At 40.1% G+C, this 230,686-nt stretch carries 236 protein-coding genes and 4 tRNA genes (2 of these 240 only partly in view); 192 read left to right on the forward strand and 48 right to left on the reverse strand.

Annotation, left to right across the window (positions count from 1 at the left end; genetic code table 11):
- The 4 genes from WC841_00320 to WC841_00335 all read left to right on the forward strand — a co-directional run.
- A protein-coding gene (locus tag WC841_00320) for a bifunctional UDP-sugar hydrolase/5'-nucleotidase (GenBank protein MFA5827793.1) crosses the window boundary here: on the forward strand, positions 1–294 show its 3' portion. 1,170 nt of this gene lie to the left of the window's left edge; the window shows 294 of its 1,464 coding nt (coding positions 1,171–1,464); its start codon lies off the left edge, out of view; the stop codon is at positions 292–294.
- 21 nt (positions 295–315) lie between these two features.
- A complete protein-coding gene (gene map / locus WC841_00325; GenBank protein ID MFA5827794.1) occupies positions 316–1,074 on the forward strand; it encodes a type I methionyl aminopeptidase in 759 nt (252 codons plus the stop codon).
- Between the two features lie 6 nt (positions 1,075–1,080).
- Positions 1,081–1,920, forward strand: a complete 840-nt coding sequence (locus WC841_00330) for a bifunctional 5,10-methylenetetrahydrofolate dehydrogenase/5,10-methenyltetrahydrofolate cyclohydrolase (protein MFA5827795.1) — start codon at positions 1,081–1,083, stop codon at positions 1,918–1,920.
- A 235-nt stretch (positions 1,921–2,155) separates the two neighbouring features.
- Positions 2,156–2,398: a thioredoxin family protein gene (locus WC841_00335; protein MFA5827796.1), complete on the forward strand. Its 243-nt coding sequence runs from the start codon at positions 2,156–2,158 to the stop codon at positions 2,396–2,398.
- 22 nt (positions 2,399–2,420) lie between these two features.
- Here WC841_00335 and WC841_00340 read toward each other — a convergent pair whose 3' ends face one another.
- Positions 2,421–3,191: a TatD family hydrolase gene (locus WC841_00340; GenBank protein MFA5827797.1), complete on the reverse strand. Its 771-nt coding sequence runs from the start codon at positions 3,189–3,191 to the stop codon at positions 2,421–2,423.
- A gap of 38 nt (positions 3,192–3,229) precedes the next feature.
- Here WC841_00340 and WC841_00345 point away from each other — a divergent pair, with 38 nt between their 5' ends.
- Positions 3,230–3,469 carry a hypothetical protein gene (locus WC841_00345; protein MFA5827798.1) on the forward strand — a complete coding sequence of 80 codons (240 nt, stop codon included), beginning with the start codon at positions 3,230–3,232 and terminating at the stop codon, positions 3,467–3,469.
- 97 nt (positions 3,470–3,566) lie between these two features.
- Positions 3,567–4,040: a hypothetical protein gene (locus WC841_00350; GenBank protein ID MFA5827799.1), complete on the forward strand. Its 474-nt coding sequence runs from the start codon at positions 3,567–3,569 to the stop codon at positions 4,038–4,040.
- Here WC841_00350 and rpsT read toward each other — a convergent pair.
- Positions 4,037–4,348, reverse strand: a complete 312-nt coding sequence (gene rpsT / locus WC841_00355; GenBank protein MFA5827800.1) for a 30S ribosomal protein S20 — start codon at positions 4,346–4,348, stop codon at positions 4,037–4,039. The genes WC841_00350 and rpsT overlap by 4 nt on opposite strands.
- 73 nt (positions 4,349–4,421) lie before the next feature.
- Between rpsT and murJ the strand changes: the two genes are divergently transcribed.
- The 20 genes from murJ (at position 4,422) to WC841_00455 (ending at position 28,088) form a co-directional block, all read left to right on the forward strand.
- Positions 4,422–6,032, forward strand: coding sequence for a murein biosynthesis integral membrane protein MurJ (gene murJ, locus WC841_00360; GenBank protein ID MFA5827801.1), 1,611 nt, complete (start codon positions 4,422–4,424; stop codon positions 6,030–6,032).
- A gap of 27 nt (positions 6,033–6,059) precedes the next feature.
- Entirely contained in the window at positions 6,060–6,629 is a 570-nt protein-coding gene (locus tag WC841_00365) for a hypothetical protein (protein ID MFA5827802.1), read from the forward strand.
- Complete coding sequence (locus WC841_00370) at positions 6,626–7,279, forward strand: hypothetical protein (protein MFA5827803.1); 654 nt, start codon at positions 6,626–6,628, stop codon at positions 7,277–7,279. Before WC841_00365 ends, WC841_00370 begins: the two co-directional genes overlap by 4 nt.
- Positions 7,269–7,523: a hypothetical protein gene (locus WC841_00375; GenBank protein ID MFA5827804.1), complete on the forward strand. Its 255-nt coding sequence runs from the start codon at positions 7,269–7,271 to the stop codon at positions 7,521–7,523. Before WC841_00370 ends, WC841_00375 begins: the two co-directional genes overlap by 11 nt.
- Positions 7,523–8,800, forward strand: a complete 1,278-nt coding sequence (locus WC841_00380; protein MFA5827805.1) for a hypothetical protein — start codon at positions 7,523–7,525, stop codon at positions 8,798–8,800. Before WC841_00375 ends, WC841_00380 begins: the two co-directional genes overlap by 1 nt.
- A 44-nt stretch (positions 8,801–8,844) precedes the next feature.
- Positions 8,845–10,365 (forward strand): hypothetical protein, encoded by a 1,521-nt coding sequence (locus WC841_00385; protein ID MFA5827806.1) that lies wholly within the window; start codon positions 8,845–8,847, stop codon positions 10,363–10,365.
- 1 nt (position 10,366) lies between these two features.
- Entirely contained in the window at positions 10,367–11,089 is a 723-nt protein-coding gene (locus tag WC841_00390; protein MFA5827807.1) for a hypothetical protein, read from the forward strand.
- A gap of 12 nt (positions 11,090–11,101) precedes the next feature.
- A complete protein-coding gene (locus WC841_00395) occupies positions 11,102–12,019 on the forward strand; it encodes a UbiA family prenyltransferase (GenBank protein ID MFA5827808.1) in 918 nt (305 codons plus the stop codon).
- Entirely contained in the window at positions 12,009–13,583 is a 1,575-nt protein-coding gene (locus WC841_00400; protein MFA5827809.1) for a hypothetical protein, read from the forward strand. The genes WC841_00395 and WC841_00400 overlap by 11 nt, the downstream gene beginning before the upstream one ends.
- Positions 13,567–15,258 carry a glycosyltransferase family 39 protein gene (locus tag WC841_00405; GenBank protein ID MFA5827810.1) on the forward strand — a complete coding sequence of 564 codons (1,692 nt, stop codon included), beginning with the start codon at positions 13,567–13,569 and terminating at the stop codon, positions 15,256–15,258. Before WC841_00400 ends, WC841_00405 begins: the two co-directional genes overlap by 17 nt.
- Positions 15,242–16,753, forward strand: coding sequence for a glycosyltransferase family 39 protein (locus WC841_00410; protein ID MFA5827811.1), 1,512 nt, complete (start codon positions 15,242–15,244; stop codon positions 16,751–16,753). Before WC841_00405 ends, WC841_00410 begins: the two co-directional genes overlap by 17 nt.
- A 29-nt stretch (positions 16,754–16,782) precedes the next feature.
- The gene (locus WC841_00415) at positions 16,783–17,844 is read left to right on the forward strand and encodes a DUF362 domain-containing protein (protein ID MFA5827812.1); all 1,062 of its coding nucleotides are present in this window, start codon (positions 16,783–16,785) and stop codon (positions 17,842–17,844) included.
- A gap of 2 nt (positions 17,845–17,846) precedes the next feature.
- A complete protein-coding gene (locus WC841_00420; protein ID MFA5827813.1) occupies positions 17,847–18,404 on the forward strand; it encodes a phosphatase PAP2 family protein in 558 nt (185 codons plus the stop codon).
- A gap of 7 nt (positions 18,405–18,411) precedes the next feature.
- Positions 18,412–20,511 (forward strand): DUF2298 domain-containing protein, encoded by a 2,100-nt coding sequence (locus WC841_00425; GenBank protein ID MFA5827814.1) that lies wholly within the window; start codon positions 18,412–18,414, stop codon positions 20,509–20,511.
- A 53-nt stretch (positions 20,512–20,564) separates the two neighbouring features.
- The gene (locus WC841_00430) at positions 20,565–22,445 is read left to right on the forward strand and encodes a UvrD-helicase domain-containing protein (protein ID MFA5827815.1); all 1,881 of its coding nucleotides are present in this window, start codon (positions 20,565–20,567) and stop codon (positions 22,443–22,445) included.
- Between the two features lie 9 nt (positions 22,446–22,454).
- Positions 22,455–23,492 carry a peptidoglycan bridge formation glycyltransferase FemA/FemB family protein gene (locus tag WC841_00435; protein MFA5827816.1) on the forward strand — a complete coding sequence of 346 codons (1,038 nt, stop codon included), beginning with the start codon at positions 22,455–22,457 and terminating at the stop codon, positions 23,490–23,492.
- Positions 23,493–23,500: 8 nt separating this feature from the next.
- Positions 23,501–23,830, forward strand: coding sequence for an Asp-tRNA(Asn)/Glu-tRNA(Gln) amidotransferase subunit GatC (gatC, locus tag WC841_00440; protein MFA5827817.1), 330 nt, complete (start codon positions 23,501–23,503; stop codon positions 23,828–23,830).
- Positions 23,827–25,296, forward strand: a complete 1,470-nt coding sequence (gene gatA / locus WC841_00445) for an Asp-tRNA(Asn)/Glu-tRNA(Gln) amidotransferase subunit GatA (GenBank protein MFA5827818.1) — start codon at positions 23,827–23,829, stop codon at positions 25,294–25,296. Before gatC ends, gatA begins: the two co-directional genes overlap by 4 nt.
- Positions 25,297–25,405: 109 nt before the next feature.
- Positions 25,406–26,839, forward strand: a complete 1,434-nt coding sequence (gene gatB, locus WC841_00450) for an Asp-tRNA(Asn)/Glu-tRNA(Gln) amidotransferase subunit GatB (GenBank protein ID MFA5827819.1) — start codon at positions 25,406–25,408, stop codon at positions 26,837–26,839.
- Entirely contained in the window at positions 26,832–28,088 is a 1,257-nt protein-coding gene (locus WC841_00455) for a hypothetical protein (GenBank protein MFA5827820.1), read from the forward strand. Before gatB ends, WC841_00455 begins: the two co-directional genes overlap by 8 nt.
- Positions 28,089–28,111: 23 nt before the next feature.
- Here WC841_00455 and WC841_00460 read toward each other — a convergent pair whose 3' ends face one another.
- Complete coding sequence (locus WC841_00460; GenBank protein ID MFA5827821.1) at positions 28,112–28,432, reverse strand: hypothetical protein; 321 nt, start codon at positions 28,430–28,432, stop codon at positions 28,112–28,114.
- A 159-nt stretch (positions 28,433–28,591) separates the two neighbouring features.
- Between WC841_00460 and WC841_00465 the strand changes: the two genes are divergently transcribed.
- From WC841_00465 to mltG, 25 genes are all read left to right on the forward strand, one after another.
- Positions 28,592–31,765, forward strand: coding sequence for an ATP-dependent DNA helicase (locus WC841_00465; GenBank protein ID MFA5827822.1), 3,174 nt, complete (start codon positions 28,592–28,594; stop codon positions 31,763–31,765).
- A 36-nt stretch (positions 31,766–31,801) separates the two neighbouring features.
- Entirely contained in the window at positions 31,802–32,899 is a 1,098-nt protein-coding gene (locus tag WC841_00470; protein MFA5827823.1) for a DNA recombination protein RmuC, read from the forward strand.
- Positions 32,900–32,935: 36 nt separating this feature from the next.
- Positions 32,936–33,676: a hypothetical protein gene (locus WC841_00475; GenBank protein ID MFA5827824.1), complete on the forward strand. Its 741-nt coding sequence runs from the start codon at positions 32,936–32,938 to the stop codon at positions 33,674–33,676.
- Between the two features lie 16 nt (positions 33,677–33,692).
- On the forward strand, positions 33,693–34,163 hold the full coding sequence (gene grpE / locus WC841_00480; protein MFA5827825.1) for a nucleotide exchange factor GrpE: 471 nt from the start codon (positions 33,693–33,695) through the stop codon (positions 34,161–34,163).
- 72 nt (positions 34,164–34,235) lie between these two features.
- Positions 34,236–36,158 (forward strand): molecular chaperone DnaK, encoded by a 1,923-nt coding sequence (gene dnaK / locus WC841_00485; protein ID MFA5827826.1) that lies wholly within the window; start codon positions 34,236–34,238, stop codon positions 36,156–36,158.
- Positions 36,159–36,164: 6 nt separating this feature from the next.
- Positions 36,165–37,019 (forward strand): DnaJ C-terminal domain-containing protein, encoded by an 855-nt coding sequence (locus tag WC841_00490; GenBank protein ID MFA5827827.1) that lies wholly within the window; start codon positions 36,165–36,167, stop codon positions 37,017–37,019.
- 29 nt (positions 37,020–37,048) lie between these two features.
- Positions 37,049–38,053: a transcription termination factor NusA gene (nusA, locus tag WC841_00495; protein MFA5827828.1), complete on the forward strand. Its 1,005-nt coding sequence runs from the start codon at positions 37,049–37,051 to the stop codon at positions 38,051–38,053.
- 6 nt (positions 38,054–38,059) lie between these two features.
- Positions 38,060–39,508, forward strand: a complete 1,449-nt coding sequence (gene infB, locus WC841_00500; protein MFA5827829.1) for a translation initiation factor IF-2 — start codon at positions 38,060–38,062, stop codon at positions 39,506–39,508.
- Between the two features lie 41 nt (positions 39,509–39,549).
- Positions 39,550–40,350, forward strand: coding sequence for a hypothetical protein (locus WC841_00505; GenBank protein MFA5827830.1), 801 nt, complete (start codon positions 39,550–39,552; stop codon positions 40,348–40,350).
- 91 nt (positions 40,351–40,441) lie between these two features.
- Positions 40,442–40,711, forward strand: coding sequence for a 30S ribosomal protein S15 (rpsO, locus tag WC841_00510; protein MFA5827831.1), 270 nt, complete (start codon positions 40,442–40,444; stop codon positions 40,709–40,711).
- Positions 40,712–40,777: 66 nt separating this feature from the next.
- Positions 40,778–42,973 (forward strand): polyribonucleotide nucleotidyltransferase, encoded by a 2,196-nt coding sequence (locus WC841_00515; GenBank protein ID MFA5827832.1) that lies wholly within the window; start codon positions 40,778–40,780, stop codon positions 42,971–42,973.
- A 16-nt stretch (positions 42,974–42,989) separates the two neighbouring features.
- Positions 42,990–44,051, forward strand: coding sequence for an AAA family ATPase (locus tag WC841_00520; protein MFA5827833.1), 1,062 nt, complete (start codon positions 42,990–42,992; stop codon positions 44,049–44,051).
- 150 nt (positions 44,052–44,201) lie between these two features.
- A complete protein-coding gene (locus WC841_00525) occupies positions 44,202–44,780 on the forward strand; it encodes a uracil-DNA glycosylase (protein MFA5827834.1) in 579 nt (192 codons plus the stop codon).
- Positions 44,781–44,787: 7 nt separating this feature from the next.
- Positions 44,788–46,548, forward strand: a complete 1,761-nt coding sequence (locus tag WC841_00530) for a ribonuclease J (protein MFA5827835.1) — start codon at positions 44,788–44,790, stop codon at positions 46,546–46,548.
- 7 nt (positions 46,549–46,555) lie between these two features.
- The gene (gene proS / locus WC841_00535) at positions 46,556–47,974 is read left to right on the forward strand and encodes a proline--tRNA ligase (GenBank protein ID MFA5827836.1); all 1,419 of its coding nucleotides are present in this window, start codon (positions 46,556–46,558) and stop codon (positions 47,972–47,974) included.
- 44 nt (positions 47,975–48,018) lie between these two features.
- Positions 48,019–50,145 (forward strand): DNA translocase FtsK, encoded by a 2,127-nt coding sequence (locus tag WC841_00540; GenBank protein MFA5827837.1) that lies wholly within the window; start codon positions 48,019–48,021, stop codon positions 50,143–50,145.
- An 11-nt stretch (positions 50,146–50,156) separates the two neighbouring features.
- The gene (locus tag WC841_00545; GenBank protein ID MFA5827838.1) at positions 50,157–50,768 is read left to right on the forward strand and encodes a helix-turn-helix domain-containing protein; all 612 of its coding nucleotides are present in this window, start codon (positions 50,157–50,159) and stop codon (positions 50,766–50,768) included.
- 31 nt (positions 50,769–50,799) lie between these two features.
- Positions 50,800–51,075, forward strand: coding sequence for a hypothetical protein (locus tag WC841_00550; protein MFA5827839.1), 276 nt, complete (start codon positions 50,800–50,802; stop codon positions 51,073–51,075).
- A complete protein-coding gene (locus WC841_00555; GenBank protein ID MFA5827840.1) occupies positions 51,062–51,334 on the forward strand; it encodes a YtxH domain-containing protein in 273 nt (90 codons plus the stop codon). Before WC841_00550 ends, WC841_00555 begins: the two co-directional genes overlap by 14 nt.
- 23 nt (positions 51,335–51,357) lie before the next feature.
- On the forward strand, positions 51,358–53,175 hold the full coding sequence (locus WC841_00560; protein MFA5827841.1) for an alanine--tRNA ligase: 1,818 nt from the start codon (positions 51,358–51,360) through the stop codon (positions 53,173–53,175).
- A 12-nt stretch (positions 53,176–53,187) separates the two neighbouring features.
- Positions 53,188–55,287, forward strand: a complete 2,100-nt coding sequence (locus tag WC841_00565; GenBank protein MFA5827842.1) for a hypothetical protein — start codon at positions 53,188–53,190, stop codon at positions 55,285–55,287.
- Positions 55,284–56,018 carry a sortase gene (locus WC841_00570; protein ID MFA5827843.1) on the forward strand — a complete coding sequence of 245 codons (735 nt, stop codon included), beginning with the start codon at positions 55,284–55,286 and terminating at the stop codon, positions 56,016–56,018. Before WC841_00565 ends, WC841_00570 begins: the two co-directional genes overlap by 4 nt.
- A 13-nt stretch (positions 56,019–56,031) precedes the next feature.
- Positions 56,032–56,403, forward strand: a complete 372-nt coding sequence (gene ruvX, locus WC841_00575) for a Holliday junction resolvase RuvX (protein MFA5827844.1) — start codon at positions 56,032–56,034, stop codon at positions 56,401–56,403.
- A 6-nt stretch (positions 56,404–56,409) separates the two neighbouring features.
- Positions 56,410–56,607, forward strand: coding sequence for a hypothetical protein (locus WC841_00580; protein ID MFA5827845.1), 198 nt, complete (start codon positions 56,410–56,412; stop codon positions 56,605–56,607).
- An 11-nt stretch (positions 56,608–56,618) separates the two neighbouring features.
- Positions 56,619–57,584, forward strand: coding sequence for an endolytic transglycosylase MltG (mltG, locus tag WC841_00585; protein MFA5827846.1), 966 nt, complete (start codon positions 56,619–56,621; stop codon positions 57,582–57,584).
- Positions 57,585–57,590: 6 nt separating this feature from the next.
- On the opposite strand, the gene WC841_00590 is transcribed toward mltG, so the two are convergent.
- Complete coding sequence (locus tag WC841_00590) at positions 57,591–58,697, reverse strand: MiaB/RimO family radical SAM methylthiotransferase (protein ID MFA5827847.1); 1,107 nt, start codon at positions 58,695–58,697, stop codon at positions 57,591–57,593.
- 12 nt (positions 58,698–58,709) lie between these two features.
- Positions 58,710–59,195 (reverse strand): Ig-like domain-containing protein, encoded by a 486-nt coding sequence (locus WC841_00595; GenBank protein ID MFA5827848.1) that lies wholly within the window; start codon positions 59,193–59,195, stop codon positions 58,710–58,712.
- Between the two features lie 116 nt (positions 59,196–59,311).
- Between WC841_00595 and WC841_00600 the strand changes: the two genes are divergently transcribed.
- The 12 genes from WC841_00600 to WC841_00655 all read left to right on the forward strand — a co-directional run bounded on the left by WC841_00600 (position 59,312) and on the right by WC841_00655 (position 74,365).
- The gene (locus WC841_00600; protein ID MFA5827849.1) at positions 59,312–59,956 is read left to right on the forward strand and encodes a hypothetical protein; all 645 of its coding nucleotides are present in this window, start codon (positions 59,312–59,314) and stop codon (positions 59,954–59,956) included.
- 105 nt (positions 59,957–60,061) lie between these two features.
- Positions 60,062–63,388, forward strand: coding sequence for a DNA-directed RNA polymerase subunit beta (locus WC841_00605; GenBank protein MFA5827850.1), 3,327 nt, complete (start codon positions 60,062–60,064; stop codon positions 63,386–63,388).
- 19 nt (positions 63,389–63,407) lie between these two features.
- Entirely contained in the window at positions 63,408–67,145 is a 3,738-nt protein-coding gene (rpoC, locus tag WC841_00610; GenBank protein ID MFA5827851.1) for a DNA-directed RNA polymerase subunit beta', read from the forward strand.
- On the forward strand, positions 67,124–67,546 hold the full coding sequence (gene rpsL / locus WC841_00615) for a 30S ribosomal protein S12 (protein MFA5827852.1): 423 nt from the start codon (positions 67,124–67,126) through the stop codon (positions 67,544–67,546). Before rpoC ends, rpsL begins: the two co-directional genes overlap by 22 nt.
- A gap of 49 nt (positions 67,547–67,595) precedes the next feature.
- Complete coding sequence (rpsG, locus tag WC841_00620) at positions 67,596–68,078, forward strand: 30S ribosomal protein S7 (protein ID MFA5827853.1); 483 nt, start codon at positions 67,596–67,598, stop codon at positions 68,076–68,078.
- A 26-nt stretch (positions 68,079–68,104) separates the two neighbouring features.
- Positions 68,105–69,526, forward strand: a complete 1,422-nt coding sequence (locus WC841_00625) for a LytR C-terminal domain-containing protein (GenBank protein ID MFA5827854.1) — start codon at positions 68,105–68,107, stop codon at positions 69,524–69,526.
- 3 nt (positions 69,527–69,529) lie between these two features.
- On the forward strand, positions 69,530–70,537 hold the full coding sequence (rfbB, locus tag WC841_00630; protein MFA5827855.1) for a dTDP-glucose 4,6-dehydratase: 1,008 nt from the start codon (positions 69,530–69,532) through the stop codon (positions 70,535–70,537).
- Positions 70,537–71,067: a dTDP-4-dehydrorhamnose 3,5-epimerase gene (gene rfbC, locus WC841_00635; GenBank protein MFA5827856.1), complete on the forward strand. Its 531-nt coding sequence runs from the start codon at positions 70,537–70,539 to the stop codon at positions 71,065–71,067. Before rfbB ends, rfbC begins: the two co-directional genes overlap by 1 nt.
- Positions 71,064–71,954 carry a sugar nucleotide-binding protein gene (locus WC841_00640; GenBank protein ID MFA5827857.1) on the forward strand — a complete coding sequence of 297 codons (891 nt, stop codon included), beginning with the start codon at positions 71,064–71,066 and terminating at the stop codon, positions 71,952–71,954. The genes rfbC and WC841_00640 overlap by 4 nt, the downstream gene beginning before the upstream one ends.
- 24 nt (positions 71,955–71,978) lie before the next feature.
- Positions 71,979–73,313, forward strand: coding sequence for an aldehyde dehydrogenase family protein (locus WC841_00645; protein ID MFA5827858.1), 1,335 nt, complete (start codon positions 71,979–71,981; stop codon positions 73,311–73,313).
- Positions 73,314–73,338: 25 nt separating this feature from the next.
- The gene (locus tag WC841_00650; GenBank protein MFA5827859.1) at positions 73,339–73,902 is read left to right on the forward strand and encodes a histidine phosphatase family protein; all 564 of its coding nucleotides are present in this window, start codon (positions 73,339–73,341) and stop codon (positions 73,900–73,902) included.
- A gap of 22 nt (positions 73,903–73,924) precedes the next feature.
- Positions 73,925–74,365 (forward strand): NUDIX domain-containing protein, encoded by a 441-nt coding sequence (locus WC841_00655; protein ID MFA5827860.1) that lies wholly within the window; start codon positions 73,925–73,927, stop codon positions 74,363–74,365.
- Here the strand turns inward: WC841_00655 and WC841_00660 are convergent.
- The gene (locus WC841_00660; protein ID MFA5827861.1) at positions 74,321–75,565 is read right to left on the reverse strand and encodes an NAD(P)/FAD-dependent oxidoreductase; all 1,245 of its coding nucleotides are present in this window, start codon (positions 75,563–75,565) and stop codon (positions 74,321–74,323) included. The genes WC841_00655 and WC841_00660 overlap by 45 nt on opposite strands.
- A 152-nt stretch (positions 75,566–75,717) precedes the next feature.
- On the opposite strand from WC841_00660, the gene fusA reads away from it, so the two are divergent.
- From fusA to WC841_00835, 35 genes are all read left to right on the forward strand, one after another.
- Positions 75,718–77,826: an elongation factor G gene (gene fusA, locus WC841_00665; GenBank protein MFA5827862.1), complete on the forward strand. Its 2,109-nt coding sequence runs from the start codon at positions 75,718–75,720 to the stop codon at positions 77,824–77,826.
- Positions 77,827–77,848: 22 nt separating this feature from the next.
- On the forward strand, positions 77,849–78,259 hold the full coding sequence (locus tag WC841_00670; protein ID MFA5827863.1) for a hypothetical protein: 411 nt from the start codon (positions 77,849–77,851) through the stop codon (positions 78,257–78,259).
- Positions 78,260–78,389: 130 nt separating this feature from the next.
- A complete protein-coding gene (gene tuf, locus WC841_00675) occupies positions 78,390–79,565 on the forward strand; it encodes an elongation factor Tu (protein ID MFA5827864.1) in 1,176 nt (391 codons plus the stop codon).
- A gap of 3 nt (positions 79,566–79,568) precedes the next feature.
- Positions 79,569–79,880 (forward strand): 30S ribosomal protein S10, encoded by a 312-nt coding sequence (rpsJ, locus tag WC841_00680; GenBank protein MFA5827865.1) that lies wholly within the window; start codon positions 79,569–79,571, stop codon positions 79,878–79,880.
- A gap of 2 nt (positions 79,881–79,882) precedes the next feature.
- Positions 79,883–80,506, forward strand: coding sequence for a 50S ribosomal protein L3 (gene rplC / locus WC841_00685; protein MFA5827866.1), 624 nt, complete (start codon positions 79,883–79,885; stop codon positions 80,504–80,506).
- 3 nt (positions 80,507–80,509) lie between these two features.
- The gene (gene rplD, locus WC841_00690; GenBank protein ID MFA5827867.1) at positions 80,510–81,145 is read left to right on the forward strand and encodes a 50S ribosomal protein L4; all 636 of its coding nucleotides are present in this window, start codon (positions 80,510–80,512) and stop codon (positions 81,143–81,145) included.
- Position 81,146: 1 nt separating this feature from the next.
- A complete protein-coding gene (locus WC841_00695; protein MFA5827868.1) occupies positions 81,147–81,455 on the forward strand; it encodes a 50S ribosomal protein L23 in 309 nt (102 codons plus the stop codon).
- A 3-nt stretch (positions 81,456–81,458) separates the two neighbouring features.
- Positions 81,459–82,205 carry a 50S ribosomal protein L2 gene (gene rplB / locus WC841_00700; GenBank protein MFA5827869.1) on the forward strand — a complete coding sequence of 249 codons (747 nt, stop codon included), beginning with the start codon at positions 81,459–81,461 and terminating at the stop codon, positions 82,203–82,205.
- Between the two features lie 44 nt (positions 82,206–82,249).
- The gene (gene rpsS, locus WC841_00705; GenBank protein MFA5827870.1) at positions 82,250–82,528 is read left to right on the forward strand and encodes a 30S ribosomal protein S19; all 279 of its coding nucleotides are present in this window, start codon (positions 82,250–82,252) and stop codon (positions 82,526–82,528) included.
- Between the two features lie 3 nt (positions 82,529–82,531).
- Positions 82,532–82,942 carry an uL22 family ribosomal protein gene (locus tag WC841_00710; GenBank protein ID MFA5827871.1) on the forward strand — a complete coding sequence of 137 codons (411 nt, stop codon included), beginning with the start codon at positions 82,532–82,534 and terminating at the stop codon, positions 82,940–82,942.
- A gap of 4 nt (positions 82,943–82,946) precedes the next feature.
- Positions 82,947–83,588, forward strand: a complete 642-nt coding sequence (gene rpsC / locus WC841_00715; GenBank protein ID MFA5827872.1) for a 30S ribosomal protein S3 — start codon at positions 82,947–82,949, stop codon at positions 83,586–83,588.
- A 7-nt stretch (positions 83,589–83,595) separates the two neighbouring features.
- Positions 83,596–83,997 carry a 50S ribosomal protein L16 gene (gene rplP, locus WC841_00720; GenBank protein ID MFA5827873.1) on the forward strand — a complete coding sequence of 134 codons (402 nt, stop codon included), beginning with the start codon at positions 83,596–83,598 and terminating at the stop codon, positions 83,995–83,997.
- Between the two features lie 11 nt (positions 83,998–84,008).
- Positions 84,009–84,227: a 50S ribosomal protein L29 gene (gene rpmC, locus WC841_00725; GenBank protein ID MFA5827874.1), complete on the forward strand. Its 219-nt coding sequence runs from the start codon at positions 84,009–84,011 to the stop codon at positions 84,225–84,227.
- Complete coding sequence (gene rpsQ / locus WC841_00730; protein ID MFA5827875.1) at positions 84,214–84,471, forward strand: 30S ribosomal protein S17; 258 nt, start codon at positions 84,214–84,216, stop codon at positions 84,469–84,471. The genes rpmC and rpsQ overlap by 14 nt, the downstream gene beginning before the upstream one ends.
- A gap of 1 nt (position 84,472) precedes the next feature.
- On the forward strand, positions 84,473–84,841 hold the full coding sequence (gene rplN, locus WC841_00735) for a 50S ribosomal protein L14 (GenBank protein ID MFA5827876.1): 369 nt from the start codon (positions 84,473–84,475) through the stop codon (positions 84,839–84,841).
- A 5-nt stretch (positions 84,842–84,846) separates the two neighbouring features.
- Positions 84,847–85,173 carry a 50S ribosomal protein L24 gene (rplX, locus tag WC841_00740; protein ID MFA5827877.1) on the forward strand — a complete coding sequence of 109 codons (327 nt, stop codon included), beginning with the start codon at positions 84,847–84,849 and terminating at the stop codon, positions 85,171–85,173.
- A gap of 5 nt (positions 85,174–85,178) precedes the next feature.
- Positions 85,179–85,718: a 50S ribosomal protein L5 gene (gene rplE, locus WC841_00745; GenBank protein ID MFA5827878.1), complete on the forward strand. Its 540-nt coding sequence runs from the start codon at positions 85,179–85,181 to the stop codon at positions 85,716–85,718.
- Between the two features lie 3 nt (positions 85,719–85,721).
- Positions 85,722–85,907, forward strand: coding sequence for a type Z 30S ribosomal protein S14 (locus WC841_00750; GenBank protein ID MFA5827879.1), 186 nt, complete (start codon positions 85,722–85,724; stop codon positions 85,905–85,907).
- 6 nt (positions 85,908–85,913) lie between these two features.
- Entirely contained in the window at positions 85,914–86,303 is a 390-nt protein-coding gene (gene rpsH / locus WC841_00755; GenBank protein ID MFA5827880.1) for a 30S ribosomal protein S8, read from the forward strand.
- A gap of 2 nt (positions 86,304–86,305) precedes the next feature.
- Entirely contained in the window at positions 86,306–86,845 is a 540-nt protein-coding gene (rplF, locus tag WC841_00760; GenBank protein ID MFA5827881.1) for a 50S ribosomal protein L6, read from the forward strand.
- 6 nt (positions 86,846–86,851) lie between these two features.
- The gene (rplR, locus tag WC841_00765) at positions 86,852–87,196 is read left to right on the forward strand and encodes a 50S ribosomal protein L18 (GenBank protein ID MFA5827882.1); all 345 of its coding nucleotides are present in this window, start codon (positions 86,852–86,854) and stop codon (positions 87,194–87,196) included.
- A gap of 7 nt (positions 87,197–87,203) precedes the next feature.
- A complete protein-coding gene (rpsE, locus tag WC841_00770; GenBank protein MFA5827883.1) occupies positions 87,204–87,680 on the forward strand; it encodes a 30S ribosomal protein S5 in 477 nt (158 codons plus the stop codon).
- Between the two features lie 4 nt (positions 87,681–87,684).
- Positions 87,685–88,134 carry a 50S ribosomal protein L15 gene (rplO, locus tag WC841_00775; GenBank protein MFA5827884.1) on the forward strand — a complete coding sequence of 150 codons (450 nt, stop codon included), beginning with the start codon at positions 87,685–87,687 and terminating at the stop codon, positions 88,132–88,134.
- Entirely contained in the window at positions 88,134–89,414 is a 1,281-nt protein-coding gene (gene secY / locus WC841_00780) for a preprotein translocase subunit SecY (protein ID MFA5827885.1), read from the forward strand. Before rplO ends, secY begins: the two co-directional genes overlap by 1 nt.
- Before the next feature lie 32 nt (positions 89,415–89,446).
- Complete coding sequence (locus tag WC841_00785; protein ID MFA5827886.1) at positions 89,447–90,034, forward strand: nucleoside monophosphate kinase; 588 nt, start codon at positions 89,447–89,449, stop codon at positions 90,032–90,034.
- Between the two features lie 16 nt (positions 90,035–90,050).
- The gene (gene infA, locus WC841_00790; GenBank protein ID MFA5827887.1) at positions 90,051–90,257 is read left to right on the forward strand and encodes a translation initiation factor IF-1; all 207 of its coding nucleotides are present in this window, start codon (positions 90,051–90,053) and stop codon (positions 90,255–90,257) included.
- Positions 90,258–90,312: 55 nt separating this feature from the next.
- A complete protein-coding gene (rpmJ, locus tag WC841_00795) occupies positions 90,313–90,426 on the forward strand; it encodes a 50S ribosomal protein L36 (protein ID MFA5827888.1) in 114 nt (37 codons plus the stop codon).
- A 5-nt stretch (positions 90,427–90,431) separates the two neighbouring features.
- Positions 90,432–90,851 carry a 30S ribosomal protein S13 gene (gene rpsM / locus WC841_00800; protein ID MFA5827889.1) on the forward strand — a complete coding sequence of 140 codons (420 nt, stop codon included), beginning with the start codon at positions 90,432–90,434 and terminating at the stop codon, positions 90,849–90,851.
- A gap of 14 nt (positions 90,852–90,865) precedes the next feature.
- Positions 90,866–91,276 (forward strand): 30S ribosomal protein S11, encoded by a 411-nt coding sequence (gene rpsK / locus WC841_00805; GenBank protein MFA5827890.1) that lies wholly within the window; start codon positions 90,866–90,868, stop codon positions 91,274–91,276.
- Positions 91,277–91,323: 47 nt separating this feature from the next.
- Positions 91,324–91,947 carry a 30S ribosomal protein S4 gene (gene rpsD, locus WC841_00810; protein MFA5827891.1) on the forward strand — a complete coding sequence of 208 codons (624 nt, stop codon included), beginning with the start codon at positions 91,324–91,326 and terminating at the stop codon, positions 91,945–91,947.
- Between the two features lie 13 nt (positions 91,948–91,960).
- The gene (locus WC841_00815; GenBank protein MFA5827892.1) at positions 91,961–92,878 is read left to right on the forward strand and encodes a DNA-directed RNA polymerase subunit alpha; all 918 of its coding nucleotides are present in this window, start codon (positions 91,961–91,963) and stop codon (positions 92,876–92,878) included.
- Positions 92,879–92,881: 3 nt separating this feature from the next.
- Positions 92,882–93,370: a L17 family ribosomal protein gene (locus WC841_00820; protein ID MFA5827893.1), complete on the forward strand. Its 489-nt coding sequence runs from the start codon at positions 92,882–92,884 to the stop codon at positions 93,368–93,370.
- Entirely contained in the window at positions 93,367–93,789 is a 423-nt protein-coding gene (gene rplM / locus WC841_00825) for a 50S ribosomal protein L13 (protein MFA5827894.1), read from the forward strand. The genes WC841_00820 and rplM overlap by 4 nt, the downstream gene beginning before the upstream one ends.
- A 2-nt stretch (positions 93,790–93,791) precedes the next feature.
- Positions 93,792–94,202, forward strand: a complete 411-nt coding sequence (rpsI, locus tag WC841_00830) for a 30S ribosomal protein S9 (protein ID MFA5827895.1) — start codon at positions 93,792–93,794, stop codon at positions 94,200–94,202.
- Positions 94,203–94,275: 73 nt separating this feature from the next.
- Entirely contained in the window at positions 94,276–95,004 is a 729-nt protein-coding gene (locus WC841_00835; protein MFA5827896.1) for an undecaprenyl-diphosphate phosphatase, read from the forward strand.
- On the opposite strand, the gene WC841_00840 is transcribed toward WC841_00835, so the two are convergent.
- Both WC841_00840 and WC841_00845 read right to left on the reverse strand, forming a co-directional pair.
- Entirely contained in the window at positions 95,001–95,168 is a 168-nt protein-coding gene (locus WC841_00840; protein MFA5827897.1) for a hypothetical protein, read from the reverse strand. The genes WC841_00835 and WC841_00840 overlap by 4 nt on opposite strands.
- 36 nt (positions 95,169–95,204) lie before the next feature.
- A complete protein-coding gene (locus WC841_00845) occupies positions 95,205–95,423 on the reverse strand; it encodes a DUF167 domain-containing protein (protein MFA5827898.1) in 219 nt (72 codons plus the stop codon).
- A 166-nt stretch (positions 95,424–95,589) separates the two neighbouring features.
- On the opposite strand from WC841_00845, the gene WC841_00850 reads away from it, so the two are divergent.
- The gene (locus tag WC841_00850; protein MFA5827899.1) at positions 95,590–96,705 is read left to right on the forward strand and encodes a hydroxymethylglutaryl-CoA reductase; all 1,116 of its coding nucleotides are present in this window, start codon (positions 95,590–95,592) and stop codon (positions 96,703–96,705) included.
- Here WC841_00850 and WC841_00855 read toward each other — a convergent pair.
- From WC841_00855 to WC841_00865, 3 genes are all read right to left on the reverse strand, one after another.
- On the reverse strand, positions 96,702–96,992 hold the full coding sequence (locus WC841_00855) for a hypothetical protein (GenBank protein MFA5827900.1): 291 nt from the start codon (positions 96,990–96,992) through the stop codon (positions 96,702–96,704). The two genes, WC841_00850 and WC841_00855, sit on opposite strands and share 4 nt — an antisense overlap.
- A gap of 234 nt (positions 96,993–97,226) precedes the next feature.
- Positions 97,227–97,502, reverse strand: a complete 276-nt coding sequence (locus WC841_00860; protein ID MFA5827901.1) for a GIY-YIG nuclease family protein — start codon at positions 97,500–97,502, stop codon at positions 97,227–97,229.
- A 3-nt stretch (positions 97,503–97,505) separates the two neighbouring features.
- Positions 97,506–97,579 (reverse strand) — tRNA-Pro (locus WC841_00865).
- A 140-nt stretch (positions 97,580–97,719) separates the two neighbouring features.
- Here WC841_00865 and recA point away from each other — a divergent pair.
- The 10 genes from recA (at position 97,720) to WC841_00915 (ending at position 110,008) form a co-directional block, all read left to right on the forward strand.
- On the forward strand, positions 97,720–98,826 hold the full coding sequence (gene recA, locus WC841_00870) for a recombinase RecA (GenBank protein MFA5827902.1): 1,107 nt from the start codon (positions 97,720–97,722) through the stop codon (positions 98,824–98,826).
- Complete coding sequence (locus WC841_00875) at positions 98,826–99,473, forward strand: regulatory protein RecX (protein ID MFA5827903.1); 648 nt, start codon at positions 98,826–98,828, stop codon at positions 99,471–99,473. The genes recA and WC841_00875 overlap by 1 nt, the downstream gene beginning before the upstream one ends.
- A gap of 167 nt (positions 99,474–99,640) precedes the next feature.
- Complete coding sequence (gene rny / locus WC841_00880) at positions 99,641–101,209, forward strand: ribonuclease Y (GenBank protein ID MFA5827904.1); 1,569 nt, start codon at positions 99,641–99,643, stop codon at positions 101,207–101,209.
- Positions 101,210–101,273: 64 nt separating this feature from the next.
- Positions 101,274–101,546, forward strand: coding sequence for an HU family DNA-binding protein (locus tag WC841_00885; GenBank protein ID MFA5827905.1), 273 nt, complete (start codon positions 101,274–101,276; stop codon positions 101,544–101,546).
- Positions 101,547–101,613: 67 nt separating this feature from the next.
- Positions 101,614–102,249, forward strand: a complete 636-nt coding sequence (locus WC841_00890; protein MFA5827906.1) for an ElyC/SanA/YdcF family protein — start codon at positions 101,614–101,616, stop codon at positions 102,247–102,249.
- A gap of 40 nt (positions 102,250–102,289) precedes the next feature.
- Complete coding sequence (locus WC841_00895) at positions 102,290–104,752, forward strand: AAA family ATPase (protein MFA5827907.1); 2,463 nt, start codon at positions 102,290–102,292, stop codon at positions 104,750–104,752.
- A 91-nt stretch (positions 104,753–104,843) separates the two neighbouring features.
- Positions 104,844–106,793, forward strand: a complete 1,950-nt coding sequence (locus WC841_00900) for a hypothetical protein (protein ID MFA5827908.1) — start codon at positions 104,844–104,846, stop codon at positions 106,791–106,793.
- 31 nt (positions 106,794–106,824) lie between these two features.
- Positions 106,825–107,895 carry a redox-regulated ATPase YchF gene (ychF, locus tag WC841_00905; protein ID MFA5827909.1) on the forward strand — a complete coding sequence of 357 codons (1,071 nt, stop codon included), beginning with the start codon at positions 106,825–106,827 and terminating at the stop codon, positions 107,893–107,895.
- A gap of 203 nt (positions 107,896–108,098) precedes the next feature.
- Positions 108,099–109,037 carry a tRNA (adenosine(37)-N6)-dimethylallyltransferase MiaA gene (miaA, locus tag WC841_00910; GenBank protein ID MFA5827910.1) on the forward strand — a complete coding sequence of 313 codons (939 nt, stop codon included), beginning with the start codon at positions 108,099–108,101 and terminating at the stop codon, positions 109,035–109,037.
- Positions 109,034–110,008: an AI-2E family transporter gene (locus WC841_00915; GenBank protein MFA5827911.1), complete on the forward strand. Its 975-nt coding sequence runs from the start codon at positions 109,034–109,036 to the stop codon at positions 110,006–110,008. The genes miaA and WC841_00915 overlap by 4 nt, the downstream gene beginning before the upstream one ends.
- A gap of 318 nt (positions 110,009–110,326) precedes the next feature.
- Here the strand turns inward: WC841_00915 and WC841_00920 are convergent, their stop codons facing one another.
- The gene (locus tag WC841_00920) at positions 110,327–110,503 is read right to left on the reverse strand and encodes a hypothetical protein (protein ID MFA5827912.1); all 177 of its coding nucleotides are present in this window, start codon (positions 110,501–110,503) and stop codon (positions 110,327–110,329) included.
- 199 nt (positions 110,504–110,702) lie between these two features.
- On the opposite strand from WC841_00920, the gene WC841_00925 reads away from it, so the two are divergent.
- The 6 genes from WC841_00925 (at position 110,703) to secF (ending at position 115,435) form a co-directional block, all read left to right on the forward strand.
- Complete coding sequence (locus tag WC841_00925) at positions 110,703–111,059, forward strand: DUF4446 family protein (GenBank protein ID MFA5827913.1); 357 nt, start codon at positions 110,703–110,705, stop codon at positions 111,057–111,059.
- A 13-nt stretch (positions 111,060–111,072) separates the two neighbouring features.
- The gene (locus WC841_00930) at positions 111,073–112,347 is read left to right on the forward strand and encodes a DUF3048 domain-containing protein (GenBank protein ID MFA5827914.1); all 1,275 of its coding nucleotides are present in this window, start codon (positions 111,073–111,075) and stop codon (positions 112,345–112,347) included.
- The gene (locus tag WC841_00935; GenBank protein ID MFA5827915.1) at positions 112,325–112,918 is read left to right on the forward strand and encodes a hypothetical protein; all 594 of its coding nucleotides are present in this window, start codon (positions 112,325–112,327) and stop codon (positions 112,916–112,918) included. The genes WC841_00930 and WC841_00935 overlap by 23 nt, the downstream gene beginning before the upstream one ends.
- Entirely contained in the window at positions 112,919–113,119 is a 201-nt protein-coding gene (locus WC841_00940; GenBank protein ID MFA5827916.1) for a hypothetical protein, read from the forward strand.
- Between the two features lie 72 nt (positions 113,120–113,191).
- Positions 113,192–114,517, forward strand: a complete 1,326-nt coding sequence (secD, locus tag WC841_00945) for a protein translocase subunit SecD (protein MFA5827917.1) — start codon at positions 113,192–113,194, stop codon at positions 114,515–114,517.
- A 63-nt stretch (positions 114,518–114,580) separates the two neighbouring features.
- Positions 114,581–115,435 (forward strand): protein translocase subunit SecF, encoded by an 855-nt coding sequence (gene secF / locus WC841_00950; GenBank protein ID MFA5827918.1) that lies wholly within the window; start codon positions 114,581–114,583, stop codon positions 115,433–115,435.
- Positions 115,436–115,448: 13 nt separating this feature from the next.
- Here the strand turns inward: secF and WC841_00955 are convergent, their stop codons facing one another.
- From WC841_00955 to WC841_00965, 3 genes are all read right to left on the reverse strand, one after another.
- Positions 115,449–115,823, reverse strand: a complete 375-nt coding sequence (locus WC841_00955; protein MFA5827919.1) for a hypothetical protein — start codon at positions 115,821–115,823, stop codon at positions 115,449–115,451.
- 20 nt (positions 115,824–115,843) lie between these two features.
- Positions 115,844–117,199 (reverse strand): HD domain-containing protein, encoded by a 1,356-nt coding sequence (locus WC841_00960; GenBank protein MFA5827920.1) that lies wholly within the window; start codon positions 117,197–117,199, stop codon positions 115,844–115,846.
- Positions 117,200–117,502: 303 nt separating this feature from the next.
- Positions 117,503–117,781, reverse strand: coding sequence for an RNA-binding protein (locus tag WC841_00965; GenBank protein MFA5827921.1), 279 nt, complete (start codon positions 117,779–117,781; stop codon positions 117,503–117,505).
- A 123-nt stretch (positions 117,782–117,904) separates the two neighbouring features.
- Here WC841_00965 and recJ point away from each other — a divergent pair, with 123 nt between their 5' ends.
- From recJ to WC841_00990, 5 genes are all read left to right on the forward strand, one after another.
- Positions 117,905–119,923 (forward strand): single-stranded-DNA-specific exonuclease RecJ, encoded by a 2,019-nt coding sequence (gene recJ, locus WC841_00970; GenBank protein ID MFA5827922.1) that lies wholly within the window; start codon positions 117,905–117,907, stop codon positions 119,921–119,923.
- 14 nt (positions 119,924–119,937) lie between these two features.
- Complete coding sequence (locus WC841_00975) at positions 119,938–120,717, forward strand: PIG-L family deacetylase (GenBank protein ID MFA5827923.1); 780 nt, start codon at positions 119,938–119,940, stop codon at positions 120,715–120,717.
- Positions 120,718–121,014: 297 nt separating this feature from the next.
- Positions 121,015–122,772: an aspartate--tRNA ligase gene (gene aspS / locus WC841_00980; GenBank protein MFA5827924.1), complete on the forward strand. Its 1,758-nt coding sequence runs from the start codon at positions 121,015–121,017 to the stop codon at positions 122,770–122,772.
- 2 nt (positions 122,773–122,774) lie between these two features.
- A complete protein-coding gene (locus WC841_00985; protein ID MFA5827925.1) occupies positions 122,775–123,254 on the forward strand; it encodes a YbaK/EbsC family protein in 480 nt (159 codons plus the stop codon).
- Positions 123,244–124,185 (forward strand): serine hydrolase, encoded by a 942-nt coding sequence (locus WC841_00990; protein ID MFA5827926.1) that lies wholly within the window; start codon positions 123,244–123,246, stop codon positions 124,183–124,185. Before WC841_00985 ends, WC841_00990 begins: the two co-directional genes overlap by 11 nt.
- A gap of 7 nt (positions 124,186–124,192) precedes the next feature.
- Here WC841_00990 and WC841_00995 read toward each other — a convergent pair whose 3' ends face one another.
- Entirely contained in the window at positions 124,193–125,230 is a 1,038-nt protein-coding gene (locus WC841_00995) for a hypothetical protein (GenBank protein ID MFA5827927.1), read from the reverse strand.
- Between the two features lie 49 nt (positions 125,231–125,279).
- Between WC841_00995 and gltX the strand changes: the two genes are divergently transcribed.
- The 5 genes from gltX to WC841_01020 are packed head-to-tail and all read left to right on the forward strand — an operon-like array spanning position 125,280 to position 129,510.
- Complete coding sequence (gene gltX, locus WC841_01000) at positions 125,280–126,725, forward strand: glutamate--tRNA ligase (GenBank protein MFA5827928.1); 1,446 nt, start codon at positions 125,280–125,282, stop codon at positions 126,723–126,725.
- A gap of 21 nt (positions 126,726–126,746) precedes the next feature.
- Positions 126,747–127,964, forward strand: coding sequence for a lamin tail domain-containing protein (locus tag WC841_01005; GenBank protein ID MFA5827929.1), 1,218 nt, complete (start codon positions 126,747–126,749; stop codon positions 127,962–127,964).
- Positions 127,954–128,322 (forward strand): VanZ family protein, encoded by a 369-nt coding sequence (locus WC841_01010; protein MFA5827930.1) that lies wholly within the window; start codon positions 127,954–127,956, stop codon positions 128,320–128,322. Before WC841_01005 ends, WC841_01010 begins: the two co-directional genes overlap by 11 nt.
- Positions 128,323–128,364: 42 nt before the next feature.
- The gene (locus tag WC841_01015) at positions 128,365–129,228 is read left to right on the forward strand and encodes a CAP domain-containing protein (GenBank protein ID MFA5827931.1); all 864 of its coding nucleotides are present in this window, start codon (positions 128,365–128,367) and stop codon (positions 129,226–129,228) included.
- A gap of 18 nt (positions 129,229–129,246) precedes the next feature.
- The gene (locus WC841_01020) at positions 129,247–129,510 is read left to right on the forward strand and encodes a hypothetical protein (protein ID MFA5827932.1); all 264 of its coding nucleotides are present in this window, start codon (positions 129,247–129,249) and stop codon (positions 129,508–129,510) included.
- A gap of 73 nt (positions 129,511–129,583) precedes the next feature.
- Here WC841_01020 and trmD read toward each other — a convergent pair whose 3' ends face one another.
- Both trmD and WC841_01030 read right to left on the reverse strand, forming a co-directional pair.
- On the reverse strand, positions 129,584–130,273 hold the full coding sequence (gene trmD / locus WC841_01025) for a tRNA (guanosine(37)-N1)-methyltransferase TrmD (protein ID MFA5827933.1): 690 nt from the start codon (positions 130,271–130,273) through the stop codon (positions 129,584–129,586).
- 363 nt (positions 130,274–130,636) lie between these two features.
- Positions 130,637–130,915, reverse strand: coding sequence for a hypothetical protein (locus WC841_01030; GenBank protein MFA5827934.1), 279 nt, complete (start codon positions 130,913–130,915; stop codon positions 130,637–130,639).
- Positions 130,916–131,074: 159 nt separating this feature from the next.
- Between WC841_01030 and WC841_01035 the strand changes: the two genes are divergently transcribed.
- From WC841_01035 to WC841_01045, 3 genes are read left to right on the forward strand one after another with little or no spacing between them, the layout of a single operon-like run.
- A complete protein-coding gene (locus WC841_01035; GenBank protein MFA5827935.1) occupies positions 131,075–132,283 on the forward strand; it encodes a glycosyltransferase in 1,209 nt (402 codons plus the stop codon).
- A 58-nt stretch (positions 132,284–132,341) separates the two neighbouring features.
- On the forward strand, positions 132,342–133,058 hold the full coding sequence (locus WC841_01040) for a sugar phosphate nucleotidyltransferase (protein MFA5827936.1): 717 nt from the start codon (positions 132,342–132,344) through the stop codon (positions 133,056–133,058).
- 30 nt (positions 133,059–133,088) lie between these two features.
- The gene (locus WC841_01045) at positions 133,089–133,562 is read left to right on the forward strand and encodes a hypothetical protein (GenBank protein MFA5827937.1); all 474 of its coding nucleotides are present in this window, start codon (positions 133,089–133,091) and stop codon (positions 133,560–133,562) included.
- Here the strand turns inward: WC841_01045 and WC841_01050 are convergent.
- Positions 133,559–134,653, reverse strand: coding sequence for a pyruvate kinase (locus WC841_01050; protein ID MFA5827938.1), 1,095 nt, complete (start codon positions 134,651–134,653; stop codon positions 133,559–133,561). The genes WC841_01045 and WC841_01050 overlap by 4 nt on opposite strands.
- 40 nt (positions 134,654–134,693) lie before the next feature.
- Here WC841_01050 and WC841_01055 point away from each other — a divergent pair, with 40 nt between their 5' ends.
- Together WC841_01055 and WC841_01060 are read left to right on the forward strand one after the other, a co-directional pair.
- The gene (locus WC841_01055) at positions 134,694–135,113 is read left to right on the forward strand and encodes a hypothetical protein (GenBank protein MFA5827939.1); all 420 of its coding nucleotides are present in this window, start codon (positions 134,694–134,696) and stop codon (positions 135,111–135,113) included.
- A gap of 6 nt (positions 135,114–135,119) precedes the next feature.
- Positions 135,120–136,217 carry a glycosyltransferase family 4 protein gene (locus tag WC841_01060; protein MFA5827940.1) on the forward strand — a complete coding sequence of 366 codons (1,098 nt, stop codon included), beginning with the start codon at positions 135,120–135,122 and terminating at the stop codon, positions 136,215–136,217.
- On the opposite strand, the gene WC841_01065 is transcribed toward WC841_01060, so the two are convergent.
- Genes WC841_01065 through WC841_01075 form a run of 3 tightly spaced genes read right to left on the reverse strand, consistent with a single transcriptional unit; the run spans position 136,194 to position 139,531 of the window.
- Positions 136,194–137,294 (reverse strand): hypothetical protein, encoded by a 1,101-nt coding sequence (locus tag WC841_01065; protein ID MFA5827941.1) that lies wholly within the window; start codon positions 137,292–137,294, stop codon positions 136,194–136,196. The two genes, WC841_01060 and WC841_01065, sit on opposite strands and share 24 nt — an antisense overlap.
- On the reverse strand, positions 137,281–138,477 hold the full coding sequence (locus WC841_01070) for a glycosyltransferase (GenBank protein ID MFA5827942.1): 1,197 nt from the start codon (positions 138,475–138,477) through the stop codon (positions 137,281–137,283). Before WC841_01070 ends, WC841_01065 begins: the two co-directional genes overlap by 14 nt.
- Before the next feature lie 25 nt (positions 138,478–138,502).
- On the reverse strand, positions 138,503–139,531 hold the full coding sequence (locus WC841_01075) for a pesticidal protein Cry7Aa (protein MFA5827943.1): 1,029 nt from the start codon (positions 139,529–139,531) through the stop codon (positions 138,503–138,505).
- 97 nt (positions 139,532–139,628) lie between these two features.
- Here WC841_01075 and WC841_01080 point away from each other — a divergent pair, with 97 nt between their 5' ends.
- Both WC841_01080 and WC841_01085 read left to right on the forward strand, forming a co-directional pair.
- The gene (locus WC841_01080) at positions 139,629–139,808 is read left to right on the forward strand and encodes a hypothetical protein (GenBank protein MFA5827944.1); all 180 of its coding nucleotides are present in this window, start codon (positions 139,629–139,631) and stop codon (positions 139,806–139,808) included.
- Entirely contained in the window at positions 139,809–141,170 is a 1,362-nt protein-coding gene (locus WC841_01085; GenBank protein ID MFA5827945.1) for an Hsp70 family protein, read from the forward strand. It abuts the gene before it with no gap.
- Between the two features lie 5 nt (positions 141,171–141,175).
- On the opposite strand, the gene WC841_01090 is transcribed toward WC841_01085, so the two are convergent.
- The gene (locus WC841_01090; protein ID MFA5827946.1) at positions 141,176–142,153 is read right to left on the reverse strand and encodes a S66 peptidase family protein; all 978 of its coding nucleotides are present in this window, start codon (positions 142,151–142,153) and stop codon (positions 141,176–141,178) included.
- A 48-nt stretch (positions 142,154–142,201) separates the two neighbouring features.
- On the opposite strand from WC841_01090, the gene WC841_01095 reads away from it, so the two are divergent.
- Complete coding sequence (locus WC841_01095; protein ID MFA5827947.1) at positions 142,202–142,750, forward strand: topoisomerase DNA-binding C4 zinc finger domain-containing protein; 549 nt, start codon at positions 142,202–142,204, stop codon at positions 142,748–142,750.
- Positions 142,751–142,757: 7 nt separating this feature from the next.
- Here the strand turns inward: WC841_01095 and WC841_01100 are convergent, their stop codons facing one another.
- A complete protein-coding gene (locus tag WC841_01100; protein ID MFA5827948.1) occupies positions 142,758–143,642 on the reverse strand; it encodes a hypothetical protein in 885 nt (294 codons plus the stop codon).
- A 56-nt stretch (positions 143,643–143,698) separates the two neighbouring features.
- Here WC841_01100 and WC841_01105 point away from each other — a divergent pair, with 56 nt between their 5' ends.
- The 5 genes from WC841_01105 (at position 143,699) to hisS (ending at position 149,113) form a co-directional block, all read left to right on the forward strand.
- A complete protein-coding gene (locus WC841_01105; GenBank protein ID MFA5827949.1) occupies positions 143,699–144,685 on the forward strand; it encodes a M20/M25/M40 family metallo-hydrolase in 987 nt (328 codons plus the stop codon).
- 278 nt (positions 144,686–144,963) lie between these two features.
- A tRNA-His gene (locus tag WC841_01110) sits at positions 144,964–145,036 on the forward strand.
- Between the two features lie 236 nt (positions 145,037–145,272).
- Positions 145,273–146,745, forward strand: a complete 1,473-nt coding sequence (locus WC841_01115) for a hypothetical protein (GenBank protein MFA5827950.1) — start codon at positions 145,273–145,275, stop codon at positions 146,743–146,745.
- Between the two features lie 377 nt (positions 146,746–147,122).
- A complete protein-coding gene (locus WC841_01120; protein ID MFA5827951.1) occupies positions 147,123–147,821 on the forward strand; it encodes a hypothetical protein in 699 nt (232 codons plus the stop codon).
- A 23-nt stretch (positions 147,822–147,844) separates the two neighbouring features.
- On the forward strand, positions 147,845–149,113 hold the full coding sequence (hisS, locus tag WC841_01125; GenBank protein MFA5827952.1) for a histidine--tRNA ligase: 1,269 nt from the start codon (positions 147,845–147,847) through the stop codon (positions 149,111–149,113).
- Between the two features lie 261 nt (positions 149,114–149,374).
- Here the strand turns inward: hisS and WC841_01130 are convergent, their stop codons facing one another.
- The 4 genes from WC841_01130 to WC841_01145 all read right to left on the reverse strand — a co-directional run bounded on the left by WC841_01130 (position 149,375) and on the right by WC841_01145 (position 150,819).
- Complete coding sequence (locus WC841_01130; GenBank protein MFA5827953.1) at positions 149,375–149,659, reverse strand: hypothetical protein; 285 nt, start codon at positions 149,657–149,659, stop codon at positions 149,375–149,377.
- 78 nt (positions 149,660–149,737) lie between these two features.
- Positions 149,738–150,058, reverse strand: a complete 321-nt coding sequence (locus WC841_01135; GenBank protein MFA5827954.1) for a GIY-YIG nuclease family protein — start codon at positions 150,056–150,058, stop codon at positions 149,738–149,740.
- Positions 150,059–150,098: 40 nt separating this feature from the next.
- A tRNA-Gln gene (locus WC841_01140) sits at positions 150,099–150,169 on the reverse strand.
- Positions 150,170–150,180: 11 nt separating this feature from the next.
- Entirely contained in the window at positions 150,181–150,819 is a 639-nt protein-coding gene (locus tag WC841_01145; protein MFA5827955.1) for an MBL fold metallo-hydrolase, read from the reverse strand.
- A 39-nt stretch (positions 150,820–150,858) separates the two neighbouring features.
- Here WC841_01145 and WC841_01150 point away from each other — a divergent pair, with 39 nt between their 5' ends.
- Genes WC841_01150 through obgE form a run of 7 tightly spaced genes read left to right on the forward strand, consistent with a single transcriptional unit; the run spans position 150,859 to position 155,892 of the window.
- Complete coding sequence (locus WC841_01150) at positions 150,859–151,494, forward strand: hypothetical protein (GenBank protein MFA5827956.1); 636 nt, start codon at positions 150,859–150,861, stop codon at positions 151,492–151,494.
- Positions 151,481–152,077 (forward strand): hypothetical protein, encoded by a 597-nt coding sequence (locus tag WC841_01155; GenBank protein ID MFA5827957.1) that lies wholly within the window; start codon positions 151,481–151,483, stop codon positions 152,075–152,077. The genes WC841_01150 and WC841_01155 overlap by 14 nt, the downstream gene beginning before the upstream one ends.
- The gene (locus WC841_01160; GenBank protein ID MFA5827958.1) at positions 152,074–153,141 is read left to right on the forward strand and encodes a tRNA-dihydrouridine synthase; all 1,068 of its coding nucleotides are present in this window, start codon (positions 152,074–152,076) and stop codon (positions 153,139–153,141) included. Before WC841_01155 ends, WC841_01160 begins: the two co-directional genes overlap by 4 nt.
- Before the next feature lie 10 nt (positions 153,142–153,151).
- On the forward strand, positions 153,152–153,562 hold the full coding sequence (locus tag WC841_01165) for a hypothetical protein (GenBank protein MFA5827959.1): 411 nt from the start codon (positions 153,152–153,154) through the stop codon (positions 153,560–153,562).
- 43 nt (positions 153,563–153,605) lie between these two features.
- Positions 153,606–153,923 carry a thioredoxin gene (trxA, locus tag WC841_01170; protein ID MFA5827960.1) on the forward strand — a complete coding sequence of 106 codons (318 nt, stop codon included), beginning with the start codon at positions 153,606–153,608 and terminating at the stop codon, positions 153,921–153,923.
- Positions 153,923–154,918 carry a 23S rRNA (adenine(2503)-C(2))-methyltransferase RlmN gene (gene rlmN, locus WC841_01175; protein MFA5827961.1) on the forward strand — a complete coding sequence of 332 codons (996 nt, stop codon included), beginning with the start codon at positions 153,923–153,925 and terminating at the stop codon, positions 154,916–154,918. Before trxA ends, rlmN begins: the two co-directional genes overlap by 1 nt.
- Before the next feature lie 23 nt (positions 154,919–154,941).
- Positions 154,942–155,892, forward strand: a complete 951-nt coding sequence (obgE, locus tag WC841_01180; protein MFA5827962.1) for a GTPase ObgE — start codon at positions 154,942–154,944, stop codon at positions 155,890–155,892.
- Here obgE and WC841_01185 read toward each other — a convergent pair.
- Positions 155,889–156,320, reverse strand: coding sequence for a YtxH domain-containing protein (locus tag WC841_01185; GenBank protein MFA5827963.1), 432 nt, complete (start codon positions 156,318–156,320; stop codon positions 155,889–155,891). The two genes, obgE and WC841_01185, sit on opposite strands and share 4 nt — an antisense overlap.
- Positions 156,321–156,388: 68 nt before the next feature.
- A complete protein-coding gene (gene era / locus WC841_01190; GenBank protein ID MFA5827964.1) occupies positions 156,389–157,294 on the reverse strand; it encodes a GTPase Era in 906 nt (301 codons plus the stop codon).
- Between the two features lie 64 nt (positions 157,295–157,358).
- On the opposite strand from era, the gene lon reads away from it, so the two are divergent.
- Complete coding sequence (gene lon, locus WC841_01195; GenBank protein MFA5827965.1) at positions 157,359–159,740, forward strand: endopeptidase La; 2,382 nt, start codon at positions 157,359–157,361, stop codon at positions 159,738–159,740.
- A 156-nt stretch (positions 159,741–159,896) separates the two neighbouring features.
- On the opposite strand, the gene argS is transcribed toward lon, so the two are convergent.
- Positions 159,897–161,624 (reverse strand): arginine--tRNA ligase, encoded by a 1,728-nt coding sequence (gene argS / locus WC841_01200; protein ID MFA5827966.1) that lies wholly within the window; start codon positions 161,622–161,624, stop codon positions 159,897–159,899.
- Between the two features lie 12 nt (positions 161,625–161,636).
- Positions 161,637–161,972 (reverse strand): methionine--tRNA ligase, encoded by a 336-nt coding sequence (locus WC841_01205; GenBank protein ID MFA5827967.1) that lies wholly within the window; start codon positions 161,970–161,972, stop codon positions 161,637–161,639.
- A 42-nt stretch (positions 161,973–162,014) separates the two neighbouring features.
- On the opposite strand from WC841_01205, the gene WC841_01210 reads away from it, so the two are divergent.
- Complete coding sequence (locus WC841_01210; protein ID MFA5827968.1) at positions 162,015–163,439, forward strand: phosphomannomutase/phosphoglucomutase; 1,425 nt, start codon at positions 162,015–162,017, stop codon at positions 163,437–163,439.
- A gap of 29 nt (positions 163,440–163,468) precedes the next feature.
- On the forward strand, positions 163,469–164,674 hold the full coding sequence (locus tag WC841_01215) for an aminopeptidase (protein ID MFA5827969.1): 1,206 nt from the start codon (positions 163,469–163,471) through the stop codon (positions 164,672–164,674).
- 27 nt (positions 164,675–164,701) lie between these two features.
- Here the strand turns inward: WC841_01215 and WC841_01220 are convergent, their stop codons facing one another.
- Together WC841_01220 and WC841_01225 are read right to left on the reverse strand one after the other, a co-directional pair.
- On the reverse strand, positions 164,702–167,392 hold the full coding sequence (locus tag WC841_01220) for a fibronectin type III domain-containing protein (protein MFA5827970.1): 2,691 nt from the start codon (positions 167,390–167,392) through the stop codon (positions 164,702–164,704).
- 83 nt (positions 167,393–167,475) lie between these two features.
- Positions 167,476–167,793, reverse strand: a complete 318-nt coding sequence (locus WC841_01225) for an MGMT family protein (protein ID MFA5827971.1) — start codon at positions 167,791–167,793, stop codon at positions 167,476–167,478.
- Between the two features lie 73 nt (positions 167,794–167,866).
- On the opposite strand from WC841_01225, the gene WC841_01230 reads away from it, so the two are divergent.
- The gene (locus WC841_01230) at positions 167,867–168,550 is read left to right on the forward strand and encodes a TraX family protein (protein MFA5827972.1); all 684 of its coding nucleotides are present in this window, start codon (positions 167,867–167,869) and stop codon (positions 168,548–168,550) included.
- Between the two features lie 213 nt (positions 168,551–168,763).
- Positions 168,764–169,870 carry a hypothetical protein gene (locus WC841_01235; GenBank protein ID MFA5827973.1) on the forward strand — a complete coding sequence of 369 codons (1,107 nt, stop codon included), beginning with the start codon at positions 168,764–168,766 and terminating at the stop codon, positions 169,868–169,870.
- 21 nt (positions 169,871–169,891) lie between these two features.
- Here the strand turns inward: WC841_01235 and WC841_01240 are convergent.
- Both WC841_01240 and WC841_01245 read right to left on the reverse strand, forming a co-directional pair.
- A tRNA-Glu gene (locus WC841_01240) sits at positions 169,892–169,966 on the reverse strand.
- The gene (locus tag WC841_01245) at positions 169,945–170,208 is read right to left on the reverse strand and encodes a GIY-YIG nuclease family protein (protein MFA5827974.1); all 264 of its coding nucleotides are present in this window, start codon (positions 170,206–170,208) and stop codon (positions 169,945–169,947) included. The genes WC841_01240 and WC841_01245 overlap by 22 nt, the downstream gene beginning before the upstream one ends.
- Before the next feature lie 102 nt (positions 170,209–170,310).
- Between WC841_01245 and WC841_01250 the strand changes: the two genes are divergently transcribed.
- A complete protein-coding gene (locus WC841_01250; GenBank protein MFA5827975.1) occupies positions 170,311–171,450 on the forward strand; it encodes a hypothetical protein in 1,140 nt (379 codons plus the stop codon).
- A 6-nt stretch (positions 171,451–171,456) separates the two neighbouring features.
- Positions 171,457–173,112, forward strand: coding sequence for a hypothetical protein (locus WC841_01255; GenBank protein MFA5827976.1), 1,656 nt, complete (start codon positions 171,457–171,459; stop codon positions 173,110–173,112).
- Here WC841_01255 and dprA read toward each other — a convergent pair.
- The 4 genes from dprA to WC841_01275 all read right to left on the reverse strand — a co-directional run bounded on the left by dprA (position 173,098) and on the right by WC841_01275 (position 176,309).
- A complete protein-coding gene (gene dprA, locus WC841_01260) occupies positions 173,098–173,976 on the reverse strand; it encodes a DNA-processing protein DprA (protein MFA5827977.1) in 879 nt (292 codons plus the stop codon). The genes WC841_01255 and dprA overlap by 15 nt on opposite strands.
- A complete protein-coding gene (locus WC841_01265) occupies positions 173,973–174,332 on the reverse strand; it encodes a YraN family protein (GenBank protein MFA5827978.1) in 360 nt (119 codons plus the stop codon). Before WC841_01265 ends, dprA begins: the two co-directional genes overlap by 4 nt.
- Entirely contained in the window at positions 174,332–175,870 is a 1,539-nt protein-coding gene (locus WC841_01270) for a YifB family Mg chelatase-like AAA ATPase (protein ID MFA5827979.1), read from the reverse strand. Before WC841_01270 ends, WC841_01265 begins: the two co-directional genes overlap by 1 nt.
- 61 nt (positions 175,871–175,931) lie before the next feature.
- Positions 175,932–176,309, reverse strand: coding sequence for a hypothetical protein (locus WC841_01275; protein ID MFA5827980.1), 378 nt, complete (start codon positions 176,307–176,309; stop codon positions 175,932–175,934).
- A 60-nt stretch (positions 176,310–176,369) separates the two neighbouring features.
- Here WC841_01275 and uvrB point away from each other — a divergent pair, with 60 nt between their 5' ends.
- Genes uvrB through WC841_01295 form a run of 4 tightly spaced genes read left to right on the forward strand, consistent with a single transcriptional unit; the run spans position 176,370 to position 183,019 of the window.
- Complete coding sequence (gene uvrB, locus WC841_01280) at positions 176,370–178,385, forward strand: excinuclease ABC subunit UvrB (protein ID MFA5827981.1); 2,016 nt, start codon at positions 176,370–176,372, stop codon at positions 178,383–178,385.
- Between the two features lie 43 nt (positions 178,386–178,428).
- Positions 178,429–181,104 (forward strand): excinuclease ABC subunit UvrA, encoded by a 2,676-nt coding sequence (uvrA, locus tag WC841_01285; protein ID MFA5827982.1) that lies wholly within the window; start codon positions 178,429–178,431, stop codon positions 181,102–181,104.
- A complete protein-coding gene (locus tag WC841_01290; GenBank protein MFA5827983.1) occupies positions 181,101–182,345 on the forward strand; it encodes a GIY-YIG nuclease family protein in 1,245 nt (414 codons plus the stop codon). Before uvrA ends, WC841_01290 begins: the two co-directional genes overlap by 4 nt.
- Positions 182,342–183,019 carry a glycosyltransferase family 2 protein gene (locus WC841_01295; GenBank protein ID MFA5827984.1) on the forward strand — a complete coding sequence of 226 codons (678 nt, stop codon included), beginning with the start codon at positions 182,342–182,344 and terminating at the stop codon, positions 183,017–183,019. The genes WC841_01290 and WC841_01295 overlap by 4 nt, the downstream gene beginning before the upstream one ends.
- On the opposite strand, the gene WC841_01300 is transcribed toward WC841_01295, so the two are convergent.
- Positions 183,016–184,143, reverse strand: coding sequence for a tyrosine--tRNA ligase (locus WC841_01300; protein ID MFA5827985.1), 1,128 nt, complete (start codon positions 184,141–184,143; stop codon positions 183,016–183,018). The two genes, WC841_01295 and WC841_01300, sit on opposite strands and share 4 nt — an antisense overlap.
- 81 nt (positions 184,144–184,224) lie before the next feature.
- Complete coding sequence (locus tag WC841_01305; protein MFA5827986.1) at positions 184,225–184,950, reverse strand: sortase; 726 nt, start codon at positions 184,948–184,950, stop codon at positions 184,225–184,227.
- Positions 184,951–185,188: 238 nt separating this feature from the next.
- Here WC841_01305 and WC841_01310 point away from each other — a divergent pair, with 238 nt between their 5' ends.
- The 9 genes from WC841_01310 to WC841_01350 all read left to right on the forward strand — a co-directional run bounded on the left by WC841_01310 (position 185,189) and on the right by WC841_01350 (position 196,226).
- Positions 185,189–185,653, forward strand: coding sequence for a GreA/GreB family elongation factor (locus WC841_01310; GenBank protein ID MFA5827987.1), 465 nt, complete (start codon positions 185,189–185,191; stop codon positions 185,651–185,653).
- Positions 185,654–185,671: 18 nt separating this feature from the next.
- A complete protein-coding gene (gene lysS, locus WC841_01315; protein ID MFA5827988.1) occupies positions 185,672–187,852 on the forward strand; it encodes a lysine--tRNA ligase in 2,181 nt (726 codons plus the stop codon).
- A 12-nt stretch (positions 187,853–187,864) separates the two neighbouring features.
- Entirely contained in the window at positions 187,865–188,209 is a 345-nt protein-coding gene (locus tag WC841_01320; GenBank protein MFA5827989.1) for a DUF5674 family protein, read from the forward strand.
- Positions 188,202–188,471: a hypothetical protein gene (locus WC841_01325; protein MFA5827990.1), complete on the forward strand. Its 270-nt coding sequence runs from the start codon at positions 188,202–188,204 to the stop codon at positions 188,469–188,471. The genes WC841_01320 and WC841_01325 overlap by 8 nt, the downstream gene beginning before the upstream one ends.
- 1 nt (position 188,472) lies before the next feature.
- On the forward strand, positions 188,473–189,072 hold the full coding sequence (locus tag WC841_01330) for a hypothetical protein (protein MFA5827991.1): 600 nt from the start codon (positions 188,473–188,475) through the stop codon (positions 189,070–189,072).
- Positions 189,073–189,159: 87 nt separating this feature from the next.
- Complete coding sequence (gene serS, locus WC841_01335) at positions 189,160–190,422, forward strand: serine--tRNA ligase (GenBank protein ID MFA5827992.1); 1,263 nt, start codon at positions 189,160–189,162, stop codon at positions 190,420–190,422.
- 77 nt (positions 190,423–190,499) lie between these two features.
- The gene (gene secA / locus WC841_01340) at positions 190,500–193,172 is read left to right on the forward strand and encodes a preprotein translocase subunit SecA (GenBank protein MFA5827993.1); all 2,673 of its coding nucleotides are present in this window, start codon (positions 190,500–190,502) and stop codon (positions 193,170–193,172) included.
- Positions 193,173–193,739: 567 nt separating this feature from the next.
- A complete protein-coding gene (locus tag WC841_01345) occupies positions 193,740–195,209 on the forward strand; it encodes a hypothetical protein (protein ID MFA5827994.1) in 1,470 nt (489 codons plus the stop codon).
- Positions 195,210–195,215: 6 nt separating this feature from the next.
- Positions 195,216–196,226, forward strand: coding sequence for a DHH family phosphoesterase (locus tag WC841_01350; protein MFA5827995.1), 1,011 nt, complete (start codon positions 195,216–195,218; stop codon positions 196,224–196,226).
- Positions 196,227–196,229: 3 nt separating this feature from the next.
- On the opposite strand, the gene WC841_01355 is transcribed toward WC841_01350, so the two are convergent.
- Positions 196,230–198,071 carry a GTP-binding protein gene (locus tag WC841_01355; GenBank protein ID MFA5827996.1) on the reverse strand — a complete coding sequence of 614 codons (1,842 nt, stop codon included), beginning with the start codon at positions 198,069–198,071 and terminating at the stop codon, positions 196,230–196,232.
- 58 nt (positions 198,072–198,129) lie between these two features.
- Here WC841_01355 and WC841_01360 point away from each other — a divergent pair, with 58 nt between their 5' ends.
- The 11 genes from WC841_01360 (at position 198,130) to WC841_01410 (ending at position 206,289) form a co-directional block, all read left to right on the forward strand.
- Positions 198,130–198,888 carry a C39 family peptidase gene (locus WC841_01360; GenBank protein MFA5827997.1) on the forward strand — a complete coding sequence of 253 codons (759 nt, stop codon included), beginning with the start codon at positions 198,130–198,132 and terminating at the stop codon, positions 198,886–198,888.
- Positions 198,889–198,892: 4 nt separating this feature from the next.
- Complete coding sequence (locus WC841_01365; protein ID MFA5827998.1) at positions 198,893–199,498, forward strand: peptidylprolyl isomerase; 606 nt, start codon at positions 198,893–198,895, stop codon at positions 199,496–199,498.
- Complete coding sequence (locus WC841_01370; protein MFA5827999.1) at positions 199,495–199,878, forward strand: hypothetical protein; 384 nt, start codon at positions 199,495–199,497, stop codon at positions 199,876–199,878. The genes WC841_01365 and WC841_01370 overlap by 4 nt, the downstream gene beginning before the upstream one ends.
- 3 nt (positions 199,879–199,881) lie before the next feature.
- A complete protein-coding gene (locus tag WC841_01375) occupies positions 199,882–200,295 on the forward strand; it encodes a hypothetical protein (protein ID MFA5828000.1) in 414 nt (137 codons plus the stop codon).
- A complete protein-coding gene (gene prfB, locus WC841_01380) occupies positions 200,292–201,365 on the forward strand; it encodes a peptide chain release factor 2 (GenBank protein MFA5828001.1) in 1,074 nt (357 codons plus the stop codon). Before WC841_01375 ends, prfB begins: the two co-directional genes overlap by 4 nt.
- A gap of 2 nt (positions 201,366–201,367) precedes the next feature.
- Positions 201,368–202,399, forward strand: a complete 1,032-nt coding sequence (locus WC841_01385) for an LCP family protein (protein MFA5828002.1) — start codon at positions 201,368–201,370, stop codon at positions 202,397–202,399.
- Positions 202,392–203,096: a class I SAM-dependent methyltransferase gene (locus tag WC841_01390; GenBank protein MFA5828003.1), complete on the forward strand. Its 705-nt coding sequence runs from the start codon at positions 202,392–202,394 to the stop codon at positions 203,094–203,096. Before WC841_01385 ends, WC841_01390 begins: the two co-directional genes overlap by 8 nt.
- A gap of 55 nt (positions 203,097–203,151) precedes the next feature.
- Positions 203,152–203,637 (forward strand): hypothetical protein, encoded by a 486-nt coding sequence (locus WC841_01395; GenBank protein MFA5828004.1) that lies wholly within the window; start codon positions 203,152–203,154, stop codon positions 203,635–203,637.
- Entirely contained in the window at positions 203,634–204,296 is a 663-nt protein-coding gene (locus tag WC841_01400) for an ATP-binding cassette domain-containing protein (protein MFA5828005.1), read from the forward strand. Before WC841_01395 ends, WC841_01400 begins: the two co-directional genes overlap by 4 nt.
- Positions 204,297–204,415: 119 nt before the next feature.
- Positions 204,416–205,165 (forward strand): permease-like cell division protein FtsX, encoded by a 750-nt coding sequence (locus tag WC841_01405; GenBank protein MFA5828006.1) that lies wholly within the window; start codon positions 204,416–204,418, stop codon positions 205,163–205,165.
- A gap of 8 nt (positions 205,166–205,173) precedes the next feature.
- Positions 205,174–206,289 carry a peptidoglycan DD-metalloendopeptidase family protein gene (locus tag WC841_01410; GenBank protein ID MFA5828007.1) on the forward strand — a complete coding sequence of 372 codons (1,116 nt, stop codon included), beginning with the start codon at positions 205,174–205,176 and terminating at the stop codon, positions 206,287–206,289.
- A 1-nt stretch (position 206,290) separates the two neighbouring features.
- On the opposite strand, the gene WC841_01415 is transcribed toward WC841_01410, so the two are convergent.
- Positions 206,291–206,917: a DUF11 domain-containing protein gene (locus WC841_01415; GenBank protein MFA5828008.1), complete on the reverse strand. Its 627-nt coding sequence runs from the start codon at positions 206,915–206,917 to the stop codon at positions 206,291–206,293.
- An 83-nt stretch (positions 206,918–207,000) separates the two neighbouring features.
- Between WC841_01415 and WC841_01420 the strand changes: the two genes are divergently transcribed.
- Genes WC841_01420 through WC841_01435 form a run of 4 tightly spaced genes read left to right on the forward strand, consistent with a single transcriptional unit; the run spans position 207,001 to position 212,075 of the window.
- The gene (locus tag WC841_01420) at positions 207,001–207,726 is read left to right on the forward strand and encodes a glycosyltransferase family 2 protein (GenBank protein ID MFA5828009.1); all 726 of its coding nucleotides are present in this window, start codon (positions 207,001–207,003) and stop codon (positions 207,724–207,726) included.
- Positions 207,723–209,219, forward strand: a complete 1,497-nt coding sequence (locus WC841_01425; GenBank protein MFA5828010.1) for a glycosyltransferase family 39 protein — start codon at positions 207,723–207,725, stop codon at positions 209,217–209,219. The genes WC841_01420 and WC841_01425 overlap by 4 nt, the downstream gene beginning before the upstream one ends.
- Positions 209,203–210,528 (forward strand): glycosyltransferase family 39 protein, encoded by a 1,326-nt coding sequence (locus WC841_01430; protein ID MFA5828011.1) that lies wholly within the window; start codon positions 209,203–209,205, stop codon positions 210,526–210,528. The genes WC841_01425 and WC841_01430 overlap by 17 nt, the downstream gene beginning before the upstream one ends.
- Entirely contained in the window at positions 210,528–212,075 is a 1,548-nt protein-coding gene (locus WC841_01435) for a hypothetical protein (GenBank protein ID MFA5828012.1), read from the forward strand. The genes WC841_01430 and WC841_01435 overlap by 1 nt, the downstream gene beginning before the upstream one ends.
- Here the strand turns inward: WC841_01435 and WC841_01440 are convergent.
- Positions 212,009–213,256: a hypothetical protein gene (locus tag WC841_01440; GenBank protein ID MFA5828013.1), complete on the reverse strand. Its 1,248-nt coding sequence runs from the start codon at positions 213,254–213,256 to the stop codon at positions 212,009–212,011. The genes WC841_01435 and WC841_01440 overlap by 67 nt on opposite strands.
- A gap of 45 nt (positions 213,257–213,301) precedes the next feature.
- On the opposite strand from WC841_01440, the gene WC841_01445 reads away from it, so the two are divergent.
- Genes WC841_01445 through WC841_01500 form a run of 12 tightly spaced genes read left to right on the forward strand, consistent with a single transcriptional unit; the run spans position 213,302 to position 227,152 of the window.
- Positions 213,302–214,066 (forward strand): glycosyltransferase, encoded by a 765-nt coding sequence (locus WC841_01445; GenBank protein MFA5828014.1) that lies wholly within the window; start codon positions 213,302–213,304, stop codon positions 214,064–214,066.
- On the forward strand, positions 214,053–215,570 hold the full coding sequence (locus tag WC841_01450) for a hypothetical protein (protein MFA5828015.1): 1,518 nt from the start codon (positions 214,053–214,055) through the stop codon (positions 215,568–215,570). The genes WC841_01445 and WC841_01450 overlap by 14 nt, the downstream gene beginning before the upstream one ends.
- A 1-nt stretch (position 215,571) precedes the next feature.
- Positions 215,572–216,804, forward strand: coding sequence for a glycosyltransferase family 39 protein (locus tag WC841_01455; protein MFA5828016.1), 1,233 nt, complete (start codon positions 215,572–215,574; stop codon positions 216,802–216,804).
- Between the two features lie 23 nt (positions 216,805–216,827).
- On the forward strand, positions 216,828–218,543 hold the full coding sequence (locus WC841_01460) for a glycosyltransferase family 39 protein (GenBank protein ID MFA5828017.1): 1,716 nt from the start codon (positions 216,828–216,830) through the stop codon (positions 218,541–218,543).
- Positions 218,516–219,970: an oligosaccharide flippase family protein gene (locus WC841_01465; GenBank protein ID MFA5828018.1), complete on the forward strand. Its 1,455-nt coding sequence runs from the start codon at positions 218,516–218,518 to the stop codon at positions 219,968–219,970. The genes WC841_01460 and WC841_01465 overlap by 28 nt, the downstream gene beginning before the upstream one ends.
- A 20-nt stretch (positions 219,971–219,990) precedes the next feature.
- Complete coding sequence (locus WC841_01470; GenBank protein MFA5828019.1) at positions 219,991–221,628, forward strand: hypothetical protein; 1,638 nt, start codon at positions 219,991–219,993, stop codon at positions 221,626–221,628.
- An 18-nt stretch (positions 221,629–221,646) separates the two neighbouring features.
- Complete coding sequence (locus WC841_01475; GenBank protein MFA5828020.1) at positions 221,647–222,582, forward strand: glycosyltransferase family 2 protein; 936 nt, start codon at positions 221,647–221,649, stop codon at positions 222,580–222,582.
- Between the two features lie 2 nt (positions 222,583–222,584).
- The gene (locus tag WC841_01480) at positions 222,585–223,499 is read left to right on the forward strand and encodes a glycosyltransferase family 2 protein (protein ID MFA5828021.1); all 915 of its coding nucleotides are present in this window, start codon (positions 222,585–222,587) and stop codon (positions 223,497–223,499) included.
- Positions 223,496–224,284 carry a glycosyltransferase family 2 protein gene (locus WC841_01485; protein ID MFA5828022.1) on the forward strand — a complete coding sequence of 263 codons (789 nt, stop codon included), beginning with the start codon at positions 223,496–223,498 and terminating at the stop codon, positions 224,282–224,284. The genes WC841_01480 and WC841_01485 overlap by 4 nt, the downstream gene beginning before the upstream one ends.
- Entirely contained in the window at positions 224,232–225,431 is a 1,200-nt protein-coding gene (locus WC841_01490) for a glycosyltransferase family 4 protein (GenBank protein MFA5828023.1), read from the forward strand. The genes WC841_01485 and WC841_01490 overlap by 53 nt, the downstream gene beginning before the upstream one ends.
- 1 nt (position 225,432) lies before the next feature.
- Positions 225,433–226,305, forward strand: coding sequence for a glycosyltransferase (locus WC841_01495; GenBank protein ID MFA5828024.1), 873 nt, complete (start codon positions 225,433–225,435; stop codon positions 226,303–226,305).
- 34 nt (positions 226,306–226,339) lie between these two features.
- Entirely contained in the window at positions 226,340–227,152 is an 813-nt protein-coding gene (locus tag WC841_01500) for a glycosyltransferase family 2 protein (GenBank protein MFA5828025.1), read from the forward strand.
- Here the strand turns inward: WC841_01500 and WC841_01505 are convergent.
- The 3 genes in view from WC841_01505 to WC841_01515 are tightly spaced (at most 1 nt apart) and all read right to left on the reverse strand, a layout consistent with a single transcriptional unit that may run on beyond the window.
- On the reverse strand, positions 227,149–228,786 hold the full coding sequence (locus WC841_01505) for a hypothetical protein (protein ID MFA5828026.1): 1,638 nt from the start codon (positions 228,784–228,786) through the stop codon (positions 227,149–227,151). The genes WC841_01500 and WC841_01505 overlap by 4 nt on opposite strands.
- The gene (locus WC841_01510; GenBank protein ID MFA5828027.1) at positions 228,783–230,558 is read right to left on the reverse strand and encodes a glycosyltransferase family 87 protein; all 1,776 of its coding nucleotides are present in this window, start codon (positions 230,556–230,558) and stop codon (positions 228,783–228,785) included. The genes WC841_01505 and WC841_01510 overlap by 4 nt, the downstream gene beginning before the upstream one ends.
- A gap of 1 nt (position 230,559) precedes the next feature.
- A protein-coding gene (locus WC841_01515) for a hypothetical protein (protein ID MFA5828028.1) crosses the window boundary here: on the reverse strand, positions 230,560–230,686 show its end. The gene runs 1,508 nt beyond the window's last position; only the last 127 of its 1,635 coding nucleotides appear in the window; its start codon lies off the right edge, out of view; it ends in the stop codon at positions 230,560–230,562.

The following is a 230,686-nucleotide window of genomic DNA, read 5'->3' on the forward strand; positions in this document are numbered from 1 at the left end:
GAATGTTATCAGGTTAGTCGTGGTATACAGGCTACTTACGATGACGGAAATAAGAAACTTGCTTCGCTTACATATAACGGCATACCGGTCGATGATCACAAAACCTACACTATTGCCATGAGTAGCTATACTTTTAATGGTTGTAGTAAATTTCTAAATATTTCGCCCGACGAGATGCTTCAAGATGGCCCGTCAAAAGTAGTTACCACTTCATCGCAGGATGTCCTTATCGAGTATCTTCGGTCAAATCAAAATCAGGATTCAAAAATCGAAGGCCGGCTGATTTACAAATAAAAAAGTCGTATAATCAGCCCAATGGTGATTATCAAAACACCCGGGCAAATCATAGGGATCAGACTCTCTAGCCGGTTGGCAGCAGAGACTCTTAACTATCTGGCCGATTTTTTAAAGCCCGGAATTACTACCGGGGAACTCAACACCTTGGCCCACGACTTTATTCTGTCAAAAGGAGCCATTCCGGCTCCGCTTAATTACAACGGGTTTCCCAAAAGCATTTGTACCTCTGTCAACAACGTCGTTTGTCATGGTATTCCTTCAGACACAACTGTTTTAAAAAATGGTGATTTAATCAATCTCGACATCACTACCATCCTAAACGGTTTTTATGGTGATGTCTCCGCTTCTTATCCGATAGGTCGAGTCTCCCCTCTGGCAACCAAATTATTGCAAGTCACACGGCAATCGCTTGATCTTGCCATAAAATGTTTAAAGCCGGGACGCTACCTAAACGATTGTATCGGCAAAATAATTGAGCCGTTTGTAAAAAAACACGGTTTCAGCGTTGTTAGGGATTTGGGTGGTCATGGAATTGGTTTAAACTTCCACGAAGACCCCTTTGTATTCCACTTTGATACCCACAAAAATGACGTCATTCTAAAACCTGGAATGGTTTTTACCATTGAACCCATGGTAAATGCTTCTCCAGAATGGCGGATCACCGTCGACAAAAACGACGGATGGACCATTCGTACTGCCGATGGCTCCTTGTCTTGTCAGTTCGAACACACCATTTTAATTACTCCGAATGGTTCGGAAGTATTAACTAAGTTATAATAAATCATGACCATCCTCGACGGCAAAGCTACTTCTGATAAAATTCTTCGTCACCTAAAGTCAGAAATTCCAAAATTACAAATTTCACCCTGTTTAGACATAATTCTTATTGGCAAAAATTTGTCTAGCATTAAATATGTGAAAATGAAAGAAAAAAAAGCCAAAGAGATTGGTATCAATACCAGACTATTTTCTTTTGTCGGTCAAGTCAGCACTCAGGAAATTATTGAAAAAATCAAAAAACTCAATCTTGATCCGACATCATCAGGCATTATGGTTCAGCTTCCGCTACCACCGGAATTAGATACCTCACAGATTTTAAACTCCATCGACCCCACCAAAGATGTCGACGGCCTAACCGCCACCAATCTTGGACTTTTATTTCAAAGAAACCTCTCCGCCATCGCTTCCGCCACCCCGCTTGGTGTTATAAAACTGTTGGAAGAATATAAAATTCAAATAAGCGGTAAGAACGCCGTTGTTATTGGTCGTAGTTCAGAAGTGGGTCTTCCGCTTGTGGCCTTATTAATGGCCCAAAATGCCACTGTCACCCTTTGTCATAGTTTCACCACAGATCTGAAATCAGTATGTAAAAACGCGGATATCTTAATCTCTGCTATCGGCAAGGGTGGATTTATTACCTCCGAATATGTCAAAAAAGGCGCTGTTGTGGTTGATATTGGGCTAAGCCCAGACGTTCAAACCGGCAAACTAATCGGGGATATCGATTTTGAAAGTGTGGCTACTGTTGCCGGATATATAACCCCGGTTCCCGGAGGTGTCGGGCCGATGACAGTTGCATCACTTCTCTGGAATCTCATAAAAGTTGCGTCAACAAATGGGTAATAGAGATACAGAACGTTTTCGCATGTCGTTAGCAGAACTTCATCAACTTCCGGTAGCACAAAGACTGACCAATATAAAACAACTTGACGGAACTATCATTGCCGCAAATGCTCTTGGGAGGCTGTCCAACACGGAGTTTGCTAAATTACAGTTGAGACTACAGGTCGAGGCGTCAGAAGCCAACTTACTCTTGTGGCAGCAAGATGACATCTGACGTTATTTGTTAAAATAAATCATGCGAATCCAACTTTTTGATCGCGGTAGCCCCAGAGGCAAACAACTTTTTACCAATTTAGCAGCTTTGTGTAAACGTCTCCAAATTGATTATGATCCGGAATATATCAAAGACATGAGCCGCATCTATAGCCAAGGCATCCAGGGAAGCACAGTTCTTATGATTGATAATGAAGTTGCTTTCGTCGACAAATACCCGTCAATCAAGGAATTAGAGAATATTATTTCTGATTTTATGAAGTAAGTCTCCCTTGTCAAAGGGAGATTTAGAGGGATTTTATCTTAAATAGTCTTCTAGCATTATTGTCAATTATTTTTTCTGCTTCTTCTAAATTAGTTTGCCAAATTTCCGCCACCTTGTTGTATACAAATTTAACGTATTCCGGTTTATTTATTTCTCCCCGGTGGGGAACCGGCGTCAGACACGGGCAATCAGTCTCTGCCAACAACCTGTCCCTGGGAATTTCGGATACTACCTCATTCAATCCGACCTCATAAGTTATATTCCCGTCAAATCCAAAGTACCAACTTTCTCCCAATCCCAAGACATTTTTAATCCTTTTTTTTCCTCCGGCATAACAATGAAAAACCCCGCCGATATCTTTATAATCTTTTAATATCAAAACTACCTCATCCACCGCTTTTCTGGCATGAATAATCAAAGGCAATTTGTATTCTTGGGCAATTTCAATTTGTCCCCTGAACAATGCCTCCTGTTCATTCCTACTTCTTTCCTTCTCATTCGGAGGTGGGGTAGAAAAATCAAGTCCACACTCCCCAATTGCCACGATTACTTTATTGGCTTTTACTAATTCTTCGAGTAACAATAGTTGATCTTTTATAGACTCCCGATTTTGCGGATCGGTACATTGTGGGTGAATTCCCACACTTGCCCAAAATTGCTTTTTGTCAGCCTGAGCCAGCTCTATGTTTTCTTTTGAATCTTCCAGATTACTCGCCGCCAAAATCACACGGACACCGTCAACCTCAACGGATTCACAGAATCTTTTCGATAAATGGGCATGAGTATCAATCATGGTACAATCAATATATTACCGTATTCTAACCTATTTTTATGTCTAGAATAGAAGAATTACAAGAAAGGATTAGGCGTCTACTGCCAACCGCACGGAACTGTCCACCTTATCGTCTTGATCGCGATGACTTAATACATTTTCAAGAGCTACTCGCCAACCCTGATTTAATGGCGACTGCCCGAACGCACACCGCCACCCTTGCAGAGGTACCTGAAACTACCAGAGAAGTAGTTCTGACAAGAATAGAACAGAAGCTAAATATAATTGAAAATAGATAGGGCTAATTCTCCCTAAATCGTTCTAATTATCACAGAATATACCAATTGTGATGCAGATATAATACACCAAACCAATCTCTATAATTAAATTAAAACAATGTATAAAACTCCAAAAAATAAACGTAACAAAATTTGGGCGGAGTTTGAGGCCGATATCCAATCCCGTGCCACCCAAAAAGATAAGAAATTTATTCTATCCGGTAAATGGAAGAAATTTATCAGATTTCAGGACGGTTTCAAGGTTTATGCCGTCGACGGTACTTGGATTAGAAACAACATCAGCATTATGTTTGGTCACGGCGGACATGGTTATGTCCATGAGTTTATCCCGCAAAACGAGATATGGATAGCGACTCACCATCCCGGGGATAGCCCCAAAGATTTATGCGGCTGTAAAAATGTTTCCGACAGCAAAAAAGTCTCACAAAATTTTTTCGACAGCACCACCCTTCACGAAATCACCGAATTTCGTGAAATGAAAAAAGGTAAATCATTTAAAGCCGCTCACCATACTGCTCTGGAAAAAGAAATTGAATCTGGCCTGCTTCCCGACCCTTACACGGAGATTTAGCTCTTCTTTACTACCTTTTTTACGGCTTTCTTTACTTTTTTCTTAGCCGGATTTTCAATTTTGATCTCAGCTTTCACCGAAACCATTTTGGAAAACCTGGATTTCATCCGGTTCACTTTATTGTGATGAAAAAGATGACCTTTATCCAATTTATCGAGGAGAGATACGACTTTTATCAGGCCCTCCGAGGTCGGCTTCTCCTGGAATTTTTTGGCCGTAGATTTAAATTTTTGTTTTAAGACAACATTCGTCTTATGATTTCTTTTGGCTACTCTTAAGGATTTTTTTGCAGAAAGGCTTATTGGCATATCGGGTATTCTACCCCATATCCAAATTAAATTCAAGAATTCATTGTTACAATTAATCACATATAATTAGCCTATGACCATCAGAGAGCGTGTTGCTATCTTTTCTATCAAGAAACAAAACAGCATCCTTTCGGCGTCTCTGGTTCTCGGGATAACTTTTGCCATCTCGGCCCTCCTTGGCTTTTTGAGGAGTCGTTTCCTTTACGCCCACTTTTTCAAGTGCTGTGTGCTTGAGCTGGATGTATACAATGCTGCCTTCCGCCTACCCGATCTGGTTTTCAAGCTTTTGGTAACCGGGGCTCTGTCTGCCTCATTTATTCCCGTATTTTCAAGTTATTTACACAAAGACAAGGAAACTGCTGATAAAATCGGGTCAACTGTCATTAACCTACTTTTCATCGTTTTTTTATTTTGCTCCATTTCTATCTTTATCTTTGCCCGTCCACTAACGAGAATTATTGCCAGCGGATTCTCCGCCGATCAGCTAGCTTTAATGGTCGATCTTACACGGATACTTCTTGTTGCCCAGGTGTTTTTTCTTATCAGTAACTTCGTCACGGCCATCCTGCAAGTTAACCAAATATTTATCATCCCAGCCCTCTCCCCGATTACCTACAATATCTTCATCATTCTTGGTATTTTCACTCTCGCTCCCACCTTTGGTATATATGGAGTAGTTTATGGCGTAGTTATAGGATCTTTTTTCCACCTTGCTATTCAAATCCCTGTGCTAAGAAAAATCGGTTTTAATTACACCCGCCTGATAAATATTCGGCTGAAGGGAGTCAAAGAAGTATTTAGGCTTATGGTTCCCCGGAGCCTCTCTCTTGGCCTTGGGGAAATTGAAAACACGGTAACTTTATTTTTTGCTTCTAGCCTGGCCGCCGGATCAATTTCTCTTCTAAATCTATCACTCCAGTTAATGTATCTTCCCAGTAGAATTTTTGGCACCACCATCGGGCAGGCATCACTTCCCATTCTTTCAAAAAATATTGCCCGAAACGAAATGGATATTTTTAGACAAACCGTCAAAAAAACTTTATTGCAAAGTGTTTTTATTGCTCTGCCTATCACCACCCTCATTCTGATCCAAAGAGTTTCTATTGTCAGGATTGCTTTTGGCAGTCGAGAATTTCCTTGGACGGCAACGCTGCTAACCGCAAGGATTTTGGCTTTTTTGACCCCGGCCATTGTCTGTCAGGCTGTTAGCCAGATTTTAATTAGGTCGTTTTATGCCATGCACAACACCAAAATCCCCCTTTATGTTTCTTTTTTCTCGCTTGTATTAAACATTTCTTCAAGTTACTACCTAATTAACTTCACTAGCCTCGGCGTAATCGGTCTGGCTATCAGCGCTTCTCTGAGTAATATTGTCCAATTTGTTGGTCTCTTCTGGCTTTTTATCAAAAAAGTTGATGGCTTTTATTGGGACGATGTCTTTAAGAGATTCGGGAAAATGGTTTTCGCTTCTCTTTTGACCGGGTTAATTTCATGGGGGTTGGTCAAGTTATTAGATGTCTTCGTCCTGGATACAAGTAAAACAACAAATCTGGTTATGCTTTTTTCCGTCTCTACATTTTTTGGAATTTTCGTGTATTTTGTCATCTCCCATTGGCTTATGGTCCAAGAATGCCGTGATTTTGAAAAATATTTCATAAAACTGAAACAATTAGTTTTAAAGTAAATACATTATGTATATACTTAATTCAATATGCCTGCCAAAAAGGAAATTTCTTTGCTCCCGGACGAAGAAAATCCAAACTCACCTTCGGCTAGATTTCTCAGATGGATTACCACAATTGGTCGTTTCATAATTGTCTTTACTGAGTTGATTGTTATTAGTGCTTTTCTTTCCCGTTTCTGGTTAGATCGAAAGAATTCGGATTATTCAGAAGTCCTCCGTCAACATAAGGCAATATTGGAAAGTACCCAGGAATTCGAACAAGAATATTCCCTCCTTCAGCAAAGGCTAAAAGTAATCAAAGACTTCTATTCAAAAACTCCCGAATACAACAGCAAGATAGCCTCACTTGCCGAAAGCACCCCGAATGGTATCGTCTTTAACAACCTTACCCTGGAAAACAACACCGACAAAAAAAGCATTGTCGCCAACATTGACCTGATATCCCTTAGGGAAGAATCAATAATCGATCTAATCACCAATTTAACTGTTAACGAAAATATCAAGACCGTGGACGTAAAAAGTATCGAAAAAAAGCCAAAAGAAAATAAATACTCTGTAAAACTGTATCTAGTGTTTAAGCCGGACAAAAAAACATGATTCAAACAAACATATTTTCTAAGGGGCGTCCGCTAACTGAATACCTCAAAAAACAAGTTGAAAATAGGAAATTCGTAAAATCCTTAGAAACAAGCGGAACCTTTGCCCTAATAACCTTTTTTCTTTTCTTTGCTATCAGGCCGACGGCCTTGACTATTTCCGCACTGATTGGAGAAATAAATGCAAAAGAGAAAATGATTTCAGAGATGAAGGGCAAGATTAGCGACCTGGTCTTAGCTCAGGACGCGTTCTCTCAGGTCCAGGAAAGATATGGCGTTATAAACTCAGCCCTTCCCGACAATCCCGACTATCGTCAATCTATGGTTCAGATGGTTTCTGCCGCAAAAGAATCCGGCATAACCCTCGATAAGCTGAGCTACAATCTTATGGAAAATCCTAAAAATAGTCCTTTTCCTACGCAATTAGAATTTTACACGGTTGCCATAAGCAGAAAGACATCCTACGCATCAGCCCTGGATATAATCGACAAGTTACTTCACAACCGCCGGCTAATTAGCCTTAAATCAGTCAGAATCGGCTCTGCCAAGGACGATACCGATACCACCGAAAATTCATCATCAGACAACTTGATAAACGTCAGTTTTACCAACGAAATATATTATTGGAAAAAAACTCAAAATGAAAAATAATAAGGTTGTTGGATATTTTCTCCTCATATCGATTTTTTCATTTTTAGCCATCTTTGTTTATCTGGTTCAGAAGAGTTACAGCAACTTAATTGGGCCAATCGGTGAAACCAAGGCAAGTAATCTGACAAAACCAATTGATCCTGTCCTTGATGTCGAAACAATTAACCTTATAGAACAAAGAAAAGAATACACCCAAGATAGTATAGTGTTACCTATTCCTATGATACCTACCCCATCTTCATAATGAAAAAAGAAAAAAAGATTCCTACGATTTTAGGTCTGATTTTTTTACTCATTAGTATCGTAGCTGGTGTTTACCTTTCTTCAACTACTATCAACACCAGATCCAAAGCAAGCGGTGATTGCAACCCAATCAACATCCAGACAACCAATATAACTCATACTTCTTTTGCCATTTCCTTCAGCACCTCGACCGATTGTCCCTCCCTGATTTCCTTAGACAGTCGTATCATCAACAACTTCGTTCAAACTTCAAAAATCCATTATTTTTCCGTAGATAATTTAAAAGAAAGTACCGAATACAGCTATTCGATAGTTTCAGGCGGGGCAACTTATGAAGAACCGTCCTTTACGGTAAAAACTGCCAAAAAACCTTCCGGAACTGCTCCCTCGGCCGATATCGCCTGGGGGAAGGTATACAATCCCGATAAAAGCCCTGGAGCCTACTCTTTGGTCTATCTAATTATTCCCGATGGATCACCTCTGTCGGCCCTTGTTACCAGTAATGGTAACTGGAACATCACCTTCGCCAATAGTTACAACACGGAGAAAGAAGACTGGTTTACACCACAGCCCAATATAGATGAAGAAATATACATTGTTTCAGAGGATGGTCATATAACCCAGATCATCGGAAATACTTCTAGGAATAATCCTGTTCCGGACATTATCATCGGACAAGACGTCTTTACCTCCGAGCAAATTGTACCGGAATCTATAGGAAATGTCGGCCTCGGATCCGACTACCCTTCTTCCTCGGCGGTAACTATATTAAATCCAAAAAACGGTGAAACTCTTTCTACCCTTAGGCCCGATTTTTTTGGCACGGCAAGTCCAAACTATACATTGACGGTAAGCATTTCCGGGCCGACCAACGCTTCCGGTAGCCCGGTTTCTGACTCTACCGGCACTTGGCATTGGTCACCAGTTTCAAACTTAATTCCGGGTAATTATGTGATCAAGGCGGAGACCGCTGAACACAACTTTTCTGTTTCAGGGGAATCTGACTCATTGGCTTATACTGCCAGTGGCAGTGGCAGTTTGACCACTCCTACTCAGATCCCGATTCCCAGTCCGACGGAGACCCCGGTTTCAATTTCCCAAACACCTACCCCGGTTTCTACCTTATTCCCGACTCCAAGTTCCACTATAGAACCCACTTCTAGAACATATAAACCAAGCACTGACTCCGGCGTACCAAAAACAGGGACCTCCTTCCCGACAATCCTACTTGGTGTTCTGTCAGTTTCTTTATTAGTATTTGGATTCTTACTAATTTGATGTTGTAAAAACTTTATTTTTCTATAGACTGAATACAAATAGCCATGCAAAGCCAAAAGGTTAATAGATTTTATCGGGTTTTTAGTACCATATTTCTTGGTCTCTCCCTTGTAGGCGCGGTTGTCTTAGTAAAAAGGAATCAGGATCTTCGTAATTTTGCCCAAAATTGCAATGAAGGTTTTTGTAATAATGTTACCAATGAATCTACCTGTTGGACCCACGCGGGAAGCGGCTGTGCTTGGATAAGCAGTAGGTGCACCTGCAATAGCTCCACTCCCGGAGTTACCATTACCGGTAACTGTGATAGTTTTACTGTTTCCGGGGGGACTGCCACCTTATCCGTCGCTAATTGTAAACAGGAATATTTCCCGGGTAAAAATAAAAACCAATGTCAATCAGATGCCAATCAGGGTGTCGGCTGTGCCACCCAAACCAAACAATACGGTCCCGGTACCCATAGTATCTCCACCAGTGTCCAATGTGGCATTTACCAGGTTGATGCCACCGGTAATGGTTGGAACTGTGCCAAAACCGGTTGTAAGTGGGATGATAGTAAATGTACTACCGTCACTCCCACCAACACCCCGCCGCTCACTCCGACTCCTGCTATTCCGGACTTTTCGTGTAAAGGCTTAACTCTAAATGGCCAAAGTTCCGACATAACTATTACGATTGGAGAAACTGTTAAAATTTTGGCAACTGTCAGCCATTACGGAATTATTAGTAGCGCCAAAGTACCTGAGATCGGGGGTAGGGTAGGCAACGGCACGGATATCCGTCGTCTCTCCGAATCAACCAATCCCTCCTCCAATTTCACCCCCCCCACAATCGGTGTATATGCAATTGAAGCAAATGCGTACGATTGTACCCAATGTAACTATCTCTGTTCTGCAGGAAAAACTCTTTACAAAAACGTCATTGGCCCAAACCGTTGCACCACCGACGTTAATGATTGGAAAAACTTAAGCAAAGAATGTGTCAGTAATAACTGTATTCATTGGATTACGGTGATATCTCCAATTTCTACTCCCACCAAAACTCCTACACCAACCAGAACCCCCACAAATACTCCTACACCAACTAGAACTCCAAGTCCCACCAAGACACCTACACCAACCAGAACTCCCACCCCGACCAAAACCCCCGTTCCTACCAAAACTCCCACTGGCACCCGCACCCCCACTCCGACCAACACTCCAGTTCCCACCAATACCCCCACCCCCACCGCCACGCCCACCACGGGTCCTACCTATTCCTGTAATTGTACAAAGATAAGGCTATATGATCAGGATTGGTCCGAGATTTCCGCCTCTTCTGTTTCAGCCGGTCAGACAATATACATATCTGTTCAGGGCTGGAAAGACTACCCGATGTATGAATTTGACAAGGGGAGAATTAGGATCAACAAAAACAGTTGGTCTTTATCAGACCAAACAAGTCAACTAGTCCCTAATCATCCAGATGAATTTTATATAACTTATAAAATTCCCGATAGTGGAGGGTCAATAAAGATCGAGGGCGAAGTCCACCTCACTGGGCCGGAATCAGGAGGCCGTTGGCAATAATATGAAAAATAAAAAGATATTAATAATCGCTTCGATCGTGACATTAGGTGCCATCAGCATTGCTACCGGTTGGAGGTTGTATCAAACCAGAAAAGATTCTCAGGCCCCTATTGAGCCAAAAGCCACTAGTCCGCAATGTACCCTGGAGTTTACTGTTTCTCCGCCCACTCCAACTCCCACCGTAACCTCTGGTCCCTCTCCAACTCCGGGTCCGACCTCTACCAATACTCCCACGCCCACCAAAACTCCAATCCCTACCAAAACCCCAATCCCTACCAAGACTCCTACTCCCACCATAACTCCTACCGGTACCCTCACCCCAACCATGACTCCTTCCGCAACGGCTATTCCCACCCCAACAGAAACATCTTCTCCAACCCCAACCATGACACTCACCAATACTCCCACTCCCACCAAAACCCCGGTTCCCACCGCCACACCGGTTCTTGTTTGCGGATCACCCTGTGGTGAAAATATAACCGGAATCTGCCCAGAGAACCATTCCTGTTATAACGGCAAATGTGTTCTCCTTGCCTGTATGGAAGAATCCGCTGAATGCAATACCAGTAATTGTAAAATTATTCCTACCTTCGCCCCGACTGATACCAAAAGCCCGACTCCAACCAGAATAACACTTCCCAATGCTGGCGTTGATTTCCCTGTCAAAGCTCTCGGACTTGTCGGTGTTATCATAACACTGTTAGGATTTTTGATATTACTTTAAATTAAATAAAAAATGAAATTAGGCGTTTTTTCAATTATCGAGGCGATGCGCCCCAATCAGTGGATCAAAAATTTAAATCTTTTTGCTGCCGCCATTTTCAATGGTCAGCTACTCGATCCGGTGATTATGACAAAAAGTATTCTGGCTTTTTTTTCTTTTTGTTTCCTTTCCTCCTCCTCCTATTTAATCAATGATTTGGTCGATGTGGAAAAAGACCGACTTCATCCGGTAAAAAAGATGCGACCTCTCGCCAGAGGTGTCGTTTCAAAATCTACAGCCATATTTACTTCGATTTTTCTTTTGGTCCTCGGTTTAACAATATCTGGTTCCATCAATTCCACTTTTTTTTGGTTGTCATTATTTTTCATCATAATGCAATATTTATATTCATTTACTATAAAGAAAAAAGCGGTATTGGACATAATCGGAATTGCTCTTTTCTTTATCATCAGAGCTTATGCCGGGGAAGTAGCTACGGGTTATCATCTGCCAGTCTGGGTAATGCTATCGGTAATTTTCTTGTCATTATTTATAGCCAGCGGTAAACGCCGCAGTGAATTATCCAATAGCGGATCAAAAACACGTCTATCCTTGGAAAGATACGGTAAAACATTATTAAACTTTTATACAACCATGTTTGCGGTTTGTACCTTGATTACCTACGCCATGTTTACCTTTTTTGAAGAGCCAATCAGCTTTGAAGGTCCGATCCACCAATTCTTGCTGGAAAACTTCCCCAAAGCTCTATCTAGAAAATGGTACATGATTACTCTGGCTCCGGTTATTTTTGGAATAATGCGGTATGGTCAAATAATTTTTGAAATGCAGGAGGGAGAAAGGCCGGAGCGTGTTATCGCCACCGATATTCCGCTAATTCTATCCGTTCTTACTTGGGGTTTGATGATGATTGCTATCGTCTATGTCCTCTAAATTTTTGGTCGTTTTGATCTTTCTTCTTTTTTTCACCAGATTCATAAAGTTAGATTGGGGAAACGGCTATTATTTTCATCCGGACGAAAATAACATGGCCTCAGCTATTTCCCGCCTGTCACCGGGTAGTCTCGATCCAAAATTTTATGCCTATGGTCAATTTCCCCTCTTTCTGGCTTTTTACTCTTTTCGATTTTACTCACTCTTACTTTGGAATATTCTACCCGACCACTTAACCTTTAGCCAGTCGATACTCACCCTTAGATTTTGGTCTGCAATATTTTCCACTCTCTCTGTTTTGGTCTTCTATCTTATCTCCAAAAAAATTACTCCCAAAAAATATTTTTCAGAGATATTTGCAATTCTTTTAATATTTTCTCCCGGACTAATCCAGTTTTCTCACTTTGGAACCACCGAGTCGATATTGATCTTTGTGCTCGCGATAAACACCCTGTTAGGTTTGTTGATTCTTGATTCAAAAGGTATTCGGTTGGTTAATTTAGTTATTGCCTCGTCGCTTATTAACGCCGCTGGTTTAGCTACAAAAATTACTTCTGTAATATTGATCGGGCCGGTATTGCTTGCCCTCCTCCTTTTGTTTATCAGGAGTAGAAATAAAGTCCCAATCATATTACTTACCCAATTATTCACAATTATTACCATTGTTTTATATGCCGCTTTTTCTCCCTTCAATATTGTTTCGAGAAAGGAATTTCTATCGACTATGGGTTATGAAACCGCAGTCGCTACCGGAAAAATCCCTGTATTTTATACCAGTCAATTTATTGGTACTAGACCATATATCTATCAATTTATCCACATCTTCCCATATGTAAACGGCCTGCCCGTTTTTCTTATAGCGATTTTGGGCATAATTCTTTTTATAAAAAAATTCCCAAAACCAATCGATCAAAAATATAAATGGTTAATCGTGCTCGCCACGCCGCTGATTTATTTCCTTTATGTTGGCCAACTCTATACCAAGTGGACCCGTTTCATGTCACCGATATTCTTTATTTTTCCGCTTCTTACTGCGTATTTCATTTCTTCTCTCAGGCCAAACGGGCTAAAAATAATTTTCACCCTAATTTGTGTTATCCCCGGCTTCGTTTTTCTTTACAGATATCTCCAAAAAGACATTAGGGTTACGGCTTCGGAATGGGTGGACAAAAACATCCCCGAGAAATCAATTGTTCTTTCAGAAGCCGGAAATGTTATTAATTTTCCCATGGGGACAACAAGGGGATATGATATAAATAATTTTGATTTCTATAAACTTGACGAAGACCCTAATCTTCCACCCAAACTTACAGACCTAGTCTCTGATGCCGATTATATCTTTGTCCCCTCAAGGCGGATCTTCAAAAATCAATATGGCCCCCGCTTCCCTCATAGCGATAAATATTATCGCCGGCTTTTTTCAGGCGCACTGGGTTTCAGGTTAATAAAAACCTTTCCGGCAGACTTAGTGATTTTAAATCCTGAAAATGCCGAAGAAACCTGGACTGTCTTTGATCGGCCAGTAATTAGGATTTTTCAAAAAGTAAATGGCCAAGCTCCATAAAAATTATCTCATTGTAATTATTTGCGTTGCTGGATTATTGAGGCTTGTTGGCCTAAATTGGGATCAGGGCAACCATCTTCACCCCGACGAACGAATGATCACTATGGTTGTTGGCCGGATTAGCATGCCTCCGATAGATCCGGTACTAAAAATTGGGCAAAAACTAAATATATTATTTTCTCCGGACTCAACCTTAAACCCCAAATTTTTTGCCTACGGATCCTTTCCCATATATCTTCTCAAATTTTCTGCCCACCTTCTTACCCCGATATTTCCCAAAATCTCTTCTTATGATCAAATTAATTTACTCGGAAGAGCAATCTCTGCCGTCTTTGATACTCTTGTCATTATTTTCATTTATCGTCTTGGCCTTTTGATTTTCAAGAGTTCCTCAAAAAGTCTCTTCGCCTCGGTAATTTACGGCTTATCTATCTTTCCTATCCAGTTGTCCCATTTCTATGCAGTCGACACGATTTTATCTTTTTTTATCCTATTTACCATTTATCAACTAATTTGTTACTTCCGGCAACAACGATTTATAAATCTTTTGTTCGCCGGCGTTGGTTTCGGATTATCTTTAGCCACCAAAGTAAGTGCCATCGTCTTGGTAGTACCTTTTGCCACCTGCTTTACCCTATTGACCTGGCGTTTTATTAACTCCAAAAAAATACTAAAAACACTAAAATTACTTCTATTAGTCTCCGCCATTACGATTATTGTTTTTTTTATTTTCCAACCATTTGCCTTAACGGATTTTTCTACTTTTAAACGACAAATACTCGAGCAACAGGCCATGACCAAAGATGCCTTTGTCTTCCCTTATACACTTCAATATGTCAACACAATTCCTTATCTTTATCCGCTAAAAAATATCTTTCTTTGGGGTCTTGGCCCGGTAATTGGCCTTATGGCTACAATTGGTTTTTTTGCCCTAATAAAAAAATTATCTCGAGGGCTATTTTCTCCCGGCAGCCAAAATTCACCAGGAGCAACCATTATTTTATTTTCCTTTTTTATAACGTATTTCATAATAGTAGGTGGTTTTGCCGTAAAATGGATGCGTTATTGTCTGCCGCTGTATCCGATATTTGCCTTATTTGCTGCCAACACTATCGGAGATATAAAGTCAAAATACCTAAAGACTACTATTTTATTAATCCATTTGTGTCTTGTTTTTGCCTTTATGAGTATTTATCAAGTTCCCAATACCCGGGTTACCGCCACCAAATGGATTAATAAAAACATTTCTCCAGGGTCAACTATTCTAGTGGAACACTGGGACGATCCACTGCCTTTAGGTTATCTCAATAAAAATATTACTCAACTTTCTTTACCGCTTTACGATTCCGATCTTGAACCCAACAAGTGGGTTAACATCAACAAAATGTTAGATACCGGTGACTACATTATTCTTTCGAGTAATCGTCTCTATACTCCCCTCCAAAAACTAACCAATTGTGATCAACTTCCTCCCGGTCGGTGTTATTCCAAAACAGCTACATATTATCAAGACCTTTTTTCCGGGAAACTTGGATATACCAAAGTAGCTGAGTTTACCAATTACCCCAAACTTTTTGGAATTAGCATCGACGATCAGTCAGCCGACGAATCTTTTACTGTCTACGACCACCCAAAAGTAATGATTTATAAGAATACTCATGTTCAAAAAAATTAATCCTCTTGTTGGAATTTTGATATTTTTTTTGGTAGTTTGTTTCTATCGTCTGGACTCAATACCCGGAGAATGGTTTGGTGATGTTTCCATTGTCAATAGTTATGTTTCTCAAATTATTACCGGGCAGTGGCCATTTACTTTTATCACTAGTCAAGGACCTCTCTACTACTATCTTATCGCTCCCATCATTTATATCTTCGGGGTTAGCTACCTGAATTATAAAATATGCTCTGTACTTACCGGATTAATGGGCATAGTATTCGTTTATCTGTTTGTTAAAACTCTAAGCAATAGGTCAGCCGGATTAATTGCCGCCTTCATTACCGCCTCTTCTTTTTGGTACTTAGTTTGGTGCCGCCTAGGCTACAATATTATCGGCCCTGTTCTTACTGCCATCACTTTATTTTTGTTTTTTAATTATCAAAAAAATAAAAATACGAAATTTCTTTACTCGGTGCTATTTATTAGTTGCCTTGGTCTTATCAATTATGCCGGAACATTCTTCCTCCCACTGGCAATTATTACCATTTTCTTAGTAAATGCCATCTTTATATCAAAAACGAGCATTCGTTCAATTTTTACTACACTTATTATTTTTTTTATTGCTCTCGTTCCCATGGTTATCATACTTAGTCAGAACTTAGATAGTCTATCCCCTGGTTATATGGGTGAAAAATTATTTCAAACTAAACAATACTCAACCTCGGAAAATATTAATCGTCTGGCCACCAACTTACGACGCACCTTAGGTATGTTTCATTTTGAAGGTGACGTTGTTTTTCGTTGGAATGTCTCAAAAAGTCCTCATCTGGACATTGTAAGCGGAATTTTTTTAATCATTGGCTTAATTTGTTCGTTAATTAAAAAAAAAGCTACAACTTTATTATTACTAATAAGCGCCTTTATTTTAATTTTACCTTCAATATATCCAGGCCACCCTTCGGCGGAAGTGCCCAGTAGCCCCAGGACCCAGGCTATTATTCCCATAATAATATACTTAACTAGTTTCGGAGTTTATTACTTGACGGAATTTACAAAAAAGTTATATCCGTCAGCTACAAAAATATTACTTTTCCTCATTCTTTCTAGTATTTCATTTTTAAACTTAACCAAATACTTTATCGACTACCCGAAGGGTTTGCCTAACGACAATACTCCATTTGGAAAAATCATCGCCCAAGATATTGACAAGTTGCCTCCCGGAGTCGATGTATATCTTGCCGATATCGGTTGGGGTGATTGGGAACAGCCGGAACCAGACGGAATTTTTTATGCCATAAACAACAATAAAGGAAGAGAAAATATTCTCTCGGGTACAATAAGTGATTGTAGTCAAATTAATCAATTAAAAAATAGTTATATAATTTCAAATCCACTTAGTGAAACAAAATTAGAAATATTCCAACAATGTTTTTCTCAAATCGAAACAGAAACACACACCGTAAACAATCAACTTGTTTATAAAAGCCTGTTTATAAAATCAAATCCTGACTAAATACATGTTATCATCTAAATACTTTTTTTATGAATAAAACATTGAATCCGGCAGTAACCATTATTTCCACCTCCCCCGAAACAGTCCTAAAAGACTATCAAAAACTCTTTTCCAATTTTCCCAAACCCAAAAATGTTCCCACTATTATTAAACTAAATTTATCATGGACAAAATTTTACCCTGCCGTATCCACTCCCCCCTGGCATTTCGAAGCTGCCTTACAGTGGCTAATTAATTCCGGCGTCTCTCCTAAAAATATTATCCCCGTCGAAAATCGAACCGTAGTAACCAAGGTTAAGGTTGGTGCCAAAAATCATGGATGGACAAAAATTGCCAAAAAGTATGGAGTAAAAATCCATTATCTTACCGACGAAAAGTATGTTTCTTTTCATCCCAAATCAAAAATGTTGGTTTTGAACGAAATTTTCCCGGACGGAATTCTTTTACCAAAAATAATTATGGGTAAACCGTTGATTACTCTTTGCACCCTCAAATCCCATGTCTTTACCACCATTACCGGCTCAGTCAAAAATTATTTTGGTATGCTCAACACCAACCGCCACTTTTGTCATCGGCGTATTCACCAGGCCATTATCGATTTACTTCAGGTCCAAAAAGAACTTCATCCGCAAATCTACGCTGTTATGGACGGGTCTGTTTTAGGTTTTGGGCCCGGGCCTCGCGCTATGGAGTGGGAAGCGTCTAATTTGATTTTAGGTAGTCTCGACGAAATTGCCCTGGATGCTACTGCCGCCAGAATTATTGGTTTCGACCCACACACCATCGAATTTCTTCAGCTTGGACAAAAATTAAAATTAGGGGAGATCGATCCAGTTTATAGCCAAAAATTACCAAATTTCCATCACAGCATCAAAAAAGACACCTTTGCTTCAAGAGGTCAAAAATTTATTTATCATCGTTTACCTGAGTGGATCGAAAGACTACTTCTCCGAAGTTTTATTGCCCCCTGGTCCTTCGCCGCCTCTAACTTATATCATGATGGTTATTGGTATAATTTTGTCGGTCGTTCTCGATTGAATCGCTATTTATCATCTGGTTGGGGGAAGCTATTTAAATCTTACCAAAAATAGTCATGAATCTTCTTTTCTGGCAGACAAAAGCCAATTTTTATAAACTTTTTTCCTCATCGTCAGTCGGCAATCTCTTTTTAGTTTATTCAAATTACGCTACTTGGGTTTTTTTATTATTTCCCTCCTTTATTCTGGTAAAGAGTAACCCCAATCTTTTTTGGCAGCTTTTTTTTGCTACCATTGCCAGCGAGATAATCGAAAAGGTACTAAAGAAAAAAAACTTTTGGAAAAGACCAGCCTTTACCAACAATGATAATATTCCCAAGGGGTTAATAAAATCTTGGTATCTTACCGGCTCATTTCCCTCCGGGCATACTATTAAAGCTACTTTTTTCTTGCTGCTTCTTATCCAGCACCAACTTTTTTTCCCGGTTTTTCTAATTATTATTATTCCTCTGATATTTTTTCGAATTCTTATTGGTTTTCATTATCCCATCGACGTCTTGGGCGGCGTCATCATTGGAGCCATTATCTGGTTTTTTGTTCGACTGATTATTATGCCTCTTTTTTTAATTAATATCGTCCAGACTATCTTTAGTTTTGTATTTTTTATAAAATAATACACATATGATTGCAGACCTAAAATATATTATCTTGTGGTGGTTAACTATTTTTCTTCTGGGACTCGTTTCTTTACCCCTAATATTTTCAATTTTTAAAAACTTTTGGGACAAGGGGTATGCCTTTTGCAAAACATTATCGCTTATAGCTCTAACCTATCTGGTTTTGGTTTTAAGCATATTCAAGTTTCTTCCGTTTACCAACCAGTCCCTGCTAACCATTATTTCCATTGGTCTCCTGGCAGACTATTTGTATTTAAAAAATAGAAACAACCGCGATACCTTTGTCGCCCTGGTTAAAAGCAATTACAAAACTTTTATCGCCGAGGAGCTAATTTTTTTGTTAATTTTAACCCTGTGGTCTTTTGTCAGAGGTTTTGCTCCCGATATCGAGGGCTTAGAAAAATTTATGGATTGGGGATTTGTCAATTCTGCCCTAAGAAGCACTTATTTACCACCCGCCGACATGTGGTTTTCCGGAGAATACATCAATTATTACTATTTTGGCCACCTGATGTCGGCAGTTCTCACCAAGCTGTCCTACATTCCCTCTACCATCACCTACAACCTGTCTATAGCCTCAATTTGTGCCCTGACATTCATCAGCAGTTTTAGTCTTTCTTCCAATTTGGTTTATAACTTTTTTAAAAAAAATCTTTCCTTTAGATCCGTCTTGGTTGCTGGCATGATTTCTGGTCTACTGTTAACTTTCGGCGGAAATTTCCATTCCGTCTACAAAATCTCCAAAATAAACAAAAGCCAAAATGATGGAGTCTTAACCCTGACTCTAGAGGCGATCAAAAAAGCTGCCGATTCTTATTGGTATCCCGATGCCACCAGATTTATTGGCTACGATCCCGAAACCAAAGACAAAACCATTCACGAATTTCCTATTTATAGCTATGTCGTGGCGGATCTTCACGGTCATATGAGCGATATCCCTACGGTTCTATTTTTCATGGCCTTCATTTTTGCCATGTCCATGGAAATTATTGCTTTCCCGTATCTCAAACTAATCGTTCCCTGTGGTCTGATTTTGTCCATATGTTATATGACCAACGCCTGGGATTTTGCCGTCTACGGCCTGCTTTTTGGTATTTTTTATCTTTTAAAAAATTGTAAGGAAACCGGTTTGTGGAGCGGGATAGTCAAAACTTTTAGTAGCGGTATTGGTGTCATCCTCTTCTGGTATCTATTTACTCTGCCATTTTCTTTAAACTTTATTCCCATGGCCGAAGGGCTCAAGCTGTCCGATGCCAGGTCACCCTTATTTCAACTCTTTATTCTTTACGGAGGTTTTTGGATAATAACTGCTCCGCTAATGGCTTTTTATCTTTTCCGCAAAAATGAAAAATCCAAAAAAATAGACATACCACCTGTCGACATTTTTATTATCGCCCTGGTGGTTACTGCAACTATTTTGGTAATTATTCCCGAAATTGGCTATATAAAAGATATCTATATTTATGAACATAGACGATCAAATACCATGTTCAAATTGGTATATCAGGCTTTTATGATGTACTCTTTGGCTTCCGGATTCGCCCTCATCAGAATCGGTCAAATTAAATCCTCCTGGAAAGTTTTGTACAAAATTGCCTTCTTAATCGTATTTATAATTCACATGATATACCCGTTTTTTGCTGTCCGATCTTATTATGGTCTAAAGGAATACAAAGGTCTTTGGGGCCTGACATTTCTTAAAAATGCTAACCCCGATAATTTAGAGGCCGTTAATTGGATTAACAAAAATATCAAAGGTCAGCCGGTTATGGTTGAAGCAGTCGGTGATAGCTACACCATGTTCAACCAAATCTCCATGGCCACCGGTCTCCCTACTATCGAGGGGTGGATCGTCCATGAGTGGTTGTGGCGGGGTGGATACGAAAAACCGTCACTCCGGCAGACAGATGTCCAAAAACTATATGAAGGGGAAACTCTGGATGAAGTCAGATCAGTCTTACAAAAATATAGTGTCGATTACATTTTTGTCGGCGACAAGGAATACGAAAAATACCCAAAAATTAATGAAAAGAACTTCACGGATATAGGGGCAACTATCGTCGCTCAGTTTGGTAAAACAAAAATATACAAAGTTCTCAAGTAATCTCAATTTGACTTGTTTATATTTATCGGTGTTTCTTCTATAGTTGTATATCCATGAATGACATATTATGCGGACTAAATCCGGCCCAAAAAGAAGCGGTGACTTATTCGGGCAGTCCGCTTTTATTGCTGGCCGGGGCCGGTTCCGGCAAAACCAGGGTGTTAACCCATCGTGCCGCCTACCTTATCAAAACTTCGGCCGCCCAAACATCAGAGATACTCCTGCTAACTTTTACCAACAAAGCTGCAGACGAGATGAAGCAACGGATGGGCCGTTTAATTGGTTCAAAAAACAATGGATTATTCGCCGGCACTTTTCATTCATTTTGTTGTCGGGTATTGAGAGCAGACGGCTTACCGGTTGGTGTACCGCCTAATTTCAATATCTACGATACAGGCGATCAGGAAGATACCATCAGAAAGATCCTGCATGAGATGAATTTAACCCCAAAGGAGTTTAAACCGGGCAATGTTCTCTACTACATTGGAGCTGCAAAAAATGATTTTCTCTCTCCAAAAGACATGGAGCTACAATCCTCCGGTTTTTGGCAAACTTACGCCGCAAAAATCTACGCCAAATATCAAAAAATATTATTCGAATCACACGCCCTTGATTTCGACGACCTCCTTTTCAAAACCGTCGAGCTTTTTTCCGGGCAACCCTCAATTCTTGAAAAATACCAGGACAAATACAAGTTTATCCTGGTCGACGAATACCAGGATACAAATCAAATTCAATATCTTTTGGCAAAATTATTAGCCCAAAAGTATCAACAAATCACTGCCGTGGGTGATGCATCACAGGCCATCTACGGCTGGCGTGGTGCTAATTACAAAAATCTGGTCAATTTTACTGTTGATTTCAAAGATACGAAAGTTATTAACTTAGAACAAAATTACCGTTCCACAAAAATTATCTTAGAGGCCGCTAATTCAATTATTTCCAAAAATAATTCCCACCCGGTCTTAAAGCTTTTTACCGAAAAAAAGTCATCAGACAAAATAAAACTATTTACCGCAGACTCAGAGATCAGCGAAGCAGAATATGTTTCCTCAAAAATTAAATTCATTTACGATAACTACAAAATTCCCTACAAAAATATTGCTGTTCTTTATCGCATGAATGCCCAGTCTCGGGTGTTAGAGGAAACTTTTATCAAGTCCAACATCCCCTACGTTTTAGTGGGAGGTCTTCGCTTCTACGACAGAGCCGAGGTCAAAGATATTATCGCCATGCTCCGTTTTGCCAATGATCAGGCCGATATTATATCTCTTGATCGGGTTGAAAAAGCCCTGGGCAAAAGAAGGTTGGAAACCTTTAAGGCTCTTCTCCGGTCCATTGATCTTCAGTCGGCAAATTCACTTCAGATTTTCGAATCCCTGGTTATCGGGTCTGATTACTTAAAACATTTTGATCCAAAAGATGAAGAAGATCAAAAAAGAATCGAAAATATTAAAGAACTAAAATCAGTCGCCGCCTCTTTTCCGAAACTTACTACCTTTCTGGAAAATGTTGCCCTGGTCCAAAACGAATATAGTCAGCAGGAAAAAAGCAAGAAATCCAAAGAGAATAGGGAAGGGGTGAGACTAATGACTCTTCATGGCTCAAAAGGTTTAGAGTTCGAAGTCGTCTTTCTGGTAGGTTTTGAAGAGGGGATTCTTCCTCATTCAAATTGCATGCTCGACGACTCACAGATAGAGGAGGAGCGCCGTCTTTGTTATGTGGGGATTACCCGGGCCAAGGATTATCTTCATATTTCCTACGCCACCAGACGCTTATATTTCGGCAAGAGTAGCCTAAACGAACCAAGCCGATTTTTAGGTGAAATCCCCCAAAAACTAATAGAAATCGAAGAATCAGGCGAAATTACCCGTGACTATCGGCACCCAAAAAGCGATAGCGAAGAATTTATCTATGACCCTGATATATACTAAACATAAGTTATGATCACCAGAATTTTATACAATCAGGAAAAAGATCAATACAACAAACTGGTTAAACATCCGGTCCAAAGTTGGGAATGGGGAGACTTCCAAATTTCTCAAGGCCACAAGGTATATAGGTTGGGGGTTTTTGACAATCAAAAAATGATCTCTGCTTATAGTATCAGTTTTCACACTATTCCCAAAACTCTATTCTCAGTCGGAACAGTCCTGAAAGGACCAAAAATAGACCAAGAAATGGTTAACAATCTTAAAAAAATCGCCACTGATGAAAATGCCATATTTGTAAAACTTGAACCGGATTTTATCCAAAAAAAATTCACCAGCGAGGGCAGTGAAACAGTCGCCTCTATGGACACTCGCTTCCCAAATCTTGTTGTATCCCCAAAGGTAGCTTTCTATCCGTATAGCTTCATGGTTGATCTGACAAAAACTGAGGATGCGCTCTTATATCAAATGCACTCCAAAACCCGATACAATATAAAAATTGCCAATAGACATGGTGTAAAGATAGAAGAAAACAGTACTGATGCCGGATTTGAAACATATCTTGAGTTGCTTTTTGACACCACCGCCCGCCAAGGGTTTTATCTTCATAGCCAACAGTATCATCGGGATCTTTGGAAACTTCTCAAACCAACCGGAATCCCTCACATATTTTTGGCTTCATATCAGGGGGAGACATTAAGTGCTTTTATGCTTTTTATCTACAAGGATAATTTGTTTTATCCCTACGGCGCTTCTCTTGATCAATACCGGGAGGTCATGGCCCCGACACTACTGATGTGGGAATCAATAAAGTTTGGAAAAAGTATGGGTCTAAAAAATTTTGACATGTGGGGAAGTCTTGGCCCGGACGCAAAAGAGGGAGATCAGGGGTTTGGTTTCCATCGGTTCAAACAGGGCTTTGGCGGTCAACTCGTTCAATTTGCCGGAACTTATGATTTAGTTATCAATCAGCCTCTATATACTATTTATAATCTTGCCGACAAATATCGGTGGAAATTTCTCCGTTTAAAATCAAAGTTTATAAGATAAAATACACCATGTCTTCCGTAAAGATCACTGTAGATACTCTCGACCATATCGCTCACTTGGCCCGTATTAGTTTGACCGACACAGAGAGGGAACTGTTTTTGCCCCAGTTGTCTTCCATTCTTGAATATGTGGAAGTTCTTCAAAAAGTTGACACTTCAAATATCAATGCTTCCTCCCAAATCACCAACCTAAAAAACATTACCCGACCAGATGAGGTTAAGCCTTCACTCTCTCAATCCGAGGTTTTGTCTCAATCACCCAAATCAAACGACGGCTATTTTCAGGTTCACAACACTATCCCCGCCAAAGGCGGGTCCGCCTCTGGAGGAAAAAAATGACTCCTGATTTAACCGCACTCACTATTCCGGAAATTAAGAAACTTTTAACTGAAAAACAAGTCACGGCTGGTGAAATTGTATCTACCTATCTCCAAAGGATTAAGACCTTCAATCCCAAAATTAACGCTTTCATCACTGTCACTGAAAAAGAAGCCACGGATCAGGCAAAAATCATTGATGAAAAAATAAGTAAAAATCAGTCGGTTGGTAAGTTAGCCGGTGCTGTCATGGCAGTAAAAGATATATATTTGACAAAGGGTGTAGAGACGACTGCCGGATCAAAAATCTTAAAGGGTTATATCCCCCAATACTCCTCCACGATTTATCAAAAATTGATAAATGAAGATGCCATATTAATTGGTAAAACAAACACCGATTGTTTTGCTTTTGGAGGATCAACCGAAAACTCGGGTTATTTCACCACAAAAAATCCCTGGAACTTATCACTTGTCCCCGGTGGTTCCTCGGGCGGTTCATCCGCCGCCCAGGCCGCTTCCCTTTGTACTTTCGCTCTTGGTACCGATACCGGAGGTTCTATTCGACAACCTGCATCCCTATGTGGTGTTACCGGTATTAAGCCTACATATGGTCGCAATTCTCGCTATGGAATTACCTCCATGGCCGCGTCATTTGATTGTCCTGGAGCATTTGGTAAAAATGTTGAAGACGTAGCCGCGGTTACCCGAATTACCGCCGGACTGGATTCTTATGATGCCACTACCAGCCCCGACCCGGTGCCCGATTATGTTAATAAACTTTCAAATTTTTCCCTAAAAGGACTTCGGATTGGTCTACCACGAGAGTATTTCTCCGAAAGCCTTGATCCTGAGGTTAAGGAAAACGTTTTAGGTGCCGCCAAAACTTTTGAGTCAAACGGCGCCAAAATTATCGACATTTCTTTACCAAGTACTTCACTGGGTTTAGCTGTTTACTACGTCCTGATCCCTTCAGAAATTTCTTCAAATATGGCCCGTTATGACGGTATCCGTTTCGGTCAATCCAAAAAAGACACCACTGACCTTTTATCGCACTACATGGAAACCCGGGGCGAGTTTATGGAGCCGGAATTAAAAAGAAGAATACTAATCGGCACCTACGCCTTATCAGCCGGATATTTCGATGCCTATTACACTAAAGCTTCCAAGGTTCGGACATTAATAAAAAACGAGTTTATTGATAATTTTTCAAAAGTTGATGTTATCCTGGCTCCGGTTTCTCCTACCACCGCCTGGCCAATCGGTCAAAAGGTCAACCACCCTCTTCAGATGTATTTAGCGGATGTCTACACCTGTTGCATCAACGTTGCCGGTGTTCCTGCATTGGCCCTTCCGTGCGGTTTTGATTCCCAAAATCTGCCAATTGGTTTTCAGCTGATTGGCAACTATTTCGAAGAATCAAAATTATTTTCCATCGGCCATCAATATCAGCAATTAACCGATTATCATTTAAAAACACCAAATTTATAAAACGTCATTGCGAGGGGTCTATCCCCGCGGCAATCATAACAAGATCGCGGAGCCTGCCCCGAGAAACGAGAAATCGTTTGTCTCGCCGCATTGACAATTTACACCAAAAATGAAAACTACCCCCATAATCGGCCTTGAAGCCCACGTCGAACTAAAAACTAAATCAAAAATGTTTTGTGGCTGCGATGACAACCATTTTCATGTTGACCCCAATACTCACACTTGTCCGGTATGTCTTGGTCTCCCGGGGGCTCTCCCGGTTCCAAATGGAACCGCCATCGATTGGTGTCTTAAGCTCGGCCTGGCTCTTGGCTGCACCGTCAACGAACATTCTTTTTTTGAGCGAAAAAATTACTTCTATCCGGATCTTTCAAAGGGTTATCAAATCTCCCAATACTTACAGCCTTTTACTGTAAAAGGTACCCTAAATTTAGACGGCCACGAAATCAGAATCAACCGGGCTCACCTGGAAGAAGACACCGGCAAGTCAGTTCATGTAAACGGAACCACCTTGCTCGATTTCAATCGCTCAGGCGTTCCGTTGGTTGAGGTTGTCTCCGAGCCGGACATAACTTCCCCCCAAGAAGCCAAAAAATACTTAGTTAAATTGCAGCAAATTATTCGGTATTTAGGAATCTCCGATGCGGACATTGAAAAGGGGAGTATGCGCTGCGAGCCAACCGTCAATTTGAAAATCGAAGAAAATAGCGAGACTTACTATACCCCTCTTGTAGAAATTAAAAACGTCGCCTCCTTAACCGGCGTTCAGACTGCCATTCAGTTTGAAATTGATCGTCAACAAAAACAATTTTTTGAAGATCATATTGTAAAGAATCCTTCTAACAAGACCACTAGAGGTTGGGACGCTGATAAAAACCAAACTTTTTTGCAACGCGAAAAAGAGGGTTCTTCCGACTATCGTTATTTTCCTGAGCCCGATATTCCGCCCTTTGAGTTTACCGATGAAGAAATTGAAAAAATCAAATCCACCATTCCCGAACTTCCGGATCAAAAAGTTATCAAATACAAAAGCTACGGTCTTTCCGATTATGACGCCAATTTAATATCTCAGGATTCACTTATGGCCTCGGCCTACGAAAAAGCAGTTGGACAAAACCCACTGTCGGAATTTGCCAAATTTGTTGCCAACCTATTTTCCGGATCCATTAAAACTCTTTTAAACGATAGTCAAACAGAAATCGATATTCAGCAAATTAACCCTGACCACTTTCAAAAATTATTTGACAAAAAATCTGAATTATCTTCAAACTCTATTAAGCAATTAATACTTGATAGTTATCAAACCGGTCAAGACCCGCTCTTTGCCGCCCAAAAACAAAATCTTTTTCAGGTTTCCGATACCGGAAAAATTGAAGAATTAGCCAAAAAAGTTTTGGCCGACAACCCAAAAGCAGTTGAGGATTATAAAAAAAATCCCAACAGTATTGGTTTTCTCGTTGGCCAGTTAATGAAACTATCTATGGGCTCCGCCAATCCCCAAATGGCAAAAGAAATTTTAGAAAAATTACTTAATAGTGACTGAAGCTCTTGTCTATCGACCAAATGTTCCCGTCGGTGACCGCGGAAGCGGGAGACTACAGGGTCAATATCACGATCAGTTAAAAGCTTCACGTCAGTTAACGCCGGAAGAATGGTTAGGAGTTTTTCAAGATCGAACCATTATTACCATCCCCGGAGAAAGCCACACCTTTGCTATTATTCTCCGTCCGGAGTTTGATGTTCCCCCGGGGTGCGATCATATGATCGTTGCTGAACCTCACTATCATCCCGGATCACCTGATTTTTATGAGCTGTCAGTACTCGCCCCTGCAGATGCACTAACAATGCTAAGAACCACCTTCGCTGTTCTTCATTCTTACAGGCAACAAGGATGTGATCATGTCAGAGCCGTTTTGAATTGTTCATCCTATGACAGTGGAGCAATTTTCAGGGGCACCGTTGTTGACAAACAAAGATTGCCACAATCACTGATGGTCCCTCATTTCAAAACCGGTGGGTTAAAACTTAGAGAAATTCCACAATCTACTATCCTGGAAAGTGAAACCCCTTATCTTAACCGGCCGTTACAATCAGAACTAAATCAAATTGTTAAGTATTTATCACAAAAACTGGATATATCGGTCAGCGACGGTAGTCTTCCTGCGATTGCCGTGTCATGCGGGTCTGACCCCGGCAAACTTATTTCACTATATCAACAATTGCACCGCACAATGTTCGAAATATCTTCCTACTCGATTGGTTACGAGGGTATTCATCTGGAATCGCATGCCACCGGGACTAACCACCAAAGAACGCCAACTGTTACCGATAGTACAGGGAGGGTGTCAAACGATGATTCGGTTAAGTCTATAACTGAATGGCTAGGCAGAGAATCGAGTCGACCTGGCACACTCGTCTCCCAAAGTGTTTTCAGAGACGATTTAACCCTTTCAGCGCTAATGGCACAATATCTCACTGCCCAGAGAGCCTATCTGGAAGCTCATCCCGCTCAAACTATGATTTTTGGTCCATCTTACAGCATGCTTATTCATGGTGTCACGAACGAGCCAGTGACAGCCCATTTTGTTCCGGCCGAGTTTGTTCCCAAAGGAGCAAACACCATCGTCAATGAATTTCCCCAGGAGACAAGACGCGCACTAACTCCAGCCGAAGTCGAAGCAATTAGAATAGGTAACGGTAAGCTTTATGATTATCTTCAAGGACATACTCCTTTTCATCCTATGTTTAATCTTGATTTCGACCTACAAAAATATGCTGACAGTTTCAACTGATAAAAACGGAAATTTTAGAAAAATTACTTTCCTGAACCTCTGACCCTCCAAGCCACCAAGTAGTCTCTTCCCTCAGGTGTTCTTACCGATCCGGTACCACCAGTTTGTGTTCCTTTTATTGCATCATTTTGCAAAAGATTTGATCCGGGGACGGCAAAACGCACTTGTAGCTCTGTTCCAAATGGGCTGTTAAATAATGTTTGCTCTTTCGCTCCGATTTTTAATTCGACTGTACTACTTTGACCACCTTCGATTACCCCAGAAGCGCATCGTTCGACAACTAGGCCATCAGCCCCAACTTTAACTTCAAACGACGCATAAAATACATCTACTCTCCTATCCATGAGCGCATTATAGCATGATAATATAACTTTATTGTGTTACTTTCACCCTCCTCTCGCAGATACCCGTCTTTGCCAAAATGGCCTGTGGGTAAAACCCGGCAACCCTTCCTCATCGCCCCTCGCCTCTGAGTGTCGTTGAACCGATGCTACAATTTATCAGTGGATAAAATTAAGACTAATTTTCAGACCGAATACGATCGTCTGAATCCCGAGCAGAAAACCGCCGTCGATACCATTGAAGGGCCGGTCATGGTTATTGCCGGCGCCGGCACCGGCAAAACTCAAACTATTGCCCTCCGCATCGGCAACATTCTCCAAAAAACCCAAACCCCGCCTTCTTCGATTTTATGTTTAACTTTCACCGAATCGGCCGCTATAAATATGCGGCAACGATTGATTGCCTTAATCGGCGCTTCGGCATACAGTATCCGCGTTTCCACCTTCCACTCCTTTTGCAATTCGGTCATCAGGGAACATCCGGAACGCTTTTTATTTTCCAAAAAAGAATCCACCTCTCTTGATGATGTCAAGCGGATTCAAATTATCCGTACCCTTATAGATCAGCTCCCCGCCGGAAGCGCTCTCACTAGTTTCAATGCTCCATATTACTGGCAGCGCGATATTATTTCCTCCCTTCAGGATCTCAAAAAAGAAAACGTTACCCCGGAAAATTTTTCAGAATTGATCAAATACGCCGCAGATTTTGTTTCAAATTCAAATGGTGCCTACGATCAACTTTCAAAAATCAGAGCCACCGAAAAAGCCTCCGGCGAGTTGGCGGGTATAGTCGAGAAACTGGCAGAAAATGTCCACATTCATCCTCTCTACCAAAGCCGGGTTAATTTATATCTGACCCTCTTTAAGCAAGGGGACACCTCTCTCTCCGATCTCAAAAAGAATATTCGTGATTTGATAGAAAAAACCAAAAATAACTTACCCAGACTCAACGATCTTTTAACTATTTACCGCGGTTATCAACAGGCCCTCCTCGACCAGAATCTTTTCGACTACGACGACATGATTCTCTGGGTTTTAGCCGCTTTCAGAAACAATCAGGAATTATTGGCCGAATATCAGGAAAAATATCAATACCTTTTAGTCGATGAATTTCAGGACACAAATTCATCTCAATTTGAGATTTTAAATCTGTTAAGCAGCCACCAATCAGAACCAAATTTATTTGTCGTCGGTGACGACGATCAGTCCATCTACCGTTTCCAGGGTGCTTCGGTTGAAAACATCTATAATTTTTATCAAAGATATCAGGCCGGTATTAGAGTCATTGTATTAAAAAACAATTACCGTAGTCACAAACTGATACTGGAATCATCCGATTGTGTTATAAAAAACAATTTAGTTCGCATCACTCAATATATAAAAAACTTAGACAAGTCCCTCGTCTCCACAAAAACATTCGATCCCGACCCGATCAATTTGGGAATTTATACCAGCCCCGAAGACGAAGTTATAAATGTAGTCCAAAAGATCAAATCACTTATCGGTGATGGGGTAAGTCCAAAAGAAATTGCCGTACTTTTTCGTAACAACGCCGATATTCAGGATTTTTTGCCGGCTTTTGACCAACAAGGTGTAAAGTACCTTCTTTCAGATAACATAGATATTTTAAAAAGTAGGGAAATTCAGCAGTTGATTGATCTCATGAAGTTTATTGTCAATCCCCACGACGATCACACTCTTGGTCAAATTTTATCCTTTAACTTTTTGAAAATCGACCCCTTTGATCTTTACCGCTTATACCACTACACTGGCAGACACGATCTGTCCGTCTCCGAATTTATACTCGACAAAAACAATCTCTTGTCGCTTAAGATAAAGCCTTATACCATCCGTCAACTCAGAAATTTCGTTATTCGGGTTGCCAAAACCAGGCAGAAATCCGGCAATCTGCCTCTCGACCACCTATTTAACGAAATTATCCGTCGTTTCCGTCTTTTAAAATACATTCTCGATCAACGTCGTGTTGACTTGCTTAAGCAGTTAAACGTCCTTTTTAGTTTAATAAAATCCCGTCTTCAAAATGAGTCCACTTATACTCTTGAACAATTCGTTGAAGAGCTTGATCTGCTGAGAGAAAACCAGATAAATCTTAATTCCCAGCCGCTTCTGGTCGACATCGATAAAAGTGTCCGTTTAATGACTGTTCACAAAGCCAAGGGGCTGGAGTTTGAACATGTATTTCTTGTGAAAGTAGTAAGTGGTAAATGGGACAGTTCTTCCTCCCGAAATTTAATTAAATTACCCCTTGGAATAGTCAAGACTGATATTACCCAAGTTACCGGTGACCAAGATCTCGAAGAAGACCGTCGTCTTTTTTATGTTGCTCTCACCCGGGCTAAAAAACAAATTTACATCAGCCTTTCCCGGCGCACCGAAACCGGTCGTGAGCAGCTGCCATCAGTGTTTGTCAGCGAAATCAACCCCTCTCTTTTAGAAAAATTTGAAAGCACCGCCGAGAGTGAAGCTCATAGTCTTCGCTCTCAATATTCAGTATCTTTTCCCAAGCTTAAGTCAATTAATCTCTCTGATTATCTAAGAAATTATCTTTCCACCTCATATCGTTTTAATATCACTCACCTAAACTCTTATCTAAATTGCCCTCTCTGTTTCTTTTTCAAAACAATACTTCGCCTACCTTCTCCCAAAACCAGGAGTCTCTCGATGGGTACTTCCGTCCATGGCAGCCTTGCCTATTTGTTTCAAGTCTACAAAGAAGATAACAGGCTAATCTCCTTGGATAAATTTAAAGAAATTTATAAAAATAATTTGCAAAGAGAACATCTACCGAAAAAGGACCATCGGCAAGTTCTTGCCGCCGGCCTGCAGATTTTAACCGATTATTATAATCATTATCAGACCGAGTTTAACGGCAACTGTTTTACCGAACACGATTTCCGTTTTCATGGTATAAGATTAAACGGTATTCCGATTACCGGAAAAATCGACAAAATTGACATTATCGATAAAAATCACGTTAACGTGGTTGACTTCAAAACCGGTAAACCTGATAATAAATATGGAGAATTGAGCCGTGATGGTGACTATTTCCGCCAACTGGTTTTCTACAAGATCCTCTGCGAAAATTCAGCCACATTTCCATACAAAGTTACCCAAGGCACGATCGACTTTATCGAAAAAACTAAGTCGGGTGAATTTAAACGGGTAACTTTTGAGATAACTTCAGACGATGTTAACAATCTTACTCAGCTTATTGCAGAAACCTATGCCAAAATCGCTGATTTAGAATTTATTCCCTCACGGACGTGTAGGGATCCGGATCATGTCCACTACCTGTTTGACCAGTATTTTTTATAAAGCTCCTCTATTTTTCAAATCAGTTAAAATATAATCATGACCCTTGTCTATGTCCTCTTGAGTTTCGTTATCATCCTGCTTCTATTTTTCATATTTCGGCAAAGAAAAGGTGTTGATTCTGAAAAGATATCAGACGATTTCTTCAACAAATTTAACGAAAAATTCCCAGAAATATTAAACCAGGCCAATAGCAGTCTCATTACACTAGCCGATCAGAAAATCGGCACTGATTTACAAAACAAAAAAACAGCCATAGAAGACTTGGTTAAACGGGTTCTCGAAGAGCTAGTCAGGAGTGGCCAGGAACTAAAAATTGCCGAACAAAATCGTATCGGTACTTTCTCAACCTTATCGCAAAAGCTCGAGGAGCAAAAGGCCTTAACTCAGCAGCTTTCTGCTACCACCGAAGGGTTGAAAAAAGTATTAAGCAATAATCAGCTTCGTGGTGCTTTTGGGGAAAGAATTGCCGAAGACTTGCTCAAAATGACAGGTTTTGTTCGCGGCATTGACTACGAATTCAACAAGGAACAATCGACTACCGGTAGCCGCCCTGATTTTTGTGTATTCTTGCCTGATAGCGCCAAAATCAACGTCGACGCCAAATTCCCGTATAGCAATCTCCAGAAGCTGATCGAAACTGACAATCCGGATCAAAAAGCCGAGTATCTAAAGGCATTTGAAAAAGATGTCCGCGACAAAATCAGACAGGTGACCACCAGAGATTACATAGATCCGGAAAACAAAACGGTTGATTTCGTTATACTTTTTATCCCCAACGAAATGATATTTTCTTTTATATACGACAAAATGCCTAATGTCTGGGAAGAGGCTATGGCCGGAAAAGTAGTTTTTGCCGGCCCTTTTAGTTTTACTGCCATTCTTCGGATGGTGCGGCAAGCTTATGATAATTTTCGCTATCAAAAAAACGTTCAGGTCATCATTACTCAAATAAAACAATTCGAAAAAGAATTTAATAATTTCAATCAGGAATTTGAAAAAATCGGCGAAAGGATAGAATCATTATCAAAACAATACACCACTGTCAGCACCACCCGGACCCATCAGCTGACAAGGATAATCGACAAGATAAGATTAGAAAGTCCCGATCAGGACATCCCCGGTTTACCCTCTTGACACTGATTAGCAGTCGACATATCATGTTGCTAACATATGACCGATTTAACTCAACGTCAAATTAAGATTTTAAAATGTATCGCCGAAGAATTTATCGAGACCGCAACTCCGGTTGGCTCCGAAACACTGGAAAAAAAATATTCGCTTGGAATTTCTTCTGCTACCATCAGAAATGAAATGTCGGCTTTAACCCAACTCGGGTTTCTCAAAAAAAGCCACCTCTCTGCCGGCCGTCACCCCACCTCCATGGGGCTTAAATATTATGTCCGTAACCTCATGACCCCCAAAGGCCTATCCATTAGTGAAGAAGTTGGCGCCAAAGAAAAAGTTTGGGATTATCGAAATGAATTTGAAAGGCTGATCAAGGAAACCACCAAAGAGCTAGCTATCCGTACCAGAGCCATGGCCGTAGCTACTACCGACCAGGGCAGTGTTTACAGTTACGGAGCTTCTAATTTACTGGAAGAACCCGAGTTTTACAATATAGATGTAACTAAAACGGTATTATCTTTGATGGATAATTCGACCTATTGGTTTGACATCGTCAACAAGGGCAGTGGAATATCCGGTTTGGGCTCCGAAGAGGTGATTCATCTTTTAATTGGTGAAGACTTGGGCATGGAATTCCTGGAACCATGCGGTTTTATCTATCAAACATATGAGGCAGGCCCACATCGTGGTATCCTGGGTATTATCGGTCCGGCCAGATTCAAATATCCGACTATCGTTCCGATTGTTGATTTTTTTGCCAATCTGATTTCAACCGTTAGTCGTTAATATTGTAATAACAAATATGACCAAAAAAGGCCTCAAACAAACTAATTCGATGCCGGATGAATCGCAGGATTTAAAGGCAAAAATCACCGAAATAAACGATAAATTAGCCAGATCTTTGGCCGATTATGCCAATCTGGAGAAACGGATCGAATCTCAGCGTCAGCTCTTTTTTACCATGGCCGTCTCCTCGATAATCATCAAAATGGTTGACGTTCTGGACGATCTTTACTTAGCCCAGGATCATCTCAAAGACAGGGGGCTCGAAATTGCCATCAACAAATTTGTTTCAGTCTTAAAATCCGAAGGTTTAGAAGAAGTAAACGCTTGCGGGAAAACATTTAATCCCGAAACTATGGACTGTGTTGATGTGGGTGAAGGAAAGAAAGATTTGGTTCTAGATGTCAGAAAACGCGGTTATACTTTGAATTGTCAAAATATCAGACCGGCGCAGGTTGTTGTCGGCCGTGAACCTGAAATAAAAAATTAAAGAAATTATTGAATTTATTTATTAAATTGCTAAATTATTAAATTATTAAGTTTTTAAATTTTAAAAAAAATTATGTCAAACAAAATCATCGGAATAGATCTCGGTACTACCAACTCCTGCGTTGCTGTTATGGAGGCAGGTACTCCCAAAGTTATCTTAACTTCTGAAGGCAGAAACGTTATTCCCTCAGTTGTTGAGCCAATCAAGAAGTTGGTGGGGGATTTAGCAAAACGTCAGATGGTTCTAAATTCACAAAATACAATTTTTTCTATTAAACGATTAATGGGTCGCCGAATTGATGATCCTGAAGTTGTGAAAACTCAGAAAGTCGCTCCGTTCAAAATTGTTGCCGGTAAAGACAAAATGGCTGCCGTTGAAATCAGTGGGAAAATTTACACTCCCCAGGAAATTTCAGCCATGATTTTACAAAAGGCCAAAGTCGATGCCGAGAAATATTTAGGGGAAAAAGTAACTTCTGCTGTTATCACTGTTCCGGCCTATTTTGATGATTCTCAGCGACAGGCGACAAAACAAGCCGGGGAAATTGCCGGTCTCAAGGTAGAAAGAATTGTCAACGAGCCTACCGCTGCCGCCCTTGCCTATGGCTTTGATAAAAAGAAATCAGGTCTGGTGGCGGTATATGACCTCGGAGGAGGTACTTTCGACATTTCAATTTTGGATATCGGTGAAGGTGTGATCGAAGTAATGGCTACAAACGGAGACACATTCCTTGGTGGTGATGATTTTGATCAAAAAATCATCACTTGGATTATTGATGATTTTCAGAAACAAAATGGTGTCAATTTAAGTAAAGACCCACAAGCTCTTCAAAGAGTTCGGGAAGCCGCCGAAAAAGCCAAAATCGAACTAAGTAATACAGTTGAAACCGATATCAATCTACCATTTATCACCCAAAAAGACGGCAATCCGCTACATTTGACCAAAAAATTAACCAGAGCCGAATTGGAAAAATTAGTCGATGAATTAATCCAGAAAACCATCGGGCCGGTCGAAAAATGTCTCAGTGATGCAAACAAAAAAGCCCAGGAAAAAGGAGGCAAGGTGACCAAGTCCGACATTTCAGAAATCATAATGGTTGGTGGTATGACCCGTATGCCAAAAGTCCTTGAAGTGGTAAAAACATTTTTTGGTAAAGATTTAAATACAACCGTAAATCCGGACGAAGTCGTAGCCATCGGCGCTGCTGTTCAGGGAGCCGTTCTCACCGGGGAAGTAAAAGATATTGTTCTTCTGGATGTTACCCCTCTTACATTTGGGATTGAAACTGCCGGTGGTGTCAAAACCCCGTTAATCGAAAGAAACACTACCGTTCCGACCAAAAAATCACAAATATTTACCACCTATTCCGACAACCAACCTCAGGTAGAAATCAATGTCTTGCAGGGTGAACGGCCGATGGCCGACGACAACAAGTCACTTGGTCGCTTTATTCTCGACGGTATCGCCCCGGCTCCACGCGGCATGCCTCAAATCGAGGTTACCTTTGACATCGACAGCAATGGTATTTTAAGCGTTAGCGCCAAAGATAAGGGGACAGGAAAAGAACAAAAAATTACCATCCAAAATGCTACCAATCTTTCAAAAGAAGAAGTCGAAAAAATGAAAACCGACGCCGAAGCTCACGCTCGTGAAGATGAGGATAAGAGGCTTTTAGCTGAATCCAGGAATCGTCTTGACGGCACAATTTTCTCGGCGGAAAAATCGCTAAAAGATTTTGGAGACAAAGTAAAAGCCGAAGACAGGTCAAAAATCGAAGAAAAGATCAAATCCTCCAAAGAGATTTTATCAAAAGCCGACGCCAAGAAAGATGACTTCGACAAAGCTTCAGAAGAGTTAAGCCAGATTTTACAAACTATCGGCGCTGCAGCATATCAGCAACAACCGGAGCAACCAAGTTCGGAGTCAAAAAAACCGGATGAAGCAGAAAAAACCGAACCACCCAGAGACGCCGAAGAAGGGGAAATTGTAAAATAAAAAGCAATGAAACGTGATTTTTATGAAGTGTTGGGTGTTTCTAAAACCGCCAGTAAAGATGAGATCAAAAGTGCCTATCGCAAGATGGCCTTAAAGTTTCACCCGGATCGAAACAAAGAGCCCGATGCTGAAGAAAAGTTTAAAGAAATCAACGAAGCTTACGAGGTTCTTAGTAATGACCAAAAAAAATCAGGTTACGACCAGTATGGTCATTCGGCTTTTGATCCGGGATCGGCTGGTCCTTTTGGCGGTCATACCTACACCTCCCAAAACGGTCCTTTTAATTTCACCTGGACAGGTTCCGGAAATCAGACTAGTGGCGCGGATTTTGATTTTGGTGGATTTAGCAATCCCTTTGATATTTTTGAACAATTTTTTGGTAGTGCTTATTCACAAAATCGTGGTCCAAGGCTTGAAACATACAAAATTCAACTCTCTTTTTTAGAGGCCGCCAACGGTTGCCAGAAAGAAATAAATATCGGGGGCCTTAGAAAATCAATAAAAATCCCGGCCGGAGTTGACGATGGCCAGAAAATAAGGTTTAGCGATTTTATTCTCTATATCGACGTTCTCCCGGATAAAGTATTTAGACGAGAGGGAAACAACGTTTTTGTGAGCATAAATATCACCTTCACTCAGGCAACTTTGGGCGACGAAATTATGGTTCCCACTCTAAATGATCCGGTCAAAATCAGGGTAAAACCCGGCACTCAGCCAAATACCCTGGTTAGAATCCGAGGTAAGGGAATAAAAGATGTAAATGGTTATGGCCAAGGGGATTTATACTTACAGCTAGTCGTCGAGGTTCCCACCAAGTTGTCCCCGGGACAGAAACAACAAATTCGCGACTTAGGATTATAGCGGCTTCATCTGGTATAATACCCCCATATATGGACCTAAAAAGACTACCAAAAACTGAATTTGCTGCCGCCGTCGCCCAAATAGCCGGTGAAAGAAATATTGATGTTCAGTCAATTCTGGACTCCATCGAACTGGGATTAGTATTTGCCTATAAAAGAGACCAAAAAGAACATGGCATTATTATCCCCGAAGAAGATGTTTTTGAGGTAGAACTTTCTCCCGAAAACGGGTCCTTTTCTATTCTGAAAATTGATGGCAAGAAAAAAATCAACGTTACCCCTCCCGGCTTTGGTCGTATAGCTGCCCAAACGGCCAAACAAGTTATTGATCAAAAAATTCACGAAGCAGAAAAAGATACCCTGATTCTCGAATATGAAAAAAGAATCGGCAATCTTATCCCGGGCACCATTCTAAAAATAGACCCTTACAAGATAGCGGTTGGTATTGGTAAAACCGAAGGTGTTTGTCCCAAAGACGAGCAGGTAAGAAACGAAGAAATGATCCTGGGATCCAAAAAGCTTTTCTTTCTTAAAACCATTATCCGAGATGAATCAGGGCGAAGCGACATTATTTTGTCCCGTCGTGACCCAGGTTTCATTAAACAGCTTTTCGCCCGGGAAGTTCCGGAAGTGGGCAACAAGACTGTCATAATCGAAAGAATCGCCAGAACTGCCGGTGAGAGAACCAAAATCGCCGTCTCTTCAACCCAACCCGGCATTGATCCCGTTGGTTCATGCATCGGTCAAAACGGATCACGGATTCAATCGGTTTTAGGCGAACTTTCATCCAAAGAAAAAGTCGATGTAATTCCGTTCTCTAAAAATCTTAATCAATTCATCATTCAGGCGTTATCGCCAGCTCAAAATGTCAAAGTATTATCCGTTAAAGACAAAATTGCCGTTGTATCAGTTCCCGAAAACCAACTTGCTCTCGCCATAGGCTCCGGAGGTGAAAACGTTCACCTAGCCGGCCAGTTAGTCGAGTTGGAAATTAAAGTAACTCAAAGCGACAATCAGTCTACGGAAAAGGAGTAATTTCCCATGGACAAAAACCACAGCCCTTTCCGACCGCCGATTGTGGTGGTTATGGGTCATATCGACCATGGCAAAACCAGTCTATTAGATAAAATTAGGTCCACCAAAGTTTTCGAAAAAGAGGTTGGTGGAATTACCCAACATATTGGCGCCTATCAGGTATCTATTGGCCAAAAAGGAAATCAGCCTAATCAAATTACCTTTATTGATACGCCCGGACATGCGGCATTTATCAATATGCGTGCCCGTGGTGCCCAAATTACCGACTTAGTCGTTTTAGTAATCGCTGCCACAGAAGGGGTAAAGATTCAAACCAAAGAATGTCTTTCTCTCATTCAAAAAGCCAACCTCCCGTTTATTGTCGCCATGAACAAAATGGACCTCCCGGGAGCCAACCCGGACATGCTCAAGGGTCAACTTGTCGAATTGGGTTTTACCCCCGAAGAGTACGGTGGCGATATCATGTGCATTCCGGTTTCTGCCAAATCCGGACAGGGGATTGATAAATTGTTGGAAATGATTTTACTCCAGGCAGAATTAATGGAGTTAAAAAATGAACCTGATTCACAGCTCGAAGCAGTGATAATCGAATCCAGACTTGACAAAAGTCGTGGTCCTGTTGCCTCCACCATCGTTCGAAAAGGCACCCTAACTGTGGGAGATGTCATCTATGCCCAGGAAACACCCTGCAAAGTCAAAGCCATGATAAATTACCTCGGTGAAAATATAAAAACCGCCTATCCCAGCACGCCGATTGAAATCCTGGGTTTTGAAAAAACACCCCAGGTTGGGTCTATCATCACCGCCAATCCGGTCACCTCTACAAAAATTAATTTTCGCAAACCGGACGTACAAACATCCTCCGACCTTACCTCCCAAAAGGTGCTGCGGCTGCCCATTATTGTAAAAGCCGATGTTGAAGGGAGTCTGGAGGCCCTTCTTGATAGCTTTTCCGACGATGTGGAAGTGTTATTTTCTGGTGTTGGAGCCATATCAGACAACGATATTTTTTTGGCGCAAGCTTCAGGTGCTCAGGTGTTTGCATTTAACGTTTCTACCCCAAAGTTCATAAAAAACCTAGCCGAAAACCAAAAGGTAAAAATCCACGAATCAAAAATAATTTACGAAATTATTGAAGAAATCCAATCTCAGGTGTTAAAGCTTCTCGAACCGACCATAGACGAGACAATAACTGGTGAAGGTCTAATAAGAGCCGAGTTTAAAATTGAAAAAGTCAGGATAGCCGGAATGCAGTGTACCAAAGGAGAAATTAAAAAAGGTGACTTAATCCATCTAAAACGAGATGGTGAAATTATCAAAGATACCAAAGTCGAGGGATTACACCAGGGTAAGTTAGTAGTTGAAAAAGTGAAAGCCGGAAGCGATTGTGGCATCACCTTTAAGCCTTATGTTGATTTTAAATTAAATGATGTTATAATATCCTATAACAAGTAAACAGCAGGTTAAATGCTGATCTATTTGAAAGCAGGTCAAATATGAAAAACTATAATGTCTCATATATTAAAGATCTTCTAAACTCGGCCAAGACAGCTTTGATTGTTGTCCCTCAAATCAGTGTTGACAGCGTCGGTTCGGCACTGGCTTTAGCCATAGCCTTAAAACAGAAAAATATCACCACAAAGGTTTATTCACCTCAAAAGACCGACAATAACTATTCTAAATTAAGTGGTCTGGAACTTTTAACCGACACATTTAGCTCAAGTGATCTGGTCGTTTCTCTTGATTATCCTTTAGACCAGATAGAACAGGTCTCTTACAACGACGATGGTGGTAGACTTAATTTAGTCGTCAAGACCAAAGCGAATTCCCCAAAAGTCGAAAACGACAAAATTATTGTCAACAATCAATCGACCGCGGCCGATATCTGCTTTATGCTCGGAGACGAAACTCTGCTTGGACCAAACACTAGCATTACCAACAAAGGTAATTGGGTTTTTATATCTCCATCAAACATTGCCAAAAGTTGGGCCAAAGCTAGTTTGATAGACCCTGATGCCCCATTTTCAGAAATTTTCACTTTCTTATTGCCGATGTTAGACCTTGCCCTGGATCAGGATTCGGGCAAAAACCTATTAATAGGTCTACGAGTTGCCACTCAGTCATTTTCTGTCAACGTTTCCCCCGAAACTTTTGAAGCCGGTGCAATTTGTTTAAGAGCTACTCAGCCGGTTAGCAACGGCCCTAATCCTATCGTTAATCCTACTCCGATTGAATCAGTCGAATCAAAACCTAATCAGTTTCAATCAAACCAACCCTCCACAGTTCCTACGGTATAAACTTGTGTTATAATAACCCCGTAACTATAAGATCGGTTCTTGGGTAGCCATTCCCGGGATATATTTATTTACCGAATATAGCGAAATTTTTATGGCATTAAGTGCAGAAGAAAAAAAAGATATTATAACTAAATTTTCTCAGGGAAAAGGAGATACCGGCTCACCGGAAATCCAAATTGCCATTCTAACTAAAGAGGTAGAAAAACTCCAATCCCATCTCACCGATAATAAACATGACTCTCCTGCCAAGCGCGGAATTTTGAGTAAAATCGCCAAACGTAGAAGGATGCTCCGATATCTATCTGAACATAACCCCGACAGATATACCAAAATTACAAAAGAGTTGGGTCTAAAAAAATAATCCGTCTTTCCTGTATTCCGGGCATTCGGTTTTAATCTATAATAAATATATATAATTTTATTGAACATGCAAAAAAATATCCAAGAAATCACCATTGGTGACAAAGTTATTACTTTAGAAACAGGCGTATTAGCCCCTCAAACCAATGCTTCAGTTTTAGCCACCTTTGACAAAACCGTTGTCTTAGCTACGGTTGTAATGGGCAAGGAAGATCTGTCAAAAGATTATTTCCCTCTATCGGTAGAATTTTCCGACAAACTATATGCCGGTGGTTTGATTAAAGGAGGAAAGTGGATAAAAAGAGAGATGGGTCCATCGGATTCAGCTATACTTTTTGGTCGTATTATCGATCGCTCGGTCAGACCACTATTTCCTGTAGGTTTCCAAAATGAAGTTCAAATTATTGTTACCATTTTAAGCAACGACAAGGAAAATGACGTCGTCATCACTGCCTTTACCGCTGTTTCTGCTGCTTTGGCCATTTCCGATATTCCCTTCAAATCAGCAGTTTCAGCCGTCAGAATCGGACTAATCGACGGAAAGTTGTCGGTAATGCCCCCGATTAGTGAAATGATCAAATCAAAAATGGACCTCCTGGTCTGTACTGGTCCATCGGGCATTAATATGATAGAAAATGCCACTGATATCGTCGACAACGAAATTGTCTTATCAGGGATAGAATTAGCCCAAAAAACCTCAGAAAATATTAACCGGGCGATCAATGAATTTGCTTCCAAATGTGGCAAGAAAAAAATTGAATTTGTTTCTGCTTTACCATCAGATGTATTACTGTCCGAGGTAGAAAGATTGATCCAAAAAGATATTGCCGAATTTCTTGCAAGCGGTGCCGATGGAAAACATACTCACGACGAGGAAATAATTATCGAAAAGGTCAAACTCGCTTATGCCGAAAGAATCAAGTCTGAGGAAGTTACGGAAACAATGGTTATTTCTGCGTCCAATATTCTTATCCGAAAATACTTTAGGCAAGCCACTTTGGCCGGCCAAAGGTATGACAAAAGAAAAATGGATGAAGTTCGCCCGTTAGAAATTCAAGCGGGTGTTTTGCCCTGTACCCACGGGTCTGCTCTTTTCCAAAGGGGATTAACCCAGGCGCTGACTATCACTACCCTTGGTCCCCTGACCGACCGACAATACCTTCAGGACTCATCGGGTGAAACCACCAAAAGATACATTCATTACTATTCGGCCGGCCCTTACTCCACTGGCCAAACCGGTAGACTCGGTCGTCCCGGCAGAAGAGAAATCGGTCATGGAGCCTTAGCCGAAAAAGCCTTAATGCCTGTTATCCCGTCCGAAGAAGAATTTCCATATACAATTGCCCTGACTTCCGAGGTCCTATCCCAAAATGGTTCTTCTTCTATGGCTTCTACCTGTGGCTCTACTATGAGCTTAATGGACGCCGGAGTTCCCATAAAAGATCTGGTTGCCGGAATTTCGGTCGGAATGGTTTCAGACGATAGTGGGAAATATGTCCTCCTTACCGATATTGCCGGGGTAGAAGACCACAATGGCGACATGGATTTCAAAATCACCGGAACCAAAACCGGAATTACCGCTATTCAGCTCGATATCAAAAGTGAAGGTTTGACCATGGAAATGATCAAGGAAACTTTTGTTGCCAGTACCAAGGCCAGGCTCCAAATTTTAGCCAAAATGGAATCGGTCCTGTCAGCCCCCCGAAAATCGCTCTCTGTTTTTGCTCCCAAAATCAAACTGATTAAACTTCCCGAAGATAAAATCGGTGAAGTTATCGGTAGCGGTGGGAAAACTATCAAGAGCCTAATGGCAAAATACGGAGTTCAGATCGACATTGATGATTTCGGCGGTGCCTCAATTTCTTCTGCCGATTCCAAAAAGGTCGACGAGGCTGTATACGAAATCGAGTCAATGGTTAGGGATGTTCAAATGGGGGAAGAATTTGACGGTGTTGTTACCAGAGTTGAAAATTACGGTGCCTTTGTGGAGTTTTTACCGGGTCGAGAAGCCCTGCTTCATGTTTCCGAAATGACTGGCGGGTTTTTATCCGACCCATCATCGATTATAAAAATTGGCGACAAATTACACGTTAGAGTGTCAGGATACAACGACAACCATCAGCTGAAACTTTCTGCCCCAGAATTTAAACAAGCCCATATGGGCGACGGCTCATCCGAAAGACCTCAGAGACCGGCCTTTGATCAAAATCGCGGATTTGGCAAGTTTAATCAGGGTTTTCGGCCCACCGACCGTCGTCGCTGATGTATACTGATATTTGATGGATCAAGAAAATCTCTCTTCGCAGGAAGCCATAACTAAACTGATTGAAAAAACTCAATCAGTCAGTCTTCCCGATGGGTTAAAAGAAAATTTATCTGATCTTTTTAATCAGCTAAAAATCAATTCACGATCAGAAGAAACTTTTTGGCAGTTTTATCAAAACGCCTCCAAGTATGTTGATTGGATCATCAGGCTGCCCTGGGAAACATCAAGCCAGGATATCTTGGATCTTGACTATGCCAAGGAAAAGCTCGATGCCGGTCACTTCGGCCTTGATTCGGTCAAAGAAAGAATTATCGAATATGTTTCCGTTCTGGCACTTCAAAAACACCGTACTCCCAACGAAAAACTCCGGGCTCCGATTTTGCTTTTCCAAGGCTTAGTCGGTACCGGAAAAACCACTATGGCCACCTCCATTTCCGAAGTCCTGGGTCGACATCTGATCCGTATTCCTTTTGGTGGACTTGGGGATCCCCTGTATTTACGCGGACAATCCCGAGTTTATTCCGAAGCCGAGCCGGGAGCAATTATTCGCGGATTAGCTGAAGCAAAAACCAACAATCCGGTGATTTTGTTGGATGAAATTGACCGGGCTTCAGACGATGCCCTCAATACCATAATGGGTGTTTTGGTAGAGTTACTGGATCCCGAACAAAACTCCCGCTTTACTGACCACTATATTGATTACCCCTTCGATCTGTCTCAGGCATTTTTTGTCGCTACCTGCAACAATACCTCCCGGATCGCCACCGCTGTATTGGACCGTCTTGAAGTGATTCAGATGCCCTCTTACACCGATGAAGAGAAAATTGCCATTGGTAGAGATTATTTATTCCCCAAAGCTTTAAAGGAATCCGGATTAACCGGTAATGAGTTAACTATTTCGCAGGATGTTTGGCTTCAGATTGTTCGACCCCTTGGCTTTGACGCCGGTGTCAGAACTCTAAAGAGGAACATAGAAGGTTTATGCCGCAAATCGGCAAAATTAATTTTTGAGGGTCGGACCAGACAGGTTGTGGTTGATGTTTCAAACATCAAACAATTTGTCCCTCAGTGGTAAAGAAAAATGACAGAAACTAATCACCTAAAAATTGATAGTCTCAGCTATATAAAACCATCGTTTGTTTTATCATTGATAATCTTGTCACTTGCCTTTGTAATATTACTAATCACCCTTAGCAATTCAATCCCCAGGATAAATCCATAGCTTATGCCGGCTTCTAATCTTCAAAAGCTTCAATACCTCAACAAGCTTATTTCCGAATGTACCAAATGTCCCCTGATTAAAACTGCAACCAATCACGTTCCCGGCTCCGGAAATCCTGAAGCAGAAATTATGATTATCGGCGAAGCCCCGGGTTTTTTTGAAGATCAAAAAGGATTGCCTTTTGTTGGTAATTCAGGAAAACTGTTGGACAAATTATTATTATCAATCAAACTCCTCAGGTCGGAAGTATTTATTGCCAATATTCTAAAACACCGCCCTCCGGAAAACAGGCCGCCGCTGCCCGAAGAAATAAAAGTGTGCACGCCTTATCTAAAGGCACAAATACAAATTATCAAACCAAAAATTATTATTACTCTGGGTCGATTTGCCATGAATTATTTTTTTCCTCTAGAATCTATTTCCAGAGTCCGTGGCCAAGTCAAAAAAATCAAATGGCAGGGGCTTGATCTCACCATCATTCCTGTCTATCATCCTTCCGCTGGCCTTCGCAATGGTGCCATGCTCGAGGCGCTGCAAACTGATTTTAAATCTATAGGTAAATTTTTAGGTAAAACAAATTAAAAAATATATGGAAAAAAATAAAGTTTATACACAACGTCCCCAGTCTACTTTTAGCAAAGCTCAAAGTCAGGTTAGGGAATTTAAAAAAAATTATGATTCGGTCAGAATCTGTTCACTTGGAGGTTTCGGAGATGTTACTTCCAACATGTTCGTTTACGAATTTATTCCAAATGGCGACTTTTCAAAAAGCCAAATTATTATCGTTGATTGTGGAGTTGGTTTTCCGGAAGAAGACACCTTTGGAGTAGATCTACAGATCCCCGATACTCACTATCTCCAGGACAAAAAAGATCGTATATTGGGAATTTTTATCACCCATGGCCACGAAGATCATATCGGAGCTATCAGGTTTATTCTAAATATTCTAGGGCAGCAAATTCCGATTTTTGCTCCGAAGTTAGCCGCCTCGTTTATTGAGGCCAAGCTATCAGAGGTTAGTATTCGGGCAAATATTCAAATCTATGACAATATCCACCCGATTACCCGCGGTCCGTTTACCGTCGATCCGATTAGGGTAACTCATTCCATCCCCGACACTTTCCACCTTGCAATACAAACTCCAATCGGGATTTTCTATCACGGTTCTGATTTCAAGTTTGATCTATTCCCTTTAGACAACAAACCCTCCGATTTAAGGCATATCGCCCGAGTTGGGGAAAAAGGTGTACTGTGTTTATTATCAGACTGTTTGGGCTCCGACCACGAAGGATTTTCTCCCTCAGAATCATCTATTGCCGAAAATTTCAAAAGAGAAATAACAAACGCCAAAGGCCGGGTCTTTGTCACCTCGATTTCCAGTAACATTATTCGTTGGAGCCAGGCGATTGAATACGCCAAAGGCGTTGGCAGAAAAATATGTATCGTCGGAATGTCAGTCGACAAAGCCATAAATATTGCCAAGGATTTAGGTTATATAAAACTACTCGATTCGGATATTATCCAAGTTGACCGGGTAAAAAACTTTGCCGACAACAAACTAATCTATCTGGTTGCCGGTTTTGCCGGCCAACCTGAATCGGCGTTAAGCAAAATGATTATGGGTAAGCATCGGGTAAAAATCAAATCCGGCGATAAAGTAATTTTTTCGTCTCCTGATTATATCCCCGGTACGACTTCAAACATAAACAATATGATTGATACTCTCTCAAAACTAGGGGCCGAGGTCACCTATGGCGAAAAAGAGGAGCTGCACGTTTCCGGTCATGCCTATCAAAAAGAACATGCCCTGCTGATTGACCTTGTTAATCCGAAATATCTCCTGCCTATTGGCGGTAATTACCGGCATATAAAAAGTTACCACACGATGGCTAAAAAACTTGGATATACCGATGACCAACTTGTGAACCCCGATTTTGATTCAGCAGTAACTTTTAACGGCAACCGTGGCTTTGATACAAATTACCATCTGGCCCTGAGAAAAGTTTTAATAGATGGGTTTGGTATTGGTGATGTGGGAGTAACGGTCTTACGGGACAGAAAACTTCTGGCCGAAGACGGTATGTTTACCGTTGTGATGCTTGTCAATCTGGTTTCGGGCGAGATGTTAAAAGAACCGGTTATTCTAAGTCGAGGCTTTGTCTTTATGAAAGAAAATACCGATCTTATAAACTATTTAAAACAGGAAGTGATCAACCACTTTAAACAAGTTACCAGTAAACCGGCCAATTTCGAGTATATCCGCGAACAAATCCAGGGCCATATCGAGCAGGTAATCTATGACAAAACCGGCCGTCAACCTATGGTTCTACCGCTAGTGATTGAAGTATAATACCTTCATGAAAAAACTTCTTAAAGACCGTAATATTGATCTCTCCGAGTGGTACAACGATGTTGTACTAAAGGCTGAATTGGCAGATTACGCTCCGGTCAAAGGCTGTATGATCATCCGGCCTTATGGCTATGCTCTTTGGGAAGCGATCCAAAATTTTATGGATCCGATTATTAAAGAAAGGGGGGTCAAAAACGCTTACTTTCCTCTTTTTATTCCCATGCATTTTTTACAAAAGGAAAAAGAGCATGTTGCCGGTTTCGCCCCTGAATTGGCCGTAGTTACTATTGGTGGCGGCGAGAAATTAAATGAAGAACTAGCCGTTCGCCCCACTTCCGAAACTATCATGTACGAGATGTATCGCAAGTGGACCACCTCTTGGCGCGACTTACCCATTTTAATCAACCAGTGGTGCAATGTTGTTCGCTGGGAAAAAAGAACTTATCTTTTCTTGCGCACCTCTGAATTCTTATGGCAAGAAGGCCACTGCGCTCACCTTACTCACGAAGAAAGTAACGAAACCGTATTTTGGGCTCTTGATATGTACGAAAAAACCTACAATCAACTTTTAGCTATGTATGGTATCAAAGGTGTAAAAAGTGACTCAGAGAAATTTGCCGGTGCCGGTAAGACGTATTCTTTTGAATGTCTCATGCCCAACGGTAAAGCTCTTCAAGCTTGCACTTCTCACGATTTGGGACAAAATTTCTCCAAATCTTTTGAATGGACTATTCAAGACCAAAATAAAAATAAAGTTTACCCTTGGCAAAATTCTTGGGGATTTTCCACCCGCTCTATCGGTGGTCTTATCATGGCTCATGGTGATGACAATGGTTTAATTTTGCCTCCAAACGTTGCACCGACCCAGGTTGTTATCATTCCTATTCCCGGTCACGAAAAAGCACTGGTTTTAGCGCAGGATTTATATTCTAAACTAAAAAATATTTATCGTTGCCATTTGGACCTGGTTGACGACGAATCTGCTGGTTTTAAATTCAATAAATGGGAACTAAAAGGTGTTCCGTTACGTATTGAAGTCGGCGATCGTGATGTTGCCAGTAATTCCGTAATTATTCATCAACGTGACACCGGTGAAAAATTGACGGTTTCGGTTGAAGATTTAAGTAAAACAATTTGTGATTTATCAACAATAATTCAGAACAATCTTTTTGAAAAACATCGTAAATTCACCGATGATAATACTTTTGTTGTTGATACATATGATGAACTAAAAAAGGTTATGTCAACCACTCGTGGTTTTATAAAAGCTCACTGGTGCGAAAACCCCGAATGTGAGGCAAAAATAAAAGCTGACACTAAAGCTACAACCCGTTGTCTTCCTCTTGATGCACAGACAGAAGCGGGCAAATGTATCTTTTGCGGTAAACCTTCGACACATCGCTGGTTATTTGCCCAGTCGTACTGAGTTAATACTTAATACTTCACGCCAAATACTATATACTGGTTTATATGCCCAAACGCGGTCGCCGGCGAAAAGGGGGAATTGTTCCCTCTCTCCACCTAAAACCATCAACCATCCAGTCGATTTTTTTCATATTCTTTTCCGTCCTGTGTATTCTGTCGGTTTTCTCGTTTTTGCGAACAGGAACAATCCTGACCAAATATAACGAAAATTTATCTCAATATTTTGGTTTTGGCTCAGTTGCTGTTCCTTTTCTGTTACTTTTGATTTCTTTCCTGTTTGCCAAAATAAAAACCCCCCTTAAAGAACTAAATGTTTTTCTTGGTTTTGTAATCATGTATATTTCGGTTATCAGTCTTTTTGGGCAGGGGCTGATCGGTAAGTTTTTTCTTCTCCAAATCCAAACCCTTTTTGGTTTTGTTCCCGCATATCTAATTTTTTCCTTTTTACTCATTGCCGGCTTTGTCGTTCTCTTCGATACCAGTGTTGTCCAGATAATTAAGTTTGTAATCATGATATTAGCCGGATTGAAAAAATACACTTTTGGAAATGTCTCCAAGTCAAAAGAAAAAAGAAGCAAGGAGTCAAAAGAAACCTTGTATATCCAATCGGATTCTCATCCGGCCAAGGAAGCCAAAGATAATACCGACAACAATGTGGTAAATGTTCCCCCGATTTTTAAAACCGCTCCCGTAATGCCGGTTCTGACATCCCCCAAAACTGCCACTTCATCCGGAAACCCCATATGGGAAAAACCCCCTATATCAATTTTTGACGGTACCCCCGGCGCAAAAGCCGATAGGGGAGACGTCAGAAAGAACGCCGATACCATCGAAAAAACTCTGGACTCTTTTGGTATTTCAGCCCGAGTTGCCGAGGTCAACGACAGCCCCTCGGTTACTCAGTACGCCCTCGAGGTCGCAATGGGCACTAAACTAGCAAAAATTGTTAATCTCTCAAACGACTTAGCTATGGCTCTGGCCGCTCCGGGTGGGCAAATCCGCGTTGAAGCTCCGATTCCCGGCCGATCTCTGGTTGGTATCGAAGTTCCCAATCGGTCTTTGGAGGTGGTTCCCATCCGTCGGATTTTGGAATCCGACATTATGAAACAGTCAAAAAGCAAAATTACTGTTCCGCTTGGTTTGGACGTTGCCGGTAGGCCAAAAATTGCCGACATTTCAAAAATGCCCCATGTTCTGATAGCCGGGCAAACCGGATCGGGAAAATCAGTCTGTGTCAACTCCTGGATATGCTCGCTGCTTTTTAGGGCCTCTCCCGATGAAGTACGGTTGATTATGGTTGATCCAAAAAGGGTCGAGCTTACCCCCTACAATGGTATCCCTCACTTGATATCACCGGTTATTGTCGAGCCGGAAAAGGTAATATCGGCCCTAAAATGGGCCGTCTCCGAAATGGAGCGAAGGTATAAGCTTTTTACCGAAGTAGGAGCCAAAAACATTGAAGGCTACAACAATCTCTCCGGACTTCAGCTGATTCCCTATATCATTATCCTTATTGATGAATTGGCTGAAATTATGATGTTTTCTCCCACAGAAGTCGAAGAAAATGTTTGTCGCTTGGCGCAAATGGCCAGGGCCGTCGGCATTCATCTGGTTTTGGCCACCCAAAGACCTTCAGTTAATGTTATTACCGGGCTTATAAAGGCAAACATTCCGACCAGAATGGCCTTTGCGGTTTCCTCTATGATGGATTCAAGGGTAATTCTCGACACTCCGGGGGCAGAAAAATTACTGGGTAGGGGGGATATGCTTTATATTCCGCCCGAGCTGGCAAAGCCGGTTAGAATTCAGGGGTGTTTTGTTTCCGACAAAGAAATAAATGGCCTGATTAATTTTTGGAAATCTCAAAAAACAGCCGACTACAACAGCGATGTCACTAGTCAACCGGTAAACAATCCGAATTCTTCAAGTAAAAATCTTGTTTCTGTCGGAGGGGAGGAGCGGGACACCGTCTTTGATGAGGCTATCAAAGTAATCACGGAGTCCGGAATCGCTTCATCCTCATTTCTCCAAAGGCGCCTGAAACTCGGATACGCCCGAGCCGCTCGTGTCTTAGACCAACTGCAGATAGCCGGAATTGTGGGGCCGGGAAAAGGTGCCAAACCCAGAGATATCTTAATTCCCCACGCAACACCGGTTGATGGAAATGAATAACCGACACTATTATGTATCGTGCCTCAATCATCTTAAAAAACGCCAGATCAGATAAAGGTCTTAGCTTAGATGAAGTTTCAAAAAAATTAAAAATTCCCCAAAGATATCTTGAGTCAATCGAAAACGAGAATATACTTTGTTTTCCTCAGGAACCATATTGCTCGCTGATTATTAAAGATTATGCTGATTATTTAGGTCTAAACGGCCAACAAATTGTAGGTTTATTCCGCCGCGATTTCGCTCAAAAAAGAAAAACAAAAACTACTAACAAAAGTTTCATCAGTTTTACCCCCCAATTTACTTTTACCGTAATTATCTCCTTTCTTGTTATGTTGTTTTCTTTCTATCTTGTTTATGAGTATATAAAGTTCAACCGTCCCCCCAAATTAATAGTTGACTGGCCGGCCAAAAATATGGTTACCAAAGATGTCGTCGAGATTAGGGGTTCCACCGATCCCGAATCCACCGTCAGGGTCAATCAGGACCTGGTCATTGTTGACCCGGAGGGGAATTTTACAAAAAAAATCAATCTCCAGTCTGAAGAGACCAAAATTACCGTAGAATCAAAATCACCCAGCGGCAAAACTACTCAGGACGAAAGGACGGTCCGGGTAGTTAAGTGAAATCTTTCGCAAATTAGTTTATACTGAAACCATGGATGTAACACAAATCATTATCATTGTCAGCATTATTTCTGTCTCTGTCGTCATTATTGTTTGTGGAGTCTGGGTCGCCCTGATCCTCAAAGAGCTAAAAAGTACCGTAATAAAAACCAATAGCATTCTGGACGACACAAAACTTATAACCTCATCGGTGGCGCAGCCGGTCAGTACGATCTCCGAATTTCTCTCCGGTTTCAAAAGCGGCATAAATTTACTAAATTCTTTTTTCAAAAAGAAGGAGAAAGCACTAAAAAATGACCAGGCATGAACCTTGTCAGTGTTGCCAAGGAGATGAGTGTGGCTCAAGCGGATTCCTATTTGGTCTGATAGTCGGATTGATAATCGGCGCTGTTATTGCCATCCTCATTTACCGCCACAACAAAAGCGAGGTGGTGGAAGTATTAAAAAGAAAAATTAATAAGTTTATCTCTCGTATAGAAAGTAACAAGGATACCGAAACTTATTCACAAAAAAAAGTTCACCCGAAAACTACAAAATCTCACCCAAAAACCTTTCTGGTTAAATAATCCAGTTTTGTTATAATTCCCTCATGAACGCGCAGGATCTAAAGAATAAATTTGTCGCTTTTTTTGTCGACAAAAATCACAAAGAGATCCCGTCTTCCAGGCTAGTGCCCGAAAACGACCCCACCACCCTGTTTGTTTCTGCCGGTATTCAGCCTCTTGTCCCCTATTTTTTAGGGAAAGAGCATCCCAGTGGCAGTCGCTTGGTTAATGTCCAAAAATGTGTCCGCACTGGTGACATTGAAGAAGTTGGTGATCCTATTCATCACACTTTTTTTGAAATGTTAGGCAATTGGTCTTTAGGAGACTATTTTAAAGATGAAATGATTCCTTGGAGCTTTGTATTTCTTACGAAAGATTTGAATATTTCTATTAACAATCTGGCTGTTAGTTGCTTTCTTGGTGACAGTGATGCCCCTAAAGATGAAGAAACGGCCAAACTTTGGACAGAACAGGGGGTTCCCCCATCAAGAATTGCTTTTCTCCCAAAATCCAACAACTGGTGGGGCCCTCCGGGTGTCACTGGTCCTTGTGGCACTGATACGGAGATGTTTTATTGGACAGGTAGCGACCCTGCTCCTGATATTTTTAACCCAGAAGACAGTCGATGGGTCGAAATTTGGAATGATGTTTTAATCCAATATTTTAAAAATGATCAGGGCAAATACGAAAAATTAATTCAAAATAATATTGACACCGGCATGGGGGTCGAAAGAACCATAGCGATATTAAATGGATTTGCCGATAACTATCAAACAGATATCTGGCAGCCGATAATCAAAAAAATAGAAGAACTAACAAAGCTCCAATACGGTGATAAAACTGATGACTTTTATATGAAAGATAACAAACAGTGTTGGGTTGATGTTCGAAAGTCAATGCGGATTATCGCCGATCATATCCGCTCGGCTGTATTCATCATGGCTGATGGGGTAGAACCATCCAACAAGGAAAGTGGGTATGTTCTTCGACGTCTAATCCGCCGGGCTATTCGTCAAGGTAAGCTCCTGGGTATAGAAAATAACTTTATCGTTGAAATTGCCAAGTCCGTTTTCGACAATCAAAATAACTTTGCCGGCATTTATCCGGAACTTGATTTAAACAAGGATAAAATTTTGCAGGATCTTGAAATCGAAGAGACAAAATTTAGGAAAACGCTCAATAATGGCCTGAGAGAATTAAACAAAATTATCGACCAGAAAAAGCAAATTAGTAGTCAGCAAGCTTTCACCCTATACGAAAGTTTTGGCTTCCCTGTTGAAATGATAAACGAAGAATTATCAAAATATAACCAACAAATAAATATCAACGACTTTCAGAAGCTAAAACAAGCCCACCAGGACAAATCACGCACCCTGTCTGCCGGAAAATTTAAAAGCGGTTTGGCCGACAATTCTAACGTCATTACTCAGTATCACACTGCCACCCACATGCTCCATGCGGCCCTGAGGCTTGTTTTGGGTGACCATGTCCAACAATCTGGTTCCAACATTACCTCAGAGCGTCTGCGCTTTGATTTTACTCATCCGGAAAAATTAAACGAACAACAACTCCTGCATATCTCTGATATTGTTAATCAAAAGATAAACGAATCCCTCCCTGTAACCTGTCAGATAATGCTGTTTTCCGAAGCTCAAAAAATAGGATCATTAGCATTTTTTGGCACCAAGTATCCGGAAAAAGTCTCCGTCTATACCGTTGGCGACTATACCAACTATTTTTCAAGAGAAGTCTGTACCGGCCCCCACGTCAAAAATACTTCCGAACTCGGGATATTTGAGATTATCAAGGAAGAGTCATCGGGATCAGGCAAGAGAAGGATATATGCTGTCCTAAAAATATAGTATCCTTAACCAATGGAAAATCGTTTTTGGCTTATTCTTATCGGTAATTCAACCGCCTGTGCGTCCTTAATTTCCGATGAAAACGGTAAATTCGATGTAGTTTCAATTGGACCAAAGATGAAGTGGAGTCTCGAGGATGATACCTCCATAATTCCCGCCGTCGATCAGTCGCTTTCAATAGCTAGCCAGTCAATAAACTTGCCGGAAGATTCAGAGCCTGGGAACGTCTCTTTTATTATCCCCTCAGATTGGGTGGGTCCCGACGACAAAATATTTCCGGATTACAAGAAGTTATTGTCAGATCTCATCAAAAATCTCAAGTTAAAACCGATGGGGTATATCGCTCACAGCGAAGCCATTATTGAATATCCGACATATAAAGACAATAGTTTTATTCTTCTCCACCTATACGAAGGAGGTTTTTACTGTTCTCTAGTTTATTTTGGAAAAATTAAAAATAGGATTGAAAAAACATACTCTGAAGATTTTCGGCCTGAATTTCTCGAAGCTGTCTTGACAGAAGCAAAAATAGACTCAACTCTGCCACCTCAAATCGTAGTTTTTGGAGAGGTAAACGATCTAATAGAAGAGGCATTAAAAAACTACCCATGGCTCGGTAAAAAAAATATTGAAACATTTCTCCACTCACCGTCAATTCAGGTGCTAAAAGAAAATGAAACGATAAATATTTTCGCCAGATTCATCGTCAGCCAACTCCACTCAAAACTTCCTGATACTGAAAATGAGATAAGTGAACAGAACATTACCGAAACTATCGAAGTCCCTCCAAAGGAAACAGAAGAAGTTGGACCCGAAGATTTGGGCTTTAGCGGCTCTTCAAAAATTATTTCAACACCTGTGGTCGAAAAATTACTTTCCCAGATAGAAGAAACTATTCCATCCCCGTCTTTCCCGGTCATTCGTCCGAAACCAAAATTAAAAATATCATTCCCTCAAATCCATTTCAAATTTAACCGCCTCCTATATATTCTTGCTTTGTCCCCCCTGCTCATTCTTATTCCGGTTATCTTCTCGCGTACCGATGTTGACCTCTTCGTAACTCCATATGTTTTTTCCTTAAAAACTGATGCCGTTCTTGATTCGTCAGTAGACCAGGTAAATCCACAAAAACATATTATTCCCGTAACCAAAAAAACAATCCCCGTCACTACATCTTTGAGCACCAAAACAACCGGTCAAAAAACAATTGGGGAAAAAGCCAAGGGGGAAATTACTGTTTACAATAAATCTGACAAAATCCAAAACATTCCCAAAGGGACCGTGCTGATCGACAAATCCGGTTTGAAATTTGACATTACAAATGCAGTCAGTATCAGCCCCGGCGTTTCTGATCTCGAAAAAGGAGTAATAAATCTTGGGAAGACCAATATTATTGCCACCGCCCAAGATATCGGTCCAGAATATAATATTTCCAAAGGGGCAACCCTTTCGTTCAAGGACACCCCGGAAAGTATTTTAGTCTCAAAGGTAAACGAATCGTTTGCCGGCGGTAGCAAACGTACCATCAACGCCGTCAGTTCAGAAGACAAAAAAACCATCGAAAAAAAAGTTCAGGAAAAAATTGCCCTCTCGGTTGAAGAAAAAATAAACACTGATCTCAGCGGAAATAACAACATCATCAAGGATTCCATTCAAAGTAAAACTAGCCGAATCGAATACAATCGTGAGGTCGGAGAAGAGGCAGAGGAGTTAAAAGCCGATATTAGTGCCACGGTTTCCTTTTTTGTCTTATCAGAAACCGTAAAAAACGAAACAACCTCCTCATTCCTTTCCTCAGACGAAAACTTTTCCAAAGCAGTCTTCGACCCGAAATTATTTAAACTAAACTTCAAAGTTGCAAAAAATGAAACAGACCGATCCACGGGAGTTGCTGAAATCGACGGCAAAGCTCTGCCGATAATCGACCAGGCCGATTTGCGCAATAGTATCAGGGGGAAAAGCAAAGCGGAAGCCGAAAAGATAATAATAGAAAAAATTCCCCGGGCATATAAAATTCATATTAATCACCGCCCGCCGTATATAACATTTTTTAATCTCTTGCCTTTCCGCCAGGAAAATATTAATGTCAAAGTAAACACCGAGTCGTTATGACATATTTGTATATTAAAAAACTTCCATCCCAAAAAAGAACGAAAAAACTGTCAAGACCAAAAAGGAAGTTTTTTGCCATCACTCTTTTTATTTTTGGGATATTTCTTTTTGCTTCTGCCATCCTGCCTATTATCCAATTCCAACTCGAGTATTCCACCAAGTTTAACCAAATTCTAAATCCTCTTTCAACCAAATATTACAACCAATCGGGTAATATTCTTGGCAGCGCGACCGATTTCACCCAATTAGATAACTGGTTTGCCCCAGACTATCAGGGAATCCAAACGACAGTTACCTCGCCGGTTTCACCGGGTAATAGTGTGACCTATTCTATTTCAATCCCAAAATTGAAAATCGACAGAGCCTCAGTTGCTCTTGGTAGTATGGACCTCAAAAAAACCCTTGTCCAATACCCCCAGACTGCTCTCCCTGGACAGCTTGGGAATTCGGTTATTTTCGGCCATTCTGTCCTCCCGCAATTTTTTAATCCAAAGTCTTATATTACAATCTTCTCCACCTTGTTTCGGTTAAAACAGGGAGATGAAATCTATGTTAACTACGACGATATCCAATATAAATATCTGGTTGAGGAAATGTTTGAGGTCCAACCCACAGATCTATCGGTGCTCGAGCAGCGGTTTGACGGAAAGTACCTAACTCTGATTACCTGTAGTCCTCCTGGCACTTATCTTCGGAGGTTAATTATAAAATCCAGGATTGTAGATATTTAATATTTTTTGAAACATGAACATACTAGGAATTGATTACGGTCTAAAAAGAATTGGTTTAGCCATTTCGATTAGCGGTATTATTTCCCCGCTTGCAGTAATTCAAAACGACACAAAGACGCTAATCCAAATTAAAAAAATTATCAACCAAAATCGGGTTGAAAAAATATATATTGGTATCTCTGAGGGTAATTTCGCTGTCAAAACTCACCAGTTTGTTAAATACCTCAAGACCATGATAAACTTACCAATAGAGACGGTTGAAGAAGCAGTTTCGACAATCGAAGCAGACGCAATCTATTTAGCAAATAAGAACAAAAAAAGCGACTACAAAAAAAGCATTGATTCCGTCGCTGCGGCCGTTATCTTAAGAAGAGTTATTGATTAAAGTTATATGATAAAAAATTTAATATCCCCAATCCAGGCATGGTTAATCTCTCAAGGTCGTTGTGTCGGATGTGGTACTCCCTTAAAAAACGGCAAAAGAAAGGATGTTCGGGGCAAGACTACTGTCACCTGCAAGTGTGGTCGAATCTTTATCCACGATACTCCAAGCAATAAATATCGGAGAGCTCTTTTTGAAGAGGTATAGGCCATTACTTAATGAAGAAACTCGTTTTCGTCATAACCGCAATAGTCCTCGCAACCACAGCTACCGCCTCGGGATGGTTTTTTGCAAGCATTAAGCCATATTCACCGTCAGATAGCAAACAAATTAGTTTCGTCATCAACAGAGGAGACGGGTTGGTATCAATCGGTCGTCGGCTTAAGACTCTAAAGATTATCAAAGACAATTACTCCTTTACTCTTTTGGCCTATATTCTGGGGCTTGATAAAAAATTACAAGCCGGAGATTTTCTTGTCTCACCCTCCTTATCCGTCGGAGAGATTATTAAAAAACTCTCGACGGCAGGCACCCACGACTACTGGCTTCAAATAATCGGCGGTATGAGAAACGAGGAAATAGCCGAAAAATTACCCGATAATTTACCTTTTCGCCCAGATGAGTTTTTAAGCTACTCGGCTGATAAACAAGGACATCTTTTCCCCGACAGTTATCTTATTCCTGAAGCCTACTCCCCCGAACAGATCGTCAAACTTATTAGAAAAAATTTTGACACTAATATGATAAAAGCCAAACAGGATGCTACGAGCACCGATATCTCCGAAGAAGATGCCATTATTCTTGCTTCCCTTATTGAAAGAGAAGGCCGATCTCTGGAATCAAAAACATTCATCGCCGGGATTTTATTAAACCGATTGGAAGCCAATATCCCGCTTCAAGTTGATGCCTCAGTTCAATACGCCAGAGATACCAAAAAAATCCCTCAAAAATACTGGGAACCGCTCGCAAAAAGGGACCTCCAAATTATTTCTCCATTCAATACCTACCTAAACAGTGGTCTCCCTCCATCCCCCATATGTAATCCGGGATTTGACTCAATTTTTGCAGTTTTTCATCCCACCCCATCTGATTATCTTTTTTATATCACCGGCAACGACAATAAAATGCATTACGCCAAAACTCTCGACGAACACAACCAAAATATCCGAAACTATCTAAATTAACCAATCCTAGCCTTTAGTATTTATTAGCTTATTCAATACGTCCCACCTTCTTTTTTTCTCCGCTTGCGGAATATCATTAGGGTAAAGATCCGCCGACACCGTCCCTTTCCGGGGGGAATACTTATTAATATACGCTATCTCAAAACCTACCTTCTCACATACACTTTTAGTATTTTCAAAAGCCCTCTCGCTTTCTCCCGGGAAACCCACGATTATATCCGTACTAAACCGAACATCCGCCACCTTCTCCCTTATCTTTGAAACCAATTTCAAATACTCATCGGCCGTATAACCCCGGTTCATTTTTGTCAAAATTTCGTCATCTCCCGACTGCAAAGGTAAGTGAAGCAACCTGTCAATATTTTTATTCTTTGCTATTACCTCAATCAGCTTGTCATCAAAATCCCATGGGTTACTACTAATAAATGAAATCTTGTCGAGCGGTTTCTGTGCAATTTCCGACAATAATTTTGGAAACAAAGTCTTTAATCTGTTTTTCCCCATCGAAACAAATTTATCTGAATCAATCAGGTCTGTTCCGTATGAATTTACATTTTGACCTATCAGCACAATTTCCCTAAAACCGTTTGTGATTGATTTATCAACTTCTTCTAAAATTTCCTGAAAATCTCTGGAAATTTCTTTTCCCCGGGAAGTCGGGACAATACAATACGAACAATAATTATTACATCCTGAACTTATGGGGATCAAAGCTGCCCGATTCTTATCTCTCAGCGGCTCTATTTTGTAGCTGATCTTATCAATTGGTAGAAAACCGGAAACCGCCGGGAAGCGTTTTTGTAAACTCAAAAGGCCCCTACCGTTTTTCTGCCGAACGGACTTCCCGACCAGACAACCGGTCACACATATTTGAATTTTTTTGTCGTACTTTTTGTTCCACTTATTTACCAGATTAATCAGCCCATAGGCCCTATTTTCCGCTGATTCTCGGATAATACATGTGTTTATAAGAACTAAATCGGCCTCTTTCCAATCACTTGCAAGTCTATATCCCTTTTCCCAATAAAAAGCCAAAATCCTCTCCGAGTCCGCACTATTTTGGATACACCCGAAAGTTTTGATAAAAAGGCGTGGATTTATCGGTCGTTTCACCAAAAGATTGTATCACATCCTACGGTACAATTTAGCCCCTCCAATCGTGGCTGCCATCGCCAGTCCGATACCCAAAACCGTAGGAAATGTGGTCCCCGAGGCCGGTAAAGTAGCCGCCCCCCCACTTTCGACTGAATTCCAGTCTACCCCATCGGTTCCCATGGACAGGCTAAAACTAATTGTTGACCCTCCGCTAGCGATTGTCACCTCATGACCTCCGACGGTTAATGGTTCTGTCGGTGTAAATGACCAATTACCGGAGGAGTCAGCATTAATCTGCATAGCATTGCCGTCAATCGTCACCACCACTTCAGCTCCGGGAGTAGCCTCACCCTTGAAAGCCGGTTGTGAACCCGTGTACCACCATTTCGTAATTTGCCTACCCCCCGTTTCCGAATTTCCAATCGATTTAAGATTAAAACCTGATGCAAATGCGTCACTTCTTCCCACAAACACAAAAACCAACAAAATAACAATATACCCAAACACCTGTTTCATAACCTAATACTAGTAGGACACTTTATAAACTTCAAGCATTAATCTGTAAAGACGTGGCGCGCTTTGTCTCTACGCGAAATTTGACAACATACCGCAAAGAATGAGATATTATTTGCATGGATTCAAATAATTCCAATCCCAGTCCACAAAACTCCGACGACACAAGCACCAAATATCAGAATATCCTGGACCAGTATTCCAAACAAATCACCCAAGTACCCGACCTGGATCCAGATTCCGATGATCAAGCAGTTGTAAATCCGGACAGCCTCCTCGGAGCTTCTCCGATAGAGTCTGTTTCGACACCACCTGCAGCTCTACCCACCGTACCTCATGTTTTGGCAACTCCAGTCCCCCCTCCGCCTTTAGACAAACAAGCTTCCCCACTGTCTTCAGATCCTGCTTCCGATAGTCCGCCAACCGCCCCCAACTCGCCGGAAAACATCCCTCCGATTACTCCCGCAAAAGAATCAAATTTTTTTAAAATCCTTTTTTTTGTTTCCCTATTAATATTTTTAGCCGTTACTTCGGCCTTGGCAATTAGTTTTATCAATAGCCCCAAAACCGCTACCGATTCTACAAACCCTAGCGTCCCCGCAGACGTCGGACCTACTAGCACTCCCGGGGTTGAATCCTTCTGCTATCTCAACGACAACAAGTACAAATTAAACGAATCTTTCCCTTCTGCCGATGGCTGCAACACTTGCTCTTGCGGTTTAGACGGGACAATTTCCTGTACCGAAAAAGCCTGTAATGAATAACTTCAAACTACTCATTGACCGCATATCTGTTTGAAGCTATAATACAAAACATTTGGCGAACAGGGTGAAGTATCGCCGATTTTTTATAATATTTTAAAAAACGCGATGGGTTCCGCAAAAAGAATAAATTGGGGTAAAAATTATCCTAACCTTCCGAAGCTTGATTTAATACAAATTCAAAAAGAATCATGGGGCAACTTTCTTGAAAAAGAGCTCAAAGAAACCATCAAATCCATTTCACCAATCACCGACTACACGGGAAACAACTGGAAGCTTGATTTGGGTGATCTGACATTTGATCCTATTACTGTTTCTCCTGAAGTTACCAAGAAAAAAGGTCTCAACTATACCGTCCCCGTTAGGATCAAAGCCACTTTAACCAATAAGAGAACCGGCGACATACGAGAAGAAGACGTTTTCTTTTTAAATCTCCCCACCATGACCCAGGAGGGGACATTTATTATTAACGGTATAGAGCGGGGTGTTATCAACCAATTAGTTCGCTCACCCGGGATCTATTTTACCGGAGAAAACGACGCAGCCACCGGAAAAATACTTTACAATGCAGAAATTCGCCCGGTTCGGGGTTCATGGTTGGAATTTTTTATCGGCAAAAAAGATGTAATTTTTGCCAGGATTGATAGAAAAAAGAAATTTCCCGCCACAATAATTTTAAGAGCCGCCTGCAGCATGTCAGATAAGCAGCTTGTAAGTGAATTTTCCGACTATATCAACCACACAATTCAGGCTGATCCCTCAAAGAATTCCGAAGAAGCAATTCTTGAATTCTATCGTAAATTACGTCCGGGAGAGCCGGTGGTTCTGGAAAACGCCGAGAAATTTTTTCAGGAAAGATTTTTTGACATAAAGACCTATGAACTTGGAAATGTCGGCCGCTATAAAATTAATAAGAAATTCAGGTTTAACTTTGATGACTTAAACAAAGATAACTGGGTTTTACGGAAAGAAGACCTTATCGCCACCATTAAGTATCTTATTCAGCTCCAAAAGGGTGAAGTTACCAGGCTAGACGATATTGACAGTTTAGCAAATCGTCGCCTAAGAAGATGCGGTGAAATAATTTCCCAAGTAGCTATTCGCCCGGCTCTGGCCAGATTTGAAAGAATGGTTAAGGAAAGAATGAGTTTAATTCCCACCAAAGATAAGCCGGTTCCTTCTCAGATGATCAATCCTCAACCCCTTATTTCGTCACTTAATACATTTTTTAGATCAAATCAATTATCGGCAATTCTTGATCAGACTAACCCTCTGGCGGAATTGGATCTCCTAAGAAGGGTAACTGTTGTGGGCGTCGGCGGATTAACCAGAGAGCGTGCTGCCTTCTCTATCCGTGATGTTCACAGTTCTCAATACGGTCGGATCTGTGCCGTTCGTTCCCCGGAAGGCCCGAATATCGGATTAGTTTCCTATTTGGCTTTATATGCCAAAGTCAACAAGTACGGCTTTATTGAAGCTCCGTTCCGAAAAGTAGAAAAAGACAAAAAGGGCTACAAAATTTCTGATTTACCCACCTATCTTGATGCTGATGATGAATACAATACTCATATAACCCATCTTGGAGTCAAAATTACCGATCAAGGTTATATTGGGCAGGATTGGGCCCCGATTAGATATCAGGGTGAATTTATCGAGGGCCCCGCAGATTCGATCGAATACATTGATCTCGTCCCCAATGAAATTGTCGGATCTTCCGCCTCATTAATCCCTTTCGTCGATCACGACGATGCCACCAGGGCACTAATGGGTTCGCACATGCAGACCCAGGCAGTTCCTCTAATCTCAACCGACTCCCCCTATGTCGGTACCGGGATGGAATCAATCATCGCCACCTCAATGGGAAGAACAGTATTAGCCAACCATTCGGGTATAGTTACTTTTGTTGATGGTTCAAAAGTTATCGTTTCGCTTGACAAAAAAGCCGACCAGAATGAAAATAATGATCATAGCGAAATTAGTCGTGATGGAAAGACTGAAACGTACCATGTAGGTAAGTTTGAAAGAACTTCACCGTATGGTACTTGTTACAATCAGCACGTTGTCGTGGACATCGGAGACAAGATTAAAAAAGGTGATTTAGTTATCGACGGTCCCTCAACCAAAAACGGAGAATTATCTATCGGCAAGAACTTATTAGTTGCTTATGCCTCAATCGATGGTCTTGGCTACGAGGATTCTTTACTCATATCAGACCGGCTAGTGAAAGAAGATATCCTCACCAATGTTCAAATATATGAGTACAAAGCAGATGTTGTCGAAACAAAACTCGGATCAGAGGAGCTCACAAAAGATATCCCAAATGTTTCTGAAGTTGAGCTCTCAAAACTGACTGACGATGGAATTGTAATGATTGGCGCCACAGTTGGTCCAAACGATATTCTGGTCGGAAAAGTTGAGCCGAGAGGAGAAAAAGAACTTTCAGCCGAAGAGAGATTATTACGCGCGATTTTCGGTGAAAAGGCCCGAGAAGTGAAAGACACCTCCCTTCGTGTCCCAAACGGTGAAGGCGGAGTGGTCATAAAGGTAGATATCTTGGACAAAATAAACGGTGATGAACTGGACCCGGGCGTAAATAAGGTGGTAAAGGTATATGTCGCTCAAATAAGAAGAATTCAGGAGGGAGACAAAATTGCCGGAAGACATGGAAACAAAGGAGTAATTTCTCGTATTCTTCCCGAATATGATATGCCCAGGCTCGCCGACGGTACTCCCATTGATTTGGTTATGTCACCTCTGTCCGTTATCGCCCGTATGAACTTGGGACAGATTCTCGAAACCACTTTAGCTCATGCCGGATTTAAACTCAACCGTAAATACGATGTTCCGGTTTTCGAAAAATACTCTGAAGATCAAATCGGTAAAGAATTAAGTCAAGCTGGATTAGCCTCAAATGGCAAAATCCAACTTTATGATGGCCGTACCGGCTTAGAATACGATCAACAAAGTGTCGTGGGGATAGGATACATTCTCAAGTTGGTTCACATGGTAGACGACAAAGTTCATTCCCGATCAACCGGTCCTTACTCTCTTGTCACCCAACAACCTCTCGGCGGTAAAGCCAGAATGGGTGGTCAACGACTTGGGGAGATGGAAGTTTGGGCTTTGGAAGCCCACCAAGCTGCCCATACCCTCCAGGAAATGCTTACCATTAAGTCCGACGACATAGAAGGGCGTACCCACGCCTTCCAGTCCATCATCAAAGGAATGCCGATTCCCGAACCGGCCATTCCGGAATCTTTTAAGGTATTAACAAAAGAACTTTCCGGTCTCGGTCTGGACATTTCTCCAGTAGGGCTAAAAGAGCCAGCAATCATCGAAGAGGAAATACCCGCTATTTCACCGAAGCAATCCAAACTACTCGAGGCAAAAGAAGCAAAAAATGAACTGTTAGAAGACGAAAAGGAGGAAAACTAAAATGTTTAAATTCAGAAGTATGATTGACTTTACCGGTTTACAAATTAAGTTAGCCTCACCTGCCGACATTCTGTCCTGGTCAAACGGTGAAGTAACCAAGCCGGAAACCATTAATTATCGAAGTTGGCGTCCCGAAAAAGACGGCCTATTTTGCGAAAAAATATTTGGCCCGAGCCACGATTTCGAATGCTATTGTGGAAAATACAAAAAAATCAGGTTCAAAGGGGTAATTTGCGACAAGTGTGGCGTCGAAGTCACCACCTCAAAAGTCAGGCGTGAACGGATGGGTCATATCTCTCTGGCGGCTCCGGTTGCTCATTTGTGGTATCTTCGAAACACCCCCTCTCCAATCGGCGTAATTCTCGATATTCCCCAAAAAGATCTTGAATCAGTGGTATATTTTACAAAATTTTTAATCACATCAATTAATCCGGATAAAAGAAAAGAAGCCGTCGAGAATCTTGAAGAAAACTCTAAAAAAAGGAAAGAACAAATCAATATTGACTCAAAAAAAGCCACCGAGCTAAAGACCGAACAAAATATCAAAGAAAAGCAGGAACTGGCAAAAAAAATCAAAAACAAAGATCAGCTCTTAATCGCCCAGGAAGAACGAGACGTCAGGCTTAAACAAGATCTTCAAAAAATCGAAAATAAAGCCCAAACAGAAAAAAACAGAATTGATGGTCTGATGAAATTTCTGGAAGACAAAATCCATTCTCTCCAGGTTCTTTCGACTCTGTCGGATGAAGAAAGCTTTTACCTCTCTCAGTTTAAATCAGACATTTTTTACGAGGCCAAAATGGGGGCAGAAGCTGTTCTGGAAGTCTTAAGCCAGATCGATTTGAAAGCAACGGTAAAAAATTTAAAGAAAGAATTAGGTAAAACTACCAGTAAAGTCAAAAAGAAAAAGATCATGCACAAAATCAGGATAATCAACGGTATGATCGACAATAATATCTCTCCATCTTGGATGATAATGACTCAGGTTCCCGTTATTCCGCCGGACCTAAGACCGATGGTTCAGTTAACCGGTGGTAGATTTGCTACCTCAGATTTAAATGATTTATACCGTCGTCTGATAAACAGAAATAACCGGCTCAAAAAATTACTCAAACTTGGTGCGCCGGAAATAATCTTGCGCAATGAAAAGAGAATGCTTCAGGAATCGGTCGATACCCTCATCGACGCCCAAAAAAGCAGTAAAAACAAAAGAAAAAGCACAAAGAGGACTCCACGTTCGCTATCCGACTTATTGCGTGGCAAAAAAGGCCGTTTCCGAAGGAATTTGCTGGGGAAAAGAGTCGATTATTCCGGGCGTTCAGTTATTGTTGTCGGCCCGGAGCTAAAATTAAACGAAGTTGGTCTGCCAAAGGAAATCGCCCTGGAAATGTATCGCCCTTTTGTTCTTCGGGAACTAATGATGACCGGTTTAGCCCCAAATATTAAAAGTGCTAAAAATCTGATAGACCACCGTATCAATGAGGTGTATGATATCCTCGAAAAAGTTACCAAGGGAAGCTATGTTTTGTTAAATCGGGCTCCCACTCTCCATAAACTTTCGATTCAGTCGTTTAGGCCGGTACTTGTCGATGGATTAGCCATAAGGCTACACCCGTGTGTCTGTAAGGCCTTTAATGCCGATTTTGACGGAGATCAAATGGGTGTTCATCTCCCGCTATCTGCTGCTTCCCAGAAAGAGGCGCGGGTATTAATGTTGCCTTCAAGAAACCTGTTAAAACCATCAGACGGTAGTCCCGTATCAGTCCCAACCCAGGAGATGGCGGTTGGTTGTTATTATATAACTTCAGTCCGATCCGAAGATCTGGCAAAACTAGATCGGCAAGATTATGATGGTTTGTCAATTTTGGCAGACGAAAAAGAAGTTTCCTTAGCTTATGAGTCCGGAAAAATCGGTCTCAGAGAATTAATTGCCGTAAGAATCAAGGGTAAATTAATCAGAACTACCTATGGAAGAATCTGGTTCAACAAGATCCTTCCAAAAGAGTTTAGTTTTGTAAATGAAGCAATGGCCGGAAGCAAAGCCGTGAATGACTTAATCGTCAAATCATTGGAAATTGCCGGAAGAATGAGAACTGTAAAGCTAATTGATAGCCTGAAAGATATCGGTTTCAAAGGCTTCACCCTCTCGGGGATCTCCCTCTCCATGGCCGATTGCGGCTACTTACCTGAAAAGGGGGATATTATTTCATCTGCCAACAAACAGGTTTCAGAGATCGAAGATAACTATAAAATGGGTCTTATCAGTAACGAAGAGAAAAAACGGCTCAGTCAAAATGTCTGGATGGAAATTACCGAAGAAATTGCCGAAAAAACATGGGCAACCCTAGATGTTGATTCACCAATCAGAATTGTTTCCGCTGCCGGTATAAAACGTGCTTCCAAGGATCAAATCAAACAGCTGTCGGGTATGAGAGGCTTAATGGTCGATCCTACCGGACGTATCGTTCAATTACCAACCAAATCAAACTTTCGTGAGGGGCTTTCTGTATTTGAGTATGTCACCGGTGCCAGGGGTACTCGTAAAGGTTTGGCTGATACGGCATTAAAAACCGCCGATGCCGGTTACCTAACCAGGAGACTTGTTGATGCTGCCCACGTTGCCATTATCCGTACCGACGATTGCGGTACGGCTAAATTTATTACCATCGAGAGAAACGACAAGGGTAGAGAAAGGTATTTTGGTCGTCGTATTTTGGGTAGAGTTTTAGCCAATGATGTCCTTGATCCAAATGCCAACAAAGTTATCGCCTCGAAAGGGGAGATTGTCAACAACGAGTTGGTTGCCGCAATCGATAAATGTGAAGTTAAATCGATTGACATTCGATCTGCGCTCGAATGCTCAGCCAAAAACGGACTCTGTCAGCAATGTTACGGTTGGGATCTTTCCACCAGGAAACTTGTCGAAGTTGGAGTTCCCGTTGGAGTTATCGCTGCCCAGTCGATTGGTGAGCCTGGTACTCAGCTCACTCTTCGTACCAAACACACCGGAGGAGTTGTCGGAGTCGACGTTACCCAAGGATTGCCCCGTATCCAGGAACTTTTTGAAGTTAGGACACCAAAATTACCCTCACCCTTGGCCGAAATTAGTGGCAAAATAAAAATAAAAGAAAACCTGGATGGATATGAAATGAAATTAACCGGAAAAGACAAAAACAATGTTACCAAGACAATCAACTACGTATTGCCCATAAATGTTACTCTTTTGGTTTCAGACGGTGATCTGGTTGCCCAGGGAGCTCAACTATCATCCGGATCCCTAGATGTTCGGGAAATTATGGATATCAAGGGCATAGAGGCCGCTCAAAGATATCTGATAAACAGCATTCAATCGGTTTACGAATCTCAAGGAATCACAATCCATGATAAGCACATGGAGGTAATCGTCAGAGAGATGAGTGACAAGCTAAAAATAGAAGATCCGGGAGATACCAATTTCATGTATGGTCAGGTTGTAACCAGACCTGCTTATACTATTGCCAACGATAAAGCAAAAAGTGCCAACGGAAAATCGTCAAAGGGTAAAAAGGTCCTGTTGGGGCTAATTCAGTCTGCCCTGTCAACCGGTTCTTGGTTATCGGCTTCTTCTTTTCAGCAAACAACCAACGTTCTTACCGAAGCTTCCCTTCTTGCTGAGGTTGATTGCTTGATTGGTCTAAAGGAAAATGTTATTATCGGACGTCTGATACCAGTCAGTAAACATCAATTAACAAATACATGCCCACCTCAAACCAATTAATCAGGAAAGGAAGGAAAACTCCGACCAAGAAAGTTAAAGCCGGTGCTCTTCGTAATAACTTTAACAGCATAAAGAATAGAAGCGTAAATACATTTAACCCCTTCAAGAAGGGGGTGGTGACAGTCGTCAAAACAATGACACCAAAAAAACCACATTCTGCATTGAGAAAGGTAGCCAGAGTTAAGCTCAGCAACCACAGTAGCGTTACCGCCTATATTCCCGGCATTGGACACAACCTTGCCGAACACGGTATAGTTAGCATCCGAGGCGGCAGAGTCAGGGATTTACCTGGTATCCGATATCATATCGTTCGCGGAAAATTTGATGCTGGTTCTGTCGTTGGCAGACTTCAATCCCGCAGTAAATATGGCGCAAAACGTCCATCGAAAGCTTCCGCCTAATTTATAACTTTAAAAAATTTATAAACTTTCAAACTTTATAACATAAATTATGTCCAGAAAAGGTCAAAGTAAAATAAGAGACATCGTCCCCGACACAAAATATGCCAGTGTTATTGTGGGTAAGCTTATTAATGCTGCCATGAAAGACGGCAAAAAATCAGTCGCCGAAAAACAGGTTTTTAATGCATTGGCGCTTGTCCAAAAAGAAACCGCCACGGCCGATGTTACCACCACCTTTGAACAGGCTCTCGACAATATCAAGCCAAAAGTTGAAGTTCGTCCTCGACGCATCGGTGGCGCTGTGTATCAGGTTCCTACTCCGGTCCGCGGTAACCGCCAGTATTCTCTTGCCCTACGCTGGTTGATAACTGCCTCTCGCGCAAAAGCCAATAAGCAGTATCACACTTTTGCCGAAAAACTTTCGTCAGAAATCCTGCTTGCCCTGAAGAACGAGGGGGTAGCTGTTTCCAAAAGAGTTGAGATAGAAAGAATGGCCGAGGCCAACAAAGCCTTTGCCCACTTACGCTGGTAACCGAAATCGTCTATACTGAAACTAGGATGTCTATTTTTTCTAAAGGTAAAGTTGTTGTCTGGCCAAAATCTCAGAGTCTAGAAATTTACCACGATAAAAAAGAAAACAACACTCTCAGTTTTGATATAAATCTTTGGACCCCCCAAAACGATACCGACCTTCAGCCATTTTCCCTATACGTTCAGCAAAATGGCATTGAATCATGTGTCGTCTTAGTCCCCGACGACGTCGTCTATACCAGGTCATTCATATACGACACCCAAATTTCGCAAATCGATAAAAAAGAAGTCATCGGCTTGGCGGAGGGTTTTATTAAGTTCAAAATAGACCCGTCTTCACTGGAATACAAGCTAGTTCCGGATACCAACAAGACTGTCATTCAAACTACTATATATGATAAATCAAAAGTTGATATTCTCATCTCAAATCTTGAAAAAACAGGCATAAAATCATGTTCTGTCAAAACCATATCGTCCTCAATTTCAAACGCCATCTCGACTTTTTTTGACAAAGAATATTTTATTTTATATCCGCTAAACAACTCAGAATACACCCTGATTTTATCAAAGGCCGGTTCAGTTTATTTAACTTCTAATTTAAAAGGCTCATCTCTTGACATCCAAAAAATTATTAATTATTCGAATCTATATTTTTCTGGTCCGACCACCAAGATATATCTGCCTCAAAACAAAGAAATTGAAATATCCAGTACTACAGAACTCGAGAAAACCCAGTACAACGAAAGTCAGATATCTCAAAATCTTGGAAAGCCTTCAAATTTCCCACTTCCCGTATTGGGAGTAATGATTTCCCAAAGCGAAACAAAGCCTGCTATAATTACCCAGGTAAAAGATATTAGTTCAGGAAAAAACAAAATGGAAAACAAAAAAAACGTCCTCCCAATCATAGCCGTTTTCGTTGTTACTGCCGCCGCCGCCGCAATAATAATTTATTTTATACTTAATCGAAACATCTCGCCTCAGGAAACCGTCGTAGCCGAAGTTACTCCGACTCTCACCCAAAGTGAAATGATTCCGACCGAGACACCCATCCCCACTGTGGCAGAAATTAGTAAAAAATTAAAACTGCAGGTCCTCAACGCCACTTCTATTAGTGGTCAGGCAGCCACCGTCAAGGAGATGTTAACCAAACTAGGTTTTACTGACGTAACTGTTGGCAATAGCAAAGAAACTCTTTCCGGGAACGAAGTCAGAATAAAAACCTCTTTGGAAGGCGTAAAAGAATATTTTGGCCAGAATCTTTCCGGTAAATTCGATGCCGAATATTCATCGGAGCTCAAAGACAGCTCAAATTATGACGTAATTTTTGTTATCGGTGTAGATCTCAGCACCAGCACTGCCTCTGGAGAAACAAGCCCAACACCCACCGAAAAAGTCAGTGTTACGCCCACCACAAAAGCGTCCGTAACTATCACTCCAACTCCTTAAACGATGAAAATACTTGTCACAGGTGGTTTAGGTTTTATCGGTACAAATTTTATTAAATTTTGGCGTAGGAACCATCCTGATGATTTCATAGTCAATCTGGACAAAATCACTTATGCCGCTAACCCCGCAAATCTAGTCGAATTTGAAGATGATCCTCAATATAAATTTGTCAAGGGCGATATCCTTGACACCGAGATTGTTGACAAATTGGTTTTTGACACCGACTTAATAGTTCATTTTGCCGCCGAATCACACGTCGACCGATCAATCGACGACCCCTCTCAGTTTGTTAAAACAAATGTATTGGGGACTTACAACTTACTAAGTTACGCCCAAAAACACGGCCAAAAAAGATTTCACCACATTTCCACCGACGAAGTTTTTGGTTCGATAGGAATAGATTCGCAGGATCAGTTTACCGAAAATACTCCCTATGACCCTAGCAGCCCTTATTCTGCCTCTAAGGCATCTTCGGATCATTTTGTCCGCGCTTTTGCCAAAACTTTTAAGCTCCCGATAACTATTACAAATTGCTCCAACAATTACGGTCCTTTTCAGCACCCGGAAAAATTTATCCCCCGAATGATTACTAACTTGCTTGACGGTAAAAATGTTCCGGTCTACGGCCAAGGTCTAAATTTACGTGATTGGTTGTATGTGCAAGATCATTGTTCAGCCATCGAGACAGTAATTCTTAAGGGAAAAATCGGTGAAACATATTGTGTTGGTGGACTAAAAGGTGGTACCAGGAATATCGACATTGTCAAAACCGTCTTGGAAAAAATGCAATTAGACGAATCAAAAATCGAGTATGTCCCGGACCGACCCGCTCACGATAATTATTCGGTAAACTGGTCAAAAATCAACATTGAATTGGGCTGGTCACCAAAATTTACCCTGGAATCCGGGTTGGCGGCTACCGTCAACTGGTATCAGGAAAATGGAAAATGGTGGCGTACTTCCAAGGCCGAAGCCGAGGAATTTTATAAAAAACTAAATTCCGCCAAATAATGGTTTTTATAGAAACCAAAATATCCGGTCTCTTAATGATTGAGCCAAAAGTGTTTGCCGACTCGCGCGGTTTCTTTTTGGAGTCGTATAGCCAGAAAGTTTTCGCCGATAACGGCATAAATACCATATTTGTTCAGGACAACCACTCCCGATCCTCAAAAAATGTTCTTCGTGGCCTTCATTTTCAAAAACGCCCTTTTGCTCAGGACAAATTAATTAGGGTAACATCGGGCGAAGTGTTCGATGTGGCGGTTGATATCCGCCCCGGCTCTCCGACCTACGGAAAATACGAATCAGCTATCCTCTCAGCCGAAAACCACAAAATGTTTTTAATCCCGGCGGGTTTTGCTCACGGCTTTTGTGTTTTAAGCGAAACTGTAGATTTCTTGTATAAGTGTAGTAACTACTATTCTAAAGAATCTGAGGGGGGAATTGTTTACAACGATCCCGATCTAAATATTCCCTGGCCGGTTGAAAACCCAATCTTGTCAGATAAAGATAAATTATGGCCTTCATTAAAAAACATATGACATTAAAACCAAAAATAATTGGTACCGGCCTTTCTGGCCTAGTTGGATCCCGGGTTGTGGAGTTACTCCAAGATCGTCTCGAATTTGTAGATTTCTCTCTGGAAACCGGTATTAATTTACTGGATCAACAAAATTTATCAACTGCTTTTTCCTCCCACCAAGACGCCACCGCCATTCTTCATTTGGCCGCATTTACAGACACCGGCGCTGCCTGGCTTCAAAGAGGGGATAAGTCTGCTCCTTGTTATCAGGTCAATGTAATTGGTGTCCAAAATCTTTTAGAACTAGCCAAAAAGTATCACAAATATTTTATAAACATATCTACTGATTTTGTCTTTGATGGCACCACCGATGGTAAATATACCGAAGAATCAACTCCCAATCCCATCGAGTGGTATGGCCAAACCAAATATGAAGCCGAAAAGCTAGTTTCCGCTTCAGGGGTCAGCTTCTCCACGGTTCGTTTAGCCTTCCCTTATCGGGCAAAGTTCGAGCCCAAAAAAGATCTTATCCGTAAACTAATCGACAATTTCAAATCGGGGAATTTATACCCCATGTTTACCGACCAAATCACCACTCCGACTTTTATTGACGATATTGCCCTTGCTCTAGGTTACATTTTAGATAATCAGCCAAACGGCATTTTTCATGTAGTTGGCTCTTCTTCCCAAAGCCCCTACCAAATGGCCCAAATGATCGCCGATACTTTTGATTTTGATAAATTATTAGTTAAAGAGGGGAGTCTTGTCGACTTTGTTGCCTCCCAGCCCCCCGATTCCCGCCCCTGGCAAAAAAATCTTTCACTCTCAAATAAAAAAATATCCGATCTAGGTATCAAGATGAAGACTCTTTCCGAAGGTCTTCAAACGTTAAAAACACAACTTTAATTTGGAGATAATCAATAATTAGCTATGACAAACAATACGATTATTTCAACCAATGAAGAAATTATTCAAAAAGTAAATCAGGCTCAAAAAGCCAAAAAATTATGGAAAGAATTGAGTGTTGAGAACAGAAACAAATACTTTAAAAAAATTATTGAATTAATTGTCGAAAATAAGAAAGATTTAGCCACTCTTCAATCAAAAGAAATAGGGATGCCGATTTCTCAGTCTATCGCCGATGTAGAAGATGCTGTTCGTTACTCGCAATGGTATGTTGATTATGTTTTGGAGTATTTATCTCCTCAAAAAACTTACGAAGACGACAAAATTTATCATCAGGTTTTTCACGAACCTTATGGAGTCACCGCTGTTATCACTCCTTGGAACTTTCCAATATCAAACTTTGTTTGGGGAGTCATGCAAAATCTTGTTGTTGGCAATGTAGCTGTTTTTAAGCACTCGGAAGAATGTTCGTTATTTGGCAAGAAGTTAGAAGAAATAGTCTCTCAAGCCAACCTTCCCGAAGGCGTTTTTTCAGAAATTTATGGAAACGGTCAGGTTGGTGATTTTTTAGTTCATCAAAACATCGATTTAATTTGGTTTACCGGCAGTACAAAAGTTGGTCAATCTCTTTACAAAATCGCTGCCGAAAAATTTATCAAAGCGGTTTTTGAGTTGGGGGGTTCCTCCCCTGGAATTATTTTTGCTGATGCAGATGTCGACAATACCCTTGAAACAATTTTTTCAAATCGTTTTTACAATTGTGGTCAAGTTTGTGACGGACTCAAAAGATTGATTGTTCACCAAAGCCGTTATGATGAAATTATCGAAAAACTCAAAAAATTAATTCAAAGTAAAAAAGTTGGCAATGCTCTCGATCCCACCACCGACATTGGGCCTCTGGTTGCCAAGCGCCAACTTGACCTCCTTAAAGAACAATTTCAAGATGCCATCAACAAAGGCGCCAATGTTGAATGTGGCGGAAAAGAAATAGTTAATCTTGACGGATTTTTCTTTGAGCCGACAATATTGACAAATATTTCTCCAAATATGAAAATCTGGCATGAAGAAGTTTTTGGACCAATTCTTCCGGTCGTACCTTTTCAAACCGAAGAAGAAGCTGTTAAGTTGGCCAACGACACCAAATATGGCCTAGGTTCATATATTTTTACCGAAGATAAAGAGTTAGCAAAAAAAATTGCCTCTCAAATTGAAGCCGGTATGGTTGGCATAAATAATGCTTATTATGGCCAACCTGGAAGCCCTTTTGGTGGTCAAAAACTTTCTGGTATGGGTCGTAGCCACGGCACCTTTGGTTTTCACGACTTAACCCAAATCAAAGTTGTCGCCTTTGAAAAATAGTTTTTTTGGTTGTTATAATTCACAAATGACAAAACTAGTCTATATCACTCACCCATCGGTAGAATTGGATAAAAGTAAGCCTCCACACGAGTGGGGACTGTCGGAAAAAGGCTTTGACCAAGCTAAAATACTAATCGAAAAACCGCTCTGGAAAGAAGTTGATGTTATTTATTCAAGCACCGAGCCAAAAGCCGTTCAGGTGGCCCAACTTGCTTCTGAAAAATATCACTCCCCTTGGTTTCAGGATAAAGATCTTGGGGAAGCCGACCGCACCGTCACGCCGTTTTTACCCCAGGAAGAATATATGTCTGCCGTCCAGGAAGCGTATCTGAATCCGGATGACAACATTAGGGGTTGGGAGAGTCATCACCATATGATGAAAAGAAATGTTTCAGTTTTGGAAAAAATAAAAAAAGACTACAAGGGCAAAACAATCGTAATTATCGGCCATGGTGGTGCCGGAACCACTATCAAATGTTATATAAAAGGCATTGAGCCTCAGTTTTCGGAAGATCCAAAACAGACGGGTTGTATCTTTATCGCCGACCTTGATTCAAATGTCATCATTCAGGATTGGCAAAAATACTAATTTTACATGCTAGCATAGGCACATGGACACAGAAGAATGTCAAAAAGTTTCCGTAGCGGGGTTACTTATTCTCAACGGCAAAGCCCTTGTTGTTAGACGGTCGGGCAAAGAAACTTTTCTCCCCGGAGTCTATGAAATACCGGGTGGCAAAGTTGAATTTGGTGAAAAACCGAACCAGAGTATCATAAGAGAATTCCAGGAAGAAGTTAATTTAAAAATTAAACCCTTAATTCCGTTTAGGGTATTTGATTACATATCAAAAGAAGGGAAAAGACAGACAATAGAAATCGTCTATTTAGTTGAATTAGACAATGATACCGCTAATAATTTAAAACTTAGCGACGCACACGATAAATATGAATGGGTAGGCAAAGACTATATTTCAGAGCTAAACTTGTCAGACGAAATAAGGCTCGACTTAGAAGATGGTTTCAGAATTTTTTTTCAAGTCTTCCATCACTAAATTTGCCACTTTAATCCCCTCCCGTACGGCATAATTTGTTCCTCTGTCTTCCGGAAATATTTGAGCAAAGTTCGCAGAATATACTTTGACTTTGTTTAATTCGTAATTCGTAATTGGTAATTGAAAATTAGTTGTTACCACATGCTGGGCGTTTTTAAATCTAAACAAAAATTTTTTAATAATCTTTTTCCTGTCAAACTCGGGATATATCTTTTTCAAATAATCAAAAAATTCGTTATAAACATTTTCGTCACTTTCGGTAAATAACTTATGATCATGAGGTATATATGCTCCCATATAATAAACAAAATCACCCCCATATTGACAATACCCCACAAGGTTAGTGTGTTGGATAAACGCCAAAAAGGGGGACTCAATATCATTGATATTATGCCAATAGTATTGACTCAAATTTTGTTTCGACGTAAATACTACGTTAACCGCCCCCAAATAATCAATTCCTTTTGACGGAATCGTCGATATCACCGCATCGTAATCTTTTATATCCTGCTTCAAATCAGCATGTACAATTTTAGTCTTTGTTTTGATAACTCCACCCATTTTTGTAATTTCTCCTCGCAATCTATCAATAATCAGCCCAAACCCCCCATCCATGTACCCCAATCTTTCTTTCCCGTCGGCATCCTTCGACCCGCCCCGGGTATGAATCCGAGCCCACAACCAGGCCATCGACACTCGCTTGTATTTATCACCAAACTTTCCGACCAAAAGTGGCTTCCAAACTACCTGGTAGGCTCTCTCTCCGCACCACTTTTTCATCCATTTATAAGCCGGGGTTTTCAAATATTTTTTCCACTTAATATCTTTTTGAAGATAAACTGCAGCCAGTCCCATTCTGATTTTGTCAACAATTCCCAAAGGTTTAAATTTTAAAAGATCAATCGGGGTGACAAACGGATACATTTTACCGTCGTAGTAGAGCCCAATCGAGCTTTCATACCACCTTAAGCGGTTAGCCAATCCCAATTCCCGAATCAGTTCTATGATTGATTTGTCGGTTCTAAAGATGTGGTGGTAGGTTTTTTCAAGATAATAATCGTTTATCCTAAAACTGCCCAGTAGTCCACCTAGTTCACATTCCTTTTCGGCCACTGTTACTGAAATTTCATTTTTAGCCAATTCATAGGCCGCAGTTAAACCGGTCAGTCCTCCGCCGATTATCAAAATTTTTTTCTTCATTTTTCTATTTGTAAATTTATTATCTCACTGATATCATATAACGATATTTGTCGTAATGTTTGCCTCAAATCAAAGTAAATGACAATCCGCCGTAAGGCGGGTATTATTTCTTAATACGATATCAGATATATTTAATTTAAGATTAAACAAAAATGGCCGAAGCTATAAAACTAAGTAAAAACAGAGATGTCTCTATGGACAAAGTCAGGAATATTGGGATTATTGCTCATATTGATGGGGGGAAGACAACTACCACTGAACGGATTCTTTTCTATACCGGCAAAATCCACAAAATCGGCTCCGTCGACGAAGGCACCACCACCACCGACTCTATGGTGCAGGAGAGAGAGAGAGGTATCACTATTCAATCGGCCTGCATTACCACTTTTTGGCACGATTATCGTTTCAATATTATCGATACTCCCGGGCACGTTGATTTTACCGCCGAGGTCGAAAGATCTCTTCGCGTTCTCGATGGCGCCATCATGATCTTCGATGGTAATGCCGGTGTCCAGGCCCAATCAGAAACTGTTTGGCGTCAAGCCGGAAAGTACGGCGTACCCCGCCTGGCTTTTATAAACAAAATGGACAAAATTGGTGCCTCCTTTGAAGGTACTCTCAAAAGTATTCATGATAAACTGCATGCCCCCGTTGTTCCGGTGGTCGTACCGATTGGTGAAGAGCATGCTTTTGTCGGCATAATTGACCTCATGAACCAAAAAATGATTGTTTACGACAAAGACGATCAGGGTATGGAATTTACCGTTAAAGACGTCAGCCCTGAGTACAAAGATCTGGTTGCAAAATACAGAAGCCTGATGGTTGAAAAAATTGCCTGCGAAGACGAGGCTCTTATGGAAAAATTCTTAAACGACCAGGAAATTAGCGTCGCCGAATTAAAAGCCACCCTCAGGAAGGCCACCATTGCTCAAAGACTATTTCCGCTCTACTGCGGGGCTGCCTGGAGAAACAAAGGCATCCATCCCATCCTTGATGGCATAGTTGATTATTTACCCTCCCCGCTTGACCTCCCGCCCGTAGAAGGATTTGATATCAATACCCACGAAAAAATACTTCGTAAGCCGATTAAAACTGAATATTTATCCGCTCTTCTTTTTAAGGTTCAGTCCGATGCTCATGTAGGTACTCTTTCTTATGTTCGGGTGTACTCCGGAACCATCAAAACGGGGATGGAGGTCTACAATACCACCAAGCAAAAAACCGAAAGAATAGGACGTATATTGTTAATGCATGCCGACAAAAGAGAAGGTATCGAAGAGGGTTACGCCGGCGAGATTGTTGCCTGTATAGGTTTAAAAGAGTCGACCACCGGGGATACCCTTTGCGACAAAGATCATATTATTTCTCTTTCCCCCATCCAATTTTCTGAACCTGTTATCTCCTTATCGATCGAGCCGGAAACTGCCGACGATCAGGAAAAAATGGGTGCCGCTCTCAACCGCCTGTCGTCTGAAGATCCTACCTTCAGAGTCAGCTACAACCACGAAACCGGTCAAACTATTATTGCCGGTATGGGTGAATTATATTTGGAGATAATAGTTGACCGTTTGCGTCGGGAATTTGGAGTCAATGTTAAAACTGGAGCTCCCCAGGTCGCCTATCGTGAAACAATTAGCCTCAACGCAGAGGGAGAAGGTAAATATATCCATCAATCAGGTGGTCATGGTCAATACGGCCACTGTAAAATCAGGGTTGAGCCAAAAAATCGCAGTGAAGGTATCGAATTTGTGAACGCCGTTAAAGGCGGTGCCATCCCTTCAAACTTTATTCCGGCAATCGAAAAGGGTGTCCGTGAAACTTTACAAAAGGGAATAATTGCCGGTTATCCCTGTACCGATATAAAGGTAACCGTCTACGATGGTACCTATCATGACGTAGACTCTTCAGAAATGTCCTTCAAGCTAGCCGGTTCTTTTGCCATCAAAGACGCTTTTGTCCAAGCCAAGCCCTTAGTCCTAGAACCGATTATGAAGTTCGAGGTGGCCACCCCCTCAGAATTTTTGGGCACGGTCATCGGTGATCTTTCTTCCCGTCGTGGACAAATCATCGGAACTTCTGAGACTTTTGGTTTTACCACTGTAAATGCTTTTATCCCCCTCGAAGAGGTTAGAGGTTATGCTACAGTTATTAGAAGTTTAACCCAGGGCAGGGGATCATTTTATATGGAACCCTCCCACTACGATCCTGTCCCCCGTGATGTTCAGGAGAAGTTGACCACCAAGACTCAAGCCGGTAAATAATTATTAGTTATATATAAAAAATATGGCTTATCCTACCGAGATGTTACGAGAAGCAGTTAAATATTTAAGAGTTCATACTGGTAGATGTTATGACGACCGTGGGGATGAGTGGCCAAGATATGACGATGGTCCTGTTGTTTCAACTGCTGATAGTCTCGCCCGACGTCTTGAAGAACTTGCTGCCCATCCTGATAATTACAGTAAACCTCCAATAATTCAAATAAGTACCCGACCCGGATTTGGATCTACTGCACACTCCCCTCAACAAGCGGTAGAATCTCTAAGGTGTGCGGCAGATGTTATTTCTTCCGTTCTAATAGTAGCAAGCCTCCCAATTCGAAGAGTTCAGTCTTCTCCTCAAGAAATTAATGAAGGCAGATCTCCCTACTTGATTGAAGTTGACCTACGGGAACTATCAATTACAAATCCATAAATGCAAATTTGCTCGATACTCCGCCTTGCAAACGGAAAATTAAGCTGATACAATTCTAAAGCGTTTTAAGCTAAAATTAAAATATTACATATTCGTCCAAAAGACACAAACAAACAAAAAAGGAGACACAATGGCAGCAGATACATATAAAAGGTCCAAGCCGCACGTTAATGTAGGTACTATTGGTCACGTCGACCATGGGAAAACAACCTTAAGTGCAGCAATCGCGAAAGTTCAGGGGAATCCAAAATCATATGCCGATATAGCCAAAGGCGGAACTGTTAGAGATGCCAATAAAATCGTCACTATCGCAATTTCTCATATCGAATACGAAACAGAAAAAAGACACTATGCCCACATTGACTGTCCTGGTCATGCTGATTATGTCAAAAACATGATTACCGGTGCTGCTCAAATGGATGGTGCAATTCTGGTAGTTTCCGCTCCGGACGGCCCAATGCCGCAAACCCGCGAACACGTCCTTTTAGCCAAACAGGTAAACGTCCCCAATCTAGTCGTATTTTTAAATAAAGTCGATTTAGTTTCCGACCCAGAATTTTTAGATTTGGTGGAAATGGAAATCCGCGATCTTTTAACCAAGTACGGCTATCCAGGTAGTGAAATCCCTATTATTCGTGGCTCTGCCCTGAAAGCCCTAAATGGTGATGCCGAAGGTGTTGAGTCCATCAAGAAACTCATGGAAGCTCTCGATACTTATATCCCTGAGCCAAAACGTGAACTGGACAAACCTTTCCTTATGCCTATCGAAGATGTCTTCTCTATCAAAGGTAGAGGCACTGTCGCAACCGGTAGAATCGAAAGGGGAATAGTCAAGATCAACGAAGAAGTCGAAATTGTCGGCCTAAGGCCAACCAAGAAGTGTGTTATAACCGGTGTCGAAATGTTTCACAAAATTCTTGATCAGGGGCAAGCTGGCGACAATGTCGGTCTTTTACTCCGCGGTGTTGAAAAAGATGATATCGAAAGAGGGCAAGTATTGGCCAAAGGTGGCACAATTACTCCTCACACAGAATTTAAAGCCCAAGTTCTTTTACTCAAAAAAGAAGAAGGCGGCCGCCACACCCCGGTTTTCACCGGCTATCGTCCTCAAGTCTTTATTAGAACTACCGATGTTACCGGCGATGTCAAATTACCCGAAGGTATGGAAATGGTCATGCCCGGTGACAATGCCAATGTTGTTATTACCCTAATTAAACCGGTTGCTATGGAAGTTGGTTTCCGCTTCGCTATCCGTGAAGGTGGACTTACCGTCGGTGCTGGTTCTATTACAGAAATTATCAAGTAAAAAATGACCAAAGGTAGCCGCATCCGCATTAGACTAAAATCATTTGATCATCGTATCATTGATGAAGCCGCCTCCAAAATAGTTGAGGTTGCGGTTACCGCCGGAGCTCATGTTCAGGGGCCTATTCCTCTTCCTACAGACAGGAAAATTATCACTGTGCTGACTAGTCCCCACACAGACAAAAACGCCCGGGATCATTTCCAGGTGCTTACCCACAAACGCCTTATCGATATCTCCAATACCAGTTTGAGAACTGTCGATAGCCTTCAGCATTTAGATCTTCCCTCCGGCGTTGAAGTAGAAGTTAAGATGTAATTATGATCTCAGGCTTCATTGCAAAAAAAGGTCCCATGACCAGCGTCTTTACTGAAAACGGCAAAAGAATTGGTGTTTCCAAGCTGATTGCCGCTCCTCTCACGGTGACCCAAATAAAAACACCCCAAAAGGATGGTTATCCGGCCATCCAGATTGCCTATGGTTCAAGAAAAAAAATCACCAACAAGGCGGTTTCCTCCAAGATTACAAAATTAAAATTAGATATTACTCCAAAAGGCTTTAAAGAATTTGAAGTGGTATCTGACCAAATTCCTGAAATTGGAAAGGAGATCGCAATCGACTCGGTTTTTTCTGTAGGTGATACGGTAAAAGTGACCGGGGTAACCAAGGGACACGGTTTTTCCGGTGTCATCAAAAGGCACGGTTTCCATCGTCAACCTGTTTCTGGCGGTCAATCTGACAGAGTCAGGGCTCCGGGTTCCATCGGTGCTCAAACCCCCGGCAAAGTTTTAAAAGGAAAAAAGATGCCCGGTCATTTCGGAAACACCCAAAAAAGTGTCCTAAATTTAAAAATAGTATCCATCAATCCAGAAACCTCAGAAATCACCCTAAGTGGCTCTGTTCCCGGTTCTTACAACTCCTGGGTAATTATTTCAAAAAGCTAAACTATGAAAACTCAACTTTACGACATTAACGCAAAACAAATTGGCGAAATAACTTTGCCATCTACCGTTTTTGGCGCCCAAATATCCGAGCAATTAATCTCTAATTCTATCCGGACTTCACTTTCTAACAAAAGAAGCGCATTGGCCAAGACCAAGCATCGGGGAGAAGTTGCCGGAACTACCAAAAAAATGTGGGCTCAAAAAGGTACCGGTCGCGCTCGCCATGGTAGTGCCAAAGCCCCCATTTTTGTCGGTGGCGGAAGTGCTCACGGGCCGAGAGGTGAGCGAAATTTTGACACAAAGGTCAATTCTAAAGCCAGAAAAATGGCTGTTAACTCCATTCTTTCTAAATTCGCAAAAAATAAAAGTATTCTGGTTGTCGAAAAATTAAATACCATTTCTCCAAAAACCAAAGAGGGAATCAAACTAATTACTGGACTTAAAGGCGTTAATGAAGTATTATCAAAAAGTTCAAAAGTGGGGATAATCAGTAGCAAAACACTGGTTAATGTCCGCCGGGCCTTTGGTAACATCCCAAAAGTCCGTCTTTTATCCCTTAAATCGTTGAATGTCCTCGATCTTTCCAATCAAAATTCACTGATTTTTACCAAAAGAGCAATTGAGCAATTAACCAAATAAAATGAACCTATCTAGTCCCAACCATATTATTTTAAAACCGATCACGACCGAAAAATCTCTCAAGGATCAAGCTACCGGGAAATATCTTTTTCAGGTTGATCTGAAAGCCACAAAAAGTCAGATTTCTGCCGCCTTCAAAACCATTTTCGGAATAAGTCCGCAAACAATCAACACTAATAAAATCAAGGGCAAAATCAAAACCGACTGGAAAAAACGTCGCCCGATCCGAAAGCCCGATATTAAAAAAGCCATAATTACTGTAAAAAAAGACCAAAAAATTGAATTATTATCACCTCCAAAAACTAAATAACCCATGAGCTTTCCCCGTTCCTTATTAACTATTAAAAAGAAAATTACCGGCCGTGACTCAAAAGGCCACATTTCCGTCAGACATCGTGGCGGTGGCGAAAAAAGGTATCTAAGGGACATTGATTGGAAAAGGGATCAAATTGACATCAAGGCCAGAGTTATTTCAATCGATTATGATCCCAACCGCACTGCGGACATTGCTCTTTTATCATATACTAATGGTCTTAAATCATACATTTTGGCTACCAGCAAACTCAAGGTAAACGACGTTGTCGTATGTTCCCAAAACGCTCCCATTAAAGAAGGTAACCGTTCGTTTTTGAAAAATATTCCGGTTGGTATTCCTATCCACTGTCTCGAAATCAAACCGGGCAAACCGGCTCAGATGGTAAAAAGTGCCGGTTCTGCTGCCTATATCCAAAGTATAGATGGTGATAAAACCATCGTTAAGCTACCCTCTGGCGAAATCCGAATTTTCCACTCAGAATCCAAAGCCACCATTGGTCAGGTCGGAAATTCCGAACATAATACTCAAAAATTAGTAAAAGCCGGAGATTCTCGTCATCGCGGTATTCGTCCCACAGTTAGGGGTATAGCTCAGAATCCGCATTCCCATCCGCACGGAGGCGGTGAGGGCAGAAGTTCAATTGGTATGAATCCCAAGACTCCATGGGGTCGTCCGGCCATGGGAAAGAAAACCAGAAAACTCAAAAAAGCTTCCAACAAACTAATTATTAAACATCGTAAATAATTTTAATTTTTTAACTTTATAACTTTATAAACTTTTAACTTATTATGTCCCGAAGTTCACGAAAAGGTCCATATATCGACAAAAAGCTTCTCGAAAAAATAGGCAAGCAATCTCTTGCCGGTGAAGCCATAAAAACTTGGGCCAGAAAAAGCCAAATTTCCCCCGAATTTGTCGGTCACAACCTTGCTGTTCACAACGGTAAAAAATTCATTAACGTCCATGTTACCGAAGATATGGTTGGCCACCGTGTTGGTGAATTTTCTCCCACCAGAACCTTTAAAGGCCACGGACGTGTCGTTAAGAGAGTTATAGAAAAGACGTAAAATATGGTTAATCCTATTAAAAATACTAAGCCCCCTGAGGTCGAAAAAGCAGTCGAAAAGCCAGTTGCCCCGATTGTTCGCTATCTTAATAAAAATATCAAGATTTCCCCTCGGAAATTAAGACTACTGGCCAGGACTATCAAAAAAGTAACACCTCAAGTCGCCCTTACTCAGCTTAAGTTTACCAACAGTAAATCAGCCAGAGTACTCTTAAAAGCTGTCCAAACGGTAATTTCTACCGCCAAAAGCAACTATAGCCTAGCTCCCGAAACATTAACATTTGATTCCATCCGTGTTGACGAAGGGCTAAAAATAAAACGTATGGACAAATCTCACGGTTCCCGTTTTTCCCGTGGTTTAATCCAAAAAAGACACAGCCGTCTTGAAATAAAAGTTAAAGTTAAAACCAACTAAAAATATGGGTCAAAAAGTAAATCCTATCGGTTTTAGGCTAGAAACAACCAAGAATAGTCCTGAATGGCAATCTTCCTGGTATGCCGATAAGAAAAAATATTCGGCACTTTTAATTCAGGACAAGGTCATTCGTGATTATCTTCAGAAAAAGTTATATTCAGCCGGTGTCGTTGCTCTAAAAATAGAACGCTCAACCAAAAGACTGAAATTAGTTATTATCGTTAGCCGTCCCGGCTTAGTAATCGGTCGTGGCGGTAAAGAATTAGAAGCGATAAAAAAGGATATCCTTAAGCTGTTGCCAAAAACCAGCGGTAAGCAAAATGTCGAGATTCAGGTCGAAGAATTTAAACACAGTGATTTGTCAGCTAAGCTGATTGGCGAAAAAATTGCCTATCAGTTAACCAAAAGATTACCCTACCGACGGGCCGTATTATCAGCCATGGAAAAATCAATTCAAGCCGGCGCAAAAGGTATCAAAGTTATTTTGTCCGGTCGTATAAACGGTGCCGAAATTAGCCGTCGGGAAAAATTTTCCCAGGGGAAAGTTCCCCTAAGTACAATCCGCGCCAACATTGATTATGCAGAATGTCCCTCATTAACCAGATCGGGTTATATCGGTGTAAAAGTTTATTTGTGTTTATTTTAATATCACTATGTTACAACCAAGCCGAACAAAATATAGAAAAGCTTTCCGTGGTCGAAAACACGGATTATCTCAAGGGTTCCTGGTCTCCTTCGGCGATTACGGCCTAAAATCACTTGAAGCCAGTTGGATTACCGCCAACCAAATTGAATCTGCCCGTCGGGCTATCGCCCATGCCACCAAAAGAAATGGTAAAGTGTGGATTAGAATTTTTCCGGACAAACCATATACCGCTAAAGGTGCCAATTCGATGGGTGCCGGAAAAGGTGACGTCAAAGGCTATGTTTGTGTTGTCAAACCCGGGAGGATAATGTTTGAAGTTTCTGGGTTAACTGAACCTCAGGCCCGCGAAGCTTTACTTTTGGCCTCAGCAAAATTGCCTGTTACTACAAAAATTATAAAAAGAAAATAAACCTGGATTTTATGAAAAAAACTGATAAAATTGCCTACAGGCAGAAAAGCTCCGAAGAGCTCCAAAAAACACTTTCTGACTTAAGGAATAAAATAGTTGAGCTAAAAGCCAAATTTTATTCCGGTAATCAAAAAGATACTTCTGTATTTAAAAAAGTTAAATACGAAATCGCCCTGATTTCAACGGTTCTCCGTCAACAAGAGGGTCAGAAACAAAATGACAAGCAATAATAACAAAAAATTAGGCAAGACATTTATCGGTGAAGTAGTCTCTGATAAAATGAAAAATACCATTGTGATTACAATGGAATACAAAAGTCGTCATCCTTTATACAAAAAAATTGTCAAAAAAAATAAAAAGATTTACGCTGAAAACAATCTCTCGGCTAAAATTGGCGATATCGTAAAGGTCCGGGAAACTCGGCCTTTAAGTAAACTAAAAAGATTTACTACGTTAGAAATCCAGACGAAATAACATGATCCAGCTAAGAAGCACCATCACTGTTGCCGATAATTGTGGAGCTCGTACTGCTCAGATTATTCACATTTACAAGGGTTATTTTCACAAAAAGGGCGGTATCGGTGACATTGTCATGGGCGTGGTCCAGGACTCAATTCCAAACGGTATGGTCAAGGCCAAAGAAAAGATAAAAATGGTAATTGTCAGGACAAAAAAAGAGACAGGTCGTACCGATGGATCGTACATTCGCTTTAGTGATAATGCCGGTGTTATAATTGATTCTCAAAATAACCCCAGAGGGACAAGAATTTTTGGTCCGATAGCCAGGGAAATTAAAGATTTGGGCTTCAACAAAATTGCCTCAATGGCAAAAGAGGTTTATTGAAAAATATGAAAATTCTTAAGGGCGACACAGTCAAAGTTTTAATTGGTAAGGACAAAAACCGTTCCGGTACGGTAGTTGCCAGCTTTCCCCGGAAAACGGCCGTTGTAGTCAAAGGTCTCAACATGTTCAAAAAACACATCAAGGCCTCGCAGGGTAAACCAGGTTCAATTATCGAAAAAGAAAGGGCTCTACAGGTTTCCAAGATAATCCTTGTCTGCCCAAACTGCCAAAAATCCACCCGGGTAGGTTACGAAATCGACAAATCCGGTGATAAATATCGTATTTGTAAAAAGTGCAAGACGATTATCCAAAACAAAGTCATTAAAAAATAATTAAAATGCTAAGAAGTACTTATTTAAAAACAACAAACGAAGCTTTGGTAAAACTCCTGGGAAAAGACAGGAATACCAATTCATTCCCTAAACTTATTAAAGTTGTTATCAACTATCGGGTCACAGAAGGTCGTGAAAGCCAGGAGTCACTTGCAGCCGCCGAAGTCGACCTCTTATCCATTACGGGTCAAAAACCAAAACTTTGTAAAGCCAAAAAATCCGTTGCCACTTTTAAAGTCAGGCAGGGAGATCCATTGGCCCTAAAAGTCACTCTACGCGGTGAAAGAATGTACGATTTTATTGAAAAGCTATTCAACCTTGTTCTGCCCAGGCTCCGTGACTTCAAAGGTATGTCAGCTAATTCTTTTGATGAAAAAGGTAATTACAACTTTGTTATCAAAGATCAAACTTATTTTCCCGAAATAAATCTTGATAAAGTCAATAAAATCAGATCTGTCCAGACTACCATAAGTATTTCTGCCTCTTCAAAAGAAGAGTCAAAAATGTTATTATCCGCCCTAGGGTTTCCGTTCGAAAAAAACTAACATATGGCCACAAAAGCAAAAATTGCACGAGAATCAAAAAAACTTAAGTACAGCTGTCGTCATCATAATAGATGTCAGATCTGTGGTCGTCCACGCGGATTTATTAGATTATTTGGTTTATGCCGCCTTTGCTTTAGAAAAATGGCAAATCAAGGAGTCCTTCCCGGAGTTAAAAGATCCAGTTGGTAAACAAATATGATCATCTCTCTCCCTATCGATTTTTTAATCAGAATCAAAAATGGTTACAAAGCAGGCCGCAAGACAATTACCGGTCCGGCCTCAAAATATTGCGTAGCAATAGCCGATCTTTTGAAAAAACATGGTCTCATATCCGGATATTCAGTCTCAGACGATGCCAAAAAAATAATCACCATCAATCTTGCCTACAACAACAATGAGCCGGCAATTTCAGATGTCAAAATCCACTCCAGGCCCGGGCGAAGAGTCTACGAAAAGTCCATATCCCTTCCCTGGGGTAAAGGTAAACAATCACTTTTTATTATTTCTACCTCAAGCGGTGTTTTTTCTCAAAAGGAAGCCAAGTCAAAAGGTTTAGGCGGAGAAATATTGGCCGAAATTAACTAAATATGTCAAGAATCGGAAGATTACCAATATCAATCCCTGCCGGAGTTACCGTCAACGTTAACTCCAATATTGTCACTGTCTCCGGGACAAAAGGAACATTAACCCTAAAGACTCCTCTCAAAATTGCTATCGACCAAAAAGATGGCCAAGTGGTTGTCTCCCGTCTTTCTGAAGACAAAAAAGTTCGCTCCAACCACGGTTCGATTCGTGCTCATATCAACAACATGATTCAGGGAGTGCAGACTCCCTGGCACAAAGAGCTCTTGATAAAAGGCACTGGTTATAAAGCCGTTTTATCCGGAAACAAGTTGATTGTCAGCGCCGGTTATATTCATCCGGTCGAGGTAATCGCTCCCGAAGGAATCCAATTTCAGGTCTTAGAGGACACCAAGGTTATCGTTACCGGTGCAGACAAAACTATTGTCGGCCAAGTAGCTAGCAACATCAGGAAAATTCGAACCCCCGAACCATACAAGGGTAAAGGAATCCGCTATGTTGATGAATTTATTAAGTTGAAAGCCGGAAAAACAGCCAAAGCCTAAAAAATTATGATCAATCACAACACAAAAATTAGAAGGTTAAATCGAGTCAGGGCAAAGCTCGCCCGAAACGTTGGTATACCCAGACTCTCTGTTTTTCGCAGCAATCAGCATCTTTGGGCCCAGATAATTGACGACAAACACGGTCGGACCATTGTTTCTGCCTCGACGAAATCTCTCAAAAAAATTACCGGTACAAAAACAGAGAAAGCCATTGCTGTCGGGGCTGAGATTGCCAAGCTCGCTATAGAAAAAAAAGTTAACAAGGTTCGCTTTGACAGAGGCTTATACCGATATCACGGTCGGGTCAAATCTCTGGCGGATGAAGCCAGAAAAAACGGACTAAAATTTTAAAGCAAATATGTACCAAGATAAACAAAACAATAGATCAGAGAGATACGAAAAACCAATCAGTGAATTTACCGAAAAAGTCGTCCAGGTTAAAAGGGTATCCAAAAAAACTAAAGGCGGAAATCAGGCGTCATTTACTGCTCTGGTTGTCTCTGGTGACAAAAAATCAAGAGTTGGGGTCGGTTTAGGCAAAGCAAAAAGTGTAGCTGATGCTATTCAAAAAGCCATCCTTCGCGCCAGAAAAACCATGATTACTGTCCCTATTGTCGACGGTACCATATCCAAAGAAGTTCGTCTAAAATTTAAAGGGGCACTTGTCCTTATCCGTCCGGGTAAAAAGGGAAGTGGCATCATCGCCGGCGGCCCTGTCCGTTCGGTTGTAGAATTAGCCGGTGTCAAAGATGTTGTCAGCAAAATTATTGGCTCAAAAAACAAGTCAATAAATGTTTGGGCCACCGTCCAGGCTTTAACCCAATTAGCAAAATAAATATATGGAAATTCGAAATAATTTAACAAAAACAATTGACAAGAGTCTCAAGCGAAGAGGCCGCGGTATCGGTTCTGGTGTCGGTGGCCATACCACTGGCCGTGGTGCCAAAGGAGACAAGTCCCGTGGTCAAACAAAAATAACTTTTGACGGTAGCAAGATCAAAAAAGGTTGGATCAAAAGACTGCCTTTTTTGAGGGGTAAACACAGAACCAACAGAATGAGCCAATATTCTCTCATCACCCTCGAACAGATTGATAAGTGGTTCAAAACAGGAGAGACTGTTGACGCTACCTCAATCTCTAAGAAAGCAAAAATCTCTCAAAGAAAGTTAGGGGCAAGTATCAAGGTGCTTTCCCGTGGTAAGCTAACAAAAACATTAACTTTTAAAGGCCTTAAATTCTCTGAAAAAGCCTTGGCACAAGTTACTTCGTCGGGTGGTAAGATAGATTAATGAATCAATTCGTCAAGTCACTTTCCCTTTATCTCGAAGCCCTAAAAACACCTCTGATTAGGAAAAAAATTCTAATTACCCTCGGTATCCTGATACTTTTTCGATTTATCGCCCACATTCCCGTCCCCGGAGTCAATCTTAGTCTGCTAAAAAGCTTTTTTTCCCAAAATCAACTCCTCTCTCTGCTCGATATATTTTCCGGTGGAACCCTTGCTAATTTCTCTATTGCCGCTCTGGGTTTGAATCCCTACATTAACGCCTCAATTATGCTCCAGCTTCTTTCTATGGTAGTTCCCCAACTCGAAGAATTACAAAAAGAAGGGGAATACGGCCGGGCAAAAATAAATCAATACACCAGGATATTAACCATTCCTCTTTCCATCGTCCAGTCCATAGGTATGTATGGAATTTTAAGATCTCAAAACATTATCCAAAATCTATCTCCGCTAACACTTGTCGCTCTGGTCGCCAGCATGCTAGCCGGCACCATGATAATGATATTTCTTGGAGAAATGATAAATGTCTATGGGGTCGGAAACGGAATATCTATGATCATTTTTGCCGGTATTATTGCCCGTCTTCCGGTTGGTTTGATCCAAACACTAAGCGTTACCGATCTTTCGAATCCTCAAACAGGTCTCAATCTAATTGTTTTTGCCGCACTGGCCGTCGCTTTGGTCTTGGCAATAGTAATGGTTGAAGAAGCCATTTTGAGAATTCCCATCAGTTATGCCAAAAGAGCCCAAACAACTTATCTACCTATCAAGGTCGATACTGCCGGAGTCATGCCTATCATTTTTGCTATGTCCCTTGCTTCTATCCCTTCGCTTTTGGGGCAGTTTTTATCGAAACTTTCAAATTCCGTCATTGCTTCTTTTGGCTCATTAATCGGTAGGATTTTTCAATCCGGCAGTTATGTCCATATATTTTTATACTTCTTTTTAGTAATCGGTTTTACATTTTTCTATACCTCAGTCGTCTTTAAACCAAAAGATATTGCCGATGAATTAAGAAAGTCGGGCGGCTACATGCCCGGCATCCGGCCTGGTCTTGCCACTGAAAAACGTCTCAAGTATCTGATCAACCGGGTGATTGCTATTGGTGCCGTGTTTTTAGGGTTAATCGCTGTTTCCCCCTCAATTGTCCAAAAAATGACAAATATCACCACTCTCACTGTTGGCGGAACCAGCGTTTTAATTGTTGTCTCGGTAGTCATCGAGCTTACCAGAAAAATCGAAAATGTTGTCCAAAGTTACAATTACGACAAACTAACATATTAATCTTCTAAATTTATAACTTTACAAACTAATTTATGTCACTGAACCTCTTCATAATTGGTCCCTCCGGCTGTGGCAAGTCCACCCAGGCTAAATTAATCGCTCAAAAGTACAATCTAACCCATTTTTCCATGGGACAGCTTCTTCGTGACGAAATCGCCTCTGGTTCAAAATTAGGTCTCGATACCAAGGCATCAGTCGATGCCGGTATCCCAACCCCAGACGACATCGTTCTTCCTATTCTTAGTCAAAAATTAATTTCACTTAGCAATCAGAACTTTATTGTCGATGGTTTTCCCCGCCTAATCCAACAGGGTCATTATATTGATCATTTTTTAATAGACAAAGGTCAATCAACTTCTCTCGTTATCCACCTTCTGGTAAATTTCTTAGAAATCCAAAAAAGACGCGAAAAGCTTGGAGTTAGTTTTCAAGACAACACTCGCAGCGACAATACACCGGAGGCAATTGCCAATCGTCAAAAAATTCTGTATGAACAGGGAATTGCCCCCATACTTGATCATTATCGAGTAGCCAACAGATTATATGAAGTCGACGGCAACCGCCCGATAGAGCCAATTTTTGAAGATATCTGTAAAGTTATTGATAATATTAATAGTTAAATATCCAATTTAATTAATGCAAACCGAACCAACCGTAAAAGCCCTGGTAACCGAAGTTCTTCCAAATTCTTTATATCGGGTCAAGTTGCCCGATGACAAGGAAATAGTTGCCTATCTGGCAGGTAAATTAAGAATGCACCATATCCGTGTTATGACAGGGGACACTGTTTCGCTTATCCTTAGCCCCGAAGGCGACAAAGGCCGTATAGTCTATAGGAATTAAATTGAAATTAGTCTTTGATATTCCGCCGAATTTAAGATACAATATCCCCAAGCTTATGAAAGTCCAGTCAAGTATCAAACGCCGCTGCAAAAACTGTAAAGTTGTAATTCGTCGGGGAATTAGGCGCATTATTTGTTCTACAAAAAAACATACCCAAAAACAGGGCTAATCAAAATGAGAATCATCGGTGTAGAAATTCCGGATAACGAAAGGGCAGAAATTGGTTTGACCAGATTCTACGGTATTGGCCGCACCAACATTAAATCACTTGCCAAGTTGGCAAAGATTGATCTTAATACCAGAATCAAAGACCTAAGTCGTGACGATGTTGCTAATTTAATGAAGGCTTTGGAAACTTTTCGTGTCGAGGGTGATCTAAAAAAAGAAATTCGTGAAAGCATTGATCGTCTAAAAGCTATAAAATGTTACCGTGGCATTCGCCATATTGTCGGGCTTCCTGCTCGTGGTCAGCGGACAAAATCCAATGCCCGTACCCGTAAGGGCAAGAAAAAAACAGTCGGTTCACTTACCAAAGAAGCATGGGCAAAAATTGAATCTCAGCAAAAGGCAGCTTCGGTTGCCAAAAACGAATAACATGTTAAATTAATATGGCAAATACAGAAACTAATTCCACCCCCCCAAAAACTACCAAAAAGAAAGTATACAAAAACGTGGCCGAAGGCCGCCTATACGTCAATTCGACTTTCAATAATACCCTGGTAACCATTGCCGATGCCAAGGGAAATACCCTAGCCTGGTCAAGTTCTGGTAACTGCGGCTTTAAGGGAGCCCGAAAATCTACTCCGTACGCCGCTACCACTGCTTTAGAAAAAACTCTTGAAGAAGCCAAAAAATATGGCATCAAGAAATTAGTTGTTTATCTCAAAGGTCCCGGTGTCGGTAGAGACGCTACTCTCCGTTATCTTCGCACCAAAAGGGATTTTGATGTTGAAGAAATTTCCGACGTCACCCCCGTCCCCCATAACGGTCCCCGGCCTCCCAAACAACGCAAAGTTTAACTCTACAAACTTTATAACTTTTTACTTGATAACTTTATAACTAACCCATGAGAATCACACTTAATACAAAATGCCGTCTTTGCCGAACCGAAGGCACCAAACTCTTTATTAAAGGGACCAGATGTATGTCATCTAAGTGCCCAATCGAAAAAAAAGGCGCCGTTCACCCGGGGATGCACGGTCTAAAAAGAGTTAAAAAATCAACCGATTACGGCATTCAACTCCGTGCAAAGCAAAAAGCCAAAAGACTATACGGAATACAAGAAAAACAATTCAGAAATTATTATTTGAAAGCAAAGAAACTGAAAGGTCTTGTCGGAGACAATCTAATTTCGATGATTGAAACCCGATTAGACAATGTTGTTTATTTGGGTGGATTGTCCCAGTCAAGAACCCAGGCAAAACAACTTATTAGTCACAAACATATTCTGGTAAACGGCAAACCATTAAATATTTCTTCATACCTTGTTAGAATCGGTGACATCATTTCAATCGATAAGAGCTCAAAAGTTAAGGACAATCTCCGCCTTGGCGACAAAGACTTCCGCTATCCTTCCTGGCACGATGTAAACAAACAAAACCAATCCATAAAAATCACATCCATGCCCATTCGCGATGAAATAGGCAGTGGGGTAGATGTTAATTTAATAATTGAATATTATTCTAGATAAAAAAGGAGATAATGTGATAGATACAAGTAAATTCAACATAAAGACAGTTAAAACATCCAAGACTTATGGAAAATATGAACTTGGTCCGCTAGTCGGTGGTTTTGGTCACACAATTGGCAACGCTCTCCGAAGAGTCCTTTTGATTACTGTACCGGGTGCTGCTATTACCCGTATTAGAATAGATGATGCTAGCCACCTTTTTGCCACTCTTCCCGGAGTAAAAGAAGACCTGGTCGAAGTTTCACTCAACCTCAAAAAAGTGAAATTTTCATACAAAAAAGAAGAACCGATCAAATTAATTTTGGACAAGAAAGGGCCGGGGGTTGTCACCGCCGCAGATATCTCAGACAATGAATTATGCCAAGTTGCCAATCCAGAGCAAATAATCGCTCATTTGGCCGATTCTAAATCAACTCTGAGAATTGAAATGACCATTGAAAATGGCATTGGTTACACTATGGCCAAGGAGCAAAAAACCGATGTTGTCGGCGAAATAATTCTTGATGCCACTTTCACCCCGGTTTTAAAGTCCAACTACACTGTTGAGCCAACCCGTCTTGGTAAAAAGTCAAACTACGATAAGCTTATTATGGAAATATGGACCGATGGTTCTATCGATCCTCTTCAGGCCTTAAAATTTGCTGCCAAAGATATCATCAACTCTCTCAATCAAATTGTCGACCCCAAAGAATTTGACGAAGAAGTCATAACCTTATCTTCCACTCCCATGAACCAGGGGGTCGACATTTCTGTTGAAGAAATTGAGCTTCCTCTCCGGGTTACCAACGCCCTAAAAAAAGCAGGATTTGCCACCATCGACGTTCTTCTGAAGGCCGGACGGGCTGAAGTCAGTAAATCAAAAAATGTTGGTGAAAAATCATTAAAAATTATTGACGCCTGGTTAAGAGACAAAGGGTTCACCTGGAAATAATCTATGAATCATCGGAAATTCGGTAAAAAACTTGGCAGAAACCACAACCAAAGACAGGCACTGTTCAGATCTCAGGTCAGGAGTTTCTTTACATACGGGAGTATTCAAACTACCGAAACTAAGGCCAAAGCTGTTTCCCCGATAATAGAACATCTTTGTCACATAATGGCTACAGAGCCCCAGTTGATAGCTTCAAGGGAGCTGTACCGTCATTTACAGGACAGAAACGATGTTAATCGGGTTACAAAAATTTTTAAGGAATCGTTTACTGATCAGTCTTCTAACTTTACAAGACTAACTCGAATTAAACGTCGAATCGGAGATGATGCTCTGATTGTAAGATTGTCATTTATCAAACCAGTCTCTTTTGTTGTTGTTCCACCAAAAGTGGAAAAAGCTGAAACTAAAAAGCCAAAAGCAATAAAAGATAAAAAAATAGCCAAAACTAAAGACACCACTATAAAATTAAAGACAGCAAAGGAGCAGAAATGACAAACAAAACCTCAGTGACAAAGGGCAGTCTCGTTAACAGAAAATGGTATTTAGTCGATCTCTCCGGTAAAACTCTGGGGAGGATCTGTACCGAAATTGCCGCTATTCTTATTGGAAAAGACAAAACTACTTTTTCCTATCATCGCGACGATGGTGACTATGTTGTTGCCATAAATGCCAAAGACGTTCAGGTTACGGGCCGCAAACCAAAGCAAAAATTATATCAGCATTATACCGGCTATCATGGAGGTATTAAGGAATTCACCTTTACCGAAATGATGAACAAGGATCCTCGACAGATTATCATGCATGGTGTCAAAGGTATGCTTCCAAAAAACAAACTCCGTGACCGACGTATGACCCGATTAAAGGTTTTTGTTGATGGCGAACACAAATACGCTGATAAAATTTCAAAATAAATATGGTAAAAAAAGCATCCGCAAATACATACACATATGCCGTTGGTAGAAGGAAATCTGCCATCGCCACGGTTAAAGTTTACCCGGGAAAAGGAGACCTTCAGGTCAACACCCAAACAATTGAAAAATATTTTCCGACCCCTACCGAGAAAATTATATATGAAAGACCATTCGCTGCTACTGGCACAATGGGTAAATATCATTTTAGTGCCAAAATATTGGGTGGCGGAAAAAACGGTCAGATAAAATCATTAGTTTTGGCTATTTCCAGAGCCCTGAAAAAAATAGACAATACTTTTACTTCGGTCCTTCGCACCAATGGTCTTCTCACCGTTGACTCACGGGTACGGGAAAGAAGAATGGTCGGTACTGGCGGTAAAGCCAGACGTCAAAAACAGTCTCCCAAGCGGTAAACTGATGTCATTGCGCCTGCCCGCCTTTGGTGGGAGGGGTTTATCTCCGAAGCAATCTGTGTTATTTTAACCTATGACTTTAATCCAAAGTCTCATCTTGTCGGTTATTCAGGGATTTTCTGAATTCCTTCCCATTTCATCATCAGGCCATCTTAATTTGGCCCAACATTATATGGGAGTCAGGCCTTCACTGGCTCTCGACATATTTTTAAACACCGCCACCCTTTTTTCAGTCCTGTATTTTTTTCGGCATCAGCTTTCTTATTTCAAAAATAATCTGCTATACATCATTATCGGTTCTCTCCCTGCCGGCCTGGTTGGAATTCTTTTGAAAACGCAGATTGAAACCATTTTTAGTAACCCGAAACTTCTACCTTTCTTTTTTATGATTACTGCCGGTCTTGTTTTTCTAACAAAATTTGCCAAAGAGAACGGTACCAAAATGGATTTAAGAAAAGCGATAGTTATTGGTCTTTTTCAGGCGTTTGCTATTCTTCCTGGTGTGTCACGTGCCGGTTCAACTATTTTTATCGGGTTAATGATGGGTTTAACAACTCAGGAGGCTTTCAACTATTCTTTTTCGCTATTTATTCCTGCCTCGTTAGGTGCAGTTCTTCTGGGTGCAAAAGAGATTCAAGGCTTAAGTATTCAAACTGGTATTCTCTCCCTGTCGTTCGTAATCACCTTAGTAGTTGGTATTTTTGCTCTGTCGGTTTTAAGAGGATCACTTCTGGCCAAAAAGTTCTGGGTGTTTAGCATTTATATACTCCTACTCGCGTTGATTTCTTTCTTTACCCTCTAGCACTCACCCATTCTTCCGCAAATCCGATCCATTACCAGAGTTTTTACGTTTTGTTCGGTAACCCGTAGTATTTTCCTTTGTTTTTTCTCTTTAACCGACACTTCTTCCTGCTCAACCTGAAAATTTATTATTTCTTCTATTTTCTTATCTATATCCATTTTCACTCAAAAACAAAGATTATCTATTATAAATCATAATGTCTAAATAATTCCGATCACTTTTAATCTGCTTCTTCCACCGCTGATTATTTCAACTCTGGACTTGGCTACCCCTAATTCTTTTGCCACTATTTCGGTGATTGCCATATTAGCTTTATTTTTTGTTGCAATTTTTGTTGTCCAAATTTCCCAATGATTCTCATCACTCTTCTTAATCTGATTCTTGCCCGCTCCTGCCTTTGCCCGTACATATAGCCTCATGCGCTGATTATACCTTAATATTCACAATTATCTACCAAATTAATCAATGTCCCTCCTTTTTTCAAAGGAGGGATTAAGCCTGCCTGCCGGCAGGCAGGGGTAGATTTTGATTTAGGGGGTTTAGAAAATGTTAATCAGTCTTGTAAACGACCTAATATAGAAACACATGAAGCAAAAATTACATATTCCAAACATTCAAAACACCGTTATTACCCCGGCTTTAGTTAAAAATCGGAATTGCGAAAACCTTATCGGCTCAACCCAGGTTCCACTTGGCCTTGCGGGGCCACTTTTGATTACTTTTCAAGACAATATTACCGATACTTACATGTTACCGCTCTCAACTACAGAAGGGGCCCTGGTCGCTTCCGTAAATCGTGGTTGCAAAGCAGTCGGCCTGTCTGGGGGTGTAAGGACATATTTTGAAGACGTTGGCGCCACCCGTGGCCCTCTGTTCCGGGTTAAAAACCTGGCTGAAGCTGCCAATTTAGTCAAATATGTTAGTGATAATCTAAACGATATCGCTCTGGTTGCCCAAAAAAACACTCCGTTTATAAAATTTCAAAAAGAAGAGCATCAAGTTATCGGCAAGAACGTCTTTTTTCGTTTTTATTTCAACACCTCTGAGGCTATGGGTATGAACATGGTCACCCAGGCAACAGAAAAAATTTCCCGATATCTGGAATCAGCGCTCAATATAAAATGTTTGGCCCTATCCGGAAATTTTTGTCAGGACAAAAAACCATCCTTCACTGGTTTTTTATTGGGCCGGGGAAAAAAAGTTTGGGCTGAGGCCATAATTAAAAAATCATCGGTAACAGATATCCTAAAAACAACTCCGAAAGATATTGTCGAAATTGTTCAAAAAAAGTCCCATCTTGGTTCAATTGTTTCCGGGTCTCTTGGATACAATGCTCATTTTGCCAACATCCTTGCCGCCATCTTTTTAGCTACCGGTCAGGATATCGCCCATGTTGTCGAGGGTTCTATGGGCATCACCGATGCCGAAATAGAAGACAACGGAGATCTCTATTTTTCAGTTTACCTTCCCGACATAATGGTGGGTACTGTCGGTGGGGGAACAGGCCTACCAACTCAAAAAGAAGCCTTGGGGATTTTGGGGTTAGACAGACACGAATCTGGTGATTCACTTAAACTTGCTCAAATAATCGCTGCCGGTGTATTGGCAGGCGAACTATCCCTAACCGCCGCCATCGCCGCCGGCCATCTGGCCAAGGCACACGAAAAACTTGGGAGAGGTATCAAAACACAAAAAATTTAACGACTCCGCCTCCTGTTCGTGCTGGCAGGGAACTCAGATGAGCCTTTTGCAATTGCATTTCCAATTCCTCCAAGTGTTCTATCTAATTTCTTTTCTTGTTCTTCGTTAAAATTGGCCTTACCCTCTTGTGTTTTTCTAAAGATCTCGTCTGGAGTAGTAACCTTGCCTTTTCCACCGCCACCCCATGCCACAACCCCCTCGGAGGGATTTAAATCTTGTTTAATATCAACTTCAAGCGGTTTTCTGTCTGAATGATCCAAACCTCCCGATGATATTTCAAAAGCCATATTTTTTCTATGTAGAATATATAACACTAACAGTATAACACTGCATGGTAATTTGCTACAAGTTTATATTTCGAATAACAATAAACCGTAACAAACCAAATCAAATTCAGGAAATAGTATAGAACTCTTAGGAGCTGTAGGCAATCACTTTGTCTTGCCTAGATCAGCTAGGCTTTATGCTCGTTCGAGAACCCGAAACACTTATGTTTTTGTCGGGGTTACTGGATTCGAACCTCAGCCAAAGGCTGATCCGCCTTTGGCGGAAGCAACAGATATGATTATGTTTCTAACATTCCTCCCAAATCCTGACTTATAAAACTTTTCCCGTAAGGCAGCATCTTCTTTGCACAAATATTTTTCAAAATACAAAAGGATAAACGGCATATTTTCCTTTGTAAATTTATTCATCCTTCGATTATGTTCTTCAAGCCTTGTCTTCGGATCTTGACTGGTGCTACCAACATAAATCTTACCGTTCCTTTGGCTCTTTAGAAAGTAAACATAGAACATCGGTCGGGGTTACTGGATTCGAACCAGCAACCTCACGGACCCCATCCGTGCGCGCTAGCCAATTGCGCCAAACCCCGAAGTACCAAGTATTCTACCATTTTATCCATCTATTTCCGACAACGAAAACAATAAGTATTCGTCTTTTCTTCGGTTTTCCTTATTGACTTGATATAGTCGGTGTTGGTATCTTCATATCGGTTAAACATTTTTAAAAAATATGGGACGACATCCAAAAATAGACAAAGCCAAACCAGTCAATAGTAGTTCTTCACTTCAGGGCAAGAAATTTGAAGCCGTAAGGCTCGCCATGGAACAAATCACCAAGGCCTATGGTGATGGTGCCATCATGAAAATGGGAGAAAACAACGCCGATATGAAAATAGAAGTTATTCCCACCGGCTGTCTCCCGTTGGACATTGCTCTGGGTGTTGGCGGTTTACCCCGCGGCCGGATTACCGAAATTTATGGACCGGAAGCATCCGGAAAAACCACTGTCTGTTTACATGTCATTGCCGAGGCCCAAAAGCTTGGAGGCACTGCCGCTTTTATCGATGCCGAGCATGCTCTGGAGCCGACACGAGCCGCCACCATCGGCGTAGATTTAAATAATCTTTTAATCTCTCAACCCGACAATGGTGAACAAGCTCTGGAAATTGTCGAAACCCTAGTCAGGTCCAACGCTGTCGATGTTATTGTCGTCGACTCAGTTGCCGCTTTAGTCCCCAAAGCCGAAATCGAGGGTGAAATGGGTGACTCCATGATGGGGCTTCAAGCCCGGCTTATGTCCCAAGCCCTCAGAAAGCTTACCGGCGCCATCTCTAAATCCAAAACTGTAGTCATCTTTACCAATCAGCTTCGCCAAAAAATCGGCGTAATGTTTGGTAATCCTGAAACCACCACCGGTGGTTTAGCCTTAAAATTTTACGCTTCTGTCAGAATCGATGTTCGAAAAACCGCCAATGTGAAAACCCCCTCCGGAGAGTCCATTGGCTCTCAGCACCGCGCCAGAATTGTTAAAAACAAGATTGCTCCACCGTTTAAAGAAGCCGAGTTCGACATTATGAACACAGAGGGAATTTCTGTATATGGTGGTCTTGTCGATTTGGCCGTTCAATACGGATTAATCACTAAATCAGGTGCCTTTTTCAAAGTCGGTGATCAAAATATCCAAGGTAGGGAAGGGGCAAAACGGTATCTCAAAACCAATCCGACTTTAGCCCAAGACCTAAAAGAAAAAATCTGGGCTATTATCAAAAATCCACCGGACGAATCTTTGTCAAAAAAACCTCTTTCCGAAGATGAGTCGGGCGATTCGGGTGAATAATGCACATTACCTCTATTAAGCCTACCCGATCCTCGACCACTCTAATTCTAGTTTTTAGCAATGGTTCAATCCTGCCATTTTCTTCCGATGATTGGGTTAAGGCTGGCATAAAAAAATTTTCAGAGCTAGACCCCAATTTACTAGATCAAATATATAAAAAATCCGCAGAACACCAGTTAAAGGAATACGCCGTGAGGCAACTGGCCATGCGATCCCTTCCGGAGAAAATAATTAAACAGAAATTAAAACACTATTCCCAAAAATTTTTTCTCTCTGCAAATATCGAAAATTTTTCTGTAGATGTGGAGCCAATTATCACACAAATAATCGCAAATCTTAGGAATCTGAAGCTAATAAACAATTCCGCTTACGCCTCTGGTTATGCCGCCAAAAGCACCCAGAAATCAAAACGGCAGATAATCGCCGAATTAAATCAAAAAGGAATTAGCCCTTTGGACCAAAACCAAGCGGTATTGAATCTAAACGATTTAGAAAAAATCAAAAACTTTCTAAAAAAGAAAGGCTACACAAATGAAAAACTATCCTCGTATGCCCAAAAAAATAAAATAATGGCCGCTCTTTATCGTCGCGGGTTTACAATTTCTGATATAAAGAGTGTGGTTGACGATTTGATCAAAAATGGATAGAATATAAAAGATAATTTTATATCTTTATTTAATTTAATTTTTTTTACTTTTTATAATCCGACAGTACCAAGATGTTTAATTTTTGCCCAACCGAAATCTATTTGAACTTTGCAGATTTTGTCTAACGTTGGTCTGTCCATGTCGTAAAGAGTAGAGAGGGAGGTTTTATGTTTAGTTATTTTCTAACCAAAGTAAGGGGGATCTTTTCATCCGGGTCTAAATCCGAAAAGCCGGAAGCCAAAGTGCCGGCAGTTAAAACAAAAGTCAAGGAAGACACCTCGGTCTTAGCCGACAAAAACAGGGTGGTTTTTGCCCCGCCAAAGACCAACAAACCTCAACCCGCCTCCGTTCCTGTTCAGGACACCCGGGCAACAGATGTTGCCCTGCAAAATGCCAAAAGACTAGAGTCAGAAGCAAAACTCAAGGAAACCGAAATTTTTCAACGTCTATCTTCAATTTCAGAACGAGAGAGATACCTGCTTCAAAAGGAAAAAAACCTGGATTCCCAAACTACCGAAATAAAAACCAGATTGGCAGGTATTGACGATCTCTATAAAAAGCAGTTGGAAAAACTCGAACAAATTTCCGGGCTTGATGTTGAAAAGGCCAAGCAGCTGATATTAAGTAGCACTGAGAAGAGAATGAGTTCTTGGGTTGCCAAAAAAATTGATGAAGCCAGGGACGATCTAAAACAGAGGGAAGATGAACTGGCCAAAGAAATATTGGTAGAAGGCATTCGACACGGAATCACCGAATATGTTGCCGAGTATACAGTTTCCACCATTTCTCTGCCTGATGAAAAAATAAAAGGTAAAATTATCGGTCGTGAAGGCCGAAACATTCGCGCCTTCGAAAAAGAAACCGGAGTAGAGCTTGAATTGGACGAAACCAATGACATCCGTATTTCATCCTTCGACTCCACCCGCCGAGAGATTGCCAGACTATCTCTGGAAAAATTAATCAAAGACGGCCGTATACAACCACTAAGGATCGAACAAATTGTTGCCCAAACCAAGGCCGACATGGACAAGATATTGGTAAATGAAGGTAAAAGAATTTGTCAGGAGGTTGGTGTGTTTAATCTACCTGTTGACTTAATCAAACAAATTGGGAAATATAAATTTAGATTCTCCTATGGTCAAAATCTGGCCAAGCACACAGTTGAAGCCACAAAAATCGCTACTGCTATCGCCTATGAATTAAAGGCCGATATCAACACCGTCCGTCTGGGCGCGCTTCTACATGATATCGGTAAAGTGGTAACCGATCAGGAGGGCACCCACGTTGACCTGGGGATTGACCTTCTCCGTCAGTACAAAATATCAGAAGCAGTAATTAATTGTGTTGCCGAACACCACGAAGACAAAGAATTCTCTTCTGCCGAGTCGGCCATTGTTTATGTCGGTGATGCTGCCTCTGGCACAAGGCCAGGAGCCCGATACGAAGTCCACGAAGAGTATTTGAAGCGAATGAAAAACATCGAGGAAGTTGCCAAATCATTTCCGGGAGTTACTAGCGTTGCCGCCTATCAGGCGGGAAGGGAAGTGGTAGTTATTGTCGAGCCCACTCAGGTAAGCGACTCCGAAGCCACTGTGTTAAGTCAAAATATTGCCGATAAACTCGAGGAAGAGGCCAAATGGGCCGGCCAAATAAAAGTTACCGTTATTCGGGAATTGCGGACAAGTAGCGTCATTGTTGGCAATAAAATCAATAAAAATGCGGTTAAAACAGACTAATGAAACTTGCATTTCGCGGATATTCGGCTAAAATTAGAATAATTATAAATTAACGATAAAACTAATGACCAAAAAAGATCTGATCGAATCAGTCTCACAAAAAGCCAAGTTAAGTAAAAAGGCTGCTAAGCAAGCTGTCGAAACATTTTTGACAGAAATTATGAAAGCTCTTGCAGGTGGTGAAGTTGTAAAACTTTCCGGCTTCGGAACCTTCAAGACAAAAATGTTCAAACCAAAAACCATCAAAGCTATCGGTTCAAAAGAACCAAAGAGAATTGTGGCCCGCAGAATGCCTCGTTACATTCCCGGCACCAAGATCAAGAAGATGGTCAAGTAAGATTTTATTCTTGTTGATTAAAAGCCCCCTGAGCTTGTCGAAGGGGGCTTTTTGGTACAATGGATACATGAATAAAGTTTGTATAGTTTTGGGATATGGCATATTTTTACCGCCGAACCCCGAATACCAATTGTACTTTGAAAAAGCCCTAAAGCTCTGTCTTCAAGCCAAAGCTACATCAATAATAATCTGTGGCGGATGTAGCAACAAAGATCACCCCGGTCTTTCAGAGGCCTCCAGTATTGCGAAATTGTTTACCGATTTGCACCCGGGGATAGAAAAATCAATTATTTGTGAAGACAAGTCCCTTACCACTATCCAAAACCTGGAATTTTCCCACAACAGAATAAAAGCCACTGGCCAAGCCCTGGAGAAAATTACCATAATTTGCGATAGTATTCGGGTTCCAAAAGTTTTTACTTTATCACTGGAGTTGTTTGCAGATATCCTAAATTTTAAATTATCAGAAGAAGATCGTCTAAACATACTTCAGGATATATATCTTGGTCAAGATCCGAATTTGGTTAGAGAAATTTCATTTGTTTATCAAAACCTCGAGGTAAAAGGCATCCCATTATCTCAATCACCCCAAATTGTGTCCTATCAAATCATTTCTTCCATGTGGGAAATGCGTGCCTTAAAATATCCAAAATTGCACCAAAAGTTCATAAACTGGCGGAAAAAGAAGTGGGGAATTAGCTAACAGAATATTTTACCTCCCAATTTTTGCTATCATCAATTAGATGGATTACATAACGTGGCATTATAGCCAAGGTGTCAGGATATACCTTCAGTCCCTGCTGCTTAACCTTAAAAAGGTATCTCACTTTTTTTCTTTGACGTTATTGCTCAAGACCTTATTTTCTCCCTGGAAGAGAATGATTAGTAGCAGTTATTTAGGTTTCAATTTTCAAAAAATGTTTGAAAACCTGACCTTCAACCTCATCTCAGTGTGGGTTGGTTTTTCCGCCAGATTAATCTTAATTTTTATTTGTTTTCTCAGCCTGCTGTTTTTATTGGCCGGTGGGGTAATTGGCTTGCTGATATTCTTAATGTTTCCTTTTTTTGGTTATTCAACCTATATAAATCAAGAAAAACAAAAAAAGCAGTCATTTCAAAATTTAATAAAAAGTACCATTGAAAATCCCGATAAAGCCGGTCTCCTGCTAATCAATTCACTTTTTGGGAATTTTTTTATTCTTCATTTAAGCCTAAATGACGATCTGATAAACCTAATTAGTCAGGCTAAAATTGATCCCCTAAAAACAGACATGCCGTCCCTGTCTTCATTTGAAGACTACTTGAAATCGCTGTTGTCTGGCATAGACCAATTTGAGGATAATTTGAGAACTTTTGGCCTGAACAAAGATGACCTAATAAAAACTGCCCGTTGGTGGGATTTAATCTGCGATAAAAATACCCAAATATCCAAGCAACACGAAAACTTAGGTAAGCCCGGAATTGGAGCAAATCTTTTGGTTGGATATAGTCCAAAACTCGATAAATGTTGCGAAAACCTTAATATAAGCGATCAGCTTTCCCACAGTCTCATCGGTAGGTCTACTCTTGTAAACCGAATAAAAAATGTTATCGAGTCAGGTCGTAATATTATTTTAGTCGGCCAGCCCGGAGTTGGAAAAATGACGGTTGTCTTTGAATTCACTCACAAAGCTATAACCGGACAGCTCGGTAGTTTCTTCGTAAATAAACGCGTGCTAAGGCTTGATTACCAATTAATTCTTTCCCATGGGAGTCTTGAAGAAAAAAGACTCGCCATCAAACAATTATTAATCGAAGCCAAAACAGCCGGCGATATAATCCTCGTCATCAAGGAATTTCATCGTTTAGTTAATTCAGACGCCGGTTACGATTTTATTGATATATTTACAGAAATTTTTGATCATCTAAAAATTCCAGTAATTGCTCTTACCAACAGTGTTGAATATCAACGCTTTATTTCCCGTGATTTCAGAATTAATAAATATTTTGAAATTATCGAGGTTCTCCCTCCAAACAAAGATGAATCATTGGATATAATTTTCTATTCAGCCTGGGATAAAGAAAACACGGGTGGAATAGCCTTCACGACTCAAGCGCTCAAGCAGATCCTGAATGCTTCAGATCGCTATATAACCGACACTCCTTTTCCCGAAAAAGCCATTGAGCTTATTGACGAATTAGCCACAGGTAAAATTTCTTCCGGCCAGTCGCTTGTTACTTTGGAGGATGTCAACGAAGTTATTTCTCAAAAAACCAAAATTCCTCTGGCCCGGTTGACGGAATCAGAGAAAAAACAGCTTTCTGATCTGGAAAATATTATTCATCGGGAGCTAATCAACCAGGAAGCGGCCGTCTCACTCATAGCTAAAAGCTTGCGTAATCGTTCTGTAGGTCTTAAAGACGAAAATAGGCCAATAGGCTCATTTTTATTTTTAGGTCCGACCGGGGTTGGCAAGACACAAACTGCAAAGGTTTTGTCCAAAGTTTATTACGGGCCAGATACCAAAATTTTAAGATTTGATATGGCTGAATATGCCGGCAACGAAGGGATTGCCCGCCTTATTGGATCAATAAGCCAAAATCAACCGGGCGTGCTTACTTCAGCCATAAAAAATAACCCGGCTTCGCTTTTGTTATTCGACGAAATTGAAAAAGCCCCACCTGAAATCATCAACCTATTCTTAACCTTACTGGACGAAGGTTATCTAACAGATGTTTTTGGCCAAAAAATTAAATGCAGTCATTTATTTGTTATCGCCACCTCCAATGCCGGTGCCGAATTTATCAGACAGTCGGTAAACAAGGGAATAAAGGATTACCAGCTCCAAAAAAATGTTCTCGAACATGTTCAGCAAGAAAAAATATTCTCACCCGAGTTTTTAAACCGTTTCGACGGGGTAGTGGTTTTCGAGCCCTTGTCTCCCAAAAATTTGGTAAAAATCACCAATCTTATGCTCGGCGATCTTCAAAAAAATCTTAATTTACGAAATATTTTTCTTGAATTTGATAATAAAGTCGCAGAAAAGATTGTTGATGAAAACTATGACATGTCTCTTGGGGCCAGACCTATCCGGAGAGTCATCGACCTGGTTCTCTCCGATATTATAAGTCAGGCAATACTAAACAATACAATCAATCTCGGTGACAAGATAATGATTACTACCGGCGCAGAAAAAGACCAATACCTTTGGTCAAAAGTTGAATAATCTACTCAAAGTTAAACACCTAGTTATCTCCAGTTAACGCCGAAAAACTTTCCTGTTAAATTCCCTAAACAAACATATTATATAATCAACCATGGATGAAACAGATATATCAATCCCGTACGGCGCTAATTTTAATCCCGACCATCATGATCGTGTGGCAATCCGGGTAACGGATGGAGCGGTTATGGGATGGGAACAAGTTCCCAAGGATGATAGGCTACCTCCATATGTTCAGCTTTCTAGAGAAGTTAGAACGGTATTAAGTCAATCAGTCGAAAAAAATGGTTGGCCGGAATTGCCAAATAGAATTGAAAGTGTAGAATCTTTGTTTGAAAAAGCCTCTGAAGCTGTAGCCCGGACTTGGCAAGCGGAATTACTGGGGGATAACGGTCTTTTTCAAAATAAATGCATAGAATGGGCTGAAAACATTACCGGGGATTCTTATGAAGCCAAATCCGCACGGGCTCTATTACTTGATGCAGGTCAATTAGAAACTAAGTTACGGATTCGTCAGTTCGGTTCATTAGAATCGATAAAAAGCACTAATCCTGAAATCTGGCGGTGCTTAATTCTGACCTCTTCAGAAAGACAATCAGCAGGGCTAACTTTAGTCCGGCATTGGTTGAAAGCTGTTCCAGAAGAACAAATGAGTCAGTTTGGTATGAGTAAGAACGAACTAAATTTATTTTTAGATATCGCAGGGGTTGTTGGTAAATATATTGATCATGCCTATATTAAACAAATCGAACTGGCCGGGGCACCCGGTGGATCAAGTGTTTCCCCAAATAGAAATATCAAGGGGGCAGAATTTTTATATGACGTCAACGGGAAAGATGGCCCAATCTTACCTTTTATAGATGTTTTTCCCGAAGAGCTTACTCGCCTGGTTGACGGAATAAAAATGTTGGCCGATAAAACGGAATTAATGGTTGACTCCGGTCAATTACCTGCAGATAAATATCAAGGGGCTGCAGATTATTTACGTCAGTTTGCCGATGTATACGCGTCTACAAATACTCGTTCCAAAGTCAATGATGATCCCGAAGAACTCGAAGAAAAAGAGGTAGCCGGGGAATATGAAAGATTAATTGAAAAGGGTTTTAGGCTATTATCCTCTGGTTGTCCGATTGCTTTAATTCCCCAAGGCACCCCGTCACACGCCGGAGAAGCTTATAAAGTTGATTTGGAAATAAGACTTGCTTCTAGAACAGAAGAAACCCAAAAAATAGATGATGAGTTAAAAGAGTTAGTTCCTCACGCCCAAACCCTTGTCGATAGCCATATTGATATTTTAGACAAGCCTTATCGCCTTCCTGATCAGATAATAACCTTCCAGCCTTTCGCTTTCGGCCCCAACACTTTTTGGTACACAAGAGGAGACTCGATAGCAACGAGCGAAGGAGGTGCAATTATTACTCACTCGAATGCAGTTGAAGATGTGGCAAAAACCCAAAATTTACCCGTCCTGGGAAGAGTTTTTAATTACCATCCGGATTCAGCAGAATATTCAAAAGCAGAAATTGTCGAAACAGTGGCCCATGAAATTGCTCATTGTGTTATGGGTACCGATGATAAAAATGTCAATGAAAGGATTGGTCAACTTAGTGAATCAGAAATTGTTGAGGAATTAAAAGCCGAAACTGTCGCTATGAAATTATTATGGGAAACCAAATTAAAAAGTGCTGATAGTCAGACAATAGAACTGCAATTTATGGCCAAAGTAGCCACCCTATGTGATTATCTAAAAAATAAATCAGCCTCATTGGATGATGCTGGCGCTCCATATTACTATTGCGGAGTTGCAATTATTTCCGAATTGCTCAATCAGGGGATTATTGTTGGCGAAGGAGAGGGGTATCGGGTTACTGATTGTAGAAAAGGCTGTGAAGTAATCGCCGCAATGGGGGATAATATCCTGAATAAGTTTTATTTTAATCCTGAAACTAAACCGGAAAATGTTCAAAAATACGTTGTTTCAGACGTTACCTCAAAGACCAATGATAATGATTTCCAAAAATTTTTAAGTGTAATAAAACAATAAATATAAGATGTTTACAGTATAATCGTGTTATATGAAATTATCCATCGGCATCGTCGGCCTGCCAAATGTTGGGAAGTCAACCCTTTTTAACGCCCTTCTGGGGAAACAAGTCGCCGATGCCAGTAATTATCCCTTTTGCACCATCGATCCCAATGTTGGGGTGGTGGCTGTGCCCGACGACAAATTGTCGGTACTTGCGCAAATTGTAAAAACCGACAAAATTGTTCCCGCCGCCGTTGAATTCGTTGATATTGCCGGATTGGTCAAGGGCGCCGGCAACGGTGAAGGGTTGGGGAATAAATTTTTAACCAATATCCGTGAATGCGAAGCTATTTGCCACGTCGTTCGAAACTTTTCCGACCCAAATATTATCCGTGAAGGTTCAGTTGATCCTCAGGGAGATTTTGAAGTAATTTGTACCGAGCTGATTATCAAAGATCTCGAGACAATCGATAAATACATTGATCAAAACAAAAATAATGCAATTGAAAAAAATAGTAAAAAATTTACTCTAGCCCAAAAAATCAAATCCGAATTGGAAAAAGGACTACTGGCCGTTAATTTAGCCTTAAGCGATAAAGAAAAAGACATATTGAAAGAATTTTTCCTCCTAACCGCCAAGCCATATTTTATTGTTGCCAATGTCAACGAAAACATATATAAAAGCATTACCAATTACCGGTTACCAATTACCGATTACCAAAGTGTCATCCCGATTTCTGCCAAAATAGAATTCGAGCTTTCAGAGCTATCCCCGGAAGATCGCGAAAACTATCTTTTGGAATTGGGAGTCAAAAAATCAGGCCTCGAGAGAGTTATCCAAAAAGCATACGAGACTCTTGGCCTCCAGTCATACTACACTGCGGGTATCAAAGAAGCTCGGGCGTGGACAATTTACCAAGGCGCTTCCGCCCCTCAGGCCGCCGGTGCCATCCATACCGATTTTGAAAGGGGCTTTATTATGGCCGAAATTGTATCTTTTGATGATTTTGTAAAATACGGTGGCTGGCAGGGTGCCAAAGATGCCGGCAAGCTCCGCCACGAGGGCAAAGAATACATTATGCACCCCGACGATGTAGTTGAGTTTCGTTTTAATGTTTAAATTAAATATTACTAATACAGAAAATCTTCATCCATACGGAGACGGATTTAATTCTCTTGATCAGATAAAAACTGTCGTAAAACAGAGGATGGAAAGTGGTCTAATACCAATTAGGGGCGCAGCCGTATTTTGGCCAACAGAAAACGGTATAAAAGTTAGAAGGCCTGTTAGGATTTTACCCGATGGTGAAATTGATTTCGCTCATGCCGAATATTTTTAACAAAATTTTGATCATCTCCGGCCCAACCGCCACGGGAAAAACCTCTCTTGCCTGTATTTTGGCCAAAAAATTTAACGGAGAATTAATTTCAGCCGATTCCCGGCAAATTTATCGGGGCTTGGATATTGGTACCGGCAAAGATCATCACAAAGACACGGTTATTCATCTCATAGACATTATCAAGCCAAACGAATCATATTCCGTCGCTCAATATCGGCGGTTAGCTTTGGAAAAAATAAAGGATATCCACTCTCGTGGTAAATTACCAATAGTTGTTGGGGGTACCGGCCTATACATTGATTCGATTGTCAATTACAAAGAAACATTTTCTATAAAACCCAACAATTTCCTAAGATTTTTTTTAAATATATTTCCTTTAAAATTATTGCAATTAACTTTAAGACTTTCCGACTTTAAGACTTTTAGACTTTTAAATAATTCCGACTGCTCCAACCCCCACCGTTTAATCCGCAAGATTGAAATAAGATTGCTTCGTCGTTTCTCTCCTCGCAATGACGTTATCGGAGTCTCCCCTCCTTTTTCAAGGGAGGGGACGGGGGTGGGTTTTGATTTCTTGCATCTTTCCCTTACCGCCCCAAATTCATTTATATTCGAAAAAATTATAAAACGAGTAGGGGACAGACTAAAAAACGGTCTGTTAGAAGAAATCGAAACTCTATTGAAAAAGTACAAATGGACTGATCCCGGGCTAAACACCCTGGCCTACAAAGAATTTGCTCCGCTAAAATCTGGCAAAAATCTTGCCCAATGCATCACCCAATGGCAATCCGATGAGCGCAAGTATGTTCGTCGCCAAAAAACCTGGTTCAAAAAACAACCCAACATCTACTTTATCGATATTACCCAAACTAGCCAAAAACAAATCATCAACATCGCCTCCAAATGGTACAATAAGTCATGAAATCACATCGTGTAGAAATTTCCCTCAAAACCATTCTTTACGTTCTGGTCATCGCCCTTGGCGCCATCCTGGCATGGTACCTACGAGACATAATAATCCTTTTGGTTATCTGTTTTATCTTTATGGAAGCTCTAAACCCAACCATAAATCATTTGCAAAAATATAAAATATCCCGAATATTAGCCATTATATTAGTATACTTTTTTATCCTTGCTCTGGTTGCTGTGGTGGTAGCGGGGGTCTTACCGGCGTTGGTCGAACAGACGGCCAGTTTGGCGGCCGCTCTTCCCGATATTATCAGAAACACCTCTCTGTTTGGCGCTTCAGCTGCAGACATTTCTAACCAATTCAAAATTCTTGAGAGTTTACCTGGCGATATTGCCAAGGCAATAGTTTCCGTATTTTCCAATATCTTTTCTCTATTCCTAACCATGGTTATCACCTTTTACTTGTTACTTGAAAGGGAAAATTTTGACGATTATACTGCGAAATATTTTGGAGAAAAAAACAAGGCAAAAGTCAAGAAAATATTGGTTGATTTAGAGTCAAGACTGGGATCATGGGTAAATGCTGAAATCATCCTGATGGTTATCATCGGAGTAATGTCCTATGTAGGATATCTGATTCTTGGTCTGAATTTTGCCCTACCCTTGGCAATTATTGCTGGTTTTTTGGAGATTGTTCCAAATATCGGCCCAATTGTCTCTACCGCTCTTTCCGCCATCGTAGGTCTGACCATCTCTCCGCTTACTGCCCTCCTCGCCATTGTCTGGGGGATAATCGTACAGCAAACAGAGAATAACTTTATTGTACCTAAAGTCATGAAAACACAAATCGGACTTAACCCATTGGCCACCATCTTCCTTTTGGCAACCGGAGCGAAACTTGGTGGGGTTATGGGGGCTATCCTGGCTGTGCCCATCTATCTGACCATCGACGTTATCTTCAAAGTCCTACGCGACAAACAATAAAACCAAAAACTCCGGACAAACTGTTAAGCCGATTTCTGTTTATGGGTTATCAATCTAGTCTCTTTACCTGGAGCTCCCAAAAACAAGGTACAAACGCCCCAATTTAAGATTTCCACCAGAAGGATGCTCGTTCCACCTCAGTCGACTGCAACCTTTCGGCACAGAAGACGTCCTCGTCTCTATAGCATTGCCTTTAGCTTACGCCAAACCCTAATCTTCGGGTTCTGTGTTTTTTGTGGTTCGGACTTTCCTGCCCCCGCTGTTGCGGGAGCCAAACCCCTCAGTTTCTCCGGAGTTAGTTTATTTTACACTCAAACACTACTGAAGCAAAGCCGCATCAGCAGCAGAAAGAATCTTAAACATCTTTGTTCCGGTTTCCGGATCAACTGCTTCAGCAGCTGGTCTACCGTTTTTAAGCATTACCTTCTTTACCTTGCTTACGTCAACTTCGACTGATTTTCTCGATTTGACGGAATAAAATTTAATAGTTGGCATCTTCTTTCACCTCCTGCGAATTTAATAAATATTTAACGTCCAAGATCAATGTAGTACAAAACTATGATTGCGCCGATAGACAACAGACTCAAGACAAAACTCTTCACCAAATCCTTTTTCAAAAACATAATCTCATTTTGAGTTTGATTCATACCTAAACGCCAGTATAGCACAACAATTCTGCTACAATTAGTCAGGCATGTCAACAGGTTTGTTTATCATCATTTCAATTAACTTTCTCTGGCTAGCGTATCTAACGTTCATTATTTATAAAAAAAATAGCACCAAAACCGTGAATGTTGCCGGCTCTATTGTTCCTCCGGTCGGGACCAAAATAAATTTAATACGATTTAATCCATTCGAAGATTTGGGAGGAGATCAGAGTTTTATTCTTGTCATGTTGGACAACACAAATTCTGGTGTTATTATTACTTCATTGCACAGTCGCGATGTTACGCGAACATACGCAAAGGCCATAAAAAACGGAGAAGGATACAATACTACTCTCTCTAAAGAAGAAAAAATGGCGGTTGTCAAAACCATTAATAATTATTGAAAATTAACCAAAGATGAGTTCAAAACTACTCAAACTATCATTTTATTCGGGGATGGGTCTCATAATTTTCGGTATATCTTATTTTTTATTTTCCTCCTTCCTGCCGACGAATATATCAACAATAAGAAACGATACTCCCGACAATTCCATTACGCCAACTCCCGTTAGCGGCAAAAAAACTGGCTATATTGTTTTTTCCGGTCCCAAAACAGAAATCTGCCCTCTAAACGGAGAAAAGTTTACCAAAGAAGAAAAGGATATCTGGTCGACTCGAAGACCTCTTATGGTCATGATTGAAAATCATGTGGATTCTCGGCCGCAATCCGGGCTTCAGAACGCCGATATAGTTTATGAGGCGGTTGCCGAAGGAGGAATCACCAGATTCATGGGCGTATATTATTGTAATGCTGTTAGAGGTGCTGGAAGTAAATATGATATCGGCCCCGTTCGATCAGCCAGAACTTACTACCTGGATTTGGCCTCCGAATTTTCTGATTATCCTCTTTACGCTCATGTCGGCGGGGCCAATTGCAGTGCTCCTATTGATCCGGCAACTGGACGCCAGGCCGGACCCTGTACCACAAATAAAAAAGCGTTAGCTATTGAACAAATTTCCGATTATGGCTGGAACAACAAAGGGACATGGAGTGATTTAAGTCAGTTTTCCCTTTCTTACAAAGCATGTCGCCGTGAACCGGACCGTACCGGCCAGGTAGTCGCCACCGAACATTCAATGTATTGTTCGACTACTGAATTATGGAATGTTGCCGCCAGTAGGGGATTAACCGATAAAACCACTATCAACAATACTTCATGGAACAAAAATTATAAGCAGTGGTCTTTTACTCAAAAAGACGAGGCCTCCGCCTCCCCATCTGCCGGCCAAATTGCCTTCGACTTCTGGTCAAGCGAAAAAGACTACTCAGTTGTCTGGAAGTATGACAAGAACACTAATTCATATCTGCGGGAAAATGGTGGAAAAGTTCACATCGACTTTAATATTGAAGAACCCCTAAGGGCGAAAAATATTATCGTTCAGCATGTCAAGGAAACCCGCTCTATCGATGAACACGCTCACAATCTATATGCAGTAATCGGTACCGGGACCGGATATCTTTTTCAAAACGGTAATGTTACCGAGTTGGTTTGGTCAAAAGTCAGCCGTAGTTCGAGAACCACTTTCAAAGATAAAACCGGTAAGGAAATCAACTTAATCCCCGGCCAGATATGGGTAGAAATATTACCGTTAAATTCCAAAGTAAATTATGAAGGTCCACAACAGCCTTAAACGTCTCTTTGTCTCTCAAACCAGGCTTAAACTTCTAAATATTTTTTTTTGTTCACCAAAAGAAATTTTTTACGTCCGCCAATTGGTTCGTTTGTCAGAAGAAGAAATAAATTCGGTACGACGTGAGCTAGAAAATCTAAAGTCAGCCGGTATCGTACTTTTCGAATGGCGTGGTAACAGACTCTTTTATTGGGCTAATCCCAATTGTCCACTTTATCTTGACCTATTGGTAATTGCTTCCAAAAATTCCGGTCTCGGTCGAAATCTTTCTGAAAGATCACCAAAATCCGGCTCGATAAAACTACTGCTTTATAGCTACAAGTTTATTTCCCGGGAAGAAAAAAAACCCGACGACATCGACCTTATTGTCATTGGTGATATTTCTATAAGAGAAATAGAAGAACATATCAAAGCAGTAGAATCAGAACACCATCAGGAAATTAACTATATGGTGATGAGCAAAGCTGAATTCCAGATGAGAAAACAAAAAAGAGATCCTTTTTTGATCGACTTTTTTCTAAATTGTCCGGCTGTCATCATTGGTAGCCCACAAGACGTAATCAATACATAAATGGCTAAACTAAGAAAAGTCATTAAAACCGGAAATAGCCTAGCCATTACGATCCCTTCCGGGACAATAAAAGATTTTGGGATCAAAGAAGGAGACCCGGCTTTAGCCAAAATCAACAAAAGTAAGTCATCAATTACATTCGTCTTTTCCGGCCACCCTCGACAACTTTCCCTGATTGACAAAACAAGAGCAAAAGATTAAAAACAAGCAAGTCAAATTCCCATGAGAAATAACACTAATCGAACAATAAAAATTTTTTGGACAATTGTCGGCATGACATTTATCTGTTTATTCCTAAACATGCCCTCGTCGCTTCCGGTAAATATCCACCTCGGTCGTATCAACTGGGAACATACCTTTTATCGGCCCGAGCTAAATTTTAAACTTGGCAGCATAAATATTAAAAAGAATATTGACCTAAGATATGGTCTCGATCTGGCCGGTGGTGCCTCGCTGATTTTCGACATCGACACCACAAAAATCAAAAAAGAAGAAATTGCTCAGGCCCTCGAATCGCTCAAGGGAAACATCGAAAGAAGAGTTAATTTATTCGGTTTGAGCGAAGCCAACATTCAGATATCATCAAAAGGGGGCAACAATCGTCTTACCGTTGATCTGCCTGGTATCGAAAACGTTGACGAAGCTATAAGTTTAATCGGCCAAACTGCGCAACTCATATTTATGGGAGAAAATGAAATCGCCCCGGAAGCGACCGCTACCGCCACTTTTTATGACGTCTTTTCAAAAGACACCGGCTTAAACGGTTCCCATCTGGTCCGATCATCAGTCGAAATCAATTCCACCAACTCCGAGCCGGAAGTAGCCCTGGAATTTAACGGCGAAGGTGCCAAGCTTTTTGAAAAGGCCACGAAAGATTATCTGAACAAAAGAATTGCCATATTTCTCGACGAATATCCGATTACCTTTCCCACCGTCCAAACTATTATTTCTGACGGTCGTGCTGTCATCAGCGGCAGTTTCGACATTAAGTCCGCCAAAGCCTTATCTGCCCAGTTAAATGCAGGAGCACTCCCCGCACCGATAACACTTATTCAGCAAACCAAAATTGGTGCTACTCTCGGCAAGGAATCAATCGACAAGGGTATCAGAGCCGGTATTGTCGGATTAATTATTGTCTCCTTGTTTATGATTGGGAACTATGGTTATTTAGGGTTTATTGCCGACCTTAGTCTGATAATCTATGGTTTATTGACACTTAGTCTCTATCGCTTGATACCAATTACCCTGTCATTTCCGGGGGTTGTCGGTTTTATCTTAAGTGTCGGTATGGCCGTCGATAGCAATATTTTAATTTTTGAAAGAATAAAAGAAGAAACTCGCCGCGGCAAATCGTTTAACACCGCCATGGAATTAGGTTTCGGCCGGGCCTGGGATTCCATAAAAGACGCCAATACCTGTACCATTATAACCGGTCTAATTCTTTTCAACCCTTTTAATTGGAGTTTTCTCAACACCTCTGGTATGGTTAGGGGTTTTGCCGTCACTTTAATTCTAGGCATTTTCATCTCCATGTTCACCGGTGTGTTTATAACCAGAAATTTATTACGTGTTCTTGCCAAAAGAAATGACAACAAATAATCTTATTAACTTTCATACTTTTAAACTTTCGACTTTTAGACTTTTAAACTTTCAGGCTATCCTATGAATATCATGAAATTCCGCCCGATTTTTTATTTAATTTCCGCCCTGCTTATTGGATTGTCCATATTTTCCATTGTTAAGTGGGGTTTCAAAGCCTCCATTGATTTTGCCGGGGGTACTATCTGGGAGATAAGGACTCCAAACATTACCGACCAGTCAAAAATAGAAGAGATCTTTAAGTCAAATGATCTTTCAATAAATTCCATCACCAAATCCGGTGATTCGTATCTCATAAAATTTTCAAATATTGACCAGGAAAAAAAGATCGTATTATCTCAAGCCATTCAAAACATCGACAAAGACGTTACTGATTTGAGATTTGAAACATTGGGCCCCGTCTTGGGCAAAGAACTACTTCAAAAAACAATTGTCGCCATTATACTCTCCTGTTTAGCTTTATTTATTTTCATCGGTCGTCGTTTTAATGATTTTTCATTTGGGATATCCGCCATTCTGGCCATGCTTCATGATAGTTTTATCCTGATTGGTAGCTTTTCCCTATTAGGTCATTTTTTTGGGGCTGAGCTCGATTCCCTGTTTGTAACCGCTCTTTTAACCACTTTGTCTGCTTCGGTTCACGATACGGTAGTAACTTTTGACCGTATCCGTGAGTTAAAACGCCAAAACTACAAACTTGACTGGGTAGACCTAGCCAATCGGGCTGTTTCCGAAGTTATTGTTCGCTCCATCAACAATTCCATGACTATCATTTTTATGCTTTTGTCACTGGTTGTTCTTGGCGGTTCTACCACTCGTTGGTTTTCTATCGCACTTCTGATCGGAGTTATTTGCGGTACCTACTCCTCCACTGCAGTCGCCATCCCCCTGGTTCTGTTTTGGAAAAGAAAAAAGTAATCTTACACTTTGGTTATTTCACTTTCCATTCTTTATCCGGACTTAGAACTCGAACCACCAATTCTTGGTTATTTAACACCGATATCCCGGGAGAAGTAGGGATAAAATCAACCCTGTCTCCCGGTGCCAAGTGAATCCCTCTATAAATCAATTCGCTGTCGATTGGACTACCGCTACCATTAAGAGCTATTCCCTGAAAATTTCTACCAAATCCAACTATGGGCACATTCCCCTCCAGACCCACAGTCATGGCTTCCGACAGATCATATAATCCAATCCTGTTTATGCCTATACTCCCATGATTTATATTAATACTTGCCCTACTCACAACTTCAAAAGTATCAAGTTCTCTAAATCTGCCAGCCAGTATTTCTAACACGTGTGCCATACGTAATAATTATAACACAATTACTGACATTCTCTAATAAAATTAAGCAATATATTCCGTTCATTTAGTTCCGGTTTCTTCTCAACCCTCGTAAATATCGAAAGTAACACCTTACCTACCTCTGGCCCTGGCCTAATTCCCAATATTTCCATCACATCATTACCGTCAACCTTTAGATCCTTTACAGAAAAAGGTTGTTTTTGGACCTCAACAATTCTTTCTTTAAATAGCTCCCATCTCCAGCTTGTCTCCTTTGCCCCACCCCCAATCCTATCTGCCCTTCTCATCGCAATCATTTCATCGATAAAGGGGACAGTTACGTTTCTGATAAATCTTCTTACGGCCTTGTCAGTTTGCGTTTCCTCCACCGTAAACATGTGCCATCTTACCAACCGGAACAACAAATCCAGCTCGTCGTTCGACAGCCTCAATCTTTTCCCAATCCGTACCGCCATTCTTGATCCGACTACCTCGTGGTTGTGAAATGTCCGAGCTTCCCCATGTCCTTTAGCCGCCCCAGGCTTCCCCACATCATGCAGGAGACACGCCAGTCGGGTAATCGGATTAATGCTCTGGCATTGGTCTAAAGTCTTCAAATTATGGTTCCAGACGTCGTCAACGTGGTGGCCCTTTTGAGAAAAATCAATCCCCTCGATTAACTCCGGAATTATTACTTTCAAAATACCAGTATTATTCAATAACCTTATTCCATCAGACGGCTTGCCCGACAAAAGAATTTTAAATAATTCATCTCTTATCCTTTCTCCGGCGATTTTATTAATCAACAGAGCATTTTTTTGTATTGACTGAAAAGTACTCTCCTCGATGATAAATCCGATTTGTGAAGCAATTCTAACCGCCCGCATCATCCTGAGGGCATCTTCCGCGAATCTTTCATCCGGATTCCCGACAGCCCTGACCAACCGATTTTTTAAATCCTCCTGCCCCCCATACATATCAATAATTTTTAAGTCTCCCTTGTCAAAGGGAGATTTAGAGGGATTTAATTGAATTGCCATGGCATTTATCGTAAAATCCCTTCTTTGCAAATCTTCCTCCAGAGTTTTTCCCCATTTTATTTCGTCCGGATGTCGTGCATCAGAATAACCACGTTCAGTTCTAAAAGTTGTGACTTCAAAAATCTCCTTATCTTTTCCGACCACAGAAAAAGTACCAAAAACATTGTTGCAAAAACCATTTTTTGGAAACAATCTACTCATTTCATCCGGGGTCAAGTTAGTTGTAAAGTCCCAATCCTTGACCTCTCTTCCCAACATTAAATCTCTAACAGCTCCGCCGACTATATAAATCTCAGCGCCGTTATCTAAAAATTTATTAATGATTTTCTTAACCTTAAGAGGAATTTCCAAATCCATACCGTATTTTATCCTAAAAGTTATACTTTTGTCCCTCCTTTCTTCAAAGGAGGGATTAAGCTTGCCTGCCGTCATTGCGCCTGCCCTCCTATGGAGGGAGGAGCTTGCGACGAAGCAATCTTAAGGCCTATTCACCTCTGGGAGGAGATCGCCACGTACACTTCGCACCACCCTCGCGATGACGAATTATATTTTCCCCCTCTTTCGTCAAAGAGGGGGTTAGGGGGTGATTTTGATTGTGGATGGGTTTCACCAAAAACCCCCCTTTGATAAATTCAGGGGGGTTTAAGTTACTCTCAATAATTAGGCTTGAGGATTATCAGCAGGTCTCTCGGGTCGAGGTAAAGCCTCTTTAACCGCAATGTTGCGGCCATCCTGATCAGTCCCGTCGAGAGCTTGCATTGCTTTTTGCGCATCGTCTTCGGTTTCGAATTCGACAAAACCGAATCCTTTGCTTCTGCCGGAAAATTTATCTTTGACAACGGTAGCAGATACTATGTTGCCAAATGGGGCAAAGATCGCATTTAGCTGATCTTCAGTTATCGTGAAAGATAGATTCCCCACAAATAATTTTTTTGCCATGGTATTTTTCAATACTCCTTTTACTTTTATTATTAACAAGGAAATAACTCCTTAGCTGCGCGGGCTGGCTTGCCAACACAACCGGGTTAATTATAACAAATTGAGTGTAAAATTGTATATTCCATGCCACAATCAAAGATAATATTAAGTTCAAAACAAATCATTGACGGTCATACTAGCCGCCAGGAATTAGTCACGCTTCTTCTGAAAAACCGTCACGTTAAAAAGGAAAACCTAAATGATTTTCTTCACCCCCCCGTCCCTTCTTTATTTTTGTCCCATGATATTGGAATTTCGCAGAATAACCTAACCAAAGCCGTCGCCAGAATTAAGCATGCGATAAAAAATCAGCAAAATATTATTATTTATGGCGATTACGACGTCGATGGTATCACCGCCACTGCCGTTCTTTGGCAAACTCTTAGCAAACTCGGCGCCAAAGTTATCCCTTTTATTCCCGATCGGGAAAAAGATGGCTATGGTTTCAAAGCCAACTCTCTTCTTAGATTTGAAAAAGAAAAAAATGTTATATTTGACCTCCTGATTGCCGTGGATAATGGAATTTCCGCCAAAAAAGAATTTGATAAATTGCTACCAAAAAAGATTGATCTGATAATCACCGATCACCATGTCGCCCCGTCGGAATTACCTGACTGTTATTCCCTAATCCATTCTGTCAAAGTATCCGGTTGCGGTCTCTCGTACCTTCTCGCCCGCGAGTTTGAACCTTGCGCCGATCTGGGTCTTGTTGCCCTCGGCACTGTTGCTGATTGTTTACCCCTAGTTGGGATTAATCGGAGTTTTGTCGTCCATGGGCTCAAAGCCATCAATACCAGTCCATCTTTCGGGATTAAAAAACTAGTCGAGATAAGTGGTGTTAAACAAAACATAGTCTCGGCCTTTGAATTGGGTTACCTTCTCGGACCCCGTATAAATGCAATAGGTCGCCTGGCAAACCCCACCGATGCTCTCCGCCTGCTCTGCAGTACCAATTCCCAAATGGCATCAAAATATGCCCATGTTTTGGATGGTTTTAACAAAGATCGCCAGGAGCTCCAACAGGAACATATGGACTCAGCCGAAAAACACTTCCTCCCCTCAAAAGATAAGCTGATTTTTGCCGCTAATCCCGATTTTCACCCGGGGGTAATTGGTCTGATCGCCGGTAGGTTAACTGAAAAATATTACCTGCCCTCAATTGTCATTAGTGTTGGGCAAGATATCTCAAAAGGTTCCTGCCGTTCTATCCCGGAATTAAACATCATTGAAATGTTGTCCAAGCTAAGTAACATTTTTCTAGACTATGGCGGTCATACCCTTGCCGCCGGCTTCACCATCCGCAGTTCAAAGATCAAAACTTTACAAACAAAGTTAACCAAAATCATTAACAAAACTTTATCAGGTATTAATCTTCAACCCTCAATCCAAGTTGACGCCGAAATGAAGTTATCGGCGGTTAAACAGGAAAATATAAAAGCTATTACCTTACTTGAACCTTTTGGAATTGGCAATTCTGAACCGTTATTTTTATTCAAAGGTGTCACTATCTCCGAGAAGCAAACAATAGGTAGCTCCAACAACCACCTAAAACTAAAACTCGATGACCCGGGTACCACCAAGAAAGAAAATATCGCTACCGACGCAATAGCATTCAAAAAAGGTCATCTTGGTAAGCAGCTAGAAATCGGAAACAAGGTTGACATTATTGCCTCCCTCTCTCTAAATACCTGGAATAACATCACCACCCCTCAGTTAATTATTAAGGAGATAATTCTCGACCCTAAGTTTAAAATTTATCATAGTCATCGTACCGAGCCATATTTCAGTTTCCTCAATAACGGCCAAAAAACCATCGAAGGCAGGCTCAAAAAAGAGAAATATGCTCGTATTAAACCCGGCGACCATATTGTTGTTAGCAACAACGAAGAAACAGACCACCTCGAAGTTATTGTCTTAAAAGTTACAAACTACTTATCTTTTAGAGAGATGCTGTCAAAAGAACCGCTTAAAGAAATCTTACCAAATGTCGATTCAATCGCCAAAGGTATAAAAATATATCAAAAATTTTATACCCCAAAACAGGAAAAAGAATTTGGTGTTGTCGCCATTGAAGTCAGATTAATATCCACTATAGCGCCGTAGTATAAAATCAAACCATGATATTTGTTTTGGTATTAATAATTATTGTTTCTTGGCTAATAGGCTTTATCGTCCTAAACGATTTTTCCGTGCCATCAATTTCTGTTAAAGCAAAGCGAATTTTATTTGTCTTTCCTCATCCTGACGACGAAATTAGTGTTGGCGGGCTAATAAAACATGTGGCCATACATTACGGCTTCGTTTCCCTGGCAATATTGACTCGGGGTGAACGCGGTACTACCGATGGCCATCTTTGTGAGCAGTTAAAAATAATAAGGCGCGAGGAAATGTTAAAATCAGCCGAAAACTTAAGCGTTACCAAATTAATACACAAAGATTTTGGTGATGGAAAACTTGCCCAAAAGAAATTATTTTTGTCCAAATATTTACATAAATTAATAGACCGCGTAAAACCGGATTTAGTAATAACATACGACCTATCGGGTCTCTACGGTCACGAAGATCACATGGTAGTATCCGAAATCGTCACTAAATTACTCCACAATAATTTCCCCAAAATCGATCTGTGGTATACCACCAGACCGCAAAAAGTGATTCAAATGGCAAGGCTACCGGAACATATGGCAAAAGACTTAAGTTTTAAAACAAAGCGGTCCTTGCCCACCCATAAATTTTTCATAGGCTTAAATTTTATTTACAAAATAAAATCGATATTGAGTCATAACAGCCAAAAACAGTCGTTCAGAAACCCTCTCCCCAAGTTAATTCCTTTGTGGTTTGTTGTTTCCACTCAGCTTTTCGAATATTACTTCGTCACTTCAGCAAACAAGAAATAAACGATTCAAAATACTATTTCGTCAAAAAACTCTCTCTGATCAAATAAAACTTTTTGATACTAACAGACCATTTAACTTTATTATTTTTTACAGTAAAATACTCCCAGAGGCGCTTGAGTCCGACCAACACCGGACAAGCCGAGGGAAGAAAAGCTAATCACTTATTAGAACCCTCCGGAAATCCAACCGTAAAATGGGAATAAGTGTGTCGTATTTGCGGAGCACGAGAATGGCCAAAGAATTTTCAAGTCCCGCAAATGCGGGATTTTTTTATATTATTAATAAACAAAAAAAATTATGAAAAGGTCATATATAAAAGAATGTCTGAAAAAAGTCGGTGAAAAAGTCCTATTAAAAGGTTGGATCAGTAACATCAGAGACCATGGGCAATTGATTTTTATTGACCTTCGGGACTGGACTGGTATTGCACAAGTTGTCGTAAACAGGGAAGAATCACCAGAAAATCATAAACTAGCAACCGATTTAGGAAAAGAATGGGTCGTAGAGATAGAAGGTGAAGTCAAAACCAGAGATCAAAAAGTTATTAACAAAAACTCAGAAACGGGAAATATCGAAATTAAATGTGAAAAAATTAGCGTCCTAACCAAAAGCGAAGTTGTACCTTTTCCACTCGACACGGAGGGAGTGGACATTGATGAATCCGTCAGGTTAAAATACAGATTTCTTGATTTAAGAAGACCAAGATTAAGCCGAATAATCCAGAAAAAGCACAAGTATATCTTGGCGATAAGAAATTGGATGGATAAAAACGGTTTTACCGAAGTAATTACTCCGTTATTAACTAGCACCTCCCCCGAAGGAGCCCGGGATTTTTTGGTCCCCTCACGAATTCACAAAGGTAAATTTTTCGTTTTGCCCCAAGCACCACAGCAATTTAAACAGTTACTCATGGTGGCAGGTGTTGATCGATATTTCCAAATCGCCCCATGTGCACGGGACGAAGATCCCAGGGCTGACCGTCATGCTGGTGTTTTTTACCAAATAGATATCGAAATGAGCTTCCCCACCATAGATGAGATTTTCGATGTTGCCGAAAGACTAATGAAAGACACCTACGCAGTAGTTGCCCCTGATAAAAAAATCGCTTCTTGCCCTTTCCCCAGGATCACTTACAAACAGGCTATGGAAAAATATGGCAGCGATAAACCGGACACCAGATTTGGATTGGAATTAAAAGATGTTACGAAATTACTGAAAGGAAAGAGTGAATTTAGTGTTTTTAACAACGCTAGCGTAATCAAATGTATAGTGGCCGACGGTGGTGGGGGATTCTCAAAAACCCAAATTGAAAAGTTGGAACTCCTAGCCAAAGAAAAAGGTGCCAAAGGCCTGGCCTATGCCAAAGTTACCGAATCAAGTTTAGATATTGGTGTCTCCAGATTTTTTAGTCAAGATTTACAAAAAGAGCTAATTACCAATCTTGCGGCAAAGTCGGGGGATTTAATTCTTTTTATTGCCGACGAGTTATCAGTTGCCAACAAGGTATTAGGTTCATTAAGAAATCATTTGGGAGATATCCTGGGTCTAAAAGATCCAAATATTTTATCGTTTGCCTGGGTTACAGGATTCCCTTTTTACGAAATAAACGGCGAAGGGAAACTCGATTTTGGCCACAACCCATTCTCAATGCCAAAAGGCGGAAGGCAGGCACTTGATACAATGCCACCTCTGGAAATAGAATCGTACCAGTACGATTTAACCCTAAACGGCTTTGAACTCGCCTCTGGTTCAATCCGCAATCATGAACCGGAAACTCTGATAAAAGCTTTTGAAAAAATCGGTTATGGTAGAGAGGAAATATTGAGGAAATTTGGAGGCATGTACAACGCTTTTCATTATGGAGCCCCTCCGCATGGCGGTTGGGCAATCGGCCTCGACCGGTTATTGATGATTTTACTAGACGAATCAAACATTCGCGATGTTTACGCCTTTCCTCTAAATTCCAACGGGATTGATCTTTTAATGAATGCTCCGGGTGAGGTAGACAAAAAACAACTTGACGATGTTGGGTTAATATTAAAACCTAGCGTTTAAAAATGAACACGGTTCCCCAAATTTCTCTTTACGACAAACTAATAAGTTATCTCAAAGAAAAATCAGTTAATTTTAGAGAAATTTCTCATAGAGAGACAAAAACATCGGTTGAATCCGCTGCTGCCCGGGGAACAAAACTCAAACAAGGTGCCAAGGCCTTACTCATGTTTGCCGACAACAACCCGGTTCTCATAGTTTTATCAGCCGCCAAAAAGTTAGACAACGCCGCTTTCAAAAAGCAGTTTGAAGTCAAAGATCTTCGCATGGCCACCCCCGAAGAAGTAAAACAAGTCAGTCAGGTTGATATCGGGGCAGTTCCTCCGTTTGGTAATCTTTTTGGAGTTCCTGTTTATGTTGACGAAGGTTTCCTCTTGATCGAGGAAATTGCTTTTAATGCCGGATCGCTTTCCCGGTCAGTTATTATGAAATCAGCCGATTGGAAAAAATTAACCACCCCAAAAATCGGTACCTATGCTATCTAAAATTACGCCACCAAAACATCTTTTTTTTCCTATCATATTAGCCCTCATCGTCGTCAATCTGCTGTGCCTGTCAGTATTACTACGTTGGCGGCTTCGCTGGTCAAAAATTCATGCCGTAAACACTCAAGCCATATCAAAACTTGACCGATACCAACACCCGCAAATTCCGATAGTGTCCGCCCCGTCCGATATTTCTCTGACAGCCACCAGTTTTATTTTGATAGATAATAATACAAATACCACCCTTATTTCCAAAAACCCTGACCAAAAGATTTTTCCGGCCTCAACCACCAAGCTGGCAACCGCCCTTACCGCTCTCAACATATATCCGCTGGACGAATTAATCACCATAAAAGAAAAATATGATGTTGGCAAAGTCATGAATCTGGTACCGGAAGAAAAAATTACAGTAAAGTCTTTAGTTACAGCTCTTCTGGTATATTCGGCAAACGATGCCGCCTATAGTCTTGCCAATCACCATCAGGCAGGGGTAGGCGGCTTTGTTAATCAGATGAACTTAATCGTCAGTAAATACGGTCTTAAAAATACTCACTTTGCTAATTACGATGGTATTGATGACCCGGAAAATTATTCTAGTGTTTATGATTTGGCCCAAATCGGCCGTATTTCTATCAAAAATCCGGTTATCAGGGAAGTAGTCAGGAACAAGGCAATTACTGTCACCGACATTAGCGGCAGTATAAAACACGAACTAATTTCAACCAACGAACTTTTGGGTCTTTCGCCCGAAATAGAAGGCCTAAAAACCGGTTGGACTCCGGAAGCAGGTGGTAGTTTTGTTGGGTTGATAAATCGAAACGGTCATTATTTGATAAGTGTTGTTGCCAACAGTACAGACCGATTTTCCGATACCCAAAAAATTGTTGACTGGGCAAAAGAAAACGTGGTCTGGAATGACTACCTGTTTTAAAATTAATTTATTCTATCCATCCATCGATTATTGCTGGTACGTATCCGACAAAATTATTGTTTCCTTCAAAAACAAAAATCGGTTGTAAATACTGTGCCAACGTAAATGGTTCATAATAAGCCAGATAAACCCTCTTAATAGATACATTATTTCCGCTTATGTCAGATATAGGCCAGTAGTTTCCGGCTTCAAGATCGGCCATTGCTTCCCTGGTTGTCTTGATCGGATAGGTAGAATATGATTCTCTGTCTATATTTACCATCTTATAATTCACTCCGATTACTTTTTTACTGTTTACAGATGAACCAGAAATCAGCACAGAAATTGGTGGACTGCCCAAGTTAGAGGGGATTATTTCATACTCATCTAATTTTTTTCTGGAAAAATCAACTCTTACCGCATTGGCATCAGATTGTGAATTTACCGCCTGAAGACCGTCATAAGATATTTTCCAATAAGTAACTCTTTGTTCTCCTTGCTCGATCTCGGTAGACAATTTATCAGCTGTTGATAAGTAACTTTTTGCAATTTGTATTGCACTGGTTTTATTAGGCAGACTTTCAGGGCTCAAAAGCAGTTGGTCGGATTGATAAGGATATTCAAGTTTAAAACTGGAGTCCAAAACATTCATTGTCAGTACCTGATTCGTCGTACTATTAGAAAATTCGTAGATCCCGGGGCTTATCTCTTTTTCTTTTTCCACAAAACCAAAAGCTTGGGCCACCCTCCTGTCTTTTTCCAAATTTAATATTACGTTATTAGACCGATATATAAAATACACCTTCATTTTGTCCTCAAAAACCGGCGGGGAATCATTGGAAAACTCAAAACTAAAAACTTTTTTTTGATATTGTTTCTCGGGAAAAATAATTTTTTTTAGGAGACCATATTTTGCTTCTGGAGCAATTTTGGGCGGATGAGCCAATTGATATGCTTTTATCGCCGCTGCTGTCCCAGTCCACAATAGCACCAATCCTACCACAAAAACCCCACCATACTTGATAATATTTCTTGAATAGTGGGCGGTGTGCGTTAACGATGACATAGAATAATTTTACATTAAAGTCGGTATATTTTGATGATAGAATACTTTTATGGCAGATGCAAAAGTTATCCGAACCAGAATGGCGCCCAGTCCCACGGGGGATATCCACATTGGCACCCTGCGTACCGGTCTCTATGCTTATGCCCTTGCCAAACAAAATGAAGGCCAATTTATTTTACGCATCGAAGATACAGATCAAAAAAGATTAGTCAGGGGTGCCGCCGAAAGAACTTTAAAGGTTTTTAGAGACTATGGTTTGATTTACGACGAAGGTCCTGATGTCGGGGGACCTTTTGGTCCTTATGTCCAAACCGAGCGTCTGGCAATTTATCAAAAATATATTCAGGAGCTTTTGCTCAAAAAGCTTGCCTACCATTGCTTCTGTACCCCGGAAAGACTTGATGAAATGCGCACGCTTCAAAAAGCCGCCAAAAAAATTCCCAAATACGATCGTCACTGTCTCGCCCTGACTCCTGACGAAATCAACCAAAAAATCGAAAACGGTCAGGAATATGTCATACGTCTAAGAATTCCCGACAACGAAACTATTGTTTTTAACGACCTAATCCATGGTGAAATTAAATTCAATACCAATGACCTAGACGATCAGGTCCTGATCAAGAGTAACGGTATCCCTACTTATCATTTTGCTGTTGTAGTCGATGATCACCTCATGGAAATTAGTCATATCATCCGCTCCGACGAATGGATTTCTTCAACCCCAAAGCACATTATCCTTTATCGATATTTTGGATGGGATGTGCCTCTTATTGCTCACCTTACAGTTCTTCTGGATCCGACACATCCCGGTAAAATGAGCAAGCGTTACGGCTCAGTTTTTGCTCAGCAATTTATTGACGAGGGGTATCTGCCGGAAGCTATGTTAAATTTTTTAATGCTATTGGGCTGGAATCCCGGCACCGACCGTGAACTGTTCACCCTTCAGGAATTTGTTTCCGAATTTAGTATTAGCCATCTTCACAAAAAGGCGGCGATTTTTGACCGTAAAAAACTAGATTACTTTAATGGTATATACCTCCGGAAAAAGTCAAATGAAGAATTATCCCGACTTTTTAAAAAATTTTTACCCCAAGCCAACGATAATATCATCACTGCTTTAATTCCGATTTTAAAAGAAAGAATTGTAAAGCTTAAAGATCTTGTTGATCAAACCAAATTTCTTTTTGAAGATATAAAATACGAGCCGGCTCTCCTAATGCAAAGAGGTCTTAGTAAAGATTTGGCTGTCTCCATGCTAACCGAAGCCAAAAATTTACTGTCTCAGGTCGAATTATTCGAATTCTCTGTAATACAGGAAAAACTTATGAATCTGATTAAAACCAACAATTGGAACACCGGTCAATTCTTCATGGTTTTTCGGGTTGCTATATGTGGTGTTGTTTTCACGCCTCCGGTTGTTGATTGTCTGCCGATTTTAGGTAAGGAAAATACCCTCCGCAAGATCAACCTTGCTTTGGCTAAGCTAGAAAAGTAAATCCATAGTAATATAAAAATAGTGATCATATTTTTATTTGTCATATGTCTGTTTCTTGTTCCCAAAATTGCCCACGCCCAAGTATCAATTTCTGAAATTTCTCCTGTAACCAATCCTGAATGGGTAGAAATATACAACGCCTCTGATTCTGCCGTCATGCTAAACGGCTGGAAATTTGACGACATAGAATCCGATGGGGAAAGCCCCAAAGATTTATCATCAATAAATATTCAGGCACTTAGTTATTACATCATTGATCTTGGTAACGGCTACTTAAACAACGGGGGTGATTCTGCCCGTTTAATCAATAATCTTGGAAGTCAGGTAGATATTTTTACATACAGTACCAGTAATTCTGAGCTGAATTGGTCAAAACAGCCTAATGGTAATTGGTGTCAAGCTACTCCATCAAAGGATAATTCTAACAATAGTTGTTTTACTCCCACTTCAACCCCCACCCCCACAACTGTCATCGTTCCGTCTTCTACACCTACACCATCCAATGCTCCTACGCCAACATCCACACCGACAATAACTACTACACTCACTCCCACACCTGCACCATCCACAACCAGCACCCCCACCCCTACTTCAGGGCCGATACACATTACGATCGACAACATTTCCTCCTCCGCCTCATTGGGAAGTACCTTTACAATAAGATTTATTGTTAACCATGCAAAGCCAAATACAGATTTTTACATAAAAGCCTATGGCGGTATCAATGACGACAACTATTGTCTTGAAACTCAAAACGGGTCTTCCTGGTATGGTTTCAATTCAGCCTGGGATAACCTCCCGAAATTTCGATCCAATAACGATGGATATATCAGCAACTTATTGTTTGTCCGGTCCAAAACCGACAAAGAAATCGGAAATTACAAAGTAAAAGTAAAAATCAGAGATCCCGAGACCGAGAGCGAAATAAAATACATTACCATCACCAAATTTGTCCCCTCTCCCACCCCGACTTTGGTTCCCACCCCAACCGTTGAGCCCACCCCCACCGAGTCCTTCGAAGAACCTACCCCGGGGCCTCTCCCCACCGATACTCCCGAAGCTATTCCCGATTCTGTAAACATCCTTGGTCTTTCAGATGCCAAGGGTTTGTCTCCTACAATTTCTCCCCCTCAAGACTCAAAATCAAAAAGGGGGATAATTCCGGTTATCTTCATCTCTGTTGGCGCCGTGTTTCTTCTGATTCCATTACTAGTGTCAAAAATACGAGGTGTCCAATAAATATAAAATAGTCAGGTTTTTACCGTCTCTGATCTGGATGATGGTTATCTTTTATTTTTCGGCACAGCAAACTACCGGCATTCAGGGTACATTTAACCAGCGGTTTATAATCCTAAAAAGTTTTCATCTCATTGAATACGCAATTCTTTGTGCTCTCCTTTATGTTGGGTTTAAAAATTATAAATCATCCGTTTTGATAAGCTACTTTTATGCACTATCCGACGAACTGCACCAAAGCTATGTTCCGGGCAGAGAAGGTAAGTTGATAGATACATTTATCGATCTGTTTGGTATATCAATTGGCGTCATTCTAATTCGCCACTTAATACCCCTGATAGTTAAATTCATCCGAAAGTAATAATCTGTTGCCAATGGTTTAATTTCCCCCTATACTGAATTAGTGAATCGATTTTTATCGTTATTGATTATTCCACAGGAAAGAAATAATCATCGTGCCCTGTTGTTGCAACCGGGTTTTTTTGGAATTTTTATTGCCCTTTACCTTTTAAACCAGTCTTTCATCAAATCCATCACTATCGCTCGGCCGGGGATCCTGGGTTATTCTTCGGAAATCACCGCGCAGAAAGTTATTGACCAAACTAATTTAATGCGCACCAAATCCGGTTTACCTTCTCTCAGGTACAATCCGCTCCTGGCTCAATCCGCTATCGCCAAAGCAAACGATATGTTTCAGAATAATTATTGGGCGCACAACTCACCCTCCGGAAAAAATCCGTGGAGTTTTTTCAAAGAGTCGGGATACCAATATTCAGTTGCCGGAGAAAATTTAGCCAAGGACTTCTATGATACCGATTCTATGCTAAAAGCGTGGATGAAATCTCCTACACATCGGGCAAATATTATCCATGCGAAATACAAAGAAATTGGGGTAGGGGTAGTAAACGGTGTTCTTGGCGGAGTTAAAACCACACTAGTCGTGCAGCATTTTGGTGCACCGTTAAAAGCTTCGCTCGAAGAACCCCAAATTATTGAAAGCCTTCCTCAAGAAATTATTATTGACAATATCGCCGGAGCTGAATCGGTAATTCCCGCCATGGCTACAAATCCCACTAATCCGCTACTAATCAGTAAAATTATCGGGGGAATAATGTTTTTTGTTATCATCGGAGTCCTTTTCATTGATGGCATAATCACCCTAAAAAATGGTACCCAACGCATGACCGGCTCATCGGCCGGACACATTGGTTTTTTGGCGATAATTTTTCTTTTAATGCTTTTTACCCGCCAGGGGGCGATATTTTAGAAAATATAAACTACCTGTATGATATTTAAAGAAATTTCACAAAAACCGATTGAATATATCGCCCTACTCATTATCTTCATTTTATTTGCCACGGCTTTTTACCTGTTTAGCTTTGATCCTCATTCCCAGCGCCGGGTAATCTATGCTGCCTCAGGAAGCTATTTTTTGTGGAGTCTATATCACCATTACAAGAGGGGAGATTTACATATTTCGATCGTCATAGAGTACCTCTTGATCGCCATTTTTGGAATCGTTCTCCTCTCCAGCACCATGCTCTACTAAATTATTCCTCTTTCTCGTTTTCCGGTAGACTATTAAAATTACTGATTACCAATTACTGATTACACAATTGTAATTAGATCTTTATCTGTTCCCTCTGCCATTCCTTAATTTTTTTTGGGTCTCCCGATAATAGTACCTCCGGAACACTATGCCCCAAAAATTTTCTCGGTCTTGTGTATTGAGGATATTCTACCACCCTCCTGATTTTTCCACCGACCTCTTGTTTCGAAAAACTTTCAACCTTGCTCGATTCATCTTTCCCGAGAACTCCGGGCAATAGTCTGGTAACCGCATCGACTATCAGCATTGCCGGTATTTCTCCGCCGGTCAAAACAAAATCACCTATAGATACTTCTTCGTCCACCATATAGTCAGCCACTCTTTGATCAAAACCTTCATAATGTCCACAAACAATTACTAAATTATCAAGTTTCGCCCACTTTTCCACATTCTTTTGAGTCAATCTTTTCCCCCTTGCTGATGTCAGGATGATCTTCGACTTTTGACTTTTAAACTTTAAGACTTTAAGACTTTTAGACTTTATTTCATCCAACGCTTTTGCGATCACATCAGCTCTAATTAGCATCCCCACATTTCCGCCGAATGGTTTATCATCCACTGCTCCATAATCATTCCACGCCCATTGCCTCATATCGTGTAAATTTAGTTCCAATATCTTTTTGTCAATCGCCCTCTTCATCATACTTTCCGCAAAAGGGGACTCAAACATTTTTGGAAACAATGTCACCACATCAATTTTCATAGTCTATTTTACCTTGAACCTCTTCTTCTTATCGCAGTCAAAAATTCGTCTTGTCTATCAAACCCATGTTCCTGCGCCAACCTGTCACCGCATAATCCGCTTTTATCTCCCCTCGTTTTTATATAGTCAGGCCCAACCACGTATACCCTCTCTTCAACACTTAACAACTCTACCTCTCTTGGATCTCTAGGGTTCCTGCACCGTCCATTTGACCTGCTTACAAACCTAACATATCTTACTCCTCTTAGCTAATCATTCAGTTGTAATTCTTCTTCTACTTCTTTTTCCGTCATCCTTCGATATTCTATTTCCTCGGTTGACAAAATTTCTCGTCTCCCTCTCATGCACTAAAGTATATCATTATCATTTAATCTGCCAATATTTTATTTGTCCAGGATACAAGCAAATCGTAAACAAAACAGTCGCAATTAGCCCGGAAAAATCAGTCAAAAAATATCCAAAATCCACAAGGTTTTTGTTGTTGCTTATTCTTAGACCAATACCGGTAATAAAAATTAGAGGAATTACCAAAAATATTATTAACCTATTTTTCTTTATTTTAAAGTCAGATATCCAGTTTAAAAAATATTTAATAAATATAAATAATACCAACAGTTGCGCTAATAAAAAGATTATTATCATATGTTTTCGATTATGGCATTTAAAAAAAAGTTATACTTTAATATTAATATTTCCACTTTAGCTATTATGTGTTACCACTTAGAGCTTACAGATTACTGATTACAGATTACAAATTACAAAACAATAATCCGTATCTAATTTATTTGTTATACTTTCCCTATGACGAAAAATCTCCAAACCGCTGTTATTGTTATTCCCACCTACAACGAAGCCGAAAATATCGGTCGAATGATCGAAACTTTATCCGAAAAAACTTTTGTTGATATCAAAAACAAGAAGAATGGTTTATCCGAAAAGTGGTCCATGAAGATTTTGGTGGTAGACGCTAATTCACCGGATGGCACTGGTAAAGTCGTAGAAAAGTTAACGAAAAAATACCCGGACGTTCACCTTTATACCGAAACCAGTAAAGATGGTATTGGCGCCGCCTACCTTAAAGGTTTTAAGTATGCCATGGAGAAGTTAAACGCCGATTTTGTATTTGAATTCGATGGGGACTTCCAACACCCGGTGGAAACTATTCCTGTTATGTTAAAAGCTATGGAAGAAGGCTACGATTATGTGATCGGCTCAAGAAAAATAGAAGGCGGATCCAATCCAAAAGGCTGGGGATTCAAACGAGTTTTTTTTAGCGAATTTGGCGGTTTTACCGCCCGCTTTATAATGTTTTTCCCTTTTAATAATTTTTGGCGGGTAACTGATCCTACCACCGGGTTAAAAGTAACCCGGGTCAGGGGTTTTATTGACAAAATGGACATGGACTATGGCCATCTTTTAACCAAGAGTTTTGGCTACAAGCTCCAACTTCTGTTTGAAACTCTAAAAATGGGAGCCAAGTTCAAAGAAATTCCCCTCCAATTTCATGTCCGTAATGCCGGTGAATCAAAGATAGAGTCCAAAACTGCCAAGGACAGTCTACGTGTTGCCATTTTATTGCGTTGGCGCGATGAGTTTACTCAGAAATTTGTCAAGTTTGGTTTGGTGGGGGGGTTTGGTTTTATTATAAATATCGTTGGTGCCAGACTCTTTAAGTCTGCCCTGCTTCGCCCCGGTTCCAATATTAGTTTTATAAATGGCTTAAGTAACGCCCTTGCCGCAGAAATTTCCATAATTTCCAACTTTACCTGGAATAATATGTGGACATTTTCAAATGAAAAAATTACCAATATCAACCAATTAATATCAAAATTTATCACCTTCAATCTGTCGTCCGTCCTGACTGGAATTATTATCCCCTCCGTTATCATTGCCATGCTAACCACGTTTTTTGGTGACAGGTTATTCCTATATCAGGTCATCGCCATCTTTGGTTTGACCATCCCGCTCAACTGGCTGGTATACAACAAATTCATTTGGAAGAAAAAGTAATCATTTGTTGTAGTAAAATGTAATTTGTTATTGGTTAAATCATTTACAAACCACACACATGAAAGGAATTGTTCTTGCCGGTGGCAAAGCCACCCGCCTTCGCCCGCTCACTCTGATTACTTCAAAACAATTACTGCCTGTTTACGACAAGCCGATGATTTATTACCCGATAGAAACTCTGGTAAAAGCCGGAATAAAAGATATTCTGATTATTATTGCCCCCGATTATTCAGGCCAATTTTTAAATTTATTGGGTAACGGAGACGAATTTGGGGCCAAGTTTAGCTATGCCGTTCAAAAAGAGCCCAAAGGTTTGCCCGACGCCTTTATCGTCGGCAAAGATTTTATCGATAATGATAATGTGGCCATGATTTTAGGCGACAATATTTTCGATCAGGATTTCTCTAAAGACATTCAGGAGTTTAAAGATGGGGGATTAGTATTTGCAAAAAAAGTTCCCGACCCGGAGCGTTATGGTGTTGTTGAATTTGACCAAAACATGAAAGCGCTTTCTTTTGAAGAAAAACCAGCAATTCCTAAAAGTAATTATGCTTCAGTCGGGCTTTATGTTTATGATAAAACTGTGGTTCAAATTGCTGAAAATTTAAAACCGTCAACTCGAGGTGAATTGGAAATGGTAGATATCCACAACACCTATCTCCGTCAGGGCAGCCTTAAGGTGAAAGTTCTTGATGGTCTTTGGGAAGATGCCGGCACTTTTGATAGTTTACTTCGTGTAAGTAATATCATGGCCGAAAAAGCCAAACAGTTGTAACCCTCATCACTTAGTGATTTAATTAATCAAATGACAGACTTAACAAAAAACAAATCCGACAATCAGATATCCATTGTAAAGTTAGAAGAATTTTTAGACCTCTATTTAGTCCAAAAAGCTCCGGCTTTACCGGACAACATCAAAGAGTTTATCGTCAAATACGGCCCTTATATCTCACTTGTAATGATGGTCTTAATGGCTCCGGCTCTTATCGGTCTAATCGGACTTAGCTCTGTCGCCATGCCCTTTGCTTATCTTGGCGGAGTCAGATCAGGTTTTAACTTTTCACTAAGCACTATTCTTATGATCGGGCAGTTGGCATTGCAGGTTATCGCTTTACCCGGTCTTTTCAAGAGGGCCAAATCTGCCTGGAGACTAATGTTTTATTCGGTATTAGTCAGTATTGTCTATTCACTTCTTGCCGGTAATCTCATAAATGGTCTTGTCAGTGCCCTAATCTCCTTTTACATCCTCTTTCAGGTCAAATCATACTACAAGAACTAAAGAGTTTTAAGACTAATATCTGAAGTCGATCCGGCGCTCAACCAGTTATTCCCGTGGATAACTAATATCGCCTCGCCCTTTGTTAAGATCCCTTTACCAACCAACTCGTCAAACACCGGATCCTCAATTCTAAACTCAGTATTTTCAAATTTTTTGTAATAGGGGAGAACCCCAAAAGACAAACTCAACAGCTGGAGAATCTCCTGATTATCCGTAATTGCCACTATTGGAGTTTTCAACCTATTGCTCGACAATTCTCTTACGGTGTTTCCTGACTGGCTAAAAACTACTACCGCCCTTATTGGTAATTCTTCGGATTTCTCTACGATCATCGAGGCCGCAGCAATCAGTATTTCGGTCGGACTTTTTGATAATTTAACTACTTTTTTCATTTCCATTCTACCCTCGCAAAACATACAAATTTTCATCATCTGTTCCACTGATTGTACGGGGTATTTTCCAATCGCCGATTCCTCCGACAACATTATTGCATCAGTACCGTCAAAAATTGCATTGGCTACATCGGTTGCCTCGGCTCTTGTTGGAGTAGGATTGTTAACCATCGACTGCAACATTTGAGTTGCCACAATAACCGGCTTATTCTTGGTCCGACACCAGTTAATAATTGTTTTTTGCCAAAAAGCCAATTGTTCAATCGGTACCTCAACTCCAAGGTCTCCCCGGGCAATCATTATTGCATCACTTATTTCAGCAATGTCCGATAGATTCTTAATCGCATCACCGTTTTCGATTTTGGCAATAATTTTTACCCCGATACCTTTTTCATCAAGAATTTTTCTTAACTCTTCAACTTCATATGCGTCCCTGATATATGACAATGCAATAAAATCAGCGTTGTAGATAATAGTCGCCATTTCGGGCTTTGGAATGTCAACAATTATCCCGACAATTTTCCCAATTTGCCTGGATCTTTCCAATACCAGATTAATAGTTTTCTGATGCCATTCCGTTGTATTGTGTTTCAAATTAAATCTAAAAAGGTTGGCCCCGGCCAAAATTAATTTATCAATACCGTCTTGGTCTGCGGATGCCGGTCCGATAGTCGCGATAATTTTAGTTTTATTTACCATACTTAATAATACTATATCAGTCGGTATGCTATCATCAGATATGAAATCACTGCATGGCAAGGATGTCTACAGCTTTATGACTATCCTTTCTTCAGTTGTCCTTTTGCTATCCCTAGTATTAATTTGGCCCGATCTTTACAAAGCAAGACGTGTGTATGTATCTCAAACAGCGTCGGTTCCCTTGGTCGAAACCATAACTCTCTCGGGGACTGTGGTCCAGAATGTTCGCCCCGCTCCCGATATTAATTATGATTTTGCCCTTCAACTCGATGAGCCTTTTGTAAATGAACTTAGTGCTCAAGGATCGGATACCTTAGAGACCTCCTTGGTATTAATTGGCGCCACAGAGGATATCCAAAACCAAATAGCCTCAAATATCGATAGTCATGTTTCAGTCACCGCCACCCTCGAATGGGGTTATGCCGAATCACAATATCTAAAAGTTTTAGAGATTAAATAATCAATTGTGAAAATTCTCCTAACCGTTCCCGCTTATTTAGCTTATAGTTACGTTAACCAGGCCGAAGCCTTAGCCAGAGGTTTTACTTTTTTAAATATTCAAAATGAAGTTTTTAAAGCTAACAACTGCCCGGAATTATCTTCAAAACTTCAAGAATATCAACCCGATTTTGTCATTGGTGTCGGCAACTGGACAGAATATGATTTATTTGTAAAAACGCCAAAATCACATGGATTTCCTTGTTTACCATGGATAGTTCTTGATGAAAATCGTATCGATAAATTTATTAGCGAATATAATGATCTTGGTTTAATAACTACTCCAAGCCGTCATTGTCAAGATAAACTCATAAAGAGTGGTATTAACAAAAACATCGTTAATGTCATCCCTGAAGCCGTTGACCCGGACCTTTGGTTCCCGATGGAGGAAAATGATTTACAACCATTTCTGGAATATTCCACTATTCCCATTGCCAATAGCTTACCTATAAACCAGTGGGACCTGGTAAAAATACACCAGGAAAAAATTCCGGTTATTTACACTGCCGGTGGCGATGCCACCAAAAAAGGTGCTCAGGAAGTTATCCAGGCCTTAGCACTTTTGGATCCGAAAATTCCTTGGGTATACATAATAAAAAGTTGGCCGGTTTCAATAGTTTTTAAAAGATCCATCGAAGAACTTGATCTTGCTGAAAAAGTTGGAATATTAAGTCGTATTAGGTATATTTCTGCCGAATATTCACAAATTTACATGAGAGCCCTTATGAATATTTGTGATATATATGCCGCTCCTTCGCGTATCGAAGGCTTTGGCCTCCCTCATGTCGAAGCCCAAATGTGTGCTAAGCCCGTAATTTCTTTGGCTACTACGGCAACGGAGGAAACAGTTATCCACAACCAAACTGGTTTTCATGCTAAACGCGATTTTTCAGAAACCAATTTTGTAAAAGCCGATATTGATGACCTTTCAAACTGTCTTCATACCTTAATCACTGATAAAATTTTACGTCACAAAATGAGCGAAAACGCCATAAAACATGCTCACACCAATTTCTCTCCACAAGTTATCGCCCAACAATTCTTAGACCTTATCAATAAAACCTAAATTTTTTGCTGATAAATAAGTTGTCAAAAAAGAGAGGACAGACTCCGCCCCTTGATTCAAGTTTACTCCTTCTTTCTCTAATCCGTCATAAACACCGCCACTTTCATTATCGACCAACGTTTTTCCTAATACATTATTTCCGTAAAACCAACCGTACGCGTCTTCTATTGCTTTAAGGTACTTGTTTTCCCTCGTAATCAGGTAAGCTTTTTCGCAGGCCTCAGCTATAGACCCAGCCTCTATAGGTTGTTGTCCGAAGATTGATTTTTTACCATTCCTCTCAAACCATCCTTTGTAACCGGGGAAAGAAAAACACTTTAGATCTCTGTTATACATTTGCTTCAGCAAAAAATCTAGTGACTCTTTTGCAACATCAGCATATTTAATATCATCAAAAATTGAATATGCCCAAAACAAAGCTAGCGGTAAACGGCCATTATCATAGGTAATTCTGTCCTCAAACCATTTCCACGAATTATTAGAAATATCACAATAAACAACAATCAATTGATCAGCTAACTTTTTCGCCATACCTTTATAGTCAAGTTTAACTACCGGTTCTATTTTTTTTTGAGAAGTCCGGACCTTACAATAGTTCTCTATCTTCAGCTCCAGTCTGGGGTCACACAAAGCCCGCGTCAGTAATCCATAGACCAACCAAGCTTTAACCCTGATCGTCTCTACATCTTTTATATATTTAATACACTGATCAAATATAAACATTCCTGTCAACTTATGATCCTCCCGTAGCCCAAACTTTCCCGCATCAGCCAAACCTGCCATCGCTCGACCAAAATTTTCTCCTAATTCTTCATTCTGCCAAACAAGTTCCCGACTTAAGTCATTCTTAATTCCTTTTTCACCTACTGCCGACACCAAGAACTTAAGATAGATATCAACCAACTTTTCTTCTCTTAATCTTATAGCTATTTGTAATGCTCTGGCATTATCATCTACGCAATATCCCTCCCTCAGATCTGGGGTTGCCATTATACAATGCTCCAATATTCCAACATTATCTGTCAGACGATATAGATGATCTAGATTTATACTTTTATTTTTATCAGTTTTTAACACTTTTCCCTTTTTTCATTTTTAAGACTTTCTGAAACAAATCTAAATGCTGTAAGGCTACGTTTGGCCACGTCATGTATCTTCCATAATCATAGGCCTTTTTTTGAGTCTTTTCTTTTAATTCAAAATCATCATTAAATCTTGTCACGGCTTTAGCAATTGCTTTTGAATTTCGGAATGGAACGATAACCCCTCTTTCATTGTCCAAGACTTCCTTTGCGTATAAATACGGGGTAGAAATACATAGTTTACCGGCCCCTATCGCATATGCTAATGCCCCTGACGACACTTGGCCTGGATCCAGATACGGGGTAACATAAAAATCCATCAATTTTAACCACTCAATCAATTCCTCTAAAGTCACATATCTGTTGATAAATTTTACATTTTTCGTAATTTTCAATTCTTTTACCAATTTAGTTAATTTATTTCTATAGACCTCACCACCACTCCACTCGATCTCTCCCGGATGTGTTTGTCCTACAACAAGAAGCAAAATATTAGGTATTTTTTTGACAATCTCAGCTGTAGCCTCAATCGAATATTCAATTCCTCGACTTGGAGAAATCAAGTTAATATTTCCAAACAACACTCGTTTTTTAAAATTTTTCTTATATCTGCTGACTGCGCCATAAGCGAGATCAGGAGTTCCGTGTGGTATTATTGCTATCTTATTCCTGGGAACCAGATATTTTTCCATAAGTTTATCGGCCACCTGATGCATCATAACTACCAATGCATCAGCTCTGGCAAGTACCCTTTTTAAAATGATTCCTCCTTCACAATTCTGATCATCAGGTACCGTATGACACGTTACAACCAAGGGTTTGGTAATTTTCTCCACAAAGGGAACAATATACTCTCCCCCTTGTCCACCAAAGATACCAAATTCATGTTCCAACATTACTAAATCGGCTCCAGACTGATTAATGTAAGTCGCTGCCTCCAGGTAAGAATTTAAATCATTCCAATTTATTTTATATTTAACCTCCCACGGGTAATCCAAATTATCGTCCTGCCTATTTAATGCCATTATTTCTGCTAAATCAAATGGATTCAACATATTAATTGCATTAGTCAGATCCTTCGTAAAGGTTGCAATACCACATTTTCTTGGAATATATGATGAAACATATATTATCTTAAGAGACCTTCGCCTAATCGGAATCATACTGTTTTTTTTCATAAATTTAAAAATAAAAACCTAATACTTATTTATTTTTATTATTTTTTAATTTATTTATTAAGTCCTCAAGAAGTAAAGATTTTCCTGCGATAACTTTGTCTGCAGATCCATAATATATATATAAAACGTCACCTACTACTATCGCTCCGGTGGGAAACACTACGTTATTAACATTCCCGATTCTTTCCCATTTTTCTATCGGAACAAATAAAGGTTCCGTCAATCTGCCAATCACAATTCTTGGATCCCGTATGTCGAGAAGAGCTGCAGCAGCCTGGTATCTTTCTTGTCCGTTAACAATATCGACACTGTGATAAATAAAAAGCCAACCATCATTAGTTTCAATCGGTGGGCATCCGCCTCCGATATAAGCGGTCTCATGTTTACCGACAGGATCCATTATAATATTTCTATTCAGATTCTCGAGGTGGGAAACCCAATAATTTGTGTTATTCAAATCATCAAAGCTATCAAACAAACAAAGCTGAATCCCGGGCAAAACCCTGTGTATTAACGCATATTTCCCATTAAATTTTTTCGGAAATAACAAGGCATCCTTCTCCCAAAGTAATACGTCGTCACCATTATAAGCTCTATAGGCTTTTTCAAAAAAAGAATACCTCTGTCTATCGCGTACGCTTTCTCTGAAGATATCTTCAGCCAAATCGTAAGTTATGGAAGGTGACAATAGACCCTTTTTTTCAAAATTAATTAAATCGCTGCTTGTCGCATAAGCAATTCTGGCATTCTTGCCATCATAAGCGGTATAAAATAAATAATAAGTACCTTCCAAAAAAGTAATTCTCGGATCCTCCATTCCGTGTTTTTCATATTCAAACTCCGGCCGTAAAATTGGTTTATTCCACCTCTCTATCACTTTCCCATCCTTAATCTGACAATACCCAATCGAAGAAAAGTTCCCTTTGGCCACCGCCCGATAAAACATATGAATTACCCCGTCTTTCTTTACGCAGGTAGGGTTTAAAACCCCTTCTGCTTCAAAAGCTAACCCACTTGGTTCTAGTACAATCCCCTCATTCTTTATCTCAAGCATAATTTCAGATAACTGAAATTATACATCAAAGATACACCTTTTTCCTGATTGTTGGAAAAAAGACGGTAAGATAGTATACTAAAACCCAGTAAGCCTTATGCAAAAAAATATCGACGAATTCGCAAAAGAGATTGGTTTGACCAACGCCCAGTCAGCGGCAGTCAAAGAATTTATTCTGGATCTTGTCGTGGACAATCTCAAATCAATGAAAGATGAATATAACCAGGAAATTGATACTGTTATAGATAGTTTATCGGGGATAGACGAAAAAAAGTAGATGAGAAGAAATTTCAACTTTTGCGGTATCGATTTTGGTACCACCAATTCAACGGTTGCTGTCTCGAAAAACGGCGTACCTGTGGCCTTAAGCATCGATCCCTTTAATAAAAATCCCAAAATATTAAAATCATTAATTTATCTCAACCCCGACGGCGGACGAGAAATTGGTCGACGTGCGATAGACCGTTATCTTTGGGATGTAAAAAATATTTCTGCCAAACCCCCCATGCTTGTTGAGACCGGTAAAACAATCAAAACTTTTGGTCCCTCAACCGCCTCAGGCGCCGGAAAAGTTATCTTTGTTCCGGAAATTATTGAAGTAGACGTAAGTGGTCGTGGTCGTCTTTTACAATCGCTAAAGTCAGTTTTAACCACCGAATCCTTTAAGGGTTCGACTATTTTTGGTCAATTTTTCCCTCTCGAAAATCTCCTTTCTGTTCTTCTATCACAAATCAAAGAAAGAGCCCAAAAATTATTAAACCGTCAGCTCGATTCGGTTGTCCTAGGTCGCCCTGTCCGCTACGTTGGTAGCGGCAAGGAAAAATTGGCACTGGAGAGAATGTCGGCAGTTGCCAAAAACTCAGGGTTCAAAAACGTAGAATTTGAATACGAACCGGTTGGCGCTGCTCTTAATTATGGAATCGATATAAACACCCCTTCAAATGTTTTGGTTTTTGACTTTGGAGGGGGAACACTCGACGTATGCATTATGAATTTTCCCTCGCAGAAAGTAATTTCAGTATCCGGTCGGCCAATCGGTGGAGATCTGTTGGATTCGATTATTGTAGAAAATAAAATTCTAAAATATTTTGGAAAAGGTGTCATTATTTCCAAAAAAATGCCCATGCCGAGGTATTTTCTTTCAGCCCTCACCAGCTGGTATCAAATCACTTTATTAAAAAACGTAAAAGATCTAGAAACACTGGATTACTACATTACCAATGCCGACATTCAAAAACCGGTTCAAAATTTAAAAAATCTAATTATAAACGATGATGGTTATAACTTTTTTCATCGCGTCGATCAAACCAAAATAAAATTATCATCCGAAGACAAAAATCAGTTCAAATTCAAATGCGAATATTTTTCAATAAAGGAGACAATATTTAGAAATGAATTTGAAGATATGATCACTGCAGAATTATCAGAAACTAATAAATGTTTAGATGAAGCACTAAAAGGGGCAAGTCTCCGTCCATCGCAAATCGACAAAGTTTTGGTAACCGGCGGCTCCTCCAAAATTCCTGTTTTCAAACAAATTCTCGTTCAAAAATTTGGCGCTGATAAAATTATTGATAGTGATCGTTTCACCAGCGTGGCCCTGGGATTGGGAATAAAATCAGAACAGGTATTTGGTTAATCTATTTAATGCTCGACAATGTTTATCGTCAAGCTTTTGCCGTTAATATCTATTATCACCCCTCCTCCAATCGGAAAGGTCACTCTTGGATCCGTATGCCCAAAATCAACATTGGCTATCACCGGGATTTTTTCCAACTCTTTTTTGCCTTTAATCATTTCAATTATCAGCTTATCGCTAACATTTGATGCCTTTTGAAATCTCCCCAAAACTATTCCTTTAACTTTTTCAAAATCCGGTAGATGAATCAACGATTGTAAATCTCTGTCAAAGTTAACGATCTTTGACTCATAATCATCTTCCAAAAATAATATTGAATCCGCCAGACTGGGCATATATTCGGTTCCTTGCAATAGGTTTAATGTACACAAATTTGACCCCAAAATTGTTCCTTCTGCCCGCCCCTCATTTATAATCAGCCACCCTGCATTTTTAGCGGGATTTCTATTATCTTGATCTTCATACCATTTATCGTCTGTCCATTCGCTACTAGGTTTGACCTTAAATGTCTCATCTCTCATCACACATTTTTCAAAATACTCCTGGTTGTATTCGAAATATAATTTTTGCCCGAAATTTGAATAACACAACCCGGAATAATTTACCAATCCGGTCTTTGCAAAAAAAGCGTTATTTAGAGCCGTAATATCAGAAAAACCACAAATAATTTTTGGATTATTATTTATTAATTCCCAGTCAATATACCGAAACATCTGGTTGCAGTTGAACCCGCCAATTGTTGCCAACACCGCTTTTATATTTTTATCTGCAAACGCTTGATGTAAATCCTCGACTCTCGATTCTACTGGTGAAGATCCAAAATCGTCACATTCGTCAACATGTTTTCCAAAACTTATCTTAAATCCCATTGCCGATAACCTGCTGTTTGCAATTTCCCGAGTTTCTTTCGTTAAGATTGCCATCGACCCCGCCGGGGCAATCACTCTGATTTCATCCCCACGTTTTAGTTTATCCGGAAATATTTTCTTCATATGACATTTTATCACCGCCTGTGATAATCTCTAATCACTATGTCAAACCAAGAAAACAATCTCTGTCCCAAATGTGGTGCCCCGCTTAGTCCGGTTACCGAAACTCCCACCGGTCGTCGTTTACAGCGTTGCTCAACTGGGACTTGGAATCCGCAAACCCATAAAACTGATGGTTGTGATTATGTAAAATGGCTCGAAGTTGAGCCAAAAACCCTGGACGAAGTTTGTCCAAAATGCGGTGCTCCTCTTGTTCTACAGTTGACCAGATTCGGCAAAAAAATGAAAAAATGCTCCAAGGGTGGCTGGGATAAGGAAGCCAAAAAAGCCACCGGCTGCGATTATGTCGAGTGGATTAATGGCACCAGTGAGCCATTAGATGAAATATGCCCAAAATGTGGTGAAAAGTTAGTTCTCTACACCACCGCAAACGGCAAAAAGATGAAAAAATGTTCGACGTCCGGCTGGGATAAGGAAGCCAAAAAAGCCACCGGTTGTGATTATGTTGAATGGTTGAAAGTTACCAAACCTACGTCAGAAGACACCGGCGAAGAATATCTCCCCCCCGAACCGGAAGATATTGCTTTCTAAAAAATAGCTAAATTACTCCGGCTTCTCGTAGTAACGACATAATCTTCCCATTTCGCTCTATTAGCGTTTGCATCATCCCCCGGTCGATCAAAAAAGCAGATTGCAACTCTTCTCTCTGGTTTTCAATTGTCACATATTTGATCGGTGGGCATTCTTGGAGTAATTTTCCCAAAGATGTCCACTTTTTTAATGTCATTTCTACAACCGGAAGTGAATCGTTTTGCTTAAGACCTATTGGAACATGAAGACCCACCGTATCTATCGTTGATGCCGTTTGACGTATGATCTGCAGCGCATTTTCCCAATACTTTTCTACTATTTTGCCCGTAATAATGTCACCGGATTGGGATAATTCATATAATAAATGAACCAAATCAATCATTACCCCCGCCCTAACACCGAGTTCTTTTAACCTTCCCACTGCAGCTATTGTCAACCCCATTGAATTAGCTTCCGGTAAATTTTCTACCATAAGACGATTTGCGGGAAAACCTTGGGAAATCCCTACCATATCAGCTATCTTTTTTTCTGAATTCACAACGGGCAAATGAACTAAAATATAAGCCCCGGGGAATTTTTTAGATATTTCTACAAGCCGGGTAGGGTCGACTATTAGATAATCGAATACCGCTCCCATAAACAGACTTCTTAATGACGGCGGCTTCGACGCGGCTTCAGCCCGACACCCGGGAGGTCCATGTATTCCGTTAACCTTTAGACCAAGATTATTATATTCACTCCATTTAATGCGACTCAAGCCGACCACCTCAAGCCCAATACCGGATTTTACTAAGTCCACTCTAGAATAAGCTTCACGAACCTGATCTAGACGACCAGGAGCTCCGGCAATATCAGTCGACACAGAAACAATTACCGTTTCTTTCCTAGTCACAGGCAACATTTTATCATAATTTATAAAATGTCGATGTCAACGTGTATAATTCGTCCATGTCAGACGTTATCTCCCTTTTCAAAAAACTAATCTCTACCCCCTCGGTCACCGGTAATGAGCAAAACATCTGTCTCGAGGTCTACAACATGCTGACAGATGAAGGTTTTTCGACCAAAAAGATTCCTGTGTCGGACAACCGATTTAACATTTTTGCTAGTCTTGGTATACCAAAAGTTATTCTATCTGCGCACCTTGATACGGTATCACCATATATCCCACCAAAAGAAACCGATACTCATATTTATGGTCGTGGTTCCTGCGACACTAAATCCTGTGTCGCCTCCATGATTACGGCCGCCGTTAAGTGCAAGGAAGACGGACTATCAAATTTTGGCTTAATCTTTACGGTTGGCGAAGAGGAAGATTTTGACGGTGCCATAAAAATAAAAGAATCGGGATTAAAAATTCCCTTTATAATCGTTGGCGAACCAACCTCATTGGAAATCGTAAATGGTCACTTTGGCATGCTGGTATTGAAAATTACCGCCCCGGGCAAAGCGGCTCATAGCAGTACCCCCGAAAAAGGTATTAACGCCATAGATAGTTTAATTTTAGCCATCAAGCAGATTCAGTCAATTCCCATTTATCCCGATTCACTGATGAGTTTGGTAAAAATTGATGGTGGAATCGCCGACAATATAATTCCGGCTGAATCAAATTGCACCTTTTCGTTTAGGATTCATCCGCAGGATACCAACGATTATCAAAAGATTATTAAGTCAGTTATCGGCTCCTCGTACAAAATAACAAAGATTTTGGATGCTTCCAGTGTTTATTCGAAAGTCCCGAATGAATTGTCATTTATAAAAAAACAAAAAATAGTCAAGTATGGTACTGATTTGTCGATATTAAAAAATGGAATTGTTCTTGGGCCGGGTGATATCAAATACGCCCACGGGGATAATGAACAAATTAAGAAAAGTGAACTAAAAAGAGCGGTTAACGTTTATTATGAAATAATTAAGAATTTTGTGGTAAAATAACCCCAATGACCAATCAAATAAGATCAATTGCTCATCATCACGCTAACTAGTTGTTGGCGGATTTGATTGTGTCAAAATTACCGCCAACAAATGGCGGTTCTTTTTTGTACTTTTTAGGTCGAAATTTAAAGGGAAGCGCCTAAATTTTGCCTAAAAATACAATCCCGATTGCGAAGCGTCATCGGGAAGGCTCATTTACTTACATGGTGGAACGTAGGAGTTTTGGTAAAAATTTAAACGTCCCAACCACGTCGGTTTGCTTTAGCAAACTATACTTGGTGGTATTAGCTCAATGGTTAGAGCGCTGCTCTGTGAAAGCAGAGGTTGCCGGTTCGACCCCGGTATACCACCCAACAGTATCCGAAATTATTATAATCTACATGACGAGATCCAGTAATTGTTTGTAATTTTTGATAAATCTGTTTTCTTAAAACATTATATAGTCATCATCCCCCCAAGCGGTGGATTGTTAACCAATATCATTGCCTTAAACTAGGCTGACTACCTTCAGGTAAATGTTTATAAAATAATATTGTTTGGCATTACTATAATGCCATTAAGAAAAGATGTAAAATTGATGCGTAAGAATGCAAACATATAAACAGTTACGAAGAACAAGAAAGCTTAAGAAGTTTGGGAAGAAGGTTGTTATTGCCATTCTGTTTTTAGGTATAAGTTATCTGCTTTCCCTATTGTCGTTCTATATTTATACCCAACTGTCACAGATTTTACAGCCGGCAGAAAAAGGATTTTTGGGATTTGCCATTATTGGTGTAATCGCAGGACTTGTTGCCGTACTTGTTTCATTTGCCAATAAGCGACTGGTTCTAACTGTGGTTATTTCGTTTCTTGTTGACTGCCTGGTTAACAGTATCATTTTATTTTCCAGCTTAGGCACAAAAGTTATCTCGTTTCTCCCTGGTTTAATGGTCGGAATGTTTACAGTGGTTGGCTCTGGATATTTATTAAGAAGAAAATTCGGTTTTCTTGATATAAGTATTCTGTCCCCGCGTTGCCTGAAAGAAAAGGATTACAAAAAATATGCTCTCGCCCGAAAACTATTAGAAAACCCGAATAAAATTACTATGACAATCTTGAATGATGCTTGCGGACTTTTTCAAGATAAAGACGTTGATCCAAAAATTGGCGCAGTATTAAAGGAGGTGGACAATTTTACCAGAGCACTAGGTGGTGATGTAGCGGGGTTTATTGTGGCCCACATAAAAACAGAGACAGAAAAAGATGAAGAAAAAAAAGAGAAAGTATTGTTTTTTATTGATCTTATAAACGATATAAAAGAAGAAATTGACTTCGCCTTTGTTAGGATAGGATCTGGCGAAGCCAAAAACTTTGTTGATCATCCGATAAAGCAGGCTCATCACAGTTATATAGCTAGTGCAGCGACATCGGCTAATAACCCGTCTATTGTGGCCACCATTGTGGCCGGATCGGTAATTGCTACCAGTGCCGCGGGAATTATTCCTGGTCTTCCCCTTATATCACAAAATGTTATCCACCCGAAAGAAATACAATCTACTCAGGGAATAGTCAGACCTACGCAAACCGCGACTCCAACAATTTTGCCAACAGAGACACCGACGCCCAAACCCACAAACAAACCAGCCATAATTTTTTCAGCCGTCGAGAAAACTTTTTTCGTCTCCGCTCCCCAAGAAGGAACCATTTTTACCGTTAACGCCAGCGGAACATACAGGTTTACTATTATTGGAGGAGCAGCAGAGATTTCTCCGCAAAAATCCCAACCAAATTACCCTGAGCAATGGGGATGGCAAACAAAATTGTTGATTTATAAAAACCGAGCCATTGCATTTGGCCCAACTCTTTCGGGATTAGGTAATCCTCTTGTAGGGTGGATTTATCTCATGGGTGATCCAAATTTAAAGCCAACAGCCGCAGAAGCCGAACAATCCGGCAAAGGGAAATACATAGACCTTACTTTGAATAAAGATGATTATCTGATCTTTATTGTTGATGATTCAGATGGTGGTTTTGTAGATAATAACGGAGGCGTATCCCTCCAAGTTCAAAAGGGAGTCTAAAAATGCGATTATGTTTAGTTTGGGCTAAATATTGATATAATTGAGTTTAATTAAACCGGTCGGGTTCAAACTTGTCCAGTTTCGAACATCAGCTGGGAGACGACCCCACAACTTTATAACTTTCTACTTTATGAACTTTATAAACTTTAATACTTATTCGCATCATACCCATACCGTGGTCACCATTCCGCGGGGTATTGCAGTGACCATCCTCAAATCTTTCTAGAAAAGATAAATATTAACTTTTAAACCCCCGCAATCGCGGGGGTTTTTCGTTTCTTTGGGTCAAATAATAAACCGAATGGTGAAATATTTTGACCTAAGACACAATCCGATAGCTTAAGATAATCGGGATAAATTTATTTAACAAAATTATTATGATCAAAGAAATATCATTATTAACATTATCTCCGGAGACAATTATCGCCTCCGATCAAATTAGTCAAATTGCGATTTTATATGCCGATGTTTTTCGGGGACCACCATGGAACGAAGCGGTAAAATGCAATTCTTGCAAAAAATACGAAGAGGAATCGGTTGCCGTTAATTCTCCATGTCCTTGTGGTGGTTATTTCAGTGAAGCTTATCCTTTGTCGGAAACCAAGGGTTATATTGAGTCAGAATCTCAAATACCTGGCTTCCGTCTCACACTTGTGAAAGATAAGGAACAAGTCGTGGGTTTCGCCTGGAGTTACCTAACCACTCCGGCAAAACTTGTTGTTGCCAAATGGTCAGATCCACAAAATCAACAGTCCATACTTAAAGTTCTTGAAAGAAATGATTTAACTCCTAATACTCAATTTCGCTATTTCTGTGAAATTGGCATTGCTCCGGAATATAGAGGTCTCGGTCTTTCAAACTATCTTTCCAAACAGGTTGTGGGCTCTGAACCAACTCTGTTTAGAACCAACATTGGCACCAAAATGATGGCGGTCGGAGCGACTCTTGGCTTTGAACAAATAATGGGGCCGGAAGTAACTGTCGATCGTTCAGGTGGCATAATTATTCCCACCGGGAAAATATTTAACCGCCTTGATTCCGAAAGAGAGGATCGGGTTCTATTTTTAAAATCATAAAAATTTCAATGCTACAATCAACTATGAATCAACTAATTCAACCGGTTAAAGGTACCCGTGATTTTTATCCCGAAGATCAGGCCTTTCAAACTTGGTTTTTCCAAAAAGTCAGGGAAGTTTCTGAAACCTTTGGGTTTCAGGAATACAACGGTCCGTTTCTGGAGCCTCTGGAACTTTATGCCGCCAAATCAGGTGAGGAGCTGGTTAAAAAACAAGCTTTTACTTTAACTGATCAGTCGGGAAAAATTCTAGCTCTAAGGCCGGAAATGACACCCACTCTCGCCCGCATGATTGCCCAAAAAGACGGTGAATTAACCTTTCCCGTAAAGTGGTGGACTTATGGCTCACGTTACAGATACGAAAAACCCCAGAAAGGTCGTGGACGGGAGTTTTTTCAGTGGGATTGCGATATTATCGGTACCGACGGATTCGAGGCCGATGCCGAAGCAATTGCCATCGCCGCTACCATGTATAGAAAATTAGGATTAACCTCCACAGATGTAAAAATAAAAATCAATGATCGCCAACTTCTTCAAGGTGAACTTTTAAATATCGGAGTCCCGGAAAATCTAATTGTTAATGTTTTTAGAATTGCTGATAAAAAAGACAAAGTTACCGAAGTGGATTTCAAAGAAATGCTTTTAGAAACCGGACTAACCGAGTCACAGACGGATATGGTTAAGAAAACTCTTGAAGACAAAGATCTTTATAAAAAATCTGAATGGCTTTTAAAAATTTTTGATCTTTTAAAAATTTATGGAATTTCCGATTTTGTAGAATTTGATCCCGGGATTGTTCGTGGACTTGAATATTACACCAGAACCGTTTTTGAAGGTTGGGATGTAAACGGAGAATTTCGGGCCATCTGGGGCGGTGGCAGATATGACAATCTAGTTGCTGATGTCGGTTCCAAAAACAAAGTACCCGGAGTTGGCTTTGCAATGGGGGATATGGTTATTGCCGAAGTTTTGAAACAATATAAAAAATATCCGGTCCTTTCTGCAAATAAATCCAAGGTCTTAGTAACTGTATTTTCACCGGAACTTTTTAACAGTTCACTCGAAGTCACAAACATACTTCGAAAAAATAACATAAATACCGAAATCTACCTTAACCCCGACATAAAAATTGATAAACAATTAAAATATGCCGATAAAAAGGGTATTCCTTATGTTATAGTTCTCGGCCCTGATGAAATTAAAGCCGACTCGGTTACGATAAAAAATATGTCTTCTGGTACTCAAACTACAGTCAAGAAAGAAGACGTGGTTAATTCAATAACTCCAAGTTGAGCGCTAGTCACCGTTATCGAGCTATTCAATAATTTATACATGCGTATCTGTTAAAGTTGTACCGAAAAATCGAACGTATTTTGAGTTATAATCATTCTCACCCCGCTCGTCCCGTCGCCGGTCGGGACGTAAATCGCGCCTGTCCGCCTTTGGAGGGGGTTCGATTGAAAATTATTCAAAAAAACAAATAGCCCAAACCAAGATTCGATAGTGTAAACCAAATCATTATTTGTAAGACCCCATCAATACCATAGATATTATCTATAACAAATCAGGATCAATCCAAGTAGTCCCAAAAGGTTGCCTATCTCCAACATGAATCCCGTCACTTTTTCTCTCTATATAGAAGGCTCCATCAATTTCCGGCACAGGTATTAAATCTAGATCTTCACGTAAGGTGACAATCCATCCGCCTTTACGTAACTTTTCAGCCTCACCCAAGCGACTCAATACGGCATTTGCTTTGGCCCCCTTAATTCCATAATTACTTTCCGGACCGTCACCGACAAGATTTAGTGATAAGATTTCCACTCTTTTTCCTGCCATATAGAAACGATTTTATCATAATATCCTATATAAAGCAAAACTCAGAATAATTCCCAAAAACCGTGAGTATCGTATCTGTTACCCCACATGGTGTCCTCCACCTTCGGTTACGGAACACCTAAGATTCTGTCTTGCTTTCACATCTTTCTTTAAAGCTTCAGATATCAACCTTTTATAAGCGAATGCTTTTCCAGAACCGCTTTTCAAATAAAGTTCAAAATCTTTAGCCTCTTGCTCACTTTCAAAAGATCCATACCAAACTAATTTCCATGGAATATGCGGTTTTGTTGAAAATACATTTCCTCTGTTGTGTAATTCAAATCTGTTCCTCAGGTCTGAGGTGTATCCATAGTAGAAAATATGTGATTTTGAACTTAACAATATGTAGGAATAAAACATTCCTCAGTATAACCATTCTGAAGCTTTAGCGAAAGATGGGTTACCCCACATGGATTCGAACCACAATTACTACGTTCAGAGCGTAGTGTCCTACCATTAGACGATGGGGTATTGTATCTGCGCTATATTCTATCAAATTTGTACTTTTTTGACTCGTTTTCAATGGTTGTTTCCTGTCCGTGCCCGGAAAGAACCAAAGTCTCAGGAGACAGCTCCATCAATTTCCGTATACTTTTAAAAATTTCCTCAGTTGAGCCATATTTAAAGTCGGTCCTACCGCGCAGGGCAAAAAACAAAGTATCTCCAGAAAACAACAAGTTTTCTTTTGGACAATAAAAGCATACTCCTCCCGGGGTATGGCCGGGGGTTTTAATAATTTTTATTGTATTAGCCCCCAAATGAATTTCGTCTATTTGATCTAAGTCTGTATCAATATTTTCAATATTCGGTGTTGCCACATTTTTGTTAAGAAAATAGCCTGCGGTTTGATTTTGTCTCTTCAGTAAAAACATGTCTCTTTTACTGCAATATATGGGAACATTAAACATCAGCTTCATATCAAGCGCGGCCATCACATGATCAAAATGTCCGTGAGTTAAAAAAACTCCCGTCGGTTTCAAACTATTTTTTTGTATCTCTTCTACAATATAATCAGCTTCGTCAGCCGGATCGATAATAAAACACTTTCGCTCCTCACTCTCCCAAAGAAGATAACAGTTTGTTTGCATTTCCCCCAATACTAAAGTCCTATATTCCAACATGTTCTTAATTTTACCAACCATTTTAGATATAATGACAGTATGAAACTAACATATTTGAAGTCAATTTGTCTTCTCCTCTGTGCTACCTTTATATTTTCCGCCTGCGGTAAAAAAGATAGTACAAAAGATGTTATCTTCAGTGACGCGGAAAACGAAATAGAAACAATTAGCCCATACGTCGACAAGTTGGCAAGTGTACAAATTGATTTATCCAAAACCATACCCCTCAATCAGGAGTTTGAGGTAATTTATAAAACAGCAAACCCGGACGGTATAGGCAAAGCCACTTTTAAGGCTAAATCAATGAAAGAAATTCCGAAAGCCGGCCTTAATACACCAGAAGAAGGTAAAAAATTGGTTCTTGTCGAAATTTCCATTCGCGGTAACAAGGACAATAAAGGTGAACCCTCTGGTTTCAACCAGATTGGTGATAAACCATCTCCTCAATTTGTGATGATAAATAAGGATAAAAATATAAGTGAAGTGGAAACTACTTATTTCAGCGACAGCTATACTGTCGAAAAAAAATTATTTGAACTTTCAAAAATCACCCTAGATCATGACCAATGGGTCCATACTGCTCTGGTTTTCCAACTGGACAAGGATAGCACCCCGGATCTTGCCTTTAGATTTACTAATCCCGAAGGAAAAACAGCATTTTATGACCTCCAGTAAATCAGCCAACAAGAGACTCTTTATCGGGGGATTGCCATACAAATATAGCGAAGGTCAGCTCTTACGATTATTTATCGGCCAAGGTAAGGTAATAGATGCCAGAATTATTCATAATCAGTGGGGAAAAAGCCGCGGTATAGGCTATGTAGAGTTTGAAGACCTGAACGATGCCATCGAAGCCAAACAAAAATTTCACAATTACGAAATAGAACCGGGCCGAACCATTATAGTCGACTTTGCCCAAACAGATCCCATGTTGACACCCGAAGGTCAGCAAAGACATGCCGAGGCGCAAGCTAAGAAACGTCCATATATTCGTCGGTCGGACAACTATTCCCGCACCCCGGAGGGAGATTCCAAATTTATTTCTACCCATAGCCTTAATACTGATCGGCCGCAAGAAGACCAACAGTTCAAACCAAAATTTGGACCCCGTCTTAAATTCGGCAAAAAGGGTGATTCTTCAAAAACCAAAGCTAGTTTTGAGCATCAACGCCAGAGTGTCTTTAATTCGCGTAATTTTGGGGCCAAAACAGGCGCAAAATTTGCTGCCAGAACTGCCGCCCGTAAAAAAACCCGATGATCAGTTTTCAAAAACCGATAATCGGGCTTTCTCCCATGGATGGTATTACCGACGAGCCGTTTCGTCTGCTTCAATCCCGTATCGCCAAACCTGACCTTATGTTTACGGAATTCGTGAGCGCGGAGGGGCTAAGTCGCGGAGGAGTTAAGCTCTACGACGTTCTTTTGTACTCGAAAGAAGAAAGGCCGATCGTAGGCCAACTTTTCGGAAAAGACCCCGAAAGTTTTTACAAGTCCGCCATAATTCTTGCTCATCTTGGTTTTGATGGGGTAGACATCAACATGGGTTGCCCGGCCAAGACAGTTATCCAACATGGCTCGGGCGGAGCACTGATCGAAAACCCAACACTTGCATCGGAAATTATCAAGTCAACCCAAAAGGGCATCACCGACTGGTATCAAGGCAGGATTTCTATTGACAACCTTGACCTCAATCAAAAAACCCATCAGGTTATCAAAAGAAATTTAAAATATTCCATCATTAAAAGTCTCCCCTTCCTCAAGGGGAGATGTCCCGAAGGGACAGGGAGGTTTGTCCCCTCTGTTTCTGTTAAAACCAGGTTGGGTATCAACGATAAAGTATACAAAACCTGGATTCCTTTTTTACTGCAACACCGCCTGGATTTTATAACAATTCACGGCCGAACGCTAAAGCAAGGTTATTCCGGATCTACCGATTGGCCGGCAATTCAGGAATGTGCCCAAATAGCAAAGTCATCAAACACTCCGATTTTCGGTAACGGCGATATTCAATCCCGCCAACAGGGTATGGATTATTGTAAAAAATATGGCGTCTCTGGTGTCTTAATCGGCCGGGCATCAACGGGGAATCCGTGGGTTTTCAAAGATAGAGAAGCTTCTCTAAAAGAAAAATATTCCACCATGTTACTTCACACCCAGCTTTTCCAGTCTATCTTTCCATCCCGCCGCCTTGATTCTATGCGAAAACATTTTCTTTTGTATTCCACGGGACACCTCCATGCCAAAAAGCTCCGTGCTCACTTAGTCAGAGTAAATTCACTTAACGACCTTTTGTCACTTGAAGACGAGTTTTTAAATTGCTAGATTAAAAGGTATGCCAAACGACAATCAAACATCGCAAACCCTCGTCAGCGTAGAATCACTTATTAATAGCTACAACTCCCGTCTCGACACTCTCCAGACCCAACAAAAGCAATTTAAAGAAATGCTCAACTCGATTCTCGACAACGACACTGATTTTCAAACTATTGCCAAAGAAGCCTCAAAACAGGCAAAACTTAAGATGATTGCAAAGCAAAAAGTATTAAAACTCTCGGAAGCCGCCCAAACTGTAGACAAGATGAAAGAGTGCCAGACCCAGCTGAGAGAAATAAAAACTGCCCTCTCGGATTATCTTTCCCAATATGTAACTCTTTCCGGAACCAACCAAATAGAAGGCATGGATGGGGTTTTACGACAAATTGTTTATACCGCCAAATTAGTTAAAATATCCGGTAAAAAATAAATTTAAAAATTATTAAATTATAAATTATTAAATTTTTTAAAATATGTCACATATCGTTGGTACAGAACAAAACTTTAAAACCGAAGTTCTCGATTACAAAGGAAAAGTTCTCGTCGATTTTTGGGCACCCTGGTGTGGACCCTGTCAAATGCTAACACCGATAATTGAGGAGATTGCCCTCGAACAAACCGGAAAGCTAAAGGTGGTAAAAGTAAACGTCGACGAACAGCAATCTCTTTCCTCACAATACGGCATCAGCGGTATCCCGGCTGTTTTCATCTTTATTAACGGAGAGCTAAAGGAACAAATCATTGGTTTCCGCCAAAAACAAGATTATTTATCAGCCATAGAAAAGTATTAATGGATTTATCGAAAGTTGAAACTTTCTTAAAAAATAACAATCTCCCGCTTTATCGTCTAAAACAAATCCGCAAAAATTATTTTTCCGGTCGTTTTTCCTCTTTTGATGATATGACGGACTTGCCTCTGAGCCTAAGAAAGTCTCTGTCCGCAAATTTTTCTCTACTTTCAGTTATCACCGACAAAACTGAGACCACAGGCAGCACCCAAAAAGCGCTTCTAAATCTCGTCGACAATCAAAAAATAGAATCTGTTCTAATGGATTACGACGGATGGCTGACCGCTTGTGTCAGCAGTCAGGTAGGTTGTCCTCTAAATTGTTCTTTTTGCGCCACAGGGCGTTTAGGTTATAAAAGAAACTTATCAGCCGAAGAGCTAGTAGACCAAATATTATATTGGAACACTCGCTTATTTCCCAAATATATTGGCCGGATTGTTTTTATGGGAATGGGAGAGCCGTTTTTAAACTGGGACAACCTAATCTCTGCCCTAAAAATTATTAATTCAAAAGATGGTTTGGGCATTGGAGCCCGTAAGATTAGTATTTCTACCGCCGGCATCATCAACCGCATCTACGACTTTACAAATCTTAATACCGAAATCAACTTGGCCATTTCCCTTCATAGTGTTAATCAAAAAATTCGCGAGCATATAATGCCGATTGCCAAACAATATCCGCTCCGTGATCTAAAAAAGGCTTGTCTAAATTATGTGCAAGTCACCAAGCGCCAACTCTTTTTTGAATACGCCCTAATGAAGAACATAAACGATAGCCCGGAGGATGCGGCCAAGCTAATTATTTTTATAAATACAAATAGATTATATTATTTAAACTTAATTCATTTAAATCCCATAGAAAAAGGAATTGTCCCCTCCGACCAAAAGACCAGCAACTCGTTTATCTCCATCTTAACAAAATCCGGAATAAATTTTTCTCTACGGCGGACTTTTGGCCAGTCTATCCATGCTGCTTGTGGTCAGCTAGCTGGTAAATAACGAAATTACAGTATAATACAGATATGTTAATCGATGAAGCCAGAATATTAATCAAAGCCGGTGATGGTGGAAACGGTTTTGTCCACTTCTATCGAGACCGTTGGCGGCCCAAAGGCGGCCCGGATGGTGGAAATGGCGGGAGTGGGGGTTCGGTCTATTTTGTCGCGGTTTCAGATATCAGTAAACTTCGCCAATTTCGCCATCAAAAAAAGTATTTGGCTGAAAACGGCAGTAATGGAGGTGTTAAGCAAATGACCGGAAAAAATGGCCAGGATCTTACCCTTGAAGTTCCAGTGGGGACTATTGTCACATACGACAATGGTACACAGGTAGAATTTACAAAAGTTGGAGAGAAGTTTCTGATGACCAAAGGTGGTAAAGGCGGCAAAGGAAATTTTCACTTCCGTTCCGCAACTAACCAAACTCCTCAGGACTTCACTCCCGGCCAAAAGCGAGAATATAAAAATCTTTTTTTACAACTCAAATTAATTGCCCAGGTCGGTCTTATCGGACTACCAAACGCCGGGAAAACTAGCCTCTTAAATGAACTAACTTCCGCCAAAGCCAAAGTTGCCAACTACGCCTTTACCACCCTTGAACCAAATCTCGGGAGCACCAAGTCCGGCTTTATTATCGCCGATATCCCCGGGTTAATTGAAGGTGCCTCATCCGGAAAAGGGTTGGGGATCAAGTTTTTAAAACATATTGAAAGAACTCAAATTTTGGTTCATTGCTTATCGTGTGAATCAACAGATCCCCAGAAAGACTACCACACCGTCCGTCACGAACTAGAAAGCTATAGCTCAGTTTTAGCTGCCAAACCGGAATTGTTAGTCCTGACAAAATCAGACATCCTGGTCTCCAAACAGATAAAACTGCTCCAAAAACAAACCGGGGCTCAATTTGCCACCTCAATCATAGACACAGATAGCGTTAAAAACCTAAACGATTATCTGGCCAAAGAACTATCTTAAGCCGTTAAAGCCTTTTTAATTTTCAACCAATCCTTTTTAAGCTGATTAGCTAATTTTGTCGCTCCATTTTTTGTTGCATCAAAATCATTTTTAAAATCGGAGACGACATCCTCAACAATCATCCCATATTTCTCTTTATTGATTTCCTCCCCGGCACTTTTAACTGCCGCCACCTTTTCCATTACTTTCGAAGTGATTTCCTTGTATTTATCCTTCGCCATTTTCGTTGCTTCACCAAAAACTTCGGTCACTCTACTCTCAGTATCCTCTACTTCTGTCTTTATCGCCTTACCCAACTTACTGGCCAATCTCAAAATATCTTCTCTGGTTTCCTCTCCGGATTTAGGAGCAAACAACAAACCGCCTATCGCTCCGGCTGCAGCACCCAATAACCCAGCCAAAAAAAATTTACCTGTAGTTTTTGACATAATTCTCCTAATAATTCTATAACAACTCAGTCTAATTTATTTTAAGCCTGCTGTCAACATCAAGTAGGTTATTCTATCACCGCTCTTTCCGGCCAATGAGGATCGGTTTTAACATTAAGTTCCAAAAACACTTTCCTTCCGGACATTAGTTCCAATTCTTTTCTGGCATTAAAACCTATTTCTTTAATCTTTTTTCCATCTCTACCAATTATCATTTTTTTATATCTATCCGCCGTTGTAAAAATTGTCGCCTGAATCAAAATTAGTTTCTTTTTATCAACAATCTTGTCTACTACAATACTAATCGAATATGGGACTTCTTCTCTCAAAAACAAATATGCCTTTTCCCTGACAAGCTCCCCAATATATTCCTTAGAGCTAATCGGTATTACTGGTTTTTTAACTGATTTCAATATCTTGACTTCTTCTTCTATTTTTTCTTCGCTATCGTCTCCGAGTAGATCAAAAATCAAATTTACCAACCCCTTAACATTCTTTGATTTAATCGCGCTAATCTTTATATTTCTGTCAAACTCATCCTCCATATAGTTGTACTCTGCAAAATGATCTTTACTACCTGTTGCCGCATCAGATTTGTTATAGACCAGAATTTTTTTGGCTCCTGATTTTCTGACCAATCCCAAGGCTTTATTTTCTTCATCATTTTTTGGCCTCGAAATATCAACCAACATTACAATTACATCGGCCTTGCTGCTTTCCTTTGGTGCTTCGGTGTTTACCCTCTTCCCCACCAAGTCTTCGACTTTTCCGATAACTCCCGGGGTATCGGAAAACAATATTTCACCTCGAGCATCGGAATATACTACTCTCATATTTTTCCGGGTAGTTTGGGGCAGGGGAGATGTGATTGCGACTTTCTGATTCATAATCGCATTCAGTAGTGTTGATTTACCGGTATTCGGTCTGCCGATTATTACCGCTCTTCCTGATTTTTTGACATCTTGAATTTTCATCTTCGATATTTTAACATTAATTTCAACGTTGACACTTAGCAATGGCAATGATAGACTGCTAATTATGACCGAAATACCACTACAACCAAACCAGGAAAAAGCCCTCCAACCAGTGAGGAAAGTCTTGCCATTAATTCCGCTCAGAAACGTTGTTCTTTTTCCTTCCGTTGAAACTTCATTGTTCTTTGGTCGAAAAGAATCGATGAATTCATTGCTTTATGCCTACGACAATACAAATAAATTAGTAATTATTACTGCCCAAAAAAACCCCAAGGTCGAAAAGCCATTATTGTCGGATATTTACACTGTTGGGGTTCTTGCCAGAATTGAGCATATCCTCCAAACCGATGGCAGTCTCCATGCCATAGTCAAGGGTGTCTCTCGAGTGAATATTGTCAACATGACCCAAACAGACCCACACGCCATGGTCGAGTTTGTCGATCTTCCCATAATCCCCGAATCAGTTACCGACATCCAACAGGCCGCAGAAGCCTTGCTTAGCCAACTAAAGAAGGCCTTTTCTATGGGAAGACAATTTGACCTTCCTGCCATGATGCAGCTAAGTACGGGTGTTTCTAGCTCAGATCTTGCCGACCAGGTCAGCTTTTCCACCAACGCTAAAATGCCAGAAAAGCAAACCTTACTTGAAATGCTTCTCGTCAGTCAAAGACTAAAAGCCGCCACAGAATTTTTGGTTCAGGAAATGAAAGTCGCCGAACTGGAGCGGACAATCGAAGACAGAACCCAGGAGAAATTTAATACCGGCATGAAACGGAACATTCTGGAAGAACGCAAGCGCCAAATTGAAAAAGAATTAAAGAAAATCGGTGAAAATTCTTCGGGAGAATTTGGTGATTTGGAAACAAAAATAAAAAAACTCAAAATGCCCCCTGAGGTAAAAAGAAAGGTTCTCAAGGAGTTTGACCGTCTTGTTGAAATGGGATCAATGGCTCCCGAGTCAAGTTATATCAGAACCTACCTGGAAACCGTTGCTGAAATGCCCTGGGGAAAATACAGTGTATCCAATCCGGACATCAAAAAAGCAGAAACTATTTTAGACAACGACCATTATGGCCTCAAGGATGTAAAGGAACGAATCTTGGAACATCTAGCCGTCATCAGTCTTAAAAATAAAAATAAAACAAAAAAAGATGAGCCCGTTTCCACAACAAATATTCTGTGTTTTATTGGCCCACCGGGAGTTGGAAAAACCTCTATTGGTAAATCAATTGCAAACGCCCTGGGCAGAGAATTTGTTCGCGCTTCACTTGGAGGCATCCGTGACGAGGCCGAAATTAGAGGCCACCGTAGAACCTATGTCGGCGCTATGCCCGGAAGGATTGTAAAGGGGCTCAAAGACGCCAAAAGCATGAACCCGGTTTTTATGTTAGATGAAATTGACAAAATCGGAGCCGATTACAGGGGAGACCCCTCATCCGCTTTATTGGAAACTCTCGACCCTGAACAAAACAAGGACTTTAATGATCATTATCTTGATTTTCCTCTCGATTTATCAAAAGTCTTTTTTATCCTAACCGGAAATAGTCTTAGTACTATACCCGGCCCCCTTCGTGATCGTCTAGAAGTCATCATGTTCTCCGGATACACCCAGGAAGAAAAATTTCATATTGCTAAACAATACCTAATCAAAAAAGAATTAAAAGCCAACGGTCTGAGTCGTGAAAAAATACCCGACCTCAACGACAATACTATTCGGTACATAATCGACAAGTATACCCGCGAAGCCGGAGTCCGTGAACTAGAAAGGGTAATCGCCAGTTTATTCCGGAAAATCGCCAAAAAGATTGTATCTGGAAACAAAATAAAAACTGACTTGAATAATACTGCAACCATCAAAAAACTTTTGGGTCCGGAAAAATTTAGTTCACAATTAAAAGGCAAAAAGGACGAGGTGGGAACCTCCACCGGCCTTGCCTGGACTAGTGTTGGGGGCGACATTCTTTTTATTGAGGTCAATGTTATGCCCGGAAAAGGTCATTTGATCCTTACCGGCAAGCTTGGATCCGTCATGAAAGAGTCCTGCCAAGCCGCTTTGTCATTTGTCAGAAGCCAAGCGAATAAATGGCATATAAAACAGGATTTCCACAAAATCGATATTCATATTCATGTCCCCGAAGGAGCTACTCCAAAAGATGGTCCATCCGCCGGATGTGCTATTACTACCGCCATCGTTTCCGCCCTTAAGGGAGTACCCGTTCCCCGGGATATCGGAATGACCGGCGAAATTACCCTCAGAGGCAACGCTTTGGAAATTGGCGGTCTCAAGGAAAAATCAATTGCCGCTCACCGTGCCGGTCTTAAAACCATATTTATTCCGGCTGATAACAAAAAATCTCTGGTTGAAATTCCAAAAGAGGTAAAAAAGGATATAAAATTCATTCCTGTCAGCCACTATTCCGAGATCTACGACAAAATTTTTAGCTAATATGACATCATTGCGCCTGCCCGCCTCTGGCGGGAGGAGCTTTTCAAGCGACGAAGCAATCATTACAGGATTTGACTATACAAATCTCTCCACTCCGAATTATTGCTTTTGTTAAAGATTGCCACAGTCAATCCTTCCTTCGCAATGACGAAATCTCTACATCTTTTCAATCGGTTTTAATCCCAATAGCACCAGTCCGATACGAATTATACTAGCCGTGGTTTTCGTCAAGAACACCCTAAACGCCTCTTCTTTGCTTTCTACGATCCTATTTTTACCATAGAATTCATTAAACTTCCTGGCCACACTCAAAATATATTCAGCCACTACTGCCGGTGAGAACCTACAAGACGACTCTATAATCTTTTCCTCAAATTTGTAAAATTCTCTAAGTAGTTGTAATTCATCTTCATTTATTGATAGGGGAACCGAGTCAATATTTTTCTGTTCAAGTATTCTAGTTTTGGCCAACACACTCTGGCATCTGGCATAAGTGTACTGAAGATATGGCCCCGAATCTCCGTCCAAGCTCATTATCTTATCCCAGTCGAAAATAACATCCTTTCTTGGGTCAGACGACAAGTCATTAAATTTAATTGCCCCGATTGCCACCTCTTGAATCATTTCCTGTTTTTCAGTTGACGTCATTTCTTTGGACACACTGCTCTTTTCAGCTACTGCAGTCGCCATCTCTTTCGCTCTGTAAATTACTTCAGATAAATGAATTGTCTGCCCTTTTCTGGTAGAAAACTTCCCATCCTTCCACCTTATCAAACCATGACCGATATGTTTAAACCCATCCTTCGGCATCCACCCAAGCATTTTAGCGACCGCAAATACTTGTCTAAAATACAAATTTTGATCAGAACCCACCTCATAGACAATTAAGTCAGGGTTCCAGGTCTCTTTGCGATATTTTATTGCTGCCAAATCTCTGGCCAAATATGTAGTCGCCTCATTAGTCTTTTTCAAAATTATCGGAGGCATATTTTCAAATTCTATAATTAACGCCCCTTCACTCTTCCTGGTTATACCCTTTTTAATACAATCATTTATTACATCCTCGAGCATTGGTAAATAAAATGATTCTCCATACGCAAAGTCAATTTTTACCCCCAAAAGATCATAAACCCGGTCAAATTCCAAAAGAGAAATATCGACACACTTTTGCCAAATAGACTTAGCTTCAGAATCACCATTCTCTAATTTGGAAAACCACTCCCTGGCTTCTTCAATCAACCCCGGTTCTTTTTCTTCTTCCTCGTGGAACTTCACATATAATTTTTCCAAATCGTCTACCGTCATATTGTCCACCGTCTTTTTCCCCCACTTCTTTACCGCCACAATCAATTTTCCGAATTGTGTGCCCCAATCGCCCAAATGATTGTCCCCAATACAATTCCACCCTAAAAATTTATAAATATTATAGATTGCCTGACCGATATTGGTTGACCGTAAATGCCCGATACCAAAAGGTTTGGCAATATTCGGAGCCGAGTAGTCCACCACCACTGTTTTACCTTTCCCGTATGCATTAAGTTTATTTCTAAACTCTATTTCGTAATTGATTACTTCTGCCTGTCTTAGTAAAACTTCATTTTTCAAAAAAATATTAATAAATCCGTTTCCCGCCACTTCCGCCTTTTCAATCAATCCGCTCTCCTGAGAAAAAGCCGAGATTTTTACAAGAATTTCTTGAGCCAAAACTTTCGGGTTCTTTTTTTCTCTTTTTCCCAGAATCATACCGATATTTGTCGAATAATCTCCAAAATTACTATCGGCCGGATGTTCAAAGATTATTTCATCACTATCGATTTTATAGCCCATAGAACTAATAGTTTGGGAGACAATCTCGGTCAGCTGTTTTACAATATCAGTTTGCATCATAAGATAATATCAAAAAACCTTTACTCCGTTTTTCATGTCCTTTTCCAATAAAAGAATACTTATCATCCCGTTTTCTTCGTCATCAGCGGCAAAAATCATCGCCTCCGATTCCTCACCCATTATTTTTTTCGGAACCATATTAACCACAAACACTGTTTTTTTATCGATTAATTCTTCTGGCTCATACCATTTATGTATACCGGAATACACCGTTTTTACCCCCAACTCGCCAAAATCTACTCTCATTCTGATTAATTTCTCCGATTTCGGAACACAAACTGCTTCAATAATTTGGCCTACTCTAAACTCAACCTTGGAAAAATCGGCATAAGTTATTTGATCCATAATCGATTTTATCAAATAAATCACTTTATGATATCCTAGAGGATGAAGATAAACCCCAATATGTTTCGAGGATATGATTTACGTGGTATTGCTAATGTCGATTTAAATCCGGAAATAGTTCAAAACATCGGCCGTGCCTATGGAACTTATTTATCTAACAAAGATATCAAGGATGCAGTTGTCGGTCGTGATTGTCGTCAGACCAGTTTGGAATACTCAGAGGCACTGATTAAAGGAATCAGACAGTCGGGGATTAATGTGGTCGATATTGGCCTAACCATGATAGGCACCTTTTATTGGTCTCAACATCACTTAAACATCCGAGGGGGTGTTTTTGTTACCGCCTCACATAATCCGGCCGAATACAACGGCTTTAAAATTGCATCTGACCTTTCCGAAACGCTTGTCTCCGACGGAATGAAAGAACTCCGTATAAAAGTAGAGAATGATGATTATGTTCAAAATAAACCCCAAGGTACTTACAAAGAATATGATATTAACGAACCCTATTTTCGGGAAATTATTAAACTTTTCCCTCAGAATAAAAAATTAAAAATCCTAATTGATCCCAGTCATACCACTGCCGGTGTAATGGTTCCGTCTCTGCTTCGTCGACTAGGCCACGAAGTAATTGAAATGCACTGCAATATCGACCCCACGTTTCCACTTGGAACACCCGATCCGACAGAGTCATTCGTTGCAAAAAGGTTGTCACAAGAAGTTGTTTCCGCCGGCGCCGACATTGGCTTTACCTACGACTCTGATGGTGACAGAATCGGAATTGTCGATGAAAAAGGTGGGATTATTTGGAACGATGTTTTGTTGGCTATTTTTGCGGCCGATGTTTTGGCACACCACCCAGGCGAGAAGATCATGTTCAACACCCTTTGTTCCAAAATAGTTCCCGAAACCATTGTTGCCAACGGAGGTGTCCCATTCATGTGGCGAACAGGCCATTCTTTTTTAAAGAAAAAAAATCAGGAAATAAAAGCTGCTTTTATTGGTGAACTTTCCGGCCATTTTTTCTTTTCAGCAGATTTCTATAATCATGATGATGGTATTTATTCCACCGTAAGACTAATTGATTATATCGCTCGAACAGGTAAAACATTATCCGAGGCAGTTTTAAAGTTGCCTCAATATATTTCCAGTCCAGAGATAAAAATCGGCAGTCCTGATGACAAAAAAGTTGCTTTAATGTCAAAAATCAGTCAAATATTGAAAAAAGATTATCCCTCCGCTGAAATTGTAGATGATGAGAGAGCCGGAGATGGAGTCCGACTCGATATGCCGGATTCTATGTTTGTGGTCCGTTATTCCCAAAACGGACCTTATCTAACCATAAAATTTGAAGCCAGAACGCAGACTAAATACGAAGAACTAAAAAAATACATTGCAAATCTCATGCGCACTTTTCCACACGACGTAGACTGGTCATTTGGCGCTAATTTGGAAAGCTTAGAGTAAAGTCCATTTTTATTGTCTATTATATTTTTATGACAAAATATCAACCTTCAGTCGAAATTCTTGATCGTTACGCCGACGTTCTCGTCAACTTTGCCCTTAATCACGGCAAAGGAATGAAAAAGGGAGAAGTGGTTTTTCTCCAAGTCCCGGAATCTGCAAAACCTCTCCTAGTTTCATTGCAAAAAATAGTCCTTCGGAGTGGGGGACACGCCATCATACAATATCTCCCCGATGAAATCCAAAAAGATTTTTTTGCCCTGGCCTCAGACGAACAAATAAATTTTTTTCCTGCCAAATTTTTAAAAGGAAAAATCGACCAGGCCGATCATTTTCTCACCATTTTAGCCGAAACCAATCTTCACGAACTTGAAGGCATAGACCCATACAAAATCATGGACCGCAATCGCTCCATGAAGCCCTATCTCGATTGGCGAAATGTCAAGGAAGCCAAAGGAAAATTTTCCTGGACACTTGGTCTGTATGCCACCCCTGCCATGGCCAAAGAGGCCGGTATTTCTTTAAAATCATGCTGGAAACAAATCATTCGCGCCTGTTATCTTGACAACCACAGCCCCGTTAACAAGTGGAAAAAAGTCCAAATCGAAATTAATCGTGTAAAGGACAAATTAAATAAACTTAATATTGAAAGTTTACATATTAAATCCAGAAATTGTGACTTTACAGTTGGGATCGATAGAAACAGAAAATGGCTAGGCGGTAACGGTGCCAATATTCCCAGTTTTGAGCTGTTTATTTCTCCCGACTGGCGAAAAACCAACGGCCATATATTTTTCAATCAACCCCTTTACCGTTACGGTAATCTGATAAAAAACATAAATTTAGATTTTAAAGCAGGTATAGTAATCAATGCCACCGCCAATTACGGCCAAAAGGTACTCACCGATTTATTAAAAGTAGAAAACGCAAACAAAATCGGTGAATTTTCTTTAACTGACAAACGCATATCCAAAATAAACAGCTTTATGGCAGAAACTCTCTATGATGAAAATTTCGGAGGCAGATTTGGCAATACTCATATTGCCCTGGGTAATTCTTTTCGAGATTCTCACCCCGGTAATACTTCAAAAATTACCGCAAAAGAATGGGATGATCTGGGATTCAATGACTCAGCCATCCATGTTGACCTAATATCTAGCGAGAATCGAATGGTCACCGCAACCTTAGAAAACGGCACGCAGATAATAATCTATAAGGATGGTGTCTTCTGTATTTAAACACTTCACAACCTACTAACCTATCTTCTATCTTTTGGTTGTAAAATTTTTAACTGAGGAACTATATTCAACCCCGGATGCGTTCTTAGAGTGTACTTTATAATAGTACTTTCTACCCCGGCTTAAACCAGAGAGCTTTACGGAATGAATTTTTGTCAAGTTATTATCTAAAGTCGTCGAATTATTAAGAAAAATTGACATTACTCCATAGCTCACCCTACTTGTTCCTGGGTTTGAGCTTGTCCAGTTTATTACCACCGAACTACTGGTAATATTTGTGGCGGAAATTGCCGATATAACTATTGGCTGAGCTGTTGGTATCGGAATTGGTGTTGGTGTATTTGTAGGAGTGGGTATACTAGTCGGTACCAAAACAGGTATTGGGTTTTTATAAATTCTAATTTGCCCTCTGTTTGCATCAAATACATACAAATCATCATTACTATCAAAAACTGCTCCAACCGGCCAATTATAGAAATCAGACAGATAACCATCAGGTTTTGCAAACTCTGGATCGGACGGGTTATTCTGGTTAACAAGTGCCGGATCATTATAATACTCAACAAACCTGTTGCCTCCATAAGGATTTTGCCCTACCACCATTTGATTTAGGCTATTGAATGTTGGTTCAAAAGTCATATGTGGATAGCTGTTCGATGAGCTTTTTCTCGGAAATGACTTGGTGGCGAAGGTGGCATACATAACTTCTGCGTTGTCCGATGGAAATAAGGCCGAAGAAAACATCAGCAGTCTCCAGTTTCCCGCCGATTCCAAATAATGGTCCGATACATACAAATTCCCTTTTTTATCTATTGCCAAAGCCCCGGGGTAACACAGCATATTCAAATCCGCCGTCAGTGCTGTCCCTGAATTGGGCTGAGGCACCACACCTCGATTACACTCATTCCCGTTAATATCATTCTGCCCCAATACAACGTCGACCACCGGATCAGTCAGTGGGGTTCTTATTCTAAACACTCTGTGATTAATAGTGTCTGATACCCACAAAAACTCAGAATGTTCCGTAATCGCTAATCCGTGAGCATCATCAAAATTCACCTGCCCTCCGCCTAAAACCTGAATCGGCGAACTAATTATTTTCACTGCCGACGCACCGATCGATAAAGGTGCCTGGTATAAAACTACTTGGTTGGACCTCATTATCCAAACTCTGTTATCAGAATCAACTTTTATCTGTTCATACCCGGGATTTGGTAGCTCGCTAAAATTAGAAACGCCTACATAGCCATCCGGTGTTTGGCCGTTTACAAGACTATCCTTATCATTCCAAAACAATACCCTGTTATTACCGGCAATCAGCTGGTTTCCGGCAATAGCGACTCCCACAAAACCCGGATGCTCAAATCTCCTGGCTGAAGTAAAATTATATCCGTATGGTGGAGAAAACAACCTCTTCGTTTGAAGATAACTCCCGTCACTCTGTTTTGTGAACCTATAGACATCTTGTCCATATACATATGAAGAAGGCAGCAAACTACCTTCACTGTCGATCCCCACTGAGCCACCCCCCAATGCTTCAACACTTAATTGTGTAATTACGTTAGTACCGTTGCTATCCCATAATCTGATCCGACCCGACCATACATTATTATCATATACAAATATCCCTCTCCCATCCGGGTCTATTTCTACCGCCACTGGATTTGTGTGATCTGCTCCAAAAATGGCTCCGCTCATTCCGACACTAAACGGTTCACTAAATTGGAGAACTCTATTATTATAAGTATCGGCAACTAATATTCTTGCATTGTTACCGTCATATCTCACCGCTCCCGGACCATGCAATCTATCAGGTGAACTCCCGTATGACCAATCGCCCCCTGTCGTAAAGTTTGGTTGACCCAACACTACATCAGCGGTCTTAGAAATAATACCAGTCTGCGTATCTCTTGGAAATCTCAAAACCCTGTTATTTCCACCATCGGCTACCCATAAATTTCCGAATTTATCGATCGTAACTCCGCCCCCGGCAGCGCCGATAGAGTGAAAGCAGATCGAAAACGCAGTTGGAGGCGGTGAAGCCGAAAAACCATTCCCAATCCCTCCACTGATATTACATTGATTACCGCTAAAATCCGCCTGGCCCCAAACCTCATCCGCCACCGTATCCGTTGTAAACGGGCTAATAAACTTCAATACTCGGTTGTTTTGCGAATCGGCCACAAAAAGATTTCCATAATCATCAACGAACATACTGACAAAACTTTTGTCTTCCAGCGTTGTCCGGGTAGACTCTGGCATCCCACACAAAGTCGATGCCGATGCCGGTCTCCTGTTTGGGTATGTGTCAAAACTTGCATCCTGATTACACGCCCCATAATCACTCGCCGATGGCTGTCCTATTACCAAATCCGCGCTGCACGGTGAATCTCCACTATAACAGTTGGCGAGATTTATCCCAAGTATTCTGCTATTTCCCGAATCCCAAACGTAGAGTCTACCCGGGCTTACCGACCTATCAATTATTGTTCCACCCGGTGATGATACTTTAAACGGTACTACCTCTCGGGGGGCAATCTCTCCAAAATCTCTTTTACCAATAACTGTATCAGCCCAAAAATCTCCGGAAATACCCCGACTTACAACTGCCCCTTGAGCCAATACAAATTCTTTTTTTTGATACCACCAGACGCATGTCAAACTTACAATGAAAATTGATATTACTGACACATAAACCACTTTCGAAAGAACCTTCATAATATATTTTTATCAAACCAATAAAAGCACTTAGCTCAGTAAACAGCAGCAATATATTTTTGTCAATGGGTACTTATCGTCCCCTACAAGTCCCTAAATAATATCTCCTTAAAATCGGATACTCTTCCGTTACATATCTTTACCCCTTCTTCTTTCAGAAGTTCCATCTTCTTTTTCTGATACTTACCGTCTTTAAATCCAAAATAGCCTCCGATCTTTCCATTACTTTTTACCACCCTATGGCAGGGGACTTCGGGAGCAAATGGATTATTCCTTAAAGCCTGGCCAATAGCCCGATAACACTTGCACCCCATAATATCTGCAATTACTTTATAAGTGGTTACGTTGCCAACAGGAACTTTTTTAACTATTTTGTATACTTTATCTCTAAATTTACTCATACGCTAGACAGCCGTGTTGCCGTTCATTAATATTATATCTCTATAAATGTTTAGCCCTGTTATACTCATAAAGATGACCTCATTTCATATCAAGTTGATTGCAATTATCGCCATGGTTATCGACCATGTAAGTCTTTTCTTTTACCCTGACAATCTTGCTCTAAAAATTGTCGGCCGGTTATCTTTCCCGCTTTTTGCTTTTATGGTGGCGATTGGCGCCCGTCACACCCAAAATATCAGCAAATATTTTTTGCGAATGTTAATTTTTGCATTAATCTCACAAACTCCATATCATTTGACCCATCGGCTAATTAATCCTGAATTTTCTAAACTAAATGTTCTTTTTACATTTTCACTAGCCCTCTTGGCAATTATTCTGAGCACCAAAATCACCAAAGTCCTCGTGAAACTTATACCAATAGTACTCTCTGCGGCAGCGGCCCAGTTTCTAAAAACTGATTATGGGGCACTGGGGTTGCTTTTGGTCATTTCCTTTTATTATTTTTTTGATAATTTCAAAATTTCTTCTTTCTCACAAGTTATATTTGCCTTCCTTGCCACCCTTATATCTGTCTCCGGTTTCAAACAGTTTTCCATTTCGCAAATTGATCTTGGCCCTGCAATAAGCCTACTCACTATCCCGATTATCTACTCCTACAATTACAAAGAAGGTCCAAAAGCAAAATACCTATTTTATATCTTTTACCCACTTCAATACACAATAATCTATCTCACCATGACTATATTTTCCCGATAGCAACTTGGAAACACCTACAATAAAGAGCATTTTGATATCATTCCATCTGTTCAACAAAAACAAACTAAAATAAAAGCACTTTATAATATTTATTGATATATCTTTATAGTCAATAAACCCTATTAATAAGCAAAATAGTAATAATATTATCACTTCTGGCTTTTTCCCTTTAAATTAATTAAACTGTGTAAATTATTGATTGTAATTTCAAATATGGAACATAGAGTATCAAGAAGAGATCTTCTAAGATCGGGAGCTGCTGCGCTAGCTGGTCTAGCTGCAAAAGGTTGTATGCCAGAATCTGCCCCTTCGCAAACAGCACAACCTCCTGCCAATAGCAATGAGGCTCCTCAACCATACGTTGAACAGCCCGCTCAACAACCTACAGTTGCAGTGGTTGAAGAAAGACCATCTACAGACAAATCTCTGAATGAACTTTATGATATATATCAAAACGGTGACTTGAGTAAAATTGCTCCGGAGCGTAATTTGGATGAATTAGATCCACGTATTCAAATGATCAGGCAGTATGCAAACAATATTCAAAATGGAAATGCAAAACAGATAGTATTATCCGATCTTGATAGGTTTACAGAACTTACTTCTAACAACCCTGAAACAATAAAATTGTACTATGCTGAAGATGGCCGAGAATACTTGAGAGTTGCTTTAGTTCAGGCACATATCGATGATTCCAAACAGACTGTTCGTTTCGAATTTTTATTAGCTCCAGATCGTAAATCTCTAACCGCCAGTAACCTAGGTGATTTTGTTCATGAACTTCACCACACGATCGCTCAATACGATTATTATGCGCAACACCATACGCTTCAAAGAGACTCACAAATTGAAGAAGCAGAAGAAGTAACTTGTTCTCACCTTGGTAATTTAATACAAGGTCTAGCACTAAAAGATTATCCTACCACAGAGGATTCATCAGAGCTTTTAAAATCTGATATCGGAATTGACGCACCACAGGCAGCTGCACTTTTGGATAATTCTTATAGTTCAGAGCCTGGCAATCCAACCTGGAAGGTTATACAAGACCTTTCGTTGAGATTCGTCTTAAACAGGGGGATCGATAAGTTTAAAAATAAATATGGTGACAAAAAAACAATTTTTAGAATATTGCAAATTATAAAGAACGGAAAAATTAAGGAGGCTCTTATGAGTAAACAATTTGAAGCAGGGAGAGATAAAATTGACACCTATTATAGCCAAAATCCAATTAGTGAAGATATCCAACAACAAATTGAAACTCTACGCCAAGGGGGATATTTACACAACGACTTCATACCACAATCCTATTTATCACACTAAAAATCTAATATCTTCATCGATTGGTGACCCTACGGGGAATCGAACCCCGGTTATTTGGATGAGAACCAAATGTCCTAACCGCTAGACGATAGGGCCTTACTATGTATTAAATTTTCAATAGCCTTTCTGCTTTTCCACGACTTAATTATTTTTTCTCTCTTTCGAGCCAAAGAAAGGCTTGAAAACTTCTCAAAGTATATCAAATTCCAAGGCAATTTTAACTTCGTATATCTGGATCTTCCGGCATTATGATAATTTAGTCTTTGATATATCTCAGACGTTGACCCCACATAATAAGAATTATCCCTCAATGAAGCTAGAATATAAGTGTAATACATAACTTACTCTAACCGCTAGTCCCGATCCTTCGGATCGAGGATGCTCGGTCCCTTATATTCAGACCGGCAACGATAGGGCCGCGTGTTGTACAATTAAAACAGATGAATTCTATCAAATTTCGTCATCAAATTCTTTTAATTCTCATCACCGCTCTTTCATCAACAATTTTCTGGTTGATATTTTATCTCAATATACCCTCCCTGATTGGTTTTCCCGCCACCACCCTTGAGACGATCTTCTCAAACTACGACGGCCCAAATTATATGATTATCAGTAAATGCGGCTACAATCGTGACTGTATCGCTTCAAATTTTTCCCTTCCCTCTGCTCTCGAATATTACCCCGCTCATTTTCCGGCTTATCCGCTCATAATTCGCTTCTTTGACAATTTCTTATCCGGCCCCAAATCAATGCTTCTGGCCACTCTTTTTGGATCAATTTTCCTTAGTCTTATTTTATATAACTTTTTTAACCAGTTTATAAATTCCAAAAAATCACTCTGGCTATCAATTATCATGATATTTTTCCCCGGAAGATTGTTTATATTGCGTCAAATCGGCGCTCCGGAAACCTGGTTTGTGGCCTTTATTCTTCTTTCTATACTTCTCTTTCGCCAAAAAAAATATCTCTATTCTGCCTTATCCGCGGGTTTTTCCTTATCTTTTAAAAGCCCCGGTGTGCTATTGGGTGTGTCATATCTTGCTCTGGCTATATATGAACTTCTTTTCCAAGATTTAAAGCTTAAGGAAATCTTTCGAAAGTACATTTATTTTCTTTTTATTCCTCTGATCCTGCTTGCAATATTCTTTTTATATCATTTTCAAACGGGAGACTTTTTGGCTTATTTTCATAGCGGTGACAATTTTCACCTTAGCCTTTTCCCATATACTGTCTTTATAAGCAATCGATCCTGGATCAACACCATCTGGCTTGAGGACGTTATTTATATATATTTTATTTCTTTATACGGCATTTACCGTTTGAATAAAAAGTATCATCGTGATCTGGTTTCAATATTTCCATCTATATTCCTCCTTGCTACCCTTTTTGTCGCCCACAGGGATATCAGCCGATACATTACCCCTATCTATCCATTTCTCATGCTTTCTTTTCATAAAACTCTTACTCAAAAATCCTTCAAGCTTATCTTTGTCATCCTTCTGCCGGCAATTATCTTATATGCGATCAATTTCGCTATCGGTAATACCGCTCCCATTGCCAACTGGAAACCATATCTATAATCCATCATGACTGATTCTGTTACCCAAATACGTTCAAGTGACCAATCAATACGAAACCATCTTAAAAGCTACATGTCCTCTCTTGAATCAGGGGACACAAGTGTTTCACAGCTAGTCGACACTTACAAACAAATACGTCCATCACTCCACGTAAACCTCTTCTCGGACAAGATCGATATCGGTGCTTTAACGTATTGCCTAACCAGGCTCCCAAGATGTTTTTTTTATGTCGAAACCCTATTACTCGCACAACACCTATCCGATTTTCAAAACAAAGATCTTGATATCCTAAGCTGGCAAAACAGAATCGCCCCGGACCGGCGTAGACAGGTCTTTTACAATCCCAACACCAAAACCGCCATTACTTTTTTATCATCTGACTCGGATATTGATGACATTATAAATATCCTCATTTGTTTTCATATAGAATGGTCCAAGATTGGGAAAATCCTCACCGATAATGGTAAAGGTATAATCGATTTCGAAAAATACAGCCTATTTGGCCTAAACCAAACCGAGTGGCAAAGACTTAAAACTGTTCTCGGAAAAAATTGGAAAAACCATCTTCAAAGTAGCACAGAAATAAAAAACATTGTTATCAAGTTAATATCCCACTCCGATGAAAAATATCAACAAACAATTTCTGCGTGGTGGACCAATGTTTCTCAGAAATCATTTTACCTCGACTTTTCGAATTTGCCGATTTATTTTATTTCCTCCAACCAACACAGTCTGGTAAATATTATTGGTCGGTATGTCACCCAAAAAGAAAATGACATTTTTTATTTTATTCACAAAAAACACCCCGACCTTGAAAAAGAATGGCAATCAGTTAAAAACGGCAGTAATCTGGTAAGAATCACAGATTTTTTATATTATATTTCCGGAAAGTATTTCCAATCGTATCCGGATGAACAATTAAAAAAAATACAATATGAAGAATCTTTAGGAATTAAAAAAATCCAGAGCATCAACGAACTTATCTGTAACGTCCAAATATTTCCGGTTAGTATATTTTCTAAATTACCTGTAGTCGATCCGTCTCTTTCCCTTATCAACATAGACAAAATATCAAAAAGCGACGCTTTGATTGTAAATACCGATTATCCCCTTGGTTTTGCAGCCTATTATGTTTTTCGGGAAATATTATTAAAACAAAAAAACATCAGGGGTTTATATTCAATTGGCAAAGCTGCCATTTTATCCGGTGAAATCGGCGACATCCAGGTCCCTTCTTCTATCTTTGATGAAAGAACCGGAAACATATTTAAAATCAACAATTGTTTCAATCATGAAAATCCGATCATCTCAAAACAAAATCAGGTATTTTTAAACCAAAGAGCCATCTGTGTCTATAATCCCTTTCTCGAAAACGAAAAACAATTAAAAGGTTATATAGACACAGGTTTCAACATTGTTGAAATGGAATCAGGCCCACTTATGACTTCAATTGCTCAGTGGCAGTCAAGGAGAGATACTCCTCAAAATGTCGTCTTTAATATTGGCAAATTACCCTTTGACTACGGCATTATCAACTATGCCTCTGATAATCCTTTGTCAAGAACTTTAGGAGAGGGGTCAATGGCCATCAGGGGAGTTGAACCTACTTACTTGGCAACAATTAGCGTTCTTCAAAGAATCATCGATTTAGAGTGCATATAACTTTCCGTTATCGTCCTCAATCACCCCATCCATTATCATTTTCGATATCAAAATCGAAATTTCAGGAATATTCATGTTAATTTCTCTTGCCAGTTCGTCAGTTGTCATCGATTCCCGCCGTAAGACGCTTATTACTTTCTTATATTCAATATTAATATCGTTTTCCTCAAAAATATCCATTTGCGTTACATAATTTTTTTGACCTAAAATCTGGCCTGGGCTAACAGCGATTTTTGCCAAACCCTGGTCTATCAACCAATTGCTTCCCTCGGAGGCGGTTGAGGTTATTTGCCCCGGAACCGCAAAAATATTTTTCTTCTGCTTAAACCCAATTCTTGCCGTAATTAAACTCCCGGATTTTACTCCCGCCTCCACTATCAAAATCCCTAAAGTTGACATTCCTGAAACAATTCTATTTCTTTGAGGAAAACTCCACAACGTTGGTTTAAAATCAGGCTCATATTCCGAAACCACCAATCCGCCATTTTCTAATATTTCGGCATACATTTCGTCATTTTCTATCGGGGTTAAACAATTTAATCCGCAACCCAGTACGGCTATAGTTTTTCCACCCAAGCTCAAACATGTTCTATGCGCCTCACTATCAACTCCATACATAAAGCCGGAAATTATAACTACCTTGTTTGCCACCAAATCAGGCATAAATCTTGCAATGACCTCACGGCCGTATTTTGTCATTCTCCGGCTACCCACTACACTCAATGTTTTGGCAAACAATCGGGTATCCCACTCACCCCGGTAATAAAGTTTTTTTGGGCAACCCGATATTTTTTTAAGCTCCATGGGAAAACCCGATTGGTCCTGACAAATTTCATTGATTTTCCATTTCTTCCATTTATTCATTGGATATCTTTATAGTGTTTAGTATTTTCTCCCAATAGGCATACCGCATCGATTCTATATTTTGAATAATTTTTATTAACCTCAGGCCGTTCTATCAAATAAATTTGCGCCACTCTTCTGATTTGGGCAATCTTCCATCCGCTGATCATTTCTTCTGGTGTGCCGAATTTGTTATCGGTCTTAAATTTCACTTCCACAAAAACCAGTCTGTCTCTGTCGGTCATAACTAAATCAATTTCCCCGATATGACACAAAAAATTAGATTCAATCCACCCAAGCCCTTTTTTCTCCAAATACATTCTTGCCCTCTCTTCGCTACTTCTTCCTTTACTATAATTTTCAACTTTTACCTTCATTATTCTCCACTTCTAATTCTATATTGCAACGCCTCAGCCACATGAAATTCTGAAATTTCTCTGCTACCGCCCAAGTCGGCTATAGTTCTCGACACTTTTATTAGTCTAAAATATGTTCTGGCTGACAAATTAAATTTGTTTACCGCCTGTTTTAAAAGTAAATTTGCTCTTTTTGTCAGTTTTGCAAATTCTTTTAAGTGGGAATTTTTCATATCCGAATTACTATGAACCCCGGATATATTTCTGAACCTATCAGTCTGAATTCCCCGGGCTTTAATTACTCTTTTCCTGATCATGGCCGAAGTTTCTCCTCTATTTTCTGCGTCGACGTTAACCATTAGTTTGTTTACATCCACAGCCGGGACATTTAGATGCAAATCAATTCTATCCATTATTGGCCCTGATAATTTTTTTTGATAATTCATAATTTGGTGAACACTGCATTTGCACTCTTTTTTTAAATCACCCAGATACCCACACGGGCAGGGATTTGCTGCTGCCACCAACATAAATTGTGCCGGAAAACTCATCGACCCCGCCGATCTGGAAATGGTTACATTGCCATCCTCAAGCGGCTGCCTTAATGCCTCCAATGTATTTCTACCAAACTCCGGAAATTCATCTAGAAACAATACTCCTCTGTGGGCCAAAGACACCTCCCCGGGGTGAGGGTTACTACCTCCTCCGATCAAACCCACCAAAGAAGTTGTATGATGTGGTGACCGAAAAGGTCTTGTCCTTACCAACGAACCTCCCGGGGGGATATTTCCCGTAACTGAAAATATTTTTGTAACTTCCAAGCTTTCTTTTTCTGTTAAATCCGGCATTATCCCCGGAATTGCCCGGGAAAGCATTGTCTTTCCACTCCCTGGTGGTCCCATCATAAAAATATTATGCCCACCGGCAGCAGCAATCTCCAGCGCTCTTTTGGCCTGTTCCTGTCCAAGTATTTCCGAAAAATCAAAATCCGGTCGTAATTCGTCGTTTAGAATTTCACGGCTAATCGTTTTTAGGGGCTCTATTAACTTATTCCCCCGCAAATGACTTATCAAAGCAGTTAAGCTATCGACCGGATAGACGTAAACTCCTTCAACTATAGAGGCCTCGTTGGCACAAAGTCTTGGAACAAATATGTTTTTTACCCCCTGTTCTCTGGCTAATATCGCCAAAAGAAACACTCCTCTTGTGTGCCGTAAACTTCCATCCAAAGATAATTCACCATAAAAATATGATTTTTCTTTCGGCAAAGACACATCGCCTAAAGCGCTTATAATCCCAATGGCAATTGGCAAGTCATAATATGCGCCATCTTTTGGTAAATCAGCTGGCGCTAAATTAACGGTAATCTTTGCTGTAGGAAATTCAATATCAGAATTAATAATCGCGGTCTTAACTCGCTCTTTGGCTTCCTCAATGGCCTTACTGGCTAATCCGACAATCCCGAATCCCGGAAAACCCTTTTCCGCAACATTAGATTCAATTTCTACATCAACTGCCTTTAGACCATAATTTGCCGCACTACATATTTTTGTCAGCATCTATACTTACTCTACCATTCAAAAATACTCTTCACTAGCCACCATTACTTTCTCCCTATCTTTAAGTAATATCATCTCGCACATATAACCTTACATTTATCCCCATATCAACCAGACTATTCCCTGTCAGCCTTAAATCTTCAGGACCCAACAAATCTGCCCCGGCCAACAGTACTTCAGCCCCTCTGTCCACGATCCTGTTCTTGTCCTCTCCAATAACTCTCATTATATCGGGATAGTTTCTTACTGCCAACGTGCGCAACACGCCTCCAGCGCTTTTTGTCATTGACCTCAACATTCCTCCTCCGTCATCGCACACAACTTGTAAAGCCCAAAAAAAAGTATTATCCCCAAGACAAACTTGTTGTCTTGCAAAAATTTTATCAGCCATTGCCTCAGAATCTATAGCACCATAAAACTCTACTGTCCCTCTTGGCATCGATACATTATACAGTATTTAACTACCCGAAAACTACCCGAAACTTGATAAAATAACAATGTGAATTTCCATCTAGAGTCCGACATGAAACCAGCAGGGGACCAGCCCCAAGCCATCGATAAACTGGTCTCCGGACTAAACTCCGGCATCTCCAAACAAACCCTGCTAGGAGTTACCGGCTCCGGCAAAACCTTTACTATTGCCAACGTCATCCAACAAACTCAACTTCCTACTCTAGTAATATCTCACAACAAAACACTCGCTGGTCAACTTTATCAGGAATTCAAAGAATTATTTCCAAAAAACAAAGTCTCCTATTTCGTTTCCTACTACGATTATTATCAGCCCGAAGCTTACATCCCTGCCTCCGACACCTACATTGCCAAAGAAGTTGAAATAAACGATTTAATCGATAAACTTCGACTCGAAGCTACTTCAAACATATTTTCCGGTGATGACAATATTATTATTGCGTCTGTTAGTTGTATCTACAACATCGGCGACCCAATTCAGTTCAGTGGTCGTACGATTGATTTTGCCCTCGGCCAAAATTGGAGCCGGCGCATCTTTTTAGAAAGCCTAATTTCCCTCTATTACACCCGATCAGAATTAGAGTTTAAACGTTCAACCTTCAGAGTCAGGGGTGAAATTTTTGAAATATGGCCCTCCTATCAGGATTGGATTTTGGTCCTCGAATTCAAAGAGGGAACACTTACAAAGATTACCAACCGTCACCCCTTTTCCGGCCACGAATTTGATCTAAAAGAATTTCGTTTATATCCTGCCAAACAGTATGTTGGTGCCTCCGGCTCTGATCTAAAACCAATTTTTGAAAAAATCCGCTCTGATTGTCAAAAACAAGTCGAAATTTTTAAATCTCAGAACAAAATTCTTGAGGCTCATCGGATTCAACAACGAGTTGAATACGACTTGGAAATGCTAACTGAAATGGGTTATGTCAACGGTATTGAAAATTATTCAATTTATTTTGAAGAAAAACGTCAACATGGCGACCCGCCATTCACCCTTATTGATTATTTTAACCATAAATGGGGTAAAAGTTTTTTGACCGTTATCGATGAATCACATGTCACCGTCCCCCAAATCGGCGGTATGTATTTTGGTGACTTATCCCGTAAACAAAATCTTGTTGATTTTGGTTTCCGCCTCCCTTCAGCTATCGATAACCGTCCGCTTAAGTTTGACGAATTCTACAACCGAACGCCCAAAGTTATCTATGTCTCCGCCACCCCTGCCGACTATGAAATTAAAGAGTCCAAAGGAAATGTAATCGAACAAATCATTCGCCCTACCGGCCTGATCGACCCACCTATCACTATCCGCCCTAGTATTTCTCAAATTTCTGATCTAATAAGTGAAATAGAAAAACGAGTTGCCAAAAAAGAACGTGTCTTAGTAATCACTATTACTAAACGTATGGCCGAAGATTTATCAACATATTTGTCAAATGTCACAAAAACCTGCCTGCCGGCAAGTACGGCCCCAATTCCTTTTAAGGTTGCCTATTTGCACTCTGATATTGATACTCTGGAAAGGTCAAATGTTTTGGATAATCTCCGTAATGGTAATTATGACGTTCTGGTCGGTATCAATTTATTAAGAGAAGGTCTGGATTTACCGGAAGTCACTCTGGTTGCTATTTTAGATGCAGGAAGCCAAGGATTCCTGCGGTCAAAATCCTCTCTCATTCAGATCATGGGTCGGGCCTCAAGAAACGTAAACGGCCAAGTTATCCTTTATTCCGACACCATGTCCGATGCCATGAGCGGTGCTATCAAAGAAGTCAATCGCCGTCGGCTAATTCAGCAGAAGTATAATGAGGATTATGGAATTACCCCTCAAACCATTATCAAATCCATCCGTCCAAAAATTATCCAAATAGAGGCAAAGACAGTCGAGCCATTAATGCAAATAGATCCCGAGTCTCTTACTCCGCCACAAAAAAAACAATATATCACCAAACTCAAAAAAGAAATGCGCTCCCTTGCTTCCGATATGAATTTCGAAGAAGCCATTCAAATTCGGGATAAAATTAGAGATATCGAAAAAATCTAACTAACTAAAACGCCCATATATTTGGTAAAATATAAACTTCATTATGACAAATTTTCAAACCAAAATTGTAGTCAAAGGTGCCAGGGAAAACAACCTCAAAAATGTATCCTTTGAATTCCCCAAAAATCAGCTGGTAGTTTTTACCGGAGTTTCCGGATCCGGCAAGTCATCCATGGCCTTTGACACCCTTTTTGCCGAAGGCCAACGTCGTTATGTTGAAAGCCTCTCTTCTTATGCCCGCCAGTTTTTGGGCAGTATGAAAAGACCAGAAGTCGATTTAATCGAAGGACTTTCTCCGTCAATTGCTATCAATCAAAAGGCTATTTCCCACAACCCCCGCTCTACTGTTGGCACCGTCACCGAAATCTACGATTATCTTCGACTTCTTTTTGCCCGCATTGGCCATCCTCACTGTCCACAATGCGGCCGGGAAGTTGCTCCTCAAACCACCAAACAAATTGTCACCAACATTCTCGACAATGCCAAATCAGCTGTCACCGGTCCATTCACCTATCGAATATTGATTTTAGCCCCGGTTGTCCGCGACCGGCGGGGAGATTTTAAAGGTCTTACTGACAATCTTCGCAAACAAGGGTATAAGTGGATCAGGGCCGATAACTCTCTAATAGACTTGTATACGGATTTCGGTATTGCCAAAACCAACAAACACACCATCGATGCCGTTATTGACCGTGTCTCTATCAATAAAGATAGTCTAAAACAGCATGATGAGCTTTATTCCCGTTTAGTCGACGACGTCGAGCAAGCCATGAAACTGTCAAACGGTCTGACCATAGCCAGTCGGATAGATGACCAATCTTTTGAATTTCCAGACAAACCAAAGGAGATGGTTGATAACTTATATTCCGAAAATTATGCCTGTCCTGTCTGCAACATCTCCCTTCCGGAAATCGAACCACGTCTTTTTTCTTTTAATTCTCCCCAAGGGGCTTGTCCTGAGTGCAAAGGTTTGGGCTCAAAATTCCAGATCGACAGATCCAAATTCCCCGAATGGAAAGCTCAATACTTAGAAGCCAGGTACTACAATTCACCCTCTGACGCTGTCCGTGAAGAATTGGAAAATCTAATGATTAAAGAGAGTTGCCACGTCTGTGCGGGCTCCCGCTTAAACAAAGACGCCCTTTCCATCACTATAACCGGGAAAAACATTTATCAGACAACTTGTTTATCAATTGAAAACCTAACCAACTGGGTTGGCAGCCTGGAAACAATGTTAACAAGCGACAAAGAACAGGAAATATTGTCCCCTATCAAAAAAGAAATTTTGGCTCGACTCGAATTTTTATTGGCCGTAGGCCTTGACTATCTAAGTCTTGATCGGGAAGCGGGAACTCTTAGTAGCGGCGAATCTCAACGCATCCGTTTAGCCAGTCAAATCGGTACCGGTTTAACGGGAGTTTTGTATATATTAGACGAACCAACCATAGGTCTGCATTCCCGCGATAATGATCGGCTTATTACCACCCTCAAAAAATTAAGAGACTTAGGTAATACCGTTGTAGTCGTAGAACACGACGAGGATGTTATCAGAAACGCCGATCATATTGTCGATTTTGGTCTTTATGCCGGCAAAAATGGCGGTGAAGTTGTCGCTCAAGGATCCATAAATGATATTTTAAATAACACCATATCTTTAACCGGTAAATACCTTTCTGGTCGTTCCGTCATCGCGAGCGTAGCAAAACAATCTTCAAAACAATCAGCAAAAATTACTATTCATGGCTGCCGCCAGTGGAATTTAAAAAATATCAATGTCGATTTTCCAATTAATCGCCTGATCTCTGTTACTGGCGTCTCCGGCTCCGGCAAATCCACCCTAATCCACGACACCCTCTATGGTGGTATTCGAAAATCAATCTATGGTAGTTATTATGGCACAATAGGGGAATACGACAAAATCGAGGGCACCGGCAATATCTCTGACGTTCTTTTAGTCGACCAATCACCTATAGGTCGAACTCCCCGCAGCAACCCCGCCACCTATACCAAAATTTTCGATGACATCAGGGTCTTAATGGCCAAAACCACCGAAGCCCAAATCCGCGGTTTTGGTGCCGGTCGATTTTCCTTTAATGTCAAAAGTGGTCGTTGCGAAGCCTGCCAAGGGCAAGGCCAAATAAAAATAGAAATGCAGTTTTTGCCCGATATTTATGTTACTTGCGATGAATGCCACGGCACCAGATTTAAAGAAGAAACTCTCGAAGTAGATTACAAGGGCAAAAACGTCGCCGAAATTTTAAAACTTACTATTGATGAAGCTGCTGGGTTTTTCACCAACATCCCAAGTCTACGGCGTAAACTTGGCACCATTCAGGAAGTTGGATTGGGATACTTAGAATTAGGACAACCATCAAATACACTTTCGGGAGGGGAGTCACAAAGACTCAAAATCAGCCGTGAGTTAGTCAAAAAATCAGGTAGTCGAATCTTGTATGTTTTAGACGAGCCAACCACCGGGCTCCATTTTTATGATATCGACAAACTAATCAAAGTCCTTCGTCAGCTTGTGGATAAAGGCAATACGGTCGTAGTTATTGAACACAATCTTGATGTTATTGCCAATTCAGACTGGATAATCGATATGGGCCCCGAAGGTGGCGAAAAAGGGGGAAATATCATCGCTTCAGGAACCGTAGATGACATAATCGCCGCAAAGTCAAGTTATACCGGCGCCTATCTTGCCAAAAAGTTAAAATGATTCTTCTCAAAAACTTACCCGATAAGCCCGGAATTTATATCTATCGAGACGTCAATAATAAAATAATCTACGTTGGCAAAGCCATAAATCTCAAAAAACGAGTTACCCAATATTTCCAAAGAGATGACGCTTTGGGCATAAAAACATCTGCCCTGGTTAGCCAAATCCACTCCATTAGCTTCAAAACCGTAGAATCAGAAATCGAAGCTCTGATTTTGGAATCTTCCTATATAAAAAAGTACAAACCAAAGTACAACTCCCTTCTGACCGACGATCGAAGCTATATCTATATTTGCATTACCAAAGATGAATATCCAAAAGTCTACTCGGCCCACAAATCCTCTCTGCCCACCAACGCCTATATCTATGGCCCCTTTCCTGACGGCTCAGCCGTAAGATCAATCCTCAAAACAATCCGCCGTTTGTTTCCTTATTATGGAAACAAAAACCATCCTAAAACCCGGTGTCTCTATTGCCATCTTCATCTCTGTCCTGGGCCAAATCCAAACAAAATTCACTATCTCCAAAACATCAAAAATATCAAAAAGATTCTCAACGGCAAATTCAAATCAGTCGGCAGACAACTAAAAAAAGACATGCTTTTGGCATCCCAAAATGAAGACTATGAAATTGCCATAGAGACAAGAAACCAACTAGAAGCTCTAACATATATTACTACAGGTTGGCACAACCTTTCTAATCTCTTTGAAAGTACAAATTTACCCGAAGACCAAACCAGCAGTGCCATAAATGGTCTGAAAATTGTCCTAGAGCCATATTTTCCCAAACTAAGAAACCTAAATCGGATCGAATGTTTCGATATCTCCCAAATGGGTACAAATCATTTTGTTGGTGCCATGGCTGTTTTTGAAGACGGAAAGCAAAGATTTGACCAGTATCGTAAATTTAAAATCTATTCCAAAGTTACTCCCGACGACCAGTTTATGATGAAAGAAATTGTTTTTCGTCGTCTAAAACACCCCGAATGGGGAACCCCCGACCTAATTGTTGTCGACGGAGGCAAACCGCAAGTCTCTTCCTGTCTCACCCTCACCGATACCCCATTATTTGGAATCGCCAAAAAACTTGAGACGATTACTATCAAGACACCCCAAAGCTGGATTGAAATCAATTTACCAAAAAACTCCAACTCCCTTAAGCTCCTTCAAAACCTACGAAACGAAGCCCATCGATTTGCTAATAGATATCGAAAAGAATTAATGCAAAAATCAATTATATGAAAATCTCAGTAATTGTTCCTTGCTACAACGACGGTAAATACATTAATCACGTAATAGACCAATTAAGAAAATCAAAATTTGTCGGTGAAATAATTGTTGTCGACGATGATTCCGGTCAGGAAACAAAAAATCTTCTGCAAAAAATTAAAGGTATTAATCTGATTACTAATACCCGAAACATCGGTAAATCAAAAACTCTAAAAAAAGGAGTTTTGGCCTCTAAATTCGATTATGTTGCTTTTATTGATAGTGACCTAACTGGTTTTACCTCACGTCACTTTGAAAGCCTCGTTAAACCGGTTCTAGAAAATGTCTGCGACATTACTACCAGTGTCCGCGGAAAAGAAGCCTGGTATGGTATCCTTTCCGGATTTTCCATTGCCTACACCGGTGAAAGAGCAATGAAAAGAGAATTAATGACGAAAAACATCGATCTCTTTAACAATCATGGTTATATTATCGAGGCAGAATTTAATCGCCGATTTTTGGGTAAGACCCGAATGAAGGGGATCCTTTGGTCCGAAGTTGGACAACACGGTCAACCTGAAAAAAACGGTCTTCGTGGGTGGTTAGTCAACGGGCGCCAAGTAACTTCTTACCTCAAATATCTTGGCCCCTTTGAGATGCTTCGACAACTTGTTCTTGTTAAGCTCCCGTCATACGTTCTAAACTAGGCCAGTAACTCTTTCATTTTATCCAATCCTGCTTTAGCGCGGTCTCCTTCAAAATGTTTCCTTGCTGGTTCCAATTTATCAATCAACCAGTCGCTTAAGGCATTTTTTAAATCTAGCGGAAATAGCTTTTCTCTCTCATAATCAGCAATCAATTCTCCAACGCTAGTATAGATAACATCTCCGCCAAATCTCTCCGGCCGATTTACCCTAAATTCACCGTTCTCCTGTCCCCAAAAGACCAACGACTCCACCCAATTGATTATCGGATTAAATCTAATTTCTTTTGGCGGGCCATAAGCTTTTTTCACCTTACCCCTAATTTCGTCAGGTGTATCGTGAATAAATACTGCAGAATTTGGCTTTGACTTACTCATCTTAAGGTCGATAGCCACCTCTTCGGCTTCTTGTTTTAAATCAACTGATTCCGGCCCGACTAATCCGGCAATTAGATTTTGGTGTAAAGCAATCGGAGCAATTACTTTACCCAACTTATTTTTTAGGGGGTTTATGGTCAATTTTTCTGCAACTTGTCTGGCTACCACGTGGGCTTTCCTCTGATCCATCCCGGCATGTGCCAAATTTACCCCCATCGTAAATATATCCGCTACCTGTAACGGTGGATAGAAAAGAGTTGCCATATCGACATCATTTCCCTGTTTTTTACCCATAATCGAAATAGACCTCAAGTTACGTGAAAGCGTTACATGCTTCCCCACCTCCATAAAGGTTTCCCAATGTTTTAAATTATTCTCGTATAGTTCTTTGCCGCTGATAAACTCAACCTGCCCCTCGTCAACTCCATGGCATTTCAAGGAAGCAATCAACGCCTGTTTAAAATAATTCTCCGAGGCCCACCGAATATCATCCCATTTCCCACCGAGCTTATTATTTAAAAATGTGTGGAAATCAGCCAAAAATACTTTGCACTTGACACCGGCTTTCAAAAAGTCAGCAATTTTCCCCATCGACAAAAAACCGGTTCCCAAGTGGACCATGCCGGATATTTCAAATCCTATGTAATGCGTCAGAGGAGTATCTGTATCCATTAAACCTTTCAATTCATCAATCACCAGTACTTCCTGGCAGTTTCTTGTTATCAGTTCAATTTTTTCTTGTATATCCATGGCTTATTATAGTTTGAACTAAACTATTTGTCATTTTTTGATAAGTTCCCGCGCCCAAACTTTTCCAACTCAGCCCAAATATTAATTGACCCTCTGGGCAAACACCAACAGTCGCTTCCAGTCCGTCCCTATTGGCCAACAAGTCTGGAGAATCACTACTTCTTTTTCAGGGTCATTATATTTCAAATACTCAACTTCACCGGCAGATACTACTTTTTTATCATATACCATATAGATATAAGAATTACCCGAATATCTAATCAAAAATTGATCCTCGTTTGTTAATTCACCCAATAGGTAGAACACGGCATTTTTCCTAACCATATCAAAGCCTTGCTGCGTTGAGTGAGCGAATATATAAGTCATATTGCCTGCTCCCGAACCCGGTGGGCTAGTATCTTTTGCCTGAGCCACCACATTGTTTTCCAAAACCCTTAGATACTCTGTTTTATCAAAAGGAGAAACACTCGCAATTACCTGTGATTCAGCCATAATCTTTGGTATTGAAATCAGATATTCCGAATCAATATACGCCGTAACCCCCACCCCCGGAGTCGGTGAGACGCTATAGGGTGGTGTTTGGTCTACCACCTGCTGAAACCCACGTGAAGCAAGATAATATCTTCCGGAAGCATATAGTATAGGCCAGTATAAATACACCAAAATTCCTGACGCTATAAAAAACAAAAAGTTACCAAAATAAAAAACCATTTTCTTAGGTAATGGAGGATTGCTATAAATTACCCCCTTATTGGACCTAATCAGTACCCTTCGTTTTTTAGGAGTTACCTTAAAAAAATCAATCATTAGTCTATTCTATCGATAGTTACTCGATTTGACAAAAGCAGAATGCTCCTTTAATATATCATCCTATGCAGCTGAAAACCGCGCTAAGCATAAATAAAACCCGACTTTCTAGCCGGAGCATTGCTCTGTTATCATCTGCAAATTTTATTTGCCTCTCCTTTTAACTTAGGGTTTCGAAAATCCGCGAACCCCTAACGACATACACAGAGAGGTTTTTTTTGGCGTTTAATTAAAAAATATGACAAACAAAACACTACTAACCCAATCGGGTTTCAACCAGTTGAGTCAGGAGTTATTAAATCTAAAACAAAAAGAGGAACATCTTGTAACCCAAATCGAAGAGGTGGCCCAGCCTGATGAATCAGGTGAAGATGGTTTGGCCACTCAACTTAAAGAAGAGCTCGAACTTGTATCCGGAAAAATAGAAAATCTCGAAGAAGCTTTGGAAATGTCTCAAATCATAAACGGAAAAACTCCAAAAAATGGCGTCGTTCAAATTGGCTCAAAGGTAAAAATTAAAATTTCCGGTAAAAAAGAATTAGAATTTAATATTGTCAGCCATCTTGAAGCAGACCCAAATCAAAACAAAATATCCGACCAATCACCGCTTGGCCAAGCGTTAATTGGTTGCAAAATTCACGACGAGGTAGAAATTGAAGCCCCGATCGGCAAGCTAACATACAAAATCATCTCCATTAGTTAATCTCGTGTAAAATTAATTATGTCGGATGAAAAGCTAAACGATCTCCAGAAACAGCGCCTGGACAAATTCAAAAAATTACAGGACTCCGGAATCAATCCCTATCCGCAACCGAACCTCAAAACTAAACAAAGCTGTTCTGAGGTCTTAACAATGTTAGGCTCAAAAGTTACCGTTGCCGGTCGTCTCATGTCGCTTCGTGGCCACGGCCGTATCCTTTTCGCCGATTTACATGATCGCACCGGAAAAATTCAGCTTTTCTTTCAGGAAAAAATACTCGGCACCGAAAAGATTAAACAAACCGAGCTCCTTGACTTAGGTGACATTATTTGTGCCTCAGGGGAGGTTATAAAAACTCAGGCAGGAGAGCTTACCATAAACGTTGACTCATTTGAACTGTTGGCAAAAAATCTTCGCCCTCTTCCTGAAAAATGGCACGGCCTCAAAGACATCGAAGATCGTTACCGCCAACGGTACGTTGATCTGATTATGAATCCTGATATCCAAAAAGTTTTTGAAATCAGAACAAAAATACTCACTGAAATCAGGCACTTTTTAGACAACCGTGGATTTCAGGAAGTAGAAACCCCCGTCCTGCAGCCGGTTTATGGCGGCGCCTCCGCAAAACCATTTATCACCCACCACAATACTCTGGATATGGATATGTATCTTAGAATTTCTGACGAACTTTATCTAAAAAGACTGATCGTTGGTGGATTGGAAAAAGTCTATGAAGTCAGCCGCGATTTTAGAAACGAGGGAGTTTCCCGCTTTCACAATCCTGAATTTACCCAAATTGAGTTTTACTGGGCATATGTTGATTATGAGGTCTTAATGACATTCACAGAAGAATTAATCACCCATGTTATTAAATTAATCAAAGGCAACCTATCTTTTTCTTTCCAAGGACAAGACTTAGACTTTTCCCCTCCTTTCAAACGGCTTACTTTCAGAGACGCAATTTTTGATAAAACTCAGATAGACATTGACACTATTGACTCAATTGACCTGTTCAAAAAAATAATCAAAGACAAGAAATTAAAAGTCGATTTAAAAAATGTAATCGGAATTGGCGAGTGTTTTGACGTTTTGTACAAAGAACATGTCCGTCCGTATATCATTCAACCAACATACATTACCGACTATCCCGCCGCCATGATTGCCCTTGCCAAAAGAAAAGAAAACGATCCTGAAAAGATCGCTTCCTTTCAGCTTCTCGCCGCCGGTACCGAGCTTCTAAAGGCCTACAATGAGCTAAATGACCCCAAGGACCAATATAATCGTTGGCTAGAAGAAGAAGCCCTTACAGAAAAAGGCAGTGAAATTGCCATGCAGATGGACAAAGATTATATTCGCGCCCTGGAATACGGCATGCCCCCCACGGCTGGATGGGGAATGGGTATAGACCGCTTCTCTCAATTTTTAACCGATCAGCCTACCATCAAAGACGTCATCTTCTTCCCGTCTATGAAAAACGAAGATGGCTCTCTCTCTAAGATTAATAACAAAGTATCTCCTGAATCTCATCCTCAATATCTTATCGACAAAAAACTACTCGAAGCCTATCCCTCCATTAAAACCGGCATCGCCATTATTGAAGGAGTTAGTGTTCAAAAAAGCAACGTCGAGTTGGATAAATTAAAGGAGATCACAGCTAAGAAATACAAAAACTATTCTTTAGATGACATTGATAAAATTTCATCCATTCAAGCCTACAGAAAATTCTTCAGATCATTTGGAGTTGATCCGGCTTCTCGCCATCCATCGCCCGACGCTCTCCTTCGTCGCCTAATTTCAAAAAAAGGATTATATAATATCAACACCCTGGTTGATGCTTATAACGTCGCTAGTCTTGAAACTAACTTAGGCATGAGTGCTATGGACATGGCCCACCTTAATTTCCCCGTCACCCTTCGTTTCTCCCAGTCTGGTGAAAAGATTGTTCTCCTTGGAGGCGAAGAAACCAAAACCACTAAAACCGGAGAAGTTGTTTATGCCGATAATCAGGGTTTAATCACTCTGGACCTAAATTATCGTGACTGCGACAAAACTAAAATAACTTCACAAACCAAAAATGTTCTACTTTACGTTGACGGTTGCCCGGGGATTTCTAGCCAAGAAATTGCTAACGCTCTGGAACGGGAAATTGAACTAATTCAAAAATTTTGCGGAGGGATAGTTACATTTAAAGAAATTATCTAGTTTCTGTAATTCATGTCTATCCAAAAAATTGATCACACTTTTTCAGAGTCAGATTTATCAGAACTAACCACCTTTTTCCCTGATTATGTCAAATTAGTCGCAGATATTGATAAAAACATCCTCTATGGTGGATCCGAGTTTCACGCTGATATAGAAAAAATTTTGCTAGATCAAGGATCTATCCAGGCTTCTCTTTGGGGAGGGGGAGTCCACACTAAAACTAAAAAAATCGACTGTTTAGCAATTATCAATATTCGACCGGGAATTAATCCTGATCCTAATATCTTAGATTCAAAAATACGGGATAAGTTTCTCAAAATTGTTAAGCTTTATTTTCCTGACTATAATTATGGATAGAGACAAAATTGAGTTATTTAATGTTTGTTCTGACCTCCGTCGGGCAATTATTGATTTAACCAGTAACCCAACCCAATCACCGGAGAACAACCATTTCATCCAAAACATCACCAATAACTTCCCTCGCTTGATAAAAATTGACCCAAATATTAGCCATTATATAAAGCCATCCCAATTAAAAAACGACCATCTTCCCAATCGTCTTTTTGCAGAAAATTTATTAATGGCTAGCCTTCGCTTACAACGTTATCTAGGTTATTAATATGCCTAATAGTCGCAAACCCTATTACGAAGCCGTCAAATCAATTCTTGAAACAAACATCTTCTACCATTCTTTAGCTCTTGAAGCCTGCATGGGTGGAATCTACGACTATCTCTCTTCTCAAAACCGGCTCAATCCGTTCGAACCGCCTAAAGACGATTGGCTTTTGGCCGGATTAATTCACGATATTGACTATACACCTGAAATGAAAGACACCCATCCATCAAAAACCAATGAGGCTCTCTCAAAAAACGGTCTTTCGGTCTCTGACAACATCCTCCAGATAGTAAAAGCTCATGGGTGGCACTACCCCGGCGGAGTAGAACCCGAATCTTTTGCTCAATGGGCAATCTATTGTGCCGACAGTTTAACCGGTCTTATTATTGCCGTTGCTCTGGTTTACCCCTCAAGAAAACTTTCAGACGTCAAAACGTCTTCCGTCCTAAAACGTTTTCTGAAAGAACCTAAGTTCGCAGCCGGCACCAGAAGAGAAGAAGTCAAATTATGTGAATTAGAAACTGGCTTAAACATTCCCCTGGAAAAATTTATCGAGATCTGTTTAACCTCAATGCAAAAGATTGCCTCAGATATCGGTCTTTAGATTAAATGATATACTCTGATATATTTATTAACTGCGATGATTCTACGGGTATTTATACAAAATTTTCTGTTAAAATAATCCTATCAAATGATCGATATTAATTTAGTCCGCCTAAGCCCTGAAATTGTAAGAAAAAACCTCATCCGGCGGCAAAAAGACCCAAAACTTCTTGATGATGTCGTTGCCATTGATGTCCAATACCGAAAAGTACTTCAGGAAGTTGAAGAATTAAGGGCAAAACAAAATTCCATCAACCGTGAAATCAAGGGGAAACCAACCGATGAGCAACTAAAATCAGCAACTACCATTAAAGACCAATTAAAAGGTCTTGAAACCGCCCTCACAGGCTTCGAAAACCAGCTAAATAATGTTTTAGAACTTTTACCAAACATGATAGCTAGCGATGTCCCCGACGGCAAAGACGACCAGGACAATGTGGTATTCAAAGAAATCGGAACTATCCCAAAATTTGATTTTAAACCCCTTGATCACGTAGATTTGGGAGAAAAACTAGACATTATCGATATTCCCCGCGCCTCAAAGATATCCGGCTCGCGATTTGGATATTTCAAAGGAAAGGGTGCGGTTTTAGAAATGGCAGTTATGTTTTACGCTTTCAGAAAATTAATCGATAAGGGTTTTACCGGCATGATCCCCCCGACCATGGTAAAAAGTTCTACCGAATGGAAATGCGGCTATACCAGCAATCAAAATTTATTCAACGCTAGTTATTCCATTCCCGAAGACGACTTAATCTTTATCTCAAGCTCTGAGCACTCAGTTGTCCCATACCACATGGACGAAATCCTGGATGCAAATAAACTGCCGATTAAATACGTTAATTTCTCTCCCTGTTTCCGCCGTGAATCAGGTACCTATGGCAAAGATACCCGGGGGCTTTTCCGGGTTCATTTTTTCAACAAAGTTGAAATGAATATCTTCACTTTACCCGACTACAAAATTTCAGATGCCATGTGCGAAGAAATGCTTGCCATCGAAGAAGAAATTATGCAGGAGCTAGGAATTGCCTATCGCGTCATGAAGTGTTGCGCCGGTGATTTACCTCAACCCAACCGAAGGATGTACGACATCAATTCGTGGTTTCCCGGCCAAAACGCTTTCAGAGAAACCCAATCATGCAGTAACTGCGGGGATTATCAGGCCCGTCGCCTAAACACCAAAACAAAAATCAACAATAAAAATGAGTTGGTGCATATCCTCAACGCAACCGTGATCACAGACCGAGCCGTATTGGCCATTATCGAAAATTTTCAGCAGAAAGACAACAGTATCCTTATCCCAAAAGTCCTACAACCATTTACAAATTTTAACATTATTAAACCCAATTAATTTAGCTTAGAGGAGCCACCCTCCCCGTTTTCCGTCTGTCATAAGCCGGAAAATCGGGGTTGGTTTTTTTATAAACTATGCTATCTATTTTCAAAAATCTGTTTGACGATAATCGTCGCCGGGTCAAATCATTCGAATCGATAATTTCAGAAATCAATAAGCTAGAGCCCATCATTTCCCAACTCTCAGATAAGGAATTGTCTGAAAAAACCACTTTTTTCAAAGATCAAATCAATAAAGGCAAAAAGCTAGATGAAATATTACCGGAAGCCTACGCGGTTGTTCGCGAATCAATAAAAAGAACCATCGGAGAAAGGGCATATGATGTTCAATTATTAGCCGCTATCACCCTCCATCAGGGAGCTATTGCCGAACAAAAAACAGGTGAAGGTAAAACTCACTCCGTTATCTTTCCCGCCTACCTTAATGCCCTCACCGGAAAAGGCGTACATATAATTACTCCAAACGATTATTTAACCCGTGTCGGCGCCGGATGGTACCCCAAAGCCCTCCATTTACTGGGTATTAAAACGGCCTGTATCATCCACGAACAATCATACATTCTGGATCCCTCGTACAAAGATACTACCGAGACTTTTGATGACCGTCTCGCGCATTTAAGACCGATCAGCCGACAGGAAGCCTATGCTGCCGATATTACTTATGGGACCAACAATGAATTCGGTTTCGACTATCTCCGTGATCATATGGTCAGTGATCAAAAAGATGCCGTTCAGAGTAATCACAACTTTGCCATTGTTGACGAGGTCGACTTCGTTTTAATTGATGAAGCCCGTACCCCTCTAATTATATCTTCCCCAAACAATCAACCGACCGACAAATACAATAAATTTGCCAAAATAGCCGCTGATTTACAACCGACCGACTATGTAATCGACGAAAAATCAAGGTCAGCCACCCTATCAGAATACGGAATTAGAAAAGTTGAAAGAGTAATAGGCGTCACCAACCTCTATGAGGAATCCTTTGAAACCATTCATTACATCGAAAACGCTATCAAAGCGCGGGCTTTGTTTCACAAAGACAAGGATTATGTCATAAAAGACGGCGAGATAATAATTGTCGACGAGTTCACGGGTAGGTTAATGTATGGTCGCCGATGGTCCGATGGTCTTCATCAGGCGGTTGAGGCCAAAGAAGGCGTCACCATACAACGTGAATCACAAACTTGGGCCACCATCACTTTTCAAAACTATTTTCGTCTATACGCTAAATTAGCCGGGATGACCGGAACTGCCAATACTGAGGCTGAAGAATTTAAAAAAATATATAACCTTGATGTTGTTTGTATTCCAACCCATCGGCCCTTAAACCGTACCGATGACCAAGATTTAATTTTCAAAACCCAAAGATCAAAATATGTTGCTATCGGTAACTTAATCGAAGAGCTACACAAAAAGGGCCAACCGGTCTTGGTCGGTACCACCTCAATCGAAAAAAATGGAATTATTGATTCGCTCCTGACCAAAAAAGGCATCCCTCACCAACTACTAAACGCCAAAAATCACCGCTCCGAGGCAGAAATAATTGCCAAAGCCGGTATAAAAGGTGCTGTCACAGTCGCCACTAACATGGCTGGTAGGGGAGTCGATATCATTTTGGGCGGACCAAAAGAAAGTCAGGACCCCAACTCCTGGCAAAAAAATCATGACGAAGTTGTTTCACTTGGCGGGCTATACGTCATTGGCACAGAGAGACATGAGTCGCGCCGGATCGATAATCAGCTCCGCGGTAGAGCCGGGCGTCAGGGTGATCCTGGTTTTTCCCAATTCCATGTTGCCCTGGATGATGATCTCATGAGAATTTTTGGTGGAGAAAAAATTAGCAGTATTATGACCCGCTTTAATATGCCCGAAGACACACCACTAACCCATCCCATAGTTTCAAAAGTCATCGAACAAATTCAGGTAAAAGTGGAAGGTTATAATTTTGATGTCCGCAAAAGCCTGGTTGAATACGACGATGTAATCAACAAACAAAGAAAAATAATTTACGGCCTTCGGGACAATACTTTGAAAAGAAGTTACGATAATCCCAATGCAAACAAGGACGAAGTTTTTAAATATCTTACAAATGAAATAAGCCAAATTACTTCAAACCACATGGAACCTGAGACCGGAACCTATGATACCGAAAAAATTGTCCTTGAATTCTCCGAAATCCTCCCTATGGACGAAAGGGGTAGGGGCAAAGTAAAAGAACAACTTGCGAAAACCGATAATTCACAAGATTTTCTCCTTAAACTTCTTGACCATAATTGGAAGGAAAGAGTCAAGTTTTTTGGTGAAAATATCACTAGCTCAATTCTTACCTATTCAGTTATCTCTACCCTCGATCCGTTATGGGTAGAACATCTAACTGCCCTGGATGAATTGAGAGACGGAGTAAGGCTTCGGGGTTACGCCCAAAAAGATCCTCTTATTGAATATCGCAAAGAAGGTTATGAAATGTTCCAAAAATTAATGCGCCAGTTTGAATATAATTTAGCTCGAAAAATTTTCCGTCTGGAGCCTGTCTCCACCAACAATCCTACCGCCCCGCAAAACGCCACCGAACGCCGGGGAGAAGATATCAAAATGTCATCGCCCGTAGTCCAAAACGACTTGCCACTCACCCAAATGGGAGTCCAAACCGTACCCGTTTCTCCGGCAGGTCCCGGAAGAAACGATCCCTGTCCCTGTGGTAGTGGTAAAAAATACAAAAAATGCTGTTATCCAAAATTTGGCTAATTTTAAAATTCATACTCATTACTTTCGTTATTTTAACCTCTCCCTGGTTTATACCACAACCACTTACAAACAAAATATTTCTGCTTCTTACCACCTTATCGCTTTTTTTCTTTTTCAATTTCAAAACGTCAACACAAAAAATTATATTTCTCATCTGCTTTTTCGTTCTAGTTTATATCCAAGTATCATCAACAGATATTGCAAATACATACAATTTTACCGACCATCAAAAATACATATACCAAAACCGGCTTAACCAATATCCCCCCTCTTTAGCCAGATTGGGTAACATTTTAGAAAATCGGCTTGACTCCCCAATAATCTATCGCTTACGCCAAAATTTCTTTGACAGTCTTGATCTTGTTAATTATTTTAAAAACCTCTTTCTACCAACTTTATTCATCCCCTTTGTAATCGGTTTTAATAAATTTCTTAAACGCCCAAACAAGTTTATCGCTACTACAGCCGTCATTTCTATCCTCCTACTGACAATAACTGGCCCCAATGGCTCCTACGGACCGCTTCTCATGTTTCCCTTCATTACTATAATAATTTCTCGCTACTCTCTTGAAAAATAAATTATTTTTATCAGCAATTCTCTTGTTCAGTTTCTTTCTGTATTCATATAAACTCAGCCAAATCCCTTCCGTCTATGTCGACGAGGCTGTAACCGGCTACAATGCCTACTCAATACTAAAAACAGGAAAGGATGAAAATGGGAAATTATTCCCTATATATTTTCGTTTTTTCAACGCCTATTCTCCCGGTCTCTACACCTATTCTATAGTTCCGCTTATAAAACTTTTTGGCCTCAACCCATTTTCTGTCCGCTTACTTTCAGTATTTTCCGGAGTTGTCTCGGTTTATATCTTTTACCGTTTAGTATTTATATTTTTAAAATCGGAAAAAAAATCATTAATAACCACCTCCTTTTATGCCATTCTCCCCTGGACTATCTTTAACAGTCGTCTCGGGTACGAGGTTATGTATGCCGCCGCCATCTTTAACACCGGTGCTTATCTTGTATTTAAACTCCTACCAAATATTTCAAATCTCGGTCTTCTCCTAATCAGCCTATCTACCTATGCTTCCCACAACCAGCGATACTTAGCACCTTTATTCATCATCGGCTATTTCATAATTATCAAGACCCCCAAAATAAAAACCCTGCTTATGCTTCTAATTTCTCAAATCCCGAATCTAATCTTGATGTTTACTCCTGCTTTCTGGGTAAAAAACAGTATCTTTTCCCTGAAATATATACTTTTACAAATTATCACCTATATTTCGCCCAAGACCCTTTTTTTCGAACTACCCGATATTGATTTACAACACCAGATTCCCAAAATCTCCCTCCTTTATTGGTGGATGATAATCCCCTTAGTAACCGGTCTGAAAAAATTGACGCCCAGAACTCTAAAAGAACATCGCCTGCTAATTTTTTGGGCAATTATTTCTCTGGTTCCGGCTTCATTGAGCGGAGAATTTATATCCATCCAAAGGGCACTGCCTTTTCTTTTCCCCATCAGCCTAATCATCTCTTTGGGCCTTTCCCAAATTAATAGAACACTTCTACTAATAGCATTCCCATATTCATTAGCCCTATTTCTTCGGTCATATTTTATATTTCTCCCAAAAGAGTTGGCCTTATCCTGGAATGAGGGATATCGTCAGCTTTCAGAATTTTCTCTTTCACATGGCCATGAAACAATTCTCGTCGACAATAGCCGCAACATCCGAAACTATATCCTACCGCTTTTTTATCAGAAATATGACCCAACTCTATATCAGCAATCGCTGGGAAAGAGTATTTCCTCACGTTATTACCAGGTACCACCTCAACTAAGCACCTACCATTATGGCAGTTTAACTTTTGCTCCAATAGATTGGAGCCAAATAGAAAATTATGACTATATTGTTTCCGATAGTTTATCTGTTTCGTCTGATCAGGCCCGAGAGCACAATCTTGTACTTTTTGAAACTATACTGACTCAAAACCACCAAATCTCCCAAGAAATATACAAGGTGGTAAAATAACAACCAGTGATTGATTACAAAAAGCCGTCATCAGAGATTCTAAGGGCAATAAAAAAGTCCAAACAAATTCTTCTTCATCTCCATCGTGGCCCCGACGGGGATAGTGTCGGAAGTGCCTTAGCCATGATGCACTACCTTACCTCCATTGGCAAAAAAGTTACCTTAATTAGCGGCGATTCTGACCCTCCGACCTATCTTTCTTCTCTCCCTGGTTTTAAAAAAATTAAAAACCAAAGTTTTCAGAAAACAAACCTAAAAAAATATGATTTATTTATCATCTTAGATTCCGGTGATCTAAACCAAATATCCAGTATTAGTGAAATTATTTTTCCAAAAAGTTTAAACACTGTCACTATTGACCACCACCATGCCAATCCCGGATATGCCAACATCAATCTTGTCGATAAAGACGCCCCTGCTACCTGCCAAATTATCTATAAATTGTTCAAACTTTGGAAATTTGATATCACTCCGGAAATCGCTGTTTGTTTATATATCGGAATTTATCAGGACACCATGTTTAAATATCCAGGTACTTCATACATTACTTTTGAGATATGTGCCCACCTTACAAAACTCTATCCTGATTTCACCAAAATAGTTTTTGATATGGAAAACAGTAATCACCCTTCAAGGTTAAAGTTGCAGGGCATCGCCCTTAACTCGATCGAAACATATCTTGACGACCACCTTGCAATAAGTTCTATCTCCAATCAGGATATCGTGAACAATTCATTTACCACCACCAACATTAGCGGAAACGAGATGGCCAATATTCTAAGATCTGTAACCGGTTGGACAATCTCTGCCCACATTATTGAATATCAACCAAACCATTGCAAGATCAGTCTCCGAACCAGAAATTCAGACAAATATGACGTCAGTAAAATCGCTATGGCAGTTGGAGTCGGAGGTGGACACAAAGCCTCTTCAGGGTCTACTGTTGATCTTCCTCTCCCTGAAACCAAAAAACTCCTAGTTGATACTGTCAAAAAAATTTATCCTCGGCTTAAATAACCGTTACCGGCCATGCCTTTCCGCTCTCACCCGATCAACTTTTGTTAAGTATCGTTTTCTTAATCTGATATTTTTGGGTGTGACGTCTATCAGCTCATCACTATTGATAAAATCCAAGCTTTCTTCAATACTGTATTTGACCGCCGGTGCTAAAATGATTGCCTCATCGTTTCCCGAAGACCTCATATTTGTTAGTTGTTTTCCCTTGCACACATTAATCTCTAAGTCTCCCACCACAGGGCGGACCCCACAAACTTGCCCTTCATATACCGGTTCAGTCGGACCTACAAAGGTAACTCCTCTTTTCTGCGCTAGGTCAAGTCCAAAAGACAATGCTTTACCGCCTTCAGAAGCAATCATTGCCCCATTTCTCGACCGAGGGATTTCTTCACCCTTGACCTCGTAACCCAAAAATATCGTATTAATAGAAGCCAACCCTTTTGTTTCCGTCATCAAAGCACTTCTCAAACCCAAACCATTTTTTTCACTTATCTTATAAACCATTTTTAGGTTACCTTTTTGATCCGTAACCATATCAAGCATTTTGGCTTTTCTTTTACCAAGTTCTGCCGTAATCACACCCACATAGTCCTCAGGTGTCAAAATAGTCAGTTCGTTATATGGTTCACTCGTTTTACCGTCAATAGTCTTATAAATCACCTCGGGTTTACCCACCTCCATTGCGTATCCCTCACGGCGCAATTTTTCAATCAATATTGCCAGGTGCAATTCTCCTCTTCCGGAAACCAACACCCTGATACTGTCATCCGGGTCATCTTCGATTTTTAGTCCCAAATTGGTCTCAACCTCTTCGCGCAACCTGGCTTTCAATTCTCGGCTGGTTAGATATTTCGATTCATCTCTGGCAAAAACAGATGTATTGGGGCCAAAACTGGCTTTAATGGTCGGTTCGGTTACCACAATTTCCGGCAAAGCAACCTGAAAATTAGGACTGGTTATGGTTTGCCCAATTTCAAGTTCATTAATCCCGGCCAGATATATAACTTCACCACTACCGGCCAAATCATTTTCAACTTTTACGATACCTTCGTTGACATACATCCGCTCAACCTTATAATTTCCCAAAACTTTCTGATCCGGTTTAACCAAGGAGACGTAACTACCTTTTTTTATTATCCCCTGATTAATCCTCCCCACCGCCAATCTCCCCAAATACTCATTTCTCTCAAACGCCGAAACCAACATCTGAAATGGCTTATCGGAATTCCTGACCGCAGACGGAAAATACTCAATAATTGTTTCAAATAACGGTCCGACATCGCCGGGTTGGTCAAAACTATCCGGTATCTCTTTCCAGGTTTTCCCGTCTCTTCCGACAGCATAAATAATCGGAAAGTCCAAAAGATCCAAATCAGCTGCCAGCGATAAAAATAAATTTTCGGTATCAGCCACCACTTCTTTCACCCTGGCGTCTTTTCTGTCAATCTTATTTATCACCAATATTACTTTCAACCCATAGTCCAAAGCTCTTTTCAAAACAAATTTGGTCTGCGACAGGGGACCCTCAGCCGCGTCAACAATTAAAAGCACTCCATCTGCCATATTAAGAACCCGTTCAACCTCGCCCCCAAAGTCGGCATGTCCCGGAGTATCGATTATGTTGATTTTTATATCTTTATAGAAAACAGAGGTATTCTTTGACAAAATTGTAATTCCCTTCTCCCTCTCCAAATCATTGCTATCCATAATCCTGTCTATATTCATTTCCTCCTGATTATCACGAAAAGTATGGGTTTGTTTCAACATCGCATCCACCAGAGTTGTCTTACCATGATCGACATGGGCAATAACGGCAACATTTCTGATATCACTAAATTTTGGCATTCGTACATTATACCCCCAAAAACATGTTTTTACTCATATTAGGGGTTAAAATATACCAATGACACTAAAAAAAATTACCATTGGTTTATTTATCCTAATTTTATCCTGCATTAGTTGGCTAATTTTTGAAAACCCGACACGTTTTGAACAAAAATTTTCAAACACCGCCACAATTGTAGAAAATACCATCGACACCATTGCGCCCAAACCAACCAAAATCCTTAAAGACGGTCTACCAAACAGATATCTGATAGAAGCCCCCTTTGTCGAACAGGCACCGGAAAAAAACTGGGATCAACCCTGGCAGGATGCCTGCGAAGAAGCCGGGCTTCTCACCGTTGATTACTTTTACAAAAATATTACCCCCTCCCCCCAGGATATTAAGCAATCGATCCTTGACATGATTGACTACGAAAAACTCCAGAAGTGGAAAATAGACATAAATATCAACCAAATGCAACAAATTTCTGAAAAATATTTGGGCTATAACTCCGAAATTCTTATTAATCCAAGTGTTGAGGAAATAAAAAAATACATATCCAAAAATATTCCCATAGTTGTTCCCGCAAACGGTAAAACCCTTTATCGGGAAAACAAACATTTTAAAAATGGTGGTCCGGAATATCACGTTGTTGTAATTCTAGGGTATAACGACGACAAATCTCAATTTACTGTACACGATGTCGGTACTCAATTTGGAAAATATTTCCGTTACTCGTATAACCTACTTTTAGAGGCCAATCATAATCTCCCCGAATCAGGGAACAAAAAAGAAATTGATTCCGGAAGCAAAGAAATGCTAATTCTGTTAAAATAACCCCATGAACAAATTTTTAAGATTATTTTGTACCTCTTTTGTTATAATTTCCGCAACTTTATTATTTTCTGCCTGTTCTCTCAAAAAAGAAGAAACAAACCCACTCCCTATGAACCAAGACGACCAAAATCAAGTTACCCCAAATATTTCACCGACTAATACGGGAATATCTCAGGATGAGACCATTGTCGGGCTAAATACAAAATACGGCCAGATAGTAATTAAGCTTTATCAAAAAGAGGCTCCCAATACCGTCGCAAACTTTCTTAAAAAAGTTGAAAGCGGTGCCTACAATGGTCTTACTTTCCATCGGGTTGAGCCGGGATTTGTAGTCCAGGGTGGTGATCCTGCCGGAAACGGAACAGGCGGGGGAACCCAAACCTCAGAAATAAATACCTTGCCGTTCAAACGCGGATCAGTCGGCCTGGCCAGAGGTCCGATAAAAGAAAATTCAAATGATAGCCAATTTTATATATGTCTATCAGACGAATCATGTAGCCACCTTACTGGCGAATACGTCAACTTCGGAGAAGTAATTACCGGTATGGAATTTGTAGACAGCATCCGCGTCGGTGACAAAATAATAGATCTTTCTTCTCACACCAAATGAAACCACTTATCCCATTCATTCTCATAGTTGTAGCAATTTTTGGATACTTCAAATTTTTTAGCCCGAAAAAACCTACCGTTTCAGGTAGTACGGTTACCAACCCCGACCTGATTCTTTACTGGGGAGAAGGCTGTTCCCACTGTGAAAATTTAAAAAAATATATTACTGACAACAAAATCGAAGAAAGACTCAAAATCGAATACAAAGAAATATGGAAAAACGAATCCAATCTAAACGATCTAAAAGAAACCATAAAATCATGTCCGGAAATTGATCCCTCCGCAGGAATTGGCGTCCCTCTGGTCTTTTTTACTTCAGAGAAAAAATGCATTCTCGGCGATACTCCGACAATCGACAAGATTGAGCAAATGATAAAATAAACTGTGGTAAAAAATACCCGGGTAAAAAAATATCATTTTTCCTTCCAAACTGTCATTAGACTCACTATCTTTTTATTGTTTATATATTTTATAATCACCCAAATTTCCAAGCAAAAACTTCCTGTCGACATGACTTTTAATTCAACCATTCTCGGCGAAAAAACGTCATCACCATCAGCTCAATTATTTCTGAAAAACACTTTCGACATCGTCTACGATAAACTTCCTCCAAAAAGTCAGGAGACCATTAATAATCTCGATAATAACCCCCTAATCACTACTATTCAGGAAAAACTTGATTATGTAAAAAAAGAATCACTAAATTTTCCCCAAAAACAAATAAATGAGATCAAAAAATCCATAATAAATTCCATTTATAAAAACATAATGGAAAGCATTAATACCGAAAAACAATGATCGATACCACTCAGCTAATTAATAAAATCGAACTTCTAAAAAATAAACTAAAAATAGAAGACAAAAAGGAAAATCTCCGTGACCTCAAAAAACTTTCTGAAGACGCCACCCTTTGGTCTGATCCCCATAAAGCTGCCAATTTGATGCAACAAATTTCAGCCATCCAAAAAACCATCGACCTCGTTTTCGATATCGAATCTGGGATCAAAGAACTGTCTGAATATCAAAAACTTTTTGAAAGTCAGCCGGATGCCACCCTCGTCGGCGAACTCAACACACTTTTCGATGAACTGGAGAAAAAAATCAATACCTTGGAGTTGGAAACATTTCTTTCCGGAAAATATGATCCAAACGATGCTATCGTCTCTATCCATTCCGGCCAGGGGGGGACAGAGGCCATGGACTGGGCCTCCATTCTGCAACGAATGTATATGAGATTTTTTGAAAGAAGAGGATGGAAGTTTGAAGTTCTTGACTACACCCCGGGAGACGAAGCCGGAATCAAATCAATTTTTTTCAAAGTCACTGCCCCCTATGCTTTTGGATATCTCCGGAGAGAATCAGGGGTACATCGTCTAGTTAGGCTATCACCATTCAATGCCGACAGCCTTCGCCAAACCTCATTTGCGAAAGTCGAGGTTAGCCCAATAATTACCGACAGTCAGGACTTCAAAATTAATCCCGAAGAAATCGAATTTGCCGCATATCGATCGGGGGGACACGGTGGACAAAATGTTAACAAAGTTAGTACCGCTGTCAGACTCGTCCACAAAACAACCGGAATCGCCGTCTCCTGCCAAAGCCAACGATCTCAGGAACAAAATCGCAACATGGCTCTTGAAATGCTAACCTCCAAACTCTGGGCGATAGAAGAGGAAAAACAACAACAGGAAAAAAAAGAATATAAAGGGGAAAACGTATTAGCCGGTTGGGGACATCAAATTCGATCATATGTTCTCCACCCATATAAAATGGTAAAAGATCTCCGTACCAGATATGAAACATCGGATACTGTAAGTGTATTAGATGGCAACCTCGACGATTTTATCGGAGCAGAACTAAGACTATAAACATGAAGAAAACTTTAACCGTAATTTTCCTCTTTGTTATCTCTTTCATATTAATAATCTCCCTCATTGTCGGTATCTTTATAAAAAATATATCCGACAAAACCAATCGATCGCTTTCATATTTTTTTCAAACCTATTCAACCGCACAAAAGAATAGACAAAATATCGCTGATGACTCCATTTCAATTATGGTTTTTGGCTTGGACAGAAGAGATGATCTTTTAGAAAAAACTGAAGTTACAGACACAATAATTCTGGCAAATATCAACCTTAAAACCGCTAAACTTAACCTCATTTCCATCCCCCGCGATCTTTGGTCTTACGACACCAACACAAAAGTCAACTCCATCTATCCTCTGTCCAAAGATAAACAAAATAAATTTCAATTTATCCAGAGTGAATTCGAAAAAATCACTGGCCAAAAAATTACCAACACAATTGTAATTTCTACCGACAACCTGATTGACTTCGTACAACTTATCGGTGGTGTTGATATTTATTTAGAAAACGGGTTCATAGATGACAAATATCCCAATCCTGACTATGTGGCCAATCCTTCTCCCTTAATCCCGATATACAAGACCATAAAATTTCCGGCCGGGAAAAACCACCTCGATATATCAAATATAACTGAATTTGTCCGCTCCCGCAAAAATGCCGAAACATCCGCAAATGGCGGCACTGATATCGGTCGAATTTTACGCCAACAACTTCTAATTGAAGCCATTATACAAAAAATAAAAAACTCCGATTTCATAAAAAGCCCTAAAAACCTCATCCATCTTTACAATTTTTGGCGTCAGACTATTGAAACAAATATAAATGACTCCGACATCATTACTTGGGGGCTTCTATTGGACAAAAACGTAAAAAATATAACTATCCAAAAGACCACTGTCCCAACCGCAGAATACCCCGAAGTATCGGTTATCTACCACCCCTATCGGTTTATAAACACTCAGTGGGTATACATCCCCGAAGATGAAAATTATAAAAAGTTACACCAATTTATTGCCAAATCAATAGGTGAATAACCAGACAAAAGATTTTTATTACCAAATCCACGTCAGTCGTTACAAAACACTATTTTGTGAAATTAAATCGCTAGGTCTACCCGAAAGGTCAAAGGTACTAGACATCGGCTGTTTCCCCCCCTACCTTTATAATTTTCTTAAAAAACAAAATTTTGACGTCTATGGTATCTGTTCACCACATGAGGTTCTTAATCAACCCAAAGTCAGCGTTTTAAACATTGATACCGATAGCCTGCCTTACCGGGATGACCAATTTGACCTTGTGGTTATGTCTGAAGTCATGGAACATCTTACCGATAATCCTGTAAATATCATGTCAGAAGTTTATCGTGTACTAAAGCCAAATGGTTTCTTTCTCCTTACCACCCCTAACGTTCTCCGCACACAAAACGTTATTTCCCTTATAATCGGTAAAAATATTTATTTTTCTCTCGACCAACTCAAAAACTCAAGCCAAAAAACAGGGACAATTTATTTTCGTCACAACCGTGAATATACACTTGCGGAAGTCCTTATTCTACTAAAAAGCTCGTGTTTTTCAAAAACTATCTCAAAACACTTCATTTCCTACCCACCCTTTAGAACAAAAAACCACGCCGATTCTTTTTGGCTAAAAATCCAAAAATATTTAAACTATTGTCTTATGATGATATTCACGAAAAGAAAAGATACCTTGCTCATATTGGCTCAAAAATAATTTTGTCTACTCCTTTATCTGCTATACTGAACTATTATTAGCTTATCCAAAATATATGGAAATCGTCAATCTTTCACCATCAGTTAATACTAGCTCACCAATCAAAAATGAAAAAATGATTACTGTCCCTATATTAGTGATAGTTTTGGCCCTGTCAATTACCGGAGGTTTTTTTGCCTCACGCTTAAAGCCAATATCTAATTCTCAAAACCAAAACCCCACTCAATCTGCAGATACCGTTGCAAATACCCCGCCTGACACCGCAGAAAAAGTCGAAGTTGGGAAAATTTACGGTAACCTCGAGAAAAATTTTAAAGACATCGCCACCGGAACACTAGAAAAAGGTAGTATCAACGGAGAAGGAACCCATATCCTCAACCGTCCGGGTGGTAAATCACAGAGAGCCTCACTGACTTCCTCGGCCGTAGACCTTGATCTTTTTATCGGCAAAAATGTCGAAGTAAGAGGAGAAACCAATTCTTCGACAAAAACCTCCTGGCTAATGGATGTTGGCAGTATTAAGGTACTCGAAAACCAATGAAAGTAATATTCGATAATGTTTCCAAAAATTTCGGAATAATTTCCGCCCTAAAAGACATCAACCTAAATATCGATAATGGCGAATTTATTTTTATCGTTGGTCCCTCCGGCGCCGGAAAATCTACCCTTCTCAAATTAATCCTGGGCCAAATCAGGCCATCATCCGGTTTAATCACCATCGATGATATTGATTTTGGTCATGCCAAAAAAAGCCAGATAGACAAAATCCGAAGAAAAATAGGCATCATATTTCAAGATTATCAGCTTATTGCCGATAAAAGCGTTGAAGAAAACATCTCCCTCGCCCTTGATATAGTCGATTTTCCACCAACCGAAAGACAGTCCAGAATCGATGAAGTAATAAAAAAAGTTAATCTTTCTAGCCGTCGCTTTTTATTCCCCTCACAACTCTCGGGTGGGGAAATGCAAAGGGCTGCTCTGGCACGAGCTCTTGCCATCAAACCCAGCCTTATCCTGGCCGATGAACCAACAGGCAATCTGGATGTAGAAAACTCCTGGAACCTAATAAAGCTTCTTAAAGATGTTAACGAACAATACAATACTTCCATAATCATGACCACTCACAATCTCGATATTGTTGACTCCCTAAATAAAAAAATTATTAAACTCCGCAACGGAGAAATAGAGCAAAAGAAATGAGCACCATAAAAAACACCTGGCATCACATACGTCGGTCACCGTTCCAAAGCCTCACCGCAATCCTAATTATGTTTATTACCTTTTTTTCACTTACTACTTTTTTAGTTATAAGCGACGGTATGGGCTCAGTCCTTAGATACTTTGAGACAAAACCCGAGGTGACCATATATTTGAAGGACGGACTGGACAAAAATACCATGGATAATCTTCAAAAAGAATTAGCAAATTACCAAAACGTTAAGGAGATAAAATTTATATCCAAAGAAAAGGCTCTATCAATTTACAAGGAACAAAACAAATCAAACCCTATGTTGACAGAAATGGTAACCGCTAGCATCCTCCCCGCATCTTTCGAGGTCTCGGTATCCGATCCTTCCGTCTTGGAACAAATTGCTCAAAATTTTTCTGCCAAAACCAACGTCGTCGACGAAATAATTTACCAAAAAGACATGATTACTTCACTTCTTAATTGGACCAATATTATCCGAAAAAGCGGCATCATAATAGTCTCTATCACGGCAATAATCTCCTTTTTCGTCACCTCAGTAATTATCGGTATGAAAATTACCAATAGAAAAGAAGAAATTCATATTAGTCGTCTGCTTGGAGCCTCAAAGCATTATGTTAAAAAATCATTTCTATTGGAAGGTATTTTTTACGGATTTTTTGGTAGTTTAACCGGCGGACTAATCAGTCACCTTCTTTTATATAAATTCACCCCCCAATTTAACACCTTTTTCCAACCAATTATCTTCATAAGAAATGACTATACTCTCTACGGCCTAATCCTCTTGATCGAAATATTCTTGGGCATGATTATCGGATACACCGCTAGTTGGTTTGGTACCAAAAGATACATAAAATTCTAAGTTCGTCTATGCAAATAAAAGCCTTAATATTTGGCGTATTTTTTATTATTATTTACTCTTTAAATTTTATCCCCAAAACTTTTGCCGCTTGTTCGGATGGTCGATGTGACAATCCGGAAGAATATGATAACTATATAAAAGAACTGGGGGATAAAGTTGTAGACCTTTCAAAGGCCAAAGACACTCTGGTCAACCAAATCAGCTATCTAAACTCTCAGATTCAACTTACCTTAGTCAAAATTACACAAACTGAAAACTCAATTAATACCCTGGAAAAAGAAATTGACTCGCTTACCATAAAAATCGACAATCTCGACGTATATCTTAACCAACTCTCCTCAGCCTATATCCAACAAATTAACCAAAATTACCGGCTTCAGCGACGAAATTCTCAGCTAGAATTTTTTCTAAACGGCAATTTTAATGGTCTTTTGCAACAATACAAATATATTGCTTCTGTCCAAAAAAGCAGTCAGGAAACTTTAATCAACATCGAAACGGTCCGGACCAACTATGATCTCCAAAAAGTCGCCAAAGAAAAGAAACAGGAAGAGCTAGAACTACTTCGAAAGACTCTTGCTACCCAAAAAATCAGTCTAGCTGGCCAAAAAACCACCAAAACCGGATTACTGGAAATTACAAAAAACGACGAGGCAAAGTATCAATCACTTAAAAAAGCCGCCGAAAACGAATTAAGCTCACTTTTAAAGGCCAAATTTACGGGTAAGCGGAATGTTAAAAAAGGAGAAGCGCTAGGCACTATGGGTAATACCGGATATTCTTTCGGGGATCATCTCCATTTCGGGTTATATGAACTCCACGAAGAAGATTTGAATAAGTGGGTTTACGCCAATGATATTGACCCATCTTCATACATGGACAACCACAGAAAACCCATGGATGATCCGATTGAAATTACACAAGGTAGAGGTAATACTAAATACTCATACCTCTATTCAGACCGTTTCCACCATGGAATTGATATGGTATCCAGTAATAAAACAATCAGGGCAGTCAATGACGGTGTTGCTTATTTCTTCAGAAACGCTGGCAGCAGTCTTGGTAACCATGTAAAGCTATTTCACCCGGACGGCAAGATGACTCTCTACCTGCATATGCAATAGATTAAAATCCTCTGGCCAATTTTCGGAGATACAAAGCCAAAACACCACCTGATACTAATAGAGCAGTTTTTACGGGTAATGAATCATCGCCAGTCGTCGGAACCATTTTTTTAGCCACATAATAGGAAGCGTTGTCCTTATCATTTACATTGCCGGAAACGACATTTACCTTGTTGGTTAATTTCATAGCAGTCACTCCGATTGATTCAACACCGCTAATCTTGGCTCGGATCACGTATGTTTTGCTTTGTCCAGGCAATAATTTTTCCAAATCCCAGTTAATCGTATTTGAATTTTTATCAACTGATCCTGGGCTAAAAACTAACGATAGATATTGCGGTAATACGTCAGAAAAGGTCATACCGGTTAGATCTTCATTACCGGCATTTGTAACCACTATCTCAAATTCAATGGTATCTCCGTCCACAAAAGTATATTTCGAGCTTGGTATATTATCAAACAGAATATTTTCCTTCATAAGTCTAATCTTCTTATCGATGGTCACTATTTTTTTCAGATCGTTTTGAGAATAATACTGCGCCCCAACACTCCCGGGATTAAAAAAACTGAAAACTAGACCAAAAGCCGCTGCTAGAATAAAACCGATTTTAATGTTTTTGTGTTCCACCTGCTTTTATTATATATATAAACTATTACAGGACATTATATCTCAATTTTACCCCATGTCAAGTAGTCTGCTATACTTTCACTATGCATAAAAAACTTCTCAAAGAACTATCAATATTTTTTCCATGCTACAACGAGGAAAAAAACATATCAGATACGGTTGACAAAGCAGTCCCCGTTTTGAAAAAAATATCCGACCAGTGGGAAATTATATTGGTTAATGACGGTTCAAAAGATAAAACGCCCCAAGTTCTTGAAACTATCAAAAAAAAATACCCCCAAAACACTTCTATTATCACTCACAATCCCAATAGGGGATATGGGGCCGCTTTTAAAAGCGGAGTCTATAACTCAAGATACGAGTGGATTGCCTTTACAGACGCAGACGGTCAATTTGATTTTTCCGAAATTACTAAACTGATCAAAAAACAACAGACTACCGGTGCTGATTTAGTTATAGGATATTATTTAGGGAGAAAAGTCCCGTTTTACCGAATCTGGGGATCTTCTCTTTGGCAAATCGCTGTATTCATTCTTTTCGGTCTTAAAGTAAAAGATATCGACTGCGGCTTTAAACTCATTCGGAAAAAAGTAATCGACACCATTCCGAAGCTAGAGGCCGAAAGAGGGCCGTTTATATCAAGTGAATTCCTAATTAAAGCAAAAAAATCCGGTTATAAAATAGTAGAAATCGGAGTAAGTCATTTTAGTCGCACGGCCGGTGAAGCAACCGGAGCCAAACTAAACGTCATTCTGGCCGGATTCAAGGATCTGTTCCGGCTCTGGTACAAAATAAATTTCCAAAAATGACCTTGTTTCGAAGAATCCTTGGTTATGCTAAAACTGAAAAGACCCTAATTCTCATCCTTTTTCTTGCCGCCTTTTTCAGACTTTATGATGTTGGCGGCTATATGGAATTCTTGGGTGATCAGGGAAGGGACATGGTAATTGTCCGAGATTTCCTTAAAAACGGTAATCTTTTTTTTATCGGGCCTCAAACCAGCATCGGTAACATGTATCTCGGCCCGTTCTACTACTACCTAATTGCCCCATCACTGCTTTTATCCGGATATAACCCCACAGGACCATCAATATTTATCGCCATTTTATCTATATTAACCGTTTTTCTGATTTATAAAATTTCAAATAAATGGTTTAGCAAAAATACCGCCATTATTGCCTCAATTTTGTATTCTATTTCTCCGGTTGTAATTAAATACTCCAATTTCTCCTGGAATCCAAATGTAATGCCTTTATTTTCCCTGCTTTTTGTATATTTTATGGTTGAAGGTCTTACTCAAAAAAAATACCTCTATTTTATCTACGCATCTCTTTCCTATATTATGGCCATTAATTCCCATTATCTAGCCCTCCTTCTGCTCCCTCTTGCAGCAGTCTTGTGGTTTATCCACTTGTTCAAAACAAAGAAGATCTCCAAAGAGTTCTTCACTTTTACCATATACGCGATAGTAATTTTTGTGATTTCCCTGACTCCTCAGATATTATTTGACCTGAAACATCAAAACCAAAACTTAAACGCTTTAGTCAAGTTCTTTACCAACAGGGAAACCACTGTCAATCTAAAGGCTTACAAGACCCTCCCTAGCCTGATTCCTCTGACTAATCAGATCAATTCCCGTCTCCTCCTGGGAAAAAACGAAACATTATCCCTACCGCTAACCGTCTTTATTTTTGTAGGCTCATTTCTGGTTTTTTTCAAAAAAAATACCAAAAGAACCTATTTCGTTGCCCTATTTCTGTGGTTACTTTTTGGCATCGGCGGGTTGGGACTGTACAAACAACATATATACGACCACTACTTTGGCTTTATCTTTCCGGTCCCATTTATTATTGTAGGCATAGTTTTAAGCTCGCTATTTGAATTCAACCGTTTGACCAAAATTGTCGGCTCGGCCCTGCTTCTCATTTTAGTTTATCTATCCGTTCTTGAAACACCCATCCAATACCCTCCAAACAATCAATTGCAAACTACACAAACTATCGTCAAATCAATTCTCGCTGAATCAAATAATCAACCTTTTAATTTTGCCCTTCTGGCAAAACAAAATTATGACCCGCCTTATAGGTATTATTTTTCCGAATATAACTCACAAATCTATCTTCTTCAAGATAAGATTACCGACCAACTTTTTGTAGTTTGCGAACCATGGCAGATAGACTGCCAACCGATAAACAACCCCGAATGGAATATTGCCGCCTTTGGGTGGGCAAAAATTGACAAACAATGGCAAATAAACGGAATAACAATATTTAAGCTAACTCATAATGTTCCGAAAAATTAATTCAAATGTTATCTTGCTGATAATTTTGTTGATTTCCCTCTGCTTCAGAATCTATAAGCTCAATGAACTTTATAATTTTGACTGGGACCAGGAAGACGATGCCCAGAAAGTGACCGAAATGATCACCAGTCATAAGCCCAGGTTGATAGGGCCAAGAGTTGCAAACGACAATGGATTCTTTGTCGGCCCATTTCATTATTATTTTTTAGTCCCTTTTTACCTTATTACCAACAATAATCCAATCGCCGGTGCCTATGCATCAATATCTATAGGGTTAATTACGACTCTGGTTATATATGTAGTCTCTCAAAAAATATTCGGTGAAAATACCGCCCGTCTTTCCGCCCTAATTTATTCCCTACTACCATCGATTACCTCCTGGAACGTCATGTACACCGCTCCGCTATCACTTATTATATTTTATCTGTGCCACCAACTTATTTCCGGAAAGAATAATCTTTTTCCTTTGTTGATTTTTACATATTCATTCTCAGCCACCACCCACCTTGTTCCCGTCTCTCTTTTTATCCCCATTATTATTTCTCTTTTGCTAGCCGATAAAAAACCTTCCTCAAAACAAATTATTTTAAGCCTGATACTTTCAATAATCCCCCTCATTCCCTTGATTATTTTTGACCTGAGACACCAATTTCTTAATATTAAAAACTTAATTAATTTTATATCCGTATCAAAAAATAATGACTATCCTCCGTATTTATTTTTAAGAAGTTACTGGCGCTCAATCAATCTACTTTTTATTAAAATCCATTATTTAATAATTGTTGAAAGAATAGTGATAATTACGGCTGCTTTGACCTCCGTTTTTCTACAAAACAATAAAAAATATAAAATATTTATTTTCTCCTGGCTTTTGACCCCAATACTTATTTTGTCTTTTTATCGGGGAAATATTCCCGAATACTATTACGGATCTTCCAACATTATAATCCCTATCCTCTTGTCTTTCCTGATTTCCAAAATATTGTCAGCAAAATTGTTGACCTTTTTTTCAGTCGCTTTCCTGACATTCCAAATTATAAATTTCCCTTCCACTCCGACTGGCATCACCCTAAAGGACAAAACGGAAGCAGTGTCTTTTTTAATTAACCAAAACCGGGATCCGATTTTTAATGTCTCCTACGACCTCCCCTTAGGTTTTGATAACGGCTATGCATATCTTTTTCGTTATTTTGGCAAAGAACCACAGAACACCCCCGCTGGCCACTTGTACTCCATTAGCCTTTCAACACGTCCCTCGACTGGGGAAATTGTTTATACAAACAACACTCTCAGCATTGTTCGAAAATAATGTCTACCATAAAAAAATTAATAATCCCAATTCTCCTTCTCATTTTTAGCTTCTGGCAACTAAGCTCACTATCTGACAAAAGATGGCCAACCTCACACGATGGCGTTTTTCATGTCATTCGGATCAGAGAATTTTTCTACGAGCTGTCTTCCGGCCACTTTCCTGTTCGTTGGGCCAGTAGGTTAGACAACGGCTATGGTATCCCATTGTTCAACTACATCTACCCCGGCCCATACCTCCTCTCATCACTACCCATGTCATTTGGCATAAATGAGGTAAATTCTTATAAAATTACCATTTTTTTTGCATATTTTTTAGCGATTTCCGGTTTCTTCTATCTATTTCGCCAAACCAACCGCTTTTTGGCCTTAATCGGTTCACTGATATATGGATTAACTCCATACGTTTTTCTAAATATTTTTGTAAGAGGGGCCCTGGGAGAAACAATCTCCATGAGTTTCATGCCCTGGGCTCTTGTAGGCATCCTTGAACGCAGAAAAATACTCACCGTTCTATCGCTCTCATTCATTCTAATCAGCCACAATTTCCTGGGAATTCTTTTTCTCTTTTTTTTGATTCTCTTTTTACTTTGGAATAAAAGACTAAACATTTTTACCGTTACAACTATCCTATTGTCTCTTGGTCTTTCCGCTTTCTTTTTGCTACCAATGATTTTCGAAAGGCAATATATTGTTTCAGGCGCTAACAACAATTTTACCTTTAATTATCAGGAACATTTTCTTTACCTACGCCAGTTATTATATGGAAAATGGGATTACTGGTATTCCATCCCTGGGCCAAACGATGGCATGTCTTTTCAGCTTGGTTTTGCCAACATTATCATCCTGATACTATCAATCTCCACAATAATTTACAGAAAGAAAATTAACAATCTGTTTTATTTAACCGTTATTTATATTGGATCCTGCATCCTAACTCAGGGATTTTCATTTCCGCTTTGGAAACTAATCAGACCTCTCCAAATAGTCCAATTCCCGTGGCGTTTTTTGTTTATAACCACTATAATTTCTCCACTTTTATTTTTCGAAAACGCAAGTTATTGGATCAACAAAAAACGGACCATTACTCTCGCCGTTTCAATCGTAATTATCATCTTCGCCCTAATAAACGTCAGAAACTACCGCCGCCCTATGGATTTCCAATCACCGGAAAAATATAATGTTTATCTTGACCTTTATACCAACAAAACCACCACCGCCATCCGCGAAGAAATATCACCCAAGTGGACTCTCAAAGAAAAATTCGCCGGCGACATTTCAAGCAGATTCACTATTTTCCCCGCTAATACAAATCTTTTTACTATTCGCAAGAATTATTTTCCAACATGGAAACTTATCGATCTTTCAAAAAACATTGTTATTCCGATTGAGCCTGATGCCGATGGAAATATTACCGCCAAACTCTCGGAGGGAACCTACCTGCTCAAAAACGGACAAACCCCCCTGGAGATAATTTCGAATTATATTAGCTTATTCTCCCTATTAGTTCTATTCGCCCCCTCACTTCTCCGGGTAGCCAATAGATAAACCAATATACCAATCAGCACCGCCCTACCCATCAGAAGTATTTGCCCGGACATATTTTGAATACTTAACGGAAGTTGGGACATTTCTCTTGCCGCCAAAAAAATCGCATAGTGGAGCGTTGGGTCAAACGAAAATAAAACACAAAACCATCCAAATATAGCTGCCAAATATACCATCATCGATTCATTTTTTATTGCCCAGATGACCATCCACGGCATCAACCAAACCAACCATTGAGGGTGAAAATGGGTAAATGCCAAACTGGATAATAACCCGGCTCCAAAGGCAGTCAAGAAACTAATATTATTTTTCCAAAACAACAACAAAATTACGGAATAAGCAATAAAAAACCACGGAATAGCTGTACCTCCCGAAATAGCGATACCGGCATAGGTACTCTTGTTGATTTGATCAGCAAACAAAGAAAAGGCTCTATAGGCCGGAGATCCAAGATACGGCAGTATTCCCAAAAAGTAAACCAACCCTCCGCAAATACCCGGGGCAATACCTCTCCAAAAATTCTTATTCCTCAAGATACTCTCCATCACCACAATTGGGATCAAAATCAATCCTATTGGCTTAATCAAAGCTGAAATCGCCACCATAGCCGCCGTCAGGCAATATTTTTTGTTTTTTCTCGCCAAAAGTGCCAAAACTAGCCAAAAAGCAATCATAATATCCACCTGACCCATCATCGAACCCACATAAATTCCCAGTGGATTAAATATCCACAAAATTTGTGCCAGTCGTTTTTTCTTTTGATCAATAAAAAATTTAGCCAACATAAACACGATCGCCAGATCGGCCACGATCATCGGAAGTTTGTACAACAAAAGCACCCAGTTTACTGACACACTATGAAGTATATCCCAATTAGTATTCACGATTCCTTCGGCAGTATCCAATATCAACCCCTTAAACGGTAAATAAAACAGCGATGGTAATATATAAGCCAGTGGTTGATAGTTAAAAATCATTTTACTCGGCAAATACAAGACACTGCCGTCTTCATTAAACCTAACCGCCTGGTCATAAAACGACCAGATTTTCCCCTCGCCGGCAATATATTTTCCCGCCAAGGCAAATGCACCCAAATCCGAATGGTAGGTAGTAATAGCCAAAAAAACTCTCAGCGCGATACCGACCACCAACAGGATATAGAAAATTCTATCTTTAATCATATAGCTGAAGTATAACTCGAAAAGAGATTCTAGTATAATTAACCAATGACAACAACCATTTCGATCATCATTCCCTGTTACAACGAAGAAGAAAATCTTAAAAGGGGAGTCCTGGATGAGGTCAATGACTTTCTCCAAACTCAAAAGTTTAAATGGGAAGTTTTAATTTGTAACGATGAATCTACCGACAATAGCCTGAAATTGGTCCGTGAATTTGTCAATAAACACTCGGGGTTCCGTGTTTTAGACCTCCCTCATGGCGGTAAGCCTTCGGCCGTATGGGGCGGAATAAAAGAAGCTCAATATCCGCTTGTTATTTTCACCGACATGGACCAATCGACTCCCTTAAAAGAAATCAACAAACTTCTGCCATTTTTTAAGTCATATGATGTTGTTATTGGTTCCAGAGGTTCGCATAGGGAGGGAAATACATTTTTAAGAAAGCTGGGCTCTAAAATATTTCTTTTAATCAGAAAACTCATTTTACTTCACCAAATTAGCGACACTCAATGTGGTTTCAAGGCAATGAAAATTGATGTTGCCAAGAAACTATTTCCCAATCTCCAGTTCTTTAAAGAAAAGACAGGAAAGAAGGGGTGGCGAGTTTCTGCCTACGACGTTGAACTACTCTTTATGGCAGAAAAATGGGGATATTCGATTAAAGAAATTCCGGTTGAATGGAAAAATGAAGACACCAGCACGACCAAGGGAGATCTAAATGCCCGTTACAAGAAAGAATCAATCCAAATGGCACAAGAAATTTGGAGGGTTATGAAAAACAATCTGAAGGGTGTATATGACCAAAATTAGAGGGATTCTTCTATACCGATTTTTAACAGTCTCTCTGATTATAGGACTATATTTAGCAACTCGTTTCCAAAATCTCACTTTTATTCCTGTATTTGGGGATGAAGCCATATACCTACGCTGGAGCCAAATTATAAAAAATGTTGAAACCCTTAGGTTTATTCCTCAAACTGATGGAAAACAACCACTATTTATGTGGATCACGGTGATCTTTTTCAAATTTATCAAAGATCCCCTGGCTGCGGGAAGGACTTTATCGGTACTATCCGGGTTCGGAACGATGATTATCCTTTTTGTCACATATTCTATTATTGAAAATTATCATTCCAACAATACCCATCCCCTCAAATTTATTTTCGAATCAATTAACAATCATTTTTTCGTTTCTCTTATACCGTGCATCATCTACATTTTTCTGCCTTTCTCGTTTTTTTTCGACAGGATGGCCCTACCTGATAATCTCCTTTCATTTTTTGGCATCTTATCTCTCTTTTTAAGTCTACTACTTTCCAAATTTAGACGCTTAGACCTAGCCTTGCTCCTCGGTTTCGCTCTCGGACTGTCCTGGCTTACCAAATCACCGGCCATATATTTTATTGTCCTGTCGGTACTGACTTATGTTTTTTATCTTTCCAAAAACACAAAAACAATAATTCTGCCTGTCATTTCAGTTGTTCTTGCCTTCATCATCTACAACATCCTCCGACTTGGTCCGCAATTTCATATGATTGCCTTAAGAAACAAAGACTACGTCTGGACTCTTTCGGAAATTATTCGGCATCCACTCGATCCTTTGGTTCCACACCTGTGGGATGTTGTACACATATTTTCTCTATATATCTCGATCCCGCTATTCCTAATTGTTTTCCTCTTTTTACAAAATAAATTTAAACGCGACCAACTAGTTGTTTTTTTCTGGTTTATATTACCTCTGATTGCCTCTGCCGCCATGTCAAAAGTTTTTACAGCCAGATATATTCTCTTCACCCTACCACCATTAATTATTCTTATTTCTCGTGGCGCACAAAGCTTCGTTAGTAATAGCCGTTTTAAAATATTAACCTTTTTGCTGTTGTTTACAATAAATTTATCCACCATCTATCAACTATCCTACAAGCCCTTCTATGCCAAACTACCTTCCACCGAACAGGGCTATCTCTCAGATTGGACATCGGGGTGGGGAATAAATGAAGCGGCAATATTCTTGAGAGAAAGAGCCAAAGTTTCTAACGTAATTGTTGGGACCGAAGGTTATTTTGGCACTTTACCCGACGGTCTCCAGATCTACACCCAAAACACTTCTCAGTTAACCGTCTTTGGTGTCGGATTGGGTTTTAATTTTATTCCGGAAAAACTTATTGATGCCAAAAATCACGGCGATGAAGTCTATCTGCTCATAAACAAATCCCGAAATAACCTCCATTTTATGGAAATGGAAAAGATAAAACTAATAAAAAGTTTCCCTAAACCACAAAACGACTCTCTCGATCTATACCAAATAACCTAGTATGAAAAAAATTGGATTTTATTTCCTGATACTTGGTATTTCAGTCATCTATCTTTTGCTAAGAATAAACCGTCTAAATGAAAATATTGAGTTTAGGCTCGATCAGGGTATTCACTTGCTGGAAACATACCAAATGGTTACTAGCAAAAAAATCAGCCTAATCGGCCCGATGGTCACATCAAAAAGCCGCGACGGACGAAACTTCTATATCGGTGGAAATTATTACTATGCCCTGGCAATACTTGGCATAGTTAGTGAGTGGGATCCCGTAAAAATAACCGCTTTCTATAATTTTATCGAACTTACTTTCATAATCTTTTTTATATTTTGGCTTCGTTCAAGATTTAACCCCAATTCCGCCATCATTATCTTTGTTTTTTTAACCTCATTCTGCTATCTGATCACTCATAGCCGTTTTTTTTGGAACCCGCATTTCCTTATTCCTCTGGGGATATTAGTCACATACTTTATCGATCAATTTTACCAAAGGCAACAAAACATCTTTTTGCTATTGGCCGCAATAACACTAGGAAACGCCGTGTCATTTCACTACTCCGCGCTAGTATGGACCATTCCGATAGTCGCTTTCATAATTTTTACAAAATCCAAATCGATCTGGCAAATTCCACTATTCTTATTAGGAACAACGGTTGGAGCCTTACCAATAATAATCTTCGAGTTAAGACATAATTTTTACAACATAAGAACAATTTTTTTTATTTTTACTCATTTTGAAGAAAACAGGGGATTAACTCCACACTATTTCGTATATCCCACCCTTATCTTTATTTTATGGTTTTTTGCCTATTTCCAAAACAAATTCAAAGTCAAAAAATACTTTATTATCGCTTCTACCTTTTTCTTATTTCTAATAGGTTTACTTATTCCTCCGGTAAGTCCGCTCGACAACCTTTCCGGCTGGGATTACCCATCTCAAAAAAGGGTTGTAGACATTATCACAAAAAACATCTGCCCTGAAAATTATAATATCGCCTCCACTGTCGGTGGTGATACCAGATCTTATGACATTAGATATCTGCTTACCATCCGCCACTGCCCACCCAAGGAGGTAGAAACATACTCTGACAATCAAACTCTGTTTCTGGTTGCGCCGCCTGACCGGCCTCCGGAGACAGAAAAGGTTTGGGAAGTATCTTCTTTTAAACCGTTTAAAGTTACAAATCAGCAGGAAATCAATAACCAAATTATTCTTTACCGGCTCGATAAAACCTAAGCCATTCATAGTAAAATATAATCATGTTGTCCAAATTAACTAAAAAACGATTCTTTTGGCCAATCTTAGTTTTCATCTGTACAATTCCCGCCTTTTCCTTTCTTCTCAAACCAGGTTACTACATCATGCATGATGACATGCAGCCCATCCGACAACTAAGCTTTGAGCAATGCTTAAAAGATGGGCAGATACCGTGCCGCTGGTCACCTTATCTCGGTTACGAATATGGCTATCCACTTTTCAACTATTACCCCGCACTACCCTATGCCGTTGGTCAAGTATTCAGAGTTTTGGGATTTTCTTTTTTGACTTCGATTAAATTAACCGCCATCCTTCAATTTATATTCTCTGCTCTCTTCATCTACGTATTTGCCAAAGATATATTTGGTAAATTAGGAGGATTTTTATCATCTGTTTTTTATACATATGCTCCCAATCACGCCTTAAATATTTATGTCCGCGGGGCAATGAACGAAGCTTGGGCATTGGTATTTCTTCCCCTAATTTTGTTTTTTGCTCATCGGGCAATAACAAAAAACAAAACTTGTTATTTCATCGGTTTATCGCTTTCTCTTTCCTTTTTAATGCTATCCCACAATCCCACAGTTTTGACCTTTATCCCGATTCTGGTTACCTTTTGTCTTTTTTGGATATACAAATCAAAACATTTCCGGCCGGAATATTTTCTGAAATTAGCTTTAAGTGGGTTATTTGCCATATGTCTTTCCGCCTTTTTCACTCTTCCTGTTCTCTTCGAATCAAAACTAGTCCAAATAGAAACAATGTTTACCAATTATTATCACTACACTGCCCACTTTGTTTCTATTTTCCAATTATTTATCAGTAATTTCTGGGGAGATGGAGGCTCAATTTGGGGTCCCAATGACGGAATGTCATTTATGGTCGGATATCTCCACTGGTTTTTGCCTGTGCTTATCGTTTTTGCCGTTGTTTTTATTACTTATAAAACAAAGAAAATAGATACTGTTTACATTTTTACCACTATTCTTATATCCACGGGACTATTCACCACCTTCATGTCCCACGAACGCTCGACCTTCCTATGGCAGTTATTTCCCGTAATTCAAAAAGTTCAATTCCCCTGGCGGTTTTTAAGTCTCACCTCTCTTTTCTCTTCCATTTCTATCGGAATTATTCCTCTAATACTTTCAAAATATATAAAACTCAAAACGGTTGTTATTATCACCGGCACAATTGCACTTATTACCTTTGCAATTAATTTCAACTATTTTCATCCCGTTAGAAGCGGACCAGTATCCGATTTGGAAAAATTCTCAGGTGAAAGTTGGCGTCTACAAACTACCGCAAGCATTTACGACTATTTACCGAAAACAGCCTCGATGGCGGCAAAAAAACCAGCTACCAAATTTATTGACTCAATAAACCCCCCATCCGATTACATTATCACTGGACAAAAACAGGGGACAGATTGGCTATTTTTCAACCTTATCCTTCAAAAAGATTCTGAAATTATCATTTCCCAACTCGCTTTCCCAAACTTTGTCATTACCGACAACAACCGCCAAATTAATTACACCATTGATCCTGAACTTGGTCGCATGGTTGTCAACCTCGAAACGGGAAATCATCAACTATATATTAAACTTAAAAACACACCTATAAGAACTGTTGGCAACATAATATCGCTTTTAAGTTGGTTATCTGTTCTCGTTTACCTTTCTCTGAATCTATGGAAGAGATCAATATCGAAGAAATAAAACAAAAAACCACCACCAACGTGGTTTTTTTATCTCTAAGAAACATCGGTCTTCAGGCAATTTCCACCATTGGTTTTTTCCTATTAACCATTCTATTGGGCACCGGGGAAGTCGGTTTATTTGCCATAGTCGCCGAATCTGTCGGTATATTAGGATATTTTTCCGATATCGGCCTTGCTTCAGCTCTTATTCAACAAAAAAATGACGTCACCAAAGAGGATCTTCAAACTACTTTTCTAATCCAACAGATACTAGTAATAGTCAGTCTGATAGTCATCTCTCTTATTTTTTTTCGACTAAGCGCCTCAAGATCCTATGGTCTCAAAGAAACTTGGATTTTCGTCTCTTTATGTTTTGCCTTTTTTACTGCCTCTTTAAAAACAATACCATCGGTACTGCTTGAGAGAAAACTAAACTTTAAATTGATATCCACTGTCGATATCGCTGAAAATATCAGTTTTTATCTCGTCGCTGTTGTCTTCGCATTTTTTCACTTTGGTGCCTACTCATATGCAATCGCTACTTTTTTTCGAAGCATTTTGGGTCTGGTACTAATTTATCACTTCAGCTCCTGGCCAATCGGTTATTCCTTTTCAAAAACTGCCGCCAAGCGTTTATTTAAATACGGTATACCTTTTCAGTTAAATTCATTTATAGCCATGGCAAAAGACCGTCTGTCAAATCTTTTGGTTGCCGGAATTATCGGTAGAGACAGCTTTGGCATTCTTTCCTGGGCTCAAAAAGGACCAAGAATCCCTCTAAGTTTTATGGATGCAATTATGAGAGTCACTTTTCCCACCTTTTCAAGGTTGCAGGACAAAACCGATCTCCTAAAACGTTCTTTAGAGAAATCACTTTATTTTATTGCCTTATTTGTTTTTCCGGCCCTGGCCGGTATTAGCTTAATCGCCCCGGATATTATAAAAATAATCCCTAAATATACAAAATGGTCACCGGCCATATTTCCCCTATATCTCTACGCCGTCTCATATGCAATCGCCGCCGTTACTTCTCCGATAACCAACGCTTTTAATGCTATTGGCAAAATCACCACCACCACCAAACTTATGATTATGTGGACAATTCTAACTTGGATTTTTTACCCCCTGTTAAGCCTTCGATATGGTTATATTGGTACTTCATATGCCGCAGTAATTGTGGGATCGAGCTCCTTTGTCGTTTGGATAATTGCCCACAATATTTTTAAAATAAATATTCTTAAGATTATCCTTCATCCATTTATTTCGACCATACTTGTCATTGTCAGTCTCATATCTCTTCAGCAACTACCGCTAGCCCCTCTTTCACTTCTTATCAGCAAAATAATCATCGGAACTCTGGTTTATCTTTGCTATCACCTAACCGTCAGCCGTAATGAAGTTAATTGGTTTATCTCCCAAACTAAATGGTTTTCAAACAAAAAATAGGGATAGCTATATTTATTTTTTTGTGTTCACTTTTCCTCTCACTTCCCATCATCCGAAGCGGCATTTCTTACGATTTTGGAATTGGTTTCTGGGGACCAAACGCCCATGACATGATCTGGCATCTGAGCCTTGTCAACCATCTGAAAAACCCTTTTCAAATACCTCTGCCAACTTTTTCCGGGCAACTTTTAAAAAACTACCACCCATTTTACAATATCTTGGTTTCATATCTGTCCAAAATTTCCGGCATCAGCCCCTCTCTTTGGCTATTTCAAATTATGCCTCTACTCATGTCGTTTTCCATTCTCTACCTTAGCTACAGTTTGGGGGAAAAAATCACCGGTAAAACTCATGGCGGACTTCTCCTTGTCTTTCTAAATACTTTTGCCAACTCTTTCGGTTGGATTATAACCCTTATCCGCTCCGGTACATTTGGAGGAGAATCCTTATTTTGGTCGATGCAATCATCAAGCACTCTGATCAATCCACCCTATGCACTATCACTAATCTTTCTTCTCGTCCTAATCCTAATCCTTTATCAGCATCCTTACCACCAACATCTTTCCGCCCAAAAACTGGTCATCGTCGGTCTCATCCTCGTCCTCTGTCCTATCACAAAATCATATTCCGCCATCCCTCTCTATGGATTTTTCTCTGTCTTTAGTCTGGCTGCCTTAAAAAATAAAAACTTCCAGCCAATAATAATGCTTGCGATATCACTGGCATTAGCCGCACTTCTCTTTTCTATATACAACAAATCATCGGTTAGTTTATTAATATACAAACCGTTTTGGTTTATCAACTCCATGATCGAGTCAAAGGACCGTCTCTACCTCCCGGTAATTGCCAATATGCGCTATACCCTGGAAGCAGCAAATAGAATTGGTCCGCGCCTGATAGGTCTATATCTGATAGGCTTCGCCAGTTTTGTTATCGGTAACTTTAGTTGGCGAGTTATCGGGTTCTTGTCGCTCAGTCAAAAACAAAATAAAATTCTTGCCGCCATTATCTTGCTTTTAACATTAATTCCGACATTTTTTATCCAATCAGGCACAAGTTGGAACACCATTCAATTCCTTTATTACGCCTTATTTTTATCAAACATTCTTCTGACTATCCATATCACCACCAATCTTCAAAAAGTTTCCATCAAAATCCTTTTATTCTTAGTTCTGACTACCTCACTTCTTAGCAATATCGATTTCATCCAAAATTATACCGGCAACCCTCCTCCTACAGCTATAGATAGAAATGAGCTCGAAGCAATAAGTTTTTTAAATAAACTTCCGCCAGGAACCATCCTTACCTACCCCTTTGACCAATACTCAAAACTTATCCACCCATCCACACCTCTGCCGATATATCTTTACGAAACTACCTCGTATCTGGCCGCCTATACCAAGCACCAGACATTTGTTGACGATTATATGAATCTTCAAAATTCAGGTTACAACTGGACCGAAAGACTGGATAGTTCAAAAAAGTTTTTTGACCAGAAATCAATATACCAAGACAGGGGATTCTTGGTTAACAATGGTATCGATTATATCTACCTGGCCGGATCCCAAAAAAATAAAACCGATCTGAAAATAGATCAGTTATACATAAAAAATATTTTTGAAAATCCGGAAATTATCATCTATAAAGTGGAAAGATGATAAAATAACCTATCTCTTATGCAAAACCAACCTCTAATTTCTGCCGTAATTAATATCAAGAATGAAGCGGATTCCCTCAAAAAATGTCTGAAATCTATTAAAAATTTTGCTGATGAAATTATCGTTATCGACATGTACTCCACCGATAACGGTAAACTAATTGCCGAAAGTTTTGGCGCCAAAGTTATCCAATACCGACCGGTAAAGGTGGTAGAAATTGCCCGAAATTTTGCATTATCAAAAGCTAGCGGGAAATGGATAATACTTCTGGACCCAGATGAATATCTTAACAAAACACTAAAAAGGGAGCTTACCAGGATCACCCAAAGGCAAGATGTGGATTTTGTCAGAATACCTAGAAAAAATATTATTTTTGGTAAATGGATCAGGCACTCCAATAGCTGGCCGGATTATCTTATCCGTTTTTTCAAAAAAGGCTCCGTAACCTGGAAAAAGGAAATTCATAGCCAACCGGAAACCAAGGGCAATGGGATTAACCTCCTCGATAGTGAAAAACTAGCCATCAGGCACAACAACTACAAAACCGTATCTCAATTTGTCTTCCGGGCTATGCGTTACAGTGGAGTTCAGGCAGACGAATTGAAAGAAAATGGTTATAAAGTTAAAATAGGCGATTTTATCCTCAAACCTATTCAGGAATTTAATAGCCGCTTTTTCTCCGCCGAAGGCTACAAAGACGGGGTCCATGGACTCATTTTTTCAATTTTACAGGGCTTTGCCATCTCCCTTATCTATATCCGACTCTGGGAAAAACAGGGAAGCCAGGACAAGCCCATGCCAAAGGACTCATTTGTTTCCGCCAGCCAGGAATCTACCTATGAATATAGCTATTGGTTTACCAGATACTTCAGACAAGAATATTCCAAAAATATCTTTAAAATAATAATAATCAGATTAAGAAACACCCTGGATAGGTTTACAAAAAATTTTTAACCATGGTTAGAATCGCAATTTTGATTCTCAACTGGAAGCAGCCGGAATTGACCATTCAGACCCTCGACTCCTATTTAAAAATCAAACATAAGAATTTTGAATATAAAATTTTTTCCATCGACAATGGATCAGCCGATGGATCATTTAAAAAATTAAAATCTCTCTACAAAAACAACCCACAATTAACAATCTTGAAAAACCCTACAAATATTGGATATGTTCCGGCTTTCAATAAGGAAATTAAAAAAAAATTAGACTACGATTACATTCTTGTCAGCAATAACGATATATTGGTCGATCCATACTTCTTAGAAAATTTAGTCACTGCGGCTTTACAATCAAACTTCGACATCTTGGGACCAAAAATCTACTTCGCCCCCGGGTATGAATATCATAAACATCGCTACACTCCCAAAGAAATCGGAAAAGTCATCTGGTTTGCCGGGGGCAAAATGGATTGGGCTAATATTATCGGCAGCAACATAGGAGTCGACGAGGTAGACACGGGGCAACATGATCAAATCAAAACCAACATAGATTTTATCACCGGCTGTTGCATGTTGGTTAAATCCGGGGTATTTAAAAAAATTGGACTCTTTGACAAAGACTATTTTATGTACCTTGAAGATGTTGACTTTTGCCAACGAGCCAAAAAATCCGGTTTCCGACTTGCCTATATCCCCCAGGCATTTATCTGGCATGTCAACTCAGGCTCTTCTTCAAGTGGTTCATCGCTTCAGGACTATTTCATCAGCAGAAATCGTCTTATTTTTGGTCTAAAATATGCAAACCTTCGGGCCAAATTTGCCCTTATCCGAGAATCAATCAAAATTTTTCTGACCTCAAAATCATTTTGGAAAAAACAAGCCGTCTCTGATTTTTACTTGAACAATCTTGGCAAAGGAAGTTGGAAATGAAAAAAATATCCTTATCAATCATCATCTTGGCCGGCAATGAAGAAAAGATAATCAAAAACTGTCTGAAAAGTTGTACCTGGGCAGACGAAGTTGTTTTGGTTGCCGCCAATTCAACCGACAGCACGGTATCCATTTCAAAACAAATAATCCGAGACATTGTTATTGTCAAAACTACAGATGAATACAATAAGAATTTTTCCAAGTGGAGAAACCTTGGGTATAAGAAATCAAAAGGGGATTGGATCTTCTACGTTGACGCAGATGAAGTCGTCACTCAAAATCTAAAAGACGAAATACTATCAACAATTACAAACCCATCGGCTTCATACTATGTAGTTCCACGGGCAAATCATTATCTGGGAAAAAGAGTTTACTATGGCGGCTCATACCCCGACTATGTAAAAAGACTATACTACCGCCCCAAATTTAGAGGATACACCGGATACCTCCACGAAGAACCGATTGTCTCGGGATCACTAGGTTTTCTTAAACACCATCTTGAACACTATACCCACCGAGACCTGTCATCAATGCTTGATAAAACTGTTGTTTGGACGGATATGGAGGCAAAAGCACTACTCGCAAACAATCACCCCCCAGTTGTTTGGTGGCGTTTTTTGAGAATGATGTTTACAAAAATGTGGGAAAGACTAATAAAACAACAAATGTGGCGTGACGGAAATGTCGGCTGGATTTCTGTAATCTTCGAGATGTATGATACCTTTATTATATATGCCAGACTCTGGGAGCTACAACAAAATGACCAAAAAAGCAGCCATCTATGATCCCTATTTAGACACTTTGGGGGGAGGTGAACGTTATTGTTTGTCTGTGGCAGAAATCCTTTTAAAAAACGGCTATAGTGTTGATTTGTTTTGGTCAGGAGACCGTTCTCTGATCAGTCGCGCCCAAGACAGATTTTCGCTTTCCATAGACAAGATAAATATCGTTCCCGATATTTTTCACATCCATAAAGAAAGAATAGACCTTGCCCTGGACGGACAGGAATTACCCAAAATCACCAGCAAAATAATTCCTCACAAAAATATTTATCAAAAGGCCAAATCAATTTTTGAAAAATATCAGATAACCAAAAAATACGATTTGTTTTTTTATCTGAGCGATGGAAGCATCCCCATTATTTTTTCAAAAACCAACATCCTGCATGTACAGGTCCCATTTCTCCCCAAAAGATCACCTCTTCAAATACTCACCGACAATATCAAGCTATTTTTATTTAAAATAATTATCTGCAACTCGGAATTTACCTCCAGATTTACACAAAGTCACTTAAAAACAAACAAATTTATCCTTTACCCGCCGGTGGATATCCAAAAGTTTAGCTCATCTGATAAAAAATCAGATATTATTTTGTCCGTAGGCAGATTCGACAATATCTTAAACGCCAAAAAACAGGATGTCTTGATTAATTCTTTCTCAAAATTATCACCCAAAAACCCCGGTTGGAAACTGATTTTAGCCGGCGGTAGTCTGGAAAAACCCGAAAATAATTCTTATCTAAAACACCTTAGATATATCTCAAAAAATCTCCCTGTGGAATTCTTAATTAACCCTGATTTTACTACACTAAAAAATACATATTCTGCCTCCAAAATATATTGGCACGCTGCCGGCTACGGAGTGGATGAAAACATTAATCCCCAAAACACCGAACATTTTGGAATAACTGTGGTCGAGGCCATGTCATCCGGACTTGTCCCTATCGTCGTCGCAAAAGGAGGACTACCGGAAATTATCTCCGATGGAAAAAATGGCTACCTCTGGAGTACCACCGCAGAACTAATAGCAAAAACCAACCTTTTAATTGCCTCTCCAAAAATTCAAAAAAATATGTCTCAGGATGCTCTTCTTTCCTGCGAAAAATTTTCCAAAGAAAATTTTGAGAAAAAATTATTGTCGATCATCAACTAAAATGAAAATTTCTGTTATTGTTACCAACTGGAATGGACTCAATTTACTTAATAAAAATTTTATCAATGTAATACAATCCAGCCCCGAAGCCGAAGAAATCATTCTAGCCGATGATGCTTCCGAAGATGGTAGTGTGAAATACATAAAAAGTCTCCGGCCAAAATATCCACAAATAAAATTAATCACCAACTCGGTTAATATGGGTTTTGGGAAAAACACCAATCGTGCCGTTAGTCAGGCCAAAGGAGAGCTAGTTGTGCTTCTCAATAGTGACATTACCCCGGAAAAAAATTACATAAAAAACGCCCTCCTTCACTTCAAAAATCCTAAAGTATACGGGGTTGGTTTCTCTGAACGGGGTAACGAAAATTGGGCAAAAATATATTGGAAAGAAGGTTATATTCAATATGAACCCGGGAGAGAAATCGACAAGACTCACATCACCGGTTGGCTATCCGGAGGCGGCTGCATTCTCAGGAAGGACATTTTTATAAAACTTGGCGGATTTGACGAAATTTACGCCCCATTTTATTCCGAGGATCTGGATATTGGCTATCGGGCATGGAAGTCAGGATATATTTTATTGTGGGAGCCCAAATGTATCATCCGCCATAAACATGAATCAACTATGTCAAAATTCCCCAAGAGATTCTCGGACTATGTTAAAGAAAGAAACCGTCTTCTCACCGTATTAAGAAATATTACCGACCCGCAAATGATCAGGCAAAATAAACTAACTCAAATATTACGTGTTTTGTCCGGACCAAACTATCTCAAAATCATCCGTGCTGCCAAAAGACAGATCGGGAAATTTCCCTCCCAAATCGTTTTTCCAAAATTAACAGATAAAGAAATTTTTGATCTGTTTAAATAAAACCACCTTATTGTCCGTTATACATAAACAAAATATGCCTGAATTATCGATAATCGTTCTTACCTGGAACACCTCAGAAATTACAAAAAAGTGTGTTTTAAGTATTAAAAGATCTTTAGAAAATAAAATTGACTATGAAATTATCGTCGCAGATAACGGATCTACTGATAACACTCAGCAAGTCTTTAAAGACCTAAAATTTGTAAAATATATCAAACTCTCGAAAAACTATGGATTTTCAAAAGGCAATAATCTGGCGGCAAAATACGCAAAAGGCAAATATATCCTATTTCTCAATTCCGATATGGAATTATTAAATAGTCGGCTTATCGACATGCTTCGTCACATTAAACTAAATCCCATAATAGGTCTTATCGGTCCAAAATTTCTAAATGTTGATCAAAGCCCACAGGGATCCGTTTTCCCCCCCCAAACTATTACAAATGCCTTCAGAGAATTTTGGTTGGGCCAAAAATCATACTCCAAGTACACACCGGCAACAGATAAGCCAATTGAGGTCTGGGCCGTCTCCGGCGGTGCTGTCATTATTGACCGCAGTCTTTTTGAAAAAATCGGTGGCTGGGACACAAGGTATTTTATGTTTTACGAAGACCTGGAATTGTGCCGCCAAATCAAAAAGCTAAATTATAAAATATTTTTTTACCCTCAATGCTCACTTGTCCATCATCACGGCGCCAGCGGAAAGAATCTGGCAAGCAATATTAACCAATGGAGACGACTAATTCCGAGTTCAAAAATATTTCATGGACTCGCAAGGCATTTTTTAATCAACTCTACAATTTGGTCGGGTCAAAAATACCAAAAAATAAAAAGGTTGTTTGGCTAGTAATTTCCTTCATCTTTTTCGACCAAATAAAACAAGGGTAGTCCGTCAAAATCCCTGATCGTTTTCACTGTTTTTATACCACTGGGAGGATCCTTGCTCCAATCCCAATCACCTCCTACATTTTTTTCCTGTGAAATCAAGTATAAAACACCACTATTCATTTTATTACTTTCCAACCTACCATAAAAATCGACAAAGCAAACCGCCGGACTGATACAGAAGCCGTCAAATCCATCAATCTGTTTGTCCATTTTGTCCACCACTCCAAAAACACTGGCGGGATCCACTTTGTTCCAAAACAAAAATCTGATCAACGACGGCTCATATGTATTATCCATTAATACTCTGTCATATTTTGGATAATTATTGGCAATGTATAACATCGCCTCTTTGTAGCCATAATGCCACCATCTGGAGCTCTGGTCCCTATAAAAATTCCAATAATAATATTGGAAATTACAAAATTCAAAAATCAAAATACACATAGCTGCTACCCACCATCCTCTGGTTAAGTTAGCAAATCCCAATCCGGCAAAATACATTAACGGATATATCATCAAAAACAATCTGGAGGCATGATTATATCCATCGATTGTCAAACTCGACGGTATCGGCGCCAATAACAGTAATCCCAACAACCAAAAATCAGCTACCACCTTCTTTTTTCTGGTCATCGTCACCAACAATCCCACTATCACTAGTGGAGCCATTATCCAATACAAATTCCCCACCTGCCTCAGTGAGTGTCTAAATGTTATATCACCATTTCTAAACAGAAAATCGGGACTAAAGGCATTTAAATAGTTAAATAATATTTTCTTGCCCACCACAACATATTTGTTATAAAAAACCTTGGAAATCATTGCATTACCTGAAGCCTCCCGGTACTTGGCCATCTCTACCACCACCTGTCCGTCGGCAAACACAGAAAATTTACCGAATCTGTCGGCGGCATGACCGTAAAAAATCTGGTAAATCATCGGCAAAGAAAATACTAACCCGACAAGAAACAATATCAAATATTGCTTCTTGCTTGCCCGAAAGACGATCAAAGTCATTAGCGCCAATAGCGGCACATAAATATTGGCCGTATTATAAGTATAAAAACCAAGGCTCAGCAAGAACCCGCTTAAAACAGTAAAATAATATCCGCTCCTTTTTAGTCCTAAAATCAAAAAATATGCTCCCCATATCAGCAAGGAGGACAGCAATGTCAACTCAAAACCAGCCCGGCTATATTGTATATGCCAGGGAGAAACTGTAATAAAAAATATTACCGCCACAATTACTTTCTTTCGGATATTTAGAAGCTTCAATGATAAAGCAAACCCCGAAATCCCCAAAATCCCAAAAAATGACGAAACCATTCTTACTCCGAATTCATTTAGCCCAAAAATTTTTATAAATGGAACCATCGCATACATTAACCCCGGAGCCCTCCATTCAGAAAAACTATGAATATATGCCGGTATTAGATTCCCTTTATAGTCCCTTCCCGTCATCAATAGAGAATAAGATTGATATCCTGCATCCAATTCGTCCCCAAACAACTCCAGATAGTCTAATCTATAAACCCTCAAAAAAACCGCTAGAACCATTAATGCCACCATCATTAGAACAAATTTCACTTTCATATCCAATAAACAATCGATAAGCCAGCCACCACCATCCACCACCACCAAAAATGTGTCGCTTTATTCCATATATCTGTTAATTCAGGAGAAGTCTGACCATATAAATTTACGGCCAAACGATTCTCCTGGTCCATTCCGATCTTTAGTAACCCGTCGTTTACAACCACTTTTTGTATTGAAATTTTTAGAGTCTCGGAATTTCTCATTACCAACGGAACATCAACCCTCAGCCACGTGTTTGCCCCGGCGTTAAATCCGCTAAACTCTTTCTCAAATGTGTTTCCATTGCTGTCCGAAACAACCAATGTACCGATATCTTTTGAGTTAAGGCCGGGATTGTCCAGAAATATTTCAAAATATTTTAAACTTGATACAGAATCATATACCCACTCCCGACTTACTATTCCCTCTATCGGTACCCTCGTTTCACTCAATCCGGATGGACTTTTTTCAATAACTTGTAAACTGCTAATAAATAAAACCAGTAGGATCATCAACAGCCACGGTAAAAGTATTAACCATTTCGGTAAATCTAATTTTGTTTTATTCTCTACATTATCTTTTTTTATTTTTTGTCCCAAGAACCAAACCGCCACCCCAGCCAACACACTCTGACAAAGATTAATCAACCCACTAATATTAATAACTCTATTCCTGGCAAATTCGGATATTGTCGGATAGTTAATCAAATTCGGGCTAATCGGCGCCACCAACCCCCAACTAAGAAATTTATCATCAAAACCAAGAGTCAAACCAATCCACGACATCAAAATCAATAAACCAACAATTATTTCAACTTTGGTAATCTTTTTGGTCGCGAATATGATTGAAGCAAATGGTGACAACCATAGTAACCATTGAGGATTAAAATGACTAAAACCCAAGATAACCAAAGAGCTCTCCATAATCATCAGACAACCAAAAGATAATTTTTTACCAAAACGGTTGCTCACTGCCTTTAATGCCACCACCACCAACAGTAACGGTACTATCATTATCTCTTTACCAAAACCAATCGAAATATTTGAGACGAACATTCTCTGTGACAACCCGGAGTTCAACACCGCCTCAGTAAAATAACTTTTCCCTATCCAGGGCAACAATATCAACCCGTAAACCATCATCACTCCGAAAAACTTCAGCACCAACTTATAGATACTTTTCTCCCAAGCCAACAAAAACATAATCACCCATATAATAGGATATGTTTTAACCCCTGCTGCCAACCCCCAAAACAGCACGGCAAGCCCCCACCTCTCGTAACATAATATTCCTGAAAGAAACAAAATTATTGCCACTATATCATTTTGACCCATGACCACCAAAGAGAATAAGGTTATCGGGTTAAAATACCAGATAAGGGCCGCTCGTAAAGCTTTTTTTTCGTTACCACAATATTTCTTTACAATTCTGTATATCAACCAACCACTTACTAAACCCAAAATCAGCAACGGAAATTTCGCCGCCAAATTATATCTCAAGGAGTTAACATCAAAACTTGCCTCTGCGCTACCACTCTCAAGCCACTGATCAAAACCACTCCCTCCGATAAATTTTGAAATTGGATAATGAACCTTCAACCACCAAAAGTGAGCCGGTGGATAGTGAAAATCCGGTATATCTAGTTTGTGAGCATCTATATAACCATAGACATCCCATACTTTTCCGTTCCCCAATGACGGATACCTTAAGGTCAACTTTGTATCAGGATGATAAGTAAACGGAGCCACTAAAAAATAAACCACCATCGCCAAAAGTATTATTTTTTTCATATTATTCAATCGTAATTATACTCGCAGTGTCATAAAGTACGTTTTTGATTTTTTTAATTTTTGCTCCGGGAATCATCTCAATCTCAGAAACGTGGACATCAGAAGACGTCCAAAAAGCCACATTTCTT

This window comes from Candidatus Shapirobacteria bacterium (assembly GCA_041659325.1).
Classification (GTDB): Bacteria; Patescibacteriota; Microgenomatia; order UBA12405; family UBA12405; genus JBAZYN01.

Coding starts and splice junctions, on each gene's coding strand:
- map (MFA5827794.1), top strand. CDS start 316: ATGGTGATTATCAAAACACCCGGGCAAATCATAGGGATCAGACTCTCT.
- WC841_00330 (MFA5827795.1), top strand. CDS start 1,081: ATGACCATCCTCGACGGCAAAGCTACTTCTGATAAAATTCTTCGTCAC.
- WC841_00335 (MFA5827796.1), top strand. CDS start 2,156: ATGCGAATCCAACTTTTTGATCGCGGTAGCCCCAGAGGCAAACAACTT.
- WC841_00340 (MFA5827797.1), bottom strand. CDS start 3,191: ATGATTGATACTCATGCCCATTTATCGAAAAGATTCTGTGAATCCGTT.
- WC841_00345 (MFA5827798.1), top strand. CDS start 3,230: ATGTCTAGAATAGAAGAATTACAAGAAAGGATTAGGCGTCTACTGCCA.
- WC841_00350 (MFA5827799.1), top strand. CDS start 3,567: ATGTATAAAACTCCAAAAAATAAACGTAACAAAATTTGGGCGGAGTTT.
- rpsT (MFA5827800.1), bottom strand. CDS start 4,348: ATGCCAATAAGCCTTTCTGCAAAAAAATCCTTAAGAGTAGCCAAAAGA.
- murJ (MFA5827801.1), top strand. CDS start 4,422: ATGACCATCAGAGAGCGTGTTGCTATCTTTTCTATCAAGAAACAAAAC.
- WC841_00365 (MFA5827802.1), top strand. CDS start 6,060: ATGCCTGCCAAAAAGGAAATTTCTTTGCTCCCGGACGAAGAAAATCCA.
- WC841_00370 (MFA5827803.1), top strand. CDS start 6,626: ATGATTCAAACAAACATATTTTCTAAGGGGCGTCCGCTAACTGAATAC.
- WC841_00375 (MFA5827804.1), top strand. CDS start 7,269: ATGAAAAATAATAAGGTTGTTGGATATTTTCTCCTCATATCGATTTTT.
- WC841_00380 (MFA5827805.1), top strand. CDS start 7,523: ATGAAAAAAGAAAAAAAGATTCCTACGATTTTAGGTCTGATTTTTTTA.
- WC841_00385 (MFA5827806.1), top strand. CDS start 8,845: ATGCAAAGCCAAAAGGTTAATAGATTTTATCGGGTTTTTAGTACCATA.
- WC841_00390 (MFA5827807.1), top strand. CDS start 10,367: ATGAAAAATAAAAAGATATTAATAATCGCTTCGATCGTGACATTAGGT.
- WC841_00395 (MFA5827808.1), top strand. CDS start 11,102: ATGAAATTAGGCGTTTTTTCAATTATCGAGGCGATGCGCCCCAATCAG.
- WC841_00400 (MFA5827809.1), top strand. CDS start 12,009: ATGTCCTCTAAATTTTTGGTCGTTTTGATCTTTCTTCTTTTTTTCACC.
- WC841_00405 (MFA5827810.1), top strand. CDS start 13,567: ATGGCCAAGCTCCATAAAAATTATCTCATTGTAATTATTTGCGTTGCT.
- WC841_00410 (MFA5827811.1), top strand. CDS start 15,242: ATGTTCAAAAAAATTAATCCTCTTGTTGGAATTTTGATATTTTTTTTG.
- WC841_00415 (MFA5827812.1), top strand. CDS start 16,783: ATGAATAAAACATTGAATCCGGCAGTAACCATTATTTCCACCTCCCCC.
- WC841_00420 (MFA5827813.1), top strand. CDS start 17,847: ATGAATCTTCTTTTCTGGCAGACAAAAGCCAATTTTTATAAACTTTTT.
- WC841_00425 (MFA5827814.1), top strand. CDS start 18,412: ATGATTGCAGACCTAAAATATATTATCTTGTGGTGGTTAACTATTTTT.
- WC841_00430 (MFA5827815.1), top strand. CDS start 20,565: ATGAATGACATATTATGCGGACTAAATCCGGCCCAAAAAGAAGCGGTG.
- WC841_00435 (MFA5827816.1), top strand. CDS start 22,455: ATGATCACCAGAATTTTATACAATCAGGAAAAAGATCAATACAACAAA.
- gatC (MFA5827817.1), top strand. CDS start 23,501: ATGTCTTCCGTAAAGATCACTGTAGATACTCTCGACCATATCGCTCAC.
- gatA (MFA5827818.1), top strand. CDS start 23,827: ATGACTCCTGATTTAACCGCACTCACTATTCCGGAAATTAAGAAACTT.
- gatB (MFA5827819.1), top strand. CDS start 25,406: ATGAAAACTACCCCCATAATCGGCCTTGAAGCCCACGTCGAACTAAAA.
- WC841_00460 (MFA5827821.1), bottom strand. CDS start 28,432: ATGGATAGGAGAGTAGATGTATTTTATGCGTCGTTTGAAGTTAAAGTT.
- WC841_00470 (MFA5827823.1), top strand. CDS start 31,802: ATGACCCTTGTCTATGTCCTCTTGAGTTTCGTTATCATCCTGCTTCTA.
- WC841_00475 (MFA5827824.1), top strand. CDS start 32,936: ATGACCGATTTAACTCAACGTCAAATTAAGATTTTAAAATGTATCGCC.
- grpE (MFA5827825.1), top strand. CDS start 33,693: ATGACCAAAAAAGGCCTCAAACAAACTAATTCGATGCCGGATGAATCG.
- dnaK (MFA5827826.1), top strand. CDS start 34,236: ATGTCAAACAAAATCATCGGAATAGATCTCGGTACTACCAACTCCTGC.
- WC841_00490 (MFA5827827.1), top strand. CDS start 36,165: ATGAAACGTGATTTTTATGAAGTGTTGGGTGTTTCTAAAACCGCCAGT.
- nusA (MFA5827828.1), top strand. CDS start 37,049: ATGGACCTAAAAAGACTACCAAAAACTGAATTTGCTGCCGCCGTCGCC.
- infB (MFA5827829.1), top strand. CDS start 38,060: ATGGACAAAAACCACAGCCCTTTCCGACCGCCGATTGTGGTGGTTATG.
- WC841_00505 (MFA5827830.1), top strand. CDS start 39,550: ATGAAAAACTATAATGTCTCATATATTAAAGATCTTCTAAACTCGGCC.
- rpsO (MFA5827831.1), top strand. CDS start 40,442: ATGGCATTAAGTGCAGAAGAAAAAAAAGATATTATAACTAAATTTTCT.
- WC841_00515 (MFA5827832.1), top strand. CDS start 40,778: ATGCAAAAAAATATCCAAGAAATCACCATTGGTGACAAAGTTATTACT.
- WC841_00520 (MFA5827833.1), top strand. CDS start 42,990: ATGGATCAAGAAAATCTCTCTTCGCAGGAAGCCATAACTAAACTGATT.
- WC841_00525 (MFA5827834.1), top strand. CDS start 44,202: ATGCCGGCTTCTAATCTTCAAAAGCTTCAATACCTCAACAAGCTTATT.
- WC841_00530 (MFA5827835.1), top strand. CDS start 44,788: ATGGAAAAAAATAAAGTTTATACACAACGTCCCCAGTCTACTTTTAGC.
- proS (MFA5827836.1), top strand. CDS start 46,556: ATGAAAAAACTTCTTAAAGACCGTAATATTGATCTCTCCGAGTGGTAC.
- WC841_00540 (MFA5827837.1), top strand. CDS start 48,019: ATGCCCAAACGCGGTCGCCGGCGAAAAGGGGGAATTGTTCCCTCTCTC.
- WC841_00545 (MFA5827838.1), top strand. CDS start 50,157: ATGTATCGTGCCTCAATCATCTTAAAAAACGCCAGATCAGATAAAGGT.
- WC841_00550 (MFA5827839.1), top strand. CDS start 50,800: ATGGATGTAACACAAATCATTATCATTGTCAGCATTATTTCTGTCTCT.
- WC841_00555 (MFA5827840.1), top strand. CDS start 51,062: ATGACCAGGCATGAACCTTGTCAGTGTTGCCAAGGAGATGAGTGTGGC.
- WC841_00560 (MFA5827841.1), top strand. CDS start 51,358: ATGAACGCGCAGGATCTAAAGAATAAATTTGTCGCTTTTTTTGTCGAC.
- WC841_00565 (MFA5827842.1), top strand. CDS start 53,188: ATGGAAAATCGTTTTTGGCTTATTCTTATCGGTAATTCAACCGCCTGT.
- WC841_00570 (MFA5827843.1), top strand. CDS start 55,284: ATGACATATTTGTATATTAAAAAACTTCCATCCCAAAAAAGAACGAAA.
- ruvX (MFA5827844.1), top strand. CDS start 56,032: ATGAACATACTAGGAATTGATTACGGTCTAAAAAGAATTGGTTTAGCC.
- WC841_00580 (MFA5827845.1), top strand. CDS start 56,410: ATGATAAAAAATTTAATATCCCCAATCCAGGCATGGTTAATCTCTCAA.
- mltG (MFA5827846.1), top strand. CDS start 56,619: ATGAAGAAACTCGTTTTCGTCATAACCGCAATAGTCCTCGCAACCACA.
- WC841_00595 (MFA5827848.1), bottom strand. CDS start 59,195: ATGAAACAGGTGTTTGGGTATATTGTTATTTTGTTGGTTTTTGTGTTT.
- WC841_00600 (MFA5827849.1), top strand. CDS start 59,312: ATGGATTCAAATAATTCCAATCCCAGTCCACAAAACTCCGACGACACA.
- WC841_00605 (MFA5827850.1), top strand. CDS start 60,062: ATGGGTTCCGCAAAAAGAATAAATTGGGGTAAAAATTATCCTAACCTT.
- rpoC (MFA5827851.1), top strand. CDS start 63,408: ATGATTGACTTTACCGGTTTACAAATTAAGTTAGCCTCACCTGCCGAC.
- rpsL (MFA5827852.1), top strand. CDS start 67,124: ATGCCCACCTCAAACCAATTAATCAGGAAAGGAAGGAAAACTCCGACC.
- rpsG (MFA5827853.1), top strand. CDS start 67,596: ATGTCCAGAAAAGGTCAAAGTAAAATAAGAGACATCGTCCCCGACACA.
- WC841_00625 (MFA5827854.1), top strand. CDS start 68,105: ATGTCTATTTTTTCTAAAGGTAAAGTTGTTGTCTGGCCAAAATCTCAG.
- rfbB (MFA5827855.1), top strand. CDS start 69,530: ATGAAAATACTTGTCACAGGTGGTTTAGGTTTTATCGGTACAAATTTT.
- rfbC (MFA5827856.1), top strand. CDS start 70,537: ATGGTTTTTATAGAAACCAAAATATCCGGTCTCTTAATGATTGAGCCA.
- WC841_00640 (MFA5827857.1), top strand. CDS start 71,064: ATGACATTAAAACCAAAAATAATTGGTACCGGCCTTTCTGGCCTAGTT.
- WC841_00645 (MFA5827858.1), top strand. CDS start 71,979: ATGACAAACAATACGATTATTTCAACCAATGAAGAAATTATTCAAAAA.
- WC841_00650 (MFA5827859.1), top strand. CDS start 73,339: ATGACAAAACTAGTCTATATCACTCACCCATCGGTAGAATTGGATAAA.
- WC841_00655 (MFA5827860.1), top strand. CDS start 73,925: ATGGACACAGAAGAATGTCAAAAAGTTTCCGTAGCGGGGTTACTTATT.
- WC841_00660 (MFA5827861.1), bottom strand. CDS start 75,565: ATGAAGAAAAAAATTTTGATAATCGGCGGAGGACTGACCGGTTTAACT.
- fusA (MFA5827862.1), top strand. CDS start 75,718: ATGGCCGAAGCTATAAAACTAAGTAAAAACAGAGATGTCTCTATGGAC.
- WC841_00670 (MFA5827863.1), top strand. CDS start 77,849: ATGGCTTATCCTACCGAGATGTTACGAGAAGCAGTTAAATATTTAAGA.
- tuf (MFA5827864.1), top strand. CDS start 78,390: ATGGCAGCAGATACATATAAAAGGTCCAAGCCGCACGTTAATGTAGGT.
- rpsJ (MFA5827865.1), top strand. CDS start 79,569: ATGACCAAAGGTAGCCGCATCCGCATTAGACTAAAATCATTTGATCAT.
- rplC (MFA5827866.1), top strand. CDS start 79,883: ATGATCTCAGGCTTCATTGCAAAAAAAGGTCCCATGACCAGCGTCTTT.
- rplD (MFA5827867.1), top strand. CDS start 80,510: ATGAAAACTCAACTTTACGACATTAACGCAAAACAAATTGGCGAAATA.
- WC841_00695 (MFA5827868.1), top strand. CDS start 81,147: ATGAACCTATCTAGTCCCAACCATATTATTTTAAAACCGATCACGACC.
- rplB (MFA5827869.1), top strand. CDS start 81,459: ATGAGCTTTCCCCGTTCCTTATTAACTATTAAAAAGAAAATTACCGGC.
- rpsS (MFA5827870.1), top strand. CDS start 82,250: ATGTCCCGAAGTTCACGAAAAGGTCCATATATCGACAAAAAGCTTCTC.
- WC841_00710 (MFA5827871.1), top strand. CDS start 82,532: ATGGTTAATCCTATTAAAAATACTAAGCCCCCTGAGGTCGAAAAAGCA.
- rpsC (MFA5827872.1), top strand. CDS start 82,947: ATGGGTCAAAAAGTAAATCCTATCGGTTTTAGGCTAGAAACAACCAAG.
- rplP (MFA5827873.1), top strand. CDS start 83,596: ATGTTACAACCAAGCCGAACAAAATATAGAAAAGCTTTCCGTGGTCGA.
- rpmC (MFA5827874.1), top strand. CDS start 84,009: ATGAAAAAAACTGATAAAATTGCCTACAGGCAGAAAAGCTCCGAAGAG.
- rpsQ (MFA5827875.1), top strand. CDS start 84,214: ATGACAAGCAATAATAACAAAAAATTAGGCAAGACATTTATCGGTGAA.
- rplN (MFA5827876.1), top strand. CDS start 84,473: ATGATCCAGCTAAGAAGCACCATCACTGTTGCCGATAATTGTGGAGCT.
- rplX (MFA5827877.1), top strand. CDS start 84,847: ATGAAAATTCTTAAGGGCGACACAGTCAAAGTTTTAATTGGTAAGGAC.
- rplE (MFA5827878.1), top strand. CDS start 85,179: ATGCTAAGAAGTACTTATTTAAAAACAACAAACGAAGCTTTGGTAAAA.
- WC841_00750 (MFA5827879.1), top strand. CDS start 85,722: ATGGCCACAAAAGCAAAAATTGCACGAGAATCAAAAAAACTTAAGTAC.
- rpsH (MFA5827880.1), top strand. CDS start 85,914: ATGATCATCTCTCTCCCTATCGATTTTTTAATCAGAATCAAAAATGGT.
- rplF (MFA5827881.1), top strand. CDS start 86,306: ATGTCAAGAATCGGAAGATTACCAATATCAATCCCTGCCGGAGTTACC.
- rplR (MFA5827882.1), top strand. CDS start 86,852: ATGATCAATCACAACACAAAAATTAGAAGGTTAAATCGAGTCAGGGCA.
- rpsE (MFA5827883.1), top strand. CDS start 87,204: ATGTACCAAGATAAACAAAACAATAGATCAGAGAGATACGAAAAACCA.
- rplO (MFA5827884.1), top strand. CDS start 87,685: ATGGAAATTCGAAATAATTTAACAAAAACAATTGACAAGAGTCTCAAG.
- secY (MFA5827885.1), top strand. CDS start 88,134: ATGAATCAATTCGTCAAGTCACTTTCCCTTTATCTCGAAGCCCTAAAA.
- WC841_00785 (MFA5827886.1), top strand. CDS start 89,447: ATGTCACTGAACCTCTTCATAATTGGTCCCTCCGGCTGTGGCAAGTCC.
- infA (MFA5827887.1), top strand. CDS start 90,051: ATGCAAACCGAACCAACCGTAAAAGCCCTGGTAACCGAAGTTCTTCCA.
- rpmJ (MFA5827888.1), top strand. CDS start 90,313: ATGAAAGTCCAGTCAAGTATCAAACGCCGCTGCAAAAACTGTAAAGTT.
- rpsM (MFA5827889.1), top strand. CDS start 90,432: ATGAGAATCATCGGTGTAGAAATTCCGGATAACGAAAGGGCAGAAATT.
- rpsK (MFA5827890.1), top strand. CDS start 90,866: ATGGCAAATACAGAAACTAATTCCACCCCCCCAAAAACTACCAAAAAG.
- rpsD (MFA5827891.1), top strand. CDS start 91,324: ATGAGAATCACACTTAATACAAAATGCCGTCTTTGCCGAACCGAAGGC.
- WC841_00820 (MFA5827893.1), top strand. CDS start 92,882: ATGAATCATCGGAAATTCGGTAAAAAACTTGGCAGAAACCACAACCAA.
- rplM (MFA5827894.1), top strand. CDS start 93,367: ATGACAAACAAAACCTCAGTGACAAAGGGCAGTCTCGTTAACAGAAAA.
- rpsI (MFA5827895.1), top strand. CDS start 93,792: ATGGTAAAAAAAGCATCCGCAAATACATACACATATGCCGTTGGTAGA.
- WC841_00835 (MFA5827896.1), top strand. CDS start 94,276: ATGACTTTAATCCAAAGTCTCATCTTGTCGGTTATTCAGGGATTTTCT.
- WC841_00845 (MFA5827898.1), bottom strand. CDS start 95,423: ATGAGGCTATATGTACGGGCAAAGGCAGGAGCGGGCAAGAATCAGATT.
- WC841_00850 (MFA5827899.1), top strand. CDS start 95,590: ATGAAGCAAAAATTACATATTCCAAACATTCAAAACACCGTTATTACC.
- WC841_00855 (MFA5827900.1), bottom strand. CDS start 96,992: ATGGCTTTTGAAATATCATCGGGAGGTTTGGATCATTCAGACAGAAAA.
- WC841_00860 (MFA5827901.1), bottom strand. CDS start 97,502: ATGTTCTATGTTTACTTTCTAAAGAGCCAAAGGAACGGTAAGATTTAT.
- recA (MFA5827902.1), top strand. CDS start 97,720: ATGGGACGACATCCAAAAATAGACAAAGCCAAACCAGTCAATAGTAGT.
- WC841_00875 (MFA5827903.1), top strand. CDS start 98,826: ATGCACATTACCTCTATTAAGCCTACCCGATCCTCGACCACTCTAATT.
- rny (MFA5827904.1), top strand. CDS start 99,641: ATGTTTAGTTATTTTCTAACCAAAGTAAGGGGGATCTTTTCATCCGGG.
- WC841_00885 (MFA5827905.1), top strand. CDS start 101,274: ATGACCAAAAAAGATCTGATCGAATCAGTCTCACAAAAAGCCAAGTTA.
- WC841_00890 (MFA5827906.1), top strand. CDS start 101,614: ATGAATAAAGTTTGTATAGTTTTGGGATATGGCATATTTTTACCGCCG.
- WC841_00895 (MFA5827907.1), top strand. CDS start 102,290: ATGGATTACATAACGTGGCATTATAGCCAAGGTGTCAGGATATACCTT.
- WC841_00900 (MFA5827908.1), top strand. CDS start 104,844: ATGGATGAAACAGATATATCAATCCCGTACGGCGCTAATTTTAATCCC.
- ychF (MFA5827909.1), top strand. CDS start 106,825: ATGAAATTATCCATCGGCATCGTCGGCCTGCCAAATGTTGGGAAGTCA.
- miaA (MFA5827910.1), top strand. CDS start 108,099: ATGCCGAATATTTTTAACAAAATTTTGATCATCTCCGGCCCAACCGCC.
- WC841_00915 (MFA5827911.1), top strand. CDS start 109,034: ATGAAATCACATCGTGTAGAAATTTCCCTCAAAACCATTCTTTACGTT.
- WC841_00920 (MFA5827912.1), bottom strand. CDS start 110,503: ATGCCAACTATTAAATTTTATTCCGTCAAATCGAGAAAATCAGTCGAA.
- WC841_00925 (MFA5827913.1), top strand. CDS start 110,703: ATGTCAACAGGTTTGTTTATCATCATTTCAATTAACTTTCTCTGGCTA.
- WC841_00930 (MFA5827914.1), top strand. CDS start 111,073: ATGAGTTCAAAACTACTCAAACTATCATTTTATTCGGGGATGGGTCTC.
- WC841_00935 (MFA5827915.1), top strand. CDS start 112,325: ATGAAGGTCCACAACAGCCTTAAACGTCTCTTTGTCTCTCAAACCAGG.
- WC841_00940 (MFA5827916.1), top strand. CDS start 112,919: ATGGCTAAACTAAGAAAAGTCATTAAAACCGGAAATAGCCTAGCCATT.
- secD (MFA5827917.1), top strand. CDS start 113,192: ATGACATTTATCTGTTTATTCCTAAACATGCCCTCGTCGCTTCCGGTA.
- secF (MFA5827918.1), top strand. CDS start 114,581: ATGAATATCATGAAATTCCGCCCGATTTTTTATTTAATTTCCGCCCTG.
- WC841_00955 (MFA5827919.1), bottom strand. CDS start 115,823: ATGGCACACGTGTTAGAAATACTGGCTGGCAGATTTAGAGAACTTGAT.
- WC841_00960 (MFA5827920.1), bottom strand. CDS start 117,199: ATGGATTTGGAAATTCCTCTTAAGGTTAAGAAAATCATTAATAAATTT.
- WC841_00965 (MFA5827921.1), bottom strand. CDS start 117,781: ATGGCAAAAAAATTATTTGTGGGGAATCTATCTTTCACGATAACTGAA.
- recJ (MFA5827922.1), top strand. CDS start 117,905: ATGCCACAATCAAAGATAATATTAAGTTCAAAACAAATCATTGACGGT.
- WC841_00975 (MFA5827923.1), top strand. CDS start 119,938: ATGATATTTGTTTTGGTATTAATAATTATTGTTTCTTGGCTAATAGGC.
- aspS (MFA5827924.1), top strand. CDS start 121,015: ATGAAAAGGTCATATATAAAAGAATGTCTGAAAAAAGTCGGTGAAAAA.
- WC841_00985 (MFA5827925.1), top strand. CDS start 122,775: ATGAACACGGTTCCCCAAATTTCTCTTTACGACAAACTAATAAGTTAT.
- WC841_00990 (MFA5827926.1), top strand. CDS start 123,244: ATGCTATCTAAAATTACGCCACCAAAACATCTTTTTTTTCCTATCATA.
- WC841_00995 (MFA5827927.1), bottom strand. CDS start 125,230: ATGTCATCGTTAACGCACACCGCCCACTATTCAAGAAATATTATCAAG.
- gltX (MFA5827928.1), top strand. CDS start 125,280: ATGGCAGATGCAAAAGTTATCCGAACCAGAATGGCGCCCAGTCCCACG.
- WC841_01020 (MFA5827932.1), top strand. CDS start 129,247: ATGATATTTAAAGAAATTTCACAAAAACCGATTGAATATATCGCCCTA.
- trmD (MFA5827933.1), bottom strand. CDS start 130,273: ATGAAAATTGATGTGGTGACATTGTTTCCAAAAATGTTTGAGTCCCCT.
- WC841_01030 (MFA5827934.1), bottom strand. CDS start 130,915: ATGATAATAATCTTTTTATTAGCGCAACTGTTGGTATTATTTATATTT.
- WC841_01035 (MFA5827935.1), top strand. CDS start 131,075: ATGACGAAAAATCTCCAAACCGCTGTTATTGTTATTCCCACCTACAAC.
- WC841_01040 (MFA5827936.1), top strand. CDS start 132,342: ATGAAAGGAATTGTTCTTGCCGGTGGCAAAGCCACCCGCCTTCGCCCG.
- WC841_01045 (MFA5827937.1), top strand. CDS start 133,089: ATGACAGACTTAACAAAAAACAAATCCGACAATCAGATATCCATTGTA.
- WC841_01050 (MFA5827938.1), bottom strand. CDS start 134,653: ATGGTAAATAAAACTAAAATTATCGCGACTATCGGACCGGCATCCGCA.
- WC841_01055 (MFA5827939.1), top strand. CDS start 134,694: ATGAAATCACTGCATGGCAAGGATGTCTACAGCTTTATGACTATCCTT.
- WC841_01070 (MFA5827942.1), bottom strand. CDS start 138,477: ATGAAAAAAAACAGTATGATTCCGATTAGGCGAAGGTCTCTTAAGATA.
- WC841_01075 (MFA5827943.1), bottom strand. CDS start 139,531: ATGCTTGAGATAAAGAATGAGGGGATTGTACTAGAACCAAGTGGGTTA.
- WC841_01080 (MFA5827944.1), top strand. CDS start 139,629: ATGCAAAAAAATATCGACGAATTCGCAAAAGAGATTGGTTTGACCAAC.
- WC841_01085 (MFA5827945.1), top strand. CDS start 139,809: ATGAGAAGAAATTTCAACTTTTGCGGTATCGATTTTGGTACCACCAAT.
- WC841_01095 (MFA5827947.1), top strand. CDS start 142,202: ATGTCAAACCAAGAAAACAATCTCTGTCCCAAATGTGGTGCCCCGCTT.
- WC841_01105 (MFA5827949.1), top strand. CDS start 143,699: ATGTCAGACGTTATCTCCCTTTTCAAAAAACTAATCTCTACCCCCTCG.
- WC841_01115 (MFA5827950.1), top strand. CDS start 145,273: ATGCAAACATATAAACAGTTACGAAGAACAAGAAAGCTTAAGAAGTTT.
- WC841_01120 (MFA5827951.1), top strand. CDS start 147,123: ATGATCAAAGAAATATCATTATTAACATTATCTCCGGAGACAATTATC.
- hisS (MFA5827952.1), top strand. CDS start 147,845: ATGAATCAACTAATTCAACCGGTTAAAGGTACCCGTGATTTTTATCCC.
- WC841_01130 (MFA5827953.1), bottom strand. CDS start 149,659: ATGGCAGGAAAAAGAGTGGAAATCTTATCACTAAATCTTGTCGGTGAC.
- WC841_01135 (MFA5827954.1), bottom strand. CDS start 150,058: ATGTTTTATTCCTACATATTGTTAAGTTCAAAATCACATATTTTCTAC.
- WC841_01145 (MFA5827955.1), bottom strand. CDS start 150,819: ATGTTGGAATATAGGACTTTAGTATTGGGGGAAATGCAAACAAACTGT.
- WC841_01150 (MFA5827956.1), top strand. CDS start 150,859: ATGAAACTAACATATTTGAAGTCAATTTGTCTTCTCCTCTGTGCTACC.
- WC841_01155 (MFA5827957.1), top strand. CDS start 151,481: ATGACCTCCAGTAAATCAGCCAACAAGAGACTCTTTATCGGGGGATTG.
- WC841_01160 (MFA5827958.1), top strand. CDS start 152,074: ATGATCAGTTTTCAAAAACCGATAATCGGGCTTTCTCCCATGGATGGT.
- WC841_01165 (MFA5827959.1), top strand. CDS start 153,152: ATGCCAAACGACAATCAAACATCGCAAACCCTCGTCAGCGTAGAATCA.
- trxA (MFA5827960.1), top strand. CDS start 153,606: ATGTCACATATCGTTGGTACAGAACAAAACTTTAAAACCGAAGTTCTC.
- rlmN (MFA5827961.1), top strand. CDS start 153,923: ATGGATTTATCGAAAGTTGAAACTTTCTTAAAAAATAACAATCTCCCG.
- obgE (MFA5827962.1), top strand. CDS start 154,942: ATGTTAATCGATGAAGCCAGAATATTAATCAAAGCCGGTGATGGTGGA.
- WC841_01185 (MFA5827963.1), bottom strand. CDS start 156,320: ATGTCAAAAACTACAGGTAAATTTTTTTTGGCTGGGTTATTGGGTGCT.
- era (MFA5827964.1), bottom strand. CDS start 157,294: ATGAAAATTCAAGATGTCAAAAAATCAGGAAGAGCGGTAATAATCGGC.
- lon (MFA5827965.1), top strand. CDS start 157,359: ATGACCGAAATACCACTACAACCAAACCAGGAAAAAGCCCTCCAACCA.
- argS (MFA5827966.1), bottom strand. CDS start 161,624: ATGCAAACTGATATTGTAAAACAGCTGACCGAGATTGTCTCCCAAACT.
- WC841_01205 (MFA5827967.1), bottom strand. CDS start 161,972: ATGGATCAAATAACTTATGCCGATTTTTCCAAGGTTGAGTTTAGAGTA.
- WC841_01210 (MFA5827968.1), top strand. CDS start 162,015: ATGAAGATAAACCCCAATATGTTTCGAGGATATGATTTACGTGGTATT.
- WC841_01215 (MFA5827969.1), top strand. CDS start 163,469: ATGACAAAATATCAACCTTCAGTCGAAATTCTTGATCGTTACGCCGAC.
- WC841_01220 (MFA5827970.1), bottom strand. CDS start 167,392: ATGAAGGTTCTTTCGAAAGTGGTTTATGTGTCAGTAATATCAATTTTC.
- WC841_01225 (MFA5827971.1), bottom strand. CDS start 167,793: ATGAGTAAATTTAGAGATAAAGTATACAAAATAGTTAAAAAAGTTCCT.
- WC841_01230 (MFA5827972.1), top strand. CDS start 167,867: ATGACCTCATTTCATATCAAGTTGATTGCAATTATCGCCATGGTTATC.
- WC841_01235 (MFA5827973.1), top strand. CDS start 168,764: ATGGAACATAGAGTATCAAGAAGAGATCTTCTAAGATCGGGAGCTGCT.
- WC841_01245 (MFA5827974.1), bottom strand. CDS start 170,208: ATGTATTACACTTATATTCTAGCTTCATTGAGGGATAATTCTTATTAT.
- WC841_01250 (MFA5827975.1), top strand. CDS start 170,311: ATGAATTCTATCAAATTTCGTCATCAAATTCTTTTAATTCTCATCACC.
- WC841_01255 (MFA5827976.1), top strand. CDS start 171,457: ATGACTGATTCTGTTACCCAAATACGTTCAAGTGACCAATCAATACGA.
- dprA (MFA5827977.1), bottom strand. CDS start 173,976: ATGAATAAATGGAAGAAATGGAAAATCAATGAAATTTGTCAGGACCAA.
- WC841_01265 (MFA5827978.1), bottom strand. CDS start 174,332: ATGAAGGTAAAAGTTGAAAATTATAGTAAAGGAAGAAGTAGCGAAGAG.
- WC841_01270 (MFA5827979.1), bottom strand. CDS start 175,870: ATGCTGACAAAAATATGTAGTGCGGCAAATTATGGTCTAAAGGCAGTT.
- WC841_01275 (MFA5827980.1), bottom strand. CDS start 176,309: ATGCCAAGAGGGACAGTAGAGTTTTATGGTGCTATAGATTCTGAGGCA.
- uvrA (MFA5827982.1), top strand. CDS start 178,429: ATGACAAATTTTCAAACCAAAATTGTAGTCAAAGGTGCCAGGGAAAAC.
- WC841_01290 (MFA5827983.1), top strand. CDS start 181,101: ATGATTCTTCTCAAAAACTTACCCGATAAGCCCGGAATTTATATCTAT.
- WC841_01295 (MFA5827984.1), top strand. CDS start 182,342: ATGAAAATCTCAGTAATTGTTCCTTGCTACAACGACGGTAAATACATT.
- WC841_01300 (MFA5827985.1), bottom strand. CDS start 184,143: ATGGATATACAAGAAAAAATTGAACTGATAACAAGAAACTGCCAGGAA.
- WC841_01305 (MFA5827986.1), bottom strand. CDS start 184,950: ATGATTGATTTTTTTAAGGTAACTCCTAAAAAACGAAGGGTACTGATT.
- WC841_01310 (MFA5827987.1), top strand. CDS start 185,189: ATGACAAACAAAACACTACTAACCCAATCGGGTTTCAACCAGTTGAGT.
- lysS (MFA5827988.1), top strand. CDS start 185,672: ATGTCGGATGAAAAGCTAAACGATCTCCAGAAACAGCGCCTGGACAAA.
- WC841_01320 (MFA5827989.1), top strand. CDS start 187,865: ATGTCTATCCAAAAAATTGATCACACTTTTTCAGAGTCAGATTTATCA.
- WC841_01325 (MFA5827990.1), top strand. CDS start 188,202: ATGGATAGAGACAAAATTGAGTTATTTAATGTTTGTTCTGACCTCCGT.
- WC841_01330 (MFA5827991.1), top strand. CDS start 188,473: ATGCCTAATAGTCGCAAACCCTATTACGAAGCCGTCAAATCAATTCTT.
- serS (MFA5827992.1), top strand. CDS start 189,160: ATGATCGATATTAATTTAGTCCGCCTAAGCCCTGAAATTGTAAGAAAA.
- secA (MFA5827993.1), top strand. CDS start 190,500: ATGCTATCTATTTTCAAAAATCTGTTTGACGATAATCGTCGCCGGGTC.
- WC841_01355 (MFA5827996.1), bottom strand. CDS start 198,071: ATGCCAAAATTTAGTGATATCAGAAATGTTGCCGTTATTGCCCATGTC.
- WC841_01360 (MFA5827997.1), top strand. CDS start 198,130: ATGACACTAAAAAAAATTACCATTGGTTTATTTATCCTAATTTTATCC.
- WC841_01365 (MFA5827998.1), top strand. CDS start 198,893: ATGAACAAATTTTTAAGATTATTTTGTACCTCTTTTGTTATAATTTCC.
- WC841_01370 (MFA5827999.1), top strand. CDS start 199,495: ATGAAACCACTTATCCCATTCATTCTCATAGTTGTAGCAATTTTTGGA.
- prfB (MFA5828001.1), top strand. CDS start 200,292: ATGATCGATACCACTCAGCTAATTAATAAAATCGAACTTCTAAAAAAT.
- WC841_01385 (MFA5828002.1), top strand. CDS start 201,368: ATGAAGAAAACTTTAACCGTAATTTTCCTCTTTGTTATCTCTTTCATA.
- WC841_01395 (MFA5828004.1), top strand. CDS start 203,152: ATGGAAATCGTCAATCTTTCACCATCAGTTAATACTAGCTCACCAATC.
- WC841_01400 (MFA5828005.1), top strand. CDS start 203,634: ATGAAAGTAATATTCGATAATGTTTCCAAAAATTTCGGAATAATTTCC.
- WC841_01405 (MFA5828006.1), top strand. CDS start 204,416: ATGGGCTCAGTCCTTAGATACTTTGAGACAAAACCCGAGGTGACCATA.
- WC841_01410 (MFA5828007.1), top strand. CDS start 205,174: ATGCAAATAAAAGCCTTAATATTTGGCGTATTTTTTATTATTATTTAC.
- WC841_01420 (MFA5828009.1), top strand. CDS start 207,001: ATGCATAAAAAACTTCTCAAAGAACTATCAATATTTTTTCCATGCTAC.
- WC841_01425 (MFA5828010.1), top strand. CDS start 207,723: ATGACCTTGTTTCGAAGAATCCTTGGTTATGCTAAAACTGAAAAGACC.
- WC841_01430 (MFA5828011.1), top strand. CDS start 209,203: ATGTTCCGAAAAATTAATTCAAATGTTATCTTGCTGATAATTTTGTTG.
- WC841_01435 (MFA5828012.1), top strand. CDS start 210,528: ATGTCTACCATAAAAAAATTAATAATCCCAATTCTCCTTCTCATTTTT.
- WC841_01440 (MFA5828013.1), bottom strand. CDS start 213,256: ATGATTAAAGATAGAATTTTCTATATCCTGTTGGTGGTCGGTATCGCG.
- WC841_01445 (MFA5828014.1), top strand. CDS start 213,302: ATGACAACAACCATTTCGATCATCATTCCCTGTTACAACGAAGAAGAA.
- WC841_01450 (MFA5828015.1), top strand. CDS start 214,053: ATGACCAAAATTAGAGGGATTCTTCTATACCGATTTTTAACAGTCTCT.
- WC841_01455 (MFA5828016.1), top strand. CDS start 215,572: ATGAAAAAAATTGGATTTTATTTCCTGATACTTGGTATTTCAGTCATC.
- WC841_01460 (MFA5828017.1), top strand. CDS start 216,828: ATGTTGTCCAAATTAACTAAAAAACGATTCTTTTGGCCAATCTTAGTT.
- WC841_01465 (MFA5828018.1), top strand. CDS start 218,516: ATGGAAGAGATCAATATCGAAGAAATAAAACAAAAAACCACCACCAAC.
- WC841_01475 (MFA5828020.1), top strand. CDS start 221,647: ATGCAAAACCAACCTCTAATTTCTGCCGTAATTAATATCAAGAATGAA.
- WC841_01480 (MFA5828021.1), top strand. CDS start 222,585: ATGGTTAGAATCGCAATTTTGATTCTCAACTGGAAGCAGCCGGAATTG.
- WC841_01485 (MFA5828022.1), top strand. CDS start 223,496: ATGAAAAAAATATCCTTATCAATCATCATCTTGGCCGGCAATGAAGAA.
- WC841_01490 (MFA5828023.1), top strand. CDS start 224,232: ATGCCAGACTCTGGGAGCTACAACAAAATGACCAAAAAAGCAGCCATC.
- WC841_01495 (MFA5828024.1), top strand. CDS start 225,433: ATGAAAATTTCTGTTATTGTTACCAACTGGAATGGACTCAATTTACTT.
- WC841_01500 (MFA5828025.1), top strand. CDS start 226,340: ATGCCTGAATTATCGATAATCGTTCTTACCTGGAACACCTCAGAAATT.
- WC841_01505 (MFA5828026.1), bottom strand. CDS start 228,786: ATGAAAGTGAAATTTGTTCTAATGATGGTGGCATTAATGGTTCTAGCG.
- WC841_01510 (MFA5828027.1), bottom strand. CDS start 230,558: ATGAAAAAAATAATACTTTTGGCGATGGTGGTTTATTTTTTAGTGGCT.